Annotated in this window: 193 protein-coding genes, 2 pseudogenes and 1 riboswitch (2 of these 196 running past the window's edge); of the genes and pseudogenes, 94 read left to right on the plus strand and 101 right to left on the minus strand. The window is 39.1% G+C overall.

The genetic code is table 11. The features are described 5' to 3' along the window. The 10 genes from I6E82_RS05725 to dnaK form a co-directional block, all read right to left on the minus strand. A protein-coding gene (locus tag I6E82_RS05725; protein WP_024609207.1) for a porin crosses the window boundary here: on the minus strand, window positions 1–773 show its 5' portion. Its footprint begins 184 nt before the window's first position; 773 of the gene's 957 nt are visible here — the first part of the coding sequence; its start codon is at window positions 771–773; its stop codon lies beyond the left edge, outside the window. 174 nt (window positions 774–947) lie between these two features. Then, window positions 948–2,312, minus strand: coding sequence for a sigma-54-dependent transcriptional regulator (locus I6E82_RS05730; RefSeq protein ID WP_024591799.1), 1,365 nt, complete (start codon window positions 2,310–2,312; stop codon window positions 948–950). Next, complete coding sequence (locus I6E82_RS05735) at window positions 2,305–4,035, minus strand: sensor histidine kinase (protein ID WP_010553936.1); 1,731 nt, start codon at window positions 4,033–4,035, stop codon at window positions 2,305–2,307. Before I6E82_RS05735 ends, I6E82_RS05730 begins: the two co-directional genes overlap by 8 nt. Window positions 4,036–4,205: 170 nt before the next feature. Next, complete coding sequence (locus I6E82_RS05740; RefSeq protein WP_010553937.1) at window positions 4,206–4,469, minus strand: CBU_0592 family membrane protein; 264 nt, start codon at window positions 4,467–4,469, stop codon at window positions 4,206–4,208. A 203-nt stretch (window positions 4,470–4,672) separates the two neighbouring features. Then, window positions 4,673–4,924 (minus strand): hypothetical protein, encoded by a 252-nt coding sequence (locus tag I6E82_RS05745; RefSeq protein ID WP_010553938.1) that lies wholly within the window; start codon window positions 4,922–4,924, stop codon window positions 4,673–4,675. A 147-nt stretch (window positions 4,925–5,071) separates the two neighbouring features. Continuing rightward, the gene (locus I6E82_RS05750) at window positions 5,072–5,416 is read right to left on the minus strand and encodes a response regulator (RefSeq protein ID WP_231616873.1); all 345 of its coding nucleotides are present in this window, start codon (window positions 5,414–5,416) and stop codon (window positions 5,072–5,074) included. Window positions 5,417–5,532: 116 nt separating this feature from the next. Further along, window positions 5,533–5,937, minus strand: coding sequence for a DUF1761 domain-containing protein (locus I6E82_RS05755; RefSeq protein ID WP_024591801.1), 405 nt, complete (start codon window positions 5,935–5,937; stop codon window positions 5,533–5,535). Between the two features lie 150 nt (window positions 5,938–6,087). Then, a complete protein-coding gene (ybaK, locus tag I6E82_RS05760; protein WP_007585460.1) occupies window positions 6,088–6,549 on the minus strand; it encodes a Cys-tRNA(Pro) deacylase in 462 nt (153 codons plus the stop codon). A gap of 98 nt (window positions 6,550–6,647) precedes the next feature. Further along, entirely contained in the window at window positions 6,648–7,787 is a 1,140-nt protein-coding gene (dnaJ, locus tag I6E82_RS05765) for a molecular chaperone DnaJ (RefSeq protein ID WP_010553942.1), read from the minus strand. A gap of 202 nt (window positions 7,788–7,989) precedes the next feature. Further along, entirely contained in the window at window positions 7,990–9,903 is a 1,914-nt protein-coding gene (gene dnaK / locus I6E82_RS05770; RefSeq protein ID WP_008171317.1) for a molecular chaperone DnaK, read from the minus strand. A gap of 240 nt (window positions 9,904–10,143) precedes the next feature. Between dnaK and I6E82_RS05775 the strand changes: the two genes are divergently transcribed. After that, on the plus strand, window positions 10,144–10,959 hold the full coding sequence (locus I6E82_RS05775; RefSeq protein WP_010553943.1) for a thioesterase family protein: 816 nt from the start codon (window positions 10,144–10,146) through the stop codon (window positions 10,957–10,959). On the opposite strand, the gene I6E82_RS05780 is transcribed toward I6E82_RS05775, so the two are convergent. Next, complete coding sequence (locus tag I6E82_RS05780) at window positions 10,948–11,694, minus strand: substrate-binding periplasmic protein (RefSeq protein ID WP_197117076.1); 747 nt, start codon at window positions 11,692–11,694, stop codon at window positions 10,948–10,950. The two genes, I6E82_RS05775 and I6E82_RS05780, sit on opposite strands and share 12 nt — an antisense overlap. 164 nt (window positions 11,695–11,858) lie before the next feature. On the opposite strand from I6E82_RS05780, the gene I6E82_RS05785 reads away from it, so the two are divergent. The 3 genes from I6E82_RS05785 to I6E82_RS05795 are packed head-to-tail and all read left to right on the plus strand — an operon-like array spanning window position 11,859 to window position 15,285. Further along, complete coding sequence (locus I6E82_RS05785) at window positions 11,859–13,025, plus strand: paraquat-inducible protein A (protein ID WP_010553945.1); 1,167 nt, start codon at window positions 11,859–11,861, stop codon at window positions 13,023–13,025. Further along, a complete protein-coding gene (gene pqiB / locus I6E82_RS05790) occupies window positions 13,022–14,677 on the plus strand; it encodes an intermembrane transport protein PqiB (RefSeq protein ID WP_007582433.1) in 1,656 nt (551 codons plus the stop codon). Before I6E82_RS05785 ends, pqiB begins: the two co-directional genes overlap by 4 nt. Next, on the plus strand, window positions 14,677–15,285 hold the full coding sequence (locus I6E82_RS05795) for a PqiC family protein (protein WP_007582431.1): 609 nt from the start codon (window positions 14,677–14,679) through the stop codon (window positions 15,283–15,285). The genes pqiB and I6E82_RS05795 overlap by 1 nt, the downstream gene beginning before the upstream one ends. Here the strand turns inward: I6E82_RS05795 and I6E82_RS05800 are convergent. After that, window positions 15,282–15,788 (minus strand): GNAT family N-acetyltransferase, encoded by a 507-nt coding sequence (locus I6E82_RS05800; protein ID WP_197117078.1) that lies wholly within the window; start codon window positions 15,786–15,788, stop codon window positions 15,282–15,284. The two genes, I6E82_RS05795 and I6E82_RS05800, sit on opposite strands and share 4 nt — an antisense overlap. 317 nt (window positions 15,789–16,105) lie before the next feature. Here I6E82_RS05800 and I6E82_RS05805 point away from each other — a divergent pair, with 317 nt between their 5' ends. After that, a complete protein-coding gene (locus I6E82_RS05805; protein WP_197117080.1) occupies window positions 16,106–17,488 on the plus strand; it encodes a Na+/H+ antiporter NhaC family protein in 1,383 nt (460 codons plus the stop codon). 248 nt (window positions 17,489–17,736) lie between these two features. On the opposite strand, the gene I6E82_RS05810 is transcribed toward I6E82_RS05805, so the two are convergent. Next, entirely contained in the window at window positions 17,737–20,619 is a 2,883-nt protein-coding gene (locus I6E82_RS05810; protein ID WP_197117083.1) for an insulinase family protein, read from the minus strand. Window positions 20,620–20,858: 239 nt separating this feature from the next. Between I6E82_RS05810 and I6E82_RS05815 the strand changes: the two genes are divergently transcribed. Next, complete coding sequence (locus tag I6E82_RS05815) at window positions 20,859–21,275, plus strand: MAPEG family protein (protein WP_024593147.1); 417 nt, start codon at window positions 20,859–20,861, stop codon at window positions 21,273–21,275. 64 nt (window positions 21,276–21,339) lie between these two features. On the opposite strand, the gene I6E82_RS05820 is transcribed toward I6E82_RS05815, so the two are convergent. Next, window positions 21,340–22,080 (minus strand): peptidylprolyl isomerase, encoded by a 741-nt coding sequence (locus tag I6E82_RS05820; RefSeq protein WP_101163565.1) that lies wholly within the window; start codon window positions 22,078–22,080, stop codon window positions 21,340–21,342. A gap of 248 nt (window positions 22,081–22,328) precedes the next feature. Here I6E82_RS05820 and I6E82_RS05825 point away from each other — a divergent pair, with 248 nt between their 5' ends. Both I6E82_RS05825 and ushA read left to right on the plus strand, forming a co-directional pair. Beyond that, window positions 22,329–22,514, plus strand: coding sequence for a hypothetical protein (locus I6E82_RS05825; protein WP_024591811.1), 186 nt, complete (start codon window positions 22,329–22,331; stop codon window positions 22,512–22,514). Window positions 22,515–22,601: 87 nt separating this feature from the next. Next, window positions 22,602–24,233: a bifunctional UDP-sugar hydrolase/5'-nucleotidase UshA gene (gene ushA / locus I6E82_RS05830; RefSeq protein ID WP_197117085.1), complete on the plus strand. Its 1,632-nt coding sequence runs from the start codon at window positions 22,602–22,604 to the stop codon at window positions 24,231–24,233. A gap of 26 nt (window positions 24,234–24,259) precedes the next feature. Here ushA and I6E82_RS05835 read toward each other — a convergent pair whose 3' ends face one another. After that, a complete protein-coding gene (locus I6E82_RS05835) occupies window positions 24,260–25,204 on the minus strand; it encodes a hypothetical protein (protein ID WP_165722586.1) in 945 nt (314 codons plus the stop codon). Next, the gene (locus I6E82_RS05840) at window positions 25,197–26,063 is read right to left on the minus strand and encodes a hypothetical protein (protein ID WP_197117087.1); all 867 of its coding nucleotides are present in this window, start codon (window positions 26,061–26,063) and stop codon (window positions 25,197–25,199) included. The genes I6E82_RS05835 and I6E82_RS05840 overlap by 8 nt, the downstream gene beginning before the upstream one ends. 251 nt (window positions 26,064–26,314) lie before the next feature. On the opposite strand from I6E82_RS05840, the gene I6E82_RS05845 reads away from it, so the two are divergent. From I6E82_RS05845 to I6E82_RS05855, 3 genes are all read left to right on the plus strand, one after another. Continuing rightward, the gene (locus tag I6E82_RS05845; protein WP_007582418.1) at window positions 26,315–27,169 is read left to right on the plus strand and encodes a S1/P1 nuclease; all 855 of its coding nucleotides are present in this window, start codon (window positions 26,315–26,317) and stop codon (window positions 27,167–27,169) included. A gap of 43 nt (window positions 27,170–27,212) precedes the next feature. Continuing rightward, window positions 27,213–30,386: a TonB-dependent receptor gene (locus I6E82_RS05850; protein WP_007582416.1), complete on the plus strand. Its 3,174-nt coding sequence runs from the start codon at window positions 27,213–27,215 to the stop codon at window positions 30,384–30,386. A gap of 335 nt (window positions 30,387–30,721) precedes the next feature. Continuing rightward, window positions 30,722–33,841: a TonB-dependent receptor gene (locus I6E82_RS05855; RefSeq protein WP_197117089.1), complete on the plus strand. Its 3,120-nt coding sequence runs from the start codon at window positions 30,722–30,724 to the stop codon at window positions 33,839–33,841. Window positions 33,842–33,893: 52 nt separating this feature from the next. Here the strand turns inward: I6E82_RS05855 and I6E82_RS05860 are convergent, their stop codons facing one another. Next, window positions 33,894–34,325 (minus strand): MarR family winged helix-turn-helix transcriptional regulator, encoded by a 432-nt coding sequence (locus tag I6E82_RS05860; protein ID WP_197117091.1) that lies wholly within the window; start codon window positions 34,323–34,325, stop codon window positions 33,894–33,896. 150 nt (window positions 34,326–34,475) lie between these two features. Here I6E82_RS05860 and hmgA point away from each other — a divergent pair, with 150 nt between their 5' ends. After that, window positions 34,476–35,777 carry a homogentisate 1,2-dioxygenase gene (hmgA, locus tag I6E82_RS05865; protein ID WP_197117093.1) on the plus strand — a complete coding sequence of 434 codons (1,302 nt, stop codon included), beginning with the start codon at window positions 34,476–34,478 and terminating at the stop codon, window positions 35,775–35,777. A gap of 2 nt (window positions 35,778–35,779) precedes the next feature. Next, the gene (gene maiA, locus I6E82_RS05870) at window positions 35,780–36,409 is read left to right on the plus strand and encodes a maleylacetoacetate isomerase (protein ID WP_197117094.1); all 630 of its coding nucleotides are present in this window, start codon (window positions 35,780–35,782) and stop codon (window positions 36,407–36,409) included. A gap of 33 nt (window positions 36,410–36,442) precedes the next feature. Here the strand turns inward: maiA and I6E82_RS05875 are convergent, their stop codons facing one another. Then, window positions 36,443–36,676: a TIGR02647 family protein gene (locus tag I6E82_RS05875; RefSeq protein WP_007582405.1), complete on the minus strand. Its 234-nt coding sequence runs from the start codon at window positions 36,674–36,676 to the stop codon at window positions 36,443–36,445. Between the two features lie 126 nt (window positions 36,677–36,802). Here I6E82_RS05875 and I6E82_RS05880 point away from each other — a divergent pair, with 126 nt between their 5' ends. After that, entirely contained in the window at window positions 36,803–37,105 is a 303-nt protein-coding gene (locus I6E82_RS05880) for a DUF1496 domain-containing protein (RefSeq protein ID WP_008134362.1), read from the plus strand. Window positions 37,106–37,159: 54 nt separating this feature from the next. Further along, the gene (locus tag I6E82_RS05885; protein ID WP_010553962.1) at window positions 37,160–37,468 is read left to right on the plus strand and encodes a VF530 family DNA-binding protein; all 309 of its coding nucleotides are present in this window, start codon (window positions 37,160–37,162) and stop codon (window positions 37,466–37,468) included. Between the two features lie 50 nt (window positions 37,469–37,518). On the opposite strand, the gene I6E82_RS05890 is transcribed toward I6E82_RS05885, so the two are convergent. Further along, a complete protein-coding gene (locus I6E82_RS05890) occupies window positions 37,519–39,138 on the minus strand; it encodes a diacylglycerol kinase family protein (protein WP_010553963.1) in 1,620 nt (539 codons plus the stop codon). A gap of 349 nt (window positions 39,139–39,487) precedes the next feature. Between I6E82_RS05890 and I6E82_RS05895 the strand changes: the two genes are divergently transcribed. From I6E82_RS05895 to I6E82_RS05920, 6 genes are all read left to right on the plus strand, one after another. Beyond that, window positions 39,488–40,012, plus strand: a complete 525-nt coding sequence (locus tag I6E82_RS05895) for a sigma-70 family RNA polymerase sigma factor (RefSeq protein WP_007582398.1) — start codon at window positions 39,488–39,490, stop codon at window positions 40,010–40,012. Then, on the plus strand, window positions 40,009–40,692 hold the full coding sequence (locus I6E82_RS05900; protein ID WP_024593134.1) for an anti-sigma factor: 684 nt from the start codon (window positions 40,009–40,011) through the stop codon (window positions 40,690–40,692). The genes I6E82_RS05895 and I6E82_RS05900 overlap by 4 nt, the downstream gene beginning before the upstream one ends. A gap of 158 nt (window positions 40,693–40,850) precedes the next feature. Next, window positions 40,851–42,443 (plus strand): DUF4331 domain-containing protein, encoded by a 1,593-nt coding sequence (locus tag I6E82_RS05905; RefSeq protein WP_197117096.1) that lies wholly within the window; start codon window positions 40,851–40,853, stop codon window positions 42,441–42,443. An 11-nt stretch (window positions 42,444–42,454) separates the two neighbouring features. Continuing rightward, window positions 42,455–42,964 (plus strand): Ig-like domain-containing protein, encoded by a 510-nt coding sequence (locus tag I6E82_RS05910; protein ID WP_197117097.1) that lies wholly within the window; start codon window positions 42,455–42,457, stop codon window positions 42,962–42,964. A gap of 53 nt (window positions 42,965–43,017) precedes the next feature. Beyond that, a complete protein-coding gene (locus I6E82_RS05915; RefSeq protein ID WP_197117098.1) occupies window positions 43,018–44,043 on the plus strand; it encodes a hypothetical protein in 1,026 nt (341 codons plus the stop codon). Beyond that, entirely contained in the window at window positions 44,040–45,152 is a 1,113-nt protein-coding gene (locus tag I6E82_RS05920; protein ID WP_197117099.1) for a HupE/UreJ family protein, read from the plus strand. Before I6E82_RS05915 ends, I6E82_RS05920 begins: the two co-directional genes overlap by 4 nt. Before the next feature lie 66 nt (window positions 45,153–45,218). Here I6E82_RS05920 and I6E82_RS05925 read toward each other — a convergent pair whose 3' ends face one another. The 7 genes from I6E82_RS05925 to I6E82_RS05955 all read right to left on the minus strand — a co-directional run bounded on the left by I6E82_RS05925 (window position 45,219) and on the right by I6E82_RS05955 (window position 55,340). Then, a complete protein-coding gene (locus I6E82_RS05925; RefSeq protein ID WP_024591828.1) occupies window positions 45,219–45,845 on the minus strand; it encodes a TetR/AcrR family transcriptional regulator in 627 nt (208 codons plus the stop codon). A gap of 96 nt (window positions 45,846–45,941) precedes the next feature. Further along, the gene (locus I6E82_RS05930; RefSeq protein WP_007582391.1) at window positions 45,942–47,360 is read right to left on the minus strand and encodes an efflux transporter outer membrane subunit; all 1,419 of its coding nucleotides are present in this window, start codon (window positions 47,358–47,360) and stop codon (window positions 45,942–45,944) included. Beyond that, a complete protein-coding gene (locus I6E82_RS05935) occupies window positions 47,357–50,491 on the minus strand; it encodes an efflux RND transporter permease subunit (protein ID WP_165724942.1) in 3,135 nt (1,044 codons plus the stop codon). The genes I6E82_RS05930 and I6E82_RS05935 overlap by 4 nt, the downstream gene beginning before the upstream one ends. Window positions 50,492–50,503: 12 nt before the next feature. Next, complete coding sequence (locus I6E82_RS05940; protein ID WP_007582389.1) at window positions 50,504–51,673, minus strand: efflux RND transporter periplasmic adaptor subunit; 1,170 nt, start codon at window positions 51,671–51,673, stop codon at window positions 50,504–50,506. Between the two features lie 289 nt (window positions 51,674–51,962). Further along, the gene (locus tag I6E82_RS05945; protein WP_197117100.1) at window positions 51,963–53,264 is read right to left on the minus strand and encodes a hemolysin family protein; all 1,302 of its coding nucleotides are present in this window, start codon (window positions 53,262–53,264) and stop codon (window positions 51,963–51,965) included. A 147-nt stretch (window positions 53,265–53,411) separates the two neighbouring features. After that, a complete protein-coding gene (locus tag I6E82_RS05950) occupies window positions 53,412–54,101 on the minus strand; it encodes a transporter substrate-binding domain-containing protein (RefSeq protein ID WP_024591832.1) in 690 nt (229 codons plus the stop codon). Window positions 54,102–54,230: 129 nt separating this feature from the next. Further along, complete coding sequence (locus I6E82_RS05955) at window positions 54,231–55,340, minus strand: arginase family protein (RefSeq protein WP_007582386.1); 1,110 nt, start codon at window positions 55,338–55,340, stop codon at window positions 54,231–54,233. A gap of 454 nt (window positions 55,341–55,794) precedes the next feature. On the opposite strand from I6E82_RS05955, the gene udp reads away from it, so the two are divergent. Then, a complete protein-coding gene (udp, locus tag I6E82_RS05960) occupies window positions 55,795–56,550 on the plus strand; it encodes a uridine phosphorylase (protein WP_007582384.1) in 756 nt (251 codons plus the stop codon). Window positions 56,551–56,648: 98 nt separating this feature from the next. Here the strand turns inward: udp and cdd are convergent, their stop codons facing one another. Together cdd and ppc are read right to left on the minus strand one after the other, a co-directional pair. Next, the gene (cdd, locus tag I6E82_RS05965; RefSeq protein ID WP_197117102.1) at window positions 56,649–57,575 is read right to left on the minus strand and encodes a cytidine deaminase; all 927 of its coding nucleotides are present in this window, start codon (window positions 57,573–57,575) and stop codon (window positions 56,649–56,651) included. Between the two features lie 160 nt (window positions 57,576–57,735). Beyond that, the gene (gene ppc, locus I6E82_RS05970; protein ID WP_007582382.1) at window positions 57,736–60,381 is read right to left on the minus strand and encodes a phosphoenolpyruvate carboxylase; all 2,646 of its coding nucleotides are present in this window, start codon (window positions 60,379–60,381) and stop codon (window positions 57,736–57,738) included. A 120-nt stretch (window positions 60,382–60,501) separates the two neighbouring features. On the opposite strand from ppc, the gene I6E82_RS05975 reads away from it, so the two are divergent. The 6 genes from I6E82_RS05975 to I6E82_RS06000 all read left to right on the plus strand — a co-directional run bounded on the left by I6E82_RS05975 (window position 60,502) and on the right by I6E82_RS06000 (window position 64,848). Next, on the plus strand, window positions 60,502–60,900 hold the full coding sequence (locus tag I6E82_RS05975) for a thiol-disulfide oxidoreductase DCC family protein (RefSeq protein ID WP_197117103.1): 399 nt from the start codon (window positions 60,502–60,504) through the stop codon (window positions 60,898–60,900). Next, complete coding sequence (locus I6E82_RS05980) at window positions 60,897–61,619, plus strand: SDR family NAD(P)-dependent oxidoreductase (RefSeq protein ID WP_197117104.1); 723 nt, start codon at window positions 60,897–60,899, stop codon at window positions 61,617–61,619. The genes I6E82_RS05975 and I6E82_RS05980 overlap by 4 nt, the downstream gene beginning before the upstream one ends. 9 nt (window positions 61,620–61,628) lie before the next feature. Further along, window positions 61,629–62,237 carry a flavin reductase family protein gene (locus I6E82_RS05985; protein ID WP_197117105.1) on the plus strand — a complete coding sequence of 203 codons (609 nt, stop codon included), beginning with the start codon at window positions 61,629–61,631 and terminating at the stop codon, window positions 62,235–62,237. Between the two features lie 101 nt (window positions 62,238–62,338). Next, on the plus strand, window positions 62,339–63,559 hold the full coding sequence (locus tag I6E82_RS05990) for a M24 family metallopeptidase (protein ID WP_197117106.1): 1,221 nt from the start codon (window positions 62,339–62,341) through the stop codon (window positions 63,557–63,559). 114 nt (window positions 63,560–63,673) lie between these two features. Further along, window positions 63,674–64,333 (plus strand): DsbA family oxidoreductase, encoded by a 660-nt coding sequence (locus tag I6E82_RS05995; RefSeq protein ID WP_197117108.1) that lies wholly within the window; start codon window positions 63,674–63,676, stop codon window positions 64,331–64,333. Between the two features lie 167 nt (window positions 64,334–64,500). Further along, window positions 64,501–64,848: an energy transducer TonB gene (locus tag I6E82_RS06000; RefSeq protein WP_197117111.1), complete on the plus strand. Its 348-nt coding sequence runs from the start codon at window positions 64,501–64,503 to the stop codon at window positions 64,846–64,848. Window positions 64,849–64,922: 74 nt separating this feature from the next. Here I6E82_RS06000 and I6E82_RS06005 read toward each other — a convergent pair whose 3' ends face one another. The 6 genes from I6E82_RS06005 to I6E82_RS06030 form a co-directional block, all read right to left on the minus strand. Continuing rightward, the gene (locus I6E82_RS06005; RefSeq protein WP_008171402.1) at window positions 64,923–65,201 is read right to left on the minus strand and encodes a peptidylprolyl isomerase; all 279 of its coding nucleotides are present in this window, start codon (window positions 65,199–65,201) and stop codon (window positions 64,923–64,925) included. 102 nt (window positions 65,202–65,303) lie between these two features. Then, on the minus strand, window positions 65,304–65,726 hold the full coding sequence (locus I6E82_RS06010; RefSeq protein ID WP_197117113.1) for a thiol-disulfide oxidoreductase DCC family protein: 423 nt from the start codon (window positions 65,724–65,726) through the stop codon (window positions 65,304–65,306). Between the two features lie 27 nt (window positions 65,727–65,753). Continuing rightward, window positions 65,754–66,281, minus strand: coding sequence for a response regulator transcription factor (locus I6E82_RS06015; protein ID WP_197117115.1), 528 nt, complete (start codon window positions 66,279–66,281; stop codon window positions 65,754–65,756). Beyond that, entirely contained in the window at window positions 66,278–67,519 is a 1,242-nt protein-coding gene (locus I6E82_RS06020; RefSeq protein ID WP_197117316.1) for a sensor histidine kinase, read from the minus strand. The genes I6E82_RS06015 and I6E82_RS06020 overlap by 4 nt, the downstream gene beginning before the upstream one ends. Window positions 67,520–67,580: 61 nt before the next feature. Continuing rightward, a complete protein-coding gene (locus I6E82_RS06025) occupies window positions 67,581–67,985 on the minus strand; it encodes a nuclear transport factor 2 family protein (RefSeq protein ID WP_007582361.1) in 405 nt (134 codons plus the stop codon). Between the two features lie 8 nt (window positions 67,986–67,993). Beyond that, complete coding sequence (locus I6E82_RS06030) at window positions 67,994–69,301, minus strand: metal-dependent hydrolase family protein (RefSeq protein ID WP_197117117.1); 1,308 nt, start codon at window positions 69,299–69,301, stop codon at window positions 67,994–67,996. A 153-nt stretch (window positions 69,302–69,454) separates the two neighbouring features. Between I6E82_RS06030 and I6E82_RS06035 the strand changes: the two genes are divergently transcribed. Both I6E82_RS06035 and gloA2 read left to right on the plus strand, forming a co-directional pair. After that, window positions 69,455–70,534: a ketoacyl-ACP synthase III gene (locus I6E82_RS06035; RefSeq protein ID WP_197117119.1), complete on the plus strand. Its 1,080-nt coding sequence runs from the start codon at window positions 69,455–69,457 to the stop codon at window positions 70,532–70,534. Window positions 70,535–70,604: 70 nt separating this feature from the next. After that, window positions 70,605–70,991: an SMU1112c/YaeR family gloxylase I-like metalloprotein gene (gene gloA2, locus I6E82_RS06040; protein WP_024607807.1), complete on the plus strand. Its 387-nt coding sequence runs from the start codon at window positions 70,605–70,607 to the stop codon at window positions 70,989–70,991. Window positions 70,992–71,029: 38 nt separating this feature from the next. Here the strand turns inward: gloA2 and I6E82_RS06045 are convergent, their stop codons facing one another. Continuing rightward, on the minus strand, window positions 71,030–72,394 hold the full coding sequence (locus I6E82_RS06045) for a leucyl aminopeptidase family protein (RefSeq protein WP_197117121.1): 1,365 nt from the start codon (window positions 72,392–72,394) through the stop codon (window positions 71,030–71,032). Window positions 72,395–72,481: 87 nt separating this feature from the next. Next, entirely contained in the window at window positions 72,482–72,904 is a 423-nt protein-coding gene (locus I6E82_RS06050) for a hypothetical protein (RefSeq protein ID WP_024600540.1), read from the minus strand. A 105-nt stretch (window positions 72,905–73,009) separates the two neighbouring features. Between I6E82_RS06050 and I6E82_RS06055 the strand changes: the two genes are divergently transcribed. From I6E82_RS06055 to I6E82_RS06065, 3 genes are all read left to right on the plus strand, one after another. Then, window positions 73,010–73,180 carry an oxidoreductase-like domain-containing protein gene (locus I6E82_RS06055; protein WP_076925739.1) on the plus strand — a complete coding sequence of 57 codons (171 nt, stop codon included), beginning with the start codon at window positions 73,010–73,012 and terminating at the stop codon, window positions 73,178–73,180. Between the two features lie 314 nt (window positions 73,181–73,494). After that, on the plus strand, window positions 73,495–76,077 hold the full coding sequence (locus I6E82_RS06060) for a TonB-dependent receptor plug domain-containing protein (protein WP_197117123.1): 2,583 nt from the start codon (window positions 73,495–73,497) through the stop codon (window positions 76,075–76,077). Between the two features lie 249 nt (window positions 76,078–76,326). Next, window positions 76,327–77,760, plus strand: a complete 1,434-nt coding sequence (locus I6E82_RS06065) for a tetratricopeptide repeat-containing sulfotransferase family protein (RefSeq protein ID WP_197117125.1) — start codon at window positions 76,327–76,329, stop codon at window positions 77,758–77,760. A 362-nt stretch (window positions 77,761–78,122) separates the two neighbouring features. Here the strand turns inward: I6E82_RS06065 and I6E82_RS06070 are convergent, their stop codons facing one another. Further along, entirely contained in the window at window positions 78,123–79,025 is a 903-nt protein-coding gene (locus tag I6E82_RS06070) for an alpha/beta fold hydrolase (RefSeq protein ID WP_197117127.1), read from the minus strand. Between the two features lie 128 nt (window positions 79,026–79,153). Between I6E82_RS06070 and rlmF the strand changes: the two genes are divergently transcribed. Further along, window positions 79,154–80,086 carry a 23S rRNA (adenine(1618)-N(6))-methyltransferase RlmF gene (rlmF, locus tag I6E82_RS06075; RefSeq protein WP_197100681.1) on the plus strand — a complete coding sequence of 311 codons (933 nt, stop codon included), beginning with the start codon at window positions 79,154–79,156 and terminating at the stop codon, window positions 80,084–80,086. Between the two features lie 40 nt (window positions 80,087–80,126). Continuing rightward, window positions 80,127–81,131, plus strand: coding sequence for a low-specificity L-threonine aldolase (gene ltaE, locus I6E82_RS06080; RefSeq protein WP_197117129.1), 1,005 nt, complete (start codon window positions 80,127–80,129; stop codon window positions 81,129–81,131). Here ltaE and I6E82_RS06085 read toward each other — a convergent pair. From I6E82_RS06085 to I6E82_RS06120, 8 genes are all read right to left on the minus strand, one after another. Beyond that, a complete protein-coding gene (locus tag I6E82_RS06085; RefSeq protein ID WP_007582344.1) occupies window positions 81,105–81,698 on the minus strand; it encodes a thymidine kinase in 594 nt (197 codons plus the stop codon). The two genes, ltaE and I6E82_RS06085, sit on opposite strands and share 27 nt — an antisense overlap. A 296-nt stretch (window positions 81,699–81,994) precedes the next feature. After that, window positions 81,995–82,837, minus strand: a complete 843-nt coding sequence (locus I6E82_RS06090) for an amino acid ABC transporter substrate-binding protein (protein ID WP_197117131.1) — start codon at window positions 82,835–82,837, stop codon at window positions 81,995–81,997. A 75-nt stretch (window positions 82,838–82,912) separates the two neighbouring features. After that, the gene (locus I6E82_RS06095; RefSeq protein WP_197117133.1) at window positions 82,913–83,383 is read right to left on the minus strand and encodes a methylated-DNA--[protein]-cysteine S-methyltransferase; all 471 of its coding nucleotides are present in this window, start codon (window positions 83,381–83,383) and stop codon (window positions 82,913–82,915) included. Next, window positions 83,383–84,735, minus strand: a complete 1,353-nt coding sequence (locus I6E82_RS06100; protein ID WP_197117135.1) for a DNA-3-methyladenine glycosylase 2 family protein — start codon at window positions 84,733–84,735, stop codon at window positions 83,383–83,385. The genes I6E82_RS06095 and I6E82_RS06100 overlap by 1 nt, the downstream gene beginning before the upstream one ends. Before the next feature lie 74 nt (window positions 84,736–84,809). Continuing rightward, a complete protein-coding gene (locus tag I6E82_RS06105; protein ID WP_197117137.1) occupies window positions 84,810–85,421 on the minus strand; it encodes a superoxide dismutase in 612 nt (203 codons plus the stop codon). 16 nt (window positions 85,422–85,437) lie between these two features. Next, a complete protein-coding gene (locus tag I6E82_RS06110; RefSeq protein WP_007582333.1) occupies window positions 85,438–85,944 on the minus strand; it encodes a hypothetical protein in 507 nt (168 codons plus the stop codon). 79 nt (window positions 85,945–86,023) lie between these two features. Further along, window positions 86,024–86,506, minus strand: a complete 483-nt coding sequence (locus I6E82_RS06115) for a GNAT family N-acetyltransferase (protein ID WP_024593105.1) — start codon at window positions 86,504–86,506, stop codon at window positions 86,024–86,026. 12 nt (window positions 86,507–86,518) lie between these two features. After that, entirely contained in the window at window positions 86,519–91,282 is a 4,764-nt protein-coding gene (locus I6E82_RS06120; protein ID WP_197117139.1) for a PAS domain-containing protein, read from the minus strand. A gap of 251 nt (window positions 91,283–91,533) precedes the next feature. On the opposite strand from I6E82_RS06120, the gene I6E82_RS06125 reads away from it, so the two are divergent. The 5 genes from I6E82_RS06125 to bfr (I6E82_RS06145) all read left to right on the plus strand — a co-directional run bounded on the left by I6E82_RS06125 (window position 91,534) and on the right by bfr (I6E82_RS06145) (window position 96,995). Next, the gene (locus tag I6E82_RS06125; protein WP_197117141.1) at window positions 91,534–92,400 is read left to right on the plus strand and encodes a cation diffusion facilitator family transporter; all 867 of its coding nucleotides are present in this window, start codon (window positions 91,534–91,536) and stop codon (window positions 92,398–92,400) included. A 114-nt stretch (window positions 92,401–92,514) separates the two neighbouring features. Continuing rightward, on the plus strand, window positions 92,515–93,585 hold the full coding sequence (locus I6E82_RS06130) for a PepSY-associated TM helix domain-containing protein (protein WP_197117143.1): 1,071 nt from the start codon (window positions 92,515–92,517) through the stop codon (window positions 93,583–93,585). A gap of 72 nt (window positions 93,586–93,657) precedes the next feature. Then, window positions 93,658–95,793 carry a TonB-dependent receptor gene (locus I6E82_RS06135; protein ID WP_197117145.1) on the plus strand — a complete coding sequence of 712 codons (2,136 nt, stop codon included), beginning with the start codon at window positions 93,658–93,660 and terminating at the stop codon, window positions 95,791–95,793. Between the two features lie 254 nt (window positions 95,794–96,047). Continuing rightward, complete coding sequence (bfr, locus tag I6E82_RS06140) at window positions 96,048–96,518, plus strand: bacterioferritin (protein ID WP_002958985.1); 471 nt, start codon at window positions 96,048–96,050, stop codon at window positions 96,516–96,518. A 12-nt stretch (window positions 96,519–96,530) separates the two neighbouring features. Further along, window positions 96,531–96,995 (plus strand): bacterioferritin, encoded by a 465-nt coding sequence (bfr, locus tag I6E82_RS06145; protein WP_024593101.1) that lies wholly within the window; start codon window positions 96,531–96,533, stop codon window positions 96,993–96,995. A 65-nt stretch (window positions 96,996–97,060) separates the two neighbouring features. Here the strand turns inward: bfr (I6E82_RS06145) and I6E82_RS06150 are convergent, their stop codons facing one another. Together I6E82_RS06150 and I6E82_RS06155 are read right to left on the minus strand one after the other, a co-directional pair. Then, the gene (locus I6E82_RS06150) at window positions 97,061–97,255 is read right to left on the minus strand and encodes a (2Fe-2S)-binding protein (RefSeq protein WP_002960627.1); all 195 of its coding nucleotides are present in this window, start codon (window positions 97,253–97,255) and stop codon (window positions 97,061–97,063) included. 477 nt (window positions 97,256–97,732) lie between these two features. Then, window positions 97,733–98,488: a hypothetical protein gene (locus I6E82_RS06155; protein ID WP_138585715.1), complete on the minus strand. Its 756-nt coding sequence runs from the start codon at window positions 98,486–98,488 to the stop codon at window positions 97,733–97,735. A 353-nt stretch (window positions 98,489–98,841) separates the two neighbouring features. Continuing rightward, window positions 98,842–98,944, plus strand: a riboswitch (yybP-ykoY riboswitch). A gap of 83 nt (window positions 98,945–99,027) precedes the next feature. Here I6E82_RS06155 and I6E82_RS06160 point away from each other — a divergent pair. Next, window positions 99,028–99,585, plus strand: coding sequence for a TMEM165/GDT1 family protein (locus I6E82_RS06160; RefSeq protein WP_101164254.1), 558 nt, complete (start codon window positions 99,028–99,030; stop codon window positions 99,583–99,585). Window positions 99,586–99,645: 60 nt separating this feature from the next. Here the strand turns inward: I6E82_RS06160 and I6E82_RS06165 are convergent, their stop codons facing one another. From I6E82_RS06165 to I6E82_RS06175, 3 genes are all read right to left on the minus strand, one after another. Then, the gene (locus I6E82_RS06165) at window positions 99,646–100,170 is read right to left on the minus strand and encodes a DUF6436 domain-containing protein (RefSeq protein WP_154902939.1); all 525 of its coding nucleotides are present in this window, start codon (window positions 100,168–100,170) and stop codon (window positions 99,646–99,648) included. After that, window positions 100,154–101,620, minus strand: a complete 1,467-nt coding sequence (locus I6E82_RS06170) for a methyl-accepting chemotaxis protein (RefSeq protein WP_197117147.1) — start codon at window positions 101,618–101,620, stop codon at window positions 100,154–100,156. Before I6E82_RS06170 ends, I6E82_RS06165 begins: the two co-directional genes overlap by 17 nt. Before the next feature lie 148 nt (window positions 101,621–101,768). Next, complete coding sequence (locus I6E82_RS06175) at window positions 101,769–102,320, minus strand: isochorismatase family protein (RefSeq protein ID WP_154902941.1); 552 nt, start codon at window positions 102,318–102,320, stop codon at window positions 101,769–101,771. A gap of 166 nt (window positions 102,321–102,486) precedes the next feature. On the opposite strand from I6E82_RS06175, the gene I6E82_RS06180 reads away from it, so the two are divergent. Further along, window positions 102,487–106,986 (plus strand): EAL domain-containing protein, encoded by a 4,500-nt coding sequence (locus I6E82_RS06180; RefSeq protein ID WP_197117149.1) that lies wholly within the window; start codon window positions 102,487–102,489, stop codon window positions 106,984–106,986. Between the two features lie 64 nt (window positions 106,987–107,050). Here I6E82_RS06180 and I6E82_RS06185 read toward each other — a convergent pair whose 3' ends face one another. Beyond that, complete coding sequence (locus I6E82_RS06185; RefSeq protein ID WP_007581834.1) at window positions 107,051–107,944, minus strand: cation diffusion facilitator family transporter; 894 nt, start codon at window positions 107,942–107,944, stop codon at window positions 107,051–107,053. A gap of 383 nt (window positions 107,945–108,327) precedes the next feature. Between I6E82_RS06185 and I6E82_RS06190 the strand changes: the two genes are divergently transcribed. Together I6E82_RS06190 and I6E82_RS19810 are read left to right on the plus strand one after the other, a co-directional pair. Beyond that, window positions 108,328–109,767 (plus strand): diguanylate cyclase domain-containing protein, encoded by a 1,440-nt coding sequence (locus I6E82_RS06190; protein ID WP_197117151.1) that lies wholly within the window; start codon window positions 108,328–108,330, stop codon window positions 109,765–109,767. A 266-nt stretch (window positions 109,768–110,033) separates the two neighbouring features. Continuing rightward, window positions 110,034–110,171, plus strand: a pseudogene (locus tag I6E82_RS19810) (NfeD family protein); the annotation flags it as partial. A gap of 34 nt (window positions 110,172–110,205) precedes the next feature. Here I6E82_RS19810 and I6E82_RS06195 read toward each other — a convergent pair. Then, window positions 110,206–111,078: an SMP-30/gluconolactonase/LRE family protein gene (locus I6E82_RS06195; protein WP_197117153.1), complete on the minus strand. Its 873-nt coding sequence runs from the start codon at window positions 111,076–111,078 to the stop codon at window positions 110,206–110,208. Between the two features lie 61 nt (window positions 111,079–111,139). On the opposite strand from I6E82_RS06195, the gene I6E82_RS19815 reads away from it, so the two are divergent. Next, entirely contained in the window at window positions 111,140–111,313 is a 174-nt protein-coding gene (locus tag I6E82_RS19815; protein ID WP_407072740.1) for a DUF6363 domain-containing protein, read from the plus strand. Window positions 111,314–111,327: 14 nt separating this feature from the next. On the opposite strand, the gene I6E82_RS06200 is transcribed toward I6E82_RS19815, so the two are convergent. The 3 genes from I6E82_RS06200 to I6E82_RS06210 are packed head-to-tail and all read right to left on the minus strand — an operon-like array spanning window position 111,328 to window position 113,467. Then, window positions 111,328–111,591, minus strand: coding sequence for a hypothetical protein (locus I6E82_RS06200; protein ID WP_197117154.1), 264 nt, complete (start codon window positions 111,589–111,591; stop codon window positions 111,328–111,330). Continuing rightward, on the minus strand, window positions 111,588–113,183 hold the full coding sequence (locus tag I6E82_RS06205; RefSeq protein ID WP_197100724.1) for a PepSY-associated TM helix domain-containing protein: 1,596 nt from the start codon (window positions 113,181–113,183) through the stop codon (window positions 111,588–111,590). The genes I6E82_RS06200 and I6E82_RS06205 overlap by 4 nt, the downstream gene beginning before the upstream one ends. Further along, window positions 113,180–113,467, minus strand: a complete 288-nt coding sequence (locus I6E82_RS06210) for a hypothetical protein (RefSeq protein WP_024591874.1) — start codon at window positions 113,465–113,467, stop codon at window positions 113,180–113,182. Before I6E82_RS06210 ends, I6E82_RS06205 begins: the two co-directional genes overlap by 4 nt. Before the next feature lie 236 nt (window positions 113,468–113,703). Here I6E82_RS06210 and I6E82_RS06215 point away from each other — a divergent pair, with 236 nt between their 5' ends. The 4 genes from I6E82_RS06215 (at window position 113,704) to I6E82_RS06230 (ending at window position 117,767) form a co-directional block, all read left to right on the plus strand. After that, on the plus strand, window positions 113,704–114,477 hold the full coding sequence (locus tag I6E82_RS06215; RefSeq protein WP_024593084.1) for an undecaprenyl-diphosphate phosphatase: 774 nt from the start codon (window positions 113,704–113,706) through the stop codon (window positions 114,475–114,477). 206 nt (window positions 114,478–114,683) lie between these two features. Beyond that, entirely contained in the window at window positions 114,684–114,905 is a 222-nt protein-coding gene (locus I6E82_RS06220) for a hypothetical protein (RefSeq protein ID WP_007581825.1), read from the plus strand. Between the two features lie 541 nt (window positions 114,906–115,446). Then, the gene (locus tag I6E82_RS06225) at window positions 115,447–117,468 is read left to right on the plus strand and encodes a GAF domain-containing hybrid sensor histidine kinase/response regulator (RefSeq protein ID WP_197117155.1); all 2,022 of its coding nucleotides are present in this window, start codon (window positions 115,447–115,449) and stop codon (window positions 117,466–117,468) included. Between the two features lie 38 nt (window positions 117,469–117,506). After that, window positions 117,507–117,767, plus strand: coding sequence for a hypothetical protein (locus I6E82_RS06230; protein ID WP_197117156.1), 261 nt, complete (start codon window positions 117,507–117,509; stop codon window positions 117,765–117,767). A 117-nt stretch (window positions 117,768–117,884) separates the two neighbouring features. On the opposite strand, the gene ahpF is transcribed toward I6E82_RS06230, so the two are convergent. Both ahpF and ahpC read right to left on the minus strand, forming a co-directional pair. Beyond that, the gene (gene ahpF / locus I6E82_RS06235) at window positions 117,885–119,459 is read right to left on the minus strand and encodes an alkyl hydroperoxide reductase subunit F (RefSeq protein ID WP_024593080.1); all 1,575 of its coding nucleotides are present in this window, start codon (window positions 119,457–119,459) and stop codon (window positions 117,885–117,887) included. Window positions 119,460–119,613: 154 nt separating this feature from the next. Next, the gene (ahpC, locus tag I6E82_RS06240; protein WP_007581822.1) at window positions 119,614–120,183 is read right to left on the minus strand and encodes an alkyl hydroperoxide reductase subunit C; all 570 of its coding nucleotides are present in this window, start codon (window positions 120,181–120,183) and stop codon (window positions 119,614–119,616) included. A gap of 282 nt (window positions 120,184–120,465) precedes the next feature. Here ahpC and I6E82_RS06245 point away from each other — a divergent pair, with 282 nt between their 5' ends. The 3 genes from I6E82_RS06245 (at window position 120,466) to I6E82_RS06255 (ending at window position 122,173) form a co-directional block, all read left to right on the plus strand. Then, a complete protein-coding gene (locus I6E82_RS06245) occupies window positions 120,466–120,885 on the plus strand; it encodes a DUF3429 domain-containing protein (protein ID WP_197117157.1) in 420 nt (139 codons plus the stop codon). A 67-nt stretch (window positions 120,886–120,952) separates the two neighbouring features. Continuing rightward, entirely contained in the window at window positions 120,953–121,354 is a 402-nt protein-coding gene (locus I6E82_RS06250) for a hypothetical protein (RefSeq protein ID WP_002960599.1), read from the plus strand. A gap of 3 nt (window positions 121,355–121,357) precedes the next feature. Then, a complete protein-coding gene (locus I6E82_RS06255; RefSeq protein ID WP_121955528.1) occupies window positions 121,358–122,173 on the plus strand; it encodes a class I SAM-dependent methyltransferase in 816 nt (271 codons plus the stop codon). A gap of 27 nt (window positions 122,174–122,200) precedes the next feature. On the opposite strand, the gene I6E82_RS06260 is transcribed toward I6E82_RS06255, so the two are convergent. Beyond that, window positions 122,201–123,805: a GMC family oxidoreductase gene (locus I6E82_RS06260; protein WP_197117158.1), complete on the minus strand. Its 1,605-nt coding sequence runs from the start codon at window positions 123,803–123,805 to the stop codon at window positions 122,201–122,203. 102 nt (window positions 123,806–123,907) lie between these two features. On the opposite strand from I6E82_RS06260, the gene I6E82_RS06265 reads away from it, so the two are divergent. The 4 genes from I6E82_RS06265 to I6E82_RS06280 all read left to right on the plus strand — a co-directional run bounded on the left by I6E82_RS06265 (window position 123,908) and on the right by I6E82_RS06280 (window position 128,215). After that, a complete protein-coding gene (locus I6E82_RS06265; protein WP_197117159.1) occupies window positions 123,908–124,918 on the plus strand; it encodes an AraC family transcriptional regulator in 1,011 nt (336 codons plus the stop codon). Between the two features lie 40 nt (window positions 124,919–124,958). Continuing rightward, entirely contained in the window at window positions 124,959–125,945 is a 987-nt protein-coding gene (locus I6E82_RS06270) for a Gfo/Idh/MocA family protein (protein WP_197117160.1), read from the plus strand. A gap of 430 nt (window positions 125,946–126,375) precedes the next feature. Then, window positions 126,376–127,119 carry a FadR/GntR family transcriptional regulator gene (locus I6E82_RS06275; RefSeq protein WP_002960591.1) on the plus strand — a complete coding sequence of 248 codons (744 nt, stop codon included), beginning with the start codon at window positions 126,376–126,378 and terminating at the stop codon, window positions 127,117–127,119. 232 nt (window positions 127,120–127,351) lie between these two features. After that, a complete protein-coding gene (locus tag I6E82_RS06280; RefSeq protein WP_024591885.1) occupies window positions 127,352–128,215 on the plus strand; it encodes an EamA family transporter in 864 nt (287 codons plus the stop codon). A gap of 72 nt (window positions 128,216–128,287) precedes the next feature. Here I6E82_RS06280 and I6E82_RS06285 read toward each other — a convergent pair whose 3' ends face one another. After that, a complete protein-coding gene (locus I6E82_RS06285; RefSeq protein ID WP_197117162.1) occupies window positions 128,288–129,484 on the minus strand; it encodes an MFS transporter in 1,197 nt (398 codons plus the stop codon). A 74-nt stretch (window positions 129,485–129,558) separates the two neighbouring features. Beyond that, a complete protein-coding gene (locus I6E82_RS06290) occupies window positions 129,559–130,653 on the minus strand; it encodes an NADH:flavin oxidoreductase/NADH oxidase (RefSeq protein ID WP_197117164.1) in 1,095 nt (364 codons plus the stop codon). A 477-nt stretch (window positions 130,654–131,130) separates the two neighbouring features. Between I6E82_RS06290 and I6E82_RS06295 the strand changes: the two genes are divergently transcribed. The 3 genes from I6E82_RS06295 to I6E82_RS06305 all read left to right on the plus strand — a co-directional run bounded on the left by I6E82_RS06295 (window position 131,131) and on the right by I6E82_RS06305 (window position 135,835). Continuing rightward, window positions 131,131–133,548 carry a TonB-dependent receptor gene (locus I6E82_RS06295; protein ID WP_197117166.1) on the plus strand — a complete coding sequence of 806 codons (2,418 nt, stop codon included), beginning with the start codon at window positions 131,131–131,133 and terminating at the stop codon, window positions 133,546–133,548. An 87-nt stretch (window positions 133,549–133,635) separates the two neighbouring features. Continuing rightward, entirely contained in the window at window positions 133,636–135,219 is a 1,584-nt protein-coding gene (locus I6E82_RS06300) for a tetratricopeptide repeat-containing sulfotransferase family protein (RefSeq protein WP_197117168.1), read from the plus strand. Then, window positions 135,212–135,835, plus strand: a complete 624-nt coding sequence (locus tag I6E82_RS06305; RefSeq protein WP_197117170.1) for a hypothetical protein — start codon at window positions 135,212–135,214, stop codon at window positions 135,833–135,835. Before I6E82_RS06300 ends, I6E82_RS06305 begins: the two co-directional genes overlap by 8 nt. A 428-nt stretch (window positions 135,836–136,263) precedes the next feature. Here I6E82_RS06305 and I6E82_RS06310 read toward each other — a convergent pair whose 3' ends face one another. The 6 genes from I6E82_RS06310 to I6E82_RS06335 form a co-directional block, all read right to left on the minus strand. Next, window positions 136,264–136,695, minus strand: a complete 432-nt coding sequence (locus I6E82_RS06310) for a universal stress protein (RefSeq protein WP_024591890.1) — start codon at window positions 136,693–136,695, stop codon at window positions 136,264–136,266. Window positions 136,696–137,068: 373 nt separating this feature from the next. Then, window positions 137,069–138,040, minus strand: a complete 972-nt coding sequence (locus tag I6E82_RS06315; RefSeq protein WP_197117172.1) for a hypothetical protein — start codon at window positions 138,038–138,040, stop codon at window positions 137,069–137,071. A gap of 196 nt (window positions 138,041–138,236) precedes the next feature. Further along, the gene (locus I6E82_RS06320) at window positions 138,237–138,623 is read right to left on the minus strand and encodes a hypothetical protein (RefSeq protein ID WP_197117174.1); all 387 of its coding nucleotides are present in this window, start codon (window positions 138,621–138,623) and stop codon (window positions 138,237–138,239) included. 205 nt (window positions 138,624–138,828) lie between these two features. After that, window positions 138,829–139,299, minus strand: coding sequence for a GNAT family N-acetyltransferase (locus I6E82_RS06325; protein ID WP_331459155.1), 471 nt, complete (start codon window positions 139,297–139,299; stop codon window positions 138,829–138,831). A gap of 121 nt (window positions 139,300–139,420) precedes the next feature. Continuing rightward, entirely contained in the window at window positions 139,421–139,789 is a 369-nt protein-coding gene (locus I6E82_RS06330; protein WP_197117176.1) for a DUF3703 domain-containing protein, read from the minus strand. A gap of 416 nt (window positions 139,790–140,205) precedes the next feature. Continuing rightward, complete coding sequence (locus I6E82_RS06335; RefSeq protein WP_007375644.1) at window positions 140,206–140,610, minus strand: hypothetical protein; 405 nt, start codon at window positions 140,608–140,610, stop codon at window positions 140,206–140,208. Between the two features lie 268 nt (window positions 140,611–140,878). Here I6E82_RS06335 and uvrA point away from each other — a divergent pair, with 268 nt between their 5' ends. Further along, window positions 140,879–143,437 (plus strand): excinuclease ABC subunit UvrA, encoded by a 2,559-nt coding sequence (uvrA, locus tag I6E82_RS06340; RefSeq protein ID WP_197117178.1) that lies wholly within the window; start codon window positions 140,879–140,881, stop codon window positions 143,435–143,437. A 51-nt stretch (window positions 143,438–143,488) separates the two neighbouring features. Here uvrA and I6E82_RS06345 read toward each other — a convergent pair whose 3' ends face one another. The 4 genes from I6E82_RS06345 to I6E82_RS06360 form a co-directional block, all read right to left on the minus strand. After that, window positions 143,489–143,677: a DUF2798 domain-containing protein gene (locus I6E82_RS06345; protein WP_231615234.1), complete on the minus strand. Its 189-nt coding sequence runs from the start codon at window positions 143,675–143,677 to the stop codon at window positions 143,489–143,491. 293 nt (window positions 143,678–143,970) lie between these two features. Continuing rightward, window positions 143,971–144,243, minus strand: coding sequence for a DUF2798 domain-containing protein (locus tag I6E82_RS06350; RefSeq protein ID WP_231616875.1), 273 nt, complete (start codon window positions 144,241–144,243; stop codon window positions 143,971–143,973). An 80-nt stretch (window positions 144,244–144,323) separates the two neighbouring features. Further along, entirely contained in the window at window positions 144,324–144,941 is a 618-nt protein-coding gene (locus I6E82_RS06355; protein WP_197100773.1) for a LysE family translocator, read from the minus strand. A gap of 71 nt (window positions 144,942–145,012) precedes the next feature. After that, window positions 145,013–147,475, minus strand: coding sequence for a S9 family peptidase (locus tag I6E82_RS06360; RefSeq protein WP_197117180.1), 2,463 nt, complete (start codon window positions 147,473–147,475; stop codon window positions 145,013–145,015). Between the two features lie 166 nt (window positions 147,476–147,641). Here I6E82_RS06360 and I6E82_RS06365 point away from each other — a divergent pair, with 166 nt between their 5' ends. From I6E82_RS06365 to I6E82_RS06375, 3 genes are all read left to right on the plus strand, one after another. Continuing rightward, window positions 147,642–148,637, plus strand: a complete 996-nt coding sequence (locus I6E82_RS06365) for a LacI family DNA-binding transcriptional regulator (RefSeq protein ID WP_197117182.1) — start codon at window positions 147,642–147,644, stop codon at window positions 148,635–148,637. Then, the gene (locus tag I6E82_RS06370) at window positions 148,634–149,863 is read left to right on the plus strand and encodes a glycosyltransferase (RefSeq protein WP_197117185.1); all 1,230 of its coding nucleotides are present in this window, start codon (window positions 148,634–148,636) and stop codon (window positions 149,861–149,863) included. Before I6E82_RS06365 ends, I6E82_RS06370 begins: the two co-directional genes overlap by 4 nt. A 116-nt stretch (window positions 149,864–149,979) precedes the next feature. Next, window positions 149,980–151,206: a threonine/serine ThrE exporter family protein gene (locus I6E82_RS06375; RefSeq protein ID WP_076924234.1), complete on the plus strand. Its 1,227-nt coding sequence runs from the start codon at window positions 149,980–149,982 to the stop codon at window positions 151,204–151,206. A 244-nt stretch (window positions 151,207–151,450) separates the two neighbouring features. On the opposite strand, the gene poxB is transcribed toward I6E82_RS06375, so the two are convergent. Further along, on the minus strand, window positions 151,451–153,175 hold the full coding sequence (gene poxB / locus I6E82_RS06380) for a ubiquinone-dependent pyruvate dehydrogenase (RefSeq protein WP_197117187.1): 1,725 nt from the start codon (window positions 153,173–153,175) through the stop codon (window positions 151,451–151,453). Between the two features lie 321 nt (window positions 153,176–153,496). On the opposite strand from poxB, the gene I6E82_RS06385 reads away from it, so the two are divergent. Continuing rightward, entirely contained in the window at window positions 153,497–155,152 is a 1,656-nt protein-coding gene (locus tag I6E82_RS06385) for an RluA family pseudouridine synthase (protein WP_197117189.1), read from the plus strand. Between the two features lie 177 nt (window positions 155,153–155,329). After that, window positions 155,330–157,249: a tetratricopeptide repeat-containing diguanylate cyclase gene (locus tag I6E82_RS06390; RefSeq protein WP_197117191.1), complete on the plus strand. Its 1,920-nt coding sequence runs from the start codon at window positions 155,330–155,332 to the stop codon at window positions 157,247–157,249. 36 nt (window positions 157,250–157,285) lie between these two features. Here I6E82_RS06390 and I6E82_RS06395 read toward each other — a convergent pair whose 3' ends face one another. From I6E82_RS06395 to I6E82_RS06405, 3 genes are all read right to left on the minus strand, one after another. After that, a complete protein-coding gene (locus I6E82_RS06395; RefSeq protein ID WP_007377212.1) occupies window positions 157,286–157,504 on the minus strand; it encodes a DUF6500 family protein in 219 nt (72 codons plus the stop codon). 263 nt (window positions 157,505–157,767) lie between these two features. Continuing rightward, the gene (locus I6E82_RS06400; RefSeq protein ID WP_197117333.1) at window positions 157,768–157,950 is read right to left on the minus strand and encodes a hypothetical protein; all 183 of its coding nucleotides are present in this window, start codon (window positions 157,948–157,950) and stop codon (window positions 157,768–157,770) included. 59 nt (window positions 157,951–158,009) lie between these two features. Next, complete coding sequence (locus I6E82_RS06405; protein WP_197100784.1) at window positions 158,010–158,264, minus strand: hypothetical protein; 255 nt, start codon at window positions 158,262–158,264, stop codon at window positions 158,010–158,012. 347 nt (window positions 158,265–158,611) lie between these two features. Between I6E82_RS06405 and I6E82_RS06410 the strand changes: the two genes are divergently transcribed. Then, a complete protein-coding gene (locus tag I6E82_RS06410) occupies window positions 158,612–159,037 on the plus strand; it encodes a hemerythrin domain-containing protein (RefSeq protein ID WP_024591907.1) in 426 nt (141 codons plus the stop codon). 118 nt (window positions 159,038–159,155) lie between these two features. On the opposite strand, the gene I6E82_RS06415 is transcribed toward I6E82_RS06410, so the two are convergent. Continuing rightward, window positions 159,156–161,672 carry a plasma-membrane proton-efflux P-type ATPase gene (locus tag I6E82_RS06415; protein ID WP_197117193.1) on the minus strand — a complete coding sequence of 839 codons (2,517 nt, stop codon included), beginning with the start codon at window positions 161,670–161,672 and terminating at the stop codon, window positions 159,156–159,158. A gap of 287 nt (window positions 161,673–161,959) precedes the next feature. Then, the gene (locus I6E82_RS06420) at window positions 161,960–162,373 is read right to left on the minus strand and encodes a hypothetical protein (protein WP_007581772.1); all 414 of its coding nucleotides are present in this window, start codon (window positions 162,371–162,373) and stop codon (window positions 161,960–161,962) included. A gap of 426 nt (window positions 162,374–162,799) precedes the next feature. On the opposite strand from I6E82_RS06420, the gene I6E82_RS06425 reads away from it, so the two are divergent. The 10 genes from I6E82_RS06425 (at window position 162,800) to I6E82_RS06470 (ending at window position 179,504) form a co-directional block, all read left to right on the plus strand. Next, a complete protein-coding gene (locus I6E82_RS06425; protein WP_197117195.1) occupies window positions 162,800–165,160 on the plus strand; it encodes a TonB-dependent receptor in 2,361 nt (786 codons plus the stop codon). Between the two features lie 10 nt (window positions 165,161–165,170). After that, entirely contained in the window at window positions 165,171–167,324 is a 2,154-nt protein-coding gene (locus I6E82_RS06430; RefSeq protein WP_024607846.1) for an FAD-dependent oxidoreductase, read from the plus strand. A 2-nt stretch (window positions 167,325–167,326) separates the two neighbouring features. Beyond that, window positions 167,327–168,145 (plus strand): DUF547 domain-containing protein, encoded by an 819-nt coding sequence (locus tag I6E82_RS06435; RefSeq protein ID WP_024591910.1) that lies wholly within the window; start codon window positions 167,327–167,329, stop codon window positions 168,143–168,145. Next, window positions 168,132–169,466 carry an ABC transporter substrate-binding protein gene (locus tag I6E82_RS06440; RefSeq protein ID WP_197117197.1) on the plus strand — a complete coding sequence of 445 codons (1,335 nt, stop codon included), beginning with the start codon at window positions 168,132–168,134 and terminating at the stop codon, window positions 169,464–169,466. The genes I6E82_RS06435 and I6E82_RS06440 overlap by 14 nt, the downstream gene beginning before the upstream one ends. Then, window positions 169,463–171,217, plus strand: a complete 1,755-nt coding sequence (locus I6E82_RS06445) for an ABC transporter permease (protein ID WP_197117199.1) — start codon at window positions 169,463–169,465, stop codon at window positions 171,215–171,217. The genes I6E82_RS06440 and I6E82_RS06445 overlap by 4 nt, the downstream gene beginning before the upstream one ends. Before the next feature lie 71 nt (window positions 171,218–171,288). After that, window positions 171,289–171,927 carry an ATP-binding cassette domain-containing protein gene (locus I6E82_RS06450; RefSeq protein WP_002960109.1) on the plus strand — a complete coding sequence of 213 codons (639 nt, stop codon included), beginning with the start codon at window positions 171,289–171,291 and terminating at the stop codon, window positions 171,925–171,927. A 32-nt stretch (window positions 171,928–171,959) separates the two neighbouring features. Further along, complete coding sequence (locus I6E82_RS06455; protein WP_165735596.1) at window positions 171,960–172,640, plus strand: CDP-alcohol phosphatidyltransferase family protein; 681 nt, start codon at window positions 171,960–171,962, stop codon at window positions 172,638–172,640. Continuing rightward, a complete protein-coding gene (locus I6E82_RS06460; protein WP_197117202.1) occupies window positions 172,633–173,424 on the plus strand; it encodes a sterol desaturase family protein in 792 nt (263 codons plus the stop codon). The genes I6E82_RS06455 and I6E82_RS06460 overlap by 8 nt, the downstream gene beginning before the upstream one ends. Window positions 173,425–173,844: 420 nt before the next feature. After that, a complete protein-coding gene (locus I6E82_RS06465) occupies window positions 173,845–176,505 on the plus strand; it encodes a glycoside hydrolase family 16 protein (protein WP_197117204.1) in 2,661 nt (886 codons plus the stop codon). A 65-nt stretch (window positions 176,506–176,570) separates the two neighbouring features. After that, the gene (locus I6E82_RS06470) at window positions 176,571–179,504 is read left to right on the plus strand and encodes a TonB-dependent receptor (RefSeq protein ID WP_197117206.1); all 2,934 of its coding nucleotides are present in this window, start codon (window positions 176,571–176,573) and stop codon (window positions 179,502–179,504) included. A gap of 51 nt (window positions 179,505–179,555) precedes the next feature. Here the strand turns inward: I6E82_RS06470 and I6E82_RS06475 are convergent, their stop codons facing one another. The 8 genes from I6E82_RS06475 to exaC form a co-directional block, all read right to left on the minus strand. Next, complete coding sequence (locus I6E82_RS06475) at window positions 179,556–181,028, minus strand: S41 family peptidase (protein ID WP_165721693.1); 1,473 nt, start codon at window positions 181,026–181,028, stop codon at window positions 179,556–179,558. Window positions 181,029–181,201: 173 nt separating this feature from the next. After that, a complete protein-coding gene (locus I6E82_RS06480; RefSeq protein WP_165721694.1) occupies window positions 181,202–181,573 on the minus strand; it encodes a DUF3703 domain-containing protein in 372 nt (123 codons plus the stop codon). Between the two features lie 104 nt (window positions 181,574–181,677). Then, window positions 181,678–182,916: a cation:proton antiporter gene (locus I6E82_RS06485; RefSeq protein WP_165721695.1), complete on the minus strand. Its 1,239-nt coding sequence runs from the start codon at window positions 182,914–182,916 to the stop codon at window positions 181,678–181,680. A 189-nt stretch (window positions 182,917–183,105) separates the two neighbouring features. After that, the gene (locus I6E82_RS06490) at window positions 183,106–183,648 is read right to left on the minus strand and encodes a DoxX family protein (protein ID WP_231616707.1); all 543 of its coding nucleotides are present in this window, start codon (window positions 183,646–183,648) and stop codon (window positions 183,106–183,108) included. 30 nt (window positions 183,649–183,678) lie between these two features. Continuing rightward, window positions 183,679–184,506, minus strand: coding sequence for an HvfC/BufC N-terminal domain-containing protein (locus I6E82_RS06495; RefSeq protein ID WP_165728986.1), 828 nt, complete (start codon window positions 184,504–184,506; stop codon window positions 183,679–183,681). Beyond that, window positions 184,506–185,429: an MNIO family bufferin maturase gene (bufB, locus tag I6E82_RS06500; protein ID WP_165721698.1), complete on the minus strand. Its 924-nt coding sequence runs from the start codon at window positions 185,427–185,429 to the stop codon at window positions 184,506–184,508. The genes I6E82_RS06495 and bufB overlap by 1 nt, the downstream gene beginning before the upstream one ends. Beyond that, a complete protein-coding gene (locus I6E82_RS06505) occupies window positions 185,419–185,766 on the minus strand; it encodes a BufA1 family periplasmic bufferin-type metallophore (RefSeq protein ID WP_024591926.1) in 348 nt (115 codons plus the stop codon). Before I6E82_RS06505 ends, bufB begins: the two co-directional genes overlap by 11 nt. A 780-nt stretch (window positions 185,767–186,546) precedes the next feature. Further along, window positions 186,547–188,067: an acetaldehyde dehydrogenase ExaC gene (gene exaC / locus I6E82_RS06510; protein ID WP_197117208.1), complete on the minus strand. Its 1,521-nt coding sequence runs from the start codon at window positions 188,065–188,067 to the stop codon at window positions 186,547–186,549. A gap of 172 nt (window positions 188,068–188,239) precedes the next feature. On the opposite strand from exaC, the gene I6E82_RS06515 reads away from it, so the two are divergent. Beyond that, entirely contained in the window at window positions 188,240–189,133 is an 894-nt protein-coding gene (locus I6E82_RS06515) for an AraC family transcriptional regulator (protein ID WP_024607712.1), read from the plus strand. A gap of 80 nt (window positions 189,134–189,213) precedes the next feature. After that, window positions 189,214–190,245 (plus strand): LacI family DNA-binding transcriptional regulator, encoded by a 1,032-nt coding sequence (locus I6E82_RS06520; RefSeq protein WP_024591929.1) that lies wholly within the window; start codon window positions 189,214–189,216, stop codon window positions 190,243–190,245. A 95-nt stretch (window positions 190,246–190,340) separates the two neighbouring features. Here I6E82_RS06520 and gtfA read toward each other — a convergent pair whose 3' ends face one another. Beyond that, on the minus strand, window positions 190,341–191,813 hold the full coding sequence (gene gtfA, locus I6E82_RS06525) for a sucrose phosphorylase (RefSeq protein ID WP_101216380.1): 1,473 nt from the start codon (window positions 191,811–191,813) through the stop codon (window positions 190,341–190,343). A 176-nt stretch (window positions 191,814–191,989) separates the two neighbouring features. Between gtfA and I6E82_RS06530 the strand changes: the two genes are divergently transcribed. The 3 genes from I6E82_RS06530 (at window position 191,990) to I6E82_RS06540 (ending at window position 196,845) form a co-directional block, all read left to right on the plus strand. Further along, on the plus strand, window positions 191,990–193,216 hold the full coding sequence (locus I6E82_RS06530; protein WP_197117210.1) for an MFS transporter: 1,227 nt from the start codon (window positions 191,990–191,992) through the stop codon (window positions 193,214–193,216). Between the two features lie 171 nt (window positions 193,217–193,387). Beyond that, window positions 193,388–195,784, plus strand: a complete 2,397-nt coding sequence (locus I6E82_RS06535; protein WP_197117212.1) for a TonB-dependent siderophore receptor — start codon at window positions 193,388–193,390, stop codon at window positions 195,782–195,784. Between the two features lie 113 nt (window positions 195,785–195,897). Then, the gene (locus I6E82_RS06540) at window positions 195,898–196,845 is read left to right on the plus strand and encodes a carbohydrate kinase family protein (protein ID WP_197117214.1); all 948 of its coding nucleotides are present in this window, start codon (window positions 195,898–195,900) and stop codon (window positions 196,843–196,845) included. 44 nt (window positions 196,846–196,889) lie between these two features. Here the strand turns inward: I6E82_RS06540 and I6E82_RS06545 are convergent, their stop codons facing one another. The 4 genes from I6E82_RS06545 to I6E82_RS06560 all read right to left on the minus strand — a co-directional run bounded on the left by I6E82_RS06545 (window position 196,890) and on the right by I6E82_RS06560 (window position 199,341). Next, entirely contained in the window at window positions 196,890–197,246 is a 357-nt protein-coding gene (locus I6E82_RS06545; protein ID WP_231616876.1) for a nuclear transport factor 2 family protein, read from the minus strand. Window positions 197,247–197,499: 253 nt separating this feature from the next. Beyond that, the gene (locus I6E82_RS06550; RefSeq protein WP_002960091.1) at window positions 197,500–197,880 is read right to left on the minus strand and encodes an STAS/SEC14 domain-containing protein; all 381 of its coding nucleotides are present in this window, start codon (window positions 197,878–197,880) and stop codon (window positions 197,500–197,502) included. A gap of 98 nt (window positions 197,881–197,978) precedes the next feature. Further along, entirely contained in the window at window positions 197,979–198,671 is a 693-nt protein-coding gene (locus tag I6E82_RS06555; protein WP_121954411.1) for a cupin domain-containing protein, read from the minus strand. Between the two features lie 49 nt (window positions 198,672–198,720). After that, window positions 198,721–199,341, minus strand: coding sequence for a glutathione S-transferase family protein (locus tag I6E82_RS06560; RefSeq protein WP_197117218.1), 621 nt, complete (start codon window positions 199,339–199,341; stop codon window positions 198,721–198,723). 389 nt (window positions 199,342–199,730) lie between these two features. On the opposite strand from I6E82_RS06560, the gene I6E82_RS06565 reads away from it, so the two are divergent. Continuing rightward, window positions 199,731–200,249, plus strand: coding sequence for a TetR/AcrR family transcriptional regulator (locus I6E82_RS06565; RefSeq protein WP_024597781.1), 519 nt, complete (start codon window positions 199,731–199,733; stop codon window positions 200,247–200,249). An 87-nt stretch (window positions 200,250–200,336) separates the two neighbouring features. Here the strand turns inward: I6E82_RS06565 and I6E82_RS06570 are convergent, their stop codons facing one another. The 5 genes from I6E82_RS06570 to I6E82_RS06590 all read right to left on the minus strand — a co-directional run bounded on the left by I6E82_RS06570 (window position 200,337) and on the right by I6E82_RS06590 (window position 207,186). Further along, a complete protein-coding gene (locus I6E82_RS06570; RefSeq protein WP_010553606.1) occupies window positions 200,337–201,806 on the minus strand; it encodes a carbon starvation CstA family protein in 1,470 nt (489 codons plus the stop codon). Between the two features lie 269 nt (window positions 201,807–202,075). After that, complete coding sequence (locus I6E82_RS06575; protein ID WP_197117219.1) at window positions 202,076–202,993, minus strand: carbohydrate kinase family protein; 918 nt, start codon at window positions 202,991–202,993, stop codon at window positions 202,076–202,078. Window positions 202,994–202,995: 2 nt separating this feature from the next. Beyond that, complete coding sequence (locus tag I6E82_RS06580; protein ID WP_169060747.1) at window positions 202,996–204,519, minus strand: mannitol dehydrogenase family protein; 1,524 nt, start codon at window positions 204,517–204,519, stop codon at window positions 202,996–202,998. Window positions 204,520–204,579: 60 nt separating this feature from the next. Next, on the minus strand, window positions 204,580–206,301 hold the full coding sequence (locus tag I6E82_RS06585; RefSeq protein ID WP_007584312.1) for a purine-cytosine permease family protein: 1,722 nt from the start codon (window positions 206,299–206,301) through the stop codon (window positions 204,580–204,582). 210 nt (window positions 206,302–206,511) lie between these two features. Further along, on the minus strand, window positions 206,512–207,186 hold the full coding sequence (locus I6E82_RS06590) for an HAD family hydrolase (protein ID WP_197117220.1): 675 nt from the start codon (window positions 207,184–207,186) through the stop codon (window positions 206,512–206,514). A 427-nt stretch (window positions 207,187–207,613) separates the two neighbouring features. On the opposite strand from I6E82_RS06590, the gene I6E82_RS06595 reads away from it, so the two are divergent. After that, window positions 207,614–209,140 (plus strand): catalase, encoded by a 1,527-nt coding sequence (locus I6E82_RS06595; RefSeq protein ID WP_197117221.1) that lies wholly within the window; start codon window positions 207,614–207,616, stop codon window positions 209,138–209,140. Between the two features lie 134 nt (window positions 209,141–209,274). Continuing rightward, a complete protein-coding gene (locus I6E82_RS06600; RefSeq protein ID WP_197117222.1) occupies window positions 209,275–209,790 on the plus strand; it encodes an ankyrin repeat domain-containing protein in 516 nt (171 codons plus the stop codon). Between the two features lie 72 nt (window positions 209,791–209,862). Here I6E82_RS06600 and I6E82_RS06605 read toward each other — a convergent pair whose 3' ends face one another. Further along, window positions 209,863–213,018: a M1 family aminopeptidase gene (locus tag I6E82_RS06605; protein ID WP_231616877.1), complete on the minus strand. Its 3,156-nt coding sequence runs from the start codon at window positions 213,016–213,018 to the stop codon at window positions 209,863–209,865. Beyond that, a complete protein-coding gene (locus I6E82_RS06610) occupies window positions 213,012–213,875 on the minus strand; it encodes an ABC transporter ATP-binding protein (protein ID WP_197117223.1) in 864 nt (287 codons plus the stop codon). The genes I6E82_RS06605 and I6E82_RS06610 overlap by 7 nt, the downstream gene beginning before the upstream one ends. A 343-nt stretch (window positions 213,876–214,218) precedes the next feature. On the opposite strand from I6E82_RS06610, the gene I6E82_RS06615 reads away from it, so the two are divergent. Continuing rightward, a complete protein-coding gene (locus I6E82_RS06615) occupies window positions 214,219–215,727 on the plus strand; it encodes a sensor histidine kinase (protein WP_170071269.1) in 1,509 nt (502 codons plus the stop codon). Next, complete coding sequence (locus I6E82_RS06620; RefSeq protein ID WP_170071268.1) at window positions 215,721–216,401, plus strand: LytR/AlgR family response regulator transcription factor; 681 nt, start codon at window positions 215,721–215,723, stop codon at window positions 216,399–216,401. Before I6E82_RS06615 ends, I6E82_RS06620 begins: the two co-directional genes overlap by 7 nt. Window positions 216,402–216,517: 116 nt before the next feature. On the opposite strand, the gene I6E82_RS06625 is transcribed toward I6E82_RS06620, so the two are convergent. Continuing rightward, a complete protein-coding gene (locus I6E82_RS06625; protein ID WP_197117322.1) occupies window positions 216,518–218,569 on the minus strand; it encodes a TonB-dependent receptor in 2,052 nt (683 codons plus the stop codon). Window positions 218,570–219,240: 671 nt separating this feature from the next. Here I6E82_RS06625 and I6E82_RS06630 point away from each other — a divergent pair. Next, on the plus strand, window positions 219,241–220,791 hold the full coding sequence (locus I6E82_RS06630) for a PepSY-associated TM helix domain-containing protein (protein ID WP_197117224.1): 1,551 nt from the start codon (window positions 219,241–219,243) through the stop codon (window positions 220,789–220,791). A gap of 62 nt (window positions 220,792–220,853) precedes the next feature. Here the strand turns inward: I6E82_RS06630 and yddG are convergent, their stop codons facing one another. Continuing rightward, window positions 220,854–221,774 carry an aromatic amino acid DMT transporter YddG gene (gene yddG, locus I6E82_RS06635; RefSeq protein ID WP_076924279.1) on the minus strand — a complete coding sequence of 307 codons (921 nt, stop codon included), beginning with the start codon at window positions 221,772–221,774 and terminating at the stop codon, window positions 220,854–220,856. Window positions 221,775–222,220: 446 nt separating this feature from the next. Between yddG and I6E82_RS06640 the strand changes: the two genes are divergently transcribed. The 7 genes from I6E82_RS06640 (at window position 222,221) to I6E82_RS06670 (ending at window position 229,844) form a co-directional block, all read left to right on the plus strand. Beyond that, window positions 222,221–222,874 (plus strand): TetR/AcrR family transcriptional regulator, encoded by a 654-nt coding sequence (locus I6E82_RS06640; RefSeq protein ID WP_024597735.1) that lies wholly within the window; start codon window positions 222,221–222,223, stop codon window positions 222,872–222,874. A 3-nt stretch (window positions 222,875–222,877) separates the two neighbouring features. After that, on the plus strand, window positions 222,878–223,360 hold the full coding sequence (locus I6E82_RS06645; RefSeq protein WP_101216358.1) for a putative 4-hydroxy-4-methyl-2-oxoglutarate aldolase: 483 nt from the start codon (window positions 222,878–222,880) through the stop codon (window positions 223,358–223,360). Between the two features lie 337 nt (window positions 223,361–223,697). Further along, window positions 223,698–224,903 carry an amidase family protein gene (locus I6E82_RS06650; protein WP_197117226.1) on the plus strand — a complete coding sequence of 402 codons (1,206 nt, stop codon included), beginning with the start codon at window positions 223,698–223,700 and terminating at the stop codon, window positions 224,901–224,903. Next, window positions 224,900–226,501: a gamma-glutamyltransferase family protein gene (locus tag I6E82_RS06655; protein WP_197117228.1), complete on the plus strand. Its 1,602-nt coding sequence runs from the start codon at window positions 224,900–224,902 to the stop codon at window positions 226,499–226,501. Before I6E82_RS06650 ends, I6E82_RS06655 begins: the two co-directional genes overlap by 4 nt. Continuing rightward, window positions 226,489–227,313, plus strand: a complete 825-nt coding sequence (locus tag I6E82_RS06660) for a sulfite exporter TauE/SafE family protein (protein ID WP_024599978.1) — start codon at window positions 226,489–226,491, stop codon at window positions 227,311–227,313. The genes I6E82_RS06655 and I6E82_RS06660 overlap by 13 nt, the downstream gene beginning before the upstream one ends. Before the next feature lie 3 nt (window positions 227,314–227,316). Then, window positions 227,317–228,546: a pyridoxal-phosphate-dependent aminotransferase family protein gene (locus I6E82_RS06665; RefSeq protein ID WP_197117230.1), complete on the plus strand. Its 1,230-nt coding sequence runs from the start codon at window positions 227,317–227,319 to the stop codon at window positions 228,544–228,546. Window positions 228,547–228,560: 14 nt separating this feature from the next. Next, window positions 228,561–229,844, plus strand: coding sequence for an allantoate amidohydrolase (locus I6E82_RS06670; RefSeq protein WP_197117232.1), 1,284 nt, complete (start codon window positions 228,561–228,563; stop codon window positions 229,842–229,844). A gap of 118 nt (window positions 229,845–229,962) precedes the next feature. On the opposite strand, the gene I6E82_RS06675 is transcribed toward I6E82_RS06670, so the two are convergent. The 3 genes and pseudogenes from I6E82_RS06675 to I6E82_RS19825 all read right to left on the minus strand — a co-directional run. Beyond that, a complete protein-coding gene (locus I6E82_RS06675) occupies window positions 229,963–230,265 on the minus strand; it encodes a hypothetical protein (protein WP_033023834.1) in 303 nt (100 codons plus the stop codon). A gap of 44 nt (window positions 230,266–230,309) precedes the next feature. Beyond that, entirely contained in the window at window positions 230,310–230,558 is a 249-nt protein-coding gene (locus I6E82_RS06680; protein ID WP_197117234.1) for a DUF1272 domain-containing protein, read from the minus strand. Beyond that, window positions 230,552–230,686: pseudogene (locus tag I6E82_RS19825) on the minus strand (2OG-Fe(II) oxygenase) (it continues 228 nt past the right edge of the window). The gene I6E82_RS06680 and the pseudogene I6E82_RS19825 overlap by 7 nt, the downstream one beginning before the upstream one ends.

Genomic DNA, 230,686 nt, shown 5'->3' on the forward strand with positions numbered 1-230,686 from the left:
ACCCACTTATCAAGTGTATAACTGGCACTTAATACGTAACCATTGCCCGACTTTGTGCCATCTACTGATTCTGAATGTTGGTATAACGCACCAAGTTGTAATTGTTCGAACTTATAAACACCAACAAGGCGGCTTGCTTTTACATTGTTAAGTGAATCTACATGACTGAACGACACATAATATGAAGTACTTTTTAAATTACGGTCGCCATAAATAAGCGTAGCAGCAAAGCCTGCTTTATCGTCTTTATTGTCATCTTTTGGCGCATAAGTAAATGAAAACTGCGTATTATGCCAATAGTTTGAGGTGTAAGTTATTGTGTCACCGAGGCGGTCTTGACCTGCAATAACCTGTGCCATATCGGCTTGAGTTTCGTTAAAGTTATCGAGTTTACCTTCAGAGTATTTAAAGCGAGTGTCGTTACGACCTACAACAACTTCACCAAAAGCACCTTTTAAACCTAAGTAAGTATTACGTGCAGTGAAAGGCTCTTGCGTATCATCTTCTTCAAAACCTTTAACTTGTACCTCATATTTAAAAACAGCACTTAAATATTCGTTAAGTTTATGATCGCCCTTAATACCAATACGCGAGTATGGCGCTTCAATTTGAGTACCCTCTTCGGCATAACGCATTATGCCCGTATCAGTACTGGCAATTTGTACTTCGGCTTTACCGTATACAGCGTACTCTGCAGCAAAAGATGTGTGTGAAAATGTAGCTAAGCAACCATAGGATAGAAATAAAATACAGGTGTGTGTAGTTTTTGTCATCGTGTGCCCTAATTATTAGAATCTACTTGTTGTAGCGCTAATAAGGCAACTTTACTGCCAAGTGTATAAAAGCAATCTATTTCAATAGCTTACTAAAATAAGTCGTTTAATTTAAATAAAAGCGTGTGAATTACCACACATAAGAAAGTGGGTCTTGTCACCAAACCCACACATTTAGTCAGTAAACATATCTCTATTAAGATTGTATTTACTCATTTTATCGTAAAGTGTTTTACGAGCAATTTGCAGTGTTTCCATGGTGTTTTTAATACTGCCGTGGTTTTGCTCAAGCGCGTACTCAATAAGTGACTGCTCATAAAAAGAGACTTTTTCAGATAAGCTTAAATCGGGAGATAAGCCACCTAATTGTTGTGTTTTAACTTCAGCAAAGGCAAGTTCGGCACCAAGTAATACAGCTCGCTCTGCTTGATTTCTTAGCTCTCTCACATTGCCCGGCCAGTCATAGGCAACTAACCGCTGTTGTATTTCGTAATTTACTGCCGCCGGCGGCTTATGATAGCGAGTTGCAGCAATAGAGCTAAAGTGTTTAAACAAAAGTAATATGTCAGCTTTTCGCTCTCGTAATGGCGGAATATTAACGTTAACCAAACTAAGTCTGTAATATAAATCAGCTCTAAAATCACCCTTTTCAACTAACGCAAGTAAGTCTACTTTTGTAGCTGCAACAATTCTGATGTTTAAATCAATTGCTTTGTTATCGCCTACAGGTGTTACTTTTCGCTCTTCTAATACGCGTAATAACTTAACTTGCAGTGCCATTGGAGTGCTTTCTATTTCATCTAAAAAGACCGTACCACCTTGTGCATATTCAAACTTACCTTTTCGACTTTGAGTAGCCCCTGTATATGCACCACTTGCTGCACCAAACAATTCGCTTTCTATTAACTGCTCTGGTACTGCGCCACAATTAATAGCAACAAAATTACAGCTAGAGCGATTACTCTGATCATGTAGATACCGCGCTACAAGTTCTTTACCTGTGCCAGTTTCACCTTCAATCATTACATCGGTTGGGGTATCTATAATTGTGTTTAATAAGTGCATCATGTGTTGCATTTTAGGTGTGTCACCTAGTATGCGTACACCTGGGGCTGAGGTTTTCTGTACAGCTACTTTTAATGCGCGGTTCTCCATAACAAGGCTTCGTTTGTCGCACGCTCGTGCTATGCAATCAAGAAGATGTTCGTTAACTGGTTTTTCAAATAAATCATACGCACCTAATTGCATCGCTTTAACTGCTATCGATACATCAGCGTAACCAGTTAAAAATATTACAGGGAGCTCACTATCAAAAGCCGTTATTTGCTCTAAAAGCGTTAAGCCATCCATGTTCGGCATATTTATATCGCTCAGCACAACTCCAGCAAAGCGCCTATTGAGTTTGCTAAGAGCGGTACTTGCGTCATTAAAGCAATCAACGGTGTATCCTTCGAGAGTGAGCAATTGCTTTAAAGAGTCTCTGATCATTGCTTCATCATCAATGACTATTATGTGATTACATGGAGAGCTGTCAATCATCTTTATTTTCCTGCCTGTTAGAGAGGCTAATTATAAATTCAGCCCCGCCTTCAACTCGATTGTGCGCGCTCAAACAACCATTAAACGAATCTATTATTTGTTTTGATATAGATAAACCAAGGCCTAAACCTTTACTTGATTTAGTACTATAAAAAGGTTCAAATAAATTACCAAATGCATGTTGCTCAATACCAGAGCCAGTATCTAAAATCGACAGTTTTACGCGCTCTTCAAAACACTCCAGCTGAAAACTTAAGTTACGAATAATTGCGCCATTCATAGCTTGGCTAGCATTAGTAATTAAATTAACGAGTACTTGTTCAAATTTAAGCGAATCGACCCACACAACGACTGTTTCATCAAATTGAGGTGGCTCTACTTGTACGTTATCTTGCTTTAACTGCGCGCTAGAAATCATTAATGCGTTATTAACAAGCCCTGCAAGAGGGTAAGGTCTGAGCTGCATTTTGGAAGGTTTACTAAAATGCTTTAACTGACCTACAATTTGGTGCACTCGATTAACTAATCCCTCAATCACTACTAAGCTTTCACCAAGTGCTGAAGTATTTCCTTTAGCTAATAAACGCTTTGCCGAAGCTAAATAAGTATTAATAGCACTGAGCGGCTGGTTTATTTCGTGGTTAATTCCTGCACTTAGCTGTCCTATTGTCGCAAGCTTTGCAGACTGCACTAAAGCCGTTTGTACTTTTTCCAAAGCCTGAGTGCGCTCAAGGACTTCAAGTTCAAGGCTATGTCTGGAGTACACCAGCTTTTTATAACCCGCAAACCGAGTTAATAAAATATAACTAATAATAATAACTAAGCTACAGATAATAAATACCCAAAATAAGCGAGGCAGTTGAGCTGAATTAACTTTTGTTATATCAACGAGTACGTTCATTGTGGCATTAAAATATCGTAAAGGTCTTTGCGACATTACGTAAAGTTTTTTATCTATTTTTAAATGTTTAATACCTTCATTAGAAAATTGAAACTGCTTTATATACAAAGGCTGATGATCTAAATAAGCCCGACGAGATTTAATATCTCTGCGCATAGTTATATCAAGCTCAGTGAAGCTGTTTAATCGCCACGTTTGCATATCTGACATTGCAATTACCTCATCTGCAAGCTGCAAAAAAAAGTGACTACCCTTTGAAGTATTTAGAAGCTCTCTGTCATCCTCAAATTTACTTACATTCACTTTTAACACAACAACACCAATGGCTTTATTGTCGCGATATACTGCTTGTGAAAAGTAAATACCACGCTCTTTAGAGCGCATGCCTAATGCAAAGTACGCTACTTTTTCGCCTGCAAATGCACGTTTGAAATAAGGTCTAAACGCAAAGTTGCTACCTAAAAAAGTATAATCTGCTTGCCAATTACTACTGGCAATAACTTCGCCTTGAGTATTTAGAACAAAAATATCTGAGGCACCGCTAGCTTGTTGAATATCAGCAAGGTAGTTATTAATAGCGTTATAGTGCTGTGGCTGCGCATCTACAAAGTCTATCATTAACGAGTTATAGGTAAGTAACTGGGGAATAGCAGAAAAACGAGCAAGCTCAGTATCAATATAGTTATTTAATTGCGTAACTTGGCGCTCAGCCTGGTAGGTTGCTTGCTCAACATCATGAGAACGACCAAGCCAAAACGTAACAACTAATATAAGTACGAGTAACACACAAACAGTAATGATTTTTTTAGAAAAAGAAAACATGAAGAACTCGCAAAAAATAGCCAAGAAAATTTTAGGGCGCTAGTGTAACGGCTAATCTCTAGCAGAGATATAAACTTTTTGTTAACAACAGTTTTAAAGTGTTTAAAAACAAAAATCGCCGTAAACAACTATGTTTACAGCGATCTGTTTAGCATTAAATTAAAAAACAATTAATTTGTAGCTAATGTTGATCTATTTTTAACATATTTATATAAGCCAATTAACGACGCTGCAATCCAAAATATTTCGATTACAAAGCTCGCTAAATTAAAGTTATAACAAAGGCTAATTAACAGTAAAATTGCCCCTGTTAAATTCATCATATTATACGTTAAGCTAGCTGGAGATGTTTTACCTAGCTGCAGTAAAAAAAATGAACCAACTACTAAAAAAGTACCTGTCATGCCTATGATGTCAAATAAGAGTGCTATCACGAAACTATCCTTTATCCATTTTTAAATAACCCAATAAACTGGCCCGATCCATGGGGAGGGTATTTTTTCATTCATTGAAACAGCAAACCGGGCGATTCTATCAATATGGTAAATTCTAACAAGGCCATATGTCCGCATGCACAAGGCTTTATACTTATTCGCTTAATTAAGTATTATTGCGGTTTAGTATTACTTCATATACCTTATTTAAAGGTTACTTTGCCGCCAATTATTTTATAGGCCGGCGCACCGCGAATAATCGCTTCTCGGGCAAATGGCCGGCTACAGTTAGGGCAAATACAAGCCTCTGTTGTAAAGTCTTGGCTAATACGCTCTTTAAAGCACTTAATTAATGCTCCTTTTCCCCCTTTTCGATATTTAAATAAAGAGGCTTTACAAGCAGAGCAAAAAATATCAACCGTTTTAGTAGGGCCTTTTTTGTTGGGTTTTGCCATTACGTCCTGCGGTATTATATAAAGAGTAATTAGCAATTATATCAGTTTAGATGGGTAAAGGTTACCACCTCTGACTTAGAATTTAGATACGGCAGACTTAATCTATAAAGGCCCATTAAAATATAGCCCTTATAAAATAAACACACTCTAATCTTTAAAAAAGAAGCGGTTTAACTGAGATGACAATACATTCATATTAAAAGGTTTGACTATAAATCCTGATACTTTAGCTGCAATAACTTGCTTAACTTTATCTGTACTGTCTTCACAAGTAACCATTAAAACGGGAATATCAGCGAGTTCTTTATCTTTTCGAATGTTAGTAAGTAAACTAACTCCATCCATTTTTGGCATATGAAGGTCAGTAATAACCAAATCGAAATGCTGGTTGCGCAGAAATACCAAAGCTTGCAATCCATCAGTTGCTTCAACGATATTGCTATACTCTAGTTTTCTAAGCATATTAATTAATACGTGTCGCATAAGTGGCATATCATCAACAACTTATATTTTCATTAGTTTCTTTACCAAATTGTATAAATGGGATTATATAAAACTACTCTACTCGTAGATAAGGATCAAATTTGGATTTGCTGATTATTTAAATCTTACGGCCATATCCCTAAAATGAGCCCCATTAACGAAAATTGTAAAATATGGTACCCCCCGTTAATTAAAAAAAGCTTTAGAGGGCGTTGCTCAAATATATAACTCAATCCAAATGAACTACTGATCCAAAAAAAGCCGATCACAAAGCCGGTTCCTATACTTTCACCTACGCTTGCATCCTTACCTAAAAAAAGAGATAGCATTAAAGCCGCTATAAAAACTAAAAAAAAACTGCCACCAAATATCAACTTAGGGTTAGCCGATTGTAAATCCAGATCAGTTAAGCCAATACTTTCTAGCCATGCATTTTTAAAGAGAGCTTTTGAATACCATATACCACCAAGCATAAAAGAAGACAGTGCAGCCACTAGTATCGCAAAATAATCTACATCTAAAAGGTTCATACAAACAGCCATATACAAAAAGTGTAATACCGTTTGGTATTAAATATTAACGGTATAAAGATACTCCCAATGTAGTTATAAATAGGGGATTGAGCAAATGGCCTAACTTAAATTAATTTTTTGTATAGAAGGTAATTATAAAAATAAAATTTATAAATCGCCAAATTTTGCATTGGTCAATAAGGCTAAATCAGTTGGCGAGAGTGCTATTTCTAAGCCTCTTTTTCCGGCGCTCACATAAATAGTGTCAAAGAGAGAAGCACTGCTATGAATAAACGTAGCTAGACGTTTTTTTTGTCCAAGCGGACTCACCCCTCCTAAAATATAACCGGTACTAACTTGTACTTTTTGTGGGGCAGCCATAATTACTTTTTTAGCCCCACATAATTTAGCTAACTGTTTTAAATTAACTTGTTGAGATACAGGCGTTACAGCAACAATCAGTTGCCCTTCATGTGTTTCAAGTACTATGGTTTTAAATACTTGTGCACTGTCTAAATTTAACTTTTCAACGGCTTCAAGCCCGTAGTGGCTATTATTCTTATCGTGCTCATAACTGAGTACTTCAAAGGTTTTTTTTTGCTTTTTAAGTAGATCTATTGCTGGTGTCATGCTGTTTCATCTTTTTTATTCACAGTAACAAAAATTAAGTTTAAAGCAAAAAAAAACGACGCTAAAAGCGTCGTTTTTTTGTTTATAATAATTTAAATTTATTTAGTTAAATCATCAAAAAACTTTTTAACACCGTCAAAAAAGCCTTGCTCTTTAGGACGGTTTTTAGAGCTATCTGTGCCCATGCTTTCATCTAACTCTTGAAGTAGTTCACGTTGACGCTCGTTAAGATTAACTGGCGTTTCGATTACCACTTTACAAATTAGATCGCCTTGTGCACCACTGCGTACAGACTTAACACCTTTGCCACGCATACGGAACATTTTGCCCGTTTGAGTTTCAGACGGTATTTTAAGTTTTGCACGACCATCAAGTGTTGGCACCTGAATTTCGCCACCAAGGCCTGCTGTAGTAAAGCTAATTGGTACTTCACAATATAAATTATTCGCTTCACGTACAAATATTTCATGTTCACGAACCGATACTTGCACATACAAGTCGCCCGATGGCGCGCCATGCATTCCGGCTTCGCCTTCACCCGTTAAGCGAATACGGTCGCCTGTATCAACGCCAGCTGGAATTTTAACTGAAAGCGTTTTAGTTTTTTCTACGCGGCCTTGTCCATGACAACTGTTACAAGGGTCTGAAATAATTTGACCTTGTCCCTGACACGTTGGACACGTTTGCTGAACAGCAAAGAAACCTTGGCGCATTTGCACCTGGCCAGCACCATGACATGTAGTACATGTTTTAGGTTTAGAACCCGCTTTAGCACCACTGCCATCACATGGCTCACAACCAACCCATGTAGGTACTTTAATTTCAACTTCTTTACCACGAACAGCTTCTTCTAAGCTTAAGTCCATGTTGTAACGTAAATCAGATCCACGTTGTTGACGAGATTGACGTCGACCACCGCCGCCACCAAAAATATCGCCAAATACATCGCCAAATACATCACCAAAGTCGCCATGTCCGCCACCAAAACCACCGTGACCACCGCCACCACCTTGTTCAAAGGCTGCGTGACCATGTTGGTCATACATTTGACGTTTTTGATCATCGGTTAGTATTTCGTACGCTTCTTTAACTTCTTTAAATTTTATTTCGAGATCTTTATCGCCTGCGGTACGATCTGGATGATATTTCATCGCTAAGCGTTTATACGCTTTTTTTATGTCTCGCTCACTCGCATCTTTGCTTACGCCGAGGACTTCGTAATAATCGCGTTTTGACATATCTATCACACTACTCTTTTCTGTTTACAGCGTAAGCTGCAGGATAAATCGATAAATCGCATCGATTTATCATTGAATTTTTAAACCTTGAATACATGCAAAAGGCGCGACAAGCTATTGCTCGCGCGCCTCAATTGTTCATCCTAACCTAAACACCTAACTGAGTTAAGTGTTTTTGGCTAGCGAGAAGCGGTAGCAACAATTACTTGTCGTCTTTCACTTCTTCGAACTCTGCATCAACAACGTCGTCGTCTTGCTTAGTTGACTGTTGTTCGCCAGCGTCTGCTGAACCTTGCTGTGCTTTCGCTTGAGCAATTTCCATTAGTTTTTGAGACTTTTCAGCAAGAGCTTGAGTTTTAGCTTCAATCTCTTCTTTATTGTCGCTCTTAATTGCAGCTTCTAAATCTACAACAGCAGCTTCAATTGCTTCTTTGTCTTCGTTTGGTAATGCATCGCCAGCTTCTTCAATTTGCTTACGTGTACCGTGAACTAAAGCGTCAGCTTGGTTACGAGCAGCTACAAGTTCTTCAAACTTTTTATCGTCTTCAGCATGTGCTTCTGCATCACGAACCATCGCTTCAATTTCGTCATCGCTTAAGCCTGAAGATGCTTGAATCGTAATCTTTTGCTCTTTACCTGTATCTTTATCTTTCGCAGATACATGTAAGATACCATCGGCATCAACATCAAATGTTACTTCGATTTGTGGTGTACCACGTTGTGCTGGACGAATACCTTCTAGGTTAAATTGGCCTAGTGATTTATTGTCGCTTGAACGTTTACGCTCACCTTGAAGTACATGAATTGTTACAGCAGATTGATTATCTTCAGCTGTTGAGAACGTTTGCGATTTCTTAGTAGGAATCGTCGTGTTTTTCTCAATCAATGCAGTCATTACTGAACCCATTGTCTCAATACCTAGAGATAATGGAGAAACGTCTAGTAATAGTACATCTTTAACGTCACCAGCAAGTACACCACCTTGAATCGCTGCGCCTACGGCTACTGCTTCATCAGGGTTAACATCTTTACGAGGCTCTTTACCGAAGAACTCTGCAACGATTTTTTGTACTAAAGGCATACGTGTTTGACCACCAACAAGAATAATATCGTTGATGTCGCTTACTGATAAATCAGCATCAGCAAGTGCACGTTTAAGTGGCTCAATTGTTTTAGTTACTAAATCTTCAACTAGTGACTCAAGCTTAGCACGTGTTAGTTTCACGTTCATGTGCTTAGGACCAGATGCATCAGCAGTTACATACGGAAGGTTTACTTCTGTAGACTGTGCAGATGAAAGTTCAATTTTTGCTTTTTCAGCAGCTTCTTTAACACGTTGCATTGCAAGCGGATCATTTTTAAGGTCTAAGCCTTGATCTTTCTTGAATTCAGCTACTAAGTAGTTGATTACGCGGTTATCGAAATCTTCACCACCTAAGTGAGTGTCGCCGTTTGTAGCAAGTACTTCAAAAGTGTGCTCACCTTCAACTTCATCAATTTCAATGATTGATAAATCGAAAGTACCGCCACCTAAGTCATATACTGCAACTACGTTTTCGCCACGGTTTTTATCCATACCGTAAGCAAGTGCCGCAGCCGTTGGCTCATTGATAATACGTTTAACTTCAAGACCCGCAATACGACCAGCATCTTTCGTAGCTTGACGTTGTGAATCGTTAAAGTATGCAGGTACTGTGATTACGGCTTCAGTTACTTCTTCACCTAAGAAGTCTTCAGCTGTTTTCTTCATTTTTTTCAGTACTTCAGCAGAAATTTGTGGTGCAGCGCGTTTTTCGCCGCCCGCTTCTACCCATGCATCACCGTTGTCGGCTTTAACAATTTTAAACGGCATGATGCCGATATCGCGTTGTACTTCTTCGTCTTCAAAACGACGACCAATTAAACGCTTAATTGCAAATAATGTGTTTGTCGGGTTAGTAACCGCTTGACGCTTAGCAGATTGACCTACTAATGTTTCGCCGTCTTGCGTATAAGCAATAATAGACGGGGTTGTGCGATCGCCTTCCGCGTTTTCAATAACACGTGCTTTGCCACCATCAAGTACTGCAACACAAGAGTTTGTAGTACCTAAATCTATTCCAATAATTTTACCCATGAAATCTCTCCAACTTCAATATTCGTTAAACGTTCGATGACTAGTAAATAGGGTTGCTCCAAACTTATTTCAACTGTAAAAATGAAAAAAAATTCATTTTTTGTGATTTATTTACAAAATAACCCTAATAATTGTAAGGAATGGTGATTTTTACACCGCCAGGGACGCTTTTAATTACTGGTCTGACTAGTTTGATTGTGTTATAAATTTATTAAATCGCACTACGAAAGGACATCTTCTATGCATTTTGAGCAACTACTTCAACAAGCGGAAAAAATTGGTCAAGCCGAAAATACAGAACAATTAAATAGTACAATGCAATTTCCAGAAAACTGGTGCCAAGGCAGAACTGCTTTTGGTGGGCTTTCAGCCGCACTGTTGTATCAAGCAATCAGAGGTAAGGTAACGGATGATCGTCGCTTACTTTCACTCAGTACTAATTTTGTAGGACCATTACTTGCCGATACTCCTTTTTCTTTATCAATTGAAATACTGCGCCAAGGTAAAAGCAGTACACAGGTACTCGCCAAAGCGATTCAAAATGAACAAGTGTGCGTAATTGTACAAGCGTGTTTTGCTAAAAGTAGAGAGTCGGGTATTAATGTGCCTGTTTCGAAGTCTTTGGGTTTAAAGCCAGTAGATGAGCGCCATACATTACCTTTTATAAAAGGTCAGATGCCTGAATTTTTTCAGCATGTTGATTTATGCCCACAGCAAGGGGGTATGCCATTTAGTAGTGCAGAAACCTCTCACTTAGGTGGCTGGATGCGCTTTAAGCACACCCCAGAGCAAATTACAGAGGCTCATGTTATTGCATTGACCGATGCATGGCCGCCAACACTTTTACAAATGTTTAAACAACCCGCTCCTGCAAGTAGCATGTCATGGTATTTAGAATTTGTGCAAGAGCCAAACTTAACACCTGGAGAATGGCTTGGCTTTGAAGCAATCACTCATCATTCAAAAGATGGTTACGGTTTAGAGGATGGCTGTATATGGTCGCAGTCGGGTGAGCTAATAGCGCTTACACGTCAAACAGTGGCTTTATTTGATTGATGAATGGGTTTGGCCTTCATCAACAATCCTTTTATAAGTACCATTTTGCTTGATGAGCGCCAAACCAATATCAAACTCAGTAGCTAAAGAGAAGTTGTTAAAATAAGCGGGTCGATCTGCTTTTGGAAATAAAGTGTAAATTTGCACAGCTTCGGGGGATTTATGTTGATTGTAGTAATAGTAAAAAATACGCTTATCTAACACAATTACATCAACCCAACCTTTTAACAGCTTATCTACCTGCGCTTTTTGATTAATAACCTCTTGATATGAGCTAAAGTGTTTAACATTCCTTTTGAATATAGGAGGCAGATATGCCGTTGCATTTTGAAAAGCAAGAACGTTTTTATTAAACATGCCTTCTATTTTATCAATGTTATATTTATTTCGCTTGAGTGTAATGGCCACATTTTCGTAACTAAGTACCGTTTTACTTGGATAAATACCCGCACTAATTCCTCCAGCATAATTTAAAAGTATATCTACTCCTTTATTATGTAATTGATGCTCAGCGCGTTTATTCGACATATATTGCACATTAATATTGGCAAATCCATTGGCCTTTAACGCGGATTTTATTAAATTTAGGTGTATACCCGAGTCCGTTTTTACAAAAACATAGGGTGGAATTGATGCGCTCGCAGCGATGATTATCTCTCGCTCTTTATTAATAGCCACAGCATTTTGCGAGCAAACAAAGAGCCACATTAATATGTAGTAAAAATAATATTTCACACGCTTCCTTTATATAACGAACAGCTTGATGGCAGAACGCGTTGTATTAATGTATTAAATATAGCAAAATTGAAGAAATATTCTTCTTGCTTGGTATTAAATTGCAAACTGTATGCCCCTGCTGCGATCTGATCATAGATATACCTCGCATAATCGCAAAACAAATGGCGATATGCCCACATTGTCACCATAAACTTTGCGAAGCCGATGTTAATCACGATAGTCGTATAGTTGCACTAAGCTTTAGCGCACTATTAATGCTGCTGAGCAGTATGTTTTACCCTTTTATTTCTTTTAGCAGTAGTGGTATTACTCAAACTATTACACTGCCCGACGCGGCTCGAATTTTATTTAATTACGATAGTGAACTGCTTGGCTTATTTATTGATTTGAGCATTATTGCTCTGCCTATGGGTTTGCTTCTTATTTTAATTCCTTTGCATCTTGGGCTTTTAAAAACATTACCAGAGGGCATAGCAAGGCGACTACTAAAGTTCACCCTTGCGTTAGAACCGTGGATTATGTCGGAAATATTTTTAATTGGCGTACTTGTTAGTATGGTTAAAATCATGTCGCTGGCTGATATTAGCTTTGGCACGAGTTTTTGGGCTTATGTGGGGTTTGTTATTTTATACATAGCTGCGCTTGTTCACTTAAATCGCCCACGCTTATGGGCTCAAATAAAGCCTGTAAAAGTACTCGAAGGCGCAGAGCATGCTAAACGTGCAATAGATGAAAATATTAAAGCCTGCCATGTGTGCCATCAACTATGTACCGGTAATATTTGTCAGCGTTGCCATACAAAAACGCACGTTAGAAATCCTTACAGCGTACAAAAAGCAGCAGCTTGGCTAATTACCTCTGTTGTTTGTTATATTCCAGCTAATGTTTTGCCTATTATGCATACCACTAGTCTTGGGGATGAATCCCCTTCGACTTTAATTGGTGGTGTTATTACTCTTTGGAAAAGTGGCTCCTACCCTATTGCCGCTATTATATTTTTAGCCAGCGTTGTGGTGCCACTTGCTAAAGCTTTTGTATTGAGCTTTTTATGCTTTATGGTAACGAGACCTGCCAATAGACATACAAAAAGTTACACCCGAATTTATCAACTTACTGAATTTATTGGAAAATGGTCGATGATAGATGTATTCGTGGTTGCTATTTTAGTTGCCTTAGTTCAACTGGGTAATTTAATGTCAGTAACACCAGGATTAGGCATTGTATTTTTTACAGTTATGGTAATATGCCAAATGATGGCTGCCCATGCCTTTGACCCACGCTTGTTGTGGGATTCCCCTAAAAACAAAAAATCAGAGAACAAAGCATGACCGAAACTGCCGAAATAACAAAAGAACCGAAAATTTCCGCTATCTGGATCATTCCGGCAATTGCGCTGTTAGTGGGCATGTGGATGTTATACCAATACCAAGCAAATAAAGGCCCTACAATTTTTATCGAAATGCCACAAGCTGAGGGCATTATTGCAGGTAAAACTGAAATAAAAGTGCGCAGTGTAAAAATAGGTCAAATTGATCATGTTCGACTATCAGACACCCAAGACAGCGTTATTGCCCGTGCGCAAATAGACAAAAACTACAATAACTTATTAACCGATGATGCCAAAATTTGGGTCGTAAAACCACGCATTGATGAAACGGGTATTAGCGGAATGAGCACGCTATTGTCTGGTGTATATTTAGAGTTTTCACCCGGTGAAAGTAAAGAGCTAAAAGAGCGTTTTAAATTACAAGACGAACCCGCCCTCATTGGTAAAGATGTGAAAGGTGGCCGTTTCAAATTAATGAGTTACAACGCTGAAGTGCTTGATGTGAGTACCGGTATATTTTTCAAAAATTACAAAATAGGGCAAATAGAAACCGCCACTTTTGATTGGGAAAACCAAGCAATGAAGTACGGCGTATTTATTAAAGAACCTTATCAAAATCTCATCACCATGAACTCTATTTTTTGGGTGAACGCAGGGATTGAAATTGACCTATCTGCCGATGGCATCAATATTAATACGGGCTCTTTAAGTAAACTTTTAAAAGGCGGTATTTCGGTTGGCTTACCTGAGCAACAGGCCCCGGGTGAAATAGCACAAGATGGGCATAGCTTTTCATTAAGCCAAAGCTATAAAGAAGCGCTAGAAGAGCGCTTTTACGATTTTGATTACTACCTCATTGAATTTGAACAATCAGTTCGAGGACTACGCACAGGTGCTCCTGTCGAATATAGAGGTATGCGTGTAGGTACTGTTGTTGAAACCCCTGCCAATGTAATTATTGACGGTAAACCTGCCCACTTTAGAAACCATAATACGGCGGTTCCAGTACTTATAAAAGTAGAATACGGACGCTTGTATCACGACAGTGCCTCAGCTAAAGAGTATTGGCAAGGTAGTTTAAAAGGCTGGATTGAAAGTGGTATGCGCGCCTCGTTAAAGCCTGGTAATTTATTAACGGGTGCAGTATACGTTGATTTTGATATATACCCAGATGCACCGCAAGCACACCTAGGTAAACTTGTGCAGTATGATGTTTTTCCGAGTATTTCTAGCGGCATAACCGTATTAGCAGACCAAGTCTCTGACGTACTTAATAAAGTAAATAACTTAAAAGTTGAAGATAGCTTAGAACAAATGCAAGCCACATTTACCGATTACCGAGCGCTTGCTAATGAAATGCGAGAGTTACTAAGCCAAAAAGATACACAAAACTTACCAGGCGACTTTAATCGTAATTTCGAAAAGATGACAAAAAGTATGGAGCAGTTTGAAGTAACTATGCGCCAATTTGATAAAACCATGGCCAGTTACCAAGCAGGCTCTGAACTTCATCATCAAATACAGCAAACATTAAAAGAGTTTAAACGTTTAAGCGAGGGCCTACAGCCTCTAACTCGCGGATTAAACGAGCAACCTAATATGCTAATTTTTGATAAATCATTACCAGCAGATCCAAAACCAAGGAAGCAATAATGAAATCGTTATTTTTAACTGCAAGTTTATTATTACTATTGGCAGGTTGTAGTTCATCAATACAAACTGCGACACAGTATTACCAGTTTGAGCAGCCTATTGGTGCCTCGTCTCGAAATGTGACAGACACAGACGCACAATTAAGAATACAAACAGTTGTACTTAGGGGTGCTTTAAATAATTTAGGTATTGCTATGAAAATAGATAGCAACCAAATTCATGCCGCAAATTACAACCTGTGGGGCGAATCGCCGGATGTAATGCTCACTGCAACAGCCCAGCAAACTCTTTTTAATGCTATGCCAAATTGGATGGTAATAAAGGGCTTACCGGTCATTACTGAACTCGATCAACAAACGTTTTATGAACTGGAATACGAAATTCACCACTTTAATGGCGACATGGAAGGTAACGCTGATATTTCAGGGCTTTGGCGTTTATATTACACACACCCTGAAACAGGCCGACGTCTTATAAGTATTCATAATTTTTCAAACCTAGTGCCTATAGATGATGATGGATACGACGGTTTAGTTTCAACGCTTGAAGCAACATGGCTAAATATAAACCTAAATGTTGCAAAACAAATAGAACAAGCAAGACTTTAATCATCAAGTGAAAATATAATTACGGCGGTTTTATCATTATTGATAACCGCCTTGCCCTCTATTTTAAAGCCCAATTTTAACAACACACTCTGCGATGCCCTATTATCTGGTGATGTTATTGCACACAGTTTTGTAATTCCAAATTCATGCTTATGGCGCAAAAGTGCGCTGGCAGCTTCAAAAACATAGCCTTTTTTTTCAAAACCGCTTACAAGTGCAAAACCTAAATCAGGTTGTTGTAAAGCTGCTCGTTTATAAAACCCAACAACGCCAACCACTACAGCATTATGCAAAGTAATAACGTAAGGCCCAAAGCCTTGGCGTACATGAGAAGCAATAAATGACTGATTGATGTACGACTTGGCATCATCAAGGGTATAAATTGCTTTATCGCCAATGTGCTTTATAAAACTAGCCTGATTAACTAGCTTAAGTAAAACCGCTGCATCAACCTCATTTGCATGGCGTAACAACAGACGATTTGTTTTAAGTACGGCGTTCAATGTAAGTTCCTCTAAAAAACTTTGTTTAGCATGTAACTTTTTGTTGACTGAAATTAAAAAGCAGATTATTTTTGCGCCGATGTTTTTACAGGCACAACAATAGCGGTTTGCACTCCTTGCACCGTCTGGCGCCAAAGCCAACGCGTTTCATTTAAACAGCTATTTAACATAACTGTTTATGTGTCCCTCCCACGCGTACAAAAGCAGTGACTTGGAAAATGATTTAACAACAAACTTATCATCTTCTTTGTTTTTGTATAAGCAGCTTGAAAATTAATTTAATTTTGATGCATGCTTTTAATTTTGTGAATACTTAAATGCTTGAACCTTCTGCGTTGAGTTTACTACCACCGTTAGTGGTGGTTGTATTGGCTGTTGTATTACGCCGCCCTATTTTATCTTTACTTATTGGTGCTTTAGTTGGTTTAGTTATAGCCGACCCTGCACAGGTACTTACTAACTTTGCGAGTACATCGCTAAAAGTGATGACAGACGAAACCATTGGCTGGCTAATACTTGTATGTGGTGGCTTTGGCGCTTTAATCGCGCTATTAGTGCGCACAGGTGGCGCATCGGCTTTTGGCAAGTTAGCCCTTAAATACACTAAAGGTAAGCGTTCATCGTTGTTCATGACCTTTTGTTTAGGTGTGGTTATTTTTATTGATGACTACTTAAATGCGCTTACCGTGGGTGAAACCATGAAACGCATTACCGATAAATTTAAAGTTAGCCGCGAAATGCTTGCTTACGTTGTTGACTCAACTGCGGCACCAATTTGTGTGCTTGTCCCTTTATCTACCTGGGCGGTATTTTTTAGTGGCTTATTGGTAGATAACGGTATTGCTGAAGAAGGCAAAGGTATTGCTGTTTATATTCAAGCTATTCCGTACATGTTTTACGCGTGGTTTGCAGTGCTTGTTGTTTTACTTGTTGTGTTGGGTGTTATTCCTGCGATTGGTCCAATGAAAAAAGCAGAACAAATGGCGCAAATTGAGCAAGCTCAAGTCGATCCAGCTCAATACAATGACGTTCAAACAGCAGATGAATACGCAGTAAAAGCAGCTGAAGAAAACTTTGAAGACGCTGATCCTAAAGGTAAATTACGTAACTTTTTAGTACCGATTATTTTACTGGTTGCGTTTACGGTTTACTTTGAAATAGACGTATACAAAGGCTTACTAGCAACAATGGCGGTCACTCTCCCGTTTTATGCGCTACAAAAATTAATGAGCGTAAGTGAAATGATTGAGCGCATGCTTGATGGCTTTAAAAGTATGATCCCCGCGATTGGTACTGTTATAGCGGCGTTTATATTCAAAGACGTATGCGACTTAATTGGTTTGCCTCAGTTTGTTATTGGTAGCTTAAGCCCTTATATGACCGCAGCATATTTACCAGCCGTGGTATTTATTTCAATGGCTATTTTAGCGTTTGCAACAGGGTCTAGCTGGGGTATTTTTGCTGTATCAATTCCGATTGTTATGCCACTGGCAAATGCGGTTGATGCAAACATACCACTGGTCATTGGTGCGCTATTATCGGCTTCTTCTTTTGGTAGCCAAGCGTGTTTTTACTCAGATTCAACCGTACTCGCAGCGCAAGGCTCTGGTTGTAATTTAATGAGCCATGCCGTTACACAATTGCCTTACACGCTAATTGCTGCGGCATTAGCTGTTATAGGCTTTTTAATAATGGCTTAAATATTATACCAATCCGCAATAATACTTAATCATTTTGCGGGGCTAAACGTGTCGCTACCTGCGTTAAAAAATTTTCATTTAGAACAACTAAATAGCGAATTTTTTGCCTAGCTATCAACACGTTCTTCCATCCTCAAAATAGATCACTTAATTAAGCGAATTGGTATTATTAGTAAATATAGTGAGATAAATAATAAACCCCAATGTATTACTACATTGGGGTTTATTTTTAGCTGCGTAAATAAAGCTTATTTTTGTAGTTTAATACCATTGTAATAGGCATCAAGCGTTGTGATTTTAGTCTGATTTGGTAAATCGGCAAAGTCACTTTCTATAAACTTAGTACCACGTAATTGCACATTTAAACGTGCCGCATTAGGATTAAGCATTGTTTGCTTGTAGTAGTCTTTTATATCTGCAAGCGTTACTTTTTCAACTTCATCAATCAGCTTTTGCTTAGAATCAAAGGTAAAATTTTCACGGTACCAATCGTTTATAAGTGGGCTCATTTCGTCACTTAAGTTTTTAGGTTGCTCTTTAAGTGATACTAGGGTTGAGTTTTTAAGCTGCTCAAAAGTCTCTTCGCTCATGTTATCAAGTTCAACTGCGTATTCTTTTTTAAACTTATCAAAACGAGCTTGTATTTCTTTAGGACCTTTAACCGGTGTTTGAATATACAAACCAATTGCAGAGTAACCCTCGATTGGGCGAGCTAATGCACCTACTGCATACGCAAGTTGCTCCTCAGTACGCATTTTATCAAACGCAACCATTCTAAAGTGACTTTGTAATACAGCCGCTTCTGCTTTTTGTCTGTAACCCGCAACTGGATGAACGGTCATATCAACCACCGCTACATCAGCTACATCAATATCTTTTTGCAGTACCAGCGTTTCGCCAGGTTGAGGTAACCAAGCTTTGCTGCGCGCAAATTCACTGCGTTTATGGTTACTTGGTAGTGTTGCGCTTAATTCTTCTGCAATCGCGTCTATATCTTGCTGATTATAGTTACCGTAACTAAATACGCGTAAATCGTTTTGTGCAAACGTAGCTGTTTTTAATTGTGCTAAGTCGGCAACACTCACTGAGTCAGCGGCTTTAATAAGCGCCTCTGTATCAAATCCACCTGTACGAGTTAGTTTTGAGTACTCGCCAAATGCTTGTGCATACGGAAACTGCTTTTGTTGGTTTAGTAAATTACGTTTAAAGCGATCTACTGCTTGGCTAAATGCTTGCGCTGTTTCATCGGCTTTTAATCCGGTTAAAGCTTGTTTAAGTAATACATCTTGTTTATCTGTAAAACCACTCATAGATAAAACAAGGCCATTACTCGGCGCGAGGCTTACACTCATACCAGCGATTGCTGCTTCGGTACTTAACTGACTTTGTTGAATATTGTATAAATCAGCCCAAACAGAATAAAGTACTTCTGCTTTAATATCGTTTAAACCTGGTTGAGTATTTATATAAACTTCAACAAGCCCTTTTGGTTGCTCTGCAAACTTTTGACTTGCTTGACGCCATACTTTTACACCATTTTTATCGTAAGCAAGCTCAGGGTGTTTTTGCTCTTTAAAAGCTTGAGTTTTTATTGCAAAATTTTCAGGTAATAAATTATTTACAGTTGGTAGTGCTAGCTTAAACTCGCTTGGTTTTTTCCAGCTAGCAATTTCATCATCGCTAATATCACTAATGCGGTATTTGCCGTCGTAAAAGTGTAGTTGTGAGTCTGTCTCTTCTTGCTGCGATACATACCAAATACGAAGAGTATCGGCATTTAACTGCTCAAGTACTTTATTTACCGCATTAGCATCAAACTTTGCATAATAATAAGGTGCATTAATGGCGTGATTTAACGGATAATCTTGCATGCTTTGTGTAAGTGAGCTTACATAATTAAATTCATCACCTTTTTCTAAAAACTTAAATTGGTTATTTAGTGATGTACGAATTTCGTTGAAGTACTTGCTATCAACGCCCTCTTTTTTAATTAAATCGATGTACTGCATAATAGTCGCAACTATTTCGTCACGATTTTTCATGCCTTCATCTGTAAGCTCTGCGTTTACGTTTAATGACCCGTAGTTACCATATTGATTTGGTGCAGCTGAAGCTGACAACTGAGATACCCACCCTTTGTCACGAAGCAATTGCGCTGGGCTGCCCGGCATTTCATTACTTAGTAAATACGCTACAAATCGGTTTGGTTTAAGGGCAAATTCGCTATTATTATTAGCAATGGTGAAATCAAGTTGTAGCTGTTTTACATCTTCATTTGGTGCATAAAACACGCGTTTTCCGCCAGCGTTATCAAAATCAAGCTTTGCAGTTACTGTTGGTTTTTCTATGTTTTTATTTTTTATATCAGCAAAGTATTTTTGTGCTTTTTGCTCCATTTCAGCAATAGGTAAATTAGAAATAAGCGCTACTTTCATGACATTTGAAGAATAATATTTATTATAAAAATCAACCGTTTCTTTGTGAAGAGAACTATTTTCTTTGTCACCAAGTGTTTCTAGGTTACCAATTAAAAAGCGATTAGCTGGGTGATCGCCCATCATTTTACGCGCTAGTTTAAATTGACCAAAAAAGTCCATTTCGCGACGCATTGACCACTCTGCGTTTACTGCATTTTTTTCTTTGTCTGTGTATTCAGGGTATAACTTAGGTGCCTTAAAAAAGTCGGCAAAACGGTCTAGCCCTTCATCAAACGCGTCGTTATTAATTTTAAACATGTAATTAGTAATATCGAGCCAAGTATACGCATTGTGCGCGCCACCATTTTTGGTCATAAAATCAGAATACCCTTTTGTATCTGGGTAACGATCAGTGCCTAAAAACAGCATGTGTTCTAAATAATGCGCCATACCCTGTTGCGACATCGGGTCGTGTAGTAAACCTACACCTACACTTAGTGCCGCTGCTGACTTTTCAGCACCTGGATCTGACACTAAAATAACTTCAATGTCGTTTACCAGCTTAAGTGTTTTATATTCGCGGTTATCGTTAGGACTTACAACTAACGTGTCTGATAATAAAGAGGCCGGAGGCGCCACAGAAACCGAAGCTGTATTTGAACAGCCACTTAAAACTGCAAGTGCGATAGCACTAAAACCAATAATCTTTTTCATTTTTGTTTTCCATTAAAAAGTATTGCGCAAAATAGCGTGCGCCAATTCAAAGCAATATAGTTAAGCTAAACTAACATTTTCAATTAATAACTTTCTACAAAATAACGCTATTTTGTGTAACACATTGTGAAAAATGTCTTCATAATCGGATATTAGTTGGGAGTCTGCCAACCTTGCGAGATTAAAAATCATTCAATATCAAAAGATACGCAAATTCTAAATAATAATAAGGAAAAACAATGGAAAAAATCATCATACTTGCCATGTTTGCACAAGTTACGCTTTCACTGGTTGTCATGCTCATTATGGGTAAAAGGCGCTTTGCAGCAGCTAAAAACAAACAATTAGATTTAAGCGATTTTAAAACAATGCAATTAGATAAGGCTGGCGACACTATTAGGGTTGCAGATAGAAACTTTTCAAATCAGTTTGAAATACCTGTGCTTTTTTACGCGGGGTGTTTACTTGCACTACAGCTAAATAGCGCCAGTACACTTGTGGCTATACTGGCCTGTTTATTTGTAGCAACACGTATTGTGCATAGTGTTATTCATTTAGGTGAAAATAACGTACGCGCACGTTTTAAAGTGTTTTTACTAGGTTGTGCTTGTGTGTTTTCAATTTGGCTTGCGATGGTTTGGCGAGTATTACTTTAAACAGCAAAGTTTAATAATAATGTGGGCGGCTGTTTTACGCCATCCACATTACCGTTAATTTTAATTATTTAGCACGTTTTAAACGAGGAACCGCAAGTAAAAAAGCACCTAAAAGCCAAATTAATCCGCCGCCAGAACTGCTACCTGAATCTGTTGATGTGTCAGAATCAATTAGCGTATTTTCAGTAACAGTAAGACCTGCGGCTGAATTAGGATCATCATCCATTACCGCCACGTTTTGAATAGTCACTAAATTAGCACTGCTAATTGTTACATCAGTGCTTGCACATTGTTCAGCAGTAATACCAACAACGGGTGTTTCACCACAGTGTACTAATGCTGCAATTTTATCTAACGTTGATTGGCTTGCTGCAGTAATTTGTCCAAACACAGTAAAGCCACCGTTTTGCGTATCAAGTGCTGCACTATTGTCTGTAATATTAAAAAACCACTGGCTTGTTGCGCTATTAGCATCACCCGATAGTTTAGCCATCGCAATGGTGCCCTTAACATTAGAAAAAACGGGTTCATTTTCTACTGCAGGTTTTGTGGTAATCGCATCTAGCGAGTCAGAAAATGTAAATCCTCCCCCTTGAATAACAAAGTTACTAACAGAGCGGTGAATTACTGTTTCGTTATATGAATCGTCTTGAACGTAACTTAAAAAATTTGCAACTGTTTTAGGTGTTTGTTGATCAAACAAGTTAATTTCTATGACACCTTGGCTCGTGTTCATTTCGACAATAGTGGCAGCACTTGTAAAGCTTGCTGCGGCGAGTACTGAGCCAAGTAAAAGTTTTTTCATGTTGTATTCCTGTTGTTATATTTTTAGATAATTGTTAATGCGTTAACACATTAATGCCATAGGCGATCAAAATCGATTCTAAAGTGCGAGTTGATACAAATTAGACCGTGTTGATAACAAATTAATTACATATACCATTACTTATATTCTTTTTAGCTATATAAATCTAATTATTTAAAATTAAATCATCTTAAGAGTATGGCTACTTTTTGTTACCTTTAAAAAACACAAAACAACAGGATCTTATAATGCCACACACTAAACATGCAATTTGCGACTTTGGTTTACACAAAGGCGAACCCTATACAAAACTGCCAGCAAGCTTTTTAACCTGGATGATAGGTACTAATCACCACAAGCGAGAGTATGCGAATACGGAGTTGAAGCGTCGTGAACGTGCTGCCACAAACCAATTAACAGCCCCTTCCAAATAAAATGTAAATAAGTACGTTTTTTTAGCATGGAACTAGTTTAAACTAGCTGCCTGATAAATTAAGTAGACCTTAATCCATAGGTATTTTATGCGTATAATTATTTTATTTTCGGTTATTTTTAGTGTACTCGGATGCACATCTCCTGCTCCTGAATCCGTGTTTAGCGCTACCCCGACTAAATATTTAACTGTTCTTCATACTAATGATAACCACGGGCGTTTTTGGCAAAACGAAAAAGGCGAATACGGTATGGCCGCTCGCAAAGCGTTAATTGACTCTTTACGCAATAAAGCTCAAAAGCAAGGTCATGCAGTATTACTACTCTCTGGTGGTGATATAAATACAGGTATTCCTGAGTCAGACTTACAAAAAGCAGAGCCTGACTTTAAAGGAATGTCGCTGATTGGTTACGATGCAATGGCATTGGGTAATCACGAATTCGACAACCCTATTGATGTATTGAAGCAACAGCAAAAATGGGTGAACTTTCCTTTTCTATCAGCCAATATATTTGAAAAAGAATCAGGCGAACACGCGTTTGATAGCTATAAAATATTCAAAAAGAATGGATTAACTATTGCTGTTATTGGTTTAACAACAACCGACACAGCTAAAATTGGTAATCCTCAGTATATTGGGCACTTAGAGTTTAAAGACCCTGTTGACGTTACAGCAAAACTAGCGAAAGAAATAAAAGCTAAGTATAACCCTGACATTACAATCGCCCTGACTCATATGGGTCATTATGTTGATGCTAGTTTTGGTATTAACGCACCCGGTGATGTAACACTTGCTCGCTCACTTCCTGCAAACACCCTTGATATGATCATTGGTGGCCACTCTCAAGAACCTGTATGCATGAGCGATACAAATGTAAATGACGATAGCTTTAAACCAGGTCTTGCCTGTAAACCAGACCAACAAAACGGTACTTACATTATGCAAGCCCATGAATGGGGTAAATATGTTGGTAAAGCTGAGTTTAAGCTTGAAAACGGAAAATTAACGTTACTAGACTACAAACTGATGCCAGTTAATTTGTATGTAGATAAAGTACAAGCTGATGGCTCAACTAAAGAAGTATTAGCAAACGAGTACATTAAACCAGACTCAAAACTTGAATCTTATTTAGCGGTATACCAAGCTAAAGGCGCTAAACAAATTGAAGGTACCATTGGTGAAGTAGATGCTCGCTTAGAAGGTGACAGAAACAAAGTTCGCTACCAACAAACAAATCTTGCACGCGTAATTATTCAAGCTCAAATGGATGTAGTGGGTGCAGACTTTGGACTAATAAGTGGTGGTGGTATTCGCAGCTCAATAGAGGCTGGTGAAGTGAGCTATAAAGATATTTTAAAAGTACATCCTTTTAAAAATCGTATTACTTACATGGATTGGCAAGGCAGTGATTTATGGGACTATTTAAATACAGTAACCAGCTTCCCACCGGATGCTGGCGCTTATTTGCAATACCATAAACTATCGTTTGAGCGTAAAAATAATCAGTTAGTTAATGTTGTTATTAACGGCCAACCTTTGAACAAAAATAAAACTTACCGTATGAGCTTAAATAGCTATAACGCATCAGGCGGTGATGGCTATCCTGCGCTTACAAATAAAAAAGGCTTTGTTAGTACAGACGAAACAGATGCCCAAGCACTTCAAGATTTTATATCAAAAAACAGCCCTCTTAAAACGGCTGAATTTACTCCTAAATAGCCTCTAATAATAGGAAAGTAACCTTGTTACTTTCCTATTATTTCAATACTGCCCTTTTTAATATTTGCCAGCCCATAACTATGCAGACGAGAGCGAGAACCCTCCCCGTATGCTTTAGGTGGATAATATAACTCTTTTTCTTCGGGATACTCGCTGAGTACTTCATCTAATGCAGCACGTACTTCGCTCAGGGTTTTTTCTAGGCTATTATTAAAGTTAGGCCTTTTTCTAACTGTATGGCCGAGTTCGACCAACCTATAAAAATACTTGTTAGCAAGCTCTAGCAGCTCCTCTGGCACATCTTTATTATGACTAAGCGCTACATCATCGTTATTTGTACAATACTCTACAAGTGCTAAATAAAAGCACAATGGCTTATTGGCTAAACACATTTTTTGTTCTGTATTACAACTACTTGATAATGTTTTATCATTAAGGTCAACAATAAGTATCAGCGGCGTAGGCTCTGCAATTGATTGATGCTGTGCATTATTAAACTGCTTATTGCTCTGTTTAATAAACGCAAATTTCACCCAAAAACTAATCAACACACTTAATACTAAAAATATAAAATAGTAAATAAAATGACTCAATGCAAAGTGGGTTTGTTGGACGTTAAATACAACTAATACGAACCCATTACTAGTGCTCAAACTACGTATTATTTGGTGTGAGTTTACAGGTGTTACCATCTCGTTTTTTGGTGCAATAGCAACAACTTTGAGCTCGTTCGAATTAATGTAGCTGTTTAAAGTTTTAATGTAGCTGTTAACTGCATCTTTATTACCTGAATGCTTTAGCAGCTCATTCGATAAATCGAGTAATGGTAAGTCGAGTGCTATTTGCCTCTCTATCTGCGTAATTTTTTGTTTAGCTACTTGCTGGCTTTTTTGAGTTACAGAAATATAAAAGACAGACGACAAAATAAAAAACAAACTTATAATAACAAGTAATTGCTTATACTTACTCATCACCAGCCTCCTCTTTTAAGCCTACTAAGCTGGCACCACAGCGCCAAAATGGCTGGACGTTTTGATAGTAATGCAAACTTTGATCTTTAGACATATCAAGCAAATTTTCCTGCACTGCGCATAATAAATCAGTGTTGTTTTGCTGCATTTTTAAATACCATCTTGTTCCAGAAATATTATTACTCAATGGCGTAATATAGTTTTTTGAAAAACGTTTTTCGTCGCTCTCTTTCCAAAACGAAGCAATAATATCTACTTTTCCATTAGCGAGTAAATCACGTAATTCGTTATGAGAGCTAGCATAAGTGATTTTCAAATTGGCTAAATTAATATCCAACTCTTTAAACGTTTGTTTTGGTAAAATATGCCCTGATCGGCTGGTCGGATAATCAAGTAAACCTATGCGCTTATCTAAAAAGTATTGTTTAGTGACTCGAGGTTTTTCTTTAGAAGATATAAAAAAAGCCGTGTAGTCAGAAAAGCCAACAACGGGCTGGTAGTTATAGGTCGACTCTGCTTTAAAGGCTGCCATAATATTGTTTTTAGCCAAAATCAAGTCAGCAATTCCTTTACCCACAAACTCAAAGCTGTCTGCCGTTCTATACCCCCAATACCCTTTTACAAAGCCATATTGCTTAGCCACCACGTTATCAGAGCATAACTTTTGTGTTAATAACTTAGCTATTTTTTTTGATTGCGTAAAAACAATTAATTGGCCTTTGTTACTTGTTGCAGTTGTTTGACACTCTGTTGAGGTTTCGATCATAACTGGAAAGTGTAATTCATCATTGTATACACTAACTTGACCGCAAACCCACGTAACGACCAATAATAGAAACAAAAATGTAACAATTAACATTTTGTGCAACACGATATTTTTAAAATTCAAAGCAATGCCACTCAAAAATAGACTATATAGTGCATTTGAACAATTTCGCTTACTTATTACAACAAGTAATTTTACCTGTTAAACATAACCTATTGATTTAAAAGCAATGTAAATAAGAAACTATGAATTTTAATGAGTCCTTCCTATCAACACCAAAAGTAAGGACAATTGACCGCATTAGCCTGTAGCAACGCCATGAAATATTCATTAAGGAAGTTCTAATGCATAGCAATATAAAGTACTCGATATCTTCTGCGCTTTTGATTAGTGCAATATTTACAAGCACTGACTCACATGCTTGGGGTCAAAATGGCCACCGCATTGTAGGTAAGATTGCAGAATCTCATATAAGCGAAACAACTAAAGCGGCAATACAACCCTACCTTGATGGTGAATCACTTGCACAAATATCAACGTGGCCTGATGAAATGCGCTCTGCCCCTGGCGAGTTTTGGCAAAAGCAATCATCTCGTTGGCATTATATTAATGCAGCACCAGGAAAATCTTTCAGCTTCAATCACGATCACACTAAAAACAAAGAATCTGTAAGTAATATCCTAGAAGGCATTCACTATTCAATGCAAACGCTCACTGATAAAAATAGCACCTTAGATGCTAAACAGTTCAGTTTACGTTTTTTAGTACATTTGGTGGGCGACAGTCACCAACCATTTCATGCTGGTCGAAGTGAAGATAGAGGTGGCAACCGTATTAAGGTTTCATTTTTTAACGAAGAAACAAATCTTCACAGCCTTTGGGATACAAAGTTAGTTGAGAACGAGAATTTATCGTTTACTGAGTACGCACAATTTATTGATACAAATAACAGCGAGTTAATTGCTGAGTATTTACAAAGCTCACCTATGACATGGGTTGAAGAATCTCATAATTTAGCCACAAAAATTTATAAATATACCAACAACGAAATTGGTTATAGCTACATATATAACAATACTCCAATTATAAAGACACGCTTACAACAAGCGGGTATTCGATTAGCTGGATTACTAAATGCCTTATTTGACCCTTCTGCAAAAGAGTTAGAAACGGCACTGAAAATGACGACTGACAAATAAACTGTATTAAATTTATATAACCTACACACGGGAAATCAACATTATGACTAAGCTTCGCCTTTCGAAATTAACTGGAGCGGTAATTTTAGCTCTAGGTGTTTCTACAAGCGCAATGGCTGCTGATACTTCATCTGCAATGCGTGGTAAAATTACAACGCCTTCAGGTGGCAGTGCTGCAAACGTTAAAATCAAAGTAATTCACCAACCAACGGGTACTATTAGCGAACTAACTACAAACGAAAGTGGTACGTTTATCGCTAATGGTTTACGTGTAGGTGGTCCCTACATGGTTATCATTGATTCTGATACGTTTAACGATACCACTGTTGAAAATATCTACTTGAACCTTGGTGAAACTTACCGTTTAAGCTCGCAGCTTGCTCCGCTAAACATCGAAAAGATTGAAGTGTCTGGTTATAAGATTGTTCAACAATCAGGTGGCTCTAGCAGTACATTTGGCTCTGACACTATTGAAAATATGCCAAGCTTTAATCGTGACATTAAAGATATTGCGCGCTTAAACCCACTTGCCAGTATTAATGGTAATGGTGAGCTAACGTTTGCAGGTAGTAACCCTCGTACCAACGGTTTAACAGTTGACGGTATTGGTCAAAATGATGACTTTGGCTTGAACTTTGGTGGCTACCCTACTTCTCAGCCTCCTGTAGCACTTGATGCTATTGAACAAGTTTCTGTTGATGTATCTCCTTTCTCAGCTTCTAAAGGTAACTTTGGTGGCGGTACTATTAACGCAGTAACAAAATCTGGTACAAATGAGTTTAAGTTCTCTGGCTTTTATGAAATATCTACTCCTGAGATAGCTGGCGATGTTGATAATATTGTACAAGAAGACGATCTTGATGAGCTAGGTCATAAAACTTACTCTACAAATAAAGTAGAGCCGATTAAAACTGAAGAAAGATTTGGTTTTAATGTCGGTGGAGCGATTATTGAAGATGAACTGTTTTACTTTGTTAACTATGCAGAATGGTCAAGTGAATTAGATCTAGATTACGGCTTTGACGGTTCTGGTGCTTCAAATGAATTTAATACTTCTGAAGCTAACTATAATCGTTTCATTTCTATCTTAAATAATGAATACGGCTTAACTGATTCATTAGCCGGTGCGCCAGAAGATACAAACAAAAACTTGCTTGTTAAATTAAGCTGGAACGCAAGTGATGACCACCGCTTAGATTTCACTTATCAATGGCAAGACGACCAAGATGAGCGTAACTCTAGCACAGGCGGTGATAATATAGCCTTAGTTTCAAGCACTTATGCATACGTAACTAAGTTTAATAACTTTTCATCTAAGCTTTACTCTGATTGGACTGAAAACTTTTCAACAGAAATTGGTGTGTCGTATAAAGATGTTACCTCTGATAGCGCAACTCGCTCTAACTTAGGAAGCATTACTGTTGAGGAAGACGGTCGAAATGGTCCTTCTTACAACTTTGGTACAGATCAATACCGCCATGCAAACCGTTCAGAAACACAAAATCTAACTTTTACGTTAGACGCTACGTATTTAATGGATGAGCATGAAATAAACTTTGGAGCTCAGTACGAGTCACTTCGTTTATATAACTTGTTTGCTCAAAACTCTCTTGGAACGTGGAAGTTTGATAGCTTAGAAAATTTTGAAAACCGTGAGATTGGTTCTTATGATTTCTCTTATCAAAATGCTTACACTAATGATTCAGCTGATACAGCATATGATGTAAGACGTAACCAGCTAGCGCTTTACATAGAAGATACTTTTTATGTAGGTGACGATTTAGAAGTTACAGCAGGTATTCGTTATGAGCGCTTATCATCTGATGATAAACCAACTCTAAATGAGAATTTTGCTAATACGTATGGCTTTACTAACCAAGAAAATCTTGATGGTCTAGACATTATACTTCCTCGTGTTGGCTTTAAGTACTACGTAACAGAAGCGCTTACTATTAATGGTGGTATTGGTCGTTTCCAAGGCGGTATTCCAAATGTTTGGTATAACAATTCATTCCAAAGTGATGGCATTACTTTAGTATCAGCACAAAACGATGTAATTAATGATTACTATGCAAATAACACAGCTGATATTACTCAGGTTCCTGATGAAATAAAAAATACATTAGAGCAAGGTGCTGGTAGCGTTGCGTATATCGACCCTGACTTTAAATTGCCTTCAAGCATTCGCACCCAAATAGGTTTTGAATATGAGTTTGATTCTGAACTATTAGGTGATGGCTTTAAATGGCAAGCAGAAATTGCTTACCATAAAAAAGAGAATGAAGCGGTATGGCATAATTCGTCTATTAACCCAGTAGGCTTAGCTGCGGACGGCGAACGTGTTATCAATCAAAGTATTTACAGTGGCGATAATGTTGACATAGAAATGACTAATTCATCGGATGATGGTCGTTCAATTATTATTTCAACGGGTATTGCTAAACAATGGGACAATGGCCTGTTTGTATCGGCAAGCTATGCTCACCAAGATGTTACAGAATCATCAGCAGGTTCAGCTTCTCAGGCAGAAGGTAACTATAAGCACAATATTACAGTAAATCGTAATGAAGATATTGCAGCACGTGGCTTTTACGAAGTAGAGCACAGCTTTAAAATTAACTTAGCGTATAACACTGAATTTTTTGAAGGATATGCAACCAAGTTCAATGTTTATTTTGAACGTCGTTCAGGTCGCCCATTTAGTTACACAATGAATATGTATAAAGATGAAGACTTAGGTGATACTAGCTCTTTATTCACTAATGGTGCTTACTTACCTTATATCCCTACAGGTGCTGATGATCCGAATGTAAATTGGGCTGATTCTAAAATGACTTGGGCTGAGTTAGAACCGTTATTAGAGCGTGCTGGTATATCTCAACGTGGTGGAATTTTAGGTAAAAATACAGCAACTCAACCTTGGGTTACTACGATGGATGTTAGCATTAAGCAAGAAATACCTGGCTTTGCTGAAGGTCACACTGGTGAGGTTTATCTAATGATTGATAATTTCGCAAACCTTCTAAACAGCGATTGGGGTGTAGAAAAACGCTTAGGTTACTCTAACCAAACTATTTATGACTTTGGTGGTCTTGATGATCAAGGCAGATATAAAATAGACAACAGTTTTGGTGGTGCGGATGTGCGTAATTACTCACAAATCAGTTCATCGTCATCAGCTTGGCAGGCTAAAGTTGGCATTAGCTACAAGTTTTAAGTCTTAATAGGTAAGTAATATCACATTAAGTTATTTGTTAACAAAACCCATTGCAAAATTGTAATGGGTTTTTTGTTTTTCACACCCCAATTTCACATGTTTGTCATAAAGCCCACGTAATATATACCCCGATATAGAGTTATTGCTCAAAAAAACACTCAAATAGACAAAAATAGTACTATTTATTAAAAATATATTGCAGTTGTATTTTATTTGTAACGAATAAATAAGGTACACTAGTAACGGATTTTGAATAAATGAACTTCAACTGTTTATTTTGCAAAATTTAAAATAAAAATATAAAAATTTAATTAATAACTACACGGGAAAATTAAATGAAAACTCAATTACGCAAAACAGCTCTTTCACTTGCTATTGCAGCATGTGTTGGTGTAAGTGGCGCTGCAATGGCTAACGAAACGACCTCTGCAATTAAAGGTCAAGTAATGGGGCCTAACGGCAACCCAGCAGCCGGCACTAAAGTAACAATTTTACACGTACCTTCTGGATCAGTAAAAACAACTGAAGTAAATGACGCTGGTTATTTCACAGCTAAAGGCCTGCGAGTTGGCGGTCCTTATAAAGTAGTTGTTGATTCAGATGTATATGCAGACCAAGAATTCAATAACATAATTCTTAATATTGGTAACGATTACCCAGTAAACGTTTCTCTTGAGTCACAATCAAGCATGGAACAAATTGTAGTTTCTGGCGCACCAATCAGCTCTATGTCAGGCGGTACTGGTCCGGCGTCTACATTTACGCTAACTGATCTTGAAAATACACCAGCTATTAACCGTGATTTAAAAGACATTATTCGTATCGACCCGCGTATCACAATTGATGACAGCCGAGGTTCAATTAACTGTGGTGGTGGTAACCCTCGCTACAATAGCTTAACGCTAGACGGCGTTCGTATGAACGATAACTTCGGCTTAAGCTCAAATGGTTACCCAACTATTCGCGCCCCTTTCTCTTTCGATTCAATTGAACAAGTTTCAGCTGAACTTGCACCGTTTGACGTTCAATACGGTGGTTTTACATCGTGTAACATCAACGCAGTTACCAAATCTGGTGGCAATGATGTTCATGGCGCTGTTTTCTACGATTACACTAGTGACTCTTTCAAGGGTGATAAAATTGAAGGTGATGACGTTGATAACGGTAACTATACTGAAAAACGTTACGGCTTCAACGTAGGTCTTCCACTAATTGAAGATAAACTATTTTTATTCACTTCATATGAAAAACTTGAAGGTGTTCAACAGTTTAACTACGATGGTTTAAGCAGTGGCAGTGTAACTGCTGATGATATCTCGCGTATCACAAGCATTGCTCAAACTGTATATGGTTACGATGTAGGCGGAATGCCTTCAAGTATGCCTGTTGAAGACGAAAAAATCTTAGTTAAACTAGATTGGAACATCAACGAAGATCACCGTGCAAACTTAATCTATAACTACAACGATGGTAATACTGTTTCACAGTCTGATACTGGTTCTAGCCGTGTATCACTATCTAATCACTTTTATGACCAAAGTGCAGAATTCACTTCAATAATTGCATCTGTTTACTCTGATTGGTCAGATGACTTCTCTACTGAAGTTCGCATTGGTAAATCTGAGCTTGATGCAACAGTACAATCACTAGATGCAGCAAGCAGCTTTGGTGAAATGCAAATTCGTACCGAAGATGGTGGTACAGTTTATATTGGTCCAGATGACTCACGTCAATCTAATGACTTAGACTACGATACAACTACATTTAAAGTTGCAGGTACTTACTACCTTGATCAGCACACAATTACTGCTGGTTACGAGTTTGAAGAGTTAGATGTATTTAACTTATTCGTTCAGCATACTGAAGGTGAATACCGTTTCAACAATGTTGATGATTTTGAAAATGGTATTGCAAGTGCTGTTTACTACAACAATGCTGCTGCTACAAATGATCCAAACGATGCTGCTGCGAGTTTTTCGTACGCTCAGCATACATTTTACGTGCAAGACGAGTACTCGTTTACTGACTTAGACGCAAATATTACGTTTGGTTTACGTTACGATAAATACACCAGTGATGATGTACCTAACTTAAATCAAAACTTTACTGATCGCTATGGCTACAGTAACCAAAGTACATTTGATGGTATTGATTTAATTCAACCTCGTGTAGGCTTCCAATGGTACGCTACAGATGCACTTGAAGTACGTGCAGGTGTTGGCTTGTTCTCAGGCGGTAACCCTAACGTTTGGTTATCTAACTCTTACTCAAACGACGGCATTACTAACATTAGTGCAAACCAGTTTGGTTCTATCGACTTGTTCGCAACACCTAATGTAAATAATGGTACTCCAGGATTTGAAGTACCTCAGTCTCAATTTGATGCAGTAGCTGACACTGTAATCGGCTCAGGCGATTCACAAGCAAACGCTGTTGACCCAGACTTTGAAATCCCATCAGAGTGGAAATACTCACTTGGTGCAACGTACACAACTGAAAACGAGTACGTAATCTCTCTTGATTACTTATATTCGAAGAAGAATGACGCTGCGTTAATGCGTGACATCGCACTTCAAGATTCTGGCGAAACTACATTTGATGGCCGCCCTATTTACGAATCAATTGAAGGTCGTTCAAACGAATACTTACTAACAAATGTTAGCGGTGATAGCGGTGATTCATCAGTTATCTCATTAGCTGTAAGCAAGATGTTTGATAATGGCGTAAGCGTTAACTTTGGTTATGCATACACAGATTCTGATGATGTTAACCCAATGACAAGCTCTGTAGCTGGTTCAAACTACGGTAACATTGCACTAACTGATCCAGGTAACCCAGGTGTTGCTTCATCTGATTACGAAATCCCACATCGCTTTACTATGACTCTTGGTTATAGCCATGAGTTTGTTGATGGATTTGCTACTCGCTTTAACTTATTTGGTGAAGCATATAAAGGCTTACCATACAGCTACACGTTTGATGGAAGTGATGGTACTTTTGGTGACAACAACTGGAATGGTAACCGCCAACTATTGTATGTTCCACTTGAAAACGATCCTAACGTTGTTTACGACATGAGCGCTGCTGATATCAATGAATTCAATGATTTTATCGCATCAAATGGTTTAGAACGTGGTCAAACGACTAGCCGTAACGCTGAAAACTCAGATTGGTTTGTTAAGTTTAACTTTAAGTTAACACAAGAGCTTCCTGGTTTTATGGACGGACATAAAGGTGAAGCGTTCTTCGTAATTGATAACCTTACTAACCTGTTAAACGATGATTGGGGCGTACTTAAGAAAGGTCCTTTCGTAGGCGCTAGCATGATCGAAACATCACTTGATGATCAAGGCCGTTACGTTTACTCAGGCTTTAACGGAAATAATGCAAATACATCAGTACAAACTGATGCATCTGTATGGCAAATGCGTGTAGGTGTTCGTTACACTTTCTAATTTAGAACTGTAACCTAAAACATCTTTTAAAAGCCCACTTTGGTGGGCTTTTTTATGCCTTTAATTTGTTATTTAACTTTTCAAAAATACTCACTAGCACTTCGTATTCTTCGTTGGTTAAAGTGCTCAGTAACTGTTTTTCCCAATTTAGTGCATCGGGCGCTATATTTTCATATAAGTTTTGCCCTACTTGGCTCAGCACAAGTAAGGCCGCGCGTTTGTCTTGCTTATTTAGCTCACTTCTCACTAAACTTTTATCTATTAAAACTTTTACCGCGCGCGACACTGTCGACTTGTCCATATTTGCTTGCGCGCATAAATCCTTTGCGTTGCTTTGGCCATACTGCGCTAAATTAGCAAGTATTCGCCACTGGGGAATATTTAAACCGTACTTAGTTTGATAAACCTCGGCAAAGTCGTTACTTACACGTGTTGCTACATTCGTTAATTGATAAGGTAAAAACGTTGCTAAATCAATTTTCATTTTTAGTTATCCCAGCTTTGTAAGGTTTACTTTGGTGTTCATTAATATTTACGCAGATGCGCAGTTGCACATTTGATATTAGTCTCACTTGAGAGTATCTTAACTGAAATAAAAATAATATTAAACCAACCCCTCTCACAGGAGTCAGTAATGGCGACACAATTAAGTTATATGACCGGTTTTGGTAATGAATTTGAAACACAAGCGCTACCCGGTGCATTGCCGATAGGACAATTTAGCCCACAAAAAGTTAAATACGATTTATACACCGAGCAATTTAGTTCGACTGCATTTACGGCTCCTCGCGCTTCAAATCGCCGCACTTGGTTTTACCGCCTTCGTCCTTCGGTAGTGCAAGGTGATTACCAAGCAATTGATAACGGCCTAATAAGAACAGCCCCAATCACTGAAGCCGTAACACCACCAACAATGCTACGTTGGAATCCTATTGATATGCCTTCACAGCCTACTGACTTTATTGATGGCTTGGTAACAATGGCAGCTAATGGCAGTGCTAATGGGCAATCTGGTATTGGCATTCATGTATATGTCGCTAATCAGTCAATGCAAGGACGTTACTTTTGCAATGCCGATGGCGAAATGTTGTTTGTCCCTCAGCAAGGTGAGTTATTAATTCACACCGAGTGCGGTAAGTTAAGCATTAAACCAGGTGAAATTGCTGTAATTCCCAGAGGAATTAAGTTCGCTGTTGATTTAATTGATGATACAGCCCGTGGTTATATTTGTGAAAATTATGGCCATGCGTTAGAGCTTGCAGAGCGAGGACCTGTTGGTGCAAACGGTTACGCCAACGACAGAGACTTTCAATACCCCGTTGCTGCCTTTGAAGATAAAGAAGGTGACTTTGAGCTTGTATCTAAATTCAACGGTAATTTATTTAGCTGTGAAATTAAGCACTCTCCTTTTGATGTGGTTGCATGGACGGGTAACAGCTCCCCCTATAAATACGACTTATCGCGTTTTAATGTGATGAATACAGTAAGTTTTGATCATCCCGACCCATCTATATTCACTGTGCTAACCTCTCCTTCTGCTACTGAGGGTATGGCAAATGTCGATTTTGTGATATTTCCACCACGTTGGATGGTAGCCGAAAATACATTCCGCCCGCCGTATTATCACCGCAATATTATGAGTGAATTTATGGGCTTGATTGAGGGTGTGTATGATGCAAAAGAGCATGGTTTTGTACCTGGTGGTGCAAGTTTACACAATTGTATGTCGCCACATGGACCTGAAGCCGACGTATTTGAAAAAGCCTCAAACGCTGAGCTTACACCACAAAAATACGAAAACACATTGGCCTTTATGTTTGAGTCGCGCTATATAATTTCACCGACAAAATATGCATTAGAAGGTAGGGAACGCCAACCAAACTACACCGATTGCTGGCGTACTATTAAAAAACAATTTACAGGTTCACAGGATTAATTATGAAATTATACAGCTACTTTCGCTCATCAGCGGCCTATAGGGTGCGTATAGCGCTTAACTTAAAAGCAATTGATCATGAACTTGCTATTGTTAACCTTTTAAAATCGGAGCAGCTTGGGGAAGAATACTTAGCGACTAATCCGCAAGGCTTACTACCTGCACTTGAAACCGATAATGGTGTTTTAGCACAATCGCTTGCAATACTGGAATGGCTTGATGAAACTTATCCGCAATCGCCATTAATTACAGGAACTGCGTGGCAAAAAGCACAAATAAGAAATTTAAGCTTTGCCATTGCCTGCGATATTCATCCTGTTAATAATTTACGCGTGCTGAAGTATTTATCGAACGAATTAGGTGTTGATGACGAGGCTAAAAATAAGTGGTATCGACATTGGATAGAAGTTGGTTTTGAAAAAATAGAACTGATGCTAAACGAAAATGATGACTACTGTTTTGGTAACCAACCAACACTTGCTGACATTTGTTTAGTGCCTCAAGTATTTAATGCAATTCGTTTTAACGTAGGTATGAGCGCTTATCCAAAAATTGCAGCTATTTACGAACACTGTAATAAATTAGCTGCATTTAATGATGCTGCACCGCAAAATCAACCCGATGCAAATTAAGCTAGTTTAGTAACTAACCAGAGTTCAGGTTAGCTAGCTTTGTAGCGCACTATGAATAACCGTAATGTGCTCAATTAAATCTAAGCCCAGATCAGTTAAATATCCGCCATCTGGGCTATCTATAATCCCTTTTTCAAATAAACGTTGCGCTGCACTAAGTAAGCTTGGCTCTGCGTCTGAGTGTAATTTAATACCCTGCATTTTACTGTCGCGAGGAAACTTTGCTAATAGTGTGAATTCTTCGATCATTGTTTGATTAAATTGCATTGTGTGCACCTTCTTATTGTTCTGTGAGTAACTAAGTTTATAATTAAAATCACTTTGTGTACTTTACACTAGCACGTTTTTTAGCTTAATGTATTATTTTTAACCCTCCCTATTTAAAGGCCTCTAATGCGTAACTTTTTAATTCTATGCTTTTGTTTTAGCAGCTTATCGTATTCAATACTTAGTGAAGCAACAACCCTTAAAACCCATTCAATTATTGATGCAAACCAGTTTGTAAATGAAGAATCAAACTGTTGGTACGACAACAAACGCTATAGCGAAGGCGCATTAATACAAATTCACTCATTTACACTTTTGTGCGGTGCTAAAACACCCCAACACAGTAACAGCCAACTCATTTGGCTTAAAATAGATAAACAGGGTAATGCTATTTACCCAACAGCTCCTAAAACAATCACTGTGAATTAGCGCTAAAAGCTGATTTGAGCTACAATGCACGCAGTTTAAATAAGTAGTATGGCTATGGATAATCAACCTAAAAACCCTTTACATGGGGTAACGTTAGAACAAATACTTGTTGAGTTAGAACAGCGACTTGGCTGGAGAACACTTGGCGAGCAAGTAAAAATCAAATGCTTTACTGATCAACCGAGCATTAAATCGAGTTTAAAGTTTTTGCGTAAAACGCCTTGGGCTCGCGATAAAGTGGAAGCACTTTATATTCACACTATAAATAACAAACCTATTCGTAGACCAAAAAGTGCGCCGAGAGAAACATCTTCTCAAGCGCCGGATACAACAGGGTTTGTTTGGCCATCAATTAAAAAATGATATAAAAAAGGAGCTAATTTAGCTCCTTTTTTGATTGTAATTAGCGCGATTTATTGCTCTTTGCAAATCACATTTAATGAGGCCGGCTCAATAGTAATAACGAGTTTGTGAGCAGTTTTAACTTCACCGTCAAGTACGTACTTAAGCTCTCCTTCACCTGTCACCTCGACTCTTTTAGCATTTGTATGATGCGAATTTATAGCTAAATGTGTTTGCGTTAAACTGCTAAACATCAGTTCTGCAATGCTCAATATTGTCGTAGAATTTTCATTATTTGGTGTTAGCCAATTCACATCAAGAAGCCCGTCACTATGATTTGGCTGCCCACCACCTTGAGCCAATAACGTTGTAAAAGGCGCAGCATTAGCCACAATAAAGCTATTTGTACATATTTCTTTCGGCTCATTATCATCGAGTTTCACACTAAGTAACTGTGATTTTTGCTCGCCAAACGCTTCAAAAAAGCCATTTAAATAGGCAAGTTGCCCCGACTTATTTTTCGACTCTCTATCTGCTTTTTCAATCATTGATTGCTCAAAACCAATGCCCGCTAATAAAAGTACTAATTCGTTATTACAATAAGCGGTATCTATTGTGCTTGTTTGACCATCAATTATTAAATCACAGGCTTGTTCAACAGGAATAAATTTAGAGCTAATCCCCATCAATACATGCGCAAGTGCGTTTGCAGTCCCCATTGGTATAATACCTAGCTTACATTGTGTATTTACAAGTACGCTTGCAACTTCGGCCACTGTACCATCGCCTCCACACGCTATTATCATGTCTGGTTTTTGCGTAATCGCTTGTTTAGCAAGCTCAATACCGTTTACGTCTTGTGAAGTAGTAAGTACTTTTAAATCGTAATAGGCCGATAACCGCGCAACAATTAAGTGCTCTTTTTCTTGCCATAATCGTGTACCAGATACAGGGTTTGCAATTAACACGGCTTTGTTTTTAATTAGTAATTCGCCTTTTTTATGACGCTTAGCTAAATGACGAAGCTGATGCTTATTTAAGTTTGCGGTTTCGCGGGTTTCTTTTATTTGTGCAAGTACTTCATGTACATCTGCATTTTTGTTTTGACTCAATAAATAAGCCGCCATTACAAAAACAGACCGCCCACGGCCTAAAGCACAATGTACAACTACGCGACGGTTTTCTTTAATATGATGATGTATCCAATTAATAGCCTGATTTAACTGAGAATGGGTAGGAATACTATGATCGAGCACCGGAATGTTTAAGTAATTTATATTCTCTTGTGTTGAACTCCACTCGAGTCCGTCAAATTCACACGTTACATCTAAAATTGCAGTAATTCCGTTATCTTTTAATGTGTCTATGTCTGAGGGAAATAATCGGCAAGCTAAAAATAGGTTTTCGTTTATTTTTTGAATTGGCGGCACTTTATCGCGCTTACGTGACCAGGCATTATAAATTTGCACACCAAATAAAAATGGCACAAACGCCCAACGTATATAAAATGGGATCACCCCATTTTCACGTTTTCTAAATATTTTTGCTGTATTAAAAATATATGCGGTACTCACTAATAAAAGTGACAGTGCAGTCCAATAAAAAACAATAGCAAAGTAAACAGAGTTTACTTCCCAACCAATAAAAATAAGTAGTAATGCTAAAAGTGAATAACCAATTGCAGCCCACATAGTTTCTCCTTTGTGTAAATAATTCCGATTTTCTAATTTTAATTTAAACGGCTTTATGTACTCTTTTGCAAATATCACGCCATATAAATGGCATTTTAAATTCAAATTAAAATCATAAGCTATTGATATATAATGTTAATAATAAAATAAATTTAAGTACAATCTGCTCTTTGTGCATTTTTTACAAACATGTGAATAAATTATACTTACACGTCTAAATTTCAAACACTGATCGGTTATTGCTTGTACTAACGTATAAAGCAGCTAATCTAAAAATCAATTAATTTTTTTGCATCCAAATCACACACTCAACCGTTTACTCAATGATAATAAGAAAAACAGGACCCCTATGGATAACGATGATTTACTCCCTCTTTTGTGCGCAACAGCACAAGGAGACAAAAATGCTTTCTCAAGTTTATATCAACAAACTAGCGGCAAACTTTTTGCTATTAGTTTAAATATGCTCACTAACAGAGCTTATGCGGAAGAGGCACTACAAGACGCTTTTATAAAAATTTGGCATAACGCATCTGAATATAACGCCTCTAAAGGCACCGTTATTAGTTGGATGATAAGTATAGTTAGGTATAGAAGTCTTGACTCACTGCGCTATCACAAAGTACGAAAAGAGCAGTCGTTAGGCGATGACGAATATGAAAATGAAAGTGTTGACGTTAATTACGATGAAGAAACAAAACTGGTTAATTGTATCGAACAGCTTGAGCCGCAACAAAAACAAGCTATTCACTTAGCTTATTATAAGGGGCTGAGTCATAGCGAGCTAGTGGATCATATAGAAACGCCATTAGGTACAGTTAAAAGCTGGATCAGGCGTGGGCTTATGCAGCTACAAAGGTGTTTAACATTATGAATTATAATAAACCCGAACTATTAGACGCGCTTGCTGGGCAGTACGTGCTTGGCACACTTAGAGGGCTTGCCCGTAAGCGTTTTCAGCGTCTGTTACTTAACTCAAATCAAGCACGTGAAGCAACAAGTCTATGGGAGCAAAACCTAAACAACTTAGCGAGTGCTATTACACCGCAAACGCCACGTGACGATGTATGGGTAAATATACTACAGCGTATTGAAAACAGGCCACAAACAAGTAAAACAGTCATACATACCAAGCCTTCAATTTGGCGTACATGGTCTTTTGTGGCAACTGCTGCGTGTATTGTTTTAGCCTTTTTGGTTATTCAACCTAGTACCAATGTTATGCACACTCAACAAATTGCTTTGGTTCAAAATCAAGATAAACAATCATTGTGGTTTATTGATGTAAGCGAGCAAGGGCTCTCAATTAAAGCTAGTAGCCAATTGGTTGCTCAAACTAATAAAGATTATGAGCTGTGGATGATTTTAAAAGGTCAAGATGCACCTATTTCATTGGGTTTACTGCCCAAGCAAGGCAGTAAAATATTATTTAAAGATAACCGCTTTAACGCAAGTGATATCGCATTGTTAGCAGTGAGTTTAGAGCCTATTGGCGGCTCGACAAATGGATCTCCTACTGAGGTACTATACACCACAGAGCTGGTACTTTTATAACCCTACTATTATGACCAAAGTTGGCTGCTAACATAAAGCAGCCAACCTTCTTCAAAACTTTTTTAACAAAAAATAAAAATAATTTAACTTTTTTGCATCCAATTTAAATCCTGCCCCGTTATTAGCTATGACTTCAATCAAAACTAAAGGACAAAGTCATGAAAGCTTTAACTCCATCAATACTCGCAGTAGTAATATGTAGTACGTTTGTAAGTGCACCAAGTGAAGCATCAAGCCACAGAGAAGCGCCAAATATAAGCCGTTTCCCGACTTTAGATTCAACCGATTTTTATGTATTTAATAGTTACGAGCAAGGTCGTGATGATTTTGTAACATTAATTGCTAACTATATCCCGCTGCAAGATGCATACGGCGGTCCTAATTACTTTGCAATGGACCCAGATGCTACCTACAGCATTCATATAGATAACGACGGCGATGCTGTTGAAGATATTACATTTGCGTTTAACTTTAAAAGCATGCTTCCTAATGATAACCAAGGTGTGCAATTAACTGTTGGACCTGAAGGTAATCAGCGTACCGTGTCTGTACCACTTAAAAATGTAGGCGGTGTATCTGCCGGTGATGACAGCGCTGCAAATTTTAGCGAATCATACACAATGAGCATGATTAGTGGCGCGCAGCGTACTGGCGAAACAACGGTATTAAACAACACAGCATCAAACTCAAGTACATTTTCTAAACCACTTGATTATGTGGGCAATAAAACATTTGGTTCAATGAGCGATTACCAAACTTACGCTGACCAATTTGTGTATCAGGTTTCAATTCCTAACTGTGAAAGCATGGCACAAGTTTTTGTAGGACAACGTAAAGACCCATTTGTAGTTAACCTAGGTAAAACATTTGATTTAGTTAACTATGTACCTGTAGAGGGTGATAGCGCCCCTGGTGCTGGTGACGGCGGTGGTTTTCCAGGTGGTATAACACAATCAGCTGATAACGACGACCTTGCAGATAAAAACGTAACGTCAATCGCTATCGAAATTCCTAAAAGTTGTGTTGTAGGTGAAGGAAATGGCGTCATTGGTTCGTGGACAACAGCAAGCCTACCTCAAGCTCGCGTATTAAACCCTAATGCTAAATTTGCTAATAACGCCGTTAATGGTGGTGCTTTAACACAAGTTTCACGCTTGGGTAGCCCGCTTGTAAACGAGCTTGTAATTGGCATTAAAGACAAAGACACATTCTCTACTGCTCACCCTAAAGATGATGCACAATTTTTAGATTATGTATCTCATCCAGCACTACCAGAGTTATTAAACATTTTGTTTAAAGATGCTGTTAATACCACTCTTGGCGCAAACTTAGAAACACTGGCACCCACAAACTTCCCGCGTACTGATTTAATCACTGCATTTTTAACAGGTTTTGCAGGCGTTAATCAACAAGCAACTGTAACACCTTCAGAAATGCTACGTTTAAATACAGGCATTGCAGCAACAGCGCAAGCTGATCAATCTGCATTTGGTGTAGCGGGTAATGATTTAGCCGGCTTCCCAAATGGTCGTCGCCCGGGTGATGATGTGGTTGATATTGCACTTCGTGTTGTGATGGGTCGTTTATGTCATCCTATCCCTGTAAATGGTGAAGACACTGATTTAGGACTTTGTGCACCAGAGGATGCTAATACGGGCACAGTGCCATTTACAGACGGCGCACCTATTGATGCAACAATGATGGATTCATCATTCCCATACCTTGCAACACCACTTGCTGGCTCTAAATAAGGAGTAAAATAATGCGTAATTTAAAAACTACCCATATTTGTGCTCTCCTCAGTGCATTAACATTGGGAGCATGTAGTAGCGATGATGATAAAAAACAGCCTACACCGGTTGTAAACACAGCGCCTACAGCAAGTGATGCAATGCTAACTACACAAACTGAAGTAAGCATTACCGATATGCTTAGCGCAACCGACAATGATGGCGATTCACTGACTTACTCGTTAACAAGTGAGCCAACTCTTGGAACTGTTACCGTTAATAGCGATGGTAACTTTACCTACACACCGAATAAAGAAGTGACAGGTTCAGATAGTTTTATGTTTGGTGTAAGTGATGGCGTTAATTCGCAAGTAACTGCAACAGTGAACATTACAATTGACGCACTACAAGTCGACTTTGCTCAATTTGCAACCGATGCATTTAATCAAGCCCCAAATGCAGATCCGTTAACTGTTAACGGTCGGGTGTTTACAAACACCGATACCGATGTTGATGGATTAATTTCAACAAACGGTAACTAACCAAGTAATTAAGCTGACAGGCCATGGATGGCTTTTTTCAAAGGATATTTATAATGCATTTATCAATTTTTAAGTCCGTCGCATTTATTACTTTATGCCTAACACCACTTGCGTTAAGCGCTGCGCCTTTTACCCCAAAAGATGATGCAGTTATTGCTAAAAGTAATTCAACGCTTAGTGCTTCCCTCTCTGTTGACGAAATAAATACATTAGTCACTAACAGCCAATATGCCGGCCAAACAGAGCGCTTACAGGGGCTACTTAAAACCCGTTTAGCCCAGCTATATAGACAAACACCCTCATCTCAAATTGGTTACTTATATGCTCGCGTTTTACAAAAAGAGCACCTTTTTGACGAAGCTATTGATATTGCTAACAACGTTTTGATTAAAGAGCCAAAACATAGTAATAGCCATTTATTGCTAGCCAATATATTTATGACTCAAGGTAAGTTTGCACAAGCAAAAAAACACTGCGTAGCCTTAATTGGGCAAGTAAGTACTATTACTGCTAGCACCTGTGTACTCGATGTACAAAGCCAACATGAAAGCGTTTTAGACAGCTACCAAGCATTAGTAAAAATTATAAATAATAATCAAACTAGCCTAGCTACAAACCATGTTTTAAGTGAAATGAGCTACCGTTTAAATAACTACAAACAAGCTATGTCTCACTTACAAAGTGTAGATTTAGTTCAAGCCCCTGTGAGCCTTATTGTTTTATGGGCCGATATTCAAATTGCTCTAAATCAACCACAACAAGTATTAAATACATTAAGCGTACTGCTTCCTGATAAAAGTAATTTAGAGGATGCTATTTTGCTAAGACTTTCAATCGCAGAAAAAAAACTAAATAAACGCGATAAAAAATGGCAAAATACAATGGCGCAAAGAGTTACACTACGAGAGCTTCGTAAAGATTCTTTTCATGCAAGTGACTTAGCTAAATATTACCTTGATGTACAACCAAATCGCGAAAAAGCACTTTACTGGGCTCATATTAATTGGCAACAGGCTAAAATGAGCACCGATGAGCAATTACTTATTCAAGCAAAAGCGATGCAACGAGACACACTATGAAAACGCCTTATCTATTTATACTCACTTTAATGCTGTGTATTTTCTCAACTTACAGCTTTGCCCATCAACTAAGTACAAGTTATATAACCTTAAATAGCGAGAACAATAACGACACCAACAAAAACCAATACACGGGTACCTGGCAAATTAATATAGCCGACTTAGAGCACGCAGTGCCTCTGGATTTAGATAAAAACGGGCAAATTTCGTGGGCAGAAATAAAAGCAAAACGCAGCTCAATAAATAACTTCATTGAAGAAAATTTAAATATCACGCAAAACGCGCAAATATGCCCTTTAAAAAGTGAAGGAATCTATCAGCTAGATAATCATTTTAACCAACCTTATTTAGTCATTCCGCTGCTGTTTAGCTGTGATGACAATGAAGCAATCTCCCTTTCCTATTCTGCTTTTTTTAATACCGATGCCAATCATAAATCCATCGTAAATATAAACGGTGTATCTCGTGTATTTAATATCAACGAGGCACAACAAACGTTCAGCTTTGAGCAAACAAGTTATTTAAGTACGTTTAATCAATACGTGTATCAGGGTGTTTTACATATTTGGATTGGTATTGATCATATTTTATTTTTAATCGCCCTGTTACTTACCTGTGTTTTAAAACGCAGCGATAAAGCATGGCAAGGTATTAGCTCTAAAAAACAAATTATTAAACACACAGCATGGATAGTAACCGCGTTTACGCTTGCGCACTCTATTACGCTTACCGCAACAGCTATGAACTTTGTATCACCAAATAGCCGCTGGGTAGAGCTTGGAATTGCTATATCGGTTTTATTTGCAGCATTAAATAATGTGTGGCCGTTGGTACTTCGTTTAGGTTGGCTTACTTTTGCTTTTGGTTTACTGCATGGGATGGGATTTGCGAGCGTACTTGGCGAACTTGGCTTGTCGAGCGACTATCAACTGCTTAGTATATTGGCGTTTAATTTAGGCGTCGAAATCGGCCAACTTAGTATCTTGCTAGTAGCCTTACCAATACTCATTTATGTACGACACTACACTTGGTATAAAAAGTGGTTAATGCCAATGGGCTCCGTTGCTATCGCAATCATTGCACTTCAGTGGTCAATCGAGCGCTTTTAAATAGACTAAAATAAAAAAGCTAGCCAAAGTATTGGCTAGCTTACTTTTAGTTATTTATTTTGAGCGTTACTGCGCTTCATCAAATGGCATCAGTAATGTTTTCATCGCCGGGCGAAGCGCTATTAGTACCGTTTCTTCGGTTAACTCTGGGTAGAGTAACTTTCTAAGTAATAACCCTGCCATCATCGAAAAAATAACATTAATTCGACTTTCAAGTTCAAGCTCATCAATGTCTTTGAGCGCACTTCGCTCGCTAGTTAAAAGCTGTCTCATGCGCCCGCGTGCTTGAGTATCCATATCACGTAGCAATGAAGCTACTTTAACATTTCGACCTGCTTCAGCCATCATATCTAAATCAACTACACATGCCCCTGTGTCCATGTGCCTTTGCACACCAATGTTTAAGCCATCTAAAAGAGCTGCTAAAACATCACCTGGGTGATCTTCAAACTGTTGGAAGATAGAAAACATTTCTTCCATGTCTTTTTCAATAATGCTTTCTATAATGGCTTCTTTACTTTCAAAGTAATTATAAATATGGCCCGCACTCATCCCTGCCGTTTTAGATATTTCAGCCATGCCTGCACCGTGGTAACCTTTTCGGCGAAAACACTCTGCAGCAGCTGTTAGTATTTGTTCGCGCCTAGCCAGTGCTATCGCGGGATCTGTTTGCCTTTTTGCTTTAGGCTTCATGTTCAACTCCACTACCAAGTCATAAACTCAGTAAAGCAAGAGCTATAAATAGTCTCGCTATATAAATATGTAATGCGGCTTTAAAAGCCGCAAATATTATTTCTCTTCCTGAGCTGTTTCACTGGTTACGTTCCATCCACCACCAAGCGCTTTGTACAAGTTAATTTGGCTTGCAAGATACGCTTGCTGACCCGAAATTAACTGTTGCTGCGCGCCGTACCATGTACGCTGAGCATCAAGTACTTGCAAGTAGCTATCTGCGCCTTTTTCGTAACGCATTTTTGATAAATCAAATGTGATTTGTCGGCTACTTATAAGCATATCAAGGGCACTTAATTGCTCTTGGTAACCTTCTCTATCAGCAAGTGCATCGGCAACTTCGCGAAACGCATTTTGAATTTTTTGCTGATAAGTAGCCACTGCAATTTCTTGATCAGCTTTTGCTACATCAAGATTTGCTTGGTTACGTCCCATATTAAAAATAGGTAGGCTAATTGACGGCACAAAACTCCATGTACCCGAGCCTGAATCAAACAAGCCACTTAAATCACTTGAAGCAGACCCGGCATTGGCTGTTAAGCTAATACTTGGATAAAACGCCGCACGTGCAATACCAATATTGGCATTTGCAGCAAGCATTAAATGCTCAGCGGCTTTAATATCAGGGCGTTGCGATAGCAAATCAGACGGTAAACCAACCGGCACTTCTGGCATGCTGATCAAGTTAGTCAGGTCTTTACTAGGCAGTAAATCAGCTGAAACAGATTTACCCACTAATAAATCTAGGGCACTTTTATCACGCTTTAACAAACGTTTGTACGTTGCTATGTCTACTTTTGCTGTAGCAACTGTACTTCTAAGCTGCTCAAGGGTAATCGAAGACGTCGCACCTAAATCAAAGCTTTTTTGCGTAAGCGATAATGACTCTTGCTGAGAGGTGAGCGTTTCTTTTGCAAGCTCTAGCAGTTGTAAGTCCGTCGCGTAACTAAGCCACGCATTTGCCAACTCTGAAATTAAAGACACCTGCGTACTGTATTGGCTAAGCTCTGTAGAGTATAAATTTTGGAGTGCTTGCGCTGATTGATTGCGTACTTTGCCCCAAATATCTAACTCGTAAGACGTAATGCCCACTGTTGCACTGTATTGCGAGCTAATAGCTGCATCGCCAGTACCCGACAAATCAGCCGGTAAACGCTGGCGCGTACCAGAAGCATTTAAATCAAGCGACGGATACAAAGCAGAATCTTCGATTTGATACAAACCACGAACACGCTGCACATTAAGCACTGCAATTTGCATGTCTTTATTATGCTCAAGGCTTTGCGTAATTAAGGTTTGTAGTTTTTCATCATTAAAAAACTGCTGCCAATTTAATTGCTGCGCAGCGCTTTGCTCAGTACCTGATGCATAAGCATCAGATACTGGTAGAGCAAGGTCTTTTTGCTCTGGCGCTAATTGACAACCACTTAGCACCAATAAAGCAATTGCACTTAGGCTGAATGTTTTAATGCTCATTCTGCGCTCTCCTTTGTTGTCTCGTTAGTTTTACCAGGGAATACACGGCGAACTAACACAAAGAACAACGGTACAAATACAACAACTAATATTGATGATGCGAGTGTGCCGCCAATAATCGAAATACCTAACGCATTTTGCGCACCAGAACCCGCACTTGAGGCTATTGCAAGTGGTAAAACACCACAAATAAAGGCCATCGAAGTCATAAGTATTGGACGTAATCGTAAGCGTACAGCTGCAATAGCCGCATCAACTAAGCCAAGCCCATCATCCATTTTATGAATCGCAAACTCTACAATCAGTATCGCATTTTTAGATGCCAAACCAATGGTGGTCAACAAGCCTACCTGCAAGTAAATATCGTTAGATAAGCCACCGCCTAGCGCTGCCATAATTGCACCAAATATACCCAGTGGCACAATCATCATTACCGCAAACGGTACCGACCAACTTTCATAAAGTGCAGCTAAACATAAAAATACAAACAACAGCGATAAGCCATATAGTAAAGGTGCTTGACCACTACTTGAGCGCTCTTGGAATGAAATACCGGTCCACTCAGACGAAATACCATTAGGCAGCTGTTTAACTAAACGCTCCATTTCATCCATTGCTTGGCCTGTACTGTAACCCGGCGCTGCACTACCTTGAATTTCCATTGCTGAAAAACCATTGTAACGCTCTAAACGTGGCGAACCATACGTCCAGTAGGCACTAGCAAACGCTGAAAACGGCACCATATCGCCATTATTATTGCGCACATACCACTTATTTAGATCCTCAGGCACCATGCGAGATTGTGCGTCACCTTGCATATACACTTTTTTAACTCGACCACGGTCAATAAAGTCATTCACATAACTACTACCCCATGCTGTCGAAAGTGTACTGTTAATATCGTTTTGCGACACGCCAAGCGCTTCGGCTTTTGCCAAATCTGTATCAAGTTGTAGTTCTGGCATATCTTCTTGTCCATTTGGACGTACGCCCGCTAAAATTGGACTTTGGCTTGCTAAACCTAATAACTGATTTCGCGCAGCTAAAAGTGCATCATGCCCTAGGCCTACACGGTCTTGTAAAAAGATATTAAAACCATTAGCAGTACCCAGTTCAACAATTGCAGGTGGCGGGAATGCAAACACAAACGCTTCTTTTATCGTTGAAAAGTAGCCCATTGCTTTACCTGCAACACCTTGAACAGATAACTCGTCACGCTGGCGCTCATCCCAATGTTTAAGGTTAACAAAGGCAATGGCTGAGTTTTGGCCAGAACCTGCAAAACTAAAACCAGTAACGGTAAAAATACCGTTTACGGCTTCAGATTGATCGTTTAAAAAGTGATTTTCTACCTTTTTAACAACCTCAAGCGTTTGTTGTGTTGTAGAGCCCGCTGGCAGTGAAACTTGGTTAAACAAAATACCTTGGTCTTCGTCAGGTAAAAATGCCGTTGGCAAGCTTGAGAATACATAAACCATACCGCCCACAATCACGCCATAAATAAGTAAGTAGCGTTTAGAGTGTGTAAGCATACGGCCTACAAAGCTTTGTGCACCTGAATTTGTTTTATCAAAACCACGGTTAAAGCCTGTAAAAAATCGGCCAAATAACGTCTCATTGTTATGTACATGGCTTGGTTTTAAAAGCGTTGCACACAATGCAGGCGTTAAAATAAGAGCAACTAAAACAGATAACCCCATCGCCGATACCAGTGTTATAGAAAACTGACGATAAATAATACCGGTAGAGCCACTAAAGAATGCCATTGGGATAAATACCGCAGAAAGCACCATGGCAATACCTACCAGTGCGCCTTTAATTTCATCCATAGATTTACGCGTAGCTTCAAGTGCCGAGAGTTTTTCCTCGGTCATTAAGCGCTCAACGTTTTCTACAACAACGATTGCGTCATCTACCAATAAGCCTATGGCAAGTACCATCGCAAACATCGTTAGCGTATTTATTGAATAACCAAAGGTGTACAAAATACCAAACGTACCTAGTAAAACCACTGGCACTGCTATTGTTGGTATAAGTGTTGCCCTAAAGTTTTGTAGGAACAAATACATAACTACAAAAACAAGTACAACAGCTTCAATTAAGGTGTGAATAACTTTTTCGATAGATAACGATACAAACGGCGTTGTGTCGTAAGGTATAACAGCATCTAACCCTTCAGGGAAAAACGGTTTTAGCTCTTCAATTGCTTTTTTAACTCCAGCGGCAGTATCAAGTGCGTTAGCACCACTGGCTAATTTGATACCTAACCCTGATGCAGGTTGCCCATCGTAACGAGCAACAACGCGGTAGCTTTCACCGCCAAGCTCTACTCTAGCAACGTCCTCTAGACGTACAAAAGAGCCATCTGGATTGGTTTTAACCAATATTTGTTCAAATTGCTCTGGCGTTTGTAATCGACTTTGAGCCGTTACTGTTGCATTAAGTTGCTGACCATCAACGGCAGGCATACCGCCAAGTTGACCGGCAGATACTTGCGCATTTTGCGCACTAATTGATGCACTAATATCAGCAGGTGTCAGCTTATAATTTTGTAACTTTGAAGGGTCTAACCAAATACGCATCGCGTACTGAGAACCAAACAGCTGCACTTCACCTACGCCTTCAACACGCGAGACAATATCTTGCACGTTTGATGAAACATAATCGCCAATATCAATATTGGTCATGCTGCCATCTTTAGACACAAAAGCATAAACCATTAAAAAGTTACGCGCTGACTTTGCAACTACAACACCTTGCCTTTGAACTGCTTCTGGTAATAGTGGAGTCGCTGTCGCTAGTTTATTTTGCACTTGAACTTGTGCAATATCAGGGTCTGTTTCAGCGCTAAACGAAAGTGTAAGCGTAGCAGAACCACTCGACTCAGACGTAGATGACATATAAAGCAAGCCATCAAGGCCTTTCATTTTTTGCTCAATAACTTGCGTTACCGTATCTTCAAGTGTACGTGCAGATGCACCAGGGTACGTTGCTGTAATACTTACTGCAGGCGGTGCAATTGAAGGATACTGCGAAATAGGTAAACTCCTAATCGCCAAAATACCTGCAAGCATCACTACAATAGCGAGTACCCAAGCAAATATCGGTCTATCGATAAAAAATCGTGACATTAAAACTCTCCGTTATTGCGCTTGATCGGCTTTAGCAGACGATTGAATTTCAGATGGATTCACTGGTGCACCAGGGCGGATTTTTTGTAAACCTTCAACTATTAACTTATCGCCATCCATTAAGCCATCAGTAACAAGCCAATCAGAACCAATAGTTCTATCTACTTTTAATACGCGGCTTTCTACTGTGTTGTCTTTGCTGACAACCATTGCTGTTGGTTCGCCTTTTGAATTACGGCTAACACCACGTTGCGGAGCTAAAATAGCACCCGCCTTAACACCTTCCACAATAGAAGCTCGGGCATACATGCCTGGCAGTAATAATTTTTCTGGGTTTGAAAATTTAGCACGTAGTATTACTGAGCCAGTACTTGGATCAACTGTCACTTCAGAAAACTGCAATGTGCCTTTATGAGGATAAACAGAGCCATCTTCCATAATAAGTTCAACGTCAGTTTGGCTAGTCGAATCAACACTTAGAGCACCTGATGATATTGCTTTTTTAAGTTTGGTAAGCTCATTACTTGATTGTGTTAAATCGATATAAATTGGATCTAACTGAGTCACTGTAGCAAGTGCAGTACTTTGGTTAGCACTAACTAGTGCACCTACAGTTACGCTTGATTTACTAATTTGACCACTAATTGGTGACGACACATGGCTGTAATCAAGGTTAATTTGCGCCGATTTTAACTGCGCTTTAGCCGTTAATAATTCTGCTTTTGCTTGTTTGTATGCAGCATCTGCTTCATCAAAGTCTTGCTGACTTACCGCTTTTATTTTTAAAAGCTCGCTAAAACGAGATGCTTTAGCTTTACTACTTGAAATACTCGCCTGAGCACGTGCAACACTTGCTTCACTTGCTGCTAAGTCTGCTTCAAATGTCGCAGGGTCTATTTGATACAGAGCCTGGCCTTGTTTAACCTCTTTACCTTCAACAAATAAACGAGATTGCACAATACCACTTACTTGTGGGCGAATTTCAGCAATTTGAAATGCACTGATACGACCAGGAAGTTCTTTTTTGAGAGTAAGCGCTTGGCTTTTTAATGTAAGTACACCCACTGGTACAGCTTTAGGAGCTGAAGCTTGTGACTGCTCAGCAGCCTGATCGCAACCAGTTAAAGCAACAGAACCGACGAGGGCTGACAATACAAATAAAGCGATGCGGGAACGCTGCATGTTAAATACCTTTTAGTTTAGAGTGAACGATCATTCTAAATTAAAACGCGCTGATAATGAATCTTAATTAGAAGAAATTTACACAAACTTACACTCCTCAGTACAATATACGTCTTAGGTTGCATTTAATGTTAATTAGATGAAAATAGAATCAAGACTGTATGAAAATAAAACAACTTAACATATTGAAATAATATCCCATTTTAGAAATGAAGTTTTTAACAGACACAAAAAAGCCAAGCAAATACAGCTTGGCTATTTGTATAAAAACTAAAGCACACACCTTATTTTAAAGGATATTAGCACTCTGCGGGTTAATAACCCTTGAAACTAACAACTGCTCTACCCTAATCCCTTCTACGTCAACTACTTCAAACTTAAAGCCCGAAAAAGTAAAATGTTCCGCACGTTTAGGTATACGCTTCATGTTATAAATTAAAAATCCAGCTACCGTCTCGTAAAGCATCTGGTCAGGAAATTCTTCTATATCAAGTACTTTTGCTAAATCGGTAATTGGGGTTAAGCCATCTACAAGCCATGAATTTTTATCGCGTTCTATGATTAATTCGTCGCCTTGATGAGTGATTAAATCACCCATAAACCCTTTCATTAAATCTTTAACGGTAACAATACCCACCGAAAGCGCATATTCGTTTACGACAACAGCAAATGGTTTTGCTGCACTTTTAAACGCATTTAAAGCTTCAGATAAGCTTAATGTTTCGGGTAAGTAAAAAACATCTTTATCAATGAGATCATCGTTTATATTGGCGGCTTCGCCCTTTAGTACTTGTCGTAAAATATCTTTAGATTCAACAGAGCCATGCAACTTATCTAAATTTCCTGACACCACTAAAAAGTGGTTATGAGGATGGTCAATAATTTTAGTCGCAATATCATGGCTAGATTCGTTTAAATCAAAATATACAATTTGGTCGCGTGGCGTCATTACGCTTGATAAAAATCGCGCTTCGAGGTCAAACACATTGCCAATGAGTTCATATTCTTGCTTTTGCAAACTACCGTATGCAGCACCTGCTTCCATCATGGCAACAATGTCCTCTGTTGTCACATTGTCTTCTCGCTCAGCGGGTACTTTAAATAAGCGCAACACAAAGTTAGTGACACCATTAAAAAACATCACCAGCGGGGTTAATGCAAAGGTAACCCAGCGCATTATTGTAACCACTCTAACAGCGACCGCTTCTGGCATGATCATCGCTAAACGCTTTGGCATTAAATCGGCGAATAATATAAACAAGGATGTAATAGTAAAAAACGAGAATAAAAAGCTAATTTTTTCTAAATGCGCACCTTGATAAAACAATACCAACACACTTTCAACATAAGGCGATAAGGCCTGCTCGCCCACAATACCACCCAATATCGCTATCGCGTTGAGTGCTATTTGGATCATGGCAAAAAAAGCCCCTGGATTTTCTTGTAGCTTTAGTACCGCTGCTGCCTTTATATTCCCTTCATCTGCCATTACTCGCAGTTTTATTTTACGCGACGCTGCAATTGCTATTTCTGACATAGCAAACAACGCACTGATCAAGATCAATAAGCTAATCCCGATTAAATCACCCATTTAACGCTCCAAAAAGTTAGTGCTTTTTTAAACAAAAAGCAGCTGGATTATAATCGGTTTTTAAAATGCGGCAATTTATATTTATAAAATATATTAAAGTAATTTAATTTCATGAGGTTACATTGATTAAACTGTTTTTTAAACTGTTTAATTGCCTTTAAAGGCGACTTTTAATTGAACAACTAAGGCCGGATCCATATTTATATTACAAGCAAAAAATAATGGAGATTGAGCTGTATTTAGATTTAGTAATGGCTCGAGTAGCTCAAGCCTTGGCTCAGTTTTTATTCGATAGCTAAATTGCTTTTTGCTAAGAACAACAAAATCAAGAATATCGTGACGAGTGCTTATAAGTTTATCTATTTTATCTAGGCTATCGATGAGTAATAAATGCTTGTTCTCACTAAAGCCCCTCTCAAGCAAATAGTGATGACTAAAGTTATCACGCAGTACTGCTATTTTATATTTTTTAGCATCATTGAGAGTATTTAACTTTATACCTCTGGACTTTAGACCATAAATAGCAGAATCAAAGCTTTCCAGTTCACCTACCCAGTTAAACTTACTTTCTCTATTAGGTAATCGAACAATTGAAAATATACAGGTGTTTTTATCGCGTAGCGCTGCATTGTAAGATATGGCCCAACTATGCGCCAACATAGTGTATTTTATACCAGTGCCTTCTAGCGCTTTATGAACTTTATCGACAGAACGGCCAACGAGTTTATTATCTTCATTGAGATACTGAAAGTCCGGAAATACTTCCGTTACTATTGTGATTTCAGTTGCATCAACTTTAATACAGCTAATGAACAATAAAAAGATCAATAATTTCATTTAGCAAGGCCTCAACTAACTCATTATAAGTATTTAATAAATATAGCTGAGGCTTTATGAACTGCTAGTTTTTAGTCATGTAATGCACACTTATACGCTGATAGTGCTAGTATTTATAGCTCCTACAGTTTACTTGTTCATCGCACTAATTAAAAAGGCTGAAATTTTAGCGCCTTCTCTAAGTGTCGTTTCAGAGCTTGATTGGCCAACTAAAGAGCTGTCGGTAAATGGCGCTATTTCCATCATATCCGCACCCGTAATCGGGAACTCATCCGCAATGGCTGATAAAATATCAAGCGCATGCTGTGGTGTTAAACCATTATGTTCTGGCGTACCTGTGGCAGATGCAAACTCTGCATCAAGCGCATCAATATCAAAGCTTACGTATACTTCATCAACGTTATCAGCTTTTAATTGTGCAATAGCGTCGGCAGCAACCGCTGCTGCGCCGCGCTCAATGATTTCATGTGCCCAATGTTGCTTAACGCCAAAGGTACTTTCCCAGTGCGCTTTAGGCTTGCCACTTGAGCGTATACCAAATTGTATTAAATGATGTGGTGCCGGTAAAAACTCTAAAATATGTGTACACCAAGAGCCAAAACATAAATCTATGCCTAGGCGCTCAACAAGTAAATCTGTATGCGCGTCAAAGTGAATAATAGCGGTACGCTTACCTTGCTCACGTTTTGCTTTTAAGTACGCTTTGGTAAGTGGGTAACTAATTGAGTGATCGCCACCAATACCAAATATCCCTTTATCTTTAAATGTCGCGTAAAAGCTGTCGCATACATCCTCTGTGATTGATAATGGACTTACGTAATAGTCGTTATCTTCATTACCGTATAGGGCTTTTTGGCAATTAGAAATGGTTGCATCATTTAGGTATTTATCATGAAGTAAATGTGGGATTACACGTACATCGCCTAAATCAAACGAGTGACACTGCGGTTGCTGATCAATTAAAGCTGAGCGCACAAACAGTGGCCCCCAGTTTGCACCGCGTAAAATACCACCGCCACAGTCTGAGCTAATACCTAACATAACGGCTTTATGTGGAGAATTTGGTAATTCATTTAAAGACTCGCGCCACAAATTATCAACGTTTTCAGTTTGTCCATAAAGTTTATTACGCAGTGCGGCTTTGCGCTCCTTTGCAGTATTTACTGTGTATACGCCATCACCCGGTGCGCACAAACAGTGCTCAACTTTGTTTTTAAATGCTTCAAATTGTGTGCTCATAATAAACTCCTTCGATTTTTATTCTGTACGTAGCTAATTACTTTTGATTAGTTATGCAAAATCACCAAAAGTGCCTAAACTTCAAATAAATTCCACTTTGCTAAATAAGTCTGTGCCTAATATGAATAAACACGTTATCTTTTACGTGCTTAATACAAATTTAAGCCATTGAATTAATTTAATATTAATGAACATTTACCATAAACTATTTAATTGTAGTTACGCGCTTGGTTGATACTTATTATGTCTGCTTGAACATGTCAACAGCACAACAAGGCTACTTATATAAGCACTTGATTGAATATTCATAGTTGATGAATAAATCAAATTAGTTCTTAAAATTATTAAGACTTAATTGGAGGAGTTAATATAAAACGGACAATCGTCCTGTACTTGATAAACGTTTCTAGCAATGATGCTAGATTGACACAATTTATTATAAAAAGGCTTAGCTATGGAAAAGGTATTTCACTTAGGACTATGTATTGACGATCTTAAAGGTGCAAAACTTGCGATTGTACCGGGCGATCCAGATCGTGCTGCACGCATTTCACAATTCCTAGACAACCCAACCTGCCTTGCTCAAACTCGTGAGTTTCATGTTTACTTAGGTCAACTAAACGGCCATTCGGTGGTTGTTTGTTCTACGGGTATTGGTGGTCCATCTACGTCGATTGCAGTAGAAGAATTAGCACAACTTGGCGTGCGTAAATTTTTACGTATTGGTACAACAGGTGCGATTCAGCCACATATCAACGAAGGCGAAATTTTAATTAGCCAAGCGTCTGTACGTTTAGACGGTGCAAGCCAGCATTTTGCTCCTCTTAGCTACCCTGCTGTGTCTGACTTTTATGCAACACAAGCTATGGTACAAGCATGTAAAAACTTAAATATCGATTTTCATATTGGTATTACTGCATCAAGCGATACATTTTATCCAGGACAAGAGCGTTACGATACGCATTCTGGTTACGTTCCTAAATCACTACAAGGTAGCTGCGAAGAGTGGCAAAAACTTGGCGTAATGAACTACGAAATGGAATCAGCAACATTATTCACTATGTGTGCAGCCCTTGGTTTACAAGCAGCATGTGTAGCAGGCGTACTTGTTAATCGTACTCGCCAAGAAATACCAAATGTTGACCATGGTGAAATTGAGCGTAAATCTGTAGCGGTAGTATTAGAAGCGGCAAAAGTATTACTTGATTAATACAGGTTATAGCACTTAGTTAGTGAGTTATTTAATTCGATAGAATGACTCGCTTTAATAAAGCACAGCTCCGGCTGTGCTTTATTGTATGCAAGCCACTATTTAAGTGATGCGCTAATTACTTTAAGTGCTGGTAAATGCGCAAAACTGGCAAGTACAGCTTTTGCTACTTGCGACTGGTTTTCACGACCCGCTGTTTCGAGCAATGTTACTCCCTTCACCGTACTTTCATTAAAGCTAAGCCCAGCTAAAAAAAACTGACTTAGTGCACTTTGTAGTGGCGATAAACTTGGGCTGTATGCTGCGTTTTCTGCGTAACTTCCGTAAAAATCACCATCACTAAATGTACTTATTTTTACGGCGCTAAAGTTTTGGCTGTAAGGCACATACGCATGAAGTGCAAAACGTGCAAGGGTTTCATCAAGGCCATCAAAGCTAAACTTACCTTGCTGTGGTTTTGGGTTAAATAAGCTAAATTCGTTACCTAAATCGGTAGGTCCAAATGAATGCGGCAGTAATTCAGCAAGTTTAAATTGCTGATCAGGAAGTAAAATATCAAACTCTTTCGCATCAGCTAGTTCGTTCATAAACTGGCGGCAATACCCACACGGTGCATCGCTAATCGCTATTTTAACTATTTTTTTAGCACCGTTTAACCATGCGTTATTTATAGCCGATTGCTCTGCATGAACCACTAAACTCAATGCTTGATGATTAAATTCTACATTTGCACCAAAGTAAAAGTTTACCTCATCGTTTTCATCAAGTGCTTTAACAATTGCGCCTACATGAAAATCTGATATCGGCGCAACAGCATACTCAGAAGCCAAAGGTACTAAACCTTGTAATAATACATCATCAGACACATTGAGTTGTGCGCATAACTGCTTAATATTATTATAATTTAATATGCCACGTTGTGATTTTAATTGACTACGTAATGACGCTGTTTGCGCTACGTTTAATGTGATGTGCGAATTTGTAAGTGCTGTATCTTGCTGTACAGTAAAAGTTGCTGAAGCCATAACATTTTTTAATTATTCAATGGCTAAGTAGTTTAAAAGGTTAAGATGCGAAATACCAGCCTATTAAACGCAAAAAAAGGGAGCACATCGCGTGCTCCCTTTAATTTTAACTAGTATGCCCAACAAAATAATTAATTGGTGTACCTAACAAAATAACATGTTAACCGGTATTACGCATACCTGCTGCAATACCTGTCATCGTGATCATTAATGCATTATCAATGTCACCTTCGTTGCGTTTTTCCTCTGAGCGAGCACGGCGTAAAAGCTCAACCTGTAATAAGTTAAGTGGATCGGTATACGGGTTACGTAAACTAATCGATTCCTTAATCCAAGGTTGTTCGGCTAGTAGGCTTTTTTGCGGGCTAAGTGATTGCACCAAGCTAATGGCTTCTTGAAGCTCTTTACGAAGTGTTACACCCAGTGGTTTGTACATATCTTCCACCAGCGCATTATCATAATGCTCACTCAACCAACAATCGGCTTTACTAAATACCATTTCTAGCATTTCTAGGCGCGATCTAAAGAACGGCCACTGTAAGCTCATTTCGTTTAGGGTTTCTGCGCCGTACTTATTAAGCGCAGCTTTTAAGCCTGTTAACGCACCTAGCCATGCAGGAAGCATTAAACGGTTTTGGCTCCACGCAAAAATCCATGGAATAGCACGCAGGCTTTCAACGCCACCATTAGGATTACGTTTTGCAGGACGCGAGCCAAGCGGTAACTTAGACAGTTCAAGCTCAGGTGTTGCCATTCTAAAGTAAGGTACAAAGTTTTCATCATGGCGAACTACATTACGGTAATGCTCACATGACTCCTCACTTATTAGCTTCATTACTTCGCGCCACTGCGGTTTTGGCTCTGGTGGCGGTAATAAGTTACTTTGCAGAACTGCGCCAGCGTAAATATTTAAGCTTTGCAGTGCTACATCGGGTAAACCAAATTTAAAGCGAATCATCTCGCCTTGCTCGGTTACACGCAAGCCACCTTTTAATGAGCCAGGCGGTTGTGAATGCAGCGCTTGTGCAGCGGGTGCACCACCACGTCCTACTGTACCACCACGTCCGTGGAATAAAACAAGCTCAATACCACGTGCATCAGCAAGCTGTACTAGCTTATCCATTGCTTCGTATTGCGCCCAACCTGCTGCCATCATGCCAGCATCTTTAGCTGAATCAGAGTAACCAATCATTACGTTTTGGGTGTTTTTAATGTGCCCGCGATACCAAACATTATCAAGCAATGTGGTAATTACATCACTGCCTGCGTTTAAATCGTCGAGTGTTTCAAACAACGGTGCTACTGGTAAATCAAAGCTACAGCCGCTTTCTTTTAGCAATAGTTGTACTGCTAAAATGTCTGACGCTGTTCGTGCCATCGAAATAATATACAAACCAAATGTTGCTTCGTCTTGCTTGGCAATTACATCAAAGGTATCAAGTACCTCTTGTACATCTGGGCTTGGTTGCCAATGTTTTGGAATAAGCGGTCTGCGCGAGTTAAGCTCTGCAAGTAAAAATGCTTGTTTGTCTTGCTCTTGCCATTGGTTGTAGTCGCCTAAACCTAAATAACGAGTCAGTTCTGAAAACACATCGCCGTGGCGAGACGAATCTTGGCGCACATCAAGTTTAGCTAAACGCAAACCAAAGCTATTTATACGGTGCAGTAAATCAAGTAATAAACCATCCGCAACTACTTTCATATTACACTTTAATAACGAGCGATAGCACACTTCAACTGGGTGCTTAAGCTGATTAATATTAGTAATTAAATCTTGTGAATCGCTGCGCTTATTTTTAATTTTAGCACCTAAGTGCGCCACTGTTTCCGCAACCTGATTTTTAAGCTTTTTGATTACCGCTCTATATGGTTCAAACTCTTGCCCTGCCAACTCAACAAGCTCATCACTGGCATCTGACATAGAGAGTTCAGCGCACAACGTTTTTAAGTCTTGAATGTATAAGTTAAGTGCCATCCAACGACCATGATCAAGCACTTCTTTTGTTACCTGCGATGTTACAAATGGATTACCATCACGGTCTCCGCCCATCCACGATGTAAACTCAATTGGGCTGTAATCTATTGGCAACTCTAAGCTCAACTGGTCTTTAACATTGGCTGAAAATTCACGTAAAAAGCGCGGAACCGCATGCCAAAGGCTATTTTCTATTACTGCATAGCCCCATTTGGCTTCATCAACTGGCGTTGGGCGAGAGCGACGAATATCGTCGGTATGCCAAGCTTGGCTAATCAGCTGTTCAATACGATTTAAAATATTGTCCCGCTCTTGCACTAAGTTATCTTTTCGCTCTAATGACGCTAAGCAATCACTTAGTTCAACGTGTTTGTTAATAATAGTACGGCGCGTAACCTCGGTTGGGTGAGCGGTCAATACTAAGTTTATGTGGAGTTTTGAGAGTGTTTCGGCCAAATGATTACTGTCTAACTGGCCTTGTTCTGCTTTTGTAGCTAACGTTTTTAATGTTTGAGTGAGAGGGTTTTGTTGACCAAGGCCAACGTCATTAAAACGCGAAACGGTATGAAATTGCTCTGCTACATTAGCAAGGTTTAAAAAATGATTAAATGAACGGGCAACCGGTAAAAGCTCTTCATCACTAAGCGCATGTAAAACATCTATTAGCGCTTGTCTGTCGTCTTCGTTACCACTGCGAGATGATTTTGATAAAGCACGAATTTCTTCCACTTTATCTAAAATCGCTTGACCTTGGGCATCTTTGATTGTTTGTCCTAGTAGTTGCCCTAGTAAATTTACATTACCTCGCAAGGCGGCGTATTGTTCACTCATTTATCAGTCTCCATTTTTTCGTAGGACACTATTAATATCATCATGAAGAGATATTTAATAGATCCATTTGCAATGTCTTGTCGTAAAAAAGTATATATAAAATAATCACAAAGCATTCACATGATCATTTTTTACGATGGTAACTGCCCTCTTTGTAGCACCGAAATGCAGCAACTAAAACACGCTGATAACAAAAACTTAATTACGCTTGAAGATCTTAACGCGGGCGACTTCAGTGAGCGCTACCCGTATATTGATAAAGACAAAGCAATGAACTACCTTCAAGCTCAAAAGCAATCAGGTGAAATGATTTATGGGCTTGATGTAACTTACGAAGCATGGAAAATAGTGGGTAAACACAGCTGGTTGAAAATTTTTCGCTTGCCAATAATTCGCTTTTTCGCTGACTGCGGATACCTATTATTTGCTAAGTATCGGCACCCCATCAGTCGCTTTTTAATGCCAAATACTCAGTGCAGTAACGGCCAATGTGGACTAAAAGCAAAAGGTGATAAATGAAAACTATTGTTTTATTCGGCGCAAGCAGCGCCATAGCAAATGCATATATAGAACATCTACAAATAAACACGCCTACTCATCAGATCGTTTGTATTAGTTCAAAAAGTATTGAATCTGGCTCAAGTGTTGTCCACCTGCATACTGACTACACAAAACAAAGTTTAGCGCGCGTTACTAATTACCTAAAAGAGCAAAATGCCGATATACAACAAGTTATTATATTCAATGGTACACTGCACAACGAAACCCATATGCCTGAAAAAAAGCTGGAGGATTTAGACGCTGAGTATTTTAGCCAACTTCTAAATTCAAACACCCTAACTCCCCTACTTTGCTTACAGAGCGTATTGCCGCTGTTAACCCACAAAACGCAGTGTACTATTACAGCACTCAGTGCGCGTGTGGGCAGCATTAACGACAATAAATTAGGCGGTTGGTATACTTATCGCGCATCTAAAGCGGCGCTTAACATGCTATTTAAAACTGCCGCTATAGAGCTTGCTCGTCGTGCTAAAAATACTAAACTCATTTTGTTTCACCCTGGCACTACCGACACAGCACTTTCAAAGCCCTTTCAAAAAAATGTACCTGAAGGTAAATTATTTACACCTGAATTTGTAGCTGGTCAACTTTTTAAATTAACAAACAATAACCCTGATTTAAAACTAAACGGTGAACCTGCTTACTTAGATTGGCAAGGCTCAACCATACCGTGGTAAGGATTTTTAATGCATTTTACTAAAGCGCGTATAGACGCACTTGAAAAACATACCCGTACACACTTAATCAACTCGCTTTCGGGTTTTAAAAGCGCTAATTTAATTGGCACGCAAGATTTACTCGGCAATACCAACTTATCGATTGTAAGCTCTGTTATTCATCTTGGGGCTAACCCACCGTTAGTCGCAATGATAATACGCCCTCATAGTGTGCCGCGTCATACGTTTGAAAATATTTTACAAACGGGCACCTACACAATTAACCAAGTTAATAAGTCGATTTACAAGCAAGCTCATCAAACCTCAGCTCGATACGATAAAGACGAGTCTGAGTTTGATGCTACAGGCTTAACACCTGAATACTTAAACGACTTTGCAGCGCCTTTTGTAAAAGAAAGCCGCTTAAAGTACTCGGTTAAATTTGTAGAAAACCAGCATTTAGCCATTAATGGGACTGAGCTCGTTATTGGCGAAATTATGGATGTTTTTGTTGATAAAGCCGCGCTGCAAAGTGATGGTTTCCTAGATTTACAAGCAATAGAAACAGTCGCAGTAACCGGGCTTGATAGCTACCACACAAGCAATAAACTCACGCGTTTACCTTACGCTAAAAAATAATATGACCATTTAAGAGGCTATAAACTATTAGCCTCTTATCGCATAACATTGAATTTTACCTTGGTATTAATCACACTAGCTAAAAATCCAAGGAGAAAAATATGACTACCATCGGTATTGGTACACAATCAAGCGAGCAAGCGTTGGCAAGCCTAAGTAATATGACGCAAACGCTAACCCCTATTGCAGCTGACGAACATTTAGAGCGCATAGCCAAAGCGCAAGCTTATATGCTTGCAAACAACATAGATGCAATTTATTTAAACGCTGGCACCAACCTAACCTACTTTACAGGTATGAAATGGTACGCGAGCGAGCGCATGGTTGGCGCAATACTACCGGCCCTTGGTGAAGTACAATACATTGCGCCTTATTTCGAAATTGGTTCACTAAACGGGTTTAAAGTAATAGAGGGACCTATTCATGGGTGGCAAGAGCACGAAAATCCTTATGCACTTTTTGTCGAAGTACTAAAAAAGTTAAATATTAATGAAAACGCAACCATTGGCATTGATGAAAGCGCACAATTTTTTATATTCGACGGCATTAATAAAGCGCAAACGGGTTTAACACTCATAAACGCACAACCTGTAACGGCGCATTGCCGCATGCATAAATCAGTTAATGAGCTTAGCTTAATGCAGCGCGCGATGGATATGACCTTAGCCGTACATCAAGCCACAGCAAGCATGCTTTATGAGGGAATAACCACCACCGAAGTAGAAGCCTTTATTAAACAAGCCCACCAAAAGGTAGGCGCGCCAGGTAACTATTTTTGTATTGTTTTATTTGGTGTTGCAACGTCTTTTCCGCACGGTGTTAAAGACGCGCAAGTGCTTAAAAAAGGCGATATGGTATTAATTGATACCGGCTGTAAAGTACACGATTACCTATCTGATATTACCCGTACCTATGTATTTGGCGAACCAACAATGCGCCAACACATGTTTTGGGATCATGAAAAAGCAGCGCAAATGGCCGCGTTTAATGCCGCTAAAATCGGTGCTACGTGCGAAGAGGTAGACGCTGGCGCACGTACTTATTTAGCGGCGCAAGGGCTAGGTCCGCAGTACCAAACACCGGGTTGCCCGCATCGAACTGGTCACGGCATTGGGCTAGACATTCACGAATGGCCATACTTAGTTGGCGGTGATAAAACCCCACTTGCCCCTGGCATGTGCTTTAGTAACGAGCCAATGTTAGTTATACCCGATGAATTTGGCGTACGTTTAGAAGATCATTTTTACATGACCGACAACGGCCCTCATTGGTTTACACAACCAAGTTATAGTATTGACGACCCATTTGGGCTTAACGCTTAAAACTGAATTCCTTCAAGAGCAGCTGTTTAGTTGCTCTTTTTAGTTTGGTATTGATAAAGTGCAGTTCATCCCAATATCCCCTGTTATACCAAAGCAATCCTCAAAAGGATAAATATGAAAAACTTTAAAATTGATATCGTTTCAGACGTAATGTGCCCTTGGTGTGTAGTGGGTTATAAAAACCTAGAAACTGCACTAGAGCAACTCAAAGACGAAATGAGCGCAGATATTACGTGGCATCCTTTTGAACTAAATCCAGATATGCCAATTGAAGGTCAAGACTTAAACGAACACTTAATGCAAAAGTACAACCTAAGTGAAGAACAAGGCGACGAAAATCGTAAAAACATGTTCGAAGCCGGTCAGCGTGCTGGGTTTACCTTTAATTTTGATGGCAAACGCATCATGATCAACAGCTTTGATTTGCATCGTTTATTAATGTGGGCACGTGAAGAAGGTAAGCAAACCGAGTTAAAACTCGCCTTTTTTGAAGCGCACTTCACAGATTTAAAATACTTAAATCAAGAAGAAGCGTTGCTCGACGTTGTTGAAAAAGTGGGTCTTGATAAAGAAACTGCACGCGGTATTCTACATTCAGACAAATACGTACAAGACGTACGCCAAGAGCAAGACAACTTTAAACAGATGGGTATTACTTCAGTACCTACGTTTATCATAAACGATAAATATGCGCTTACTGGCGGACAACCAAGCGACTCATTCATTCAAGCACTAAAACAAATTAGTGAAGAAGAAGCCAAGAAAGACGCTTAATATACAAATAAAGTTTAAAATTAAGAAAGGCTGCACATTGCAGCCTTTCTTGTATATTCATCAGTTCAAAAAAAATACAAAGTTGTTATTTACCTTAGATCTCTTTTGGTGTCATTATAGAAACTACATTTAACAAATCGATAACAACACCTATAAAGGGATTTATAATGAAATATATAATTACAACATTAACTTCACTGTTTCTTTTAACCGCATGTTCAACAACACCTTTAGCTGATAACCCTGACTCTACGCTAATAATGCCCAGTCCTCCGGAGTATCCAATTAAAAGTGTCCGTGAAAAAATTGAAGGCAGTGTGACAATGTCTTTTGATGTAAATACATCTGGTAAGCCCATTAATATTAAAGTGATTAAAGCTGAGCCTGTGAAAATTTTTGATAAAGCAGCGATTCGCTCTCTTTCTAAATGGCGTTACGCACCTAAAGTAGTTAATGGTATTGCGGTAGTTGATGAGAATTTAGAAATGACTATAGATTTTAATTTAGCAAAATAATAACTAACTAAAACAGGCTGCACATTGCAGCCTTTTTCTATATAGCGAAGGTTACTTCTTTACTTAAAAGTAAACTAAGTACGATAAAGCACTTTAATAACATGCCAGCCGAATTTTGTTTTAACTAGATGCGGTTCTAAAATTGCACCTTTAAATGCAATTTTATCAAACTGAGGGACCATTTGGCCGCGTCCAAATTCACCTAAATCCCCGCCTTTTTTGCCCGATGGGCATGACGAATACTTTTTAGCTAAGGTTTGAAACTTTGCACCTTTACCTAATTGCTTAATAATATCTTCTGCAATTTCTTTGTGCTTAACCAAAATGTGAAGTGCATGTGCTGTATTTGCCATGAAAAAAGCCTTTTATACCGTTAGCTAAAATTAAACGCGGCGATTTTAACACAACCTCATAAACCTAGCATCTACTTATACTGCAGTGTATTAACGCCTAATTTATAAATAATGTTTGGCATCATCTGGGTTGGGTATTCTGCAGTACTGATATTTACCAAATAACGTATATCTATTTAAAGCAACCCTATCGTATAACCAATTATTAAACCTAGCTGGCAAAATACTAAATACGTTTGCTAGTTTGTATGGGTAACCTAGCTGCTTAACAACGTTAAAAAAAGCATGGCTTTGCGTATACGCTTTACCATTTTCTAGGTAAACCATTGAGGCATATTCAATTGTTGAAAAACCAAAGTGTGTTAACAGCAATTCCCCTTTTGGAGATTGCACGCTGCATAATTTAAAAATAGTATTTTTATCGTGAGCAATAATAAAATTACACCACGCGCTGCACAGCTTACATTGCGCATCAAATAATATAATTTTTTGATTTTGCATTAGTGTAGCTGCATCATCGCTCATAATACCTTCCTTAAATTAAGTACTAAACTACAGCTGCACCGGCTTTTTTTGTAATTTACGCTGTAACGTGCGCCTATGCATATTAAGTTGCCTTGCGGTAACCGACACATTGCCATTATTACTGTGTAATACTTGTTGAATATGCTCCCACTCTAAACGCTCTGGCGACATAACCGCATCATCAATAACACTCGATGCCGATGCCACAGGCTCGGTGTTAAGCGCTTTTAATAATGTTGCCATATCAACTGGCTTAGTAAGGTAATCGTTTGCGCCTAAACGCATTGCCTCTACTGCGGTTGCTATACTTGCAAAGCCAGTTAGTAAAACAATATGAGCTTGGGGGAGCAAACTACGCAGCGGCTTTATGAGTGCAAGTCCGTTATCGTCACCTAGTTTCATGTCTAATAAAACAAAGTCAGGTAATAGTTTACGCGCGGTAAGTAACGCATCACTTTGGTTATGCGCCACCTCACAGGTAAAGCTTTGTTTAGTTAAGCGCCTTGCCAGTGTGTTGGCTAAATTTATGTCGTCTTCAATAATAAGTAGCTTCATGAGGCTGTTTTCTCAGTGTTTACAATAGCGAGTTTAACTTTGGCGACAGCGCCGCCATCTGCATGGTTAAACAAGGTAAGTGAACCATTTAAACGCTCAAAAGTAACATTTGATAAAAGCACAGCAAGCCCCATTCCTTGATCGCTTGGCATAAGTTGCCCGCCCAGCTCTGCTAATTGCGATGATGAAAAGCCACGGCCAAAATCGCGAATTAACAAGTAAACGCATTCACTATGTAAGTTATCTTGCTGCCAACTCAGCTCTAATTGAGTTTGACCTTGTTTTTGATTAGCGAGCGCGGCGTTTTGCAATAAATTTAAAATAGCAGGCAATAACATCGCATCACTCAATAGCGTTGCCACAATAGGTGGCGTAATCCATTTAATTTGCTGATCAGGGTATTGTAGTAGAAGTGTGTCTGTAATTTGTGTTTGCAGTTGCTTTACGGTGGTATGCTCTTGCGAATTTTTAAGACGTAATTGCTCTGAGAGTTTTCTAAAGTCGTTAAGTTGTGTACTGCACTGAGTAAGCGGCGCTTGCATGTGCTTAACAATAGGATTGTTTGGTTGATCTTCTAATAACTCTTCGAACAGTAACTGTAAGTTTGCAATTGGGGTCGCTAGTTGATGGGTTATTTGTGCAGCGGCCCCATCAAGGGTAACAAGCTGTTCATTACGCAATTGTTTTTCACGCACGTTTGCAATAATTCGCTCTCGCTCTTTAAGTGCCCTGCTCATTGCGCCAATAACAAGTGCGATTACGCTGGCACTTAAAACAAAATTGACCCACATGCCAATAAAGTGACCACTCATATTCATTTGATGCATGCTGTGATCGGGCATCTTTATCAGTAAAAAACTGTATGCGGCAATAGCTAACACCGCAATATAAGCTAATCCTTTTTCTCGCAGCGTCACAGCGGCTATCATTATTGGGAGCAATAACAGTGATACAAATGCATTGGTTGCACCACCGCTTAGCGAGAGTAAAACCGTTAAAAATAATACATCAGCGGTTAACTGCATCAACATACCCAAAGGTTTAGCGCGGCTTACATTACGATAGGCAAACAGGCTAATAAGCTGAAACACAGCCTCAACGGCAATAACAATCAGTAAAGGCAGTAATGCAATTTGATGTTCTAGTAAAAAATAAACGCTAAGCACCGCGATTAATTGCACCGCAATAGCGCCGCTTCGCAGCATTAATAGTCGACTAATGGTGGGGTCGGTTTGCATTAACAAGAGGTTATTGCCCAATCAAATGTTTAATAAGGTTATTTTAACGGTTATATGGTTTTTAATCATCATCCATCGAAATTGAAAACGGAGCACAAGGCGTTCCTTGATGAAACACCATTTTCCATTGCCCACTAGTTTGGCGCCAAAGCGACATACGCAATGAATAATTAAATTCACTGCGAGCAGAGCGCCTATAAGCAGCTTGATAACTAAGTTGCACTACGTCATCACTTAGCATTCGGCCCTTAAAATGCTGATTATAAAACTGTGGCACAACCTCGGTAGGTAAGCGGGTAAGTACTTGGTATTTATTAAATGTAGTGCCATTGGCAGCAATTTCGATAAATTCATCATCGAGTAAAGCATCTAATGCGCGCTCAGATTGGCGAACTTCTGGGTCTAGTAACTGGCGCTCAGCGTCAATCAAATGATTAAACAACGACACTTTTATTTTGCTGCTCATAACCTTCCCTATTGTTTATAAACTTGCCCGGCTTTCATAACAAATTGCACGTTTTTAAGTACGTCGATATTTTTAAGCGGTGAGCCATTCACACTGATAATATCTGCTTGTTTACCAACACTCAAGTCGCCAATGAGTGCGCTTTGCCCCAGCAGTTTAGCTGCATGTATAGTTGCTGATTTAATAGCTTGGGCTTCGCTCATACCATTGTTTACCATTAAACTAAATTCGTTAGCATTGAGCCCATGACGCGACACCCCAGAGTCTGTTCCAAATGCTATATTAACCTTATTTTTCAGTGCAAGTTGAAACGAAGCTTGCATTTTTGGAGTCACTTCACGCACTTTGTCGGCTATTGCCGGTGGCATATTTGGATTTGTAAGCACCTCTTCACTTACCGTTGCACCCGCTAAAAGCGTCGGTACTAAATAAGCTCCCGTTTTTTTAAATAACTTTATTGCCTCTTTATCTAGATAAGAGCCATGCTCAATAGAATCTACACCGGCTTTTATGGCCGCTTTTATACCTTGTGTACCGTGTGCATGCGCTGTAACTTTACGCCCCAAGTGATGAGCAGTATCAACAATTGCAATCAGCTCTGCATCTGTAAGTTGTTGGTTAACACCAGCAGCGGTATTACTTAGTACTCCACCCGTGGCAGTAATTTTAATTACATCAGCGCCACTTTTAATTACCTCGCGTACCGCACGGCTACAATCATCCGCGCCATTACATATACCAATCCCGCCTGTAACCGCATCTGTAATATCTTTTCGATAACCGTGCATATCTGCGTGTCCACCGGTAGGCGATATTGTATTACCCGCTGCAAAAATGCGAGGGCCGTTAATATCATTTCGCTCAATAGCACGTTTTAGCGGAAATATAACTTTGTGATCGCTACCTAAATCTCGCACTGATGTAAAACCCGCATCGAGCGTACGTTGTAAATATTTAATTGAGCGCAAAGCATAATCGGCATCATATTCTGTTGCCCAGCGGTGAGGGTTTGCTTTAGCATCTCGCTCAAACGTAACGTGAACATGCATATCAATAAGACCAGGCATTACAAATTGATTTTTAAGATTTATAATATCGGCATCAGGTAGGTTAAGTTCTACTTTTGTGAGGTAGCCGTTTTTAATGGCTGTTATTGTATTATCTGTTATGACTAACGTTTGCTCTGTTTTTACTTTTTGATCCTCGGATGCAAGTAAACTGCCCGCATAAATAATTTTATGCTGTTGAGCAAAAGCCCCATTTGCTATTAATGCCAGCGTTATTGCAGTGAATGTTGTTATTAGTGTTGTTTTCATACTTGCTCCTTTTTTATACTAGCATTACCTTAAATAACCTGTAATTGCGAATATTTACGACACAAAGCATGCTATAAACTAGTCTTGAAAGCCGTTTTTTGGTATAACTCACCCATTAGTAATACATGTCAGACCACCTTAAGAGAACATACTATGCCTTACGCACATATCACTGGTTGGGGTAAATGCATTCCACCAGCAAGCATTAGCAACGATGAAATTAGTGAAATAGTTGATACCACCGACGAGTGGATAACCTCGCGTACAGGCATTAAATCTCGCCGTGTGAGCCATGTAAGTACCGCCGAGCTGGCAACCGTTGCAGCTAAGCATGCTATTGCGTGCGCAGGCGTTGATCCTAAAGATATTGATTTAGTAATATTAGCAACCTGTACACCTTCTACTGTTGTGGCAAATACCGCCTCACAAGTGCAAAAAAACATTGGTGCAACAGGCGCTGCCGCAATGGATACAAACGCGGCATGTTCTGGTTTTTTATATGCATTGCAAGCTGCTACAGCGCAAATTCAAGCGGGTATGATCAAAAAAGCAGTGGTAATAGCCGCTGAGCGTATGACCTGGTACGTAAACTGGGCACGTCGCGATAGCGCTGTTTTATTTGGCGATGGCGCAGGTGCAGTAGTACTTGAAGCGGCAGATACGCCAGCTGGTTTACTAGCAACCAAAACTGGTTGTGACAGTGAAGACCGCGATATTTTACACATCACTAACTTTGGTAGTGATTTAAATAAATATGAGCCAATTGGACCATCTGATTTATTATTTGAAGGTCGTGAAATTTTCAAACGTGCTGTTAAAGGCATGAGCGAAGCGTGCGACGATGTACTTAAACAAGCCGATTTGAGCCTTGATGACATTAATGTACTCGTTCCACACCAAGCTAACTTACGTATTATTCAAGCTATTCAGCATCGTTTAAAAGTACCTAACGAAAAAGTAATGGTTAACATTGGTGAGTATGGTAATACCTCTGCTGCTACGATTGCTATTGCGTTATGTGAAGCCGTTGAGCAAGGGTTAATTAAACCGCATTCAAACATTATGTCTGCTGCATTTGGTGCAGGCCTTACCTGGGCTGCAAGTTACATAAAATGGGGCGAACGCGTAACGCCTATTAGTGTAAGCGATGCCGCTTTACCGCCATGTGATAAAACCGGTTTAGAACTTGTAGCACCGGCCGTTAAAGCATGTAAAGAAGCGCAGCCAAGCTAACACAACATGTAATAAGTCACATATAAAACGCACTTAATTAAGTGCGTTTTTGCTTTTTAAGGAATTAAATTTGAAACTTTTAGGTATTCACCACGCTGCAATTATTTGCAGTGACTATGCACGTTCTAAACACTTTTATAGCAATGTACTTAAACTTAACGTTATTAATGAGCACTTTAGAGCTGATCGTAATTCATATAAATTAGATTTAGCCATGCCCGATGGTAGCCAAATAGAGCTATTTTCGTTTGATGGAGCGCCCGCAAGACCAAGCTATCCCGAAGCACAAGGCTTAAGACATTTAGCTTTTAAGGTAGCGGATGTACAGATTGCAAAAACGTATTTAGAGTCGTGCGACGTAAACGTTGAGGATATTAGAGTGGATGAAATAACCGGCAAAAAGTTTACCTTTTTTGCCGATCCAGATAACTTGCCACTTGAGCTTTATGAGGTTTAAAACTCATAAGCTCAAGTTCTTACTATTGAATCAAAAACTTATTTATTAAAACGATTTTGTAAGTAGTTAAATACAGCACGAATACCTAATGCTTCACCACCCGTTGGACGACCTGGTAATGCACGTAAGTTCCACGCCATTACATCAAAGTGTACCCACGGTGTTGTTGGTTCAACAAATTCTTTTAAGTAAAGCGCTGCGGTAATAGCACCACCAAACGGTGTGCTTGCACAGTTTGCCATATCGGCTACATCACTTTTTAGTAAGTTTTTGTATTGTTCAAACAACGGAAGCTGCCAAACAGGATCATGGACGATTAAACCTGCATCAATAATACCATTTGCTACATCGCGCTCTGTTGAGAAAAAGCCCGGAAGCTCCGTGCCCAGTGCAACACGACATGCGCCCGTGAGAGTAGCAAAATCAATAATTAGCTCAGGGTTGTCGTTTTGTGCTTCGCTTAATGCATCACACAATACTAATCGCCCTTCCGCGTCGGTATTATCAATTTCGACCATAATGCCTTTGCGCGTTTTAATTACATCGCCTGGGCGAAATGCATTTCGCGATACTGCATTTTCTACAGCTGGTACAAGCACTCGTAATCTAATTGGTAAGTTAGCTGCCATAATAAGCTGCGCTAGTGCAATTACATGCGCGGCACCGCCCATGTCTTTTTTCATGTTACGCATGCCAGAGCTTGGTTTTAAATCAAGTCCGCCTGAGTCAAAACATACGCCCTTACCTACTAGTGTAATTAATGGAGCATCTGTCGCACCCCATTTTAAATCAAGTAAACGCGGTTTATTTTCGCTTGCACGACCCACCATGTGAATAGTCGGGTAGTTTTGCTCTAGTAACTCATCGCCAATCCACTGTGAAAATTCGCCATTGTAAGTTGCAGCTAAATCTTCCATTACTTGCGATAAATGTTGCGGCATCATATCTACCGCTGGCGTATTAACTAAATCACGTGCAAGTGTAATGGCATCAGCTTGTTGGCTAATACGGCCAAACAACGCTTTATCGCTAATGGCTAATTGCGCTTTTGCTGTTGGTTTTTCTTTATATTCACTAAATTCGTAACCACCAAGCACAAACCCTAAAGCAACTTGCTCTACAAAAGCGCTCTCGCCTTGAATTTGATAAGTACCAGTAGGAAGTGTATTTGCTAAATTACCCGCAGCCCAAAAGTCATCGCTACTTTGCATTAAACAAAATACCTGGCTTAACTCGCCCGTTTTAGCATCAGGGATTAAAGCAACACCTTGCTTTTCAAAACCTGTATTAGTTAACCAATTTTGTATAAATGCAGGCTGCTGTGCTTGCCAGTCAGATAATTCGTTTTTAAGAATAAAAGATAAAGGAATACCAGAAGATGTATGACGTAGTAATGCACTCATTAAAAAGCTCATATAATATAAAAATGGTACTTAAGAGCATATCAATAAGCGCACCTAAAAGGTATCGCTAATTTGAAGGGATTTTAGTTACTTTTTTAAGCTGTTTTTGGATTCTTGCTTTTGATTTTCTTGATCTATTTTAGCATCAAGTTCTTTAATAGATTTGTTTATATTAAACGAGCTTGGCAGTACATCAACTCCCACTAAACTCCCTAATTTAACAACTAAAGGAATTGTAAGCGGGGCAAAAGGTAATACAGCAAACACACCGAGCCCTAGCCCTTTTAGAATATCAACAAACTGTTCATTAGCGCGCTTTAACTCCTCTTTACTTGTTTGGCCTTGGGTATAGCGCCTATAAATAGAGAGCATTTCTTTGGTTTCTTGTTTTTCTTGGGCAAGTGCGATTTTAAGCGCCACCATAGCACGACGAAAACGCAGCTGTTGGCGTTTCTTACTAATTTTAACTACCCGCCAAGGCGCACGGTGAATAACTTTATATAATCGCATAGCTTTTATTTTCACACAGCGGCGCAGGTTCACAAAGAATAATTTACTTGCTACGGCCTTTCACTTACTCTTATTGCACCAAATTAGTATTAAATACATACAATAATGCAAAATTTATCAAGTCAAATACCGCAAAAGCCTGAAAAACCGAAGTCTGATGAATGCTGTGGCGGCGGTAGTTGCTGCCCCTGTGTGTGGGATGAATATAAAGAAAAATTAGTGGCTTGGCGCTGCATACAAAACATTAAAAAACACAAGGAAGAAACAAATAAATAACATTTTAATATTTCCAACGCATTAAAATTCCTCTTAACAACCCTATTTGCACTTATTTAGTTCATTTCCACTTCACTTTGCACCACTGTTGCATTTTTTATTAAATTGAACCTTTTTGTTATCAAACGGTTAATTAACAATTGCTCTCCTCGTTTTTTACCTATAGTCTGTAGATAGGACTTCACAAAAAGTAAGCTTAATTGATTAGGCTTTTGAGGTAAGACCTCAAACTTATGTGAAAAAAATTAAGTAAAAAATAAATGATGTGAAATTAGCATCAAAAATAAGAATTATTCTAACTGGGGAAAATTAGAATGAAATTAAAAAATAATGCGCTAAACCAAGCAATCAAATTTGCTTTAGCTACAACCACTGCAGGGTTGTTTTTTTCGGGTTCTGCTATTGCAGCAGACGAGCAACAACAAACTAAAGTAAACAAAAACGTAGAGAAAATTGCCGTAGTAGGTACGCGCTCAGCTCCACGTTCAATCGGTGACTCACCAGTGCCAATTGATATTATTGGTGGCGAAGAATTAGAAAGATCAGGCAATACCGACATGCTTGAGCTATTAAAAGGTGCAGTGCCATCTTTTAACGTACATCAAAATCCTATTAGCGATGCGGCCTCTCTTGTTCGCCCAGCTAACTTACGTGGTTTACCATCAGACAGCACATTGGTTCTTTTAAACGGCAAACGTCGTCATCGTGCTTCTGTAATTGCATTTTTAGGCGGTGGTATTAACGATGGCGCGCAAGGCGCAGATATTTCAGTTATTCCAAGCATTGCTATTAAACAAGTAGAAGTACTTCGTGATGGCGCAGCAGCACAGTATGGTTCTGATGCGATTGCCGGTGTAATGAACTTCCAACTAAAAGATGCTTCTGAAGGTGGCAAATTAGAAATCCGCCATGGTCAATTTTATGAAGGCGATGGGGATACAACACAAGTGTCGGGTAACGTGGGTTTACCGTTTACCGACAATGGCTTTGCTAATTTAAGTTTTCAATACAAAACAGCAGATGCAACAAGCCGCTCAGTTCAGCGTGCCGATGCTGCAGCTCTTTCAGCTGCCGGTGTTCCTGATGTATCTTCTCTTGCACAAGTATGGGGTGCACCAGAAGTAGATGACGATATTACAATTTTTGGTAACGTAGGTTTAGAGCTAACAAATGACTCTGAATTTTACATGTTTGGTAACTACTCTGAACGTGATGTACGTGGTGGCTTTTACTACCGTAACCCACAAACGCGTTCTGGTGTTTATTCAAATGATGGTGGCGAAACTCTGCTTGTTGCAGATTTAACACCTGATATGAGCGCTAACTGTCCTACTATTGCAATAACAGATGGCAACGTACTAGATGATCCAGCTTACATAAATGGTGTAGCGAACAACCCAGATTGTTTTGCATTTAACGAATCGCTTCCAGGTGGTTTTACACCTAACTTTGGCGGCAACATTACTGATACTTCTTTAACTATCGGTACTAAAGGGCGATTCACTGGTGGTTTCTTAAAAGATACTTACTATGACTTAAGCGGTACTGTGGGCTTAAATGAATCACGTTACTTTATTTACGATACGGTTAATGCCTCTTTAGGTGCAGATACACCACGTGATTTCAGCCCAGGTAAATATGAGCAACTAGAGAAAAACTTTAACTTTGATTTATCAAAGGGTGTCGACTTTGGTTTAGCTTATGATGTAAATATTGCCGGTGGTTTTGAATGGCACGAAGAAACATTCACTATCATTTCTGGTGATGAAGCATCTTACACTGCAGGCCCTTTAACAGAACAAGGTTTTGGTATTGGCTCTAACGGCTTCCCTGGTTTTAAACCATCACAAGCAGGTGAGTTTTCTCGTCGTAACTATGCAGCATACGTTGATGTTGAAGCACCGTTCACTGAAGATTTCCTAATGGGTGTGGCGCTTCGCTTTGAAGACTACGACAGCTTTGGTACTACAACTAACTACAAAGTAATGGCTCAATACCATTTAACTGAAGATTTAAATATTCGTGGCTCTGTAAGTAGCGGTTTCCGTGCACCTACAGTTGGTCAAGCTAACGTAAGTAACGTACAAACAAGCTTAGACAGCGGCGTATTACAAGATTCAGCGCTTCTTCCACCAACAAACCCAATTGCAGTGCAATTAGGTGGTACAGAGCTTGAGCCGGAAGAATCGCAAAGCTATACACTTGGTGCTGTATACACAATCGGCGAGTTATTTTTAACGCTTGATTACTACAATATTCAAGTAGATGACCGTATTAGCCAATCAGATAAAATCAACTTAAGCCAAGCAGATAAAGATACACTTACAGCGGCTGGAGTTCCTAATGTACAAGGTCTTGCTCAAGTAAGCTTTTTTACAAATGACTTTGATACAACAACACAAGGTATCGATTTAGTTGCCAACTATACAGCTGAACTAATGGGCGGTAGCTCTACATTTAGCCTTGCTTATAACTGGAATGATACTGAAGTAACTCAATTTAGTGAGATTACAGGTGCGTTTAAGGTTAAGCGCTTAGAAGAAGACTTACCTAATCATCGTGCAACGTTCACATTATCTCAGCAGTGGGAATCAGTTTCTGCATTTGCTCGTGCAAACTACTACGGCGAATACCAAGGTGTTCACGTTGATTATGATGCAACAGCTAAAACAGCAGATGCTGCCGTCACTATTGATGCTGAAGTAACTTACTTCTTAAATGAATCAGTTAGCTTCTCTGTAGGCGCTCAAAACTTGTTTGACCAAGATGCTGAAAAACTTGATTTTGCAGATGCAACGGGAATTCCTAATAACAACTGGGGTGGTCAATACTATGAAACATCTCCGTTTGGTATTAACGGTGGCTTTTACTACGCTAAAGCAACATATACTTTCTAAACTATTTTCATGAAGAACCAAAGGCGAAATGTTAAAGACATTTCGCCTTTTTAATTTTATAGTTAATAAAAATAATAATGAACAATACCAATTGCATTGAATAAGTGTTCTATTATAGCGCTCAGAAAATAGCGTAATAACAAGGCGAAATTATGATATATAGTTGCTCTATATGAATAATTTTTAACGCAGTGAGTACGCTATTTAATACGATAGAATGATTGTTTTTTTAATAAAATTGGTATAACTATGCTACTTAATAAAGCTAACCAACTACTGCAACAAAATAAACTCAAAGAAGCTGAGTTTCATTTTAAAACGCTATTAAATAGTAACCCTGAAAATGGTGAAGCTTTATTTGGCTTAGGCAGAATTGCCTTACGACTAGAACGCTATGACTCTGCTGTATACTTACTCCAAAAAGCATGTGAGCGAATGCCTCATATGCTTGAACCATTACATGCACTAGCAGATGCGTTTAACGGTGTTAATTCGCCAAACGATGCGTTAACTGTTCTCGAATATGCAAAAAAGTTAGCGAGTCATAACCCAGAACCCCACTACTACTTAGCCCAACACTACTTAACATATGGCGAATTAGATAAAGCCCATACAACGTTTGCCCAAGCTCTCAGTATTGGCACCTACCCAGTAACAGCCTATATTTTATTTGAACTTGTACAGTTAGGCCGCTTTAATAAAGAGCATAATTATGTAAGTAATTTACACCACTTATTAACTCAAACGAGCAATTTACGTTTAAAAATGGTGTGTTACTACGCATTAGCAAACAGTTACGATGCACTTGAAGATACCGAGCAAGCATTTAATTACTTTATATTGGCGAATAAATTACAAAAAAAATTAAGTGAATTTAACACTAAAGATTTAATCCCTTTTTACGATGAAATAATAAAATACAACACCGAGGAATTTATTGCCTCTGCCGATGAAAAGTTTACAGGTAATATTACGCCTGTTTTTATCATTGGCATGCCTCGTAGTGGCTCTACCCTCCTGGAGCAAATGTTGGCAAGCCATAGTCAGTTTTCGAGCCTAGGAGAGAGTACAAGTATTAGTAATAACGCAGTTGCTTTTATTGAACAAAAAACGGGAGTTGCTTACCCGCAATGTTTAGCGCATTTAACGCCTGACCTAATAAAAAAAGCCCGCGAACTGTATATCACAACTTTAAAAACAGCATCGCCCATCAGACCTTTTATAATAAATAAACTGCCTAGTAATTATCAATCGCTAGGACTTATATATAGGCTGTTTCCTAATGCTAAATTTATAAACTTAAGTCGTGATTTTAATGCTACCGCGTTTTCTATCTTCACTAATTACTTTGCTGAAAACGAGCCTTATTTTTGCTCACTATCTGAGTTTAAACTTTACCATAGTGTGTATGAAAAACTGATGAGCCACTGGCACTCCTTTAAAGGTATGCCAATTTATGATGTCAGTTACGAAGATTTAGTGAGTAACCCAAAAGAGCAGCTAACGCAGTTACTTGGTTTTTTAAACTGTCATTTTGAAGAGCGCTGCTTAGCGTTTTATAAACAAAAAACACCGGTAACCACGTTGAGTAAACATGCTATTCGCCAACCTATTAATAACGCCGCAATCGCTAAGTGGGAGCGTTACAAAACACCTCTTTTAAAGTTACTTGATGAGAATTAATTAGGGCCTGTTTATCTTTCGAGGTTAAATTTGCAGTAGGCTGTTTGGTATTTAGGCAAGGCAGAGCCTATGAAGTGTGGTTGTTCCCCATAAATAGGCGATAACGCAGCATAAAGACCAAACATCCACTGCCCTTTGAGCTCGATCTAGGGACGATTAACTCTTTGTTGCCTACATGGATGTAGGAAAGCGGCGTGAGCAGGACGCGGAAGCTTTGCTCGGTTTTTACTTATTCTTACATGGATGTAAGCCATTAGGGTAACGCAGGAGCAGTTACCGAGCCCACTAGGTTACAAACTTCGCGCCGCGATTAAATCGCCCCTAGATTGAACAAATTTTAATCCTGAAAGGTCAACAGGCCCTTACGGACGTGCTTTAAACCAATTAAGTAAATCTTTAAATTGATCATCACGCGCACTTGGGTGGGTAAGCATATTAATATGATCGTAATCAAAATTATGCCCGTGTTTACGACCGTAAATTCGCATTTGTTGAATGCCAGGCCCTGATTCGTCCATAAATTTTTGAATATCGATTGGTTGCGCTAATGCTTTATCTTTTACCGCAGCAATATGAAGCGTTGGCGGTAAATGCAGGTTGTTTAGAGCTTTTGCATAATCAAAATTATCATCAGAATCTATCCATGGCTTCTTTTTAGCCCATTGCATACTTTGATAATGCGACTTTTGAGTTTCGTTATCGCTTCCCCACTTATAACCTTTAGCATTTAAATAGCCGTGTTTTTTAGCAAGTAAAGGTGCCATAAAATACCAAATTAAATTGGCTTGTAATAATTTTTGAGGATGATTATTAAATAAAGAGCGCTTAGAGCCAAAATACACACACGCTTTTACATCATTAATATATTCTGGAAAACGTGCAAACGCGCTGTTCATCAATACCCCGCCCCAAGAGTGAGCGACCCAGTAGTCAGGCTTCTTGCCTTCAATCAACTCTATTTGCTTAATAAAGGCTGGAATATCTTCTAAAATGGCCTCGGTTTGACCGTACTTAGCGTCACTTGAAATAATCGGCTTACTATCACCTCGGCCACGTAAATCAGCCACATAGCATCGGTACCCATGCTCAGCCAAAAAAGGGGCTAGTCCTTTATTAGAATGGGTGTAAAAAATTTTACCGTTTTCTACAGCTCCATGCATAAAAAATACGACAGGCCCTTGCTGATTTTCATCGCTGATACGGCGTAAATGAAGTGTTTGTTGATCAGCTAAATTGATAATTATTGATTGCTGAGAAATCGCCACAGTTATTCCTTTTTATTATTTTCAACTCATCCTACCAGCAATATTAAATATACCAAAGGAAATGTCTGCACTTTACTCATCAGCATTTGTTACAATCACCACATCATATCTGTTGTTAAAATGAAGCCATGAAAGAAAATAAAGCACGTTCAAAATTACACCCTCGTAACCTACATAAAAATGGGTACGACTTCGATTTATTAACAACAGAGCACCCTGCTCTACTGCCTTTTGTTATAACCACACCTGCAGGTACTAAAAGTATTGATTTTAGTGATAACAAAGCCGTTAAAACACTCAATCAAGCCCTTTTGAAAGCACATTATAATATTGATTTTTGGGATATTCCCGAGCACAACTTATGTCCACCTATACCTGGGCGTGTTGACTACATTCATTACTTAGCCGACTTATTAAGTGATGATAACCAACAACAAATACCTTTAGGTAAGCAAATTAAAGTGCTTGATATTGGCACTGGCGCTAACTTAGTTTATCCGCTTACTGGTACAAGTGAATATAAGTGGCATTTTACAGGGACTGATATTGATGCAGCTTCGGTAAAAATAGCAAAGCAAATTGCTCAGTTTAATGGTTTAAAAATAACCCTAAAACAACAAAAAAACGCATCACATATTTTTAAAGGCGTTGTAAATCAAAAAGATTTATACCACTTAACGCTCTGCAACCCTCCGTTTCATGCAAGCGAAGAAGAGGCAAGTAAAGGCAGTGAACGTAAGTGGAAAAACCTAGGAAAAACACCCAGTAGCACACTTAACTTTGGTGGCCATAATAATGAATTATGGTGTGAAGGCGGTGAAGTACAGTTTATCTCTAACATGATTAAAGAGAGCGAAGACTTTGCAGAGCAAGTACTGTGGTTTACGTCGTTAGTATCCAAAAAAGATAATATTGCAGCTCTTGAAGAAGTATTAAAAGCCCACCCAATAGCACAATATAAAATAGTTGATATGGCACAAGGTCAAAAAATCAGCCGCTTTATTGCATGGACTTACTTTGATAAAGACACTCGTGAGCAAATTTGTAGCGAGCTTGATTAATACCAATTTTATTAAAAACAATAAAAAGGATAAGGCAATCATGATAGATTTTCGCTCTGATACAGTTACAAAACCAACAAAAGAAATGCGCAATATTATGTACAGCGCACCGGTTGGTGACGATGTATACGGTGATGATGAAAGCGTTAACCAACTAGAAGCCTATGCGTGTAAGCGTTTTAACTTTAAAGCCGCACTTTATTGTAGCTCAGGTACACAAGCCAACTTACTTGCAATAATGGCGCATTGTGAACGAGGTGACGAATACATTTGTGGCCAAAATGCTCACAACTATAAGTTTGAGGGCGGCGGAGCAGCTGTTTTAGGGTCTGTGCAACCACAGCCTATCGAAAACGATGCTGATGGCAGTATACCTTTTAGTAAAATATCGGCGGCCATAAAACCAGACGATTGTCATTTTGCAAAAACGCGATTGCTTAGTTTAGAAAATACCATTGGCGGAAAGGTGCTGCCTCTTGAGTACTTAGCCCAAGCTCGTGACTTTGTTAACACACATAATTTAGCGCTGCACTTAGACGGCGCACGAGCATTTAATGCCGCAGTTGAGCTAAATTTTGATATCACTGAAATTACAAAACACTTTGATTCAGTTTCTATTTGTTTATCTAAAGGCTTGGGAGCGCCCGTAGGCTCTTTATTATTAGGCTCACCAGCACTTATTAATAAAGCAAGACGATGGAGAAAAGTACTTGGTGGCGGTATGCGCCAAGCCGGAATGCTTGCAGCCGCTGGGCAGTTTGCACTTGAGCACAATATAGAGCGCTTAAAAGACGATCATGCAAATGCACGTTATTTGGCTCAACAATTAAGTGAAATCAGTGGCTTTACTGTCGATATGAGTAACACCACTAATATGGTTTATGCAACATACACTAGCAGTATAAATATTGAAGAGATTGCTGAGGCACTTAAACAACAAGGTATACTATTTAGCCCAAGCAAGCAGCTTAGGCTAGTAACGCATTTAGATATTACGCGCGAAGATATTGATACATTTTTAAATGCTTTGTCGGCCCATATTTAACGCGGCTTTATAATGTTTGCGGCATACCGAAACGTATCGGTCATTGCCGCCAATTTCTACTTGGTTACCATCTGCTATTGCTTCACCATTTTCATCGGTACGCAGTACATGGTTTGCTTTACGTCCACAGTGACATACAGTTTTAAGCTCAACTAACTTATCAGCCCACGCAAGCAAATATTGCGACCCTATAAATAGCTCACCTCTAAAGTCGTTACGCAAGCCATAACACAGTACCGGTATACCTAATTCATCAACCACATCGGTTAATTGCATTACTTGTTCTTTTGATAAAAATTGGCACTCGTCAACTAATACACAATGGCGTTTTTTATCATTGTTGAGTGATTGAATAAGATCAAAAACATCTTTGCTAGCATCAAATACATGCGCATCTGCTTGCAAGCCAATACGAGACGATACTTTACCCACGCCTTGTCTATCATCAATGGCAGCAGTAAGGATCACAGGTTCCATGCCACGTTCTTTATAATTAAATGCAGATTGTAATAACGTGGTTGATTTACCTGCATTCATTGCAGAGTAGTAAAAGTATAATTGAGCCATTGTGGTGCCATTTTATAAAAAGTGCGCTTATGCTACCTTAATATTAAATTAATACCAATTTACAAACGCGAATTTAACGAGGTTATTAGGGCCTGTTGACCTTTCAGGATTAAAATTTGTTCAACCTAGGGGCTATTTAATCGCGGCGTGAGGTTTGTAACCTAGCGGGCTAAGTAAAAACCGAACAACAAAGAGTAAATTGCCCCTAGGCAGAACCCTTCGGGCAGCGCATGTTTGGCATTTATGCTGCGTTATCGCCTATTTATGGGGAATAACCACACTATATAGACTCTGCCTTACCTAAATACCAAACAGTCTGCTGCAAATTCAACCTCGAAAGATAAACAGGCCCTAAGTGTTTGTAAATATTTAATATAGATAGGTGCACTTTCAAACTTTGATAACCATTGCCACATTTCCAAGCTTAGATCGTTATTTTCTTCGTAGAATTTTTTTGAAAAAACAAGATAACCATGGCTGGTTTCGTAAGGGGGATAAATAGGTTTAACATTATTACCCTCATACGGATAACTCGACACTTTTAAGCCATCAACTTGGCATAGATCAACGCTCGCCTGCACCACGCCCTTATCTAGCAACTCAAAAGCTTTGCTTTTAGAAAACGTATTATGAATAAAAAATGGTTCTTCTTTCAACGCGCTATTTAGTCCATAGCCATTAGGAATAGCTATCGTAAATGCTTTATTTTGAAATACTTCGCGAGTCTCCCATTCTTTATGAAATTTATAACGCCCTATAAGGCAGCTACTAAATTCACTTACTGCATAGTCATCTTGTAACTTACCTTGCTGATCAACAGGGTAAACAGCAACGTTTTCTCGTCCTTTGCGGTAACTGGCAATAACAGCATTAACTCGATTAAATTCTAAATCGCTTAAGCATCTACGCCATGGTTTTCTAACAAACTTAATCTCAACACCATCAATCGCTTTATCTAATAAACTTAAAACCTCAACTGAGGCATCAGGTTGATCAATAGGTATAGCCTTATCAACACCTAAAAATAGTGGTGCTGCGTTTTTATCTTCATAACAAAAAAGTAATTCTTTGGCCGTAACGCCATCGCAAAAAACAATACATTTCAAAACAAAAATATAAAGTAACGTTCTAATTTTCATAGTGATTTTTATTTATAAACTAAATCTACAGTGTAGTATGTAGAACTAAACATACAAAATATTCGTTAAATTAATTTACATTAATCCTTCGTGTTTCAGCAACCAAAGTTTCCTATCAAGCCCACCAGCATAGCCCGTTAACTTTGCATTTGCGCCAATAATTCGGTGGCAAGGCACTATAATACTAATCGGATTTTTACCATTCGCAGCGCCTACTGCCCTCACTGCTTTTGGGTTATTGAGTTGGTTTGCAATATAGCCGTATGTTTGCGACTGTCCAAAAGGTACCGTTAATAGTGCTTGCCATACGCTTTGTTGAAATACTGTACCGTTTGTATCAAGTGGTACATCAAAAGTAGTGCGTTTTTTTGCAAAGTACTCGTTTAACTGCGCAGCGCAAATAAGCACCGCTTTGTTAGTAACTTGCTCAAATGGCGTATGAGAGTGCTCAACTGGTGGATAAAACCCAACATAACTCACACCTTTATCGGTTGCTTGAATAATTATGTCGTCTATAGGGCTCGAAATGGATGTTTGAATGATCATTATAATTGCTGCCAAAGTTGAAACGTTAGGTAAGAACGAAAAGGAGCGCTGTTAGCAGATACGAAAGGGTTTGCCGCCGCTTGAGCTTTTTTAACACCTAAGTCACCATCAAGTAATATATCGGGCTGGCTTTGCCCTCGCAACTTTGCATAATTTACCGTCCAAGGACCAATTCCCTTTAAATAAAGCCATTCGTCTAAATCGTCATTTTCAGGATTTAGTGCACAAAACTGGGCTAAGTTGTGTAGCGCATTTTTACGTGCTTGTGGCATTTTAAAAAATGCAAAATCACTATTAGCAACAATTTTAGCCGAAGGAAAATAAACGGTATCGCCCTCTTTTTCGCCTAATTCATCAACTAACTTTGTTACTAAATTATGCGCCGCAGTAACACTCACTTGTTGTCCGAGTACCGCCCTTATACCGGCTTCAAAACTTGACCAAATCCCTGGAAGTCTGAGCCCTTCACACACTGTAAACGCATTGTTTATATTGGCGCTTAAATGCGTTTCAATTAAATTAATATCGGCATCTAAATCAAGCACACGGCGTATATTATTTATAACAGGTTGTAAGTACACCGTATTGTCTATATTGATAGATACACTAAAGTGATTTTTACTCGCTATAAATTCAGCGGTAAAGCTTCCTTTATATTCCTCACTTGCAAAAGTACGTCCGTAGCTCGTTTGTGTTATCCACTCCATTGGTTTTATCAAGCGCCTTTGTAAAAAGCCCTGCAAAGCAGGCCAATTATAAGGCGGCCTAAATGGCAGGGTTAAAGTGAGTGTTGACGTTGGTTTTTTATCGCCACTGCGCAGCTTCGAGGGAGCTATATTTAACTGCTGTAAAAATGCATCATTAAAGCGCCTAATGCTTTTAAAGCCAGCTGCAAACGCTATTTCGGTAAGGGGTAAATGTGTTTCTTGAATCAGCTTTTTAGCAAAGTGACATTGGTTAAATAATCGATATTGCGTAATCGACACGCCAAAATACTGCTTAAACAACTGTCTTAAATAACGACTACTTACACCTAGACGAGCTGCTAATTTTTCGCAGTCGTGCTCGTCATTTTGATCTATTAACTGTTTTGCTCTAAGTGCAGTCGTTTTTGTACCCTGCCATGCTGCGCTGCCAGGAGCACTATCGGGCCTGCATCGAATGCAGGGTCTAAAACCATCTTGCGCCGCGTTATGGGCAAACTGATAATAAGCAACGTTTTTTTCGTGAGCCGTTGGTGCAGGGCAAATAGGTCTGCAATAAATACCGGTACTTTTTACCGCTACGTAAAAAAGCCCGTCAAAACGAGGATCGCGACTCTGACGTGCTTTTTGCCAATGTGAAGTGTCCATAAACGGCTCTATAAGTTAACCTAATAAAGCCTAGCTTATACAAAAAAACTCACATTACTAGCCATATTCGGCACTTAACCAATAGCCAATAAATAGCGATTTTGTACTTCTTGCCAATTAATTACATTATAAAATGCATCAATATAATCAGGGCGCTTATTTTGATACTTTAAGTAATAGGCATGCTCCCATACATCAAGTCCCAAAATAGGGATATTTCCCTGCATTAAAGGACTATCTTGATTAGCACTATTTTCTACAATCAACTTTTCATCTGGCGTTACACATAACCACGCCCAACCACTACCAAATTGGCTAATTGCCGCAGCTGTAAATTGGTCTTTAAATTTATCAAAACTGCCTAGTTGCTCAGTTATAGCCTGAGCCACAATACCACTTGGTTGACCTCCTCCTTGTGGGCTCATTACTTGCCAAAATAAGCTGTGATTAAAATGCCCTCCTACATGCTCTTGTACTGCTTTTTGTAAATTACTAGGCAGGCTGTTTATTCCCTTAAGTAATTTTTCAGCATTTGCGTTTGCATATACAGTATCGGCTAAAGCAGCATTGGCTTTATTGATATACGTTTGATGATGCAATGTGTGGTGAATATGCATCGTTTTACTGTCTAAATGAGGCTCAAGCGCATCATATTCATAATCAAGTGCTGGCAATGTAAACGCCATAAATTACTCCTTTATTTTAATGTAGCAGGCTGTTTGTTGAGTCTTTAGAGCATAAGCAAAAATTCACTTGCTCTATTAGCTCAGGTAAAAAATGATAACGTCTTGCAAATGACACAAGTTCAGAGGAAGTTTTAATGTAATGATGCTTACTCACTTTTTGTATATCGTAATGAGTATGCTTAATTAATGAAGAGAGTGTTAAGTGTACTTCGCATAGCCATTTGCATGCATTTTCAGGCTGTTGCATAGCTATATAAGTATCAGCTAAATTATGTGACGCAACAACAAGTGCGGGTATACAGTGCTCAATAGCATGAATGACAGTGTTATTAATCTGAGCATATAAAAATTGCTGAAGAAGATGATCTGCAAGTGTTTTAGCTAATAAGTATTTATCGCGGGCTTCGAGAAGTGCACCTTGTTCAAATGCATAATTACCTTGCATTATATTCGACTGCCAAGGGCTTAATGCTTGATCAAGATAAAGTAAATCTGAGTGGGGTTGTTTTTGACTTGAGATCATATAATCATCTGCACGTTTATTTATGAGTGTGTATTTAACTTACACACCCACAAAACTAAATGCAAATGATTTTCATTAACTATTTAGCGAAGTCTAATAGTTCCTGCCCTGTTAAGCGATATATAATCCACTCGTTTTGCGGCTTTGCACCAATGCTATTGTAAAAATCGATAGCGGGTTTATTCCAATCAAGCACTACCCATTCAAAACGCCCACAGTTATTACTAATCGCCTTATTAGCTAAGTGCTTCATAATGGCTTTACCTGCGCCATTGCCACGGCTATCTGGGCTTACGTATAAATCTTCAAGGTATAGGCCATTTTTACCTAACCAGGTAGAGTAATTATAAAAATATACCGCAAAACCAATTGGCTCATCACCTTCTAAACAAATTATGCTGTGCGCAGTTGCACCTTCACTAAACAGAGTATCTAAAATTGCCTGCTCGTCTGTTTTTACTGCATCAGGTTCTTTTTCATATATGGCAAGTTCGGTAATAAAGTGCAAAATTGTTTTTGCGTCACTTGGTTTTGCATCACGTATTATAACGGGTTGGCTCATTGTATTTTTACCTTAAATATACTGCTCTAATTTATCTTTTAAAATATCTAATTGAATAGGTTTACTCAAGTAGTCATCCATTCCAGCTGTTATACAACGCTCTTTATCTGAGTTCATTGCATTTGCGGTGATAGCGATTATTTTAATGTTTTTATGCTGTATGCCCGCCAAGCCTTTACGAATAGCAGCGGTTGCAGCAAAACCATCCATAACAGGCATTTGGCAATCCATAAGTACGAGCTTAAAGTATCCTGAATCATGCGCTTCTAATATATCAATCGCTAATTGGCCATTCCCGGCAATAGTAACGTCACAATTAAGCTTTTTGAGCATTAATTTAGCCACCTGTTGATTAATAGGATTATCTTCCACCAGTAGTATTTGGGAAAACTCCTGCGCCTTTTCTTTTTTAAGTGACGAAATATAGCCTGACGTAACAAGTGGGAGCGTCTCGCCTGCATCATTACTCGTTATAACCGACAGTGCAGAAATTAAATCGGCAGTGGTTACTGGTTTAGGAAAATATGCCTGAAAGCCAGCATCAGAATAACGCTGCGCGCCTTCCATACCTGCAATACTGGTCATCATTACAAGTGGCATTGATTTATAATGTTCATGTGCTTTTAGTGCTTTACACAGCTCTATGCCATCCATTCCTGGCATTTGCATATCAAGCACTGCAATATCATACATGCAATTTTTATCTTTATAGTGCTGCGCGCACATATCAAGTGCTTCATGTGCATCACATGCGAGTGCAACCTTAGCGCCCCAATGTTCAAGCTGTTGTGAAATTACAATTCGATTTGTCTCGTTATCGTCAACAACTAAAACTGTTAGCTCTTCCATATTAATATTAGGAATATAACGCTCTTTTTGATCTCCCGGAGTTAACATTATAGTGGCGGTAAAGGTACTCCCTTTACCTGCTTCACTTGTAAGAGAAATTGCTCCTCCCATTAACTCACAAAGCTGCTTACAAATAGCCAGCCCTAAGCCACTGCCCCCGTATTCACGCGTTGTTGATGCATCTACCTGAGAAAAAGGGGTAAATAACTGCTGTTGCTTTTCTTCACTTATTCCTATGCCTGAATCTTTTATACTTGCAACAAATTCTAAACCTTGAGCCACTTTATTAATTTTGGCGCTTACCACAACCTCGCCCTTACTCGTAAACTTAACGGCGTTACTCAGCAAATTAGTAAGTACTTGTCGAATGCGCCCAGGATCTCCGCATAACTGCGAAGGCTCTAGCGCTACCAAATCTAAAATTATTTCTATACCTTTTTCTTGAGCAGTCAATGCTTGTGCGGCAGCAACTTCGCCAATTAAATCACGTCCATTAAAGTTAATCTCTTCAAGTTCGATTTTACCCGCTTCGGCTTTAGAGAAATCTAAAATATCGTTAATTACACCCAATAAAGAATGCGCACTTGTTTTGGCTATACCTACTTTTGTTTCTATTGGTTTAGGGAGTGACTCTAATTGAACAAGTTCTAGCATACCGAGTACACCATTCATTGGCGTTCTTATTTCATGGCTCATGGTTGCTAAAAATTGGCTCTTCGCAATGGCTGCATCTTCTGCTTTTACAAGGGCTACTTTTAACTCCTCACTGATTACTTTTCGTTGCTGAGAAATTAAAGTACTTCCCACTAAAGTAGCCAATGATCGAAGATACGTTTCTTCGCTTTGTGTCCAATTGTGATGTTCGCCTACCGTTTCAGCGCACAAAATACCTAAATTACCATCACCAGTTGCTATTACTGCATCAAGCATCGATTTAATATTTAATGGCTTTGTATACGCTTCTATAAAATCAACAGTTGCTGGATGGGTATAAACATCATCAATGGCTACTAAGTTTTGCTTATAAATGGCGTTATAATATGCAGGATAGTCTTTAGCAGTTAAAACAGCATCTGTATCTACAAACCCTTGTCCATCTATGTATAAACTATGACACGTCATTACATCTCGTTGATCGTTAAAAATCCATACCGACGCACGTGCAACATTTAGCACTTCGCACATAGATTTAACGGCTAGCTTTTTAACTTGCTCTACATCACTATTTTGCACTTCAGGTGCGACTGTAAGCGCGGCTAAATTTTTGTTATAGCGGTTTGCTTTTTCGCTTTCGAGTTCAAGGCGCTTATGTGCATCAATACTTTGAAATGAGCCAAAAACACGTACGCATTTACCATCTTTAAGCTCTGCTTGGCCCATTGATTTAACCCAACGCTCTTGCCCCGAATAGGTCAAAATAATAAGCTCTACACTCCAGCTTTCACCTAAAGTCACAGCGCATTCAAATAAGGTACTTATAGTGTCTCGGTGTATTCCTGGTTTATAAAAATCAATAGCAGTATCTATCCTCGGCTCAAATCCCTCTGGTACTTCGTGGATAACTTTAACTTCATCAGACCAATAAAGAGTATGCGCATCTAGGTCCATCTCCCATGCACCAATCTGTCCTTGCTTACTCATTGATTCAAGCAGGCTTTGCTGACGGCTTATTTTTAATTGTGTATTGTAACGTTCTGTAATATCTAAAATAAATCCATCTAAATACAATATATTGCCATCATCTGCGTAAATCGCTTGGCCTTTTTCGTTTACCCAATGCAAAGAGCCATCGCGGGCTTTAATTCTATACTCAACAGACCATGACTGCTTAGCGCTAACACAACGGATAATTTCATCTTTTATTTTTTGAGAATCGTCTTCACATATTAAATCAAAGAAGCAAAGGTCTTCATTGTGTATCAACTCATCGGGTGAATAACCGGTAATTTCACTCGCTTGCTCGCTCATGTAAAGCATGCTTAATTTGTCATCAAACTTACATCTATAAATAATGCCAGGGATATTTGATACCAAAGATGCAAATCTGTCTCGGCTTCCTTGTAGCTCAAGCTCTGTAGATTTTCGATCTGATATATCTAAATGCGTACCGATCATGCGTTTTGGAGAGCCATCGGTATTCCACTCAACTATTTTTGCAGTATCGAGAACCCAAATCCAATGCCCATTTTTATGCTTCATGCGGGCTTCACTAACATAATAGTCAGTCTCGCCGGAAAAATACGCTTGAAGTTTTTTCTCCGACATAGCTAAATCATCAGGGTGAGCGTAGGTATACCAAGTATCTATAGTACAAGGTTCAATATCACTGAGCTTGTAACCTATAATCTCGGCCCAGCGGTTATTAAATGTCACATTTTTAGTATCAATGTACCAATCCCAAATACCCACTGCTGTTGAGTCAATCACTAGTTGTAGCTGTGTTTTGTGCTGTTCAAGCTCTAGCTCTTGTAACTTAAGCGCTGTAATGTCGGTACGAATAGCAATATAGTTTTGTGGTATACCGTTTTCATCTAGAAATGGTGCAATGGTGGTATCTACCCAATAAAAACCACCATTTTTAGCTTTATTACAGATTTGCCCGTTCCATACATCACCGCGTTTAAGCGTTTTGTACATATTTTTAAAGAATTTTTTTTCGTGTTTACCTGAATTTAATAAGCGATGATTTTCGCCTATTAATTCATGTTCGTCGAAACCACTGATCTCACAAAACTTCTTATTTACAAAAGTAATAGTGCCATGTAAGTCAGTTACCGCAACAATGGCATGTTCATCTAATGCACTTTTTTGTTCTGCTAATTGTTTTAATGCAATTTGAAGTGCCGAACGTTGTTTTTGTAATATACTTTGTTGTTCTTCTTTTACGGCTACTAACTTACGTAAGCCCAATGAAAGCTGATTAAATTCAATGCTATCGTTTATTATTGGAACTTTAACTAAATCGCCTTTTGTAATATTTTCGACAATTTTAGCTAAGTTAATTAAAGGCTGAGACAGCCGGCGACCAAACCACCACGACAACGTTAATATCAGCAGTAAGGCACCTGAATTAGTTAATACAGCGAGCTGCTTATAATAATTAGCACCTTGTAGTGCAACTTCTTTTGGTTTTGATACAAGTAGCTGCCAGCCAGACTCATTTAAAAACTCTAATGAATTAATATACCCATATAAAGTGACTTCATTTTTATCAATATAAGAAAAAACACGTTGTGTTGGTGAGCCATTTGGAGAGAAAAATGATGGTTGGGTATCGTCTGAAATATTACTTTTTTGAATTTTATTATTGTGCATAACATAAAATGTTATGTCTTTATTAGCAGCGTGTATTTTACTTAGATTATTTAATAAGCCATTTAAATTTATATCTGCAAGCAATATTGCTTGTAGCTTATTTTCATCATTTAATATCGGTAAGCCAATAATATGATATTCACGCCCTGAGGCAGTCATTGACTGGAATTGGATTTTACCTGTATTTATAATCCCAGAACGTATGTTATTAAAGCGCGGCTCTTTAATAACATTTAAAAAAGGTGATGAAGGTAGTGAATTAACGAGGTTTACATCAATAAGCTCTACATGATTAACAAAATCATACTGCTCAATAAATTGATTAATTAATTTTTGCTTTTTATTGGGGCTGATATCAAATTGTGATCTAAGCAAATATAAATCTTTAACATGGTCTGTAAACCAAATATCAGCAAATTGCTTACCTATATTATTAAGCTCGTTAAGTTCAGTGTCTGCATTTTGTTTAAGCGTGCTATTTACATGTTCAAGACTAAACCACGTAAGTATACAAAGTGGCCCTAAGGCTATAATTATAAAGGTTATAATTAACTTACTTCGAACAGACTGTCCTTTACCTGTTAATTCACCAAAGTTTAAACCTTTGTCCATGCTTAATATCCAGCAACTTATAATCATTTAATATTACTTACATTAATGCACTAAATATATAAAGACGCAAGTTTTGAGCGGTAAACTCCTTAAAAACTGGGTATTTAGCGTTACAATCTTAAATTCACATTTTTTAAAAAATACGCCTTTATTACTAACTTATAATTACACTTGCTTACGCTACAACTTCTGTAGCTGTTTTAAACTCCTCGTGATATAAGCAGTATTTAATCAATGCGTTTGAGGGCATTATGGCGCACGATCACTCACATAGTCATGTAGACGAAAACCAAAGCAATAAACAGCTCACCGTCGCTGTGGTTATTAATGTATTGCTAACCGTAGCCCAAGTTATTGGCGGGATATTTTCGGGCAGCTTGTCACTTATAGCCGATGCCCTTCATAATTTAAGTGATGCTGCCGCTATATTTATAGCCTTGGTTGCACGTAAAGTTGGTAATAAGCCTGCTGACGGCACTCATCATTTTGGCTATAAACGCGCTGAAATACTTGCCACACTTTTTAATAGCAGTACATTAATATTAATTGGCGTGTATTTAATTTTTGAAGCCATTTCGAGCTATTTAAACCCTCAACCAATTAATGGCTGGATAGTTGTGTGGGTGGCAGCAATAGCGTTGGTAATTGATTTAGCAACAGCGTATTTAACCTACCGAGCTGGAGCAAATCACAGTATAAATATAAAAGCGGCCTTTATTCATAACGTATCAGATGCAATGGCATCTATTGTTGTTATTATTGCAGGCACCTTAATTATTTTATACCAATGGTATATTGTTGATTTAATTGCCACTGTGCTTATTTCTATCTATGTCATTTTTCATGGCATTTTACTATTAAAGCAAAGCTTCAAAATTTTAATGCAAGCAGCGCCTAGCAACATTGATACACACGCAATATCACATGCTATTAGTAATGAATTTAATATCGAATCGGTAGTTAGCATTAAGCTTTGGCAACTAGATGATAAAGAAAATTATTGTGAGCTTGTTATTAGCACTCAGCACTTAATTAATTTGCCAACAATAAAAAGCTTTTTACACGACAATTTTAATATCGAAAATTGCATAATAGAAATCCGACCAATCGCAAATTAAAGCCCAATTTAATGCTCTTAATAACAAGCTAAACCAAATACATAACTATTTAATTGAAAACAGCTCGTATTATCATTTACAATATTGCCATTAACTCATAATGAGATACCGTTTTTGAAACTTTGGTTACGTAGAATTCATTTAGGCCTTGCCCTTATTAGCGGACTATTTTTATTAATAGTGAGCTTAACCGGTGCTGTTATGATTTATGCAAAAGATATACAGCACTTAATAGAGCCTGCAAAATGGCAAGTAACACCACAAGAAAATTTAATGCATTACGATGAGCTTATACAAAATGTACAAACTCAAACTAAGCAAAAAATCACTTTTTTTATGCCCGAACAAGCGCCAAACGCCGCATGGCAATTTAGGTTAGCCAATAAATATTACGCCAGTGTTAATCCCTACTCTGGGAGTGTACTAAACGTCTATGAATCAACAGATACTATTTATGGGTTTGCGATGGGATTGCATCGCTGGCTGTTGTTTGAAAACAGTAAGGGTGAAAAAACCTTTCGAAATTGGATGTCGGTGTGTGCATTGCTACTTTTAATAAATGTATTACTCGGCTTTTATTTATGGGTAAAGCCCAAAAACAGAGTTAAACGTTTAGCTATAAAACCAAAAGCCAAATTTAGAGTGCTCATGTATCAATTACATACGGTGCTTGGTGTTTACTTTTTTATACCGCTTATGCTTATTGCCTTTACTGGCATGGCATTTAACTGGAAAACACAAACTCAATCTGTATTAGAATTTGTGACGTTTAATAAAGTAGAACAAAGACCTGAAGCGCCAAAAATAATAGCCCCTTCTCAAGCTGCGTTAAACTACAATCAAGCAATTAAAAATGCAGAGAACGTATTTCCGGATGGTAAAGTATATAGAATTTACTTACCTAAAAAAGATGACGAAGCAATTGCACTGAGAATGCAAAACCCTGGCGAAAGCCACGCTTACAGCTGGGTTTGGACTAACCCATTTACTGGTAAAGTATTAAACTCATTTGACGCCAGTAAAACCAACTTCACAACACAAGCATGGAACTTTAAGTATAAGTTTCACATTGGTGATTTTGCAGGTCCTATTGTGCAGTTTTTATGGTTATTAATAGCCCTTTCACTCGCATTTTTTATTGTAAGCGGTGTATATTTTTGGTTAAAACGCCATAAATGGAAATAAATCTCATTAACACTTGTGTCATTAGTTGATAATAATTACCATTACGTAAATTGTTATCAACTAAGACACTCTATGTTAAAAACTTCGCTTTGCCTTATTGCTATTGCAATAAGTGCTAACACGTTAGCAAATGAAAATAATAAAAATGAATACACTTCTGATCAGTTAGAGCATGTGATTGTATCTGGCAGCCGAATATCAGAAAGCATTGACGAAGTACCAGCCTCAATTACCGTTATTAATCAGCAACAAATACAGCAGCATTTAAAAGTAAGCTCAGAGCTGGGGAGTTTACTCGCGCAAATGGTTCCAGGCCTTGCACCTAACACTGGCAGCTCAAGTAATTCAGGACAAACACTGCGTGGTCGCGCGCCATTAATAATGATTGATGGCGTACCGCAATCAACCCCTCTTCGTAATGGTTCATTAGGTGTAAAAACGTTAGACGCAAGCGCAATAGCGCGCATTGAAGTCATAAAAGGAGCAACCTCTATTTATGGTAATGGTGCCTCAGGTGGCATTATTAACTACATAACAAAACAAGCGCGTAGTGATGGTAAACCGGAAGGCGAAATAAGTATTTCAAGTCGCTTTAGCGCTGTTAAGTTAGCAGAAAGTGGCGGCGGTAGAATATCAGCAGCAGTGAACGGTAAACTTGATAAACTAAGCTATCTACTAACAGCAAGCTATGAAGAAAACGGCGTACAACGCGATGCACAGGGCGATATTTTAGGCTTGCAATATGGTTTATCTGATTCTGAAACTCAAAACTACTTTACAAAGTTAAGTTACGATTTTGACGACGAAAAACAACTTCAGTTTAGCTACAACTTTTACAGCTCACAACAAAAAACAGACTTAGGCGATGTGACTGGCGATGGCAATATAGGGGAAAAAACATACGCTATACACGTCCCTTTAGAGCTTCAAAAACAAGGTAAACCGCAAGGCCCTGAAGGCAACGAGAATATAACCCTAAAATATGTTGATTACGCGCTGTTTGAAAACACACAAATGACCCTCGATCTATATAAACAAAATATAGAAAACGTGTTCTTTTTCTCAACCGCTTTAGCCAATCTTGATGAAGGTTACAGCGGTGGTCAATCGGTTATTAAATCAGATAAACAAGGTGCACGAGCCACGTTTAATAGCCAGTTTGATTTTGAAAATGTAACAGCCACCCTAATCTACGGCATTGATGCCTTAAACGATAAAACATCGCAACCTTTAGTAGATGGCCGAGTGTGGGTGCCAGAAATGGACATGGAAAGTATTGCCGGCTTTTTACAAACAAAATGGGTAATAAACGATGATATTATCCTAAAAGCAGGCGTAAGAAACGAAAGCATCGATTTGAGCGTAAGTGATTATCAAACATTAAAGCTGTGCAGAACCGAATCACAATGCTCAGTGCCATTGAGTGTGCGTGGCGACAGTATTAATTACGACGCGACAACCTATAACGCTGGTATAAAATACAATTTAACAGAGGCGTTTAGTCCGTTTTTTAGTTACTCACAAGGCTCTGACATTTCTGATATTGGTCGCCTACTTCGCTCTGCGACCGTTGAAGATATTGCGCTTATTCAAACCCAAGCTTCAATAATCGATAATTACGAAGTTGGTTTTACCTCACAGTTTGAAAACGTGCGTTTTGAATTTGCACTTTACAGAAGTACCTCAGAGCTTGGTACAAGTAGTGAATATAATGAAGTAACGGGTGTTTACGAACCCGTGCGTGCACCACAAGAAATATGGGGTTACGAAGGACTAGTTAACTACACTATTACCCAAGACCTTAAATTAAGTGCTACTTACAGCTATGTTGAAGGTAAAAACACCGAGACAGATGACTATTTAGGCGCAAGCCAAATTAGCCCACCTAAAGCAACAGCGAATGTAACATGGCAAACAAATGACGAACTATCACTTGCAATGAGCTTTTTATACGTAGGCGACAGAAAGCGCTTTGATAAAAACGCACAAGGCCAATACTCCGGCGATCAGGGCCCTGTTAGTAGCTACAACACATTTAACTTAAGTGGCCAATACAATGTTAACGCCAAGTGGAGTGGCTATTTTGGAATAGAAAACCTTTTCAATAGTGATTACTACCCAGCCCGCGCACAAGCATATACTTACGGTGGGTACAACATTAAAGGATTAGGCACAACTGCAACATTGGGTGCTACATACCAATTTTAACAAATAAACACTATAGGCATGCCCTGCATGCCTATATGCTTAACAAATCCCACATAAATAGACGTCTCACTTTTTTATTTAAGGCGTCTATTAGATGCTAATGCAAATAAAAAACTGTCCATAAACCAAGCAGTAACGCAAACTTAAATAAGAATCAAAACCAATAGTAACGCAATGATTTTTATAGAGAAAACTTGCAATATAGGCTATTTGTACTACACTGCATACAATTGAAATAGTTAAGGCGATTTATCATGAAAGGTAATCAAAAAGTAATCGATGCGTTTAATACATTGTTAGCTAACGAATTAGCAGCAATCGACCAGTATTTTATACACTCGCGCATGTATGACGACTGGGGTTTAAACAAACTATACGAGCGCCTTAACCACGAAATGGAAGAAGAAAAAGATCACGCAGACTGGCTTATTAAGCGCATCTTGTTTTTAGAAGGTGTACCAAATATGACTAAACGCCGTGATTTACTTATCGGTAACGACGTAAAAAGCATGATGCAAAACGATTTAACACTAGAACTTGAAGTAGTTGCGTGTGTTAAAGACGTTATCGCAATATGTGAAGAACAACAAGATTATCAATCTCGTAGCATTTTAGAAAAACTGTTATTTGATACCGAAGAAGATCATGTTTACTGGTTAGAGCAACAACTTGGCTTAATTGATAAGATTGGTTCTGAAAATTATCATCAAGCACAAATGGCTTAGTAGGAGCATATTATGAAAGGCGATAAAGACGTTATTGCAGCGCTTAATAAAGTACTCGCTAATGAGCTTGTTGGTATTAACCAATACTTTCTACATGCACGCATGTTTAAAGATTTTGGCTTCACTCAACTAGACAAAGCAGATTACAAAGTATCTATTCAAAAAATGAAAAACGCCGATCGTTTAATCGAACGTATTTTGTTTTTAGAAGGTTTACCAAATCTTCAAGACCTAGGCCGACTGCGTATTGGTGAAAACAGCGAAGAAATGATTGCAGCTAACATGAGTTTTGAACTTGATACTATTGGTGAGTTACAAAGCGCAGTTAAACTGGCTGAAAGCAAAAAAGATTATATTACCCGTGAAGCCCTTGACCACATTTTAAATGAGCAAGAAGAGCAAATTGATTGGTTAGAAACCCAACAATTACTTATTAAAAATACGGGTATTAAAAACTACTTGCAGTCTCAACTGTAAATAGTAACAAGCATAAAAAAAGCAGCTAAAAAGCTGCTTTTTTTATATCTAAATTTTATATGTAATTAAGCAACTTGATCCGTCACATCCGCAATCTGAATAAGTCTGCGATTAAGGATCTTTTTAGTACAACCACAACACTTACCGCATTGGCTGCCTACTTTAAGCTCTTTAGTTAATTCACGCATGGTTGTTGCACCATCGTCAATTGTTTGCTCAATTTTTTTATCAGTCACACCGTGACATAGACAAATATACATGAATACAAACCACTCTCAATTTCATTTAGTAGGTGCATACTAATCTAAACGAAAATGGTTATCAATTGTTATTTGAAAAAATGTGTATTATTTGAATTTTTTTTGGCCAGCGCCACTTAAGTTGAGAATTCGCGGCAGCTTGAGAATAGTTTTAATTTTAAGCAAGGCGTGGCACTCAGATTGAGATTTATTAATTAGAGTCTACCTTAAATTTAAGTAAGATTAGGTTTAGGTAAATATTTGAATGGTTCAGAATTAATTACTTTAAGGCTTTAAAAACCTTAATGTATAAATACGAAATTTATGGATGGGTGATTTCCGGTTTGTGCCAGTGTAGGTCGGATAAGCGAAGCGCCATCCGACACAGTAAAATACCTTGCCAATTATTATCAACATTTTATGTTGTCGAGTGGCTGGAGAGTGCCATGAGCGGTCATTGATAGTTTACCAGGTGCAGGCCCACAATTAGCACCTCGATTATGTTTCTTTTTCGTCGATTCTTTTGAGAATAATTAGAAATACATCTAAAGCTTCTTGAACCAAATTTTGATGTGCATGCTGATCAATAAGTAAATAAATAAGATGATTACGGTATGCAGAACTCAAGTGCTTTGTAAGGACTTCATCGATGTTAGTAACTTTAGAAACTGAGGAATTTGATGCATAAAGCATTTTATTTCTTTCATTTGCAATTTCTTGAATGTATTTGAATATCGAGTCAATGCCACGATCAGATGCTATTTCACGAACTTTCAATAAATAATCGGTTGCTTTTCCGTTAGGCTCTACAGAGACAAGATTTAGTGGTGGCTGTGGAACAATGCATATCTTTTTGTCTCCATCTTCACCAATTGGCATTCTAACCCACAGTTTTTCTTTTTTGTTTCCGTTTAAAGAGTCAAAAAAAAGCTCCAATGGAATTTCATTTTTTAAAATACCCAGCGCGCCACCAATTAAATCAAAGAATTGTGAAATACCTGATTTGTGTTTGTGATCCCAAGATTTCAATTTATTAGCATTAGCATATCGTCGCTTTTTTAACGCTGCAAATATTGCCGTTGCTGACTCTTCCTCTGCGGTAATTGCAACAAAAGCTGCTATTTCTGGCATACTTTCACGCAACAATACGGAGCGTTCCATGTGTCGGATGCTAGATTTCACTGCAAAGCCACCATAACCAGAAGTGGAACTAGCTTCTTTAAGTACTTTTTTTTGAAAATCGTTTAAATTCATAGATTCCATTTGAAACATAACGGCTTATTGAACACCATTTTGGTGGTTTATAACACACCAAAACGGCGTATATTACATATCCTGATAATTTCACCAATAATCACTTTTGTAAACATGTGATTAAAACAGCTCGGAATTAGGCATGTTATTTTGCCCCAAAACGGCGTTTAATAATGTTATTGGACAAAATTAGATTCTACTCAAAACACAGGAATAAACTTAACTTTTTCATTGTCCGGTTTTCGCTCTTTCCTGACTATCAACTAATTGCCAAAAGCTAACTTTATTACTCCCGAATAAATTAACTATATTCGATTCTTAATATTTACCGCTCAAAAGTTTTGTGGAATAATGCCCGTCTCTTAGGGGAGTAGCCCGCTCAGTAATGAGTAAACTTATCAACATAATTGCACCTCATGTGCATGGTAAGTTTGTAATGTTGTAGCAAGCGTTATCGGCGAGACCTAGGTAGACACTATCCTCATGGCGGGAGATAGTTGTTTGCCTTGGTTTAGTATTCCCGCCTGTAAGAATCAATAATGGAAGTTTTTTTAACCTCAACCGTCACTGTCACACTTGCCGAAATAGGCGATAAAACCCAGCTTTTATCGCTCCTGTTAGCCGCCCGCTTTCGTAATAAAGGCGCGCTTATTCTTGGTATTTTAGCCGCAACCTTACTCAATCATGGTTTATCAGCATGGTTTGGGCAGTGGTTAAGTAATAGTTTTTCTTCTGAATATTTACCTTGGCTTGTAAACATAAGCTTTATTGTAGTTGGACTTTGGTTGCTAGTTCCAGACAAGGACGAAGCTGTAAGTAGTAAATATGATAGCTACGGAGCTTTTTTAGTCGCTTTTGTATTATTTTTTATTGCAGAAATTGGTGATAAAACACAAATAGCGACGGTGTTGTTAGGCGCACAATATCAGTCTGTGTTTTGGGTAACGGTAGGAACCACGTTAGGTATGCTAATTGCTAACGTGCCTGTTATATACGCTGGTAATGCATTACTAAAAAGAATATCGCTAAACACCGTACGTGCTATTGCTGCTTTTGTGTTTGTGTCATTAGGTATTTATGGCTTAGTTACAATTTAATCAATATTAAAGCTCGCAACTGTTGATTTAAGTGCGAGCTTTAGTTTATCGATACGTTATTTATGCATTATTTACACAGTAACATCCCTTGGTTTGTGTAATTAAGAGATTTGAGTTAAAACCAGCAGCTAAATTAGTGACCGCAGTTTCAACAAAACCACTTCCTTGGGCACAAGCTAATCCTTCAGAGAGCGGCCCAGCATAAACAAACTCACCATCTTTATTAATAATAACGGCGGCAGGCGTTGCCGGAATAACGTGTTTAAGCTTTGGTGTTAATTCAACTTGTACAACCTTCATAGCTTTATTGGCAGCAAAAGAGGTTAACGATGAAATATGCGGCTTAGCTTGTATAGTACACCCGCATTTTTTTTCTGTTATAAGCACTAAAGACGGCTCACCAGTATCAACCCAATCCAATTGCTTTTTAAAGTTATTAAACCAGTGTTTTTGCAATAAAACTTTTGAGCTATCAAACGGTTTAAGCTGCTCTAATTGAAAATAAACTAACCCTGCAACAACACAAATAAGCCATGTAGTTATAAGCGAAAATACGAAAGAGTTAGATTTATCTAAACTTGGCAATGCTTTGCTCTAACAAATCAATACTTACGTCAATTAACTGCACCTTAGCGGTTAACTGCTGCACTATTTGCGTATCTTGGTACTGATTTTGTCGCATAGTATCAGTACTGCTTGCTATTAATTCAGTATTACCTGCCTGCTCAGCTACAACTTGTGCAACTGAATCAGAACTTGAAGATACTGCGTCTATTTGCTCGCTCATTGCTGAAATATTCTCTTTCATTGCAGCACTAATACTTGTTAAATCAACTACAAAACTCACACACTGACTCATTGATTGTGTTGACGTTTTACTATTATTAACAAGATCTTTTAATGTTAGACTAATTTTATCTGTTGTTGCTTTACTATGGTTAGCCAAAGATCTTACCTCATCAGCAACAACAGCAAAACCTCGACCATGTTCGCCTGCACGGGCAGCTTCAATAGCGGCATTTAAAGCAAGTAAGTTTGTTTGCTCAGCAATACCTGATATCTCATTTAGAAGACCTGAAATAACATCACCCGCTGCCACTAAGAGGTTTATTTTTTCTTCAGTATGGTTAAGTAGTGTTAACAGCTCTCTACTTTTAGCATCTGTTTGAAGAACTTCTTTTAATGCGTTGCTGGCAGCTTGTGTAATATGGTCTACTTGACGCTTTAGCACCTCACTTTCTTCTTCTACAAGTTTAAAACCATTAGCAACTTGAGCGCCAGAATTAGCAATATCATCAGTTTGTTGTGTACGCTGCACTGCACCACCCGCCAACTGATCATGAACATGTATAAGCTCTTGTGAGTTTTTTTGCAGTGATTCTGATTGAGTTTGTACCTGCTTAATAACATCCGATAAGTAATCTAGTAACGTGTTAAACCCTGCTACTGCCTCACTTTTAGTATCATCAGCGCGAAGAGAGAGTTTTATGTTTTCAGGGTCTTTCATTATTTGCTCTGTCGCATAACTTAAAGATAGACTCGCACGACGTTCGCGTTGCAACATTATGGCAATATAGCCTGCAACTAGCACCTCAACTATTGCGTATCCAGCATGAATAAGCACCGTAGTAAAAGCAAGCCTATCAGGGTCAAATACGTAAAACCCTGTATTTTGAGTTTGTAAATAATAAAAAGACAAATGATGAACTGCCACGAATACAATTGCAGTAATAAACACTCGCCATTGTACAAAAACAATTAACATGGGCATTAAAATAAATATTTCAAAATGGACTTCAATCAACCCAAAAGTTTGTTGTATGTGCAAAAAAGAAAACATCATTATGGCGGCAGCTACGACATGCGGGGTAACAGGGCTGTCCCCTTGTGTGTTTAAAAGCCATATAGGTAATAAACACAATGGCAAACCTATCATAAAGGCCTGCGCTAATGTGTCGAAATACAAGCCAATAGCGATAGACTCGACAAACAAAAGACTGAAAATAATTGTAAATAACCGGCCAATACTAGACATAAAAACCTTAAAATTGTTGTTTGCATTGTTGTTTTATAAAGCAGTCTGCAATATACGTGTAAAAACGAGTTTCAGTTCACTGAACACAATAATAAACTACCGACACACCAAAAATTAATACATTTAATTTACATGATATACATGTGGTCTACTTAATTATAGGGAGTATTTTTTTAAACGTAGGCGTTGCTGCTTTTTTTGTCCATTGAAAAATAACTATTTCAGCGCATGAAATTACCGCACCCGCTTGGCGTAATTGCTCAACTGCCAAGTTTTTATGTTGCGGATTTCTCGAGCCAATACCATCGTGTACGACAATAACCTCAAAACCATTTTCTATTAAATCTAAGCATGTTTGTAAAACACACACATGCGCTTCAGTGCCCACAACAACAACCTGCTTTTTATCATGGCTTTTTAACTTATCAACAAAGCCAAGCTCTGCACATGCACTAAAGTACGTTTTATGAAAATACATAGCATTAGGTAAGGTATTTTTAATTTGCTGATTAGTCTCGCCCAACCCTTTGACATATTGCTCAGTTATTAAGGCCGGGACGTCGTGAATAATACCTGCCTGCGCTAACTGCAATGTACTTTTTAAAATATTCGGAAAATCTTTAATTGCAGGAGCAAGCAACTCTTGTAAGTCTATTATTAATAATACGCTGTTTTTTACATCAATATTAGATAAAACCACTATACTCTCCTCATGAACATTAACTGTTATCTATTTAGATTAGCTCACTATTTGAAAATAGAAATTTTAACTTTACGTATATTATTTGTAATTAAAAAATAAAAACTTATGCTATATTTACTATCTAGCTAAGTATCATCCTATCCTCCACTGAGAGTGTTTATAAGTGCGTTTGAGCAAACTTTTTTTTCCTATCACCATTATTTTTTTACTATGCATTCAATGTACTTTTGCATCACAGAACTATGCTCAACAATTACAACGTATTTCTACTGACGAAGGTCTCTCGCAAAGTTACGTTTTGCAGACACAAGAAGACGAAATTGGCTATATTTGGATAGCTACCCAACAAGGTTTAAATCGCTTTGACGGGTATAAAGTAAAAACTTTTAATGGTGGCTTTGGCTTAGATAAACACTATATTTATGCGTTATTTAAAGCCGAAGACGGAAAGATTATCGTTTCAACTGATCTTTCTGGTGCGTTTATAATAGATCCCCTCACTTTAAAAACCGAAAAAATCTATTCAGGTCAAATAGATAAAGAACAAAAGATGTTTTCTCCAATCTCCGCGATGACCCAAAAACAAAATACTTTTTACTTCGCCATAGATGGTCAAATATATACATTTGATGAGACGAGTAAACGCTTTACACTTAAACTAGCTCTACCAAATGAAGGTGACTACATTAGGTCATTAACGATATATAAAAACACTTTATATATTGGTACAAATGATGGTTTATACACTGCAAATATAGATAATTCAGAACTTGTAAAAATCCCTCTTCACCCCCCTGAAAAAAATACGATAGATAATATAAACGTCAAATTCTTAAGTGTTGATAATGAATTAGGATTACTTGTTGGTACTGTTGAAGGCATGTATCAATTAGCATTCGATAATAACAAAAATATATCTGCAGCAAATATTACAACTTTAATCCCTGATTATAATATATGGGATTATGCCAATACTGTTTACGGGGAGTTTGTAGCAACCGAAAGTGGATTGTTCAGTTATCACCGCGAAACCAAAGAACTAGAGTTCATATTAAATTATGAAAAAAGTAAGTTTAATATTAGTGAAAACTCAATCAACGATCTAATGATTGATAAGTCCGGCGTGCTTTGGCTCGCATCTAGAACCCAAGGGGTGTTTACTTGGCCAGTCAAAACTCAACGGTTTAAACATATTTTTTTACCAGGGAATAATACTGTTCATGCTGCCTATCAAGATAAAAATAATATTATATGGTTAGGGACCGAAGATGGTATTGCGCGCTACGACAAAGTTACAAATAAAAGTAAAGTATATTTAAGCTCGACCGACTCAAAAGCCATATATGGAGCATCTGCGGTATTTGATATTTTTGCGTCTTCGATTGGAGATGATCAGTTTCTTTGGCTTGTTACTTTTAACGGGTTTAAACTTTTTGATAAGCAGACAGGTAAAGTTGTTGAAAACCAAGACACAGAGAATGATGTAATTAACCGATCCAACTTATTTGGCTTTGCCCAATTATCTGCAGACACATATGCATTTATGTCTGATGATAACTTTTATCTTTTTAATGAAACAACCGGAAAAACAAGAATTATTAAGGGACTCAAAGAGCAAGTCGACCCTTTATTTTCTTACGCTTTTTATAAACACCTCGACACACATCCTGAAGAGTTTGTGCTTGGTACATCAAAAAGTTTTTTTAGGTACAACGAAAAAACGAAAACTTTAACGACTATATTTCAGTCTTTTAATCCTAAAGAAGATATTTTTTACACTGTAGAAAACTTTTACTTAGACTCAAAACGGAATACTTTATGGTTGGCAACCACCCAGGAAGGCTTACTTGGTGTTGACCCAGTTACTTATGAGAGAAAACACTACATAGGATTAAAAAATTCATTTAATACTGACTCTATCTATTCGTTACTTCCTGATGAAAATGGTTTTTTATGGGCAAGTACCGACAATGGTTTATATCAAATAAACCTAGATACACTTAATGTGGTGAGTTATTCAGTGAAAGACGGGTTGAACATAAACCAATTCACACAAATTGCAGCAACAACATTAAATGATGGCAGGTTAATTTTTGGCAGCAATGCCGGAGCTCTACTATTTAACCCTGTAGACTTTAATGAAAAAGAACAACTGAAAAAAAGCAATCTAGCCATTACTGATATAGGCCTCTTTACTAAGGAGCTCAATTATCACCCTCATAAATACCTTAGCAAACCGCTTGAGCTAGATCATGAAGATATGGGGTTGACGGTTAGTTTTTCTAACTTTTCTTACCCCAATATAGACAAAGCGTATTATAAAGTTACCCTTTTAGGGCCTACGTCCCTTACATATGAAGACTTACAATCTAATCAAGTATTTTTCACAAAGCTCCAACCGGGTAGTTACTCACTAAAAATATCAGCACATAATCGCGATGGTATTGTTACAAGCGAACCAGCCACGCTTAACATCAACGTAGCTTATGCTCCATGGAAGTCGCCCTTTGCTATTGCCGCCTATATAACCTTAATGCTAGCCGTGTTGTTTTTTATTTTTTGGCAATACCGCAGCCGCCAAGTTGCAATAGAACAAGCTCATAGAGCGACTATTCATTCGCAAAAGCAAACAGAGCTCGCGCTTAAAAATAACAAAAGTGGCGTGTGGGATTATAATTTTAAAGATGCTTCCGTAAGCACGCTCAGAGGAATTGAATTAGGCTATACAGGCTTGCCTGTACGCGTACACATAGAACAATTTTTGGCGCTAATACACCCTGATGATCGACGTCGTTTTGAAAACCAATGGGAAAACTACTTCAAATACAAAAAACAACAAAACTGGCAAGCAACCTATCGCTTACAGCACAAAGATGGCCATTGGTTATGGTATCAAGATACAGGTCAAGTTATATACGATCCTCAAACAAATGAGCCGTTATATGTTTCTGGCATATATACTAATATCACAGCGCAACGTGCTAACGAGCAACAAGCAAAAATTTTAGGTGAAGCGTTCAGCCAAATAAATGACTGGTTACTTATACTCGATAAACATTTAATGCCATTTTCTGCGAACAACAGTTTTATTGAAACATTTTCAAATGAAAAAGTAGCCACTAAAATTAGTCCTAAATTATTCATAAAAGCGATTGGTAAAGATAAGTGTAAAGAGTTTGCTGGTATCTTAAAAAAATTAAAACCGACAGAAAACTGGCAAAGTGATGCTTATATAAAAACAGCAAGAAATAACGAACATCCAATTCATATAAGTGCCACAGCAGTTACAAAAGATACTGCAAGTTACTATGTGGTGGTTATTACAGATTTAACCGAGCAAAAACGTGCTGAAAACGAATTGCGCTATTTGGCTAATTTTGATCCTCTAACGCATCTACCTAATCGTAGTTTAATGTATAAAAATATTGAAGACGCGATTAAACATGCCAATGAAAGTAATACACAATGCGCATTATTATTTATTGATTTAGATAAGTTTAAACCTGTTAATGACTCTTTTGGCCACGCAGTTGGCGATAAGCTCTTGTGTAATATTACCCAAAGAGTGAACGGTATGCTCGGCGCAAACGCAAAACTTGGCCGACAAAGTGGTGATGAATTTTTAGTGCTGATTCAAAATATAAAATCGCTTCAGTCTCTTCGCGATACAGTAAGAAAAATTAGTAATGAGTTAGCTAATAAAGTAATTATTGAAGACTTCTCTATTAATATTTCAGCCAGTATTGGCGTTGCTTTATACCCATTCGATGCTGTAACCACCGATTTACTTATCCGTAATGCCGATGTAGCCATGATGCACGCTAAACAAGGCGGGAGAAACGACTTTAAGTTTTTTAGCGATGAAATGAATGAGCTGATAAAACAAAAGTTACTGCTCGAAAATGATTTAAAAGATGCAGTAAAAGACAACCGATTTTTTAATCACTATCAGCCCATTATCGACATAGAAGAAAAAACAATAAATGGCGTGGAGTTACTCATGCGCTGGAAAAATCAAGGACAGTTGGTATCCCCAGCACTTTTTATACCGGTAGCAGAAGAAACCGGTTTAATAGAACTCCTTACTGAGCAAGCATTGCAACGAGCTCTTATTGAAATTGCACCTATACTCAGCGCAAACCCATTGTTTTATATATCTTTAAACTTATCGCCTAAACACATTTTAAAAACAAACATAACCCAGCGGTTAATGTCCATATTAGCGGACTCTCAAGTTCATCCAAGACAATTAAGACTTGAAATAACAGAGAGTATTTTACTAGAAGATAAACTCAAAGCAGCCAAGCAGCTACAAAACTTAAAAGCTGCTGGGTTTAAATTACTACTTGATGATTTTGGTACTGGTTACTCGTCACTCACCTATTTGAGCCAATTTCCTATTAATGTTATTAAAATAGATCAAAGCTTTGTAAACAGTATTGGTATAGATAAAGGGGATGAGTCAATTATTAAGACCATTCTTTTATTGGCCGAAAACCTAGATCTTTACTGTATTGCAGAAGGAGTAGAAACGCGCGAACAGATGATCTTTTTAGCCGAGGTTGGGTGTACTGTACTGCAAGGTTATTACTTTGCAAGGCCAATGGATGCTAAAGACTTACGTAAAAGCGATTGTTTTAGCAATATCATTGATTTGATTTGATTTGATTTAAAACATTAAAAGCGTGCTAATCATTATTACACGCTTTTATATTAATTAAATGCTACTAATGGATGTGATGGCATTCGTGGCTTTCTATTTGTAATACACTATTGCGTACATTAAATTTTTCAGCTAACAGTTGTTCTACCTTCATACGACATGCTTCATCGTGTTTTTCAATAGTACAATGCTCTTTAAGTACAACGTGCGCCCCGACTACTACACCCTTATATTTACGCGTTACAGTGACGTTATGGACATTGTGAACATGCTCCATATCTGTAATCTCACTTTCAATATCTGCAACTTTAGGGAGTTTGGCCTTATTTAAGCGTAAACCTTTTATACAACTAATAATGACCTTAACACCGGTAAACAACACGAAAGAGGCGATTAACATGCTCGATAAAATATCGATAACAACCCAGCCCGTAAAATATATAAGAATACCAGCCACAAATGTCGATACGGTAGAAATCAAATCAAAGAATGAATGTAAAAATACCGCGTAAACATTAATACTCGCTTTGCGGCCTTTATATAAAACCCATGCAGCAGCACCATGAAATAAAAAACCAATAGCAGCAATAACCGACATTAAATAACTATTAATAGCCAGCTCATTTCCTTCATGCTGGTGTATATAGCGCTCACCACCTTCATACAAAATAATTAAACTGATTGCTAGGTATAAAAATCCGTTCACCAGACCACCCAAAAGCTCGGCTCTTTGATGACCATCGTTATAGGTTTTAGCAAAATGAATAGCGAGACTTGATGCAATCAGTGCGATGAATAACGAGCTATTGTGAACAAACAAATGCCCCGCATCGGCAAGTACAGCAAGCGAATTAGAATAATAAGCACCTATAACCTGAATTACCATAAACGAACACGTAATTGCTAGCGCAATAAGTAACCGACGACGAGAAGCTTGGTGTGTAGTGATTTCTGTCATGAAATGCTTGAATAACCTATACTTAAAGTGCAAATAAACCAAAGATGGCTTAGAGTAGAAAAGAGTAATGATATACAGTATCAATTATAATACGTACTGCCCTCAAACGCACTAAAAACTTAGTAAATCAAAAAAAATGTGCTAATAATTAGTAGGGCTTGTTGAACTTCGGTGGTTGAATTTACACCAGTATTTTTGTTTTTTAGGCAAGGCAGAGCCTATGTAGTGTGGCTATTCCCCATAAATAGGCGATAACGCAGCATAAATACCAAACATGCGCAGCCTTTTGAGCTCGTTCTAAGGACGATTAACACGCCCAAGTAAAAACAATAAAAATACAATGGATAACAATTTAATTGTGGCTTAAACACATGGAGAGTTGAGTGAGTAATAACCTATCAAATGAAATATGGCGAAACTTGGAGTTACTGCCGTTTTGTGTATTACTTTATGATGCCAATGAAAATATATTTAAAGTTAACAGCCAAGCACAGGACTTGTTTGGCTTAAGAAATAAATCACATTTTAATAAAATTGATTTTTCACACATCACTTTAACCAATCATCACAGTAAAAAAGAACTATTAGTCGAGGAGCTATTCTTTGATTATTTCACTGCAAATAACCAATGCCAGTTTGTTTTATCAAAACAGGTATCTAAATTGCTACTCAATGTAAAATTTGCAAAATTACCTAACTCAAGCTCCATTATTATAATCGATGTATTGAATAATAATGTAGATGAACAATATGATTTTGATAATATTATTTCGAACATATCAACTGACTTAATTGATATTCAAAACGACGACGTTGATAAGCATATCAACTACGCATTAAAAGCTATTGGTACCGTTTGCCACGCAGATAGAAGTTATCTTTTTAAGTTTGCCGAGGATGGTAAAACCATAAATAACACCCACGAATGGGTCAATAATGATATACAAGCATTTAAAGAGGACTTACAAAACCTTCCGAAAAGCGATCTCCCATATTTTTTTAGTTTGATGGCACGTACTCACTTATTTAGAGTTAACGATGTAACGTCGTTACCCATTCAAGCAATGAGCGAAAAAACAATTTTCCAGCGACAAAAAATAAAATCAGTACTTTGCATTGGTCTACGTTATGACAAAGAGCTCGTTGGCTTTATAGGCTGTGATTGCGTTGTTCAAAAGCGAAACTGGACTGATTTAGACCTTATTCGCTTAAGGTTAGTAGGTGAAATGCTTGCTAATGCTTTCAAAAATTTAAATTACAAGCAAGAGCTACAACAAGCTCAGCAGCAACTCATTAATGCCAATCATAAACTTAACAAACAAGTTAATACTGATGGCCTTACAAACATTGCTAACCGACGCTGTTTTGATCAAACTTTAAAATGCGAAATTAAGCGCGGCGCACGTAATAAAGAACCCATTAGTTTAATAATGTGTGATATTGATTTTTTTAAGCGTTATAACGATAACTATGGGCATCAGCTAGGTGACGAAGTGTTAAAAAAAGTTGCCAAGGCGCTGCATGATCTTTGTAAACGTGAAGGTGATTTAGCCGCTCGTTTCGGTGGTGAAGAATTTGCGATAATTTTACCTGCAGTCGACACAGATCATTGTCAAAGGTTTGCTGTTCTTATTCAGGAAAAAATTGCAGAACTCGCAATTGAACATAATTTTTCAAGTGCTAGTAATTACCTTTCTTTGAGTATTGGATTTTATAGCCTTATACCCAATCAAAAAACAACATCTAAAGAAGTTATAACTAACGCCGACATAGCCCTTTATAACGCAAAAGAAACAGGCAGAAATAAAATAGCCAGTTTTTAAAAAACCGACTAAGTCGGCGCGCTACAGTGAGTTTTAGTGGTTAAAAGTTCGCTGTAGTGACAATCTATACACGCTTAAGTTATAAACGATACAACCACTCAACGTTTAATTATTAACACAAAACTGCGCCTTCTCCATAGAGTACTTTGGAGTACTAATCAGCTAGCACTAAATATAACACCTCACTAATTGTTGATGGAGTTAATTTACTTATCAGTGATTGACGCTTACAAAGCTAAGTATGGCGTTGAAATGAGGTCCCAGGTACAGAACAAGGTTTAACTACACATCAATATTCAGGTATTAGCTGGAAACTCAAAAGTGAGCAACCAATTAGCGCCGGTACTGAGGTTTTAGTAACCAAAAAAGAAGTGGGTGTTATGTGGGTTAAGCCTAAAAGCTAACCATCACTTTAAAACAAGCACTGTGTATAATAAATTACAGTAAAACGGGCGGCTCAAACTGCCCGTTTTTTATGCCTGAGATTTGAAATACAGCGCCTTGTTCAGTAACAGTATTATTAATCACTTCATCAAATGCCGATGTCACAAGTAACAACTCAGCATTTTCACCACCGAATGCGATGCATGTCGGCTTTATTGCACAAAGCTTTATTGTTTTAATTAGCTCACCGACTGGGGATAAACACATAACACACCCCATTCCCCACACAGCTAGCCACAAATTACCTAATTGGTCGGTTACGCAGCCATCGGGGTCAACATCAGTATTATTAAATTGATAAAAAACACGTGGCTCAGAGCAAGGTTCGCCAGTTTGCTCATCCAAATCTAATACATAAATACAACTCGTTAAAGAGTCGCAGTAATAACCGCGTAAACGTGGCTTATCAAAGCACAATCCATTTGGGATACTCAAACCACTTACAACGGCTTTAAGCTGGTGTTTATAATAACGGTATATTTTACCGTAACCTTTTTTAGCATTTACGTTCATTGTACTTAACCAAAAACCACCCCATGGATCAGCGCGGCCGTCGTTTGAACGCCTATTTAGTTGTGTATTTTCAATATTAAGAATAAGGTGGCGAGTGCTCGAATTAATATGGTATTTATATAAACCAGTGCTTGTACCTAGCAACAAGTGCTGCTCATCAATCCACGCTATTGCACTGAGCGTATCGGGCATATTAACTGTTTTTGGTTGGCTTTCGCTGTGTATTTTTTTGCTTAAAAGTAATTTTTTATTTATGTCGACCCAAAAAAAAGTATTCAGCATAGGGTGCCAAAGAGGACTTTCTGCAAGCTGATTCTGTGTGCTTTCAAAAATGGTTACGCTAGGGTCAAACATAAATACTTATTCTTTATTATTAACAAAGCCTTGTAACCCAAACCTTACCAGAAAACAGTGAATTTCGCGATGTGTACCTGGCTTTAATTTATCAACACGCCCTAGTGACTGCAAAATCAATATCATTGGACCACCGGCTAATTTTAAAGTTGGGCGTACCACTAAAAAGTTTGAAATACTTAATAGTGGTTACAACATGGGAGTTGATACTGCTAAGGCCTTTTTAGCTAAATAACTGCATTATTTAACCTAATAATTGCGGTGTTTTACCCGCAATAACTGCGGTGTTTTACCCGCAATAACTGCGGTTAGTAAACCAGCTAACATAGCTCCCACAACGGTGCATATTGCACCGCCTAAAATACCGTAAACACTCATAAAACATATCAGCGCTAAACCAAATAGCAGTGCACTTAAAAATGTTTTAGTCGCTAATGTAAGTGTGTTTTTTCGTAGGTTGAGCATCATTAATAATAAACTTACCATCGCAATTGTAATTAGTAGCTCGTTCATGCGGGTTGTACCTCAATTTGTAATTTTTGTGTGTTTTTTATTTTTAAGACAACAAACATACACACGATACCCACCACCATAAAGCTTATATCTACTACCGCGACAAGCGAGCTATTAAGGTTAATAACATTGCTAACGCCAAGTAAAATATTAAGTGGCAGCACCAAAGCAAGCGAAGCGCCGCATAGTAAAAGTGTCAGCTTAAAATAGTTTTTATAACCTATGGGCAATACACTTAATAGTAACCATGCCAACCACGTATAAAAGAACACGGGTCCAAAAAAGCTATTTTGCGCCACACCAACAACGCTATAATTAAGTAAAACTTGCACAGGAAATAGCACAAAGCTTGCTAATACCAAACCGCCACAACTGCCAATAATAAAACGATTCCAGCGTGCATATGCCTGCATACTCAGTGAAGGGCTACTGCCACGTGTGCGCTTTGTTAGCCACATCATCATGCCCGAAATAGGTAAAAGCGCAGTACTTAAGCCAAGCAATACCCAAAGTAATTTTACAAACACTCCTGCAAAGTTCCCAAAGTGCAGCGGAAACATCAACTCAATTACTTTTATCGAAACACCTGAAATATCACCAAAACTACTCATCGACTGCACAAACTCACCATTGCCCTGATAATGCAGTAACTGAGAAGCAACAGCCTCGCCACCTAACAAACGCAAATATACCTGCGCATTCGCATCGTTATGCGCCATTATTGTGACATCCCTAATTATTGCTTCAGGGTAACGACTATGAGCATGCTCTAAAATAGTGTCTATTTTTGTAGGTTGCTTAATGTGGCTAACTACAGGCTCAGGAATAGCGGTAAACGTTTCTATTAACTTATCTTGATCGCCACCAAAGCTCACAAACGCAGCTGCTGGTAGTAAAATAATGGTTGCGAGCCCTAAAAATGATCCTGTAAAACCAATCACAATATTAAATACGCTGCCCCAAATACCTATAACCTTATGAGCATCGCTTACTGCAATATCTAACCCTTTATCTCGCCTAAACGTAAAGAGCTCTTTTATCAATTTGCGATGAATAAACAAGCCTGTCACTGCACTTACTAAAAGCGTTAAACCTAAAAACCCAGTGAGTATTAACCCAATTGGTCGCCCTAAATGCAAATCTGCATGAAACTCACCTATATAAGTTGGCGCATCCGTTTTTTTATTGGCGTAAAACTCTTTACTAGGCCCATAGTAAGTATTTTCCAGCGTCAACGTATCGGGATGAAATTGAAATACTCTGGCCACCTCTTGGTCGTAATTTTCATCGCCATGGTGAGATTCAAATACCAACGTTAACAAATGAAAGTTATGCCCACTTGGTAAAAACACATGAATGTTTTCGCCAAATTCACTAGGTACTTTTTTATGGTATTCGTTTACTAGTCGGTTAATTTGCGCGCTGGCAACGTATTGGCTAGATTGTAGTTCTGGATTAGCCCATATTTTTAACTCAGGTCGCGACAGAACTGCTAACGCCCCACTAAATGCAACAATAAATAGCAGTACCGCAGTAATAATTCCTACCCAGCTATGTAATAAAAATAGCTTTTTTAAAGTAATCGACTTCATCCCTGCCCCTGCGTTAACGCCCAAAAACTCAATAAACCATGTAATACACACAATGCAATCATTACTACAAAAGGTTGCCATACTTTTTGCGCCAAATACGCATAAATAAACAACGCAGTCCAAATAATAGGAAAGAGTAAAATAGGCAGTAATATTTGTTCATTCATTTGAAACGGTAAATAGGTTGTCATACCCGGAATCATTATTACCGCTGTAACTAGCGCTAATACACACGCAATTAAGTGCCTTCGCCGTGTAGCTGTAAACGTTTTTTTATTATTCATTATTCGCTCAATAAATTTGCCCAAACATATACAAAACAGCACATGCAAATGATAACAATTGTCATTATATTGTGCATTTAATGCTTAATGCAATTTATTAAACAAATTAAGCCTAAAAACACTGTTGGTTTGCCTTAAGAGCTTTTATGCTACGCCTCGCAATTTAGGTACGCAGTAATGCGTCATTTCAGTTAAGCCGAGTTCGGGCTTTTTAATTTTTCAGGAAGCAGTAAACCGTGGATATAATTAACGCAATTATTTTAGGTATTATTGAAGGTATAACAGAATTTTTACCCATATCATCAACTGGGCACTTAATTGTAGCGTCAAAGTGGTTAGGCATTGAATCAACAGACGCTAACCTCGCCTTCGAAGTAATTATCCAGCTTGCCGCCATTTTAGCGGTACTAGCCAACTATAAAGACAAGTTCAGCCCTAAACATTTCAATTTATGGGTGAAAGTTGCCATTGCATTTATTCCTTTGGGTATTATTGGTTTTATATTTAGTGATGTAATAAAAACACTGTTTAGCGTACCGGTAGTAGGTGTTATGTTTATTGTAGGCGGTGTGATTTTTTTACTATTAGAGCGCAGTTATAAAGAGACTCACTGCACAACTACCGATGTAACCCAAGTTACTTATAAACAAGCTCTTTGGATTGGCGTAGCACAAGTATTTGCGTTAATTCCAGGGACTAGTCGTGCTGGAAGCTCTATTGTTGGTGCCATGTTGTGTGGTTTAAACCGAAAAGCCAGCGCTGAATTTTCATTTTTACTTGGTTTACCTGTACTTGCAGCAGCCTCAGGGTACGACTTACTTAAACATTACCAACTGTTTAGCTTAGATGACCTAACTGCCCTTGCAGTTGGCTTTTTAACATCTTTTATAGTTGCTTATTTTACTATTAAACTATTCATACGCTTTCTAGAAAATTTCACTTTTGTTAGTTTTGGTCTTTACCGAATCGTATTTGGTGTTATTTTATTAACTAACCTGAATTCTGGTTAAGAGATTTAAAAACACTATAAATAATAACGATATTTAAGTCTGTTTCTCTCTAGCTAGAAATTTTTGGTGAAAACAAGGCGAATTTACGCGTCAATAGCTGGTCTATTGCAAGGAAATTCAACGCAGTTAGCGCTAAAAATAGCTGCTTGAGATAGATTTATTATCCAGAACTCAGGTTAGCTATAGCCTACACATAAGAGAATATTATGAGCGAAAAAATAAACGAAGAAGCACTCCACGCCCTAAAAATAGCTTTTACTTACATGCCTAAAGCGATTGAAGTGACAAAGTATGAATATGGCGAGCGTTACCAAAGCGTGCTTGATCACATTGAAGCTGTACGTGAAACACTGCTTATTAACGATGTTGACCCAGAGGAAGTAGGCGGCGATATCAACCCGCAATATACCCCAAATTCAACGTATTAAAAGTATACCGCTGAGTATTATATGCTCGGCGGCATGTTGCGCTATATACAAGGGCCTGTTTATCTTTCGAGGTTAAATTTGCAGCAGACTGTTTGGTATTTAGGCAAGGCTGAGCCTATGTAGTGTGGTTATTCCCCATAAATAGGCGATAACGCAGCATAAATGCCAAACATGCGCTGCCCTTTGGGTTCTGCCTAGGGACAATTTACTCTTTGTTGCTCGGTTTTTACTTATTCTTACATGGATGTAAGCCAGTAGAATAACGCAGGAGCAGTTATCGAGCCCACTAGGTTACAAATCTCGCGCCGCGATTAAATCGCCCCTAGATTGAACAAATTTTAATCCTGAAAGGTCAACAGGCCCTACTACTATTAATAAATCACTAACTTAGTTCATAAAAACATAAGGTTATAAAATTTAATACGTATCAATTTTAGTTATTAGTAATTAAAACTGCTAAACTGGATTTTAAACTAATACCAATGCCCTAATTGGCCTATGTATTATATAAATTGAACAAAAGCTTACGGGGTGTTTTCTTTTGAATTTTTTACGATGTTTTCACGATATAGTTTCTAATCAATCTCTTGATTTTGAAAATAAAATTAATAAGCTCTTAGTGTTTGGGTTAGAAGTATTTGACCTTGAGCTAGGTATTATTAGTAAAGTAGATAAAAACAGCTACACCGTTTTATATGCCAAAACCCCTGACAACTCACTTTTACCCGGTACCGTGTTTGAATTACAAGGCACCTATTGCGTACATACGCTCGCTGCAGGCTCTGCACTTGCCTTTCATAAAGCATCTCAAAGTGCAATTGCAAACCACCCATGTTATATAAACTTTCAGTTAGAGTCTTATATTGGCGCGCCAATAAAAATTGGTGATAAAATATTTGGCACCGTTAACTTTTCATCCATAAACAGCTCTCCAGCTTTTAATGATGCAGCCTATGATTATATTGAGTTATTTGCACAATGGCTTGGATCGGAATTTGCTCGCACTCAAGCTAAAGAACAACTCATAAAAAATAGTAATACTTTATTAAAGTTAGAGAATGTAGCAAATATAGGTACGTGGGAGGTTGATCTAGTCTCCGATAAAATTACCTGGAGCGAGCAAACATACCTCATACATGAAGTGGATGAACAATTTCAACCGCAAATGAATTCTGCAATCGAGTTTTATAAAGAAGGCCCAAGTCGTGAAGGCATTACTCGCGCGGTAGAATTAGCCATAGAAAAAGGCAAAAAATGGAATTTAGAGCTAGAAGTAATAACCGCTAAAAATAAACACTTATGGGTGGCTACCTTTGGTGAGGCCGAATTTGATGAAGGCCGATGTGTCCGATTATTTGGCACCTGCCAAGATGTAACCGAGTCAGTAATGCTCCGAGAAGAGCTTAAACAAAAGCAAGCTCAAGCAGAGCGCCTACTTGAAGACAGAAGCATGCTATTTGCTAAAATCAGCCACGAATTAAGAACCCCACTGAATGGCATTACAGGTATGCTAACCACATTAGTTGATGAACACAGTGAAGAAGTCCGCGCTGAAAAAATTAAAATAGGACTTAGAAGCGCCGATATTTTGCTTAGTATTATTAACGAAGTGCTCGATTTTTCTAAAATTAATCATGGTGAGCTAAAGCTTGAGCCTACTGACTTTTTACTAAAAACAATTTTTACCGATTTAACTTCTTTGTATACACCTCTATTTAAAAACACGCATGTAACGCTACAAGTAAATAATACAATTGATGACAACTGCTGGGCGTTTAGCGACAACACACGCCTTAGCCAGATTGCTTCTAACTTACTGAGTAATGCACTTAAATTTACTGAAAATGGTTCAGTTACACTAAACACAAGCCTTTCTAAAGTAAAAGCTAAGCTAAATTTAAATATTGAAGTGTCTGATACAGGCCGAGGAATGAGTAAAAACTTTTTAGAATCACTGTTTTCTCCTTTTTCTCAAGAAGTAGATGCTAAGAATTCAAAAGGTGGAACAGGCCTTGGCCTTGCAATAGTAAAAGAGCTTGTTGAATATATGGGCGGAAAAATAAAGGTAAAAAGTACACCTAATAAAGGCACTACGTTTTTAGTAAATATTCCTATTGAGAAAGGGACAGAACAAAAACAAGAAAGCCTTAAATCAACGTTAGATATCAATGGCAGTGAACTATCAGTGCTTGTAGTAGATGATAACGACATTAATAGGTTGGTACTTCATGCTTCTTTAGGCAAACTTAATATTAAAGCCGACTCAGCAGTTGATGGCCAAGATGCTGTATTAAAATGTCGCCAAAAGCATTATGACCTTATTTTTATGGACTGCATAATGCCCATACTCGATGGATTTGAGGCAACAAAGCAGCTTAGATCAGAAAACATCTGCTCGCATGAAGAAACCTACATAGTGGCTATAACTGCTAATACTTCATCACAAGATAAACTTGCCTGCAAACAAGCCGGTATGGATATGTTTATATCAAAACCTTTTAAACTACCCATACTTGAAAAAGCAGTTATTAACGCGCTTGAGCATACAGCTAAAGTTAGCTAACCTTTATAGCTAACTGATTGGTTAAATAAGGATATAAAATGAAAAGTATAATAAGAACAATACTATTTACGTTGCTTTGTTTAGCAATATTTAAAGGCGTTTCCACTGAGCAATGGGGGTCATCAATAACGGTAATTATCGTATCAGGAATATTGCTGTTAGTTACATTCATCAGTGCTAAGTCATCGCGTGGATCATCAGCTTATACTGGCAGTGACTCATCAGTTTCCTCTAGCAGTAACTCATCGCACTCTCATACACATTGTAGCGGCGGTGATTCTGGCGGTGGGTGCGATTAAATCGTGTGCTAATTCTTAAGCATTAAAAAAGCCGCCTTTGGAGAAGGGCGGCTTGGGTTAACAAACAGCTATGGGTGTAGCCTTGCTGTTATATCAAGAGAGTTTTTACTAATTACATTAAGCAGCGCTTTGATCAGCTTCTTCAGAGTGACGAATTAAATAATCAAATGCACCTAAACTTGCTGTTGCACCGCTGCCCATTGCAATAATAATTTGTTTAAACGGAGTATTAGTTGCATCCCCCGCGCCGTAAATGCCTGGTAATGAAGTTGCGCCTTTAGCATCAATCAGTATTTCACCAAATTTGCTTAATTCAAGGTCGCTATCTTTTAACCATTCCGTATTAGGTATTAAGCCTATTTGTACAAATATACCGGCAAGTTCAAGCTCTTTGCTCTCTCCCGACACTCTATCTGTGTACATTAAGCCAGTTACTTTTTTACCATCACCAAGTACTTCGGTTGTTTGTGCACTTTTGATAATAGTAATATTAGCCATGCTTTTAGCTTTACGAATAAGCACTTCATCAGCACGTAGTGTGTCTGCAAATTCAAGTACCGTAACGCTTTGCACAATATTAGCTAAATCGATTGCCGCTTCTATACCTGAATTACCACCGCCAATTACGGCAACAGGTTTACCTTTAAATAAAGGACCATCGCAATGTGGGCAATATGCCACACCATGGCCGCGATATTCTTGCTCCCCTGGTACGTTCATTTCGCGCCAGCGTGCACCAGTGGCAAGTACGAGCGACTTAGCTTTGAGTACTGCGCCATTCTCTAGTGTAATTTCGTAGCCATTGTTATAACCAAGTGCCGCTGCCCGCTGATTATGCATTACATCTACATCGTATTCTTTAACGTGCTCTTCAAGCTGGGCAACCAATTTTGGCCCTTCAGTCGCCTTAATCGAAATAAAGTTTTCTATTGCTAATGTATCTGCAACTTGTCCACCAAATCTGTCGGCAACAATACCTGTATTTAACCCTTTTCGTGCTGAGTAAATCGCAGCCGATGCGCCCGCAGGCCCGCCACCAATTACAAGTACATCAAATTTATCTTTTTTACTTAGCGATTCAGCTTGGCGCTGTGCCCCTTTGCTATCTACTTTATTGAGTATGTCGGTAAGGCTTAGTGCACCTTGGCTAAATGGTTCGCCATTTAAATATACAGCCGGTACAGCTAAAATATTTCGCTCTTCTACTTCGTCTTGAAATAATGCGCCATCAATCATGGTCGCTTTAATATTGCTGTTTGTCGCTGCCATAGTATTAAGTGCTTGGACTACTTGCGGGCACGTTTGGCAACTTAAACTTATATATACTTCAAAGTTAAGTTCTTGAGTGAGCGATTGTATTTGCTCAATGTCTTCGCTTTTAGCTTTACTTGCGTGTCCGCCAGTATGTAAAAGTGCTAGCACTAAACTTGTGAATTCGTGGCCCATAGGTACGCCTGCAAACGTAATATGAGTGTTTTTAATAGGTGAATGTACAACCATTGACGGGCGACGCGCGCTTGTATCTGGGTTGTTCATTACCGTAAATTTATCGCTCAGTGAGGCTAAATCGTTCGCTAAGCTTTCTACTTCTGCTGATTTTTTGCTGTCATCCAAGGCAATAAGCAGCTCAACAGGTTGAGTAAGCGATTCAAAATGGCTTTTTAATTGATTTTTTATGTTGTTATCTAACATGGCTTAACCCTTTTAGGAAAATTTAAACAGCAAGCCTCCCATGCCAAATAATGCATGTGCTTAAACAAGTATATTGATATAGGAGGCACCAACAAACGGATGTTCGTTGATTTAAGGGCAGTTACCTGCCCTTATAGTAGGAATAAATCTATACTTAGATTTTACCAACTAGGTCTAGTGAAGGTGCAAGTGTGTCTTCACCTGGCTGCCAAGATGCAGGACAAACTTCACCGTCGTGAGTTGCAATGTATTGTGCAGCTTGTACTTTACGAACAAGTTCTTTAGCGCTTCGACCAATACCTAAATCGTGAGTTTCGATAATTTTAATTTCGCCTTCTGGGTTCATTACAAATGTTCCGCGAAGTGCTAAGCCTTCTTCTTCAATCATTACGCCAAAGCTACGAGTAATACGTCCTGTTGGGTCGCCAATCATTGGGTAAGTAATTTTACCAATTGTGTCTGACGTATCGTGCCATGCTTTATGAGTGAAGTGAGTGTCAGTAGATACTGAGTAAACTTCTACGCCCATTTCTTGAAGTTGTGCGTAATAATCTGCAACATCACCAAGTTCAGTAGGACATACAAATGTAAAGTCTGCTGGGTAAAAGAAGAAGATTGACCATTTACCTAGAACATCTTTTTCAGACAATTCTACAAAGTCACCGTTGTGGTAAGCGGTTGCATTGAATGGTTGTAATTTAGTATTGATTAATGAAGTGCTCATGGTATTTCCTCATCTATATTTAATGTATTTAAAAAGTAATCAACGCTCTCGTTTAAAACGACCTTCTGCGTTGGTTTGGTTAATACAATAAGGCTAATGGATAATTAAATAAAATTGATTGTTTAGATTAAAGCAATCGGTTTTTTGGATTGAACTATATAATCCCTGTTATCGTAAGCATTACTTGGATTGTAAACGCTGGCGAATTATTAAGATCGCTAATCGCAATACTGCTACAATAGCCGCGCTTCAAATAAGTCATTAAATATAAGGCACGCCGTAATGGAAAAATTTTTTAACCACATACAACTAGGTTACTTAGGCTTAATCCCGTTTTTAGGGTGTGTGGGTTGGCCGCTTATGTTTGGCAGTAATAGCCTTAACTTAGAGTTTTTTACTTTTTACAGTATTGGCATTTTAGCATTTATGTCAGGTAACTTGTGGCGTGCCGGAGAGCAAAGCTATAGCGATGCGATAAAAGCAGTTTTACCTGTAATCCCGGTGCCATTTTTATCTTTTCTTCCTGTTGAGTGGGCACTTGCCTGGTTAGGAGCCAGTTTTTGGTTAGTACTTATATTTGAAAAAGCCACGCCACAATGGCAAACCTACCATAAAGATTATCAAAAAATGCGTGTTGTACTTACCTCCGTTGTGTTTGTTTGTCACATCCTAACTATTGGTATGAGTATTTATCCTAAATAGCAACTGTAAACTTAAATATTGCGTGGTAATAAGGTAATATCCGCGCACTGCTATTTGAGGACACACCATGATTGACCAACTACGCCAACAACTCGATGAACTTGGCGAAAACTACGTAGAAAAAAACGCTGCATTTAAAATCAAAGTGATCCCATTTTTTTGTGCTATTCGCATTAAAAAAGATCATAAAAGCGAAGGTCGTTTAAGCTTTTATTCAAGTCAATTACTCGAAATTTTCTTAGTCGTCTTATTTTTGCTATTTGGTTTAACACTGTACGATACAGATGCAGGATTTACTCACGGCCCTATTCATATTGCCTTTGCCATTTTAATTACCTTTAATCTTATTATTAAACAAATCGCAATTGAAGGGTTAAAAACCAGACTTGCGTTTCATCGTTTACTAGCAAAAGACTCACAAACAAATAGCGATATAAATAATACTGCTACAAACATAAACGCTAAATAAAATATGTATTTAAATCCTCAATGGCGAATACTCACCGTAGGCGATGGCGATTTATCGTTTTCGAACGCTATTTACACTCATCTATCGCCAAAAGCTTTGGTTGCATCCACTTACGATGACCAAACTACTATTGAGCAAAAGTATCAGCACAATGCACTTGGCAATCTAAAAGCGCATAACGTTGAGGTACTTAATAGTTTTGATGTAACAAATCCCGCGTGTTGGCAAACTCTAAGTGAAAACCAGCACAGCTTTGACGTGGTTATTTTTCAGTTTCCGCTTATACCTGCCTTTGTTGGCCGTGAAGCATTTGAAAACAACACGCGCCAAACCAGTATGAACGTATTAAACCGCGCTTTACTGCATCAATTTATTAAATACGCTAACGAATACGCGCTTGATAAAAATGGTCCAATGCTGTGTTACATCACTTCAAAGGATGTAAAACCTTATCGAGAATGGAATATAGAAGGGAGTTTAAATAACGGTTTAAACGCTGATTATTTAGGCCAAATCCCATTTGATATTAGCCATTTTGAAGGTTATAAAATTCGTAATGTTGACCGCGACAAACACGTAAAAGACACCAGCGGCATAACTTACGTTTTCAGCCCAAAAAGTATTGATACACATACTAGCGAATTAAGCTCACGTCTTACCAAACCTGCATACTTAACATCTAACCATTGCCCCCTTTGCCGCGTTGGACCCTATATGGCAAGCGAGGACGAAACCAAGCATCTAAACGCTAAAAAGCATCAGCAAATGCTACATCTTGAAAGCGATTGGCAACAATGGCTAAATGAGTTTTATAGCTAATAAATAGCCCTACTACAGTTTATTTAATTACACCTTTTCGTGTTTAATTAAATCAGCTGCTTTTTCAGCAATCGCAATTACCGGTGCATTTGTGTTGCCGGTAATAATGGTAGGCATAATCGACGCATCGACTACGCGTAAGTTACTTACCCCGTGTACTCGCAAATTAGTATCCACCACTGCCATTGGATCCTGCCCCATTTTACATGTCCCGACTGGGTGATATTCGGTATCTGCAGTTTGGCGTATAAACTCAATTAGCTGATCATCATTATTTATATCAAGCGGATAGAGCATTTTACCGCGTATGTTATCAAAAGCTTTGCTTTGCATAATAGTGAGTGTTTTTTTAAGGCCTGCAAGCATTACAGTTAAATCATCTGGATGGCTTAAATAATTAGGGTCTATAAGCGGTGCACTACGCGGGTTGTTATCAGCTAATGTAATAGTACCTCGGCTTTTGGGGCGCATAATACTGCTGTGTATACTGTAACCATGCCCAGTGTGTAATTTACGACTATGATCGTCCACCAGCCCAATTACAAATTCTAGCTGCACATCGGGCGCTGGCGAGCCTTCAAATAATTTAATAAACGCGTGCGACTCTGCAAAGTTACTGGTTAATCGCCCTTGTCGTTTACTAAACCAGTTAACACAGCCTTTTATAATGCTGGCAATGCCTAGCGGGCTTATACCAAATGTGCCTTTATTTGTTTTTGATTTATAAAGTGGCACTACTGTTAAATGATCTTGTAAATTAGCGCCAACACCTTCAAGTACGTGCTGAACCTTAATGTTATGTGCACTTAAATGCTCTTTTGGGCCAATACCTGAAAGCATTAATATTTGAGGCGAATTAATAGCGCCAGCACTAAGTATTACCTCTTTTTTAGCACGTAAATTAATAACCTCTTTATTACGCTCTATTTGCACGCCTTGCGCTATCTTATTGGTTATATTTATTTTATTAACGTGGCTATGGGTTAATACCGTTAAATTGGGGCGGTTTAAATGCGGTGTTAAATATGCTTTTGCTGCACTACAACGCTCGCCATTGTGCTGAGTTACCTGCGATAGACGTGCGCCGCTTTGCTCTTTGCCATTTATATCGTCGCTTAAATTAACGCCCTGCTCAGCACAGGCATTTAAAAAATACTGGTTTACATCGCTTGGGTTATTTAGCTCTTGTACATGTAGCAGACCCTTTGTCCCGTGCAGCTCATTATTTATAAACGCTTTATTGTTCTCAGCTTTAATAAAGTACGGAAGTAAACTCTCAAAATCCCATCCCGTGTTGCCATTAGCCGCCCATTGGTCGTAGTCGTACTTATTACCTCTTATGTAAACCATTGCATTAGTCGAGCTAGACCCACCCAGTACTTTGCCACGCGGCACAAACCCACAACGGTTATTAAGCTCTTTTTGTGGCACCGTATTGTAATGCCAGCTATTTATGCCATAAGGCACACTCGCTGCTATGCCTGCTGGCATTTGCACAAATACACTGTTATCACTGCCGCCAGCTTCAATTAAGCACACACTTACATTTTTACCCTCAGACAATCGCGATGCCATAACGCAGCCGCCACTACCTGCGCCAATCACAATGTAATCAAATGTTGTATTGTTCATGGTGTACCTTAATAAAAGTTTTAAACGGCTTTAACAGTAATAGTGCATAGAAAAACTCAACAAAACTTGATATTTTTAGACATCGTTTATTTGAGGTTAACCATGAGCAGCCTAATCAGAGCCACGTCATTACAAGGTATAGATACCCTAATTAGCGAATTTGGCGGCGATCCGCATGAAATAATGCGAAACTGTAATATTAATAACGTTGACTTTAAAAATCTCGATAACCAATATTTACCTTATCGAGATTACGCTGAGCTATTAGAATACTGTGCTTGTAAGTTCAATTGTTCTAGTTTTGGCCTTAAGCTCGCAAGTAGACAAAATTTTGATATTTTAGGACATATTGCAATAGCAGCTAAAAATAGTACTAATTTAGGTGATGCACTTAATTGGGTTATTAAATACCTTCACTTGCACAGCCCTGCACTTAGCTTAAACTCGCACCCTTTAGAGAATGATAAAAGCTTGTTTTTATCATTCGAAATTAATTTAAAACCATTACCGAACATTAACCAAGTGATTGAGCTAACCATTGGTTTAGCATTGGCTGTTATTAAAAAGCTGAGTAATAACCGCTGCAAACCAATTAATATATTTTTGCCAAAAAAATTAAGTACTAATACTCGTGCCTATAACACTTACTTTGGTTGTAACGTTATAGAGCATCGCAACAGCGCTGGTATTGTAATCTCAAAAAGTGATTTAACTCTTGAGCTTGATCACCCTGAACTAAATAAAGTACAAGCAGCGCTAAGCTTCTTGGCAAAAAACAAAGAACACACACAACCATTACCCAACCAAGTTAGTGCACTAATTAGGCCTATGCTTCCTATTTATCAATGTAGTAACCAAACTATTTCAGCTGCGCTGGGTATGCACCCGCGTACTCTGCATCGAGAACTTATCAAACATAATACGAGCTTTGTAAAACTTAAAGATGCCACTCGTCGCGCTTTAGCTGCACACTATTTAGCGCAAAACCAATTTACAATATCAACCATATCTGAGCTTTTAGGGTATCAGGAGCAAGCAACACTAAGTGTTAATGTTAAACGCTGGTTTGGATGTTCTCCTCGAGCATATAGGACTAAAAAAATGTTAAACTAAACACTCTTATTATTATTTTTATTTAAGCTAAGGAGTGAGCATGAACTTTGTTATTGTTGGCACCAATTTTATTAGCGACACACTGTTAGCCGCTGCAAATACGTTAAACGATTTTAATTTATATGGTGTGTGCTCGCGCGTAGTATCAAGCGGCGAAGCATTTTTAGCCAAACACCCACAAAATGCACAAGCAAAAATTTTCACCTCAATCGAGCAAGTATGCCAAGATCAAAATGTTGATGCCGTCTACATAGCCGCCCCTAACAGCTTACATAAGCAATATGCCGTTATGTGCCTAGAAGCAGGTAAACATGTCCTTGGCGAAAAACCATCAGCTGCTAATTCTAAAGAGCTTGCAAGCATTATAGCTACAGCAAAAAAACATCAGCGCCTTTACATGGAAGCCATGATGACCACTCACTTGCCTAACTTTGCACGGCTGCAACAGGCAATGGTAAAAATTGGCATACCACGTAAATATATTGGGCAATACAGTCAATATTCATCGCGTTACGATAAGTATAAAAATGGCGAACGCCCAAATACGTTTTTGCCCGAGTTTGCTAATGGTGCTTTAGTTGATTTAGGGATTTACCCACTGTATTTATTAATTGCACTTTGGGGATCGCCGCAAAGCGTAAGTGCCAGTGGCGTATTACTTGATACAGGTGTTGATGGTGCGGGGGATGTATTACTAAACTACGCAGATAAACAAGCCGTTATTAGCTACTCTAAAATATCGCAAGGCGACAACATAACCGAAATACAAGGCGAACTTGGACGCATACGTATAGAAGCTGTATCGCAACTCAAAAAGGTGGAGTTTATTGCTAATAATGGTGAGGTAGAGGTTATATCCCAGCCGTTTGATGAGCACTTTATGAAATACGAAGTTGAACATTTTATGGCATTAGTGAAACAAAATGTTCTTGAGTCACCCGTTAATACACATATTTTAGCCAGTAACGTAATGAGCGTACTTGATGAAGCGCGCAAACAGCTTGGGGTTGTGTACCCTAACGACTAACTAAATAAAATATGGGCGTTAACCAACGACAGTTAACGCCCAGAAGAAAGCTTAAATAGCTCTCGTACAACGACACATTTTATAAAACACATTTAAAAATAGCGATCCCCATCCATGGGCAATCAAATACTTCTACAACAAACTTAACACTAACAACCCAAATTCGGTTTATTACCAATATTTATTATTCAATAACCTTAAAACTAACCTAACACATAAAAACATTACCAATCAAGCTAGCCAATTGCATTATTTTAAACTAAATTGGTAATACAAGAATACAACCATTGGTGTATAGTGGTTTTTAACCATAACATCGCGTTAGAATTTTGACATAATAGTGAATTTTGAGGTAACCTCTGGTATTAACAGTTGGTTTTGACTTTTAGGCCCAAGAGGCCATTATTCCTTAAGGTAATGAAGGTAAAGTATGGGTAATCGTCGCTTATTTTGGCGCATAGTTGATAAAATTGAGTCTTTAATAAATCAAGGCGAATTTTCTGCTGGGAGTCGTTTACCACCTGAACGTGAACTTGCAGAAATGTTTGATGTAAGTCGCCCTACCATTAGAGAAGCTATTATCGCATTAGAAGTACGTGGCCGAGTTGAAGTTAAAACCGGCTCTGGTGTTTACGTAGTAGAACAAAAAAATGCATCTATAAAATCAAAAGAGATCAGTGCATTTGAACTTACTCAAGCTCGCGCATTAATTGAAGGCGAAATTGCCGCTTTAGCTGCTCAAAGCATTACAGAAGAAGAACTAGAGCAACTAAATAAAACATTAATTGCCATGGAAAAAGGCCTGTATGTTGAGCAAGCCGACCGTGAGTTTCATGAAATTATAGCTAGAGCAACGCGCAATAAAGCACTTGAATTTGCAGTGTCTAACTTGTGGGATTTACGTTTAACAAACCCACAAATTGTTGCTGACTATGGCAGTGTCTGTAAAAACAATAACGAGTGCGTTATGGACGAACACACCGCTATTTATACAGCCCTAAAGTCGCATGATGCAAATGCAGCGCGCAGTGCAATGCACAAACATTTTAACCGCTTAATTAATGCTTTATTTGACGCTGTAGAATCGCGCGCACTTGAAGAAATTAAACGCAAAAATGATGAAAAACGAGGCCTCTACTCGCTTGATGGCTTAGTTAATAAAAGTGCCCATTAAGGCCTTTTAACCAACTGATTAAAGTTAGCAAACGCCTGTTTGCTAACTTTACCTCTTACTTTATTTACCTGCCCTATTTAATATACTTTTAATTGCACTATTTTTGGTCGCAAACACTTACCTATAAATTTAAAAAAAGATACTATGCCGCCATTAATATCGGGCGGGTTTAGCTTTTATACTCCCTGCATTACATAACTAATTGATAGAGTTACTCAACTCAAGGATAAAAATGCAAGCATCTTCAAAAAGTTATTTACTGGCTATAGTGTGTGTACTGCTTGCTATGATGACCATTCAAACGGGCGCGTCATTTGCAAAGCAGCTTTTTCCTATTGTTGGCCCTGAAGGTACAACTGCCCTTAGGCTTGGTTTTTCCGCCTTTATACTTTGCTTAGTGTTTAAACCTTGGAAACACTTACCTACTTCTGGTAATCGTATTCCTATAATTGTGTATGGTTTAAGTTTAGGCGGCATGAACATTTTGTTTTATTACGCCATTGAACGCATTCCACTAGGCATTGGTGTAGCGCTTGAATTTACAGGCCCGCTTGCTGTTGCCTTATTTTCATCACGCCGCAAACGTGACTTATTTTGGGTTGCCTGTGCTATTGCCGGTATTTTGCTTCTGCTTCCAGATATGAGCGGCCAAGACAGCCTTGATCCATTGGGTGTAGCGCTTGCGCTTGGTGCCGGTGCATGTTGGGCAGGTTATATATTATTTGGTAAAAAAACGGGCACACAAAGCTCTGGTGGAGCAACTGTCGCATTGGGTATGACCGTTGCCGCTATAGTGCTAGTACCATACGGCGGCATTATGCAAAGCGCCGCGTTTACGTGGGAAATTATCCCACTGGGTATTGGTATTGCTATTTTATCAAGCGCACTGCCTTACACACTTGAAATGGTTGCACTGCGTAACATGCCTTCACAAGGGTTTAGCGTAATGATGAGTTTAGAGCCTGCAATAGCTTCGCTCGCAGGGTTTATTATACTGGGTGAATTACTTACTTTATGGCAGTGGCTCGCTATTTTACTTGTGATTATTGCATCTGTTGGTAGCTCGTTTTCAAACGCAAAAAAACAGGCTACTTAATTAACTACCAAATAAGCTAAATAAAGTCACCACGCAACATGGTGACTTTATTATGTTGTATCCGGTAATTTTTTAACTCACAGCCTTACTTTGCTTTTTAGTTGTAACCAAATAACCAATCAACGAAATAAGCGGCATGCCGGTAGCGACCAGAGCAATACCTGTCCACCCGCCCGCTTCATATAATGGGCTGGCAATAAGCGAGCCTACTGCGCCACCTACAAATATACTCGTCATGTAAATAGCGTTTAAACGCGCACGACTTTGTGGTTCTAGTGCATACACTGCACGTTGACCCAATACCATATTGGCCTGCACAGCAAAATCAATAAACACACCGGTTAATGCCAATACTATAATGCCGTAAGGTAACTCAAATAAGCTTGGTAAAAAGCACACTGCTGCAATTACTTTGGCCAGTAACGATAACTGATGCGTATAGCCTTTATCGGCTAAACGACCAACAATGGGGGCAGCTACAGCACCTGCCGCACCCACTAGTGCAAACAATGCTATTTCTGATTGCGATAAACCATACTCACGGGCAAGCACAACCGGTACGCTCGTCCAAAATAAACTGAACGATGCAAACATTAATGCTTGAAAAAGTGAACGTTGGCGCAGCACTGGTTGGCTTATCATTAACTGTTTAAGCGATTTTAATAACTTGAAATACGTTGTTTTATGGGTAGGTTGCCTGCTTGGAATAGCAAAATAAATTACGCCTGCAATAAACACCATACACCCTGCTGCAAAGTAAAATACAGCGCGCCAACCAAAGTGATCGGCTATTAAGCTCGATATAGGTCTTGCCAGCAAAATACCTAGCAAGAGACCCGCCATAATATTGCCAAGAACCTGTCCGCGCTTCTCGTCAGACGATAAATGCGCAGCAAGCGGAATAAGCACCTGAACAGAAACCGAGCTCATGCCTATCATTAAACATAAAATAAGCATTACATTAGGTGAATCAGCAAGTGCCGTACCCACCAAACTCAAAAACGACACAGCTAAAGTAATAAGCATTAAACGCTTATTTTCAATTAAGTCAGCTAATGGCACTAAAAAAAACAACCCCAAAGCGTAGCCTATTTGTGTAAGCGATACGATAAGGCTAGCACTGTGCGCACTTAATCCAACTTCTGGGGCAAGCAACTCAATAATAGGTTGAGCGTAGTAAATATTGGCAACAATAAGACCGCAACACAAAGCAATAATAGTAACGAGTGTATTGCTAAGTGGTTGTGGTGAAACGCCTGGTTGGGTCATGTGTATCTCTACTTTATAAAAATAATAAAACCCAACCAGCAAACGCGGGTTGGGTTTTTACAAAAAGCTTCGTTTTACTTAATTGGTGATGGCTGCCCATGTGGGCTTGAGCGTAAATACTGTTTAGGTGCAGTTACTGTAGCGCCAAGCTCTGCAGCTGCATGCCACGGCCAATGCGGGTTATATAAAATGCCACGCGCCAGCGCTACACCATCGGCTTGCTGCTCACTAATAATATCCTCGGCTTGTTGCGCCTCAGTAATTAAACCCACCGCTATAACAGGCATATTCACAGCTTCTTTAATAGCTGTTGCAAACGGTACCTGAAAATTAGGTTTTACTGGTATTTGTTGCTCAGGACTTAAACCCGCAGTACTTACATGAATAAAGTCACAGCCGAGTTCATCAAGCGCTTTACTAAGCACTATCGATTGAGCTAAATCCCAGCCGCCTTCAACCCAATCAGTTGCCGAAATACGTACACCCACTGCTTTTTCACTAGGAAATACCGCTCTTACCGCTTTAAACACATCAAGCAATAAGCGCATTCTGTTTTCTAGGCTGCCACCGTAGTTGTCATCGCGCTTGTTTGAAAGTGGCGACAAAAACTGGTGTAACAGGTAACCGTGCGCACCATGTAGCTCGATTAAATCAAGGCCGAGTTCATCAGCGCGTTTAGCTGCACTGACAAAGTCTTTAATTAATGAGTCTATGTCGTCTTGGCTCATTGCTTTTGGCACTGGGCTGCTATCGTCGTACGCAACTGCCGAAGGTGCGAGCGTTTGCCAGCCATTTACATCATCAGGTGCAATCGCATCGCCACCGTCCCATGGTTTTTCAGTTGATGCTTTGCGCCCAGCATGCGCCAACTGAATACCAATAGGCATAGGGCTATATTGTCTTACTGCTTTTAGGCTTTTGCCCAGGGCTTGCTGGGTTTCGTTATTCCAAAGCCCTAAATCGCCGTAGCTAATACGCCCTTCTGGGTTTACTGCTGTTGCTTCTAAAATTAGCAATCCTGCACCACTTAAACTCAATTGGCCTAAATGAATAGTATGCCAATCGCTAGCAGCGCCATTGTTTGCTGAGTACTGGCACATGGGTGCAATAATAATACGGTTATTTAACGTTACTTGCCCAAGTGATAAAGGCGAAAATAGTTGGCTCATTGTTAATCCTTAAAAACACGCACAAAAAAGTGCGGACAAAATAAAAAAGAGAATACGAAGCGGCAATCAAACACGCTCACTCAATAACTTACACAGTTACTTATAAATACGACTACCACTCTTAATGGGGATAAAAACATACTTTAATAGTGCTGATAAAAGCATAACTAATGACATTATAAACTATCAATTTTAATGTAATAATTTGTTTAACGAGCACGTCATAAAGCCATCTTTAAAATATGAATGACTATTTACCTTTAAACAAGGGTGTGATTTTTAACCTAACTGTACCTAATAGCACTAAGCTATTGCTTGTATTGCCTATTAACTAAATAAAAACCCTACATATCAACCATATTTATTCTATAAAAGTGAATTAAAATTCAATTTAAATATTCCAAGCTACTTCACTCCCTGATAAACTGCTTAACTTAATTTACTAATGTAAAACATTTGAACTGGGGATCACTTTTTATGTTTAAACCAAGCTTGTTAACCTTGGCTATTTCGAGCGCTGTTTCTAGCGTATTTTTATTGCCTAATGCCGCACTTGCTCAAGAAGAAGTTGCAGCTAAAAACAAATCACTCGAAGTAATCGAAGTTACAGCAACAAGGCGCAGCGGCTCTGTGCAAAATGCACCGCTAAATATTACAGCCCTTGATGCAGATATTATGAAAGATCAAAATATCAATGAGCTTGCGGATGTAGCACGCTGGGTACCTGGTTTAACAATTACCGATCAAGGTGGCCGCTCTGGCTCGCCTATTATTGTTCGTGGTTTAAATACAAACTCGTCTGGTCCATCATCAGATGGCGGCACGGTATCTACTTATATAAACGAAATTCCAGTTTCGGTAGATATGCGCCTAGTAGATATTGAGCGTGTTGAAGTATTAATTGGGCCACAAGGCACCCTTTATGGTGCAGGCACATTAGGCGGTGCAATTCGCTACATGCTAAAACAGCCGGAGCTTGATTTTACATCGCTTGAAGTTTACGGCGACCTATTTCAAACAAAAGAAAGTGACTCTTTAGGTGGCGAAGGCGGTTTTATATTTAACCTGCCACTAATTGAAGACAAGCTTGCAGTTCGCGCCAGCTTAAACGTATATGAAGATCCAGGTTTTATCGATTATGGTTACGTAGTACGCGAGCCAGGCGTATCGTTGCCAGATCCAGATTGGAGCGACAGCTCAGCAGTTAATAACAACCTTAAAAATGTAAAAGACGCCAACGGCGAAACCACCACAACAGGTCGTATTTCTGTTCGCTTTAAACCAAATGAATCGTTTGAAGGTACGCTTAACTACTTTTACCAAAACCAAGACAGCGAAGGCCGCTCGATTGTTCATTACAACAGCCTTAATGCAAACAACGGTTTAAGCGACGTAATAGGTAAATACGAATCAGCTTATCGCTTTGAAGAGCCTCGCGAAAAAGAAGATCAATTACTAAGCCTTGAACTAAAAGCCGACCTAGGTTTTGCAGAGCTAGTATCGGCAACCGGTATTTCGAGCTTTGATGCCGACGGCCAACGCGACCAAACAGACTTACTTATTCGTCTTGATTACGGTTATGAAGAGTTTCCTTCGTTTTCAACGTTTACCCGTGAAATTGACGAAGAAGATACCTTCACTCAAGAAATTCGCTTAGTGTCGCAAGGCGACAGCGACTTTAACTGGATTGTGGGTGGCTTTTACAACAAAACAGAAACCGAAGCATCAAGCAGAGAGTTTACGCCTGGGTTTGACCAATTCGCTATCGATAACTTTGGTGGCGAGCAGCTAAGACCTGACTCATTAGAATACTTAGAGCTTACAAAAAGTACCGTCACTGAGTCTGCACTATTTGGTGAAGTTGGCTACCAAGTTACCGACAAATTAGATGTGACCATTGGTGCCCGTTTTTACAAATATGATATAGAGTCGCAAGCGGCTTTTGACTTCCCGCTAGCAAATACATTGTATGGTGGAGTAGATCCTGACGAAATCACCGTTGCATACGAAAAAGACGAAGCAGGCGATAACGGTAACTTATTTAAATTTAATGCTAAATACCAGTTCACTGACTCAGTAATGGGTTATGTAACAGTAAGTGAAGGCTTTAGAATTGGTGGTTCAAACGGTTTAGTGTCTTGTCCTGATCCTATTGTTGAGGATCAACAAACAGGCTGTGGTAAACCTGACGAATTATTATATGAAGCCGACACCACAACAAACTACGAGCTAGGCTTTAAAAGTACATGGTTTAGAAGCCAACTACACTTTAACGCCGCGTTATTTAACATCGATTGGGATGATGCGCAAATCACTGGCGCTACAGATATAGGTCAATTAACGTACCTTTCAAACGCAGGTAGCGCTAATGCAAAAGGGGTTGAAATATCAACTCGTGCAATTTTATCTGACTCGTTCTCGGTTTATGCAACTTATGCCTACACAAAAGCAGAGCTAACATCAGACGCACCATTTTTGTTTAATGCCGATGGTACCGATGGCGCAGAAGACGGCGACCGTTTACCAGGCTCACCTGAAAATCAATTTTCGATGGGTGTAAACTATCAAACAGACGTGTTTAACGACAAAACGCTTGATATTAACTACGGTTTAACTGCGCAAAGCGACGTGCTTTCAAGAGTAGGGCTTCGTGATAACGGCGAAACACTACCTGGTTACAGCTTAAGTAATATATCAGCTAAATTAACAGCCGATGCATGGTCAACTACGCTATATGTTGATAACCTATTCAACAAATACGCGGTTACATCCGTTCGTCGCTCAGATGCCGATATTACATCCGCTAATGGCGCCGACATACAACGTAACTACGGCCATTACATTAATCGCCCGCTTACGGTAGGTGTTAAATTTAACTACAAATTTGAAATATAGTTTATAGTAATTTTTAAACAATGTTTTAAGGCTCAAATTTATTTGAGCCTTTTTATTTTCTTTTACAAAATAATAATTACCAAAACCATGCAGCCAAATTTAAAGCAACTTCATCAAAGCGCAATACACTCCCTAAACCAAGGTAAAATAGAGCAAGCACACAAAGCCCTAGTGGAGTTAGTTACACTCAAACCAGACTTTGCTGATGGATATTTTTTGTTAGCTATGGTTAATTTAACTGTTGGGCAAATACACAAAGCAATAAAGCTCATCGAAAAAGCCCTTACCCTTGGCCAAAGTATTGAATACACCGCGCAACTTGCTAAATGTTACGCACTTACTGGCGAATTACAAAAAGCAAAAAACACCGCGCTATCAGTGCCATTAAAACAAATAACTAAAGCACTTGATGCCGACACACTCGGCGTTGCACTTACTCAAGCAGGCATTCACGAACACGCACTTAACTACTTTGAGCGCGCTATTACACTGGCTACAGCGGCTAACAAAGCTCAACCACCGTTTTATTATAACTACGGCGTAAGCGCTAAGTTTTTAGGACTATTTGATAAAGCTCAACACGCTTTTGAAAATGCCATAGCGCTTAACCCGCTGCATCATCAAAGTCATTTTGCATTAAGTGATTTAACTAAAGTAAGTAAGCAAAACAACCATATTGGGCGCTTAAAAAACGTATTTGAGCAAGTAACGCACCCCGATGAAAAACTGCATATTGGCCATGCTTTAGCAAAAGAGTATCAAGATATTGGTGAATTTTCAGACGCTTTTAACGCGTTAGAGCAAGGTAAAGTAGCAAAACGTGCTGTGCAGCCGTTTGATCATAAAAGCTCAACTGAGTTATTTGAACATATCAAACTCTTAAGTGAACAGCACAAACAAGCGCTAACACAAGGTAACCCAACGGCCGAACCTATTTTTGTATTAGGCATGCCCCGCTCTGGCACCACATTAGTTGAGCGTATTTTATCGAGCCATAGCGACGTGCAATCAGCCGGTGAATTACAAGACTTTGGCCTAAGCGTTAAAAAGCTAAGCCAAACACAAACACCTCACGTGCTCGACACTCAAACGCTCAGTAAAGCCTACGAACTTGATTTTAATCAGCTTGGGTCAACCTATTTAAACGCAACACGCGTAATAACAGGCAGCCATAAACACTTTATTGATAAGCTCCCGTTTAACTTTTTTTATATCGATTTAATAACCAAAGCACTGCCAAACGCTAAAATTATTTGTATGCTGCGCGATCCAATGGACACCTGTATTGGTAACTACCGCCAATTATTTACCATTAATAATCCCTACTATGCGTACTCGCTCGACCTACTCGACACTGCAAAATTTTACAGCCGTTTTTACAAACTAATGCAGCACTTCAGCATGCAACACAGCAATGTAAAATTAGTAAAATACGAAGAATTAGTCGCACAGCCTGAGCAACAAATAAAAGAGTTAGTCAGCTTTTGTAACCTAGAGTGGCAAGAGCAATGTATAGATTTTCACTTAAACACCGCACCAGTTTCTACCGCCAGTAAAATGCAGGTACGCCAACCACTTAATAATAAAGCAATAGGCCGTTGGAAAGCATTTAAGCCCAATACTGATAAAGCCGAAGATTACTTTTTAAAGCAAGGTATAGATGTTGAGTAAGTATTTTTTAAAAAATATAAATATATCCATCATTTTAATTTTTTTGTCCTGCGCCCATAGTAATGCAGTTACGATCAATACTGATATTAAAAATAAAAAACACTTAGAAGTAGAGGTATCAACTGGTCTAAAGTTGCCTCTAAATTTTGAACTATTAACTCAAAAAAAGCTTCTTAACTCACTAAATAAAAACGACAGCTGTTCTATCAAAGACGAACATCATGACAATCGATTTGTCTCAGTTTTTAAGCTAAGTTCGGGTGATAAACTGCTTGCGTTAGCTTGCCAAACCGGAGCATATCAAGACAGTTATTTAACCTATTATGTTAGAACGTCAACTAATATGGCTTACCCTATAACTTGGTCAGAACCTACCTTTATTGAAAATAAATGGGAGCTAAAACCAACTAATTTACTTACCGGCAGTATTGAGATTAGCGAAAAAGGGAATCAATTAAAGTCTCTGCGCTTATATTCTGCTTTTGGCTCTTGCGGCTATAAAGTTAATTACACCATTTTGTTCCCACAATTAATTAATCTAAAACCTAGCTCAATACATGCTGACAACGATTGTGGCAATGGCATATTAGTTGACGAGTGGCCAACCATTAAATAGCAAAGCAATAGGTCGTTGGAAAGCATTTAAGCCCCATACTAATAAAGCAGTGGAGTACCTTTTAAAGCAAGGTATTAGGGTTGAATAAACGTTTTATTTTACCGGTGGGAAAATCCAAATAGGCGGCTTTGTGCCAATGTAGGTCGGATAAGCGAAGCGTCATCCGACACAGTAAAATACCTTCCCAATTATTTTCAACATTTTATGTTGTCGAGTGGTTGGAGGGTGGCCATAAGCGGACCTTCATTATTCAGTCAATTCAAGAGGAAAAGACCAGGTTATACATACAGGTACTGCCCCAGTATGAAAAGTTCACTTTCGGGCAGTTAAACCGTGTATTGACGTTTACACGACTCACATTTTTACCCAACGTGCTGGCCACTTTGTCCCGTCTAAGACCGCAGCGGGACAAGAGATACGCGCCAATTTTATTTAACTATTAACACTGGGCAATCAGCTTTATTGGCGATCGTTTCTGCAACGTTAATATTCAAAAAATGAGAAAGTCCGGTTCTCCCATGACTGGCAATTACCACCATGCCTATATCACCGCTATTAGTCTCATCTAAAATCTCATTAATGGCATCACCATGTCGAATAACCGTTTCAATCTTTAAATCAGTATTCAACTGACCTAATAACTCATGCATTTTACTCGCCGCAGCGTCTTCCATATTTTTAGCTAACTCTTGGGGAGTTATCGCAAGGATCATATAATTCTCATTATCTGAAGGCTGATCAACAATGTGTAAAATACGAATGCCTACTTGATATAAATTCGCCATTTCAATGGCATATTGCAAAGCATGTGATGCAGTATCAGAAAAATCTGTAGGCCATAAAATATTACCTGTTCGCATATTATTCTCCTTCACAATCTAAAATCATATTTTTCAATGATATTACCAACTCCATAAGAATAGACTCGGCTCCATCTCAGCAAGTTAAGTGTAGTGAGTATTAAAGGGTTATCTATTGATTACGATCAATAAATAACAATAAGGCACTAAAAGTAACAATACCGCATCAATTTATGCTTATTGATTAGGCTGTGAATACAGAGTTTATTATTCTGGTTGTCGTTGTTGTTTCTTTTATAAGATAATCAATATTTGGAATAATTGGGGCTGACAGTCAGTTTTTCGCTCACAGTTGAACTCACAGCCATAAGCAGACATTGATGATCCCTGATGTGTGAAGTCCAGATTTGACCCCATTCGTTTTAGCGAGAGGTTATTTAATGGAGTTTAATATTTCGATAGCTTCTTCAGGTGTTGAACCAACTTTACATTTATTGAATGAAAGGTATTTTGGAGATACCCGTTGGATGGCATCTTTTAAACTTTTTTCTGTCAGAAAAACGTCAAAATAAGGCAGCGCTGCAGAAGCATGATGAATATCAAAATAGTGATTTACCTTGATATTTGATTGTTGTTCAACTAACCATGTACTTAAGAGTGTTGAATAAGTGTTTAAAGTTGGTAAAAAATTACCAAGCTTATTTTTGTACTTTAGATTGTTTAATATAATAAAAATTTGGTTAACATTCTCTTCATTATAAGATCCCATAACTTCTTTTAAAGCGTTAGCGATAAGTCCTTTTTTAAGCGCTAAATAAAATTCACTACATTGATTCTTAGCTGAGCTTCCGTATTTATCTTTCCTTTTTGCATTGATCATGCAAGTTGGATCTGGGTAGTCGCTCATGTTTTCACTTTTATCCAAAATCATACTTAGGAACTCGGAATCAATCGTTTTCCGCTCAAAAATAACATCTTGAACAACCTCATCGTATGATACATCGTCTCCATCAGAGCAAACAAATTTGCCAAAGGTATATGGTATCTGTGTCCAAACATATTGGCTTATTACATCTAACTTAGTGTTTAATTCTCCGTTTTTTATAAGTGTAATAAATAAGATCAACTCCTCAAAAATTCGTTCATGATAGTCTCTAATAGATATATTTCCAGAAAGCTGAAGAATTAGATCAAAACACTCTTTCAAAGTATCCTTATCTTTTTGTTTTACAAATTCATTAAGCACATAGTGCGATATGGGAATAATTATCTTCCCTGATTCATTAAGCTCAATAATTGTATTGTATAATTTTATTTTTTTTGCGCAGCTTACGTTATTGAGTTGAACATCTCTAAGGATAATCCAGAATTTAGTATCAAGGTAAACTATTGCTTTTTCACTCATAAATGAGTATCTACTTAAACATCGCTTTCTGTATGAATTCATTTTTTCTCTAAATGTATATCTAACGCGTATTAATGGGATCACGTCTTGTATTTTGCATGCAGGTAAAGACTTTATCACCGACCGCTGTTCGCTCTAGGCGGACTTCACCAAAGTGCCAATTGCGGACTGTCATGGCCTTAGACTCTTGTTAGCATTATTCTGCTTTTTTACGTAAAATTATTGTTTCTAGCTTAACTTGCTCATCTAAGTATTTTTGTAAATTCTTACGCCACAAATTAAAACCATAAATGCCACCAAAAATTGAAAGCGCAAAAGCCGTCATAGGAAACCAAATAAAAAATGATCGGTCGCTTTTTATACGTAAAAATTCTTGTGATATATATTCACTCTGCGCATTAAATTTGTCAGTTCCTTTTTTAGTATCTAATAACAAAAACTCTTTTTCTTTAACTTTATTGTACTGTGCTCGGTGAGAGTCATAAACAGAAACCACCGCATAAGCAGATGAAAGCATTAGTGCTATACAAAAAAGAGTAATGAATTTATAAAGGTTATCAGTAGGTAAATTTTTCACATCCATTTGCTACGTTCTCCATAATGCCAACAGCTTAGTGAACACCATTTTGGTGGTTTATAACACACCAAAATGGTGTTTAATAATGTTATCGGACAAAGTTAGGCTCCTACTCAAAGAAATAGGAATAAATTTAACTTTTTCAGTGTCCGGTTTTCGCTCAAAGCTGGCTTTAGCAAAGTGCCAGAAGCGAACATTAGTAACGCTGCAATCACGTGCTCGCCGCGTACATTTCCTTACTAAGTTTAATCTCCATAGGTTGATAAACCAAACCTGCCGATTCATCAATTTCGCCACTGCACTCAAACCCATACTTTTCGTAAGCGGTCACTGAAGATAGTGACGCGCTGACGGTTACAGTTTCTACCTTCGCGTATTTTAAGGCGGATAAAAGCAGCTTTCTCCCAATACCACTCTTTTGGCGTTCAGGACGAATAAAAAGCATCGAAACATGTCGACCTTCCTTTAACTCAATGACACCTTCGATATTTTCGTCGTTCTCAGCAACTAACATTAAGTTGTCGCCCTTCATTCTGCCAAGAAAAGCATTGCTAGCAGCAATACTCGAAAAAGTAATCTTCCCTTCCTCTGACAACGTGTCTGCAATAGAGCGTAAAAACGAAGCAATACAAATTGCACTTACAGCTTCAACATCCTTCTCATTCATTTTTCTGATAATCACCGAAGCTCTCCTAAAAACTTAATTTCCCACTTACGGGCACGAATATATAGGCTAAAATACGGAGCGAAGGTAGCCTACATGTTTGTGTCTCAACGAGCGCCAGAATGGAGTCAGTGGTTTGTTATGCGCTGCCTTTGGCCTTGATAATAGCGGCCTGATGCTTTGGTTTAAGAGGTAACTTTTTAAAAGGGCTAATATTTGTGCCTCCAGTATTCCCCGCAGGAACTAAACCTATAGCTGTTTTGGTTGCTGCACCAACAATGCGGAAAATTTGACCGATGCACTCTTTTGCATCTCCCTGTCTAATTGCCCAAGAAAACATAAGTAAATGCACTTTGACATGCCACCAAGTAGATTCTTGGCCTAATACGTGTGCATTTTCCAAGTGGTGAAAAGAATCAGAAGGGTTACCCATTATTTCAATTTTTTTTGCGATAGCGATTTCTGACAGAACACTTTTAGCGATGTTTTTAGAGAATTTACTAATCATATCTTCATCCTTTCCTTGGCGTATAACAATTTTATAATGCGCGAATTTCTTTACGTTCCTCGCTCATTTTCTACGTGATGTAATGTTTTAACAAATTATCTAAGATATTGCTATTATTAAGTTTTCTACTATTTTAAACAGAGCTAATTAAATTATATGCGCGTGTGGCTTATCTCCCTGAATACCTGAGTAACAAATATTGACCACATAATGAACTATTATATTTACTCAATGCCTGCTCATCGCTCTAAGCCAACTAGTAGCTACATGCAATTTGCAGATACTCAATACTTTAAAAGCCTTTGCTATATTACCAAGCTGAAGAGTAATTCCAACAGCATACTATTTTTGCGATTACAAAATTGCCATTTAATACAATACAAGACTCTAAGGCAGCATAATTGCACTAATATTAATTACAAATCGTTACTCGAATACACACTTAAAATAGGGAATTTATAATCGGCAAACGATACAGTTACTGATTGTGTTTCGTTGCCTTTAAAACCGAGTTTAAATTCCATTGGCATGAATCGGCTGCCATCAGCAAAAAGCGCAAGTAAGTGCTCCTCGCCTAATTCGCGATTGCCCGACGATAAGTTAGTTAGCGTTATAACAGCCCAGCGTTCGCCCTCTTCATTGCTCATTAATACATAATTAACGATTTTAAAATCCCCTTTTTTAGGGGTTATGTTGCTATCGTTTGCAAACGATAAGTGCATGCTATTTGGTACTGCACGGTCAACATTTAGCGCTTTGATAGAGTCGGCTTGGGTTGCCCACGAAAGCACCAATAAAATGATCACTAAGGCTTTATTCACTGTTAGTTCCTTTTTATTACCTAGTAAAATACCTAGTAAATTACGTAACAAATTACATAACAATAACTGTTTAAATTATATTCGCATTCCATACCTATTATGTAAACAAACAATCATCGCAATTTTACCCAGCACTTTGGCTGTGCCGCTGCAGACTAAGCGCTCATTCAGCGTGCTTGCGCTACTTTAGGGTAATAACTAGTGATAAGAGTAAATAATTCAAAGCTAACTTAAAGTAAAAAGCGCGATTAAACAGGAGTATAAACGTATGGCAAGCACACATAAAAACTCAACAATGGATTTATCTGATCCTAGTAACAGCATCCAAGTAAGAGGGGCGCGCGTTCACAACTTAAAAAATGTAGACGTTGACTTACCTCGTAACGCATTGGTTGTTTTTACAGGAATATCGGGCTCTGGAAAATCGTCGCTTGCGTTTGGAACGCTGTTTGCTGAGTCGCAGCACCGCTATCTTGATTCAGTATCGCCATACGCCCGTAGGTTGATAGATCAAGTTGATGAGCCCGATGTTGATTCTATTGAAGGACTACCGCCTGCCGTTGCTTTGCAGCAGCAACGCGGCGCGCCCTCGGTTCGCTCATCCGTTGGCAGCATAACAACTATTTCTAACGCGCTACGCATGCTTTACTCTCGTGCTGGCGATTATCCCAAAGGGCAAAGCATACTTTACGCCGATGCGTTTTCGCCGAATACGCCACAAGGTGCGTGCCCAGAATGCTCAGGAATAGGCCGAGTGTTTGAAGTAACCGAAAAGCTACTTGTGCCAGATGATACAAAAACTATTCGCCAGCGCGCCATTGAAGCGTGGCCACCAGCATGGCAAGGTAAAAACCTAAGCCGTATTCTTACTTCCCTTGGTTATGACATAGACACACCTTGGAACAAACTTTCTAAAAAAGCACGGGATTGGATTTTATTTACCGACGAAACACCTACTGTGCCGGTATACCCAGATTACACCTATGAGCAAACACAAAATGCGATAAAAAATAGCGAAGATCCAAGCTACATGGGAACTTTTTCAAGCGCTAAACGCTTTGTTTTACAGTCTTTTGCTACCACACAAAGTCCGCGTACAAAAAAGCGCGTATCGCAGTTTATGCAAATATCGCAGTGCCCTACTTGCCAAGGTAAAAAGTTAAAACAAGCATCGTTAAGTGTTAAATTTGCAGGGCTCGATATTGGCGAGCTATCTCAACTTACATTAAACGAGCTTGCTAAAAAGCTAAGTAACGCCGCTAATACCAAAGTAAATAAAAATACAAAGAAACCAGAACAAGCCATGGTTACGCAGCGCATTGCCAGCGATATTCTCACCCGTATTGAAGCACTAACCATGCTTGGTTTAGGATACTTGTCGCTTGAGCGGACAACACCAACGCTCTCACCCGGAGAGCTACAACGATTGCGACTTGCCACACAAATTCGCTCTAAACTATTTGGTGTTGTTTACGTGTTAGATGAACCTTCAGCGGGTTTACACCCTGCCGACACTCAAGCCTTGCTAAAAGCGCTTGATGAGTTAATAGCGGCTGGCAATTCTGTATTTGTTGTTGAGCACGATGTTAGTGTTGTTAAACATGCCGATTGGATTGTTGATGTAGGCCCTGATGCAGGTGTGCATGGTGGCGACATTATTTACAGCGGTCCTGTTGAAGGGTTAAGAAAAATAAAAAATTCGCACACCGGTCGTCACCTTTTTGCTAAAAACACCAGTCAAGAGTCTACTCAAAACAGCGCGCAAAAAAAGGAGCAAAGGCAGCCTAAAGTGTGGTTAAAATTGGCTGATATTGAGCGTAACAATCTTAAAAAACTCAATGCAGAATTTCCTCTGGGTGTTATGACAACCGTTACTGGGGTTTCGGGCTCTGGTAAATCAAGTTTAGTAAGCCAAGCCTTAGTAGAACTTGTTTACGAAGCACTTGGGCAAAAAGTAATAACAGAAGCCCCCACCGACGAAGCCGACTTACTCGAACAGGAGCTGCAAACACACACCAGCGGACAAATTATTGAAGGTATAAATAATATAAGCCGCCTGATTACCGTCAATCAAAAAGCGATTGGCCGTACCCCTCGTTCAAATTTAGCTACCTACACGGGTTTGTTTGATCATGTGCGTAAACTATTTGCTTCAACCCAAAAAGCAAAAGAGCGCCGTTATGATGCTGGTCGCTTTTCATTTAATGTTGCTAAGGGTCGCTGTAAAAACTGTGAAGGCGTTGGCTTTGTAAGTATAGAGCTACTGTTTTTACCAAGCGTTTATTCACCTTGCCAAGTGTGTCATGGCAAGCGTTATAACGAGCAAACACTAGAGGTTACATATCGTGATAAAAACATAAGCGATATCCTCAATTTAACGGTTGAATCGGCGCATACCTTTTTTGAAAACGAACCTGCAATACTACGAGCACTAGATGCACTTATGCAAGTAGGTCTTGGGTATTTGCGTTTAGGACAACCTGCCACTGAGCTTTCTGGCGGTGAAGCGCAGCGTATTAAATTAGCAACCGAGCTTCAACGTGCGCAGCGCGGTAACACACTTTATGTTCTTGATGAGCCAACGACAGGCCTGCACCCATCGGATGTATCAATGCTGATGTCGCAGTTAAATAAATTAGTAGATGCTGGCAATACCGTCATTATGGTTGAACACGATATGCAAGTAGCCCGCAATAGTGACTGGGTAATTGATGTAGGCCCTGGTGCTGGTGAAGAAGGCGGCTTAATTGTAGGGCAAGGGAAACCTACAGATGTAGCTCAATCTAAAATAAGCCGAACAGCACCTTTTTTGAATGGCGCAATTTAAAGAGCAGGTAAACACTAAATAACAAAAAAGAGCCAATGGCTCTTTTTTTTATTAGCTTTTTAAAAAGCGTTCTATTTTAGGTTTTACCGTAACCGACATTATCAGCATTATAGTTAAACCTATTGGTAATGCGGCTAATAACCCTTCAGCCCATCCAGTTACAAATACACGCATATCTGCATAGCCAATATTATTAGTAGCGGTAACAAACGCCATCACCGACTCCATGATCAGCGCCATAAAAACACTAATAACTAAGTTACGTTTTAGCTCGCTACTAGGGCGTGTTTATCTTTGTAGATTGAAATTTGTTCAATCTAGGGGCGATTAAATCACGGCGCGAGGTTTGTAACCTAGTGGGCTAAGTCAAAACCGAGCAACAAAGAGTTAATCGTCCCTAGAAAGAACCCAATAGGCAGCGCATGTTTGGTATTTATGCTGCGTTATCGCCTATTTATGGGGAATAACCACACTACATAGGCTCTGCCTTGCCTAAAAACCAAACATACTGCTGCAAATTCAACCACCAAAGATCAACACGCCCTAGGTAATAACTTAGCAACTAGCTTGTGCATTAAGGTCATCATTACAAAACCAATAGGCGCCATTACAAGTACTGCACTTATAAACGAGGTAAACCAGTCGGCATAAAAATGCTCTGTAACACCCACATTCACATAAGTCATAATGCCAGTTAGAGTACCGCCGATTAGAGTGATAATACTTACCATAACCAGTATTTTATAAATTACAGGTGTTTTTTTAGGCTCAACAATTACTGGATTTACTGATACGGGTGTACTCATTTTTGGGCATGCCTTAAGCGTTAAATAGATGATAAAATCAACTATAGTAAATTAATTGACAATATCAACTACTTTTTGAGCTAACCAATAATAAGCCAAATTCCAACTAACCCCATTAAGCTGCCAGCAATACGGTTCATCCATTTTATATTATCGCCACGGGCTAAAAATAAACGTAAGCTTTTACCGCCTGTTGCATAAGCCAACATGCTTAAAAACTCGGTGGTCATTATAACGCCAAGCAATACTAAAAGCTGAGGGGCTACTGCATGCTCAACACTTATAAAGGGCGGTAATAGTGAGATCATAAACGCCCACCCTTTAGGGTTAGCAATTGCGGTTACAAAACCTTGGGTAAATAACGACTTCCGACTTACGTCATTTGGTTTTGAGGTATCAACCGACATTTTGCCTTTGGCTCGCCACATGTTAACGCCAATATAAATTAAGTACGCACCGCCAACCCATTTTAAAATAGCGAACGCATCTGGGTAATTTAGCATTACGCTTGCAACGCCTAATACCGCAGCTATGGCAACACTTGCGACGCCTAACAGCTCACCTATCATCATCCATAATGTGCGGCGCACGCCAATACTCATACCGAGTGTCATGGCAAGGGTCATACACATACCTGGCGTTATCGACACAAAAAAGAAGGTAGGAATAAAAACCGCAAGTGCTGCTACATCAATCATTAATTTACTCTCATATTAAAAGCAAAAACGCGGCTATAAGTAGCCGCGCTGTTGCTTACTCATGTTTATTACTATTGCCCAGCACTTACCAAGGGTTCAGTAATAACCTCTACTGACTCTGCTGTATCATTTAACAAATACTTATCTAACCACTGTTCTTGTTCCCACAACACATGTAATAAGCTTTTACGCGCACGGTAACCATGTGCTTCATAAGGGAGCATTACTAAGCGAGCATCTTTACCTAAACCTTTTAGGGCTGCGTACATGCGCTCACTTTGCATTGGAAAAGTGCCAGAATTAGGATCTTCTTGACCGTGGATCATTAGCATTGGCTCATTGATTTTTTCAGCGTGAAAAAACGGCGACATATTAGCGTACACACTTTGTGCTTGCCAAAAATCACGCTCTTCTCCTTGAAAACCAAACGGCGTTAATGTGCGGTTATACGCGCCACTGCGGGCAATACCTGTTTTAAATAAATCGCTATGAGCCAATAAGTTAGCAACCATAAATGCACCATACGAGTGCCCTGCTATGGCAATTTTGTTTTTATCGGCAATGCCTTTTTTAACTAATACATCAACAGCTGCTTGCGCACTTGATACTAACTGCTTTCTAAAGTTATCGTTTGGCTCGCTGCCATCAATACCCACTATTGGCATTTTAGGGTCGTCAAACACGGCAATCCCTTTGGCAAGGTAAGGCATTGGGCCCCAATAACCAATGTAAGTAAATGCATACGGCGACTCACGAACTTGTGATGCTACGGCTTTATCTTTGTATTCGAGTGGATAAGCCCACATAAGTACCGGTAACGGCCCTTGTGTTTTATCGTACCCTGGTGGTAAATAAAGCGTGCCCGAAAGCTCAACACCGTCGTCGCGTTTATAACGTAATTGCTCTTTAGTTACGCCTTTAAATGCAGGGTACGGGTGCTCAAATGTCGTTAATTGCGTTAGCGTGTCGTTATCTAAATTGCGTATAAAAAAGTTAGGTTGCTCAGTTTTAGATTCACGGATAGTAATAAAGCGCTCACCTTCGTCGTCAAGCAGAGCGCGTACACGCTCGTAGTATGGCGCTTCTGATTGCCATAAACGCTTGCTGCTATTTGTTTTAACATCGTATTGGTCTAAAAACGGGATATTACCTTGCTCTGAAGCTCCATTACCGCGCAGGTAAATATAACGCCCGCCTACAATTTTAATTACGTTTGCGCCTAAATCGTTGCGCTCGTAAATTGCATTACCAGGGTCTTTATACGCGTCGTTGTAACTACGCTCTGAAAATAAAACGCGGTTTCTGTCAGCATTTCGAGGTTGTACAACAAAGGTCCGTACTTGGCGATCGCTAAAGCGCCAGTCTGTCAGCATTGCTACGTTTTCGTTACCCCACTCAATACCAGAATAACGGCGTTCTACTTTGGCAAATAATTTAGGCTCGCGTTTAAATGGTGCACGCAAGCTGTATACATAATCATGATGCTCAACGTCAGTTTCCATGTCGCCGCCATCTTGCGCCTCGGCCCAAATAACTTCAGCGCCCTGATCGGCTCGCCATTCAAAATTACGGCGGCCTGTGCGTACACTGTCATAACCTTGTGGAATGTTATCGGCAAGTGGTTGTTTTGCCAGCTCTGCTAATGCATAGCCGCGCATGCCCCATATTTGCCACGTGCTTGCAAAGCGGCTGTAAGGCACTTGATACGAAAACGGCTCATTAATACCGGCGACTAATATATTGGTAGAATCAGGTGATACCGAAAATGATTTAAATAAAGAAGGGCTACCTATTGCTTGAGTATTACCATCAAGCGTTACGTAAGCCAATTGCCCTTGGCCGTAAAATTTAAATTGTGATTCATCAAACGGGCTTGTTAATAAATTTTGGTAAGTACGTGCAGGCGCTTTTTCGCCAGTACTTTGTTGAATAACAGGCACTACATTTTGGCTGTTATTTTCAAGCCTTGGCTTGCCAAAGTTAACAGCGAGGTTTGCAACAATGGCGCTGCTATCTGGCAGCCATTTATATGGTGATGCAGTTAGTACCGAATTTAATGCAGCGCTAGTTAACTCTTTTGCTTGTTTAGTTTCAACGCTGTAAAGCCATAAATTGGCTTGGGTTGGTTGCTCAACAATAAAGGCTAAATATTTACTATTAGATGACCATTTAGGTGAGCGAATAATGTCATTAGGTAAGTTGTTAATGCTAATAACTGATCCGCTTTGAACATGCTTTAGCTCCACGGCACTAAATTTGGCACTCACACGAGAGCGCGAAAAATTAGCGGGGTTTAGCTTAATACCAGCAAGCTTAAGCTCTTCTTTTGCAAGTTCATCAAGGGTTACTACACGTTTGCGTTCAAAAAGCGCTAACCACTGGCCATCGCTCGATAAGTAACTAGTGGGTGCTAACTTAGCATCAACCAATGCTGCAAGTTCAGGTGATGGGGTTTGATAGCCCTGCTCGGCGTAACTTGTTGGTACTAAGGCCGCACAACAAATAAAGGCAACTAACAGCCTAAAAGCGCTCATGTTTTTATCCTTTTGTTATTTTTTACTCTTATAGGCGTATATAAACACGTTTTGCTTTGTTCATAAAGTATTAAGGTAAGTTAAACACCTCTAAAAGATGACTTAATAGTGCTGATTAAGCTAAACTACAGCGCTATTTATTCACCACTGCGGTACTTAAAATACAATGCATAACAAAGCCAAATCAGTCACTATTTTTGATGTTGCAGAGCGTGCTGGTGTATCAAAATCAACCGTATCCTTGGTACTTACCCAAAGCGATAAAGTGGGCAATAAAAGTAAACAAAAAATACTAAAAGCGATTGATGAGCTTGGTTACGTTTATAATCGTGATGCCGCTGCTATGCGCTCAAAGCGCTCAAATTTAGTGGCCATAGTAATAAACGATTTAACTAACCCAACTATGGCGCAACTTGCTACCAGCCTACAACTTTTGTTAAACGAAAGTGGCCTACAAGCCATGATTGTAAGCAGTAATAATAGTCTTGAACTACAAGCAAACGCAGTTAAAAACTTAAAAGAATACAACGCTGCTGCATTTATTATTTGCCCCGTTACTAATACTTGCTCCAAATGGCTTGATACGCTCAGCGCGCAACACAAAGTAATTACCGTAATGAGTGAAGTGCCTTTTAGCGCAGCTCCTTGTGTATTACCCGACTATAAAAAAGCCAGCCACGTAGCCAGTATGCATTTGCTCGCACAAGGCGTGACAAACATTGCATTTATAGGCAGTGAACTTACTTTAAATGATTCACAAGCACTACAAAGTGGCTTTAATACCGCTTGCGCGCAGCACAGCATTAATCCATTAGCCCCCATTCACTGCGCAGTAAACACAGCCCTTAGCGCTAAAAATGCATTTATTGAAGCATATAAACATAACCCAACATTAAACGCAGTGGTGTGTTCAAACGATATTATTGCTCAAGGTGTTACTGCCGCTATTAACTCATTAACGCATCACTGTATTAAAGTAGTGAGTTGCCACCATATTCCTAATAGCGCGGTTATAAATAATCACTTAACCACCGTGGCTATAAGTACAACCGATATAGCCAAGCGGTGTCTTTTAATACTGCAAGAGCTACTACAAAATACAGCCCCGCCAGTAAAAACACTGGTAAATGTAAACTTACAAATTAGAGATTCTAGCCAATGAAAAAAGTGCTGGTAATTGGCTACGTATGGCCAGAGCCAAATTCGTCTGCTGCGGGAACGCACATGATGTCGTTATTAGATGCATTTAGAGCGCAAAACTGGGACGTTGAATTTGCAACGCCCGCGCAGCGCACCGATCACATGGTAAACCTTGACGACTTCGGCATAACCAGCCAAAGCATTGCATTAAACTGCGACAGCTTTGACGAATACGTTAAAGCCTATAATCCAGATATAGTCATGTTTGACCGTTTTATGATGGAAGAACAATTTGGCTGGCGCGTCGATAAACATTGCCCACACGCAATTAAAATTTTAGATACCGAAGATTTACAGTGCCTACGTAATGCTCGCCACGAAGCGTTTAAAGGTGAGCGTGACTTTACAACCAGCGATTTACACTCAGACATAGCAAAACGCGAAATTGCCGCTATTTTACGCTGCGACCTGAGCTTAATTATTTCAAGTTATGAAATGAGCCTGCTAAACAGCGTATTTAAAATAGAGCCAAGCTTATTACACCATTTACCGTTTATGGTTGATTTAAGCTCACTGCCTACAAGTACAAAAACGTTTGAGCAGCGCCAGCACTTTATGACAATAGGTAACTTTAGACACGCGCCAAACTGGGATGCTGTACTTTATTTACAAAAAATATGGCCACTTATTCGCAAGCAACTCCCAAAAGCAGAACTACATATTTATGGCTCTTACCCACCACCAAAAGCCACGGCACTTAATAACCCCAAAACCGGTTTTTTAATAAAAGGCTGGGCCGATAATGCGTTTGATGTAATGCAAAGTGCGCGTGTATGTTTAGCGCCACTGCGATTTGGTGCAGGTATTAAAGGTAAATTGCTTGAAGCCATGATAATGCAAACACCCAGCGTTACCACTAACATTGGCGCAGAGGGCATGCATAACGATTTACCATGGCCTGGTAAAATAGCCAACACAGCCGATGACTTTGCCAACGCTGCCATTGAAATGCACAACAATCAAAGTGACTTTGAACAAGCGCAGCAAGATGGTAATACACTCCTTAATACGCTGTACGATAAAGCCCAATTAAGCGCTGCGTTAATCCAAAAAATTGATTCAATAAGTTGCGCTTTAAGCGCTCATCGCGAAAAAAACTTCACAGGCCAAATGCTCAAACATCATACAATGCGCAGCACTCAATACATGTCGCAATGGATAGCTGAAAAAAATAAAAAATTAGATTAAAAATGACTAGACACACACCAATTAGTGTTTAAAATCGCGCCCATCAAACGTGGGCAGTTTTAGCTGTATTGTCTATATTTTTAGCTTAGTTATCGCAATATTTGGTCCAAAAAGATTTGAAAACTGCAACCTTTACAGAAAAACGCAAATTTATCGTTAAATTGGGTAAAATGCTTCACAAGTATGGCACCCCAGCCTACCGCCTAGAAGCCCACCTAATGGAAGTGGCTACTTACTTAGGACTTAAATCGTCATTTGTTATGTCGCCAACCTCTGTAACGTTTGTTATTTGGACCGATGGCCACGAAGATGAGTACACCCACGTTGCACGTGTAGACCCTGGCGATCACGATTTAGGCTCACTTGCCGACACCGACGACCTTGTAAACCAAATGCTTGACGACAAGCTAAGTTTACAAGAAGTTGATGCGCAGCTAGACGCAATTTTTGTGATGCCAAACCCATATAATAAATTAACAACGGGCGTTGCCTTTGCAACTTCTGGCGGTGCGTTTGCTATGCTAATGGGTACTAGCTGGACTGATGTTATTTGGTCATCGCTGCTTACTTTAGTCGTTTATGTGTTTGTGCTTTGGTCTGGTCGCTCAAAACGCGTAGCTCACATGCTTGAGCCATTAGTTGCCATAATATCAGCAGTACTTGCATGTGCAGTAAGCGTGTATATAACGCCTGAAATAAATATACGCTTGGTAGTACTTTCGGCCATTATTGTATTTATACCCGGTTTAGCACTTGCGCTTGGTTTAGCAGAGCTTGCAGCACGGCATTTAGTGTCGGGCACAGCAAGGGTAATGGACTCGTTTATGCTGTTGTTTAAACTGTATTTTGGTGGTTTTATAGGTATAGGTATTGGCTTTGCACTCTTTGGGCAAGCCGACTTTGTACAACCTGAGCCATTACCAAAATGGACCGCATGGCTGGCTATATTTTTACTTTGTAGCAGCTTAATCGTGATTTTTAGAACCAAACTTAAGCATGCGGTTTGGTCTATTGCATCAGGCTTTATAGCGTACGGCACCAGTATTGGCTCGGCTATGTATCTTGATTACACGTTAGGTACGTTTGTGGGTGCTTTATCGGTGGGTATATTTAGTAACTTGTTTAACCGCGTTGCTAATGCGCCAGCCTCTATTGTGGCCATGCAAGGCTTAATTGTATTAGTACCAGGTAGCAAAACCTATATTGGCTTAAACTCACTAATTGAAGGCCAAGACTTTATATACGCAGAACACATAGGCCAACAAACGTTTTTAATATTTATGTCGCTTGTTGCAGGACTAATATTTGCAAACGTCGCCCTACCGCCTAAAAAGAGTTTGTAAGTGATACTGAGCGCTCGCTTTACTTTGATTGAGTAAAGCGAGTGAAACGTTAAACTAAAACAACTACCAAGTAGCAATTGATGCCAATGCTAAGTGTTTTAGCTCTTTACATCGCACTTGAGTGAGCTCAAAAGCATCGTAGTGATTCCAACACTATACTAAAAAACCTTCCATTTTAATCATATCCTACTTCTAATTTACACTTCCCTATTGAGCAAAAATACTCAATAGGGAAGTAACTTAACTAGCGTGACCAGTTAGTTTTGGCAAGCTCTACAATCTCGTTACCTTTGCCATTTATCAGCGCTTTCATCATGTAAACACTAAAGCCTTTTGCTTGCTCTAATTTGATTTGCGGCGGCATTGAAAGCTCTTGTTTTGCTGTATCGACTTCTAAAACAACAGGTCCTGAGTGATTCATCATCTCGTTCATTGCCGATGGTAATTTTTCAGGGTCGCTTACATGAATCCCTTTTAAGCCACAGGCCTCTGCAATTTTAGCAAAGCTTGGGTTTTCTAAATCGGTATCGCTTGATAAAAACCCACTTGCTTTCATTTCCATAGCCACAAAACTAAGTGAGCGATTATTATAAACAACAATCTTTATTGGTAAATTAAGCTGTTTAAGCGAGATTAAGTCGCCCATTAACATCGAAAAGCCACCATCACCACACATTGCAATGACTTGGCGGTCTCTATCTACAGATTGAACCCCCATTGCCTGCGACATGGCATTTGCCATAGAACCATGATTAAACGATCCAATTAAGCGGCGCTTTCCATTCATTGACAAATAACGTGCAGCCCACACTGTTGGCGTACCTACATCACAAGTAAAAACAGCATCGTCAGCTGCTTGCTCGTTGAGTAAACGCGTTAGGTATTGCGGGTGAATTAAATTTTGCGAGGTTTTGCCACTGGCAAGTTCATCAAGATCTTTTCGAGACTCTTTGTAGTTTTTAACACATTTTTGTAAGTGCGAACTTGTCCGCTCCCCTTTAATATGCTCAAGCAGTGTGGTCACTGAATTTTTTGTGTCCCCTAATACACCACAATCAATTTGAACATGTCGCCCGAGTGACGCTGGCTGATTATCGATTTGCAATATGGTGGTATTTTCGGGATAAAAAGCACGATAAGGAAAACTAGTACCAATCATAAGTAACGTATCGGCTTCTTGCATTGCATGATAGCCCGACGCAAAACCAATAAATCCGGTCATACCAACATCGTAAGGATTGTCGTACTCAATAAATTCTTTACCACGCATAGCATGTACTATCGGTGCTTGTAATTTTTCGGCTAGCGCAACAATTTCGTCGTGAGCGTCCTTACAACCAGCGCCACATAATAAGGTTACTTTTTTACTTTTATTAAGATGAGTCGCCATTGCTTCAATATCAGATAAAGCAGGGGTATAAGTTGCTGGTTTTGGCACGTTCCATTTTGGTTTGATAGCTTTAGGCATATCTTTTAATGCAATGTCGCCAGGTAGCACAAGTACACTCACGCCTTTTTTTAAAATTGCTTGTCGCATTGCGGTTTCTAGCAGGTACGGCATTTGCTCGGGGCTCGACACCATTTCACAATACACACTGCATTCTTTAAATAATTCTTGCGGATGGGTTTCTTGGAAATAGCTGCTGCCAATTTCAGATGAAGGAATGTGCGCGGCAATAGCTAATACCGGTACATTATTACGCTGGCAATCAAATAAGCCATTAATTAAATGAAGGTTACCTGGACCGCAAGAACCCGCACACACCGCAAGCTCTCCTGATAAATGCGCTTCGCCACCGGCTGCAAATGCTGCCGCTTCTTCATGACGTGTGCCTAGCCATTCAATTGTTCCCATTTTTCGCAGACTTTCACTAATGCCGTTAAGTGAATCGCCAGTTACTCCCCAAATGCGTTTTACGCCCGCTTGTTCGAGGGTTTCAGTGATAAAACTTGCGATATTTTGACTCATAATATAGAACTCCTAAATATTCAGTTATTCTGTAAATTGATTTTTCGCCTCTGCTCTATCAAGTAACTCATCGTTTCGAAATGCGCTCAATTATTGAGAATCGATAAGCCTAAATATTTTGATAATGATAGATATATTACTACCGAGACTTTACTAACAAACGATACTCCTAGGTTTGCTACGCCCTCATACTGATACACAAAACATGAATGTCCGCTTTAAAGTGTTTATGAATATGCGAGTGCGAGATTTTTAGTGGCTTAACTATGAATATGTTATTATGCGCTCAATTATTTTACTGAATGCTTTTCTCTTACTTCTATGTCAAATTCTGCTTCGTGCTTTACATTATTTTCTCAAAATATTGATTCTCTCGCGCTTCCGGAAAAGTTTACTTTCCCTTTTTATTACGAGCCGCAACCATTAGCTGTAGCAGCCACAAAACAATTACAGCAACAACTTGAAACGTTAACGCATTTAAAAGCAGAAAATGCCGGTAAAATGTTTGGGGTTTTAGTGGTGCAAAATACTAAGCAACAATTAGGCTTTTTAAGTGCTTATTCGGGGCAAATTGAAGGTGATAAAGCCAATATTAGCTTTGTACCGCCCATCTCTAGCATGCAGCTGCAAGACGATAACTATTTGGCTCAAAGTAAAATAATTAACGATATTAATGCTCAAATTGAGCAGTTAGAAAATAGTAAACAACTGCATGAAGTTAATAGCAAACTTGATGATGCAACACAAAGCTACCAGCAAGCACTATTAGCCCAACAGGCAGTAATGCAAGCCGGTCGCCAGCAACGTAAAATACAACGTACCGAAGGCGAGTTAGAGCTTAGCGAAAGTGATTTTGAGCAGTTAAAAAATAAGCTTGCAGGGCAAAGTATCGTAGAAAAAAAGCAACTGCTGGCACTTAAAGCCTATTGGCAAAATATAATCGAGTCACTGCAGCAAACACACATCAATATTTCTGATGAAATTGCTCATTTAAAAAAGCGCCGTAAAACGCTTTCTAAAAGCTTACAAAAAAAGTTATTTGCGCAGTACCAATTTTTAAATGCAAATGGTGAAACTACAGACTTAAATGCCATATTTGCAGCATTACCTGAGCACACTCCTCCTTCGGGTGCTGGCGATTGTGCAGCGCCTAAATTATTACAATACGCCTATAAACATGACTTAAAGCCACTTGCTATGGCTGAATTTTGGTGGGGAGCAGCGCCTAAATCAGCAATTAGGCAGCATAAAAACTACTACCCTTCTTGTTACAGTAAATGCCAACCAATACTTGGGCACATGCTAAAGGGTTTAGATGTTGAAGATAACCCGCTACTTATCAACCCCGCTCAGGGTAAAGATTTAAGTATTGTTTATAAAGATGACGACTTACTTGTGGTAAATAAGCCCGCTGAGTTTTTATCTGTGCCTGGCGTTAATATTGATGACTCAGTTTATATGCGAATCAAAACGCAGTTTCCAGAGGCATCAGGCCCACTAATTGTACACAGATTAGATATGTCGACTTCTGGATTATTGATGATCGCACTTAATAAACGCGTGCACAAAGCACTGCAAAAGCAGTTTATTGAACGCACCATAGATAAACGTTATGTCGCATTAGTTAATGGTAATGTAGCTGAGGATAGCGGAGTAATTGATTTACCCTTAGTGCTCGACTTTGATGATAAACCGCGCCAAATGGTGTGTTACAAACACGGTAAGCCATCACTTACTACCTGGCACGTTTTAGAGCGTAACAACAATATTACCCGATTACAGTTATATCCTAAAACAGGGCGTACTCATCAATTAAGAGTGCATTGCGCGCACAGTTTAGGTTTAAACATGCCAATTATAGGCGACACACATTACGGGCAAAAAGCCGATAGATTACATTTACATGCAGAATACTTAGCATTTACTCACCCAATTACACTTAAACGATTAGAGTTTGAAGTAGCCGCAGATTTTTAATAAAAACACATAGCTGCGACCATTATATTATACAATGTGTTGGTTTTTATTAATTAAATTGATATCGTTTATGGTCTTATTTTTTCAATAATGAGTATAAAAAACTGTTCAAGCCCAAGTTTATTAAGCAATGTAGAAAAGTATTTCCTAATAAAAATAAGTCAGCAAAGGATTAACATGGCTAACAATACACAAATAAAGATTTTAGGTAATACTTTATGGGCAAAGTATATTGTTCTCCTTTTATTTTTACTTTTAAGTAAGCTTGCCTCAGCTAACGGCGATTCATTAAGTGCAACTTTACATGCGCTAGACTTTGAAACAACTCAAACCCTCATCAATAACATAAAACTAAATGAACTAGACTATCTTCAAAATGGAGACAAACTCACTCAAGCGTTTAAAATAAGCAAAGAGCAAAATTGGGAAAACCTTCATCTAGAAGCGGCCGCTTTGTATGCGGAGTTACTTTTTAGACAAGAAAAATACGAAGCGTTAAACACACACTTATCCTATTACTTAAAGAACAAAGAGTTACCAAACCAAAAAAGTGTATATTTATTATTTCTCGAATCACAACTCAAGTCTCTAGCGAGGGAGCCAAACCCAGCTCCAGCACAAACGCTAGCCACAAAATTAGAAGAAAGCTTGCAACAGCATTCAACTAAAGAAAAAATCATTATTTTGCGAGCACTTGCTTACTATTACACCGATACAGATTCATTGAAAAAGACCCTAAATGTTGCACTAGAGGGGCTAGAATTAGCATTAAAAGATGACGATTCAGCATCTCAAGGATACTTTTTTAGAAAAATAGCCGATGCATATAATTATCTAAACGAAAAAGACAAAGCCGTATATTATGCAAAAAAAGCGGTTGCGGCATATGAGCAAACACAAGATGGGCTTTTTACTGCAAAAGCATATTGGAGCTTAGGCAATGTATTGCTTGAAGTAGAAAAACCTAAAGATGCCTTAATATACCTAGATAAAGCATTGCTCTATTTTAAAAAAGTTAATATGCAAAAAGGCTTAACCTTTGCTCAGTACTCAATTGCAAATATTGAGTACTTACAAGCAAACTACGATAAAGCTTTAACTTTAACTAAAGAAAACATTGAGCTTGCTCGTTCTGCAGGTGTTTACGACATGCAACTCGCATCGCTCATTTTGTTAGCTGACATATATATAAAACAAGATTTACTCGAGAGAGCAAATGAAGCAAACGATGAGGTGTTTTTAAAATTAGATAAATTCAGCCGCAGTATTTATAAAGCCGATTTTTTAAGTAAACGCTATGAGCTAAAGCGACGCCTTAACCACACTGACGAGGCTTTTGAAGCAATTGAACAAAAGATCCTTTATACAAAAAAGCACTACGAAGCAACCAGTGAAAATAATATAAAAACACTACAGATACAGTTTGAAGTAAAAGAAAAAGAAGACAAAATACAGCAACTAGAGTACGCAAAAGACATTAGTGAGCTACAAGCTAAAGAAGAATATCAACAAAAAATAATTTGGCGACTCAGCGCTGCTATTGCATTTATTTTAGTGATTGCTTCATTATTTTTATTTTATCGGCAAGCTCGACAACGTCAAAAATATCACGATATTTCATTAACAGATTATCTAACAAATTGCCCTAATCGCAGAGGAATAATGCGCGCAGCAGAAGCAAAGCTTGGTGAAGGTAAAATGACGATAGCAATTGTTGACTTAGACTACTTTAAAAAAGTTAACGACCATTTTGGTCACGATGTTGGAGATTTAGTTCTTATTGCCTTTACAAAAGCTGCAAAAGAAACACTATGTAATGATCATCAGTTTGGTCGTTACGGCGGCGAAGAATGGTTATTTGCACTAAATACGGTTGATGAACGAATAATTCGCGATATATTTAACCGACTCGCCATTAGCTTCGCCAAGCATTGCAGTAATATAGAAGACTTTCCTAGTGATACAAAAATCACCTTTAGTGCAGGGGCCTCTGTAAGTGGCCCTTTAAAAAGCACACTAGATGTTCTTATTAAGCATGCAGATAAATTACTTTATAAAGCAAAAGAAAACGGAAGAAACCAAGTCGTTGTTGATTAAATAAGCACAGCTAAAAGTATTGGCTCATTTACTTGACTAAAGTCCGTCTAAAACCATTTGTTTAATTTTATGTGCTTTTACAAAATGATCTAATTTATGGGTGTGTATCCACCAAGTAGCAGCTTCCATAAGTAGCTCTGGGTCGTCGTTTTTATTAGCAAAAAATGCATAAAAAGAAAGCCCTACATTTTCGCCTTTAGCTGCTATTTTTTTATCGCACACGGTAATTATTTTTGCTCTTAGTTCTTCCCTCATACATACCTTATTTAATTATATTTTTACTATTAAAATACGCCATTTAAAACGCTAACGATTAGCTGTAAAAGGCTTCTATCAACCAAGCCATGATTCTCAAGCTCTTTATTAGGCGTATTTACTTTTGCAGCTTTGCATTCATTATCTAATGTCTCATACCAACCTGCATAAATCTCTGATCAATTTAACGAATTAAATTGCACTATAACGTCGTTAAAAATTTTTTATTTAGAACAACTAGATATAAAAATTTTTGCCTAGTTCTAGCGTAATTTTCTTAACGTTAAATAGACCCCATATATAAGCAGATTGGTATCATTTTTACGTGTATCGGTTTCGTATGCAATATCTGCTTGTTCCATACATTTTGCCGAACCTGCGTAAGGCTGTGCCGCACAAGCGCTTAGTAATAAAAAAAGTGGAATTACTATCAATAATTGCTTCATAACTAATCCTATTTTTACGCAACTTATTTACTTTAAATTACAGCTGCAAGTTAGCCTATTTACTTTTCTACCACCATTACAAAAAATTCAAAAAAGAACGTACCGATAGCATCAAAAAAAGTGTCATTTTTTTCATCCTTTTTAATTTGTGCGCTAATGCATTGATTATAAACTTCTGAGCTTGTTTGAGCGCCATTTCGATCAACCGTTTCGGCCTCTTCAATGCATAAGTTAGGGTCAGAACGTGGGGCAGTACTACATGCACTCAGTAAAGCGCACAGCAATAATGCGGAGATGGGGCTTTTTATGTTCATCCTTAAACTATCCTATTAAGTTGACGTGCTACCTGCATTTATACCGATTGATATTATATGTGGGAGTAATACATATAGATTGTACCTAAATAATGTTGCTACTTTATCACTGCAATAAAATAAACAACCAGTAAATATTTGTAAGGTTCTGTAGGAATTTATACTCCTTTTATAATTGAACTACGTAAAATCCTGAAATTATTGCATTCATCTCACTGTAAAATTTACAGTGAGATGAGCATAAAAATAAAAAATCAAAATAAAAGCAATAAAATACATCAACTTAATATTTGGCATTTAGTTTGCTAGTTAATGGTATAAGCAAATAAATTGTAAAAGGATTAGTTATGAATATTTTTGAAGCACTACGTCATGACCATGACAAACAAAGAAAATTAGTAGATGCACTTATTCAAACGCACGGCGACACAGAGCAGCGCCACACGCTAATGGACGAGCTAAAAACAGAATTAGAACAACACGCAAAATTTGAAGAACGTTACTTTTATAACCCACTTATGTTTGATGACTTAACTCATGAAAAAGCGCGCCACAGCGTAGCTGAACATCACGAAATTGATGAATTAATTGAACAACTTGAAGATACCGAAATGAGCTCGTCTGCATGGTTAGTTGCAGCTAAAAAGCTGCACCATTTGGTACATCATCACTTAAGCGAAGAAGAACACGAAGTATTTCAATTGGCTGGTAAAGCACTAACCGAAGGGCAAAAACAAAGCTTAGCAAAGCAATATAACGATGCAATGCACTAAATAATTTTTATTTGTGAGTAACTCTATTCACAAATAATTGAACCACCTTATATACACTCCCTTGTGTACTATTGGTTATAAGCCACTTGGCTTATAACCATTTTTTTAAGCCTATATGCTAACTCTTCTCTAATAAGGGTGCTTCTGTCGGATCAAAAATTCGATACGCCACTAGCTTTAAACCATCGTTAATAAAAAACCACACCAAAGCATATGCCCACACAGCAAGTGCCCATCCCCATCCTAGTGGGGTCATAAACACACCATAAACAGCAATAAGTGTTGCTATAACTTGCGTGCCAAATACGGCGACCATTAATATAGCAGACGGTTTAATAGACCAAAATGGACCTCGGGTACGCGCTAAAAATATAGTCAAATGCCCTGCTACAGAAAGTAATAAGTACATTAATGTTTGAAGATGAGGACGGTCGAGTTCAAATACTTTATCTCCCAAGTAAAATAAACCAAAGGCTGCAATTGGCCCTACAATTCCCAGCACAGATGCAATACCTAAAACGAGCCGCATATTCCATGTCTCGGGCTTATTTTGATAATGCACATTGTCGTATGCAATAGACAAAATGGCGGCATCGTTAAGTAAAGCAAGCATTACAATCATGACTGCTGTTAACGGATAAAAGTTAAAAATTAATATCGCCATTGTCATAAAGAGTAGTACGCGCAGTGTTTCAGCAACCCTGTAAATAGCGTAACTGTTCATGCGTTGAAATATTTTTCGGCTTTCTTTAACTGCATCAATAATAACCGACAAGCCATCGGTCATTAACACAATTGATGCTGCTGAACGCGCTGCATCTGTAGCGCCCGATACAGCAATACCACAGTCAGCTTTTTTAAGTGCTGGCGCATCATTTACGCCATCCCCTGTCATACCAACAATGTGCCCTCTATGCTGAAGCACATCAATAATATGGTATTTATGCTCAGGGAATACTTGTGCGAATCCGTCAGCACTCTCGATTAAGTCATCTAACTGTGTGGCTTGATGATGCTCAGTTGCACCAAATCCACTAGCATCAAGAATGTTTGTCCCTAAACCCAGTTTACTTGCAGTTTCGCGCGCAATGGCCACTTGATCGCCCGTGACCATTTTAACGCTCATACCCATTTCTTTTGCATCGGCAATGGTTTGTATTGCTTCTTCACGCGGTGGATCAAAAAGCGGCAATACACCTATAAATTGCCATTTACCTTGCTCGTCTGTTTTAGCAACCGCTAAAGAGCGAAACCCACGTGCTGCAAATTCATCTATTGATGCCTCAACTTGAGTTTTAACTGCCTCAATATTAGCCGACAAAGCTAAAATAACCTGCGGTGCACCTTTGGTCACTTTAAACGTTTTGCCATCAGCATTTTTAATTAATGCTTCAGTACGTTTGCTCACAGGATCAAATGGCTGAAAATGCTCTATATGATAAGAATCTAGATACTGCTCAGCTTTTACACTTTGTAATACTGCTAAGTCAATCGGATCGTTATTTTCTGAGCGAGATGCTAATGCCGCGTACAATATAACTTGCTCAGCAGAGCCTTTATTTATTGAGTTTTCGATATAAAACGGGTCACCTAATGTTAATAGGTTTTGTGTCAATGTGCCTGTTTTATCAGAGCACAGAATATCAACACCCGCTAGCTCTTCAATTGCAGCTAAACGTGTTACAACCACTTGCTTTTTAGCCAATAAACGAGCGCCTACAGCCATAGTAACTGATAGCACTGTTGGCATGGCGACTGGTATTGCCGCAACGGTTAATACGAGTGCAAACTGCAATGTGGTGATCATTGGATCATCGCGAAACAAAGCAACAATAACTATAAGCAGTACTAAAGCCGCAGCAAGCATTATTAAATAATTACCAATTTTAAGCACTGCTCGCTGAAAATGACTTGCGGTTCGCTCCCCTTGCACTAACTGTGCTGTTTTACCAAAAAAGGTATTAGCGCCGGTTGCGTAAACTATTGCTTCTATTTCACCTTGGCGAATAATAGAGCCCGAATAAACAGTTTCACCCGCCGACTTTACAACCGGTAACGACTCACCCGTAAGTGATGATTGATCTACTTCTACGGGATCACCATTTAGCAAACGCGCATCTGCAGGCACTATATCGCCCATCCGCATTCTAATAACATCACCTGGTACAAGTTCGCTGGCATTTAAATTTTGCCATTGAGTATCACGGCGAACGCGTGCTTTGTTAGCTAATTTTGCTTTTAATGCAGCAATTGCATTACCCGCTTGATGCTCTTCCCAAAAGCCAACCAATACGTTAGACAGCAATAATACAAGAATAATAAAAAAATCAGCCCAGTGCTTAGCAAGCGCCGATAAAATAATAGCAGCCTCGATCATCCACGGTATTGGTCCCCAAAAGTAAGATAAAAATTTGAGTAGTAGGTTTGTTTTTTCTTCAACTAGTTCGTTAGGTCCATATTGTGCCAATCTTTGTGTGGCATCAGTTTGGCTTAACCCGTCGGATGATGTTTTTAGCTTTGCTTGTAATTGTGCTAAATCGAGCTTGCTCCATTCATCGCAATTTTGATTATGTGAAGACTTGTTTACTGAACGATTTGATGACTGATGCGCTGACGAAATTTTAACCTTTTCCATACGAGCCTTCTATACAGCATTGAGTTGAATAACTTGAGGTAATTAAAACCTACTAACCGTATAGCTAACATAAACTAAAGCTGTCGATATTGTTCTTACAAATATATTAACTTTGATCTAACGCAATATTTAGGATGAAATAATATAAAAAGGATTATTTTTAGAAGATGACAAAGAGATTGGATTATTAGAAGAAGTGCTCAAAGGCTATACATTGGGCTGAAATAGTAAGTAACTCAGCCCAATGTATTTTTAGCTACAACCTTAAGGGTATAGCTATTGTTTTATTACTTTACAGTAAATTTCACGTCTTGGTCGCGTAATAAGTAAAGTGCGAAACACGCAGCCCACATTGGCCATGCAGTGAAGAATAATAAGTTATTAAAGCCATCTATATACTGGTTGTACGAAGAAAGCGTTGATAAGCCATGCATTACAAAAATGATACCGTAAGTTATACGCTTTTTAATACCCGCTAAAAATGCCAATACTAATACAAGTTGTAGAGCACCGATAACATAAGCAACTATGTCAGATGAGCCACTAATACCGTAAAAATGTTCGAAAATACGTGCGCTATGACCAGGGTTTACGAATTTATCGAACGTCCACATAACCATTACAATAAATACGCCTAAACGCAAAGATAAAAGTGACCATTGCAAACGGTTTTGCACATCAGAACTCATTGAACCTGTCATAAAATTTCCTTAAATGAATATTAATAAACGTTGAAGTAACCTAGACCGTATAAGTTATTTTTTATTTCAAAAAAATTTAATTATTTTAACTAAAAAAGTAATTAAGCTTTGTAGTAATAAAAGTGAAGCTTATTTTAGGAATTAAAAAATGCTGCGTAAAAGTTAACAACTTTAAAATGTTAGCAGGTGAAAAGTAGTCTATAATTTAAAAAGCCCATTAAAAGCAAATATTTACATTCACTCTAATACAATCGCTCTATTAATATTTTATCAACTAATAAAACAATAGTACTTAATTACCACCTTTATAATGCATCCGTTTTGTTATGTTCTAAAAAACAAAAAGAATCGAAATTTTACTGAAATTTATTTTTAATCCTTTCGGTCTTTATCGCCAACAACATTTTAACCGTAGAGAGAAAACGTTTGAAACACGCATATTTAGCACTTTCCCTAGCCACCATATTAAATACACCACTTAATGCTTTTGCAGCCGAAGAATCAAAAACAACAAAAGATGGCGCAATAGAACGCATTGAGGTGGCAGGCCAAGTTATTAAATCTCAAGGTCTTTCGGTTAAAAACGCCACTGTAGACGGCCCTTTTGGCGACAACTTAGCCCTACAAGATATAGCCCGCTCAGTCACACCAATTTCAAGCGAGTTAATAGAGCAACTCAATATTACGACTTTACAAGACGTGCTCGCAGTAAGCCCTAATACCTATTCAGCCAGTGGTTTTGGCGCACCAAGTTTACCTACTATTCGTGGGCAATTAGGTGAGCTTTTCCAAGATGGTACACGCCGCCAAGCTGGTAATAATGGCTTTGGTGTGCCCTTATCGTTCAACTCTATAGAACAGATAGACGTGGTAAAAGGCGCGCCACCGGTATTATTTGGCTCAAGCCAACGCAACGGTGGTTTTGTAAACTTACATTCTAAAAAAGCATCAACTGACGAAAGTAAAGGTAAAGCAACTGTATCTGCAGGCCGATGGGATCAGTACAGTGTTTTAGTGGATTACAGTGCACCCATTATAAAAGATAAAGTAGGATTTAGAGTAAGCGCTGAGCACATAGATAACGGCAGTTACTACGACTTTTCAGGCACGAAAAGCGACAGCTTATTTGCATCATTACGCGTATTACCCGATGACAAGAGCAGCTGGGATATTAACTTTGAGTTATACCAAGTTGAATTTACCGATAACGCAGGCATTAACCGCCCTACTCAAGCGCTAATAGATAATGGCCTTTATATTACCGGCCAAGGCGTGCAAGCAAACGGCAGTACCGTACCAGCAGCAGGTTCAATAATCTCACCAACTGGGCAAGTAAAAATAGACCGTAGTACAGTACTTACCGATCCTGATAATCAGAACGAAGCCACTACTTATTTACTACACAGCATTTATAAGCGTGAACTTTCCAACAACGCATCCATTAAAAACATCACGTATTTTCAGCACTTACAACGCGAAGAAATTGCACAAAATAGCTTTGTTGAAATTATAGATGGTGCCGATACCGCGCAAAACCGTACCGAGCTTACCTATCTTTGGAATAGCGATCAGCAAACAATTTTTGCATTTGATGTGCGTTATAACCGCGTATTAGGCTACAGCCAATTTACAACAGAAGCCGATTTACCTATTGATTTAACAGGCCCAATTTCAAATCGCCGCATTCCTTTAACTGATGTACAACAAGCGCGTTTAATTGAAATTAGCCCAGGTATATTTGTATCCCCTGGTGGTCAATATGATATTAATAATGACGGCAGTGGCGACTTTAACTTATCAGACACTACCGATTCGCGCTCATGGCAAACAGGCTTTGCTATTCAGCAAGATTCAGATTGGACAGATAAGTTTCATACAAGTGTTGGCTACCGCATTGATTTTTATGATGTAGACGCGCACGACCCAATAGCACCAGAGGGTGAAATTGCAGCTCGCGATAGCATTAACGATAAGCTACATTCTGGGCAAATAAGCTTTAACTACCGATTAAACGGTGATTACACCACTTATGGTGCAGCAAGTTACAACGAAGCCACATCAAATAGCATGGCTGGCGGCACGTCTCTTGGTGGCGACAACACGATTAGCGCACAAAACTTTTCAACCGAAAATACCTTAGTTGAATTTGGTTTAAAATACGCACCAACCGATAGTGATTGGTACGCCGATGGTGCAGTGTTTAGCCAACGTCGTAGTTTACGTAACCGTGATGGTAGTAATACCGGCATTCGTACTACCGGCTTTGAAAGCCAAGTATTTTATGATGCTTACCCTTATTGGCTAAGTGCTGGCTACAGCTATATTGATGCTCGCTACGATAATTCTGCAAGTAGCCAAGATTCAGCTCAAGTCGCTGATGCATTTGACAACTCACGTCCAGATATTATTGAAGGTACCAGTGTTGGCGCACCTAGCTTTACCGCTTTTGCACCTTCAAACACCCGTGTACAGGGTATCCCTGAGCAATCGTTCAGCTTTAACGGAAATTATTCAATTAATTCGAAATGGCAAACGGGTTTTTCAGGTCTATATACAAAGAGTTACCCATTAGACTTTTTGGCGACAGTAAAAATTCGTGATCAGTACACACTAAACGTAAATACTAGCTATGCTTTTACGCCTAGTACCAAGTTACGATTAGATGTGAACAACGTAACGAATCAAAAAAACTGGCGCCCAGTATTTGAAGGCGGTTACTTTGGTGCAACTTTAGCTTTTCCTGAGTTGCCAATTAACGCCAAGCTAACCCTTACGCATAGTTTTTAAGAGAGAGAACATGATTAAAAAAATATTTTTATTATTGATTGCAGCGGCCGCCGTCGGCCTGTTCTTTCATTTTGACTTACACCAACTACTTACGCTTGATGGCTTAAAAGGGTCAATGGATCAGTTTAGCGATTACAAAGAGCAGTCACCGTTGTTGGTTATTGGTGGGTTCTTTTTACTATACGTAGTTGTAACAGCTCTCTCTTTACCAGGCGCCGCTATTTTAACACTTGCCGCAGGTGCATTGTTTGGCTTGGTAGAGGGTTTATTAGTTGCATCTTTTGCCTCAACTATTGGCGCAACGCTTGCCTTTTTAGTATCGCGTTACTTACTACGTGACACTATTAAACAACGTTTTCCTGAGCGCTTAGCCGCAATTGATGCAGGCGTTGAAAAAGAAGGTGGATTTTACTTATTTACTCTTCGTTTAGTGCCGGTGTTTCCGTTCTTTTTAATCAATTTACTAATGGGTGTTACCTCAATAAAGTCATGGACTTATTACTGGGTCAGCCAAGCAGGTATGCTAGCCGGTACATTTGTATTTGTTAACGCAGGTACGCAACTGGCGCAAATAGAGAGCTTATCTGGAATTTTATCATTCAACTTAATCTTATCATTCGCTTTACTGGGCATTTTCCCATTCATTGCTAAAGGAATCTTAAACGTGTTTAAAAAACGTCGCGTATACAAAAACTACACTAAGCCTAAAAAATTCGACCGTAACATGATTGTTATTGGTGCAGGCGCAGGTGGTTTGGTAACAAGTTATATAGCCGCTGCTGTTAAAGCAAAAGTAACCCTTATTGAAGCCGGCGAAATGGGCGGCGACTGTTTAAACTACGGTTGTGTTCCAAGTAAAGCAGTTATTAAAAGCGCTAAAATTGCAGAACAAATTCGCCATGGTGAAAACTACGGCCTAGAAAATGCGACACCGCAGTTTTCGTTCAAAAAAGTAATGGCACGTGTACACAAAGTAATTGCCGATGTAGCACCACACGACAGTGTTGAGCGTTACACCGACTTAGGCGTAGATGTTGTAAAAGGTTACGGTAAATTAATCGACCCGTGGACTGTAGAAATTAAACTTAACGACGGTGGCACGCAAACACTCACAGCTCGTACCATTGTTATTGCCACTGGCGCGCGTCCATTTGTACCGCCACTACCTGGTATTGAAGAAACAGGTTATGTAACAAGCGATACATTGTGGAATAAATTTGCAGAGCTAGATGAGGCACCTAAAAAACTTGTAGTACTAGGTGGCGGTCCAATTGGTAGCGAATTAGCACAAAGCTTTGCACGTTTAGGTTCAAGTGTTACGCAAATTGAAATGAGCGAACGCATCATGATCAAAGAAGACCTTGAAGTGTCTACTTTTGCTCACGAAGCGTTAACCGAAAGTGGCGTTAATATTTTAACATCGCACCAAGCACTTCGTTGTGAAACACGCGATGGTAAAAAATATATTGTTGTTAAACATAACGACAAAGAAATAGATATTGAATATGACGAGCTATTATGTGCCGTTGGTAGAAGTGCGCGCCTTAAAGGTTACGGTCTTGAAGAGCTAGGCATAGAAACAAACCGCACAGTAGTAACTAACGAGTACCTTGAAACACTGTACCCTAATATTTTTGCAGCAGGCGATATTGTAGGTCCATACCAATTTACACACGTGGCAGCCCATCAGGGTTGGTACGCAGCTGTAAATGGCTTATTTGGTCACCTTAAAAAGTTTAAAGTAGATTACCGTGTTATTCCGTGGACTACATTTATTGACCCAGAAGTAGCACGTGTTGGCTTAAACGAGCAAGACGCAAAAGACAAAGGCATAGATTACGAAATTACTCGCTTTGAATTTGAAGAGCTAGACCGTGCAATTACCGACAGCGCTACAAAAGGCTTTATTAAAGTGATTACACCCAAAGGCAAAGACAAAATACTCGGTGTTACTGTGGTGTCTGAACACGCTGGCGATTTGATTGCTGAGTTTGTACTGGCAATGAAACACGGCTTAGGTCTTAACAAAATACTCGGTACTATACACAGCTACCCTACTTGGGCTGAAGGTAACAAATACGCAGCAGGTGAGTGGAAACGCGCTCATGCACCTGAAAAAGTGCTTAACTTGCTTGAAAAATACCACACTTGGCGTCGAGGTTAATTATGTTTAAAACACCTCTAAAAGCATTGCTACTTGGTTCGGCTTTAGTTGTAACATCGTTTGCAACGTCATTTTCGGCCCAAGCCCAAAACATGCACGATAGCTGGAATGCATTGTTAAATAAGCATGTTGTTGCTATTAACCATAATCACAGTACTGAGGTTGATTACGCTGCTATAAAACGTGAGCATGCACAGCTAAAAACGTATTTAGATTCGTTAACGGCTGTAACGCAAAGCGAATTTGACGCATGGGAAAAGCCTAAGCAACTCGCTTTTTTAATCAATGCTTATAATGCGTGGACTGTTGAGCTTATTTTAACTAAGTACCCTGATCTCAAGTCAATTAAAGACTTAGGAAGCTTTTTTAGCTCACCATGGAGTAAAGAGTTTGTGCCATTACTTGGCAAAACTCGCAGCCTTGATGGTATAGAGCATGGTTTAATACGTGGCAGCGGTAAATACAACGACCCACGCATTCACTTTGCAGTAAATTGCGCGAGTATTGGTTGCCCAGCGCTTCGAGAAGAAGCGTATACAGCCACTGATTTAGAAAGCCAATTGCAAGAGCAAACGGTGCGCTTTTTATCAGATATGACACGTAATATGGCTCAAGAAAATACGCTAAGCGTGTCTTCAATATTTAAGTGGTACGGCGACGACTTTGAAAAAGGCTTTAGAGGTACAAACACGCTACAGCAATTTTTCTTGCAATACAGCGATGCACTTAAACTGATACCCGCTCAGCAAAAAGCACTTAAAAATGATGACATGAAAGTTAAATTTTTAGACTATAACTGGGATTTAAATGTTCGCCATTAAGTTTTGGCAAACACAGGCGCGATACAGCTTTTGCTGTGTCGCGTTTTGCGTTTGTACAATCGCAAATTTAGCTGCTTTTTCGAGCACCGCGTTTGCTAATACCGTTATTAACTCAAATAGTAAAAGTAATTTAGTAATTAACACACAACAGGGATCTCGCTGGCAACAAATTCAAACACTTGGTAGCAATCAAGATGTATACTTTTATGCATGGGGCGGCGACGCGCAAATAAATGCTTATATTCAATGGGCAGCGCAGCAAGTTAAAACTAAGTACAACATTAACCTAGTGCATGTAAAATTAAGCGATACCAGCGAAGCAGTAAGCCGTGTACTTGCCGAAAAATCAGCAAACAATAACAACCAAGGCAGCGTAGATTTAATGTGGATCAACGGGGCTAACTTTGCCACCATGAGTGAGCACTCTCTGCTTTTAAAAAAATGGGCGAGTAAACTCCCCTACTTTGCATTAACCGATCCGGCTAATAACCCTGCTGTAACCTTTGATTTTGGTTTACCTACCAATGGGATGGAGGCTCCATGGGGGCAAGCGTCACTTACGTTTTATTACGACAGCATTGCAATAAATGGTAATGCAAACAACAAATTGCCGACTACATTAAACGAATTATTAAACTGGAGCGCGCAAAACCCTGGTCGCTTTAGTTACCCAAAGCCGCCTGACTTTTTAGGTATGAGCTTTTTAAAATACGCCTTAGTTGTACTGCATCAGCAAAGCAGCGAAAACATTAAAGCGCAGTTAAACCAACCAGCTACCGCTTTAAATACTGCACAAGTGCTAAATCCGTTATGGGACTTTTTAGATAAACTACACCCAACTCTTTGGCGTGGTGGCACTCATTTTATGCAAAGTGGTGCTCAAATGCGCCGCTTAGTAGACGATACAGAGTTGAGTTTAGCCTTTACTTTTTCAGCACCTGAAGTACCGGCAGCTGTAAAACGCTATGATTTACCAAACAGCATTCGCAGTTACGCAATGAGTGATGGCAGTTTAAGTAATACCCATTTTGTGGCAATCCCTTACAATGCAAGCCACCAGCAAAGTGCGCAATTACTGGCTAATTTTTTACTCAGCCCTGAAGCGCAAGCTGAAAAACAAAAAGCGCATATATGGGGCGATAAAAGCGTACTTATTCAATCAACGTTAACGCCTGATCAGCAAGCCTTATTTAAAACAGCTAAACCGCATCCAAGTGCACTGCCTTTAAACAGTATTAAACGCACATTGAGCGAACCTCATCCAAGCTGGGTAAACGCCATTATGCAAGGTTGGCAAACCCGTTATGGAGTAAGCCAATGAGCGTTATTTCAAAAAGTGTACCAGTAAATACCAAAGCAACAACGCAGTGCAGCACCGATATGTTTACGCGCATTGTAAAATTTAGCCCGCGATTTTTACTCGCTTTACTTATACTACCCGTACTTGGTGGCTTAATTAGCGTATTGCTGCCTGCCTTTGGTTATGCGCCCGTACTTGAGCAAACAACGTTTAGCTTGCAAGGTTTTAATGCCCTTTGGCAAACACCTGGCCTTACTCAAATGGTTACCTTAAGCGTTGCAACGGGCTTAATAAGTACTCTGCTTGCATTTATCATTACCTTAATGATTTTAGCTGCGTTTTTTAATAGCCCGTGGCTTAACCGAATTCAGCGTTTATTGAGCCCTATATTAGTGATACCTCATGCCGCTGCGGCTATTGCAGTAGGGTTTTTAATTGCCCCTTCAGGTATGATTTCACGCTTAGCGTCGCCTTGGTTAAGCGGCTGGGAACTTGCGCCAAACGGCATGTTTCCGCATGATTCGTTCGGTATTAGTATTATTTTAGGCTTAACACTAAAAGAGCTTCCGTTTTTATTATTAATGGCACTGGGCGTACTTGCTCAACCTGAGCTTGGCAAAAAATTACACCAACAACATAAGGTTGCGCTTAACTTAGGTTATTGTCCAATGACCGCCTTTTTTAAAGTAATACTGCCAAGTCTTTATCCGCTACTGCGTTTGCCGCTTTTAGCAGTGCTTGCCTATGCAAGCGCAAGTGTAGAAATGCCTCTTATATTAGGCCCAAATACACCACCCACGTTGGCCGTTGCAATAATGCATTGGTTTAACGATGTTGATTTAAACCTGCGTATTAAAGCCTCAACAGGTGCTTTATTACAACTGGCTGTTACAGGCGGTTTGTTAGCCCTTTGGCTTGGCGGGGAAAAGGCCGTAAAAGTGCTATTTAGCGACTCTCTCACTAATGGAGTGCGCGAATACGGCGGATTTTATTGGCAAAAAATAACGGTCGTACTCACCGCATTAGTAATTAGCTTTATACTGTTGTCACTTATTGGTTTAGTTATGTGGTCGGTTGCAGGTTTTTGGCGCTTTCCAGATGCAATGCCTGAGCAATTTACACTACTGCATTTTAAAAGTGCGCTAATGCAAATGGGCAGTCCGCTTTTTAATACGCTAGCAATCGGTTTAGTAACCACACTATTTGCCATTATTCTTACTTTATTGTGTTTAGAATCAGAGCAGTTGAGTGACAAACCTATTTCTCGTTTTACCAGTTTAATTATTTACTTACCGTTATTAGTACCCAGTATTGCCTTTTTGTTTGGGCTAGTATGGATACAACAATTGGTAAATAACCAAGCTGCATTTTTTAATGTAGTACTTACTCATTTACTGTTTGTGTTGCCTTATGTGTTTTTGTCACTTGCGAGCAGCTATAGGCGCTTAGATCCTCGTTTTGCTCATGTTGCAGCAAGTCTAGGCGCAGCGCCATGCAAGGTGTTTTTTAAAGTAAAACTACCTCAGTTGTTTGCCCCTATTTTAATTGCAGCCGCACTGGGCTTAGCAATTAGTTTTGGACAATACCTCCCCACGCTTTTAGCTGGCGGCGGGCGCATAGCCACAATAACAACCGAAGCTGTTACGCTTGCCAATGGCGCAAGCAGACGCACCAGTGCCGTGTACGCTATTATGCAAATGGCGTTGCCACTTATTGGATTTATACTGGCATGGGGTTTACCTAAATATTTTTTCAAAAGTGCACGTGTTTAAAAGTACGCAAGTTTAAAAGTGCACATATTTAAAGCACCCATGTTTAACACTATCAGGGTTAAGGTTTTTTAATGCAGTCATCGTTACAGATTAAAAATTGTCAGCTTTATCGCCAAAATGAGCTGCTACTTAGCTTAAACGAGCAAGTTAATGGCGGTGAAATTCTGACTATTATGGGCCCATCAGGCAGTGGTAAATCAAGCTTATTAAATTGGCTTACGGGTACTTTACCAAGTAGCTTTAAGGCCAATGGAGAGGTATGGCTTAATGGTCAAAATATCGATAACACCCCTCCACACTTACGCCATATTGGAGTGCTTTATCAAGACGCTTTATTGTTTTCGCATTTAACTGTTGCTGGTAACATTGCCTTTGCAATGCCCAAAGGTAATAAAAAACAACGTCTTGAAAAAATAGAACATGCACTTGAGCAAGTAGGTCTTAAAGATATGGGCAATCGTCACCCCGATAACTTATCGGGCGGGCAACAAGCCCGTGTTGCATTATTACGTATGCTGCTGAGCGAACCTAAAGCCATTTTACTCGACGAACCCTTTAGCAAACTCGACACCCAATTGCGTGTTGATACACGCGAACTCGTGTTTAGCCAAATACGCGATCATAAGCTACCTGCAATTATGGTAACTCATGACCATAGCGACGCCGACGCTGCAAATGGCAAACTCATTACTTTAAATAGCGCACTTTAATTCGTGGCTTTAATACGCATAAGGTAACAAACATGCTAGACAAATTTATCACCCCTGTAATTAAGCCACTTTTAACACCTGTGGTTATGCTTATGCATAAACGCGGCATAACCGCCGATCAGCTCACTGTTGTAGGCTTTTTAGTTGGCTTATTAGCCGTGCCATTACTGGCGTTTGAAATGTGGTACGGCGCATTAGTTGCCATTGCTTTAAATCGAATTTTAGATGGACTTGATGGCGCATTAGCACGCTATGCAAACCAAAGTTCAAGCGCGGGTGGCTTTTTAGATATCACACTCGACTTTTTATTTTACGCGGCTATTCCGCTTGGCTTTATTTTGGCAAACCCTGAGCAAAACGCGATAGCGGGATCGTTATTACTTGCCACTTTTATTGGTACGGGCTCAAGCTTTTTAGCTTTTGCGATTGCCGCCGAAAAATTTAAACTCGAAAAACCGCAATTTAAATACAAAAGTTTTTACTACTTAAACGGCTTAACCGAAGGCACTGAAACAATAGCGCTATTTATTGCATTTTGTATTTGGCCGCAGCACTTTGCAGTTATGGCGAGCATTTTTGCTATTGCGTGTGGCATAACTATTTTTACCCGTATACATGGCGGTTATCACACGCTTAAGCAACAAGAAGCCGATGCTAACAAAGCAGCTGAAGACTCGCTTAGCAGTGCAAATTCAGAGGTAATAAATGACTAATGAAGTATGGTGGCGACTCGGCTGCTTTTTTAGCATTTTAATTATAATGATGCTGCTTGAATGGCAAAAGCCTGCTCGCCAAGCACCTATTAAAAGCAGTACACGTTGGTTTGCTAATTTTGGGTTAGTGTTTGCTTCATCAGTTATTGCGCGCTTAGTGGTCCCTATTGGGTTAACCGCTGTTGCACTTTACACTCAAGAGCACGGCATTGGCTTATTTAATCAAATAGCCCTACCAAGCAGTTTAATTATTATATTGAGCATACTTTTACTCGATATATTAATTTATTGGCAGCATAGATTATTTCATCAAGTGCCTATTTTATGGCGTTTGCACCGTGTACACCACGCCGATGCACATGTAGATACAAGTACTGGCTTGCGCTTTCACCCTATCGAAATTGTGCTGAGCATACTTATAAAACTCATTGCAGTAACTGCTCTTGGCGTACCTGCCATTGCGGTACTTATATTTGAAATAGCACTTAATGGTTTAGCATTATTTAATCATGCAAATATACGCTTACCTAAAGCCATTGAAAAGCCACTGCGTTTAATATTAATGACGCAAATATTGCATCGAATTCACCATAGCCAAGTTGTTAGCGAAACTAACTCAAACTATGGTTTTAGTGTAATTTGGTGGGATAAACTATTTGGTAGCTACAAAGATAAAGCAAAAAAAACCGACGCAGATATAAATATTGGCTTAAAAGAGTACCCCAACCAAAAGCAAAATGCATCACTTTGGGGATTACTTTCAATGCCTTTTAAAAACAAGTAAAAACAAATATATTTCGTCCCATACAATACCAATCGACTTAAAATTGCTGTTATGTAGATTGGTATAAACAAAATACTCTTTAAATACTATAAATATACCTGTCACTAACCTTTTAATTGTTAAGTCCTTTCCTACTTTTTGACGTAAAAAATATTCCGTTCTTGCTCCCATCAAAAAACACAAACAACGTAACCATTTGTATAAAATGCAATTTATGTACAGTCTCAAATTGGTAAACTGGTCTTACCGTAAACTAATTGTAAATAAAATAAACAAATATGTTGACCATTTGCGTACTCCACAATATCATTTGTAAGCGCTTACAAAACACATATCAAAATGTAAGCGCTTACAGCACGAAAAAACAAAGCTCAAAAAACAATTAATCTGACAATAATCTGTTGAAACCGGGGTTCAGTTATGAACATTGAAACAACGCACATTACACGTTTACTTGCCGCTATCTCTTTAGTTACGTTAGCTGGCTGTGGTGGCGACTCTGCCACTAAATCAAATTTTGAAAATGTAGATGCCTCTGAACCAGTATCAGATTGGCAAATGGTTTGGAGCGACGAGTTTGAAGGCTCAGCCATTGATACAAACAAATGGAACTATGAATTAAACTGCAATGGCGGTGGTAACAACGAGAAACAGTGTTACACCGACAGCGAGCAAAATGCATTTATTGCAGACGGTGTGTTAAACATTGTTGCCCTACCCGCTGAAGAAGGTGCAGAAAAACCTTACACTTCAGCGCGCTTAAATACGCGTTACAACGCTGACTTTACGTATGGTCGCTTTGAAGTGCGCGCCAAACTTCCATCAGGACAAGGTAGCTGGCCAGCATTTTGGATGCTGCCAACAGATGAAGTTTACGGCACTTGGCCTCGTTCTGGCGAAATAGATGTTTTAGAATCAGTAAATCTTAAAACACCGGATGAAGACGGTGGAATAGAGTCAAGCATCCACGGCACACTTCATTACGGACGCGCGTGGCCAGATAACAGCTCTACGGGCAAAGAATTTAAATTCCCTGAAAATACTAACCCGGCAGATGATTTCCACACGTATGCTGTTGAATGGCAAGAAGGTGAAATTCGCTGGTACGTAGACGGTTACCTTTATGCAACTCAGCGTCAATCAGAAGTTCGTACTAATGCAAGTGACGAGGCTGTAGGTCTAAAACACCGTGGCTGGTTTGCAGAATATTTTGAGCAAGGTTCTGGCGAGCTTGAAACTCACTGGGATAGCGCACCATTTGATAAAGATTTTCACTTATTGCTAAACCTAGCAGTAGGCGGTGACTGGCCTGAAAACGTAAATGATTTAGGTGTAGATGCTAGCGCATTTGAAAACGGCCAAACCTTTGCTATTGATTACGTACGCGTTTATCAATGTGCATCAAACCCTGAAACAGGTAAAGGCTGTGAAACTATTCGCCCGGGTTACAATAGCCTAGACGATGCTTTGCTTGAAGGCGATGCACCAATTCCTAGCCCACCTTCGACAGGCATTGCAACACCATTAACTATCTTTGGTGAGTCATTTAATCCAAACTGGCCTGCATGGGATTGTTGTGGTGGTTCTACTCCCGCTATTGTTGCAGATGAAACCCAAGGTGATGTAGTTGAATTTGTAGTAGGTGCAGAACCCACAGTAATGGGCTTTATTAGCCGTGAAATTTTTATTACTGACGAAGCAGGAAAAGCTAGCCCATTTGATGCATCTCCAATGCTGGATGAAGGTTACGTTCGCTTTAAAATGAAAGTAACAAGTGCACCAGGCACAGCTGATGCAGCTTGGCTTGTAAAACTTGAAAGTAATGAAGGTTCTAGCGCAGTAGAAATGCCAATTACAGATAGTCTTGAAGGCGTAAGCCCTGTTGTTGGCCAATGGCAAACTTATACATTTTTACTAAAAGATTTAGATGCTGCAGATTTAGATATTAGCGCAATTGATGTGATCATGGTGTTTCCAGCATGGGGCGCAGGTGAAGGCGCTGTTTATTTAATTGACGATGTTGAGATTACTCAAGATAACTTAGGCGTATCACCTGAGCTTACTATTTTTGAAAATGAGCAAAATCTAGCATGGCCAATGTGGGATTGTTGTGGTGGCTCAACCCCAGTTGAAGCCATGGATGATGAAGAACATGGTCTAACCGCAGAATTTAGCATTGGTGCAGAGCCTACTGTAATGGGCTTTAATAGCCGCACATCGTCAGGTGGCGCAGGCGAATCGTTTGATGCTAGTAGCATTTTAGATGAAGGTGTTATTCAATTTGATTTAAAAGTAACCTCAGCGCCTAGCGATCCAGCTACACCGTGGTTGTTTAAAGTTGAGTCAAATGAAGGTGACTCTGCAGTAGAGCTTGAATTAACGGCAAGTGTTGAAGGCGAAGCACCAGTTACTGGCGAGTGGCAAACATATACATTTAAACTCTCTGATCTTGCAGCTGCTGGCTTAGATGTAAGTACTATAGATGTATTAATGATTTTCCCAGCATGGGGTGCAGGTGAAGGCTCTGTTTACCGTGTAGATAACGTTAAAATTTATAATCCAAATGCAGCGCCAGCTGCAACGGGTGAGCTTACTGTATTTAAAGATGCAGCGGCCGAGCAATGGAGTATTTGGGATTGTTGTGGTGGCTCTACACCAACAACAGAAACCGATGATGACGCGCATGGCGCAGTAGCGCAATTTAGCATTGGTTCTACTGCTACAGTAATGGGCTTTATAGCTGATGAAGACGTATCGTTTGATGCCTCTGCAATACTTGAAAATGGTGTAGTTCAATTTGATATGAAACTAGTCTCTGCGCCTTCAAATATTGATGCTCAGTGGCTATTTAAAATTGAATCAATTGGTACATCAAGCGCAGTAGAGCTTGCTTTATCAAGCAGTGTTGAAGGCCAAGCACCTGTAACGGGCGAATGGCAAACATACACCTTCCCTCTTCAGCAATTGTTTGATGCAGGCTTAGACATTAGCGCATTAAACGTAATTATGGTTTTTCCTAGCTGGGACATGGGCGATGGCGCGCTTTACCGTATAGATAACGTGATTATTGCAAATCCATAAAACACACACCAATGGGCGCTTAGCGCCTATTGCTACACAACAACATTTTATAAAGCAGAGCTATTATGAACACATTCAATTTTAAAAAGAGCCAACTTGCGGCTTCTGTGTCTCTCATCATTGCTGCGAGCACATTAAACACAGCTATCGCTGCAGAAGCAGACATATCAGCAAAGCCTGATGTAGAAATTATTGAAGTAAAAGGTATTCGTGGTTCACTTATTCGTTCTATGGATATGAAACGCGACTCTTCGGGTATTGTAGATGCTATCTCGTCTGAAGAAATGGGTAAATTCCCAGATACAAACTTAGCAGAATCATTACAGCGTATTACCGGTGTATCGGTAAGCCGCGCTAACGGTGAAGGTAGCCAAATTACAGTACGTGGTTTTGGTCCAGAGTTTAACTTGATTACCTTAAATGGCCGCCAAATGCCGGGCACAGGTTATACACGCTCGTATAACCTTGAAAACGTTGCCTCTGAAGGCGTAAGTGCGCTTGAAGTGTTTAAAACAGCTCGTGCAGACGTGCCAAGCGGTGGCTTAGGTGCAACGGTTAATATTTCTACTGCGCGACCTTTTCAAAAGCCAGGTCAAAATTTTTCGGCAACCGTTAAAGCAAACCACGACTCGTCGAACGAAGCTGGCGATGACGTAACACCAGAGTTTTCTACTGTTTACAGCAATACCTTTGTAGATGACACTTTTGGTTTCGGTTTTTCATTTTCGCACCAAGAGCGTGACTTTCAAAAACAAAGTGCCAATATTCAAGGCTGGCAGGCAAACGTAGACTTACCTGAATTAGATAGCAGCAACGTAGTTGATAACCGCACAGATTCTGCAGGTAACTACTACTTCCCTAAAGACATGAACTACTCTATTGAAGATGTAGAGCGTGAACGTACAAATGGGCAAGTTACTTTTCAATACGCACCGGTCGATGGCTTTGTAGCAACACTTGATTACACAGCAAGTAAAGCTGTAACTGGCTCTCAAAGCATTGGTTGGGGTATTTGGAACGACTTTGGTAGCAATATAAATGGCTACGAACTAGATGAAAATGGCACTGCAGTATATGCAGACATTAGCGGTAATGACGCGTCATTCACAGCTAATAAAGGCACTACAGAAGTAAAAGCCCGCTCTCTTGGTTTAAACCTAGATTGGGAAATTAGCGACACGTGGCACGTAGAGCTTGATTACCACGACTCTAAAAACGAAACCGATAACGGCGCCGACAACGGGCTGGGAAGTGCAGGCCAAGTAATTTTAGGGTCTGATCAGCTAGCTAATAAAATTTATGATTACCGCACGGGCGAAGTACCTAGTGCACAAGTTAATTGGTTAAATGGCACAAGTGAATTAACGCCTGGCGAAATTGATTCAAACTTTAGTCAGTTTACTCACTCGCCGGGTGAATCAAACATTGAACAATTACAGCTGCACACAACATGGTATAACGAAAGCTATGACATTGGTTTAGTTAAAGTTAAATTTGGCGCATCACGTACAGAACAAAACACAGGTGGTTACACCGCGTGGAGTGGTTTAGTAGGTGGCCCAGGTTTTAACCCATCATATACAGAAATATTCCCAGACGGCATGTTTACCCGTAATGATACATCAGGCCTTTTAGATCAGTTTGATGGCGGCGGCAGTGACTTACAACCTGGTTACTACTATACCTATGACTTTGACGAAGCTGTTGCACGCCAAATTGCTTACTTAACGGCAGATGTTACAGGTGGCGATGCATATGCCGCTAATGCATACGCAGACGGAATAGATAGCGAGAGCTACGTAGAAGAAATCACTAATAGCTTTTATGTTCAATCAAGCTGGGAGTTTGACGTAAGTAACTACTACGTAAAAGTAAATGCAGGCCTACGCTATGAGCAAACAGACGTAACCAGTACTGTACGTCAACGCGTTGAAGATCAAGTTAACTGGATCAGCGCTTCAGAGTGGATCATGCAATACGCTGCTGGCGGCGATGATAACTTCTTAGAGCAACAAGGTGATTACGATGTTTTACTGCCTTCAATCGACGTAAGTGTTGATTTAACTGAAGACGTAGTAGCCCGCGTATCTTGGGGTAAAACAATGTCGCGTGCACCACTAGGTAATCTAGCCGGTGGTCGTAGTTTAACAGGCAGCCCAAAACCAGGTTCTCGTACAGGTGGCCAAGGTAATACAAACTTATTACCGTTTGAATCAACAAACCTTGATTTATCACTTGAGTATTACTACGCAGAAGGCAGCTACGCATCTGTTGGTTACTTTAAAAAAGATGTTGATAACTTTATTCAAACCACCATTACGCAAACCACTATTGATGGCTTGCACGATATTTTAAACGGCCCTCGTTACTTACAAGCCGTAAGCGATATTGAATCACGTGGCGAGCAAGCAACAACCGACGCTATTTTTGCACAAATGATTGCCAGCGGTTACGGCAATGCAAATGGCGTTATTGAGCCAAACAGCGACGATCCGCTAATTACATGGAATATTAGCCAGCCACAAAACACCGACAGTAAATCGGTAGATGGTTTTGAAGTTGCAGTTCAGCACTTAATTGGTGAAACCGGTTTTGGTGTTGGTGTTAACGCAACATTTGTAGATGGCGACGTTGAATTTGATAGCGAAAGCCTAGATCAACAAGCACCGCTTACAGGCTTAAGCGACTCAGCTAACTTCCAAGGCTTTTACGAAAAAGACGGCCTATCGGTTAAAATCACTTACGCATGGCGCGACTCATACCTAATTGGTGTAGGCCAAGCACAAGGCTCAGCTGATGCACCGCCGCAATATGCTAAAGCCTACGGCCAATGGGATATGAGCGTTAACTACGATGTAAACGAAAACGTAACGGTATTTTTTGATGGCATAAACTTAAACAATGCAACCGAAGAAGGTTACGGACGTTACGAAGAGCAGTTCTTATTTGCTAATCAATACGGTCCGCGTTACTCAATTGGTGCACGTTACACGTTCTAAACTATTTCCTAGTTAGAAGGTTAAGCCGCTTGTTACAACAAGCGGCTTTTTTTATAGCGTTTTTATTTGCTCAAGCAACACATTGGTTGTCCAATCAAGGCCGTTATACGCCACATCGGGTTTGTAGTAAGCCCCTGCCCCTCGCGCTCTGTTTACGTATACTTTGTTAGGTACAATCACTTTGCCTAAGCCTGAAGGTAAATCAGCTAAACGTACCTCCATATACATAGAATCAGCACTACTTGGTGCACCAAATAACGTTGTATTTTCAAAAAGCTTAAACTTATCAAGTGCATCTAAACAAGCACTAGCACATTGCGGCGGAACAATAACAAACACCTTGGTTTTAAAGTCACTCACTAAAGGTGTATGTGGTATGTTATTTAGCGTATTAGTTTCTTGTTCTACATAAAACGGGGCATCATTTTCAAGTGATAGAGCCATGCCAGCAGCGACGGTTTTAAGAGTTTTCAGTACTTCGGGTTGATCTTTTACAACGCTAAATAAAGACTCTACATAGTCAGTATTATCTTTTGATGCTCTCCACCATACTTGCGTGTTTTGAGAAGTATTATTTGCTTTTTGCTCTACTACTTTTTGGCCCCATAATCCTTTTGCTATTTGTGAGCTCCAATAAGATGAGCCACCTTGGTTATGGCGCAAATCTAATACCACGGCTTTTGCAGTAAGTAGCTTGCTACGCTGCTGTTGTATTTTTTCAAATACTTTATTGTAGGCAGCAGTTTGTTTTTCGGTTGATGAAAAGCTAGGCATAGCAATCCAAGCAATGTTTTTTTCAGGCCAGGTTAAATCAATGGGGAGTTCATCACCGTTATAAGCATTTTCTAAATGCTTGCTTGCTGACTTAGGCCTCACAGACCAATTTAATACGTGTGTATAGGTATCGCCATTGGCTTTAACAAATTCGCATGCTTTTAGGGGAGTTAAAAATGGATTGCCCTCGTCAATTAGTAACCGCCAACCTTGCTGCCACCAGTGCCCAGGTTGTGCCACTTCACTATGAAACTTAAATATTCTCTCACGCATTAAGGTATCAGTGCTTTGCCCATCACATTGGCTTACAACCTCGCCTTTGCTAATATTGCTGGCTTCGCTGTAATACACTTTTAGCGCATCACCTCGCCAAACAGCACTAAAGCCTGGCCAGCGGCGCGCGGGTCTATCTACGCTTGAAAACGCACCAGCATGACCATCTTGCAACACAGTGCTAAGGCGTGCAATTGCCGCAACATGAACTTGCGGTCCGCTCGCTTGAGCCGACAATGTAAGCGCCTCTGCTTTTGCTTGTTTTAATAAATCAGGGAAAGTTGGGTTATTAACATCAAACATACCAGGGTGATTTTGTGCAGATATACTGTAAGCAGCTTCTATATCACTATTTGTAACACTGCGCCACTGCTCTGGCGTTGTGGGTACAGCTTGCTCATGTCCAGCATTTACAAGTGGTGATAGTAGTAAAGTTGGGAGTAATACATAGTTGATTATTTTTGTTTTTATAGTCATAAAAATCCATTTAATTATTAGCTTTTTAAACATGCTAAGTTAAATATAAGCTGACAATAATGCAAAGTTTACTTTTATTTATAATTAAGAGCTAGTTAGCTAACTGAAGCATTTTTAAAAATTAGTCGGGGAAGCTATTTTTCGCCAAAAATGAAGTACTAATCAATAATGCTTTATTGTACATCTGATTTAGCGCGTGCAATATAATCTGAATACTCAGCAGAAATAGGCATGACTTTGAAGGGGCTGACGTTTGCCCCGCCGGTGTTACCGCTGGGAATTAATCCAAACGCAGTTTTGGTAGCTGCTCCAGCAATACGAAATGTCTGTCCTAAAAGCTCACGTAAATCGTTATGCTTAAACGCCCAGCAAAACATCAATATATGCACTTTAACATGAAAATAAGTAGATTCTTGACCGAGTACATGAGCATTTTCTAAATGCTCAAATGCCTCTATAAACTTGCCATTTTTATTAGCTAAATGAGCTAAATCTAATTCGGCATTTACATATGGTTTTATATTTCTAGTGAATTGACTAAACATACTTCTATCCTTGTAAGCGCATAACGAGTATTTAAAGCAACTCGTTTATAATCTATGTTTATTAATACACAAACCATAGCTGAGTTCCTATTTTGGTTCAATTGCTACTTTTGTTTTTTTAGTTTTGCGAGCTCTCTTGATTTAATCTTTAGCACTTTAATTTTAGCGCCGTACCAATTAGCCATAGGTGCTGCTGCAATACCGTGTATTAAAGTACTCATCCATACAGCGTTAATCGCAACAATTAAAACTGAGTGACCGTACTGGCCTAAAATATCTTTAGAAATAATAAGTGCAAAAAGCGCTGTGGCAAGACCTCGAGGTCCAAAGAACCCCATGAACACTTTTGTTAATACTTTAGCTTTAGTGCCAATTAACGATAGGTAAATAGCAAGAGGCCGTACAATAAATATACTCACTAAAATATAACCAACAACAGGGAGAGTTAAATTCTCAACAGCTGAAGGAAGTAAGCCAAGTCCAATAATAACAAACGAAGTCCATATTAATATTTGCCCTTCACTCTCAGTAAATTGGTATATAAACCGACAATGGCCTTTTACAATATTACCAAAGGCTAAACCTGCAACAAACGCTGATATAAATCCATTTCCTCCCAGTAAACTTGCCATTAGGTATGATGTGCCGGTAAGTGCTAAAACACCAATGCCTTCATATATAGTCGATGATATTTTTTTTGACTCAGAGTATAAAAATAAACGTCCGCTCAAGTACCCCATTAATGCGCCAACCAAAATACCTATAAATATTTGGCTAAATCCAAACACTAACCATGACATTTCATTTTCTTGAGAGCCGGTTTCCATAGCAACTATACTGGCAAAAAATAAAATAACAGGTAATGCTAGTCCATCATTTAAACCGCTCTCAACTGATAAACTTTGTCGCTCGTTTAAAGGTACACTCTCATTACTAACAACCGCTTGACCTAAAGCTGCATCAGTCGGTGCTAAAATTGCCGCAACTAGGGCTAGCATTGCCCAAGGCCACTGTGGGAAGAATAAATAAGCAAAGCCTGTACCAATCAAAATACTCAACGGCAAACCTATCAATAGCATTCTTAAAGGCCATGTATTTTGCCTTTTTAATCTTCGTAGGTTTATTTGTGAAGCATCTAAAAATAATAATACAACTAGCGATATTTCTGCTATTAAATACACGGTTTCATGTGCATCGCCTATATTAATAAGTCCAGCCTGTGATACGGCAAAACCAATACCCAAAAATACCATTGGTGCGGTAATAATGGTTGTGGACAGCTTTTTAGCTAGCATAGAGTAAGCACTAACTGAGAACAGAAGAATGAGTAATCCTATTTCCATTGGGAAATCCTATTAGGCATGGCTTGGTATTTTTATTAGAAAATATCAGGGTTGAGGTTAGTTATATTAAATCAGCACAATTTATTGAATTAATTTGTATAAGCTTATTTTTAACTCTAGTCTAAATAATAACCGGCACCTAAATGATATTAGCCTGCCGGTTACTTTTAACTTTTAATATGCAAAAGCTTATTTAGCTGCTGCACGTTTTGCGTCTAAACCAAGTAACTTATCAATAGACAAAAAGCCAGGCCCACGAGCAAAAATCACTAATAATGAAACAGCCCACCACGATGCCGGATTAATCCAATGATCCAGTGTAGGAAAAACTGCAAGCTGAATAAACAATGTCATACCAATAAGGCCCAGTGCTGCAAAGCGAGAAAACAAACCGATAATCAGTAATATTGGAAGCAGTACCTCAACAACACCAGCAACCACAGCAAGCGTTTCAATTACTTTTACAAGAAATGAGCCATCAACATAATCTAAGGTTTGAGGATTACAAAGCTGCAAAGCACCTTCTCTAACTGGATCAGGACAGAAAAATTCATATTTAAATAGGTCGTATTTATCAACATTAAATTGTAAAAAGCCATCCCATTTGCTCAAACCAGAGTCTAGGAATACTTTAGCGACCATAAAGCGAAGAAAAAACAGCGCTATGGGCTCTAAGAACCGCGATAACTGCTCTCCCATCTGCACGTACAGTTGTTGTATTTTTTTTATCATGCCCATATTTGTTCCTACTCTTGTAATGTACTAATTGATTTGGATTTCTAATAATTCATTTTGTAAGCATGCTGTAAAAGCTTCGCTCACTTCAAAGTTTTCATCTACTGTTATTGCTGCATCAAAAGCTTCACCCAACGACCTACCTGTACCTTGTAGGGCCTGCATAAGTTTAACTTCAGCAGCGCAAAGGGAACGGGCTTGCACCGCACCTTGCAAGCGCCATAACATAATAAAATCCTCAGTAGAGGATTTAGTTACAGCGACATCATTATTATTTGTTTTTAGCGAAATCCATTCAAAAAATGCGCCTTCACTCACACTAAGTAGCAGTACACTGGGGTTAAGCTTTACATTAAGTTCAGTAAGCTCAGTACCTTGTTCCATTAGTTGAGTAACATATTCTATAGTTAAAGTTTCAGTTGAATCAGCGCTCATCAAACTCATTAGCCACGCGTAATCTAAATGCGCAATATCAACTAAGTTCGTATATAAACTTAGTGTACTTAGCTGATTTACAGTGACTTCAAAAATATGCTGATTTTCAATTTCACTATCTTTAATCAAGCCTGCAACAAAGTCTGGAAAGCTTAATCCGTATCCGACCAAAGTGCCCTGCTCTGGCGGAAAACGGTCAACATAAAGTCGTGCCATTTTTCGAAAGTTCTCGCTACCTACTTTTTTTTCACACATAGGAAAGTTAGCTATCAATGCATCAACGCAGCCTTTGTAAAACCCGTTCCTATACACAGCTAATCTTTTAATGTGCGATGGATTTTCGCAAAAATGCTCCATTGCACCTGGATCGCCCGTTCGCAAATAGCGAGTAAAAGCATCAATATATTGGTTGGTACTCATCAGCGAACCACTTCTTTATGAGATATATTTAAGCGACTTTGTAGCTCACTTTGATTCAAATAGCTTTGCGCAGTTTCCCGCTCGATCATAAGCTCTTCAAACGATGGAATATTCGCATCTCGCTCAACAAGTACTGGTCGCTGACCAAATATCTCAATTGCTTGTTCTAGCAAATCCCATACAGGAGTCGCTACCGGTGCTGCATGGCTGTCTATCAGTAATGACTGACCAAGAGCTGGATCAGGATCGTGCCCTGCAATATGAATTTCTCCAACAAGCTCAGCAGGGATCTGCTTTAAATAATCAAGCGCATCAATACCCGTGTTTTTACTACTGATATATAAGTTATTAATATCGATAAGTAAGCCGCATCCAGTACGCTTCGCTGCCTCAACTAAAAACTGAGGTTCATCCATATCACTTATAAAATCTAAATAGTTACTTGGATTTTCAACTAATATTGACCGACCTATGCCCGCCTGGTAACAGTCAATACCATTAATTAAAGACGCAAGTGCATCTTGGGTGCGAGGTAACGGCATTAAGTCTGCAAAATATTTGCCATTCGACTTAGACCATACAGCGTGTTCAGATACCAGCACTGGCTGAAATTCATCAATTAGCGCTTTTACCCGTTTAGTATGAGCAAGCATAGCTTTATGATCAGAGCCTAAAGAGCCACCAACACCATGAAAACTAATATCAAAGTTTTCACGTACAGCTCTGAGATAATTTAATCGAGGACCACCTGCCACAAAATAATTTTCTGTATGCACTTCAAACCAAAGATTATTATTTGTAGATGGCAGCTCTACCTGTAAAGCTAAAATGTCGTCAAGATGTTCTGGTTTTAAACTAAGACCTGCACCTAATTGCTCCCCAGCAACAATGCACTGGGGAAAACCTGCTTTATTAACCTTCAAGCGAACCTTTACCATTAGGAGTTACAACTGATTCACATACACCTTTAGGTGCATATGTCCATGCGTTAGCTTGGAAGTCTGTAGTTGAAGTGCCTTCACAACTCGTTCCTGCACCTGCTTTACAATCATTTTCACCCGCTAAAGCAATACCAAAACATTTATCTTTACGACCGCGAACTTTATCACCAGCTACCCAGCCTTTAAATTGCTCTTGTACTTTTGCTGAAGCACCTTCTGCAACGGTTAATTGACTGTTTGGACCTGCCACAGCACCCGCGCTTAAAACTGCTGCTGATGCACCGATTAATAAAGCCTTAGTTAAATTTACTTTTTTCATTTTTATGCTCCGGATTAAAATATTTTTTCTTGTTTTATCAATGATTGTTAATAATACCAATCCGCAATAATACTTAATCATTTTGCGGGGCTAAACGTGTCGCTACTTGCGTTAAAAAATTCTCATTTAGAACAACTAAATAGCGAATTTTTTGCCTAGCTATCAACACGTTTTTCCATCCTCAAAATAAATCACTTAATTAAGCGAATTNTCCTCAAAATAAATCACTTAATTAAGCGAATTGGTATAAAAACATTCATATTTTGATAAACAAGCACAATGGAGATAAGCAATATCGCCGTTTTATCAATTTAATAGACCTATCGTTGTTATAAAAACTTTCAGATTATTTGCTTACAATGAAAAACAACTGTAAACAAGAAGTAAATATAGTGGACTAAGCAGTTAATACAAACATTAGAAAAGCTAACCTAATTGTTTTGATAATGAATAAGCTTGGAAAAGTTCATATTTAGTGGATTAGATGCATTGAGGCACTTTGTTTTGGTAATGATCTACAAATAGAAATTTACTTAACTGAGGAAGGATAAAAATATTATTTAAAGGTTCCTTATATTTACACCACTCTATACTCGCTAAATTAGCGCTTTTTAAGTAGGACTCGTAAACACCGTCATTATAATGTTATTTTCTGCAACGCTAAAATGTTGGACTACATGGCCATTATCAACGGTTGATTGCCTATAAAAAAAGCGCTACAAATAGGTAGCGCTGGCATTATTACTTAATGGTTGTTTATTTAAAGCTTAGGCTCTTTATTTAAAAGAAGCCGAGCGGATCTTCGCTGTAGCTCACTAATAGGTTTTTAGTTTGTTGGTAGTGCTCCAGTGCCAGTTTGTGCGTTTCGCGCCCTATTCCTGATTTTTTATAACCACCAAACGCAGCGTGTGCTGGGTACATGTGATAGCAGTTAGTCCACACTCGCCCTGCTTCTATTTTGCGACCCATACGATAAGCACGATTCATGTTTCTGCTCCACACACCTGCACCTAAACCAAACTCAGAGCTGTTGGCAAGCTCGAGTGCTTCGGCTTCATCTTTAAAGGTCGACATTGAAATAACAGGGCCAAAAATTTCTTCTTGGAACACACGCATATCGTTTGTGCCCTTTAATAACGTAGGTTGTATGTAGTAACCACCGTTTAAGTCATCACTTAGCTGCTCTACATTACCGCCAGTGAGTACTTCAGCGCCTTCTTTTTTGCCTATTTCAATGTAGCTCAGTATTTTATCAAATTGCGCTTTTGAAGCTTGTGCGCCAACCATAGTTTCGCTATCTAGCGGGTTTCCGCGTTTAATTTTTAAGGTACGTTCGAGTATTCGCTCAATAAACTGCTCGTAAATGTCTTCTTGAATAAACAGCCTTGATGGGCACGTACACACCTCGCCTTGGTTGAAGTAAGCAAGCACGGCGCCTTCAATCGCTTTGGATAAAAACGCATCGTCTTTTTCCATTACATCATTAAAAAATATATTAGGTGATTTACCACCGAGCTCGACCGTTGAAGGAATAATATTTTCAGCAGCGCATTTCAAAATATGTGAGCCCACAGGCGTTGAACCCGTAAATGCAATTTTAGCGATACGCTTGCTTGTTGCCAGTGCTTCACCAGCTTCTTTACCAAAGCCGTTTACTATATTTAATACGCCTGCAGGGAGTAAATCGCCAACTATCTCCATTAAAACTAAAATAGAAGCTGGTGTTTGCTCAGCCGGTTTTAAAATTACACAGTTACCTGCAGCAAGTGCTGGCGCTAGTTTCCAGGCGGCCATTAAAATAGGGAAATTCCACGGAATAATTTGCCCAACCACACCTAGTGGCTCGTGAAAATGATACGCAACGGTGGTTGCGTCTATTTCACCTATAGTGCCGTCTTGCGATCGTAGGCACCCCGCAAAGTAGCGAAAGTGATCTGCCGCTAGCGGAATATCAGCAGCGAGTGTTTCACGAATTGCTTTACCGTTATCCCATGTTTCGGCAACAGCTAGTAACTCTAGGTTTTGCTCAATTCGGTCGGCTATTTTTAGCAGTATGTTACTTCGGTCGGTCACCGACGTTGTGCCCCATTGCTCTCGCACTGCATGCGCTTTGTCGAGTGCCAGCTCTATGTCGTCTTTGTCTGAACGCGGTATTTGGCAAAATACCTTACCGTTTACTGGGCTTATATTATCAAAGTATTGGCCATTTACTGGCTTCACCCACTCTCCGCCAATGTAGTTCCCGTATTGTTGTTTAAAGTTTATGAGTGCGCCATCGCTACCTGGATTTGCATATATCATGTGTGTGCTCTCTTTATTGTTGTTAGCTAAAGGTCGAACATTTATATAAAACAAAATGCTTTATATTTAATCAATGTTGATTGACATTAAACTAACAAGTACCTAAAAACTTGATTAGCTGTCCACAAAAGTTGTCTGTGAGTCCAAACTAATAAAAACCTAAAGGATTGATATGCACACATCTCAGTTAAACAAAAAACGCCAACAACTTGATGTATTAATAGAAAATAAAGTCACATTCGCTGCAGATAGCAGTGAGTTGAGTATTTACGACACGTATCAAAGCGCGCAAAAGGTAGCACTGCACTCAAACGAGCTGCTGTTTTGTGCCATGCTTAGCGGCAAAAAGGTAATGCACGTAGAAAGCAGCCAATACCATAAAGCATTTTTACCACACGAGTCGTTTGTATTAGCGCCAGAGCAAGGTGTTTTAATTGATTTTCCACAAGCATCAATGCACGCCCCAACCACCTGTTTAGCCATTGAAATTAGCACAGATAAAATAACGAGCGTGGCGAATGCACTTAACATGCAGCAAAACTTTGCACACGATGGCTTATTTGAATATGTACCTCAGTTAGTACATACCCAACATAATATTCAAACGCAGCAATTATTAGAGCGCATGGTGCATTTATTTAGTGAGCAAGGCGCACAGCGACATTACTTGATTGATTTGTCGTTGAACGAATTGATCACCCGTTTATTACAACAACAAAGCCGCGAGCTATTGCTAGCTAGCTGCGATAAGCCACGCCTTAAAACAAAAGTCAGCGATGCCCTGCTTTATATTGAAGAACACTTAAGTGAAACGCTCGACATAAATACCTTATGCAAAATAGCATGTATGAGCCGAAGTAAGTTTTATCAGCAATTTAAACTCGCATTTGGCACTAGCCCAGCCCTTTGGCAGCAACAATTAAGACTTAAAAAAGCGCGTACTCAGTTACTACAAGGCCATGCAATTAGCAAAGTTTGCTTTGATGTTGGATTTAATAGCGCGAGCCACTTTAGTCGCCTATTTAAACAAACCTTTGGCATTGCGCCTAAAGAGTGCCGACATTAGCTCTAAAATCTTATTTTTTTACTTTGCTAACGCCCTGAATATGTTAGTTTATTAACATGAGTATTGAGTAAAGAATTGGTATGAGTAAGCAAACCCGCTGGACCCTTAAAAGTATTGCTAAAGAGTTAGGTGTGTCTAACGCGACAGTATCTAATGCGTTTAATCGCCCTGATCAGCTATCGGCTAAACGCCGAGACGATATTCTCGCAGCGTGTAAAACTTTGGGCTATTACGGGCCTAATAAGGCCGCGCAATCATTGCGTAATGGCACATTCAATATTGTCGCTTTAGTGCTGCCCGATAGTGTGGAGTATATGGTGTCGGACCCTGTAGCTAGTAGCTTTATGCGCGGTGTTACCTCAGTGCTCGAAAAAAACGGCATTAATGTTTTATTGTTTTCAGGTAATAGCGATAACCTTAACAACGTGGTCGACTTTGTAGATGGCTTTATTTGTTATGGCCGCCCTCGTAATAACGCGTTAGTAGAACAGTTAAAAACAGTGTCTAAACATGTAGTGACAATTGATTTTGATATTGCTCGCAATGCCTCTGTAAATATTAATAACGAGCAAGCAAGTTACGAAATAGCTAAACACGTACTGCATAATCAAAACGATAAAGTGGCTATATTAGGGCTTAGATTACTTGATGAAAACGTATTATGCCGCGTGTATGAGCATCACGAATTTGAAACCGGACAATCTATTTCGCATCAACGTTTACGTGGTTATCAACGCGCTTTAAGCGAGGCAAATATTACGGTAGCTGACGATCGCATTTGGAACATTCCTGAAAGTAGCGAACGTTTTGCCAATATTGCTGCAAAAGAAGTACTTAGTGCATCACCGCGTCCTAACGTTATTATTTGTATGAGTGATTTAATTGCGCTTGCCACAATGCGAGAAGCAATAAAACAAGGCATAAAAATAGGTGAAGAACTGCGTATTGTGGGCTTTGATGGTATTGATGAAGCAGCCCGGTTTGTACCTCGCCTCACCACTATTCATCAAAACAGCCAAGAAAAAGGCGTTATAGCCGCCGAATTATTTATTTCTAAAGAAGAAAAAACTCAGGAAGTCAGTTACGAATTAGAGATTGGTGCGAGTAGTTAGCTTACAAACCTTGCAATAGTTTTATGTGTTAAAAAGCCAAGCTACTTAAGCTTGGCTTTTGCTTTACATGGCGTTTGTAAATTACTTTTATAGTATTAAGCTAAAAATGAATTTAAGTTAATCGTTGTTTCTTCATCACCGTTTACTTGCGTAATAAGCGCATGGCGTAATTTAAAATCAACAGTAAGTGAAATAGTTTGCTCATCTAGTTGCCACGATAAACAACATATACTGCCTTCACCTTGGGCACTAAATTCACCTGCAAACGCGGGGTGTGAATTGCGAATTTTAATTAATTCAATTAAACCTTTTACTACAGGCTTATTTAAGGCTTTGTCGATTATATTTGCATCTAAATATGGGCGGTTAATATCACGGCCAACATTTGTATTTGTCAGTAATTCCATGTCGTTTTCGCAAGCAAATAGGCCGCCGTAATAAACTTGTGGTACACCTGGAGCAAAAAATTGAATTGCACGCGACAGTAAGTAATCAAAGTCTTTAGCGCCTAATGCGTTGTAGTACGTACAGTTAACTTGGTATAAGTCGACATTACTCGCCGCAGCGCCTGTAGCTTGGCGGCTTTGGTTGTTGCTGTTGGCGTGCATTGTTTCTACTAGGTTATCAATCTGCTGTGCATTTAATAGCCCTGGTTTGTCGCCCATTGGACCTGCATCAATAATGCCAATACCGTCGTGTGTATCAAGTACAGTTAAGCAATTGCGTGGCGAAATTTGTAACCATTTGAGCAGTGCATCTACATCGTTATTAAATAAGCTGTGTAAAATAAGCGGTGGTAACGCAAAGTCGTAAACCATATTTACGCGTGTTGCCACTTCTACCTGAGTTTGATAATGGCTATGAATTTCTGCAATGGTTTCCATGCCTAAATCGTTTGCTTGCTTAGATAAGTTATCTAGGTAGCCAAACGTTTCATCAAGCATAAAGCAGTTAGTGCCAGCTTGCTTAATGGCGTAACCCGCCGCATCTAAACGAATAATATTTACATTGTTAGCCGAAAATTTAGTAAGTACGTTATTTAAATACGCAACACCGGCTTCTACTTTTACGTTTATGTCAATTTGGTTATCGGTAAAAGTGGTCCAGAAGTCATACGCTTTACCATCACCACATTTCATTGGGGTAAAGCAACTACCAGGACGTGGGCGGTAAATTGCTTTTTGCTCAGCTTCGCTCATACCATTTGGAAACACATCTTCTTTGGTTAAAAACAAATCCCAAAATTCTGATTGCTTACCTTTAGCTAATACATCTTGAAACTGAAAAGACTGCGCCGATACATGGTTAACAATTAGGTCTGCCATTAAGTCGAGATCTTTACCTAATACTTGTATGTCTTCCCAAGTGCCTATTCTAGAATCAACTTCACTATGATCAATAGGGTCAAAGCCAGCATCGCTGCCATCAATAGGATTGTAAAATGGCAATAAGTGCACACCACCAAATACGCCTTTTAAAGGGCCGTTTAAAAGTGTGGTTAGCGCGCCTATATTTTGGCCAGTGATTCGATCTGCATATGTGATCAATTGAACTTTATTCTTCATCATTGTGTGATTACCATGTTGAAACTTAATCGATTAAGATATATCTTTAACTAGCGAGTAATAATTTACAAGTAATTTTTAATAATTTTACATACAAATTTTTTGTCTCACGTAATACTACAGTAAGCAACTGACTGACTTACGAAGTGTTAATAGAGAATTTAACGAGGAATAAACACATGACAAAATCACACACACACGTAAGCAGCGACCCACTGCAACAAATACGCTGGCTTACATACATGATGTTTTTTATGTTTGCCATGACCTCTGACGCAGTCGGCATGATAATCCCCGAACTTATAAAAGATTTCGGTTTGAGCATGACTCAAGCTAGTGCATTTCATTACGCTCCCATGGCACTAATAGCCTTTAGTGGATTATTTTTAGGCTTTTTAGCTGACAGCCTTGGCCGTAAAAAAACCATTATGCTAGGTCTATTAATATTTTCTGCGAGTTGTTTTTTATTTGCATTTAGCACCAGTTTTACCTTCTTTTTAGTATTGCTTTGCTGCATAGGCCTGGCCATTGGTTTATTTAAAACCGGCGCACTGGCATTGCTTGGCGATATTTCGCATAGTAACGACGACCATACTAAAACCATGAACAAGGTTGAGGGCTTTTTTGGCATTGGCGCTATTGTAGGCCCCGCCCTAGTCGGTGTTTTATTAGTGCAAAACGTTAGTTGGACATACCTGTATATTACTGCGGGCGTAATGTGTTTAATTCTTGCTTTATTAGCATGGCGCGCAGACTACCCTGACGTAGTTAAAACAACTGAAAAGCCAGCCTCTTTGGCCACCACCATGAAAATGGTAAAAAACCCTTATGCACTTGGCTTTTCTTTAGCTATTGCACTTTATGTAGCGACTGAAGTGGCTATTTATGTATGGATGCCGACGCTATTAAAGGACTACACAGGCTCTTGGCCGCTCCTTGCCACTTATGCACTTACTATATTTTTTATACTACGTGCTGCAGGTCGTTTTATTGCCGTATGGTTACTAAATCGTTATAGCTGGCAAGGTGTTATGGCTTATTTAAGCTTAGGTATTGCGCTTTGTTATGTGGGTACACTTATTGGGGGTGTTGATTGGGCTGTAGGGTTACTACCTCTTTCAGGTTTATTTATGTCTATGGTTTATCCAACTTTGAACTCTAAAGGTATATCGTGTTTTCCTGCTGAGCGCCATGGAGCCGTAGCCGGGGTTATATTATTTTTTACCGCATTATCAGCTGCTTTAGCCCCTTTATTTATGGGTATGATCAGCGATTACTTTGGCCATGTGCGCTATGGCTTTTACTTGGCAACAGGGTTTGCCGTGATTTTATTTATAGCTATGTTGTTCAATTATTTACGCGACCCATCAATGAGTGCTTTACAAGAAAGTAACCCAACAGCTTAATAAACTTGTATCTCAATACAATAAAAAATACATTTAAAATCAACATATGAATAATAAAAGAGCAAATTAAACACAAAATGATTTGCTTATTGTAAAATATTTGTTATTTTTACTTAATCGATTAAGTAAAAATAACAAACCCTACTGGGATCAACACAACGAGGCGTTCACATGACAACACACAATACACCTTTATATTTAATCAGCGCTTTAGCACTTGCCGTAAGCCAAGGCGTTAACGCACAAGAAACAGACCAAGCAACACCTGAAGCATCACAAAACAAAGGCCTTGAAACAATTGTTGTAACTGGCGTACCACGTCGAACAACAATCATGGCTTCAAGCGTATCAGTTAGTAGCGTATCACTTGAACAAGTTCAAGTGTCTACGCCTCGCTCAACAGCCGAGGCTTTTAGAATCATCCCTGGTATTCGTGCAGAATCTACAGGTGGCGAAGGCAATGCAAATATTGCTGTTCGTGGCCTGCCAGTTGCTTCAGGCGGTGCAAAATTTTTACAATTACAAGAAGATGGTTTACCTGTACTGCAATACGGTGATATCGCTTTTGGTAATTCAGATATTTTTATGCGATTAGATAACACTGTACAAACTATCGAGTCGATTCGTGGTGGCTCAGCATCTACTGCAGCAAGTAATGCACCTGGTGGCATTATTAACTTTATCTCTAAAAATGGCGAAAACGAATCCGGCAGTGTGTCTACAACACTAGGCTTAGATTACGACAGCGTTCGTACAGACTTTGAATACGGCACTTACTTAACCGATAGCGTACGTTTTCATGTTGGTGGTTTCGTTCGACAAGGCGAAGGCCCGCGCGAAACAGGTTACACGTCTAATAAAGGTGGCCAAATAAAAGCTAACCTTACTAAAGATTTCGACAACGGTTACGTGCGCCTTTATTACAAACACTTAGACGATAAGAGTGTTGGCTACCTTCCTATGCCAATGTACTCAAATGGTGACTCTATTGCTGGCTTTGATGCACAATCAGACACACCTCACTCAGCGTTATTTACTAAAACAGTACGTTTAAATGGTGAAAACCAAATCAGTAGCGGCGATATCCGCGATGGTATGAATCCAAAGGTTGACTCTTTTGGTTTTGAAGCTGTATTTGATTTAGATAACGATTGGCGTATCGAAAACCGTTTTCGTAAATCATCAATAAGCGGCAACTTTAACTCGCTTATTCCTGCTGAGGTTGGCAGCGCATCATCTATTGCACAGAGTATTGGTGGTGTAGGCGCAACACTCAGTAACGCAAACACGGGCGCTGCATTTAACGACGACCTCGCTATGCGAATTCATACGTTTGACGTAACAATGAACGACTTCGATTCGCTAGTTAACGACTTTAAACTAACTAAATCGTTTGATGATGATACCAGCATTACCTTTGGTTATTACGCGTCAACTCAAAACATTGCTATGTCGTGGTTATGGAATTCATACCTTATGGAGCTTAAAGGCGACAATGCAGCATTATTAAATGTTACTGCAGCTGACGGCACTGAATTTTCAGAAAATGGTTTATATGCATATGGCACACCTTACTGGGGAAACTGTTGCCAACGTGATTACGACACAGAGTACGACACCCGTGCACCATACGTTGCATTCTCTACTAAATTTGGCGACGTAAGCATTGATGCAAGTGCCCGTTACGACAGTGGCGAAGCTCGCGGTAACTATGCAGGTGCTGTAACATCAACTGTAGATATGAACCGCGACGGTGAAATATCAATCCCTGAGCAAAACGTTGCAGGTATTGATATTGCCAACGCCAGTCCAGTAAATTACGACTGGAACTATTCTTCTTATTCAATTGGTGCTAATTATCAAATTGATCCAAGCCTTGCTACGTTTGCACGCATAAGTAAAGGTGGGCGCGCAAATGCTGACCGCCTTTTATTTGGTAAAGTACGCGCCGACGGCTCTGTTGCAAAAGAAGACGCTGTTGATGAAGTGAACCAATTTGAGTTTGGTGTTAAAAAGCGCTTTGATTCATTATCAGTGTTTGCTACTGCGTTTTTTGCCGAAACTGAAGAGCAAAATTTTGAAGCAACATCACAAACGTTTTTTGACCGTGAATACGAAGCAAAAGGGATTGAAATAGAATCTACTTACTTTATTGATGCATGGGATTTTCGCGGTAATTTAACCTGGACCGATGCAGAAATAGCAAAAGATGCGCTTAACCCAGATGTTGTAGGTAATACGCCACGTCGTCAAGCCGATTTAATTTACTCATTAATGGCACGTTACAACTATGAAAAAGGCGCTGCAGGGGTAAGTTTCATTGGTACTACCGATGCATATGCTCAAGATAATAACGACTTACAATTTGACGGCTACACACAGGTAAATGGCTTTGTAAGCTATGACTTATCTGAAAACCTTAATATTGCGCTTAATGTGAATAACCTATTTGATACAGTAGGTATAACAGAAGCAGAAGAAGGTTCAGTACCTGAAAATAACATTATTCGTGCCCGTACTATTAACGGGCGCACAACGTCGGTAACTTTAAAATACGCTTTTAACTAAATGTGTGTATTGCGCTGCGGTGAGTAATCACTGTAGCGCCTTTTAAAGTATGAATAAATAACACCCTTCAGGTTTTTTAGCCTAGCCTTGCTAGGCTTTTTAGGATATTCCAAATGACTAAACTCCTGTGCTTAGGCGAGCTATTAATTGATATGCTGCCACAAGATGCTAATAACTCGGCCTATTTACCTATACCAGGTGGCGCGCCTGCCAATGTAGCTGTTGGCTACGCAAAACTCGGCGCAGAGGCTGCATTTTGTGGTGGTAAAGGGGACGATCATTTTGCCAGTCAATTAAGTAATGCATTAGCGCAATACAATGTAAATACAGACTATTTATTTACCATTGCAGGCTCACAAACCGCCATGGTTATAGTAAGTCTTGATGAAACCGGCGAGCGTAGTTTTGGCTTTTATCGCCATAACACAGCCGATGTACTATTAACCCAGGCGCATTTAGCGCATATAAATTGGCAAGAAATAAGCACACTACACTTTTGTTCAAACACATTAACCGAATCAGCAATTGCCAACACAACAGTTAAAGCGCTAGAAATTGCAAAAGCGAATAATAAGCTCGTCAGTTTTGATGTAAATTTACGCTACAGCTTGTGGGAAAACACAAGCGATATAGCAAGCAATGTAAAAGCCTGTTACACCTATTGTGACATAGTAAAACTCTCGCGTGATGAGCTTATTTTTTTAGCCCAGCATAGCGATACAACGAGCGATGATTACATTCAAATGCTATTAAATACCGGAGTAAAACTGGTGTTTTTAACCGATGGACCAGAGCCTGCCACGGTTTACCACAGCGCATTTACACTTAACGAATCGGCACCAAAAATAAACGCCGTAGATACAACAAGCGCAGGTGATGCATTTATAGCGGGGGTTTTATACTACTTAAATAACTTAGGAAGTGATTTACCACTAGCCGATAAACTAAATGATAAAGCGAGCGTAAAAGGCGCCCTGCACTTTGCTCTTAAATGTGGCTCTAAAGCGTGTTTAGCTAAAGGGGCATTTCCGGCATTACCTGTGCTGGCTGATGTACTTTAAATGATTAAAGCCCCATATTACGGGGCTTTAAATTAGAGTTGTATCTATTGCTTTATAAAGGTGACACCTTTAGGTATTTCATCTTGGGGTAATCGAGTTGAGTGCATTTGCGATAACAACCATTTATCGCCCACTTTTGATACAACGGCACTTTCTAACCAATAAATATCAATGCTTCTTTCGGTGTTTTTAATATTGGCTTTATTCCAGTAATTAATAAATGCAACATCACCCACTACACGCGAATTTATAACACTAAAATAATTAGTTCTTATAAAGTCAGAAGGCTTAACAACATTTATAAAGTCATTAATAGTCCACACTTCACCGTGCTCTAAAAGTAAAAATGAATCATCAACGGCTGCACGCATTTGCGTGTGATCAACGTTAGAAACAGCCATAAAAAGATCGCTCACCGGCGTGAATATGTTGTTATCTTTTGCATGTATCGATGTCGAAAATATCAGGAATGTAATAAAGGTAAGTACTTGTTTCATTGTTTTTATAATGTGTAGTTTGCTCAATAATAATGAGTGTATTTTAATAGAGCAGTATTAACAATTGAAATAAACCGAATGTAACTACCTAACAATGTTACCCATAGAGCTAAAAAGCACTCTATAAGAGTGCTTTAATTTAATTTTTTCAATCAAGCTATTCGTCTAGCCAATCTATGGCTGCGGTAGCATTTTCAAAGTATTGAACCTCACCCGATATGAACCAGTTACCTATTTTTGCCATTCGAGCTTGCCACTCTTTATTACCGTAAATAGCTACTTTTTTAAATTCTTTAGAGTGTTTAACACCTAACTTTAAGTCATCCCACGCTGCGCGTAGTTCCCAACCTTCAAGTTCGCTACCATCTATTAAAGCATTGACAACTGGGTGCTTAACTTCGCCAAGAGCTGAATTTATCATTGGGGTAATTATTTTGTAATCGTCGTGAGTAAGCGTACCAACGGCTTTAAGTTTTAAAAAAAACTCTCTTCCTGCACGTTCAAGACCAATCGATAAACCATGTGTTGTGTGTACCATTACTGCTCTCCTTAAATAGGCTGAGTGGTAAAAGTACACCTTCTAAAATTAATTAGTCCTGAACTAAATCAATAAATAATCTCAAATAAACGACTCAATTACGCATTTTGTACGCGAGATATCTGGTTTTCTACATCAGTTAAATGGCCCGTTTTAAGCCATACTTTTGCACCATTACTTCCCGCTTTAACGTTAACAGAGCTGTTAATAGGCACTCTTAACCAACTGTTTTTTACAAGGGTATCGGCTTGCTCATCAAATGAGCCTTCAAGTACTAGCAGCTCTGCTCCGCCTTTTGCGTTTATAACCATGCAGGCGTTGGGCTTAAAGTGCAGCAAGCTTACCTCTTCAAAGCTGTCTTTGTATAAAGGGGTTACGGCTACATTTTTAAAACTAGGGTGCGCCGTACTTTGCATCAAGTCTGTTTGTAAACGCACGTGGGTTCGATCATCTGGCTGAAACTGCCATAACTTTACAAATATAACGCAGCCATTTTCAGACCCCGGTTTGTGCTTTGATTGCGGTGGATTACGGATATAAGAACCTGCCACAAAGTCACCGTGCTCATCTTGAAATACCCCTTCAAGCACAACAAACTCTTCACCGCCTGTATGTACATGCGGCGAAAATTCACTGCCAGGTGCGTAGCGAACAATTGTTGTTGCACGAGCAACTTCATCGCCTACTCGATCTAGTGCTCGTCTATCAACGCCCACCATTGGCGATGCAACCCACGGGAGCGTTTCGCTATGTACCACAACTCGTTTACTAAAATCGGCAGCAATTTTCATATTTGGCTCCTAACCGTAACTCCACTTAAATTTTAAACTAATAACCTAATTAAGCCGCAACACTTGGGCGTTTTGCTACTTTTTCTTGCCATGCAACTAAATGGGTTAACTCATTCGGGATTGCTATTTGTGCAAATCCAGCAAATACCAGTCCAGCATACAATGTTATATCAGCAATACTAAATTGTTCACCAGCAACAAATGCCGATTGCGCTAGTACATCATTAAAATAGCTAAACCCTTGGCGTGCTTTTTCGCCTTGTTTTTCACCCCAAGCCACATTTTGATACGTTTCAAGCTCTGGACCTAAGCCATCAGTTGCATGATGAAAGTAAGTTGCCACAGCGTCAAGCACCATAGATTCTGCGCGTTTTTGCATCATGTTAATTACTGCACGCTCTTTTGCGGTTTCACCCATTAAAGATGGGCCTTCAAATGCGGTATCAATATACTCAGTAATAGCGGTACTTTCTGATATAAACGTGCCGTCATCTAGCTCTAATATGGGCACACCTGCTAATGGATTTTTAGCTAAGAAGGCTTCTGTTCTGTGCTCACCATTTAATAAATCAACAGGTACAAACTCAACATTTGCAGTGGCATTTTTTTCAGCTAAAGCGATACGAACACGAAGTGGGTTTGGAAAGTTTTCTACATCATAAATTTTCATAGCAATCTCTATCTTTATTGTTTAAAAGTGAATTAATGGCAGTAACCTACCTATCGATAGGTAATTTATAATATTAAACTAAATTTAAGTCAACGTTTAAATTTTTCTGATTTATAGGATTTAACTTAATTCATAATAAAATTAGGGGGTTGCTTAAAAATAAAAACGCTTGTAAATAACTACCTACTGGTCGATAATTTTGCTGTACCAATTGCATTAAATAGATGACCTATTATTGCGCTAAGAAAATAGCACAATAACAAGACGAAAATCATGACATGCAGTTATTCTGTATGAATAATTTTTAACGCAGTTAGTGAGTTATTTAATGCGATACAATGATCATGTTTTAATAAAATTGGTATTGCTACGGATAGGAAATATTAAAAATGAGTAAAAAAGAAGCTTTATTAAAAGCAGCTGAAAACAAGGTGCGCCTTGGCGGATACAGTAATTTTAGTTTTAGAGAGCTCGCCAGCGAAGTTGGAATTAAGAGCGCCAGTGTGCACTATCACTTTCCGACTAAGGCCGATTTAGGTGCTGAGCTTGCTCATCAATATACTAATTCTTTTTTAGCTGCGTTAGGCGAGCCAAGCGAGCTTAAAGCCAGCGGTAAAAATCCTATTGATGTCTACACTCAGCTTTTTAGAAGTGCTTTAGTTACCGACCGAAAAATGTGTTTATGTGGGTTACTAGGAGCCGAAAGCGATAGCCTTCCAGATAAAGTACGCCTTGAAGTAAAACGCTTTTTTAATCAAAACCTAACATGGCTTAGCGCTGCGCACCTAGCTAATGGTGAGCTTAACCCTACTAAAGCAGCTATTCAAACAGTGAGCTTGCTTGAGGGCGCTATGATGATAAGCAAAACGCTCGACGATAACAGTTACTTTGAACTTGCAACTCAGTAATACCTAAATTTAGTACACAAAAAAAGCGAGCTATTCATTATGAATAGCTCGCTTTTTTAATGCTTGAAATAACTTATGTGATTATTATTAAACCGCTGTTGGTTTAACTTTATGCTTAGAGTGCACAATAGCTAAAACAATTAAGCCAATCACTGTTACTACAGCACCAATAGGTTTACCTAAATCACTTGATAAGTTAAGACCAATTGCGGCAGTACCAATATAAGAAACCGTTACCGCAGTTGCTATAACAGCAGGAACACTCGCAATCCAATGGAATGTACCACGGTCAAACAAGTACTTAGTGGCAAGCCATAATACGCTTGTAGAAAGCAGCATATTTGAAAATGCAAAGTAGCGCCAAATTAATGAAAAATCGAGTTTCGTCATAAAGTAAGCAATAGTAAGTATAGGTACAGCCACTAATAAGCGATTACGTAAACTTTGTGGAATATTAAACGCATCAACAACTGTTAAACGTAATGAGCGGAACGCTGTATCACCAGAAGTAATTGGGAAAACGGCTACTGCAATAATTGCCATTATACCGCCAAATACACCTAAGTAACTGTTAGCTACATGATTAACAACTAAACCTGGACCACCTTGGTCAAGCAACGCTTTTAAGCCCGCGTAACCATCTGGGAACGCTGCAATACCAGCAAGTGCCCATACACAACCTACAATACCTTCACACATCATAGCGCCGTAATAAACCGGACGTACGTATTTTTCGTTAGTTAAACAGCGCGCAATAATTGGCGCTTGAGTAGAGTGAAAACCACTAATAGCACCACAGGTAATTGTTATAAACAACAATGGCCATGTTGGTAATCCATCTGGATTTGGCTCTAAAAAGTCATGTGCGTGGTCAGCTTCAAAGTAAGCTAAAAAGTCACTTGGTACCGGTAAGTGCGGCGCATTAATTAGTAATGAAATAGCAATTGCCACTGTCATTACAATCATTAGCGCACCAAAAATTGGGTAAAACTTCGTGATAATTTTATCAATTGGTAGCAAGGTAGCTAAAAAGTAATACGCTAAAATAGCGAGTACCCAAAAGGTATTATTTGCCAGTATTGTACCTTCAAAGAAATCAAGGTTACTTAGCAAACCTGCAGGGCTCATAATAAATACTACACCTACAAAAAACAGTAGCATGGCAGTAAATACAAGCATAAAGCCTTTAAATACGACGTTGTAATAATGGCCTGCGATTTCTGGTAGGCTTTTACCGTCTTCTTTTATACTCATTACACCTGAGAAAAAGTCGTGTACAGCGCCACCTAAAACATTACCAAGTACAATCCATACTAGTGCAACTGGTCCGTATAAAGCACCTAAAATTGGACCAAATATTGGACCTACGCCAGCAATGTTTAAAAACTGAATTAAAAATGCTCGTACAGGGTGAATAGCTACGTAATCAACACCTTCGCTAAAGCGTTTTTGTGGTGTGTCAGCAGTTGAATCCAAACCGGCTTGTTTTTCAACAAATGGGCTGTAAAACTTATAGCCCAGTATTAAAATAGTGAGGCAGATAAAAAAGATGATCATAAAGCACGTTTCTCTTTTTGTATTTTAGTTATAGAGCGCATTGTGTGTCGCCCCGCCTTTTCAATCCGTGAATAATCGACGAACAATAACAAAGCTTCAACCCTCAAACAATAAGACGTTTAGCTAATACAATAATCGATATAAGCCACTATTTACGCAACCTGCACACTTAACGTTCCACATTGAATATTTATTACACACGTCTTATTTTGGGCACAAAAAAAGCGGTTAAACTTTAACGTTATAACCGCTTTCACACACAATAATTTTTAAAGTGGGTCCATAAACTCACTAATTTGTTGATGCGTTAATGTAGGTGTTGCACCAGAACTTTCGGCAACCATTGCCCCAACTGCACACGCAAAATTAACGGCATATTGCGCGTCGTCGTTGCTACAAAGTTGATAAATTAACGAGCCTAAAAACGAATCCCCAGCGCCAACAGTGTCAATTACGCTAATTAAATAACCTGAATTATAAAAATTCTCGCCTTTGATTGTTAATAAAGCACCGTGGCTGCCTTTAGTTACACATAAGTAATCGGTATTTGTTTGCTGTGCTATAAACGCTAAATTTTGTTCAAGCGAATGAAACTTACAACCCATCGCTTTTGCTATTTCGTATAGCTCTTCATCGTTTAACTTAATAAAGTCTGCTTTATTCATTAAATCTACAAGTGTTTCTAGCTTGTAATGCGGTGCACGTAGATTTACGTCAAATACTTTAAAGTTTGCTACATCAACTAGTTGATTTAACGTTGCTAAAGACGCTTCGCTTCGCCCAATTAGGCTGCCAAATACAAATACATCGCTACTTTTAACTTTACTAAGCAACTCATCAGTAAGCGCTATATTATCCCACGCAGTGTCTGCCACTATTTCATAACTTGCAGAGCCACCACTGTCGAGCGTTACCTCAACCGTGCTAGTTTTTTTGTCACTATCAATAGCAATGTATTCGCAGCTTACGCCTTTGCTAGTAATTTCGCCTAGTAACTCAGCGCCTAACTCGTCGTTACCAACAGCGCTGATCATATCGGCTTTAATGCCTAGTGAGTTAATACGCACACACATATTAAGTGGCGCGCCACCTAAGCGTTTACCTGAATCAAAACAATCCCACAGCACTTCGCCAAAGCAGCTAACACTTACGTTTTCGCCTGATTTATGATTAATTAAAATGCTCATAATTAGTTACTCTTTTGATCAAGTACAGCCTGCATAATGGCTTTAATTTTACTATTAGGTGCATACAACGCAGCAATCGACTTTTTATATTCAGCAGTAAACGTTTCGTTATGCTCAAGCTTACCAAACAAGCTCGTTAACTTTAAAAATGCAATCGGGCTAGTTTGAGTCTCTTGCGCGTAAGAATTAAGCTCTTTGTGCATCGCATCTTGAATTTCAAGCTTTTCGCCGTTTTCACTTAAACCCTTATCGCTGTATAAACACCAAGTTGCAATAACAAGCGTTGCCAGTGATACATCTCGACCTTGTACTAGGTTTTCGTTAATTGTGGCAATTAAAAACTTAGGCAGTTTAGCTGAGCTTTCACTACAGATACGCGCTAGGCTGTCTTTAATATTAGGATTAGCAAAACGCTCTATTAACGTATCTTTGTAGCTTTCAAGGTCAATGCCTTCAAGTGGTTCAAGATTTGGCGTTACTTCTTTATCCATAAAAGCACGCAGGTATGTGGCAAATAATTCATCCGATACCGTTTCATCAATAGTGCCATAGCCATGGATTGAACCTAATAAACCAAGCACAGAATGCCCTGCATTAAGTAAGCGTATTTTCATGGTTTCATAAGGCGTTACATCAGTAACAAACTGTGCACCAACAACGTCCCAATTTGGGCGAGAGTCACTAAATGTGTCCTCTATTACCCATTGTGTAAACGACTCACAGGTAATTGGCCACTCGTCGCTAACACCATATGCATCAACCACGTAATCAATATCACTCTTTTTAGATACCGGTGTAATACGGTCAACCATCGCATTTGGAAACGATACGTTTTGCTCAATCCACTCACTTAGGTCTTTGTCTTGCTCTGTAGCAAAGGCTAAAAGCATTTTGCGTGTTACGTTACCGTTGTGCTGAATGTTATCGCACGACTGCACTGTAAATGCGCCTAAGCCTTGCTCTTTACGCAGTTTTAACGCAGCAGTAATGTAACCAAACGCTGTAATTGGGTCGTTCGGGTTATTAATGTCGTTAATAATATCTGGATTACTGTAATCAAACTCGCCCGTTGCAGGGTTAAAGTTGTAGCCGCCTTCGGTAATAGTAAGCGACACAATTTTAGTATCGCTGTGCGCTAACTTATTAATTACCGCTTGTTTGTCCTCTGGAGCAAACAAAAAGTCGATCATTGAGCCAATTACTTTGTTATCTATTTTACCGTCTGGGTGTCTAACAGTAAGCGTATAAAGGTAATCTTGCTGCTTTAAAATATCACGCAGACCACGGTTACCCTCTAAAAGGCCAACACCACATATGCCCCATTGCTCAGAGCCTGGAGTTTTTAAAAGCTCGTTAACATATACCGCTTGATGAGCACGATGAAAACCGCCCACGCCAATATGAACAATACCGGCTTTAACTGCGCTACGGTCGTAGGTTGGTGTATCAACATGGCTTGGTAATTGAGCCAAGCTTTGTTGGTTTAGCCCTGTAACTAGAGCGTCAGTGTGTTGATGTTGCGTCATGGTGCGACCTTACTAAACAAAAATAAAATATAAATTACGATACTGTATTACGATAAGTAATTACGATGCTGTATTGAGTACTTTATGGCGTTTTAACGACCAGTACGCAGTAACAAAATAAATAACAGTACAAATAAAACAGGCTATTTCGAACTGCGATTTATTAGCGCTGTACATACTCATAGTTTCACTGAAAAACATTACTTGGCTGGCAAATATAAAAATAATAACCAGTGAAACCGTAGAAACCGCATTAAGTACTTTGGTAAATACAGAGCTGTCAATTACTGGCTTTGGAATGTCTTTAGCTTGTGCAGCTTGATATTCTTTAATATCACGTTGCTCTTGCTCTTCTGCTTCAATCTCTTGTGTGTAATCTTCACCGGCGCCGTATTTTTTAGCTAAAAGCGTATAAATAACGATTGTGAAAATCCACGTAGGAATAAACAAGTAGTAAAACGACATTACATCAATAGCATTTAAACCAAAGCCAAACACAAGCGCTAACGCCCAAGATGCTATAGCCGGTACGCTGCGGGTAATGTTTTTATATTTAGCCCAGTAACGTGTTAGGCCAATTTTAGGAAATAACACATGTTCAGCAAACACAATGCCGCCTACTGGCACAACTAATAAGCCTGCGTAGGTAAGTAGCGGAAGCATTTGTGAAAATACAAACGGGAAACACGCAATAATCACGGTTACAACACCTACAATAGCGGTTGTGCGTTCACGTGATTGATTAACAAATATAGATTGTGCTGCAAGACCTGCACGGTAAAGGTTTGCGTTAGCTGTAGTCCAACCGGCAATAATTACAATAACAAAGCCAGTCCAACCTAATGCATGGTATGCAACATCGCCCGGATCAAGTGATGAAATAGTTGTTTTAAGTAATACCGCAACACCTGCGCCCATAATACCGGCAGAGATCCACGCTAAGTAATGACCAAAAAACATGCCCACGCCAGAAAACAAGCCATAGCTTTTGCGTTTAGCAAATCTAAAAATAGCCATGTCGATTAAACCAAAGTGAGTAATTGAGTTAGCAGCCCATGCAAAGCCAATCACTTCTAATAGGCCAATGCCTTTTTCACCATCGGCATTGGTGCCCGTCCATATGGAGGAGTCGCCTATGGTCATAAAGTCGCTAAAGCTAGTTAAAGAGGTAGAACCTAATACGTGATTTGAAAGCTCAGGGAATAACGCGAACGAACCTGCAATAAATATAACAAATAGCCACGGCGCGCACAGTTTCGAAAAGTCAGCAACCGTAGAAAAGCCATACATCGCAACAAACACAACAATAGAGCCAACAGCTAAAACAATGGCTACAAACCAAAAGCTATTTGGATACCAATCAAGTTGCGCAGGTATATCAAACAAAAACCGCACGGCGGTGGAAGATACCGTGATCATGGCGGCCGATATAACACTAAAAATAACCACGTTAGCCCAGTTATAGAGCTTGGTCATTGAGTTACCAGCGATTTTGTTTAAGTAGTTATATAAACTTAAGCGGGTTTCTACTGCAATGGGTGCAGTAATCAGCCACCAAGAACACATTGCTAACAGGTTACCTATTAATAAACCCAGTAGAATGTCGATGGTTGAAGCGCCTAATGCAACAAACGTTGCACCAATAACAAATTCAGTAGCCGCAACATGTTCGCCAGCATATAGCCCTGCAAAATGTTTCCAGCCATGAAGCTTATTATTAGCAACAGGAAGTTGCTCTTCGTTTACATCTTTAAATGTTTGTGTGTGTGGACTCGTTGCCATGGTATTTCCTATTGTTAACAGCAAAGTATTTAATACCTAAATACTTTGCCTTTTATAATTTGGCTTATAAACGCATGATGTTTTGCCATGTTTTGTTTTATTTTTAGTAAAGCAAAACCATCTACATTTATATTTTGCGTTTGCTTGCCTGTCAGTGAGTAAGGCGAGCAAATCGCGTTTAAAACTTGGTGTATTTAAAAAGCCGCGTGTTTACTGCTTTTTAAGTGCAGGGTATGCACTAAAAAAATCTTGCCAATGCGTTAAATGATCAACATTTGGGTAAGCACTGTGCACATGATTAACAGAGCCTTGCATATGTTGCCCACCGCTGTAATGCAGTACTTGCATGTTGGCGTCAATTCCTGCATTTACGCCGGCTTTACTGTCTTCAATCACTAAACAATGCTCTGGCTTTACACCCATTTTTTTAGCTGCATGTAAAAATAAATCGGGTGCTGGTTTGCCACGCTTAACTTCGCTGCTGGTAAAAACCGTATCGCTAAAGTACTTACTTAAACTCACTACGCTCAACGCTTTTGCGGTGCGTGCTGGGCTGCTGCTAGTAGCTATACAAATAGGCACAGCTAAATTGTTAAGTACGTCTTTTATACCGTCAGTCGTGGTTAGCCCGGTTTCAAATTCGTTTAACAGTGCTTCGCGGTAGTCACCTTCAAAGCTTTCAGGAAGAGTGACATTAAATGCATCCGCTATTTTTTGGCTTACTGTTTTAAAGTTGCAGCCTAAAAAGTGTTGCTGTACATAAGCACGGTCAATCTCAACGCCTTTTTCAACAAGCATATTAATGAGTACTTGTGCGCTTAAAATTTCGCTATCAATAACAACGCCATCACAATCAAATATCACTAGCTCAATGTTAGTATTCATCTTGTCACCTTATTAAAACTGTTTGGTTTAGCTAATTTAAGTATAACGAGTTAAGCGCGATTAATATTGTGCAGCTTTTTAGTGCAACTCAATAATGAGTATAAGCCCACCGATTGAGCATATTCCCTTTATTGCACGAATATGTCAACACACTGTAAGTATAAAACGCACCAGCTTGGTGAAAATACACTCAGATAAAACTAAAAACCTTTGTATTTAATCAACTTTGTAAAAGCATATTGCGACCAAGGTCGTAGTAAAAAAATTCAGTTAACGTAAAAAGTGCTCCTGTTAATTTATTTCATCTGTTTTACAAATCACATCAATCTAATTAATCAGTTTTACCGAAGTTAATAAAATCAATACTATCGTTAACAGATTAACAGCCTGCACCACTGCCGGCACTTTTAAATAGATGAGGTCGACAATGAATACTCAAATAAACAAAACAAAATTAACACTAACTGCACTAGCACTTGCAATGGCATTACCGGCAAGCGCAGCGACAACACTTACTAAAGATAACGGCGCAGCTGTTGGCGACAACCAAAATTCAATTACTGCAGGCGAACGTGGCAGTGTATTACTAGAAGACGTGCAACTAATTCAAAAACTGCAACGCTTTGCACGTGAGCGTATTCCTGAGCGTGTTGTGCATGCTCGTGGTACCGGCGCACACGGTGTGTTTGTAGCATCAAAAGAGCTAGACGATTTAACAATTGCAGCACCGTTTGCACAAGCTGGTAAAGAAACAGACGTATTTGTTCGTTTTTCATCAGTAATTCACTCAAAAGGCAGCCCAGAAACACTGCGTGACCCACGTGGCTTTGCAACTAAGTTTTACACAGACCAAGGTAACTGGGATTTAGTAGGTAACAACTTACCGGTGTTCTTTATTCGCGATGCGATTAAATTTCCAGACATGGTTCACTCGTTAAAGCCATCACCGGTTGATAACATTCAAGATCCTAACCGCGTATTCGATTTTTTCTCGCACGAACCAGGTTCTACACAAATGCTAACGTGGGTTTACAGCGACTACGGTACACCAGCAAGTCTTCGTAAAATGGACGGTTGGGGTGTACATGCATACAAAATGATTAATAAATCGGGCGATGTTAAATACGTTAAGTTTCATTGGGTAAGCCAGCAAGGTATTGATAACCTTGACGCAAAAGAAGTGGCAAAAGTACAAAGCCAAAACTTTCAGCATTTAACACAAGATTTATACACTGAAATAAACAGAGGCAATTTCCCTAAATGGGATCTGTACATTAAAACGCTTGATCCATCGCAACTTGATGACTTTGATTACAACCCGTTAGATGCAACAAAAATGTGGTTAGACATTAAAGAAACTAAAGTAGGAACAATGACCTTAAACCGTATGCCAACTAACTTCTTCCAATCTACGGAACAAGTAGCAATGGCACCGGCAAACATTATTCCAGGTATTGAGCCTTCAGAAGACCGTTTATTACAAGGTCGTATGTTTTCATATGCTGATACACAAATGTACCGCCTAGGTGCTAACCACCAGCAATTGCCAATCAACCGTGCAAAAGTTGACGTAGTTAACTACAACCAAGACGGCGCAATGAATATTGGTAACACAACAAGCAATGTGAACTACCAGCCAAGCCAAGAAAACGTAGCTGAAAACCCAATTGCACGCAGAAGTAATACAGAGCTAAAAGGTTTTGTACAACAAGCCGCAATCAAAAAGCAGCAAAACTTCGCGCAAGCAGGTGTTATATACCGTGGTTTTAGCAAACAAGAACGTACAAACCTAATTAATAACCTAGCAGGCGATTTAGGTAAAGTGCAAAACATCAATGTTAAACACAAAATGCTTAGCCACTTTTACAAAGCTGATACTGAATACGGTACACGCTTAACTAAAGCTGTAAACGGCGACCTTAAAATGGTTAAACAACTAGCCGCTAACTTGTAAGTAGCTAGTTGTAATTAACTAGCTGTAAGTAATCAGTTGTAAAAATTAGTCCCAACTAAGCAAGCAGCTATATAAGCAACCACAATTATGAGGAAGGGATAACCCCCTTCCTCTTTTTATAAGAGACAATTGTTATGCGTAATTTATTAATTATAGTCGCTCTACTACTGAGCTTTACCAGTAGCGTTTACGCTCAAAATACATCAGATACACAAACACCCAGTTCGCAAGTTGAAAGCCAACATTCTGCAAAAACTCAATACGATAGCTTATTTGCTTATTACTTTGCCGCAGCACGTACAAACGACACCGCTGTAATAGAGCAATTTGTAGATGCTGGTATTCCTATCGACAGCTACAACAATAAAGGCTACACCGCGTTAATGATTGCTACTTACCATGGTAATAAAAACACGGTTAACACACTTTTACACTTAGGCGCTAATGCCTGTTTAGAAGATAACCGAGGCAACACAGCGCTAATGGCCGCTATTTTTAGAGGTGAATTTAGTATTGCTAAAACACTCGTATCACTTGATTGCGACAACGCGCATCAAAACAAAGCCGGCCAAACAGCAGAGCAATTTGCACAAACCTTTGGTCAACAAAAAGTTATAGAGTTACTAGCACAGGTAAATAATGCAAAGTAATCTGCGCGCAACAAAAAGCCCTAAAATAATAGGGCTTTTGATTTACTAAATATATGTTCAAATTAAACGTACTTACTCTAAAAACAGTGTGTTTATTAAGCTTTCTTGTTCTTTCCCAGCTTCATGTTTTAATGCTCGTATAAAATCCATAGAATTGGCGGGACTGTTTGGATAAGCATGATTTTTCCAAACCAACTTGAGCGCATTAATAATGGGTTTATCCCCAATCGCAGCGCGTAGCTTAGCAAAGACAATGGTTGCTCGCGAATATTGGTCAAAGCTTTGTGTAGCATCAACTAAGGCTGATCGCTCCTTTATGTTCATCAACATACTTTGCTCATAGCGTGTTGTTTCATACTCAACCAGCGCTTGCATGGTCGCTTTCCCATAACGCTGCTCTATAACAACAAGCTCAATATACTTTGCCATAGACTCCACTAAAAAAGCGCTATCTGAAAATACTCCATTACCAATATCATGGCCAAACCATTGATGCGCAGTTTCGTGAACTGCACGGCGATAGCGTTGATCAAAGCCTGCATTAGCACTTGGCTTTGCTCTAAAACCAACACTGTCTTCAATAAGTATAAGTTGCGGCAGGGCATAACCTGTTCCACCAAATTTAGGCGAGCCTATTAAGCTCAATTGTTTTGCTCTATATGGGCTTATATTATTAAGCCATTTTATTGTGTCGCCCATTGCACTGAGGTTTACGGCTATAGACTCCCCTCGTGCTGGCTCGTTTTTATCTTTAGCAAACACGTTTAACATCACGCCATTTTGCTGCTTGGTAACAGGGGAATAAGGCACCGTCACCCAAGCTGGGATTGCATTTATGGGTGTACGAGTCTCAAAATGAAATATTTCGCGGTCATCTTTGCTGGTACGTGATATTTCCTCTCCTTGGGTTATAACCTGATAATCACTTGTTGTACTCACTTTACTCGACATAGTAAGCCACTGGTAATGAGTACTTGCTTTCGCCGTTTTAGCAAATAGCTTCGTGGGTCTAATCACCGATTTCACTTTAAGTGCGTGTTGCTGACGAAGTATAGGATCGGTTAATTCATAATTATCTTGATAGCCAACAGTCGGCAATAAAGGCACTGATCGTATATAGCTAAATTCAGGGGTTATTATCTGATGGCCTCTCACTGGCCAAAGCTTAGCTTGATGAACATCAAACCGTGTAACTAGTTTACGTATTTCTCCTGGCTGCATTTCATTCTCAAACTTAAACACAGCTTGATTAAGCAAGGGAAAGCTTTTAGCCCTTTGCGCGCCATCGATTTCAATATCGGCCCATGTATAAAAACCAGAGCGCCCAACCAATATCTCTTTAATAGGATCTTGATGGGTGTTTTTTAAGGTATATATTAAGGAAAAATGAGCTTGCTGCTGATGCGGATAAAAGTCTACATTAGCATCAATGTGCACAATGTTTGGCTGTGCTACATTGCGCCATTGTGAGAATGCTTTTTCGTATTGTGCTTTAAATGCCTCGCGTTTATGCGAGTTGGTTAAAGGCTTCTCCTCAACCAGTCTTAAATGTAATTGAGTAAATAGTGCCACAGTGATAAGTAAAGGAATAAGTAACCAAAAATGTTTAACCCCCATTACTCTTCGGCTCAACCCGGCACCTCGGTGATTAAAAATCCCCGTAATTATAACTAAGCTTATACACGCAACTAACCAAACTGATATATAAGGCCAATAACTACTTATACTTGCACGATAACCCCAAAAGTTATCAGGTGCCTGCAAAGGCGTCCAACCAACACTCCACAATGTATGCGTAAGACCAAGATAAGTCATTATCGGTGTAAATTTGATCAGTAAAATAACAGCAATTAGCAAACCCGCAATAAGCTGCGAACGACACAAATTAAATACACACAAAAATACACACGCAATAATGGCAAGCACAATTGCCATCAAAAATAAAATGGTTAAATGTACTTCAAATTGATATGCACTGTGTAAAAACCACTGAGCTGCACTTGCCCCTAATAAGCTCATTGTTAAAAAAACCAATATCATAGTACCTAGGACCAATAACTGACTGTTTAAAAAGTAATATGTTTTGAGCGGTGTGGCAGCGATCAGCTCAGCTATATTATAGTATTTAGCGAAACAACTTACTTGCCAGCTCCACAAAGCCATTAATAAAGTGCCAAACAACAATTGCATATCAAATGCATAATAGCTAATTGCATCAAGGCTTGTGGTGCTCATAATACTCATTGGTTCAACATAACCAGATGACGAGGCAACACTATTAAAAACCATCACCGGCCAAACAAAAATAATCAGTAAAGTAACAGGGTGTGAAACCAAATTAACCAGCGTAATTTTGTATAAACTGGCCATCATCAAAAACGGTTTTTGCGTGACTCTCGCAGTTTTATATTCAGCGGGTTCTAACGTGTTGTAACGAACGCATTCGTTATTATTTTTACCATTTTCACTCTTTAATAATGTGTTTTTTTTATTTTTACTAAAAGTAATATAAAAAATACCAACAGCAAGCATACTCACAACAACGCGATTAATAGCAAATGAAGCTCCTAATGAATTGGTTAAACTGTTTATTACGGCGGTGTATGCAAAAGGGTCAAGCCAAACAAATAATGTATAAAAGCGATTGCTTATGATACTACTTCCAGCAAGCATTGGATTTCCGGTAATACTTGCAAGCATTATGTAGCCTATCCACAACACCGCAAAAACAACATAATTGGGTAATGAAGTCGTTGATTTATGGCAAACAAAAAAGGCAACAACAACTAAAAAGCAGCTATTTGGTAACAACACTAAAAAGCTATTAAATACAGTAAAAGAAACCATATTTGATATATAGCCAAATTGCCTTACATGCATGTATATCATTACTAAATCGCTAATTAAGCTAATAATAAAAACCAAGCAAATCAGTAAGCATACTCTTGCTAAACTGCGCTTAAATAAGCTAGGTTGCGTAGCATAAATAAGCTCCTGCATTGACGCGTGCTGATCTCGTAAAAATATAACGGGTGCCAATACTCCTACAAGCACAGGTAACTGCATCATTTGTAGCATTGTAATATTTAACTTAAATTGTTTTAACGAATCAACTTCAACTGTTGCAAGCCCAGAGGACAACATAACCGAAAATATTAAAGGAATAATAATGCACAGCCAAACAAGTGGTTGGCGCACTGCATATCGCCACTCATTAAAAATTAACATGTTTGACTTCCTTTATTGAGTGCAAAAAAGTACTTGTCTTGAAGCGTAGCGGGCGAGTTTATTGCATTTTGTGCAGGCGCTGTGTCTGCATAGACACGAAATGACGCTCTACCATAGCGATGGCTCTTACTTAATACATGCTGATTCGGTATGCCCGTAGGTAAACTTTCGAGCTGCCAAATCTTACCTTCTAAAGGAACTAGTAACTCTTTTACGTCACCGCTTTGTATGAGTGCTCCTTGATCTATAATGGCCACGTAGTGACATAAATTTTCTACATCTTCAACAATATGAGTCGATAACAATACCAACCTATTTTGACTAATACTAACGAGTAAATTATTTAAACTTTCTCGTTCCACAGGATCAAGCCCAGCAGTGGGTTCATCCATAATAATTAGTTTTGGGTTACCTAACAAAGCCTGAGCCACGCCAAAACGCTGCTTCATTCCTCCCGAAAAATTAACGACCTTTTTATTAGCAAACTGAGTCAAATTGGTTAGTTCAAGTAAGCTATTAATTTGGTTTTTGCGTGCATTACCATCTATGCCTTTTAATACGGCAATATGCTCAAGTAACGCCCGACAACTCATATTGGGATACACGCCAAAATATTGTGGTAAATAACCTAGCTGCGATCTAAGCGCATCTGGTTGGCTAATCACATCAAGGCCATTAAAATTAATATGCCCGGAGTCGGCATTTTGTAAACACGCGAGTGTGCGCATAAGTGTTGATTTACCCGCCCCATTTGGGCCAAGTAGACCGACCATACCGGCGGGTAGAGTGATCGTCACATCATTCAAAGCCTGCGTACCATCTGCGTATTTTTTGTTGATATTTTTCAGTGTAAGCATTAGTTTCATCCTTAATTGGTATAGCACCAGCTTAAGAAAGCAAGTCAATACAAGCGAGAAAACAATGGTTAACGTATTGAAATAAATGATGAACATAAAAAAGTAACGTTGGTCATTTAAATATGACCTTTCATCATTTAAATAAACCGCCTAGTATGCTTAAAACGGTTACTAACCCTATGAAATAAAATAATTAGTTTAAAAATAAATTATGATTGAAAAAATTTTATGGATAATATAGCGCGCTCAGCGTAGTGAATTGTGCAAAGGTAATGTTTAAAATAAAAAGACAATTTTATCTGAGCGTATCTGCTCAGAAACTATAATAAAAACGGAGTCACATATGCAGCAAGCCAATACACCAATATGGCAACGCTTTAGCATTACCCAGCTAATAATTTTTTTACCGCTAATAGCTGCTATTATGCTCGACTCTCATATACGCTTTTTGTCATCACATATGGATTCAACGAGCCAATATCTGGCTATTAATATTCAACTTTTTTTACAGTGTATTCCCTTTTTTATTGCCCATGCGTTCGCATATCGTTTATTACTTACACCCGCAATCATAGTTTGGCTGTTAGGCTTTTTAGCCTATCCATCTCTCTTGCTAGTATTTAATAACCAGCTTCTTAACTTTTCGCAATGGCAATACCTTGATGCACAATGTTGGACACTGTGCGCATCTGCAAGTGGTATATGGCTTATTACTAAACGCACTAATAAAAATAACAATGTGTTGAGTAATAAATGGCTTAAATCCTTGTTTTCACTTGATACAGTCATGTTTATAATACTTTTAGGTTGGGCAATAGTTACATCAAGCATACTCAATACGCACACTGATCCTATGTTAAACCAGCCTATTGAGCCTGTTATTGACGTTTATAAAGTATTCACACAGTTTGATACTTTTTTGGGTTATCTTTGGCAAATTACTGTTTGTGCCGGATTAGTATATGGAGTGTATTTATTAAATAGATATTTATTAATACGCTATGTATTAACCTATCATGGTGTACTGATGTTTTTGTTTGCAAGTTTAATAAGCCTCGTTGCACTTACACCTGTATTAACATCGTGCTTGCTACTGTTACCTATTAACGATTTACCCTCAGGCATTGCTAACTTAACACCTGGCGGTAATAATAATATTTTTAGCCCTGAAAATTATCAGTTCGTATTTTTGTTTTTGGCTATAAGCACACCGATTATTTTAGCGTTTGAACGACAGCAACAACACGTTCAAATTAGCAACATTGCCCAACAACAAACAAAAACAGAGCTAAAGCTACTTCAACAGCAAATTAACCCTCATTTTTTATTTAATACATTAAACAACCTTTACGCACTGACATTAAAAAAAGCAGATAATGCACCAGATCTTGTTATGCAATTAGCTAACTTACTGCGTTACAGTGTTTATGAAGGCCAAAAAGCACAGGTGAGTTTAGAAAAAGAAATTAATTACTTAAAAGGTTTTATTGCATTGCAGCATTTACGAAGTGCTGAGCGCTGCAACTTTGATGTGCAATGGCCTGAATATCAACAACACTATTTAATTTCGCCACTACTGTTAATAATGATTTTAGAAAACGCGATAAAGCATGGTGTAGAGCCCACCTCACAAAAAGTAACGGTTGTGTTTAAAATCACCATGGCCGATAACATACTAACGCTATTTTCCTCTAACCCTATTCTACCTAATAACAATTCAGAGCATGGGATGGGACTTAACAATTTACGCCGTAGGCTAACTCTTTTATATCCAAATAAGCACACATTAATTATTAATGAAAATAAAAACCTTTGGCAAACCACACTTAAATTGGAGCTGGCTGCATGCTAAACACAATAATTGTTGATGACGAGCCGCTCGCGCATGACGTTATACTGCATCATTTAAGTGCCCATAAAGATATTAATGTAAGCGGACAATACCTTAACGCTAAAGATGCATTATGTGCTTTAGCCACATCATCTATTGATTTGTTATTTTTAGACATAAACATGCCCGAACTATCAGGCATTGCATTACTAAAAGTGCTCGCGAATCGACCACAAGTGATTATTATTAGTGCGTATCAAGAATATGCTTTAGCCGGTTTTGAACTTGACGTAACTGACTACCTACTAAAACCAGTCTCTGCGCAGCGCCTTGAACAAGCACTCAATAAAGTACGGAAAAAAAGAAAACACATAACGCTAAATCCCAAGGCACCTCTGACTATTACCCTTAAAATCGATCGTGAAAAACATAAAATTCAATTAGGCGATATAGACATGTTTGAGGCTTATGGAAATTATGTAAAAGTATGGCAAGGTGAAAAAGCATTACTTGCAAGCAGTACTCTCAAATACATATTGCAAGAGCTTGATACTTCATTTATTCAAGTCCACAAATCTTACGTTATTAACAAAAATAAAGTTGTTGCGTTAAGTAATGAAAGCGTTCAACTAGCATCAGGCGTGTCAGTTAAAATTGGCAAGTCATTTAAACAACAAGTGCGCGACATTATTTAATTTAAGCTCGGTTAAAGCTCTCCCTTTATTGAAAAGCCCTAATGCTTTAGGGCTTTAAATTATTTTACCTTTAAAAGGTAGCGTTACAATTTCCAATTCATTATTTTAGAAGCACGTTAAAAACGATACGTTACTGAAGCACCTAATGTTTGTGGGTTAACAACAGCAACATAACCCGTTGGGTAACGCCCGCTTGCAGGCTCTACCGACGTAAATGCTTCTTCATCTAATGTATTATTAATAAAAGCACTCACCAACCAATGATCGCTGTTATAGCTTATTGTTGCACGCGTAATTGTGTAACCGCCAGCAACACGCTCCTCGGTGTTAGTTAAATCACCGTAGTACTCGTCTACATAATTAGCGCTCACATTTAGCTTTAAGGTATCTGTAAACCAATGCGATACCCCTAAACTTGCAGTCAGTTCTGGTGCTGAATTTAATTCATTGCCCACTGCATCAGAATAAGTAGTTGATTCATCTATTTTAGTTTTTAATAAACCCAGCCCTGCGTGTAACTGCCATTGCTCACCTAACATGCTATATGCTTCAAGCTCTAAACCATAGCTATGTGCGTCGTCAATATTAGTAATTTTCCTATCAGAACTTAATGCTTGATAACCATCAAAATTATTGTAAAAAATATTAGCACTAATATTTAAATCACCATTATTTAGTACGCTACGCGAGCCCAACTCGTACGTATTTACTGATTCTTGATCGTAGTAATAATATTCCTGCGCGGTAAAATTCAAAGCACCACCACCAGCGTTATAACCACGACGAGCACTTGCAGATAGGGTCGTATCATTGTTAATTTTATATTGAATAGCTAAGGTCGGTAGCTTTATAGTGTTAGAATTGTCTAGCTGCTCAACTAATCTACTGCCACCAAAAGCCATGTCAAAATTACGAAGTTGTTCTTCACGCTCAACTCTAAGCCCAGCGGTTAAAGTAAGCTCATTAGTTAACTTAAAGCTGGTTTCGCCATAAATTGCTTTAGAGTCACTACTATCGTCACCAAAATAATTGGTTGCACCAACGCTTTTAAAGTCTTGGTCACGGTCAAAGTAAGCAATACCAACAAAGCCTGAATAAAATTCACTATTTAAGCCAAAGTTTAACTTGCTATCAATGGTGATATTTTTTTCATCCATAGAAATATCAGACTCAGCGCTTGCCAGTGCTTCATAAGCCTCGTATCCCCATTCATAATCCATATAAGCGAGTAATATATCGAACGAAAAGTTATCATTAATTTTATAATCAATATTTACCTGAGTCGTGTCTGACTGGGTATCCATGTCACGCTGAAATAAAGGCACATAATCAAACGGTTTATCACCTTCATAATACTTACGACCCGTATTACCTTCTTCGCTATACGTTGAGTAAGTCAGCTGTACAGCTAAATCTGTTGTTGGGGTATACAGTAATTTTGCTCGCGTACTGCTGGTATTAAGGTTATTTAAGTTCTTATCTGTTGGATTGGTTTCATATATCGTTGGATTACTAAAGGTTTCACCGTTTACATATTGAGTAGACAAGCGAAATGCTAATACGTCTTCAACTAATGCCCCCGAAACAACGGCCGCTGTATCAAGGTAGCTGTCTTGATTTTTATAACCAACGCGTACAGCACCTTCAAAATCTTGTGTTGGCGCTTTAGTTGTCATATAAACAGCACCACCAATACTATTACGCCCATTACTTGTTGACTGCGGTCCACGGTATACCGCTATTTGCTCTATATCCCATAAACCGGTATCACCAGTTAAATCAGCAACAAATGGCTGACTAACCCCATCAACAAGTGTTGATACTCGCGCTTTTGAGCCACCACTAAATGAGTTAAACCCAGTTGCACCACCATTACCCGACACACCGCGCATATCTGGCACAGCGCCAGTAAGTACCACCACATTTGCCATTTCTGCCAAGGCTTCAGAAACAGAGCCTAGTTGCCCATTTTCTAATAACGAACTATCTACAACTGCAACCGATGTAATCGTATCCTTGAGTGACCTTTCGATTTTTTCGCCTGTTACAGTAATTGTATCTATTGATTCACGACTTGTTTCATCAGCAAATGCATTGCTTTGAGATAGCAGAAAAGAGCCTGTAATGATTAGTGAAAGCTTATTTAGTTTGAATGACCGCACCGCTATTATTCCCTTTTATGGATGGTTATTTTATTTTTCGGAAAAATAGCACAAACATGCACTTGTTGCAATTGAGTTTAATTATCATTTAGAATGGCAATATTATTAACAAGTGTTTTTATTTATGTTGCAACTTACCCTTTCTCTTATTTTATTTACTGCTACATCCCTGTTTTATCTTAGTAACCGCCACCAACGACTACTAAGCAAACCCATTAATAAAAGCTGGCGCAAGCTCGCATTTATCCTTTTTGTTATTGCAATACCATTAGCCTTATATGCTTTTTCTAATGCGGCAGCCGTATTTTTTATCATTTTAATGATAATGCTCGCTTTAATAATAATTCCGCTCGTCAGCCTAATTAAACGCAAGGAAGTTAAATAATGTCATCTGCACAAAGGCAAAAAATAAAACCAACTTGGCTTGGAAAAAGTTTGGCGGGTTGTTTTTTAGGGCTCGCACTAGCGTTTATTCTCGTTGCTTTTTTTGCATGGTATGGAGCGGGAGGCATAGATGCGCCTGATAAAGTGCAATTTAATATGTGGATAATCCCTCTTTTATGGTTAACCATTTTTAGCTTCACATACCTGTTTAGCTCGGCAAAAAAAGCTTGGCTGACGCTTGGGGGCTTAAATGTAACGCTATATAGTTTATTTATAATTTTAAGGACTTGGCTATGAGAGTTAGAGCCGATATTTTGCGCACCTATCAAGGTGTGCATACATGGACAGGAATAATCACAGGCTTAGTCCTCTTTATAGGGTTTTATGCTGGTAGTTTAACCATGTATAAACACGAATTAGCACAGTGGGCAAAACCCGTCAGTGCACCAGTGACTAAACCATACACTAACAATTACCAAACATTAGTTGACCAAGCAATAGTTAAGTACCCTGAGCAAATGGGCAATGGCTTTTCCCTCGACTTACTAACAAATCAAGCACCGCTCTCTTGGTACAGCCAAGGAAAAGAGCGCGGTATGGCACTTAATAACCAATTACAGGCGCTACATATAAACCAGCAAAATAATCTGGTTATACAGCAACAAAGTAAGAATAAACTTGCAGATTTAATAGATTATTTGCATCGGACCGCAGGGTTTGCAGGCGAGATTGGTCACGACCAATCAGGAGTATATATACTCGGTATAGCATCTGCGCTGTACTTTTTAGCATTGGTGTCTGGCGTAATTATTTTACTACCTACGCTTGTAAAAACGTTTTTTGCAATACGAAAAGAAAAAGGTGCTAGTCGTTTTTGGCTCGACAGCCATAATTTAGTTGGGATCGCCAGCCTGCCTTTTCATTTAATTATAGCGTTTACTGTTGTTGTGTTTGCATTTCATGACCTAATTTATGATGGTCTATCAGCATTTTATGACGATAAATCCTTTTTTCAACGCCCTGCCCCAGCAGCACATAATTATCATATTGCAAATTTACCAAGTATAGATAAACAGATCCTAGCGGCAAAAAACTACGCTACAGGTTATGAGCCAATTCATATTGCGTTTAATCGTTTAAACACAAACAGTCCAACAGCAACATTAAAAATGAGTAATAGCAGCGCTGTCGTTCGCGGACCTGATACTGACTACTTATTTTTACATCCTTATACATTAGAAGTACTTAACTCAAGCTATCCGCAAGGAGATGAGGGTATTTGGGGTAATATAGTAGGAAGTTTCTTTTCACTTCACTTTGGTACTTATGGAGGTGAATGGGGGCGTTGGGGGTATTTTATTATGGGACTGCTTGGCGCATTCTTATTTTATTCTGGTAACTTATTGTGGTTAGACAAACGCTTTAAAAAAGATCCAAACAAACGAAGCACACGATTTATGGCAAATTTAACAATTGGTGTGTGTGTAGGTTCAATAATTGCCGTGGTTGCCACGTTATTGCAAGCTAAATGGACAAACCTATATATAGAGAACGCAAATTACAGTTACCTTTATAGTTACTATTTGGTATTTTTTGTTTTTGTTGCTTATACCTTTTTTAAAGGAACTCACCACGCTAGCTATTGGGGCTTAATCGGCATTGCATTTTTATCTGCTAGTATGGGAGTTTCAACACTTGTACAGGCTTTATTAGCTGATGATTTTTTTAAATATTATCAAAGCGGTATTGTTGATATTAGCGCTGCAGTATTTGCGTTAATATTTTATTATTGTGCAAAAAAAGTTAGATACAAATCAGCAAGCTATGCCGTTATGCCTGCATAGTTGCCACAAACTTAATGAGGCGTATTGGACGCCTCATTAATCTAGTTATATATAAATATAATTTAGCTTAGTGTTTTTGCTGGCTCTGTAACAGACTTTTCTCGCGTTACAAAGTAGCAAATTAGCGAGCCCACGGTTACCAGTACAACTCCTTGCCAAAACGAAGCGCTCAGCGTAATAGATAAATACAGCGCTGAAATAATAGTAGAAAACACCGGTGTAAAGTACGAAAGTGTGCCAAGCAGCATTAAGTTACCGCCAATAATAGCTTGGTTCCACAGTGCATACCCGCTCCCTACCACTACTCCTGCTAATAGCAATGTTATGCTTGAGCTGAGTGAAAACGTTAATGGTGCTTCATTACTAAAAGCATATTGCGCCCATAAACTCATTGCCGTAACAGTAAAGAATAACGTAATGGCATTTTTGCCATTACTCAGCTTCTGCGTAACCACGCAATAAATAGCCCATATAAACGCTGCAGTTAATGCCATTAAATAAGTAGCAGGATTATCAGCAAAGTTAGCTACAAGCGTATCGAGTGACATTTCTTGATCGCCCGTAATACACCAAGCAACCCCTAAAAAAGCAATAATCATGCTTGGGTACACCCAATAACTTACTTTTTTGCGACCAATAATAATAGAGAGCAATATAGTAAGCGTGGGCCATAAATAATTAATAACCGCCATTTCCATTGCCTGATGACGGCTATTTGCCATACCAATAGAAAGCGCCAAGCAAATTTCGTACGATACAAATAATAAAGTACCTACTACCAGGTAGCGTCTTGAAAACCCACTAAACTTAGGCACTCCCATAACCAAAATTAAAAATATCGCACTGACAGAGTACATAGCCGCAGCACCACCAATGGGGCTAAACAACTCAGAAATATCCCGTAGTAATGCCACTAAGCAACTCCACAGTAATATTGCAGCAACTCCATAAAGCGTGTATTTATTTTTGCTTAAAAACTCCATTTGCCAATCCAAAAGTACTACTCGTAAATTTGAAACTAAACTAACAGTAATTATTTAATTAAACAATTAGGGTCTGTTGATCTTTCAAGGTTAAATTTGCAGCAGTCTGTTTGGTATTTAGGCAAGGCAGAGCCTATATAGTGTGGTTATTCCCCATAAATGGGCGATAACGTAGCATTAATGCCAAACAGGCGCTGCCCAAAGGGTTCTTCCTAGGGACTACTTACTCTTTGTTGCTCGGTTTTTACTTAGCCCACTAGGTTACAAATCTCGCGCCGCGATTAAATAGCCCCTAGTTTGAACAAATTTTAATCCGCAAAGATCAACAGACCCTAAAGTTAATAACTTAAACCTCTCGCCTACTTTTAATATTCACCTTTTTAGTAATTGACCTTTTGGTCAGTAAAGCTACAATCGATCAATATGTTAAACACCCAAACACAATAATGACCACACAAATAAAACCAAATAAAAAAGAAGTAACACGCGAAAAAAACCAAAAACTAATTTTAGATGCCGCCGAGCAATTGTTTTCGCAATTAGGTTACGACGGAGCAAGTATGAGCATGGTTGCTAAAGAAGCGCAGGTGCCAAAAGCTAATATTTTGTATTACTTTAAAAGTAAGGATGGTCTGTACGAGTCTGTGATCGACCGCATAATAGCTAATTGGAACTTAGGGCTAGATAACGTCACAATTAACGACGATCCAGCTACCGTGCTTTATAACTATATTAAAAGCAAAGTAATACTCGCCGTAAATCAGCCAATGCAATCTCGCTTATTTGCCAGCGAAATACTGCGCGGTGCCCCTTATTTACAAAACTACTTTAGAACCAATACCCGCCCTTGGGTTAAGCAAAAAGTTGATGTACTTCAAGCGTGGATGGACGCAGATAAAATGGATAAGGTTGACCCCTACCATTTGCTCTTTACTATTTGGTCTACCACGCAGTATTACGCCGACTTTCAGGCTGAGGTTTTACTCGTAATGAACAAATTAGAGTACGACAAAACCGATGTGGCACAAATTACGCAATCAATTGCCCACATAATTTTAAAAGGTATTGGTCTTAAAATACCTGAGCAAAGTGAGACTTAACCCATGAAACCCTTTACTACACCCGATTTATTTGACGATCATCGCGATAGCGTACAAGTAGCCGACAGTGGCCTTTATCACTTTGGTAAAAAAACCACGTTTTACGGTCAAGTCGTTACCGTTACCTGCCCAGAAGACAACTCATTTGCTGCCGATATATTGCATGAAAATGGTGAAGGTAAAGTATTAGTTATAAACGGGTTTGCGAGCAAACGCTTTGCGTTTATTGGCGATATTATGGCTGAGCGTGCCCTAAATAATGGCTGGGAAGGCGTAATAATAAATGGCTGTTGCCGAGATATCGAAATACTCGCCACTATGGACTTACCGGTTATGGCGCTAGGCTCTACACCGCGTAGTACCTTAAAGCGCGGCTTTGGCGACAAAAACCAAGCTGTTACCATGCTTGGCACCACCCTAGAACCTAACGATTGGGTTTACGCCGATATTAACGGTTTAATCATCAGTAAAATGTCCCTTATTTAGCGCTCACAACCATATAAATAAAGACCAATTTGGTGCACCTGCGCACCAAATTGGTTTGTTTTAGCTCATTTTAATACCACTATTTTTACAGCCCATATTTACTAACCTCATACAACTCGCCAAATCCTGACCAATTGGACAGGGTTTTAATTTATGGCATTCCTCTTGCTTAGGTTTTAAACAATATAATAAGCTAACCGATTAAAAAGCGGATCAGGCTCTGTAAAATAAAAACAAGATGTTACGCAGTGAGCTGAAAAATAATAAAAATTAATCCGTCTTTTTAATCACTCTAAATCTGAACTGCTTGGTCAGATTTTTTATAACGAGTGGTGATATGAGTACCAAAAATAATAATACGACCGGTATTTTTTGTGACCATGGTCCTAAGGCATGGCAAACACATTACCAAGGCACGCTTATTAATAAGCGTCTTGCGATTAAAGATGTATTTGCAATTAAAGGCGAGCGTAACAGCGCAGGCAATCCACATTGGTTTAAAACAGCTAAACCGGCTCAGAATACGGCAAGCTCGGTTAATAAGCTCATGACCGCTGGTTGTAACTTTATAGGCTTTACCCATACCGATGAGCTTGCTTACAGCTTAGAGGGAAATAACATTCACTATGGTGCAGCACAAAACCCAAAACTTAGCGGTCATGCAAGTGGCGGTTCGAGTATGGGTTCTGCTGCATCCGTTGCTGCTAACTTAGCCGATATTGGCTTAGGCACCGACACTGGCGGCTCAATTAGAATACCCGCCAGCTATTGTGGTTTATTTGGTATAAGGCCAAGCCATAACGTGATTGAAAAAGACGGCCTAATACCGTTGGCACCGCCTTTTGATACTATAGGTTGGCTTACCCAAAGCGCCGAGCTATTAAGCAGCGTTGGCAATGTATTATTACCACAACAACCTATTAATAAAGTAAATACGCTGGTTATTTGCGAAGCACTCTTTGAATTTGTTGACTCCTCTTTACAAGCACCACTGGGTAACCTTTTAGAAAAAACCAAACCTTATTTTAATCATCATATCGATTTTAAGCTCCCCAACGTTGGTTTACTAAGTGAGCTTGCCGATACCTTTAGAATATTACAAGGTCGTGCGATTGCTAAAACGCACCGAGATTGGATTGGACTCCCAGATCAGCTTTCTCATTTTGCGCCAGCAATTGCAGCTCGTTTTAAAATGGCACTGGCTTTAACCGAGCAAGAAGAACAAGAGGCGCTAAAAATACAGCATGAATGGCAAACAATAGTCGCTAAAAACCTAAATAAGCACAGCTGCTTATTTTTACCTACCACCCCTACAACCGCACCTAAATTAGGCGCCGACACAAGCGCCTTACGCATGCAAATTATTACGCTTTCGGCAATTGCAGGGCTGAGTGGCTCGGCGCAAGTACACTTACCGCTGGCTAATTTAGCAAATGCACATCCGTATGGCTTTTCATTAATGATGAGCCACGGTAACGATAAAAGCCTACTTGCGTGCGTACAACAATTAGCTGCACACTTAAAAAAGGACACACCGGCATGACCACACACAACATTGCATTTACCGCGTCTCATTTTTCGGCCACTGAGGCGGGTATAAATATACTAAAACAAGGCGGTACAGCTACCGAGGCTATGGTAGCCGCTGCCGCTGCGATTAGCGTTGTATATCCACATATGAACTCAATTGGTGGCGATAGCTTTTGGCTTATCGATAACCCAAACCAAAAAACGCCCACTGCTATTGACGCCTGCGGCCGAGCTGCAAGTAATACAAGTGCTTATAACACGCTCACACAAATACCAGAGCGCGGCGGACTAAGCGCATTGACTCAAGCGGGTACAATACGCGGTTGGCAAAAAGCCCTTGAGCTAGATGAACACGCAGCACTACCTCTGTCAAAAATTTTAGCGCCCGCCATTGCACTTGCTCGCGAGGGCTTTACCGTTACAAAAAGCTTGCAAGCAGGCTGCGAAAAGCTAGCTGCTGCAAATAATACCAATGACGCGTTTAAAAGCCTCTATATACCCAATGGTAAGCCCTTGCAAGCAGGTCAGCATTTTAAAAACCCTAAACTTGCAGCAACATTTGAACACTTAGCAAAACAGGGTTTAAACGCATTTTATGAAGGTGCACTTGCTAACTCATTTGCCGCCGACTTAGCAAAAGCAGGTAGCTCAATTACCGTAAGTGATATTGCAAATACTAAAGCCGAGGTCGTTACTGCGCTAAATGCAAACTTATCAGGTATTGATTGCTATAACTTACCCGCACCAACACAAGGCGTGCATTCACTGCAAATAATTGGTGCCGTAAATAAACTAAAACACAAAGCTAAAACCGATGCCGACTGGATGCATTTAATTGTTGAGGCAACCAAACAAAGCTTTACCCATCGCCCAACTCTTTGGGCTGACCCTGAAGTATTAGGAGACGGTTATAAAAACGCACTAACCGATAATCGCTTAAGCCAACTTGCTAATAATATTGATATGACCAAAGCCAAAAAATGGCCTTTTAGCGCAGAGCCTGGCGATACCGTGTGGATGGCAGCTAGAGATAAAAACGGCCAATTAGTCAGCTTTATTCAAAGTATTTATTGGGAATTTGGCAGCGGAATATTAATGAGCGAAGGCGGTTTTGTGTGGAATAACCGTGGTTTAAGCTTTAGTTTAAACAATGAAGGTATTGATGCGGATAACAATATTAACGCCCTTGCGCCAAATAAAAAGCCGGCTCATACACTTAACCCAGCAATGGCAAAGTTTAGCGATGGTCGTCGCCTTGCCTACGGCACTATGGGCGGTGAAGGGCAACCACAAACCCAAGCCGCTGTTTTTGCAGGCTACGCATGGCGAAATAAATCAATAAACCAAGCCATTAGCGACCCTCGTTGGTTACTTGGGCGCACATGGGGTGATACAAGTACAAATTTAAAAATTGAAAAAGGGTTAGTTTTTCATATAGAACATGAATTAAATCAACGTGACCACGATTGGGTAAGCGTTGATAATAATAACGAAATGATGGGGCACGCTGGGGCTATTTTAGATACACCTACAAGCCTTGAAGCAGCAACAGATCCTCGTTCAGATGGACGTGCAACCGTAACTACAGCAGGAACACAATGTCAGAAATAATAAACCAATGGCCAATAGTAGTAGCCTTAATAGCAACCGGTATTTTTGCCGGAATTTTAGCAGGACTTTTTGGTGTAGGCGGGGGTATTGTTATCGTACCTGTGCTGTATTTTTTACTGCAAGGCTTTGGCGTAAGCCCAGAGTCGGCAATGATGATAGCCACAGCTACATCACTTGCAACCATAGTACCTACTTCGCTTTCATCTATTCGCTCGCATCATAGCAAAGGCAATATTGACCTTGCGCTAATAAAATACTGGGCACCGTTTATATTAGTTATGGCGGTAGTCGGTAGTATTATTGCTCATACCGTTCGCGGTAACGCATTAGTGCTCATGTTTGCCTGCATTGCTATTTTAGTCAGTTTAAACATGTTATTTAGAGCCGGCGCACCCGCACTTGTAAACCAACTACCAGGTAAATTTGGGCAAGGCATTATGGCAAGTATTGTAGGCGGTTTATCAGTAATGATTGGCATAGGTGGCGGCACTATTGGCGTACCTATGCTAAACGCATTTAATGTACGTGCCCACGTTGCAGTAGGTACTGCGGCCGTTTTTGGTTTATTGATTGCGCTACCTGGCGTAATTACCTTATTAAGTATTGGCACAACGCCAACCGATGCTCCCCTAGGTACGTGGGGGTTAGTTAACCTCCCTGCCTTTTTTCTTATTATTCCGCTAACTATTTTATTTGCGCCTATTGGCGTAAAAATTGGTAGTAAGCTGGATCAAAAACAACTAAAACGCGCTTTTGCCGTTGTCTTAATGATAACGGGTATTCGCATGCTCATTCAGACTCTGGGAGCCTAAAATATGTTTAATAACACGCAAGTTCAAACCTTAAACCCACCACAGCGTTTATTAATGGGCCCTGGCCCAATTAATGCAGATCCTCGTGTTTTACGTGCTATGTCGGCGCAGCTTATAGGTCAGTACGACCCAGTAATGACCGGTTTTATGAACGAAACCATGGCGCGTTACCGAGAAATTTTTAAAACTAAAAACGAATGGACCATGCTAATAGATGGCACATCGCGCGCAGGGATTGAAGCCGTATTATGCTCAATTTTACGCCCAGGCGATAAAGTATTGGTGCCAATTATGGGGCGCTTTGGGCATTTACTGGCTGAAATTGCAGAACGCGTTGGCGCAAAGGTGCACACAATAGAAGTACCGTGGGGCGAAGTGTTTACGCCAGAACAAATCGAAAAAGCCATTGTTGATGTAAAACCCCATGTACTTGCTATGGTACAAGGCGATACATCCACCACCATGAACCAACCTCTTGAGCATATTGGCGATATTTGCCAAAAGCACGATGTACTATTTTATTGCGATGCCACCGCATCTATTGTGGGTAACGAACTTCCTGCCGACGAATGGAAGCTCGATGCACTTTCTGTTGGTCTACAAAAGTGTTTAGGCGGACCGTCTGGTTCAGCACCTTTAACACTCAGCGACAAATGCGCCGAGTGGATCCAAAAACGTAAAAAGGTAGAAGCAGGCATTCGCACAGCCGATCATATCGACGGCACAGAGCCCTTTGTGCGCTCTAACTATTTTGATTTAGGTATGATCATGAATTACTGGGGAGAGGAGCGCCTAAATCATCATACCGAAGCCACCAGCATGCTGTATTGCGCCTCAGAATGCGCCCGCATAGTAATTGAAGAAGGCGTGGATAACTGCGTAGCGCGCCACAAATTACATGGCGATGCCATGCTAACAGGCATTCAAGCACTGGGCTTAAATGTATTTGGCGATTTAACGCATAAAATGAACAACGTACTGGGTGTGTATATACCCGAGGGCATTAATGCCGATCACGTACGCGGACAAATGCTAACCGATTTTGGAATAGAAATTGGCACCTCATTTGGGCCACTGCATGGAAAAATTTGGCGTATTGGCACTATGGGCTACAACGCCCGCAAAGATGCTGTATTACAAACACTTGCCAGCCTAGACGCTTGCTTGCATGCCAACGGTTACAAAGGTCCTAAAGGCGAAGCCGCCATTGCAGCCCTTGCTCACTATAAATAAAAAAAGGATTTAGCATGACGATTGTAAGCTCACAACACAGCCCTTTATTAGGTAAAGAACGTGCCAATACCCACGCAGCACGCGCTTTATCTCGCTGTAAAACCCTCAGCGCACTATCGCAAATGCAAGGCGGCATTCACCGAGTGTACTTATCAAAAGAGCACAAAGAGTGTAACGACGTTACTGCATCGTGGATGGTTGAGGCAGGCATGCAATCGTGGCAAGACGAAGTGGGCAACCTTTGGGGGCGGCTTAAATCATCAAACCCACATGCTAAACGTTTAATTATAGGATCGCACCTCGACACAGTACCAAACGCAGGTGCATTTGATGGTATTTTAGGTGTACTACTGGGGATAGAGATTGCAGCGCTTGCAAATAAGCTAAAGCTCGACCTGCCCTTTCATTTAGATGTAGTGGGCTTTTGCGATGAAGAAGGCACTCGCTTTGCCACAACTTTAATTGGCTCAAAAGCACTCGCTAACGAGTTTGACCCACAGTGGCTAAATATACAAGATACAAGCGGTATAACTATGCACCAAGCCATGCTCGACTTTGGCTTAAACCCTAACGACTATGCAAAGGCCGCACTAAACAAAAACGAATTACTAGGTTACTGGGAAACTCATATTGAACAAGGGCCAGTACTCGAATCGGTTAATCAGGCGTTAGGCGTTGTAACGGCTATTGCAGGGGCAAAACGCGCCATGCTTACCCTAACAGGTCAAAGTGGTCATGCGGGTACAACCCCTATGAATTTACGTCAGGATTCCCTAGCTGGTTGCGCTGAATTAGTAACCGAAATCGAAAAACTAGCAAACAATGCTAAAAATGGCGAAGTTGCCACCGTAGGGCAAATACAGTCGCGCCCCGGCGCTACAAACGTGATTGCAGGCAAAACAACCATAAGCCTAGATGCACGCGCACAAAGCGACACCGATCTCGCTAACTTACTAAGCGCCATACAAAGCAGCGCTCAATCTATAGCAAGCAAACGCAATTTAACGCTTGATTGGCAATGGACTCATGCCGCCGATGCCGTTGCGTGTGATACTCAAATTCAGCATTTGTTTTCAAGCGCATGTAAACTCAATAACCAAGCATCGCCTTCACTTGCTTCAGGCGCTGGGCATGATGCAATGGCAATCGCGCCTATTTGCCCCATTGGCATGTTATTTATACGCAGCCCTGGCGGTATAAGCCACCACCCTGCAGAAGCAGTTATCGACAGCGATGTAACAAAGGCACTCAGTGTAATGTACAGCGCGCTTTTACTTTATGTGAAAGAGTGTGAGTGATTTTAAGGTAATCGAGTAAACCAAGTATATTAACTTGGTATGCTTAGGGGCTTAAACCTCCTCAAAGTCATTTGGAGGTTGTTACTAAATGCAGGAATATTCGTTATTTAAAGTAGCTTTATCGGACTGCCCTTTGCTCTTTTAGGCTAAGGCGTTTATGTGAGCTATATACATGTTGAATGTTTGTACCATTAACCAAATATGCATCCATTTCAACGGTAATTAAACCCGATAATGGCTTGATTTCTAGAACACCCAACTCACCTAAATTTGCAGATAGTAAAGTATTATTCCTAATAGCTAACAAAGTTTTGTCAGTATCTCGTAAGTCACCATTCACATATAATTTAGCACCACTAAACCAATTGTTAATTATTTTAACTTTGATTGACTTAATAGTAAATTCAAAGGATTTTCTCATCAGATCTCCATATTCAGAAAATGTAATTATTATACTTTGTGTTCTTATGTGTTTGGCGCACAAACACTTTCGTTTGATACCCGCTTAGTCGATGCTGGGTAATTTTTTAGTGCAGCCAAAGGGCGAATTGGCCGCTGAACCAAATTACCTGAGCAGTTTGGGCACACGTTATTTAACAGCGTTTGGGCACAGCCAGAACAAAATGTGCATTCAAATGAACAAATAAAAGCCTCTGTGGACTGTGCAGGTAGATTCTTATCACAACATTCACAATTAGGTCTTAAATCTAGCATTTAGAGCTCCCTTTTATCCACCCAATGCTGAGTAAATATCTATTACCTTTTATAACTTTTGATACCTGATGCTCACTTACATCAGGGCGGAATAGCTTAACCCGCTTTGTTTCAAATATCGGATCACT

This window comes from Pseudoalteromonas sp. NZS11 (assembly GCF_015864765.1).
Taxonomy (GTDB): domain Bacteria; phylum Pseudomonadota; class Gammaproteobacteria; order Enterobacterales; family Alteromonadaceae; genus Pseudoalteromonas; species Pseudoalteromonas arctica.

Coding starts and splice junctions, on each gene's coding strand:
- I6E82_RS05730 (WP_024591799.1), bottom strand. CDS start 2,312: ATGATTGACAGCTCTCCATGTAATCACATAATAGTCATTGATGATGAA.
- I6E82_RS05735 (WP_010553936.1), bottom strand. CDS start 4,035: ATGTTTTCTTTTTCTAAAAAAATCATTACTGTTTGTGTGTTACTCGTA.
- I6E82_RS05745 (WP_010553938.1), bottom strand. CDS start 4,924: ATGGCAAAACCCAACAAAAAAGGCCCTACTAAAACGGTTGATATTTTT.
- I6E82_RS05750 (WP_231616873.1), bottom strand. CDS start 5,416: ATGCCACTTATGCGACACGTATTAATTAATATGCTTAGAAAACTAGAG.
- I6E82_RS05755 (WP_024591801.1), bottom strand. CDS start 5,937: ATGAACCTTTTAGATGTAGATTATTTTGCGATACTAGTGGCTGCACTG.
- ybaK (WP_007585460.1), bottom strand. CDS start 6,549: ATGACACCAGCAATAGATCTACTTAAAAAGCAAAAAAAAACCTTTGAA.
- dnaJ (WP_010553942.1), bottom strand. CDS start 7,787: ATGTCAAAACGCGATTATTACGAAGTCCTCGGCGTAAGCAAAGATGCG.
- dnaK (WP_008171317.1), bottom strand. CDS start 9,903: ATGGGTAAAATTATTGGAATAGATTTAGGTACTACAAACTCTTGTGTT.
- I6E82_RS05775 (WP_010553943.1), top strand. CDS start 10,144: ATGCATTTTGAGCAACTACTTCAACAAGCGGAAAAAATTGGTCAAGCC.
- I6E82_RS05785 (WP_010553945.1), top strand. CDS start 11,859: ATGGCGATATGCCCACATTGTCACCATAAACTTTGCGAAGCCGATGTT.
- pqiB (WP_007582433.1), top strand. CDS start 13,022: ATGACCGAAACTGCCGAAATAACAAAAGAACCGAAAATTTCCGCTATC.
- I6E82_RS05795 (WP_007582431.1), top strand. CDS start 14,677: ATGAAATCGTTATTTTTAACTGCAAGTTTATTATTACTATTGGCAGGT.
- I6E82_RS05805 (WP_197117080.1), top strand. CDS start 16,106: ATGCTTGAACCTTCTGCGTTGAGTTTACTACCACCGTTAGTGGTGGTT.
- I6E82_RS05810 (WP_197117083.1), bottom strand. CDS start 20,619: ATGAAAAAGATTATTGGTTTTAGTGCTATCGCACTTGCAGTTTTAAGT.
- I6E82_RS05815 (WP_024593147.1), top strand. CDS start 20,859: ATGGAAAAAATCATCATACTTGCCATGTTTGCACAAGTTACGCTTTCA.
- I6E82_RS05820 (WP_101163565.1), bottom strand. CDS start 22,080: ATGAAAAAACTTTTACTTGGCTCAGTACTCGCCGCAGCAAGCTTTACA.
- I6E82_RS05825 (WP_024591811.1), top strand. CDS start 22,329: ATGCCACACACTAAACATGCAATTTGCGACTTTGGTTTACACAAAGGC.
- ushA (WP_197117085.1), top strand. CDS start 22,602: ATGCGTATAATTATTTTATTTTCGGTTATTTTTAGTGTACTCGGATGC.
- I6E82_RS05835 (WP_165722586.1), bottom strand. CDS start 25,204: ATGAGTAAGTATAAGCAATTACTTGTTATTATAAGTTTGTTTTTTATT.
- I6E82_RS05840 (WP_197117087.1), bottom strand. CDS start 26,063: ATGTTAATTGTTACATTTTTGTTTCTATTATTGGTCGTTACGTGGGTT.
- I6E82_RS05845 (WP_007582418.1), top strand. CDS start 26,315: ATGCATAGCAATATAAAGTACTCGATATCTTCTGCGCTTTTGATTAGT.
- I6E82_RS05850 (WP_007582416.1), top strand. CDS start 27,213: ATGACTAAGCTTCGCCTTTCGAAATTAACTGGAGCGGTAATTTTAGCT.
- I6E82_RS05855 (WP_197117089.1), top strand. CDS start 30,722: ATGAAAACTCAATTACGCAAAACAGCTCTTTCACTTGCTATTGCAGCA.
- I6E82_RS05860 (WP_197117091.1), bottom strand. CDS start 34,325: ATGAAAATTGATTTAGCAACGTTTTTACCTTATCAATTAACGAATGTA.
- hmgA (WP_197117093.1), top strand. CDS start 34,476: ATGGCGACACAATTAAGTTATATGACCGGTTTTGGTAATGAATTTGAA.
- maiA (WP_197117094.1), top strand. CDS start 35,780: ATGAAATTATACAGCTACTTTCGCTCATCAGCGGCCTATAGGGTGCGT.
- I6E82_RS05875 (WP_007582405.1), bottom strand. CDS start 36,676: ATGCAATTTAATCAAACAATGATCGAAGAATTCACACTATTAGCAAAG.
- I6E82_RS05880 (WP_008134362.1), top strand. CDS start 36,803: ATGCGTAACTTTTTAATTCTATGCTTTTGTTTTAGCAGCTTATCGTAT.
- I6E82_RS05885 (WP_010553962.1), top strand. CDS start 37,160: ATGGATAATCAACCTAAAAACCCTTTACATGGGGTAACGTTAGAACAA.
- I6E82_RS05890 (WP_010553963.1), bottom strand. CDS start 39,138: ATGTGGGCTGCAATTGGTTATTCACTTTTAGCATTACTACTTATTTTT.
- I6E82_RS05895 (WP_007582398.1), top strand. CDS start 39,488: ATGGATAACGATGATTTACTCCCTCTTTTGTGCGCAACAGCACAAGGA.
- I6E82_RS05900 (WP_024593134.1), top strand. CDS start 40,009: ATGAATTATAATAAACCCGAACTATTAGACGCGCTTGCTGGGCAGTAC.
- I6E82_RS05905 (WP_197117096.1), top strand. CDS start 40,851: ATGAAAGCTTTAACTCCATCAATACTCGCAGTAGTAATATGTAGTACG.
- I6E82_RS05910 (WP_197117097.1), top strand. CDS start 42,455: ATGCGTAATTTAAAAACTACCCATATTTGTGCTCTCCTCAGTGCATTA.
- I6E82_RS05915 (WP_197117098.1), top strand. CDS start 43,018: ATGCATTTATCAATTTTTAAGTCCGTCGCATTTATTACTTTATGCCTA.
- I6E82_RS05920 (WP_197117099.1), top strand. CDS start 44,040: ATGAAAACGCCTTATCTATTTATACTCACTTTAATGCTGTGTATTTTC.
- I6E82_RS05925 (WP_024591828.1), bottom strand. CDS start 45,845: ATGAAGCCTAAAGCAAAAAGGCAAACAGATCCCGCGATAGCACTGGCT.
- I6E82_RS05930 (WP_007582391.1), bottom strand. CDS start 47,360: ATGAGCATTAAAACATTCAGCCTAAGTGCAATTGCTTTATTGGTGCTA.
- I6E82_RS05935 (WP_165724942.1), bottom strand. CDS start 50,491: ATGTCACGATTTTTTATCGATAGACCGATATTTGCTTGGGTACTCGCT.
- I6E82_RS05940 (WP_007582389.1), bottom strand. CDS start 51,673: ATGCAGCGTTCCCGCATCGCTTTATTTGTATTGTCAGCCCTCGTCGGT.
- I6E82_RS05945 (WP_197117100.1), bottom strand. CDS start 53,264: ATGGGTGATTTAATCGGGATTAGCTTATTGATCTTGATCAGTGCGTTG.
- I6E82_RS05950 (WP_024591832.1), bottom strand. CDS start 54,101: ATGAAATTATTGATCTTTTTATTGTTCATTAGCTGTATTAAAGTTGAT.
- I6E82_RS05955 (WP_007582386.1), bottom strand. CDS start 55,340: ATGAGCACACAATTTGAAGCATTTAAAAACAAAGTTGAGCACTGTTTG.
- udp (WP_007582384.1), top strand. CDS start 55,795: ATGGAAAAGGTATTTCACTTAGGACTATGTATTGACGATCTTAAAGGT.
- cdd (WP_197117102.1), bottom strand. CDS start 57,575: ATGGCTTCAGCAACTTTTACTGTACAGCAAGATACAGCACTTACAAAT.
- ppc (WP_007582382.1), bottom strand. CDS start 60,381: ATGAGTGAACAATACGCCGCCTTGCGAGGTAATGTAAATTTACTAGGG.
- I6E82_RS05975 (WP_197117103.1), top strand. CDS start 60,502: ATGATCATTTTTTACGATGGTAACTGCCCTCTTTGTAGCACCGAAATG.
- I6E82_RS05980 (WP_197117104.1), top strand. CDS start 60,897: ATGAAAACTATTGTTTTATTCGGCGCAAGCAGCGCCATAGCAAATGCA.
- I6E82_RS05985 (WP_197117105.1), top strand. CDS start 61,629: ATGCATTTTACTAAAGCGCGTATAGACGCACTTGAAAAACATACCCGT.
- I6E82_RS05990 (WP_197117106.1), top strand. CDS start 62,339: ATGACTACCATCGGTATTGGTACACAATCAAGCGAGCAAGCGTTGGCA.
- I6E82_RS05995 (WP_197117108.1), top strand. CDS start 63,674: ATGAAAAACTTTAAAATTGATATCGTTTCAGACGTAATGTGCCCTTGG.
- I6E82_RS06000 (WP_197117111.1), top strand. CDS start 64,501: ATGAAATATATAATTACAACATTAACTTCACTGTTTCTTTTAACCGCA.
- I6E82_RS06005 (WP_008171402.1), bottom strand. CDS start 65,201: ATGGCAAATACAGCACATGCACTTCACATTTTGGTTAAGCACAAAGAA.
- I6E82_RS06010 (WP_197117113.1), bottom strand. CDS start 65,726: ATGAGCGATGATGCAGCTACACTAATGCAAAATCAAAAAATTATATTA.
- I6E82_RS06015 (WP_197117115.1), bottom strand. CDS start 66,281: ATGAAGCTACTTATTATTGAAGACGACATAAATTTAGCCAACACACTG.
- I6E82_RS06020 (WP_197117316.1), bottom strand. CDS start 67,519: ATGCAAACCGACCCCACCATTAGTCGACTATTAATGCTGCGAAGCGGC.
- I6E82_RS06025 (WP_007582361.1), bottom strand. CDS start 67,985: ATGAGCAGCAAAATAAAAGTGTCGTTGTTTAATCATTTGATTGACGCT.
- I6E82_RS06030 (WP_197117117.1), bottom strand. CDS start 69,301: ATGAAAACAACACTAATAACAACATTCACTGCAATAACGCTGGCATTA.
- I6E82_RS06035 (WP_197117119.1), top strand. CDS start 69,455: ATGCCTTACGCACATATCACTGGTTGGGGTAAATGCATTCCACCAGCA.
- I6E82_RS06045 (WP_197117121.1), bottom strand. CDS start 72,394: ATGAGTGCATTACTACGTCATACATCTTCTGGTATTCCTTTATCTTTT.
- I6E82_RS06050 (WP_024600540.1), bottom strand. CDS start 72,904: ATGCGATTATATAAAGTTATTCACCGTGCGCCTTGGCGGGTAGTTAAA.
- I6E82_RS06055 (WP_076925739.1), top strand. CDS start 73,010: ATGCAAAATTTATCAAGTCAAATACCGCAAAAGCCTGAAAAACCGAAG.
- I6E82_RS06060 (WP_197117123.1), top strand. CDS start 73,495: ATGAAATTAAAAAATAATGCGCTAAACCAAGCAATCAAATTTGCTTTA.
- I6E82_RS06065 (WP_197117125.1), top strand. CDS start 76,327: ATGCTACTTAATAAAGCTAACCAACTACTGCAACAAAATAAACTCAAA.
- rlmF (WP_197100681.1), top strand. CDS start 79,154: ATGAAAGAAAATAAAGCACGTTCAAAATTACACCCTCGTAACCTACAT.
- ltaE (WP_197117129.1), top strand. CDS start 80,127: ATGATAGATTTTCGCTCTGATACAGTTACAAAACCAACAAAAGAAATG.
- I6E82_RS06085 (WP_007582344.1), bottom strand. CDS start 81,698: ATGGCTCAATTATACTTTTACTACTCTGCAATGAATGCAGGTAAATCA.
- I6E82_RS06090 (WP_197117131.1), bottom strand. CDS start 82,837: ATGAAAATTAGAACGTTACTTTATATTTTTGTTTTGAAATGTATTGTT.
- I6E82_RS06095 (WP_197117133.1), bottom strand. CDS start 83,383: ATGATCATTCAAACATCCATTTCGAGCCCTATAGACGACATAATTATT.
- I6E82_RS06100 (WP_197117135.1), bottom strand. CDS start 84,735: ATGGACACTTCACATTGGCAAAAAGCACGTCAGAGTCGCGATCCTCGT.
- I6E82_RS06105 (WP_197117137.1), bottom strand. CDS start 85,421: ATGGCGTTTACATTGCCAGCACTTGATTATGAATATGATGCGCTTGAG.
- I6E82_RS06110 (WP_007582333.1), bottom strand. CDS start 85,944: ATGATCTCAAGTCAAAAACAACCCCACTCAGATTTACTTTATCTTGAT.
- I6E82_RS06115 (WP_024593105.1), bottom strand. CDS start 86,506: ATGAGCCAACCCGTTATAATACGTGATGCAAAACCAAGTGACGCAAAA.
- I6E82_RS06120 (WP_197117139.1), bottom strand. CDS start 91,282: ATGGACAAAGGTTTAAACTTTGGTGAATTAACAGGTAAAGGACAGTCT.
- I6E82_RS06125 (WP_197117141.1), top strand. CDS start 91,534: ATGGCGCACGATCACTCACATAGTCATGTAGACGAAAACCAAAGCAAT.
- I6E82_RS06135 (WP_197117145.1), top strand. CDS start 93,658: ATGTTAAAAACTTCGCTTTGCCTTATTGCTATTGCAATAAGTGCTAAC.
- bfr (WP_002958985.1), top strand. CDS start 96,048: ATGAAAGGTAATCAAAAAGTAATCGATGCGTTTAATACATTGTTAGCT.
- bfr (WP_024593101.1), top strand. CDS start 96,531: ATGAAAGGCGATAAAGACGTTATTGCAGCGCTTAATAAAGTACTCGCT.
- I6E82_RS06150 (WP_002960627.1), bottom strand. CDS start 97,255: ATGTATATTTGTCTATGTCACGGTGTGACTGATAAAAAAATTGAGCAA.
- I6E82_RS06155 (WP_138585715.1), bottom strand. CDS start 98,488: ATGAATTTAAACGATTTTCAAAAAAAAGTACTTAAAGAAGCTAGTTCC.
- I6E82_RS06160 (WP_101164254.1), top strand. CDS start 99,028: ATGGAAGTTTTTTTAACCTCAACCGTCACTGTCACACTTGCCGAAATA.
- I6E82_RS06170 (WP_197117147.1), bottom strand. CDS start 101,620: ATGTCTAGTATTGGCCGGTTATTTACAATTATTTTCAGTCTTTTGTTT.
- I6E82_RS06185 (WP_007581834.1), bottom strand. CDS start 107,944: ATGACAGAAATCACTACACACCAAGCTTCTCGTCGTCGGTTACTTATT.
- I6E82_RS06195 (WP_197117153.1), bottom strand. CDS start 111,078: ATGTTTGACCCTAGCGTAACCATTTTTGAAAGCACACAGAATCAGCTT.
- I6E82_RS06200 (WP_197117154.1), bottom strand. CDS start 111,591: ATGAACGAGCTACTAATTACAATTGCGATGGTAAGTTTATTATTAATG.
- I6E82_RS06205 (WP_197100724.1), bottom strand. CDS start 113,183: ATGAAGTCGATTACTTTAAAAAAGCTATTTTTATTACATAGCTGGGTA.
- I6E82_RS06210 (WP_024591874.1), bottom strand. CDS start 113,467: ATGAATAATAAAAAAACGTTTACAGCTACACGGCGAAGGCACTTAATT.
- I6E82_RS06220 (WP_007581825.1), top strand. CDS start 114,684: ATGAGCGAAAAAATAAACGAAGAAGCACTCCACGCCCTAAAAATAGCT.
- I6E82_RS06230 (WP_197117156.1), top strand. CDS start 117,507: ATGAAAAGTATAATAAGAACAATACTATTTACGTTGCTTTGTTTAGCA.
- ahpF (WP_024593080.1), bottom strand. CDS start 119,459: ATGTTAGATAACAACATAAAAAATCAATTAAAAAGCCATTTTGAATCG.
- ahpC (WP_007581822.1), bottom strand. CDS start 120,183: ATGAGCACTTCATTAATCAATACTAAATTACAACCATTCAATGCAACC.
- I6E82_RS06245 (WP_197117157.1), top strand. CDS start 120,466: ATGGAAAAATTTTTTAACCACATACAACTAGGTTACTTAGGCTTAATC.
- I6E82_RS06250 (WP_002960599.1), top strand. CDS start 120,953: ATGATTGACCAACTACGCCAACAACTCGATGAACTTGGCGAAAACTAC.
- I6E82_RS06255 (WP_121955528.1), top strand. CDS start 121,358: ATGTATTTAAATCCTCAATGGCGAATACTCACCGTAGGCGATGGCGAT.
- I6E82_RS06260 (WP_197117158.1), bottom strand. CDS start 123,805: ATGAACAATACAACATTTGATTACATTGTGATTGGCGCAGGTAGTGGC.
- I6E82_RS06265 (WP_197117159.1), top strand. CDS start 123,908: ATGAGCAGCCTAATCAGAGCCACGTCATTACAAGGTATAGATACCCTA.
- I6E82_RS06270 (WP_197117160.1), top strand. CDS start 124,959: ATGAACTTTGTTATTGTTGGCACCAATTTTATTAGCGACACACTGTTA.
- I6E82_RS06275 (WP_002960591.1), top strand. CDS start 126,376: ATGGGTAATCGTCGCTTATTTTGGCGCATAGTTGATAAAATTGAGTCT.
- I6E82_RS06280 (WP_024591885.1), top strand. CDS start 127,352: ATGCAAGCATCTTCAAAAAGTTATTTACTGGCTATAGTGTGTGTACTG.
- I6E82_RS06285 (WP_197117162.1), bottom strand. CDS start 129,484: ATGACCCAACCAGGCGTTTCACCACAACCACTTAGCAATACACTCGTT.
- I6E82_RS06290 (WP_197117164.1), bottom strand. CDS start 130,653: ATGAGCCAACTATTTTCGCCTTTATCACTTGGGCAAGTAACGTTAAAT.
- I6E82_RS06295 (WP_197117166.1), top strand. CDS start 131,131: ATGTTTAAACCAAGCTTGTTAACCTTGGCTATTTCGAGCGCTGTTTCT.
- I6E82_RS06300 (WP_197117168.1), top strand. CDS start 133,636: ATGCAGCCAAATTTAAAGCAACTTCATCAAAGCGCAATACACTCCCTA.
- I6E82_RS06310 (WP_024591890.1), bottom strand. CDS start 136,695: ATGCGAACAGGTAATATTTTATGGCCTACAGATTTTTCTGATACTGCA.
- I6E82_RS06315 (WP_197117172.1), bottom strand. CDS start 138,040: ATGAGTGAAAAAGCAATAGTTTACCTTGATACTAAATTCTGGATTATC.
- I6E82_RS06320 (WP_197117174.1), bottom strand. CDS start 138,623: ATGGATGTGAAAAATTTACCTACTGATAACCTTTATAAATTCATTACT.
- I6E82_RS06330 (WP_197117176.1), bottom strand. CDS start 139,789: ATGATTAGTAAATTCTCTAAAAACATCGCTAAAAGTGTTCTGTCAGAA.
- uvrA (WP_197117178.1), top strand. CDS start 140,879: ATGGCAAGCACACATAAAAACTCAACAATGGATTTATCTGATCCTAGT.
- I6E82_RS06345 (WP_231615234.1), bottom strand. CDS start 143,677: ATGGCGCTGATCATGGAGTCGGTGATGGCGTTTGTTACCGCTACTAAT.
- I6E82_RS06350 (WP_231616875.1), bottom strand. CDS start 144,243: ATGAGTACACCCGTATCAGTAAATCCAGTAATTGTTGAGCCTAAAAAA.
- I6E82_RS06355 (WP_197100773.1), bottom strand. CDS start 144,941: ATGATTGATGTAGCAGCACTTGCGGTTTTTATTCCTACCTTCTTTTTT.
- I6E82_RS06360 (WP_197117180.1), bottom strand. CDS start 147,475: ATGAGCGCTTTTAGGCTGTTAGTTGCCTTTATTTGTTGTGCGGCCTTA.
- I6E82_RS06365 (WP_197117182.1), top strand. CDS start 147,642: ATGCATAACAAAGCCAAATCAGTCACTATTTTTGATGTTGCAGAGCGT.
- I6E82_RS06370 (WP_197117185.1), top strand. CDS start 148,634: ATGAAAAAAGTGCTGGTAATTGGCTACGTATGGCCAGAGCCAAATTCG.
- poxB (WP_197117187.1), bottom strand. CDS start 153,175: ATGAGTCAAAATATCGCAAGTTTTATCACTGAAACCCTCGAACAAGCG.
- I6E82_RS06385 (WP_197117189.1), top strand. CDS start 153,497: ATGTCAAATTCTGCTTCGTGCTTTACATTATTTTCTCAAAATATTGAT.
- I6E82_RS06390 (WP_197117191.1), top strand. CDS start 155,330: ATGGCTAACAATACACAAATAAAGATTTTAGGTAATACTTTATGGGCA.
- I6E82_RS06395 (WP_007377212.1), bottom strand. CDS start 157,504: ATGAGGGAAGAACTAAGAGCAAAAATAATTACCGTGTGCGATAAAAAA.
- I6E82_RS06400 (WP_197117333.1), bottom strand. CDS start 157,950: ATGAAGCAATTATTGATAGTAATTCCACTTTTTTTATTACTAAGCGCT.
- I6E82_RS06405 (WP_197100784.1), bottom strand. CDS start 158,264: ATGAACATAAAAAGCCCCATCTCCGCATTATTGCTGTGCGCTTTACTG.
- I6E82_RS06410 (WP_024591907.1), top strand. CDS start 158,612: ATGAATATTTTTGAAGCACTACGTCATGACCATGACAAACAAAGAAAA.
- I6E82_RS06415 (WP_197117193.1), bottom strand. CDS start 161,672: ATGGAAAAGGTTAAAATTTCGTCAGCGCATCAGTCATCAAATCGTTCA.
- I6E82_RS06420 (WP_007581772.1), bottom strand. CDS start 162,373: ATGACAGGTTCAATGAGTTCTGATGTGCAAAACCGTTTGCAATGGTCA.
- I6E82_RS06430 (WP_024607846.1), top strand. CDS start 165,171: ATGATTAAAAAAATATTTTTATTATTGATTGCAGCGGCCGCCGTCGGC.
- I6E82_RS06435 (WP_024591910.1), top strand. CDS start 167,327: ATGTTTAAAACACCTCTAAAAGCATTGCTACTTGGTTCGGCTTTAGTT.
- I6E82_RS06440 (WP_197117197.1), top strand. CDS start 168,132: ATGTTCGCCATTAAGTTTTGGCAAACACAGGCGCGATACAGCTTTTGC.
- I6E82_RS06445 (WP_197117199.1), top strand. CDS start 169,463: ATGAGCGTTATTTCAAAAAGTGTACCAGTAAATACCAAAGCAACAACG.
- I6E82_RS06450 (WP_002960109.1), top strand. CDS start 171,289: ATGCAGTCATCGTTACAGATTAAAAATTGTCAGCTTTATCGCCAAAAT.
- I6E82_RS06455 (WP_165735596.1), top strand. CDS start 171,960: ATGCTAGACAAATTTATCACCCCTGTAATTAAGCCACTTTTAACACCT.
- I6E82_RS06460 (WP_197117202.1), top strand. CDS start 172,633: ATGACTAATGAAGTATGGTGGCGACTCGGCTGCTTTTTTAGCATTTTA.
- I6E82_RS06465 (WP_197117204.1), top strand. CDS start 173,845: ATGAACATTGAAACAACGCACATTACACGTTTACTTGCCGCTATCTCT.
- I6E82_RS06470 (WP_197117206.1), top strand. CDS start 176,571: ATGAACACATTCAATTTTAAAAAGAGCCAACTTGCGGCTTCTGTGTCT.
- I6E82_RS06475 (WP_165721693.1), bottom strand. CDS start 181,028: ATGACTATAAAAACAAAAATAATCAACTATGTATTACTCCCAACTTTA.
- I6E82_RS06480 (WP_165721694.1), bottom strand. CDS start 181,573: ATGTTTAGTCAATTCACTAGAAATATAAAACCATATGTAAATGCCGAA.
- I6E82_RS06485 (WP_165721695.1), bottom strand. CDS start 182,916: ATGGAAATAGGATTACTCATTCTTCTGTTCTCAGTTAGTGCTTACTCT.
- I6E82_RS06490 (WP_231616707.1), bottom strand. CDS start 183,648: ATGATAAAAAAAATACAACAACTGTACGTGCAGATGGGAGAGCAGTTA.
- I6E82_RS06495 (WP_165728986.1), bottom strand. CDS start 184,506: ATGAGTACCAACCAATATATTGATGCTTTTACTCGCTATTTGCGAACG.
- I6E82_RS06505 (WP_024591926.1), bottom strand. CDS start 185,766: ATGAAAAAAGTAAATTTAACTAAGGCTTTATTAATCGGTGCATCAGCA.
- exaC (WP_197117208.1), bottom strand. CDS start 188,067: ATGATATATGCAAATCCAGGTAGCGATGGCGCACTCATAAACTTTAAA.
- I6E82_RS06515 (WP_024607712.1), top strand. CDS start 188,240: ATGCACACATCTCAGTTAAACAAAAAACGCCAACAACTTGATGTATTA.
- I6E82_RS06520 (WP_024591929.1), top strand. CDS start 189,214: ATGAGTAAGCAAACCCGCTGGACCCTTAAAAGTATTGCTAAAGAGTTA.
- gtfA (WP_101216380.1), bottom strand. CDS start 191,813: ATGATGAAGAATAAAGTTCAATTGATCACATATGCAGATCGAATCACT.
- I6E82_RS06530 (WP_197117210.1), top strand. CDS start 191,990: ATGACAAAATCACACACACACGTAAGCAGCGACCCACTGCAACAAATA.
- I6E82_RS06535 (WP_197117212.1), top strand. CDS start 193,388: ATGACAACACACAATACACCTTTATATTTAATCAGCGCTTTAGCACTT.
- I6E82_RS06540 (WP_197117214.1), top strand. CDS start 195,898: ATGACTAAACTCCTGTGCTTAGGCGAGCTATTAATTGATATGCTGCCA.
- I6E82_RS06545 (WP_231616876.1), bottom strand. CDS start 197,246: ATGGCTGTTTCTAACGTTGATCACACGCAAATGCGTGCAGCCGTTGAT.
- I6E82_RS06550 (WP_002960091.1), bottom strand. CDS start 197,880: ATGGTACACACAACACATGGTTTATCGATTGGTCTTGAACGTGCAGGA.
- I6E82_RS06555 (WP_121954411.1), bottom strand. CDS start 198,671: ATGAAAATTGCTGCCGATTTTAGTAAACGAGTTGTGGTACATAGCGAA.
- I6E82_RS06560 (WP_197117218.1), bottom strand. CDS start 199,341: ATGAAAATTTATGATGTAGAAAACTTTCCAAACCCACTTCGTGTTCGT.
- I6E82_RS06565 (WP_024597781.1), top strand. CDS start 199,731: ATGAGTAAAAAAGAAGCTTTATTAAAAGCAGCTGAAAACAAGGTGCGC.
- I6E82_RS06570 (WP_010553606.1), bottom strand. CDS start 201,806: ATGATCATCTTTTTTATCTGCCTCACTATTTTAATACTGGGCTATAAG.
- I6E82_RS06575 (WP_197117219.1), bottom strand. CDS start 202,993: ATGAGCATTTTAATTAATCATAAATCAGGCGAAAACGTAAGTGTTAGC.
- I6E82_RS06580 (WP_169060747.1), bottom strand. CDS start 204,519: ATGACGCAACATCAACACACTGACGCTCTAGTTACAGGGCTAAACCAA.
- I6E82_RS06585 (WP_007584312.1), bottom strand. CDS start 206,301: ATGGCAACGAGTCCACACACACAAACATTTAAAGATGTAAACGAAGAG.
- I6E82_RS06590 (WP_197117220.1), bottom strand. CDS start 207,186: ATGAATACTAACATTGAGCTAGTGATATTTGATTGTGATGGCGTTGTT.
- I6E82_RS06595 (WP_197117221.1), top strand. CDS start 207,614: ATGAATACTCAAATAAACAAAACAAAATTAACACTAACTGCACTAGCA.
- I6E82_RS06600 (WP_197117222.1), top strand. CDS start 209,275: ATGCGTAATTTATTAATTATAGTCGCTCTACTACTGAGCTTTACCAGT.
- I6E82_RS06605 (WP_231616877.1), bottom strand. CDS start 213,018: ATGTTAATTTTTAATGAGTGGCGATATGCAGTGCGCCAACCACTTGTT.
- I6E82_RS06610 (WP_197117223.1), bottom strand. CDS start 213,875: ATGCTTACACTGAAAAATATCAACAAAAAATACGCAGATGGTACGCAG.
- I6E82_RS06615 (WP_170071269.1), top strand. CDS start 214,219: ATGCAGCAAGCCAATACACCAATATGGCAACGCTTTAGCATTACCCAG.
- I6E82_RS06620 (WP_170071268.1), top strand. CDS start 215,721: ATGCTAAACACAATAATTGTTGATGACGAGCCGCTCGCGCATGACGTT.
- I6E82_RS06630 (WP_197117224.1), top strand. CDS start 219,241: ATGAGAGTTAGAGCCGATATTTTGCGCACCTATCAAGGTGTGCATACA.
- yddG (WP_076924279.1), bottom strand. CDS start 221,774: ATGGAGTTTTTAAGCAAAAATAAATACACGCTTTATGGAGTTGCTGCA.
- I6E82_RS06640 (WP_024597735.1), top strand. CDS start 222,221: ATGACCACACAAATAAAACCAAATAAAAAAGAAGTAACACGCGAAAAA.
- I6E82_RS06645 (WP_101216358.1), top strand. CDS start 222,878: ATGAAACCCTTTACTACACCCGATTTATTTGACGATCATCGCGATAGC.
- I6E82_RS06650 (WP_197117226.1), top strand. CDS start 223,698: ATGAGTACCAAAAATAATAATACGACCGGTATTTTTTGTGACCATGGT.
- I6E82_RS06655 (WP_197117228.1), top strand. CDS start 224,900: ATGACCACACACAACATTGCATTTACCGCGTCTCATTTTTCGGCCACT.
- I6E82_RS06660 (WP_024599978.1), top strand. CDS start 226,489: ATGTCAGAAATAATAAACCAATGGCCAATAGTAGTAGCCTTAATAGCA.
- I6E82_RS06665 (WP_197117230.1), top strand. CDS start 227,317: ATGTTTAATAACACGCAAGTTCAAACCTTAAACCCACCACAGCGTTTA.
- I6E82_RS06670 (WP_197117232.1), top strand. CDS start 228,561: ATGACGATTGTAAGCTCACAACACAGCCCTTTATTAGGTAAAGAACGT.
- I6E82_RS06675 (WP_033023834.1), bottom strand. CDS start 230,265: ATGAGAAAATCCTTTGAATTTACTATTAAGTCAATCAAAGTTAAAATA.
- I6E82_RS06680 (WP_197117234.1), bottom strand. CDS start 230,558: ATGCTAGATTTAAGACCTAATTGTGAATGTTGTGATAAGAATCTACCT.